This window comes from Erythrobacter sp. JB3-1 (assembly GCF_057364995.1).
Genome location: NZ_CP200289.1, coordinates 335836 through 566022, shown reverse-complemented (window position 1 = coordinate 566022; position 230187 = coordinate 335836). Strand labels below are relative to the sequence as shown.

Below are 230187 nucleotides of genomic sequence, written 5' to 3'. Positions count from 1 at the left end.
GCCAAGCTCAATGACAGAGGATACATTATGCGCGTTCAGCGCGCAGCGGCGGCCGGCAATTTCGACCATGACCATCAAATCGTTCATGATTTTCCTCCTGCGCGTGCGCGGCGCAACGCATCGACCAATCCATCGCGGTCATAGCGGTAGATTGAGCCATCATTGTCGGCTGCATCTGGTTGGCTGCGAAGACGAATAAACTCACCCTCGGTCAGGCTCGTGCTTGGCTCGCTATCATCTAGGACAATTGCGATATCGCTTGCCTCGTCTGAGCCGCTGACGACTTCATAACCGGCCGCGCTGACGAGCGGTCCGAGGATTGTGCGCGCCCAGTCACTGTCGGGCAGATGACAGGTCGGCTTGCTCGTGAGCTCTGGCGGCTCGCCATAGCGAGCAAAGACCTCATGCCCGTCAATGAGTGCAATTGTCTGGCCATCAACCAGGGTAAGGGCCTCGACCAGCGGATCATCATCAACCGGCTTGAGCGCACTTTCCAGTTCAATGGCATCATCGACCTCGCGCACTGCATAAAGGAGCTCGCAAGTTTTATCCGAAAGACGCAAGAACCGGATTTTGCCGGTTGGCTTTTGACTTTCCGGCAGTCCCACCAGCGGCAGAATGACACCGTCAATGACGGCCCGCTTGCCATCAGGCGCAATATCCATCTCTTCCGCCTTGGCGGTTTCGATCCGTTGGACCAGTTCGAGACGAACGGCGCGTTTGCGGCCATCGTAATCGGTGAACAGCATGGCGCGGCTGAGCGCCTCGTCGGTGTCTTGGTCTTGTTGGTTGGCCGCCTGCAAGACACGGGTGCGCGCATCAGAAACCAGACCATGTTCGGCTGCGACATTGGTCACATCGAGCAGCAAGATCGGTTGGCCGTCATCCAGTAGGGTTGAGCCGGCATAGACGCCGCAATTCATAACTGCCGGAGCCAGTGGCTTGACCACAAGGTCGCCGTGGTGGTGGATGCGGTCGACAGCCAGAGCGAACAGATCGCCACTGGCGAGGCGCAGCAGCACCATAGTATGCTCACCCTCGGCAATGTCAGTGCCTGGCAATTCGAGCACTTCTGCCAAAGACAGGCAGGGGATCCGGTTGCCGCGGAAGGTGATCAAAGCGGTCTCGCCAACGCGGGTGAAATCGAGCGATTTGGACGTCGAGTCGATGATCTCTTCGATATAGCTTTGCGGGATCGCAAAACGCTGATCGCCGATTTCGACTGTGAGGCCAGCAATGATGCTGAGCGTCAATGGCACCTTGAGGGTGAACATTGATCCGACACCTGGCGTGCTGGAGACGCTGATTGAGCCGCCTACGCGCTCCAGATTGTCGCGGACGACATCAAGGCCAACACCGCGGCCAGACACATTGCTGACCGTTTCGGCGGTTGAGAACCCGGGTTCGAATACAAGCTGCAGGATTTTGTCGCGGCTCATGGAAGCGCGCTCGGCTGCGGTGATCAGACCAACAGAAACCGCCTTGTTGGCAATACGTTCTTCGTTCAAGCCATCGCCGTCATCGCTGACCACGATAGAGATCGTGTTGCCGGACTGACGGGCAGAGATCGACAAGATGCCAATCTCGCGCTTACCCTTTGACAGGCGGCTGCTTGGCTCTTCGATCCCGTGGTCGATTGCGTTGCGGATAATATGCGTCAGCGGATCGCGGACGGTTTCAATCATCTCGCGGTCGAGCTCAACGTCGCCGCCTTCCAGATCGATCAGTACCTGCTTCCCGAGGTCGGCCGACAGATCGCGGACCAAGCGGGGCAGGGCGGTGTAAAGCGTTTCGATCCGCTGCATACGCATCCGAGTGATGGCATCGCGAACATCTGAAAGAATGGTGGTCAGGCGCTCAAACGGGCCATCAATGGTTGGCTGGTTGCCGGCCTGACGCAGGCGGTGGGCCAGGTCATTGCGGGCCAGAACCATGTCAGAAACACCGCTCATTACGCGGTCGAGCAGGTCAACTGGCAGACGGATGGAGCGCTGAACACCAGCGTTTTGGGACATAGCGCGAGGGGCGTCTTGGCCGTCTACCGCCTCTTCAGCGGCGCCTTCATCGGCGCTTTCAATTGCGGCGGCAACTTCTTCAACGGCGCCAACCAGGTCGGACAAACCATCGATCTCGCCTGCGGCAAGATCGCTGTTCTCGCCCAAAGAGGCGATCAGTGCGTCATCATTGCCTTCAGGGATCTCGTCGCCGGCCTCGATAATGTCGACCATTTCCACGATCCGGTCGATCACGGCCAGAACCGCGCTTACCAAAGCGCTATCGGCTTGGCGGCGTCCAGCGCGGCAATCGGACAGGGCATCTTCTGCGGCGTGGCTTAAGCTCGCCAAACGCGGAAAATCGAAGAAGCCGCAATTGCCCTTCACCGTGTGCACGAACCGAAAAATCGTATCCAAACGCGCGCGATCTGTTGGATCAGCTTCCCAGGCGATGATCTCGCCTTCGCTAGCTTCCAACATTTCCCGGGTTTCTGCGACGAAATCCGCCAGCAGGTCATCCATGACGCCATTGCCCCTAATTGTTTCCAGAGGCCTCTATGGCTCACGATGGTTAACGAACGGTCACCAAAGCGATGTTTTGTGCGCGTCAGCCGCTGCGTGCGCGGCGAAAAATAAACGCGACGATCAGGCAGGCACTTACCGCGCCAAACAGGTTTGCGGCCAGTTCTGCGGTGTAAATGGCCGCGCTGCCCCAGCCTGCCTGGAGCACGAATGCCACCGGTAGCATGATCAGGAAGACGCGGGCGACGGACTGGAACAGAGCAAAACTTGCCCGGTCGACCGCGTTCAAAATGCCATTGGCAACGATCAGCAATCCAAACCCGGCATAGCCCCAGGCTGCGATTTGCAAATAAAGAGCGAACTCGGCGATCACGGCTGGGTCTTTGGTGAAGAAATCGCCGAACCATTCCCCGGCTGTGACCATGGCGATCGCGAGCAGCAAGCCCCAGATCACGCAGAAACCACCGGCGTACAGGGCCGCTTCGCGCGCTCTGCCAAATTGCTGCGCGCCCCAATTCTGCCCAACAATCGAGCCGATGGATCCCGACAGTGCAAGCAGCGGTACAACTGCGAAACTCTGCAATCGGCCCGCCGCGCCAAAGCCCGCGACGGCGGCTTGACCTTCTGCCGCAATCAGCGCGGTGAGAATTGATAGTCCGATCGGGTTGATCGCATTGGAACATGCCGCTGGCACGCCCACGCGTAGCATCGCCAGCATCGGTTCAACTGTCGCGCCGCCGCGCAGCTTCGAAGGGCTGAATGGCAATTGTGTGCGTGACAGCAGATAGAGCGCCATCATCAGGCCAATCGCCCAACCTATGATCGTCGCATAAGCAGCGCCGACAATCCCATAGCCCTCAAACCCGAACGCACCGGTGATCAAGATGGGGTCCAGCACCCAATTGGCCGCCGCATAGGTGACCGAGACGTAGCTGGTTTTGCGGGCCTCACCTTGGCCGCGCAGCACACCGTTCAGCCCCATGATGATTACGATCAGCGGGAAGCCGAGGGCAAAGGGCTGCATATAAGTCCTGATGATCGGCAGCAGTTCTGGTTGAGCGTTCATCAGATTGAACAGCGGATCGAGGATAGCGAACAGGGTAAGCCCAATCGCCAGCCCGGTGGCGATGGCAAACAGCACCCCAAAGTTTGCACGTCTCAATGCTTTGTCGTGGTCACCTTCACCCAGCGCCCTTGCGACCACCGAGTTGATGCCAACCATCACCCCAACGCCGAGGCTGCTGAGCGCGACAGATATGGGGAAGACGAACGCAATCGCGGCGAGTTCCGCGCTGCCCAGACTGCCCAATGAAATATGAATCCACCAATCCAATCGACATAATCGCGGCCACGCCAATCACCATCGGCATGGTTTGCGATATCAGATGGCCGGGGATGGAGCCGCTGGCGAGTTTGGCCGATACCTTTTGAGGCTCGGCCGATTGCGGCTTTTCAGAATTGCTCATTTCCTGCTGCGCTAGCTGGGCCGCTGCCGCTTGGCAAAGTGAAATCCCGCTAAAGCGCGTCACGGGTTGGCGAAATGCTTGTGCCGTGCGCGGCAATCATGCGATACGCCAATGAATGGCAAATTGGATTGAGGAGCGAGCCCAATGGCGACCCGGCTGAAACCGAGTATCGAATGCAGCAAAGAAGAGTGGCAGGCACGCCTCGATCTCGCTGCGTGCTACCGGATTTTTGACCATTTGGGTTGGGGCGAATCCATCTATAACCACATCTCGATTAAGGTGCCGGGAGAGGAAGACACATTCCTCATCAACCCGTTTGGTCTGCTGTATGATGAAGTGACCGCATCGAACCTCGTGAAGATCGATGTCGAAGGCAACAATGTCGGCCAATCGCAATATATGGTCAACAAGGCTGGCTTCACACAGCATGCTCATTTTCATAAGCATTTGGGCGTGCGCGCCGACGCTATCTGCCATGTGCACACCACCGCTACCATGGCCGTTTGCAGCCACAAGGACGGCCTGATGCCGACCAATTTTTACGCCTGCAATTTTCAGGGTCAAATTGGCTATCACGATTTTGAGGGTGTTACGGTTCGTGAGGAAGAGGGCGAGCGCTTGGTTGAGAACCTCGGCGATCACTCAATTTTGATGCTGCGCAATCACGGCCCGGTCGTGATGGACAAGACCATTCAGGGCATGTTTGTGAAGATGTGGGCGCTTCAGCGCGCATGCGAAATCCAGGTCGCCACGCTCGGCATGGGCAATCCCAATATTGTGTCGCAAGATGTTGTCGACGTTCACCAGCGCGATCTGTCGGTCATGCAGAGCCAAGGCGGTGCGGGTTTGTTCGATTTTGAGGCATGGAAGCGTAAGATCGACCGGATCGACACTTCCTGGCGCGATTGATTCTGAAACAGATTTGCCAGGTTAGGATGCGCTGATGCCGCGCATGACAGTCAATGATCGTCCAGTCGAATTCGACATGGATCCCGATACTCCGCTGCTTTATGCGCTGCGAGAGGCGGCGAACCTCACCGGCACGAAGAGCTGTGGTGGCGGCTCGTGTGTCGGCGCCTGCATGGTGATCGTCGATGGGGCGGCGCTGCGTTCGTGTCTGATCACAATTGCAGAAGCCGAAGGCCGGTTCATCACTACAATTGAGGGGCTGTCACGCGACCGCTCTCACCCAGTTCAACAGGCGATGGTGGCTGAGCAAGCGATCCAATGCGGCTATTGCACACCCGGTATTGTGATTGCTGCAGCGGCGCTCATTCAGCGCAATCCGGCGCCGAGCAAGCTAGAGATCGAGCAGGCGATCCCCAACATTTGCCGCTGCGGTGTCTATCCGCGGTTGATCCGCGCGGTCGAGCGTGCGGGGCGGGTAGTCCGCAGGCAAGAGAGCATCAGCGCAGCGCCGGCACCGGGTATCAGCTCAGCCGATGCGGCAGAAAACGTCCCAGCCCTTAGAGTTGGCAATGGCGGGCTAGGCACGACCGCTACGCCTCAGCCAAGTTCGCAAGAAACCTCGCCGCCAGAGGAATAGCGGCCCTGCCGGGCTTAACCGGCAGAGCCGCCTATTCGCTGCTTACTTAAAACCGTCCGCTGATGCTGAAGCGCGCGTTTAGCGGTGCGCCCACAGTGATGTTGTCGGCGGTGTGTGCGTTGGGGAAGTAATCAACGTCAAACAGGTTTTCGATATTCACCTGAATGCGCAGATTGTCGGAGACGTCGTAAAACGCGGCCAAGTCTACCCGTGCATAGTCAGGCAATGTGACGTTATTGCCGTTATCCGCGAAACTCTCATCCTGATAGGTTAGTCCCGCACCAATGCCCAAACGCTCGGTCGGTTGGAACTGGTTCCAGACGGAGAATTGGTTTTCAGGAAGCTCACGCGGACGCAATGTTTCATCGGCCTGTTCGCCATCAATGTAGCTGTATCCGGCAGAGACAAACCACCACGGTGTGACTTGCCCCTGAATCTGCGCTTCGAAACCTTGGACCTGCGTGTCGATGATATCGAATGTGCCAGCGTCAAGGTCAGAGACGACGGGTGAGGATTGCTCGATCTCGAAGATTGCAGCGGTAAAACTCAGGTTATCAGCAAAATCCCATTTCAAACCTAGCTCGATATTCTCAAACGTGTTCGGGTCAAGGATGTTGTTGTTGCCATTGATATTAGCGAACTGCCCGCCTGAACGCGGCAGGAAGCTCTCCGAATAGCTAGCATAGATTGAGACGTTTTCCTGCGGCTTGATGATTATGCCGCCGCGCGGGGAGAATTCTTCATCTTTGCGCGTGCGGAAGTCGCCATTGTCGAGGCGGAGGACTTCGATATCAAAGCTGTCGAAGCGGCCACCGATAACGACATTGAGCCAGTCTGTGACTTCGATCTCGTCTTGGATGTAGATCGAGAACACCCGCACATCGGCCTCTGTGTCATCGTTTAAGGCAGAAAATGCGAATGTTGTTGGGTCGCCGTCTGCGTTGGTACCGCCGAAATTATTGATCGCCACCGGACGGACCGCCAGGAAGCTCTCAACATCGTCATCTGACGTGTCGAACAAGGAGTTGAAACGGTCATTATTGTTCACCGTATCAATATATTCTGCACCGAATAGAAGCGTGTGCGAGAGACTTCCCGTCTCAAAATCACCGACCAAATTGCCGGAGAGCACGAAGTTTTTGCGCTGTGTGGTGTCGATATAACCGTCGAGGTCAACGACATTGGTGGTCTCATCAAAACCCACTGGGAACAGGTTCGAATAAACCTTGTCATAGTCGCCATAGGAAACGTTGAAGTTGGCTTTGAAATTCTCAGAGAAAGCGTGCTGGATCGACCCGCGGAACACATGCGCTTCGAATTCGAGGAAGTTGTTTTCGGGGTCGGCGAAGGTGATGTCTTCCAACTGACGCGCCGGATTGCCTAGGCTGTCCGATGGGATGCCGCGATCGATAAAGCGGTCGTGATTGGCGTATTCGTAAGACAGATCGATGATGGTGTCCGGGCCAAGCTGTGCGCGGAACGTCGGGTTGATGCCGATCCGCTCTCCGTCAAAAAAGTCGCGGTGATTGTTCAGATTTTCGTATGCGGCATTGATCCGCAAGGCAGAGCTTTCGCTGGTGGCGAAGTTCAGGTCCACTTGCCCGGTGAACGCGCCAAACGTGTCAACGGCGCCTAGGAAGCCGACAAATTGTTCGCCGATGACGCCTTTTTTGGTGACACGGTTCACGACACCGCCTGTGCCACCGCGTCCGAAGAGCAGCGCGTTGGGTCCGCGCAGGATTTCAACCTGTTCTACGTTGTAAAGACCGCGATAATATTGGACATCATCGCGCACACCATCGACGAAGAAATCTGCGGTGGAACGAACACCGCGAAACACAACCGCGTCACGGTGCCCTTCGCCTTGAGAGTTGGTGACGCCGGGGGTGTAAAGGATGATGTCGCCAATGCTGTCAAAGCCCTGCTGAGTGATCTGCTCAGAGGTCACGATTGAGAGGGATTGCGGCACGTCGATGATTGGGGTCGGCGTTTTTACCGAATTGACTTCGTTTGATTGAAGTACTTGTCCCGTAACTACAATCCGACCTTCGTCTGACGAACCTGTTTCGCTTGTATCATCAGCCGTTTCAGCGGCTGCGGGGACTGCGAGACATGCGCTGCTGAGCAGCAGAGCAGCGCGGGAGAGGCGAATTGTCATAGGTAAGAATCTTTCCGTCTAAAAGTGCTGAGTGCGCTGCTATTGCAAGCCGTTCGCATTTGCAAGTCAATTGAAAGTGACTTGCAGTACTATTTATTGCAAGTGTGGTTTTTGTGCGCGCAATCGGATATCTTGCCGCTGAAACCTTCACTCACAAACTACGCGGAACGGCACCTATGAAAGCGACCATCTGGCACAATCCGAAATGCGGCACCTCGCGCAAAACTCTGGCAATTCTAGAAGAACAAGACGGCATTGACCTCAGCGTGGTACTCTATCTGAAGGATGCGCCTAGCCGGGAAAAGCTTGCTCAGCCGTACAAGGACGCTGGCATCATGCCTCAGCAAGGGCTGCGTTTGCGCGGCACAGATGCCGCAGAGCGCGGCCTGCCAGATGCCGATGCGGACACGGTGCTTGATGCGATGGCGGCGGATTCCTCCTTGTTGGAGCGCCCTCTGGTCGAGACCGAGAAGGGCGTTCGGCTGTGCCGCCCGCAGGACGTGGTGCGCGAAATCCTCTAAGGCTGTCCAGAGCCTCGGGCTTTGGGCCTAAGCTTCTTTACCAGTTAGCGCGGCGTCGGCTTGCAGGCCGCGCCAGCCAAGAATTGCGACGATCAGGCAAAAGACGATCACTAGGCCGAAGCCCAGCCAATCGTTGAGGCCATAGAGCCATACGCCAAGCGCTGGCGCGTAAATAAAGCTCGCGCCGGCAACGCTTGCGACAATGCCAGATGCCTGCCCTTGCTCGGCCCGTGTGACCGCCAACGAGGTGCCCGCTGTTGTGCCCGGCCGGAACAATCCAAAACCTAATGAGGCGATGGCATAGCCTAGCGATAGGCCGAACAGCTCATTCGTTGCGCCCAGTATACCGGTGCCAATCGCTGCCACGATTACGCCCGACAATGTCGCGACGCGCGGCCCCATCTTGAAGCGCGGGATCAGGCCCCATTGCGCGAGCAGTGTCGCCACCGCGCCAAAGGCGAGCACCAGGCTGACATAAGTTGCGCCTTGTTCTGGATCGCCGCGCAGGTTCAGCCGGTCGAGCACTAGAAAACCGGTGATGCCCATGATCATGGCCTGTGCATGGCCGCCGATTAGTCCTGCGAACACCCATGGGCGCACCCGCGCATCTGTCCACTTTAGCCGCTCAGGAGTGGCGGGCTGTGTATTTGCTTCATCGTCGTCATCAATTTCCAGGCCTTCAGACCCGCTGGAATAAGACGCGGCCTGCCCGCGCGCGGCAAATTGCGGCACGTCATTGGGTAGGTACAGGCGCAGCAGCACCAGTGCAGCGAGGCCGAGAAGGGCAAAGCCAAGGAACGGACCGACCAGCCCGATACCAAGAAATGTGACGACCATAAGCGGGGCCAACACTGGCCCAATCACTGTCCCCAGCCCAAAGCTGGAAGCGATGAGGGAAAGCGCATTCGTCCGCTCAGCTCGCGGTGTGCGCGATGCGACATAGGCCTGAACGGCTGGCGGTGCGGCGCTGCCAAAACCGCCAAACAGGCTGCGCGCGGCGGCAAAGGCGATTAATGTCCAAAAGGCGTTCATAAAGCCGGCGAGGCCCGCCCACAGAGCCGCTCCGCACAGGACCATCGATACGACAAAGCCGGTCAGGCCGAGCGCCATCATCGATTTGCGCCCGCGCTTGTCCGATCGGCGCGCCCAGATCGGCGCGCACACCACCCACAGCAGCGCAGACCAGCCGTAGGCGAGGCTGATCCAGACGTCATTGACCTCAAGAGCAGTGCCGATCGAGGGCATTACCGATTGCATCGCCGTGTTGCCCGCCGCCGTCACTAGCATCACCGTAAACAGCAATGTCATGCGCCCGCGCGAAATGGAGCTTTGCCCCGCGCCAGTGGTGGCATTGTTCAGCGCGCCAGGGCGCTGGGTTTGAAGATCTGGTTCTGAATCGGCCATGGGTTGCTGCTGCGCTAGGCCAGCGCGCCTCGGCTTGCAATTGGTTAGCGCCTCTGCAAGTCGGATCGACGTATTGTGTTTGCTCCCCGACCATAAGTGACGATAGGTCCACTCGATGCAATCTGAAGACTTAGCAATTGGCAGCCGCGGCGGCTTGCGCGCACGCTGGCAGCGTTACGGCGCGCAATGTGCGGTGTTTTTCCGCGGGTTCGTGGAGCATCCTCGGATGGTCGGCTCCATCATCCCATCCTCGCGTTTTACCGTGCGCAGAATGCTGGAGCCGGTGGATTGGGGCAAATGCGAGGTGTTCGTTGAATATGGCCCAGGCATCGGGACATTCTGCCGGCCCTTGCTTGATCGCCTACGAGGAGACGCCGCGCTGGTCGTGATCGACACCAATCCGCTCTACATCGATTATTTGACCAAGACGATCCGCGATCCGCGCTTCCACGCGGTGCTTGGCTCTGCTGAGCATGTTGAGCAACACCTGGCTGAGCTCGGCCTGTCGGAAGCTGATTATGTGCTGTCAGGCCTGCCGTTCTCAACCTTGCCTATGGGCGTTGCGACCAAGATTGCCGAAGCAACCTACAAAGTCATCAAGCCGGGCGGTGCATTCCTCGCCTATCAATTCAGCTCGGCTGTGCGCGACGAATCGGCGAAATTCTTTGAACGCATTGATGCGGGCTTTGAATGGCTCAACATCCTGCCGTGCAAGCTCTATTGGGCTTGGAAAGAGCCCAAGGGCTAGGCAGCAAGTCCTGCGAGCTTCGCAAGGTGCGAAGCCCGCTGCATAGGCTTACTCGAAGACGTCCTGAACATTCTTGCCAGCTTGATCGCCAGACAATTGCGCGTGGATGGCCGCGAAAACGGCCAGGAAAACCGCGCCCAGCACAGCGCTCATCAATGCTGTAATAAATCCATTGCCGATCTGCTCGATCGTTCCGCCCAGCGCGGCAAAGATTGTGCCAGTGACCAAAGTCAGCACCAGAGATACAACACCAAAAGCGAGGAACAGCAGGAATAGGAACAACAGCAAGCGGAAGCTGTTGCCCTTAGTAAGCTGCCAAGATCGCTTCAGCGCGTTGATCGGATTGTACTCACGCTCAATCGCAATGACAGCGGTGTAGAGCGAGAATTTGATCGCAACATAAATGATCAATGGGAAGGCGATCAGGATAGCAATCGCAATCGCCGGGCCCCCAAGAGCACTTAGCAAACCAATCGGGACACCGATGACGACGGCCGCACCGAGCGCCATAATAATTGCCGCACCAATATAAGGCAGCAATCCGCGTGCGCCGAGTTTGATAGCTTCGCCCACAGTAGGCCGGGACGTGTCGGTCAGCAGGGTGAGCAGCGCAAGCGTACCGAGCGTCTGGAACAAAGTGATGCCGATGAACAGCCAGCCATATTGGCTGTATTGAGCCGTCATTGCCCCCATGGTTGCATCCATTACAGCTTGGAAATCTGCGGGGTCACCTGCTGGCGGCGGTGCTGGGTTCACCGCCTCTGGTACAAACACGGCAAGCGCGAATTGCGGCAGAAATAGAAACAGGCCAGCAATGATGATCACCAATTCGCGATTGGCACCCAGCATTGTGGTTGCTTGCGTCCAGGCTTGGCCCATATCCAGCTTCACGTGTACTTCCCCTACATAATTTCGCTCTTGATAAGCGCACTCGATGCCCCCAAGCAATCATCATATGACCGCCGCCGCCAAGACATCACCAGATACCTTGCCCGCATCATCGATCACCGCGATCGATTGGCGGCGTGCGGATCGCCAGGTGCCTTATACAGAGGCCTTGGCTGAGATGGAGGCGCGCAATCAGGCGATTGCTGAGGGACGCGAGCGCGAGCAGGTGTGGCTGCTCGAACATCCACCGGTCTACACCGCTGGTACCAGTGCGGCAGACGACGAGCTGCTCGACCCGCGGTTTGAGATCGTTAAGGCTGGGCGCGGCGGGCGCTACACCTATCACGGACCCGGTCAGCGGGTCGGCTATGTCATGCTCGATCTGAACCAGCGCGGCAAAGATGTGCGCTGCTTTGTCCATGCGCTGGAGGGCTGGGTGATTGCCGCCTTGCGCGGGTTCGGGGTGGAGAGTTGGGCGGTCGATGGCCGGGTCGGCATCTGGACCAAGGATGTCGATGGGCGCGAGGCAAAGATCGGCGCGATTGGCGTGCGCGTGCGGCGCTGGGTCACGATGCACGGCTTTTCCGTCAATCTTGATCCAGACCTTACCCATTTCACCGGGATCGTCCCATGCGGGATCGACGAATACGGCGTCACCAGCCTATCGCGCTTGGGCCTCGACATTTCTCCCGCCAAATGGGACGAGGCGCTGATCGCCCATGCTGGCGTATTTTTGGAAACACTCGATAAGGCCGAAGCACGAAGATGCGCATCACAATAACTCCTATCCGTGCGGCTATGCTTGCTCCGCTCGCCTTGGCACTGGCGGCGTGCGGTGATGATGCCGCGCCAGAGGCGAGCAGCGGCGAAGAGACCGCTGAAGCCACCGGCGACGTGCTGGGCGGATCGATCAGCGACGATATGCTGCCGCTGGAGGAAGTGCGCTCGCAATCGCCATTGGCCCCGCGTGCCAGCGATGCGCCAGGCTCCTCGGGCAGTGGTAGCGATGCGGATGACGCCGGCCAAGATTCGGGCGACGACGAGGCTGAAACGGCAGAGGCCGAAGCATCCGCAGATGCTCCGGCCCCGGAAACGCCCTCTGAACCTGCGCCCCAAGAGGACGCAGGCGAGTAATCAAGCCGCGTTTTCTGCGCGCGCCTGTTCTTCTTCCAGCGTTGGATAGTCGATGTATCCTTCCGCAATTGGGAAGTACCAGCTCTTAGGCACATTGGTATTCGGGTTGAAGTGCACGCCCGCTGCAATCCGTTTTTCCAGATCAGGGTTGGAGATGTACGGACGGCCAAAGCTAACCGCATCGCAGCGACCGCCGGTCACATCGGCATCAGCTTCCTCAGCGCTGTAGTCAGAGTTTAGGATCAGCGCGCCTTTGTAGTGCTTGCGGACCACACTGTCCTGCTTAGGTACGTCGGTTTGGCCGAAGGTGCCATCTGGGCCTGGCTGGCGCAGCTCTACAAAGGCGAGGTTCAGATCATTGCAGACCTTCGCCGCTGCGCCAAAGGTTGCCTCTGGATTGCTGTCGTTTGTGCCTTGCGTCTCCCCATTGGGTGACAGGCGAATGCCGACCCGGTCTGCGCCCCAAACGTCAATCAGAGCCTCCAGCACTTCGCGCATCAGGCGGGTGCGGTTTTCCGGCGAGCCGCCATATTCGTCCTCGCGCAGGTTCGTCTTGTCACGCAGGAACTGGTCGATGAAATAGCCATTGGCACTGTGCAATTGCACGCCATCGAATCCGGCCTTCTTCGCATTCTCAGCGGCGCAGTGATAATCATCAATCGTACGCTTGATATCGTCGAGTGTGGCCGCGCGAGCCTCCGCATAAGGCTGCTTACCAATCGGCGTGTGCGCTTCGCCCGGCGCAGTAGTGGCGCTGGCGGAAAGCGGCGCTTTTCCGTCGAGGAAATAAGGGTGAACGATCCGCCCCATATGCCACAGCCGCAGGACGATCATGCCGCCTTCTTCGTGCACGCCCTCTACGATTGGCTTCCATGCTTCGGTCTGCTTGTCGCTCCAGATGCCGGGCGCTGACGGCCAGCCAAGGCCCTCTACACTGATGCCGGTTGCCTCGGTCAGGATCATACCTGCACCGCTGCGCTGACGATAATATGTGCCCATCAAGGCGTTCGGCACAAACATCGGTTCGGCCGCACGCCCGCGTGTGAGCGGCGCCATAAAGATACGGTTCTTGGCCTCAAGCGCGCCCATTGTGAGCGGCTGGAACAGAGCATCATGCATAGGGTTGGTCCTCTTTTGAAATGCTTTACTGTTCGCACTTGGCGTTTCCCGCGCTAGGGCGCAAGCATGGAAAACGGCGGGGCGTCTCAAAAACAGCTGTTCGATGCGAGAGCTGCGCTGCTGCTGGCGGCTTTGCTGGGCGGGAATATCGCCCTTGCGGCTGGGCCCTGGCTTGTGCGTCTGGCGGACACTGGCCCGGTGAGCGCAGGGTTCTGGCGCCTGTTTCTGGCGCTGCCATTTTTGGTCCTGTTCGCGCGGATGAGCGGCCAGCGGCTGGGCGGTATGCCGCGCAAGACGTTGGTGCTGGTGGCTTTGGGCGCGACCGCATTCGCGCTGGATCTGGCGAGCTGGCATGTCGGGATCGGGCTCACCCGGCTGGGCAATGCGACCCTGTTTGGCAATGCGGGGTCGATCATCCTGCTGTTCTCCGGTTTTGTGATGGCGCGCATGTTGCCGCGCGGGTTTGAATTGCTCGCGATTGTGTGCGCTCTGACGGGTGCGGCGATCCTGCTCGGGCGCAGTCTGGAGATTTCGACCTCGACCTTTGTCGGCGATCTGTTTTGCCTCGCCGCAGGGCTACTTTACGCGATTTACCTGATCACGCTGCAGGGGGAGCGGGCGCGGTTTGGATCGTGGAGCCTGCTGGTTTGGGTCAGCGTGTTTGCCTGCCCAGTACTGCTCGTGCTCGCATTGGCGCTGGGCGAGCCAGTTTGGCCAAACGCTTGGACACCGATCCTGATCCTGTTTGTGAGCAGCCAGCTGATCGGGCAGGGGCTGTTGGTCTATTCGCTGGGTCACTTCCCGCCGCTAATCATTGGGCTGGCACTGCTGACCCAACCTGCGGTCGCAGCGCTGATTGGATACAGCGTGTTCGGCGAGGTGCTGACGCCGCTCGATTTGCTTGGGATGGTGCTCGTGGGGAGCGCTTTGGTGGTGGCTAGGGCGGCGCAGACTTCGTCACCCCAGCGAAAGCTGGGGTCTCAGGCCACAAGGACCAAACCAAGCAAATGAAGCGCGGCAGACACGTCTACATCCTGACCAACAAACGCTACGGCGTGCTGTACACTGGCGTCACTGCCGATTTGTCCACTCGCATCAATCAACATCGGGCAGGCAAAGGTGGCGAATTCACATCGAAGTATCGCTGTACACTGTTGGTCTACGTTGAGGAATATCCGTCGATAGAAGAGGCTATCGCGCGCGAGAAAGCGATGAAGGCTTGGAAACGATCATGGAAGATTGAGGCAATCGAGGAGCAGAACCCGTCTTGGGATGATCTCTACCTGAAACTGCTTGGCTGACCGCCCTAGACCCCAGCGTTCGCTGGGGTGACGGATTAGGGGACCAATTTCAAAACCACGTCATGCCAGCGCACGCTGGCATCTAGGGCTATTTAGCTATTCATCGGAAACCAAGTGGCTCCCACATTAGAGAAGTCCTCCGGAAAATGTTCTAGCTCTCTCATTTCGTCGAGACACATCACTGGCTCGGGATCGTCAGATTGCCTCTCTCCGAGCAAAGCATGATACTCGTCCCGTAGCATCTGAACGGCGAAGTTCTCAGCGCTCGTCGGATCTTCCGCTTCAACGATGCGGGTTGCGTAAAATCCAACCGGTCCGCCTGCGTCTGGCATAGCTCGGGTGGGGAAATTCTCCCCGCATATCATTACCGAGTAGACTGGCACCGCATCAATCCGCCGTGAACGCGACCTTGCCCAGATCGCCTAGGCCTACCGTGCCGCCGGCCATGCCGAGCATCCGGTCGAGGCTTTCCTTGGCTTTCAAGCGCAGGTCTTCCTCAATCACGATTTGCGGCTCCAGATCGCGCAGTGCGACATAGAGCTTCTCCATCGTGTTGAGCGCCATGTAGGGGCAAATATTGCACGAGCAGTTTCCGTCCGCGCCCGGCGCGCCGATGAATTTCTTCTCCGGCAGAGCCTTTTCCATCTGGTGAATGATGTGCGGTTCAGTCGCGACGATCAGCGTGTCGCCTTCAAACTCTTTTGCAAATTTCAGAATGCCGCTGGTCGAGCCGACGTAATCGGCATGATCGACAATCGTCGGCGGGCATTCCGGGTGCGCGGCGATTGGCGCATCGGGGTGCTGTTCTTTGAGCTTGAGCAGCTCTGTCTCGCTGAATGCCTCGTGCACGATGCACACGCCCGGCCACAGCAGCATTTCGCGGTTGAACTTGCGCGCCAGATAGCCGCCAAGGTGGCGGTCCGGGCCAAAGATGATCTTCTGCTCTTCCGGGATCTGCTGCAGGATCGTCTCCGCGCTGGAGCTGGTGACGATGATATCCGAAAGCGCTTTCACCTCGGTCGAGCAATTGATGTAGGTCAGCGCGATGTGATCAGGATGCGCCTCGCGAAACGCCTTGAACTTCTCAGGCGGACAGCTCGTCCTCCAGGCTGCACCCGGCATCCATATCAGGCAGCACGACGATCTTCTCTGGTGAGAGGATTTTCGCAGTGTCGGCCATAAACTTCACGCCGCAAAACGCGATGACATCCGCATCCGTATCCGCCGCCATCTGGCTGAGCTGGAGCGAGTCCCCGACATAATCGGCGATGTCTTGAATATCGGGCGTCTGATAATAATGCGCCAGGATCACCGCATTGCGTTCTTTGCGCAGGCGATCAATCTCAGCCAGCAAGTCTTTGCCAGAGGGCACTTTGGTTGGGGCGGTCATAAAATCAGATCCCGTGAAATTCAGTTGCTTGGGTCATATAGGTAGGAAATGCGGCGAAATCGAGCAGAATTGGTGGCTTAGGCCCAGCTCAGATCGTGCGCCAGACGCCCGCGTCTTGGGCGGCCAGCCCGCGTTTTTCCAGATCGATGAGATGCGCCTCGACGCTCATTTCCGCCGCTGGGATCAGCCGTTCATCCAGCCCCTTGTACATAGCCGGAATGAATTCCGGGATCGGCCGGGCGGCCTCACCCATCAGGCGCAAGATCTGGTTTTCGCGCTGGCGGCGGTGGCCGATCATCCCGCGCACCGGCTGCTGAGGCTTAGTGATCGCGGCGCCGTGGGCCGCGTGATAAACCGCGTCATCGCGCGCCATCAGCCGCTCCAGGCTTTTCATATATTCGCCCATATCGCCATCGGGCGGGATGACGACGCTGGTCGACCAGCCCATCACATGATCTCCGGTGAACAGCGCTTTGCTCTCTTCCAGAGCAAAGCACAGATGGTTGGAGGTGTGCCCCGGCGTGTGCACTGCGGTGAGCGTCCAGCCGGTGCCGGTCATCTGCTCGCCGTCTTCCAGAACCCGGTCAGGCGCATAGGTGGTATCAAAGGATTCGTCGGCGCGCGGGCGATCTGATCTCAGCACCAGCGGCGCGCAGCCGACAATCGGCGCACCCGTGCGCTCAGCCAAAGGCGCGGCGGCGGGCGAATGGTCGCGGTGCGTGTGGGTGCACATGATCGCAGAAATTTTCGCATCGCCCACGGTCGCCAGAATGGCGTCGATATGCGCAGGCTCGTTCGGCCCTGGATCGATCACCGCCACATCATCGCCCGCGCCAACCACGTAACTCTGTGTGCCAGTGTAGGTGTAAGGCGATGGATTGGGCGCAAGCACCCGGCGGATCAGCGGATCGAGCTGTTCTGCGGTGCCCGTGGGCCAGGGTTTTTCAGGTAGTCCGGTCATGCACTTGCATATGGATGGGAGAATGGCACATGTCACGCGGCAGTTATTTGTTTCGTGCCGGAGCGGGTGGCTCAAGACATTTCAGTAAGGGATCCCATGTCCGACTACATCCTTGTCCTAGATGAAGGCACCACCTCGACCCGCGCGATGTTGTTCGATGCGGCGGGCGCATTTCATGGCAGCGCTCAGGAAGAACTGACGCAGCATTATCCGCAAGGTGGCTGGGTTGAGCATGATGCGGCGGAGATTTGGGACAAGACCTTGGCCTGCGCGCGCGCCGTGATCGAAAAAGTGGGCGGGTCAGAGCGCATCGCCTGCATCGGCATCACCAACCAGCGCGAGACCGTGGTTGCATGGGACAAAGCCACCGGCGAACCGCTGGCCCGCGCGATTGTGTGGCAGGACCGCCGGACGGAGCCTTTCTGTGTGGGGCTGCGCGCTGAGGGGCATGAGACGGATGTGCAAAGGCGCACCGGATTGCTGCTCGATCCCTATTTCTCCGGCACGAAAATGCGCTGGCTGATGGACAATTCGGCTGAGGTGCGCGCCGCAGCGGAAAAGGGCACTTTGGCCTTTGGCACGATTGAGAGCTGGCTGACGTTTAAGCTGACGGCGGGCCGCCATATCTCTGATGCCAGCAATGCGAGCCGCACGCTGCTGCTCGAACTGGATGGCGCGCAATTTGATGCGGGGCTGTGCGAATTGCTGGGCGTGCCGCATTCCGCTCTGCCCGAGGTGGTCGATATGTCTGGCGCCTTGGCTGAGACCTCGCCTGAAATCTTTGGCCGCGCAATTCCGATCACTGGAATGGTCGGCGATCAACAAGCGGCGACGATTGGCCAGGCCTGCCTCTCGCCGGGGGAGACCAAGGCGACTTACGGCACCGGCGCGTTTGTGCTGACCAATCAAGGCGTGCAGATCCCGCGCTCGCAAAACCGCCTGCTTGGGACCGTTCTGACGCAGATTGGTGGGCAGCGGACCTATGCGATTGAGGGCTCGGTCTTCGTGGCTGGTTCTCTGGTCCAATGGCTGAGGGATTCGCTCGGCATTGTGGATGTTGCCAGCCAGACTGAGGAGCTGGCGCGCAGCATCTCTGACACGGGCGGGGTTACTATTGTGCCGGCGCTCGCCGGGCTAGGCGCGCCGCATTGGCGGGCGGAGGCGCGCGGTCTGATCTCTGGCCTGAGCTTTGCGAGCGGCAAGGCGGAATTGGCGAGGGCGGCGCTGGAGGCGATGGCGCATCAAACGCATGACCTCGCATCGGCCTTTGCCAAAGATGGCACCGGCTGGGGCAGATTGCGGATTGATGGCGGGATGAGCGCCAATGACTGGATGGCCCAGGACCTCGCCGATGTGCTGAATATTACCGTCGAGCGGCCGGAATTCGTCGAAACAACTGCGCTAGGCGCAGCGATGCTAGCGGCAGCGGGGGCAGGGATTCACAGCGGTCTCTCAGCGGCAGCGCAGGCGATGCGCGGCCGGCTCAACAGCTTTATGCCGGCAATGTCGGAAGATGTGCGTGAAGAGCGCTTGGCCCGATGGAAGAAGGCGCTAGCGGCGGCTTAGTCTTACGGGGCTGGCGCCGGGTCTTACGGGGCTGGCGCCGGAACGCCGCAGAAACCTCTATCCGAAACGCCCGAAGGCGCGGCCAATCTTGTCTTGAAACGCGCGCGCTGGCGAGGCCACTTCAAAGTCCTTACGCCATGCTTCATCAAGCCGGGCAATCCGGCCGTGGAGCTTCACAGTTTCTTCGATCAGCTCGCGCGTTTCTGGCTCCAGCTTGGCCAATTGCGACGCATCACTGTCGCGGTCACCGGGTAATTCGCCGTGGCGGCGAACCTGATTTTCGGTCAGCTCGCCAGAGAAGTAGGCACGCTGGTTCAGTAGCCAAGCGAGTACATGCATCATGCGCGTCGTGGTCTTCAGTCCCTCGATCGAAAGGGCAAGGCGCACTTCATCATTCTCGCCCATGCCCGGCTCTTTGGTGCCAAGCGCGAAGACCGCGCGGACATCATCCGCCAGCACGAGGGCTTCGGCATAGAGAGCCTCAATGATTGGGCGAGAAAGGTTGGGGGTGCGGGTCATATGTATCCCAGATTGCTAGGCTCAATGCGAAAGTGTCGCTAGCTTGGTAACCAGAATATCAGGGTTAAAGTACAAACCGTCCCGCGCTGATACACAAACAGCCGCAGAATTCCGTCTGCCTCGCGGGTTTACGCAATAATATCGGGTAGCAGGCGATCTTCGATTAGCGCGATCTGATCCTTCAGCCGCAATTTACGCTTCTTCAGCCGCGCGATCTGCAATTGATCAATCGAACCGCTACTCCGCCCCGCCTCGGTGAGGGCATCAATCGCGACGTCGAGATCGCGGTGCTCCGACACCAATAAGGTCAGCCGCTTTTCAAGTTCAGCCTGATTCATGCGGGTGCATCACTCTCTTGTGGGTTCTTATGCATTGCTCTTTGCGCGCATTATGCCGATCCGCGCAAAGATACCAATAAGCTGATCAAATAAACTTCTGCTCTAAGCGTTCTGTCTAGGCGTTCCCCCTAAGTACGAATGCGATGGCAGTTCAGCGGGAATGGTACTTTGCCGAGGGCGTTTGCCTGATGCCAGCCACGTGCCACGCAATGGCCTTAATGTACCGCTTTGCAAGAGCGCGATCTTATGGTTCTATGTCTTTCGGCGGTTCGTCCGCACGCAGGCGAGTCGCTCCAACAGGGGTTTATTGAACCTCATCATGATGGAGATCATTTATGGCATCGTTTGCAGGATTATCCCACGTCAACGCGCTTGAAACAAAGCACGCCGGGCTAGACGCCCAATTGCGCGACGAGATGAACCGGCCCGTGCCTGATGCTGCCACTATTCAAGCGCTAAAAAAGCGCAAATTGCGTTTGAAGGAAGAGATCCAGCGCATTTAACTTCAACCTGGTCGCACAGCACTTATAGGCCCTGTTGATAAACTTCCTCGGGGTCACGGTTTGAAGCAAAATTCGCATTTCACAAGGCGCAATCACGCAGGAAGTGAGGCGCACTTTCAAGTGATTGCAACGCCGTGAGTGCGAATTTTGGTCAAATCCCCCAAGAGATCGAAAACGGGGGGCGACACAAGAAACGGCCAGCTAAGCGTCGTTCGTCCTTGAATATGCAACAGCATGTCCTTCGTCCTCACTCCTTTAGCTGGCCGTTTCTTGTGTCGCCGTGACCCGAGGAAGTTTGTCAACAGGGCCTAGATCCGCGCCCGCAATCAAAGTCGCCATTCTGAATGCAATTTCACATGGTGGCGGCTTTGCTTTTGCAGGCGCCATTGCCTAGTGAGGAGCGGTGATGACCGCCGCCGCCTCTGCTCGTAAAATTCTCACCCGCCTGCATGAGGTGATGGCCTCGCGTATGCATGCGCAGGGCAAGCTCGATTCTGTCGTCGACATTGTTGGCGAGAATCTTCGCAGTGAGGTGTGTTCGATCTATTTGCTGCGCGAAAGCATGCTGGAATTGTTCGCGACCAAGGGTCTGAACAAAGAGGCGGTGCACGTCACGCGCATGGCGATTGGTGAAGGGCTGACCGGGACGATCGCTGACAAGGTTGAGACGCTCAACCTCGCCGAGGCAAAGGCGCATCCTGACTTTCTCTACCGCCCGGAAACAGGGGAGGAAAAATTCCACTCCTTTGCCGGCGTGCCGATTGTCTACCGCGAGCGGGCCGTGGGCGTGCTGTGTGTGCAGCATGTCGAGCCGCGCCGCTATGAAGATGTTGAGATTGAGGCTCTGCAGACCACGGCGATGGTGCTGTCAGAACTGATCGCAAATGCCGAATTGGTTGATGAGGAGGAAGCGCGCGGCCTCGCCGAGGGCTTAACTGGCACGCAGACATTGAACGGTCTGGCTCTGGTAAAGGGGTTGGCCTCCGGGCTTGCGGTCTATCACCAGCCACGCGTCCAGATCGAGCAGGTCATGGCCGACGATATCGAGGCCGAGCGAGCGCGGGTCTACCGAGCGTTCGACAAGATGCGTGAGCAGATTGATCACCTCTCCAGCCAAGCGGAATTTGGTGTCGGGGGAGAGCACGAGGAAGTGCTCGAGACCTACAAAATGTTCGCTTATGATGAGGGTTGGTCGCGCCGGATTAACGAGGCGATCGACAGCGGCTTGACCGCAGAGGCCGCGATTGAGCGGGTTCAGCAGCGCACCAGAATGCGCATGCGTGAGATTGATGACGCGCTGCTGGCGGACCGCATGCACGACCTGGAAGATCTCTCCAACCGGCTGCTGCGCATTGTCTCTGGCCAGCTTGGCACAGCGGCGAGCCAAGGTCTGCGCCGCGATACTATTTTGATAGCGCGCAATCTGGGCCCTGCCGAATTGCTCGAATATGACCGCCGCCGCTTGAAAGGTGTGATCCTAGAGGAAGGCTCGCTAACCGCTCACGTTGTGATCGTTGCGCGGGCCATGGGCGTCCCAGTGCTGGGCCGAGCAGCCGGCCTGCGCGGAATTATCCGCGAGGGCGATGAGATTTTGCTCGACGCGGACAAGGCCAGCGCGACGGTGCGGCCTAGCGCGCAAATGGCCGAGGCGTTTGATGCGCGTTTCTCCAAATCCCGCGAGAAGCAGGCCGCCTATGCGGAATTGCGGGATGTGGAGCCTTTCACCCGCTGCGGCACCCGCATCGAGGTCATGATGAACGCTGGGCTGCGCGATGACATGAGCTCGCTCGCCATGACCGGCGCGGACGGTGTCGGCCTGTTCCGCACGGAGTTTCAGTTTCTGGTCTCGGCCACTCTGCCTCAGCGCGAACGGCAGACGAAGCTTTACCGCGACGTATTGGAGGCAGCTGGCGACAAGCCGGTGATTTTCCGCACCGTTGATATCGGCGGCGATAAAGCGGTGCCTTATCTTGCATCCAGCCAGGCGAATGATGATGAAAACCCGGCGATGGGTTGGCGCGCTCTGCGTTTGGCGCTGGAACGTGAGGGCCTGCTGAAGGTTCAAGCGCGCTCTTTGCTTGAGGCCTCTGCCGGACGTCCGCTCTATGTGATGTTTCCAATGGTATCAGAGCCGTGGGAATTTGATGCGGCCAAGACCGTTTTTGAAGAGCAGCTCGCTTTCATGCGTTCCAAGAAGAAGCTGATCCCTGATGCGATCTATTATGGCGCCATGCTGGAGGTGCCCGCGCTCGCCGAAGTGCTCGATATCCTCTGCCCGAAGCTGAGCTTCCTCTCCGTCGGCACCAATGACCTCACCCAATTCCTGTTCGCCGCGGACCGAGCGAACCCCTTGCTCGCCGAACGCTATGACTGGCTCAGCCCATCGATCATGCGGTTCCTGAGGCGCGTTACGCAATCGACCACGGGCATGGATGTTGCGCTTGGCGTGTGCGGCGAGATGGGCGGCCGGCGGCTGGAGGCCTTGGCGCTGCTCGGCATTGGTTTCCGGCGCCTTTCGATCACACCTGCGGCGGTTGGTCCGATTAAGGAATTGGTGCGCAAGGTTGATCTGAAAGAGATCACGCAGAGAATGAATGGTTGGCTGGCAGACCCCGGCGTCAATCTGCGCGACGAGCTGAGCCGCTGGGCGGCTGATCGCGGTATTGAAACCGATTGACGCATTCGTGCGTTAACTGAGCGTGCCTGAGCGCCGTTCTGTCGGAATGGTGATGCGACGAACTGCAAGAATGCTTGACAGCGCAGGCTGCAACCGATTGTTTGCTGCAAAGCACCTTCGGGGAAAATAAGGGTCTGTTCAAAGGCCCGCAAACAAAAGGTCGTATGGTTCGAGTCATGGACGACGAACAAGAAACAGCGGTTGAAGAACTGCCCCTCGAGAGCGTGGGCGCACAATTGCGCCGCGCGCGCAAAGAGCGCGGCCTCTCGCTAGAGCAGGTTACCGCCGAAACGCGCATTCCAGAACGTCACTTGGAAGTGATTGAAACGGGTGACTTTTCTGCTCTGCCCGCGCGCACCTACGCAATCGGATTCTCGCGCACTTATGCACGGATGATGGGGCTGGACGAGGCGGAGATTGCCGACCAAGTCCGCGCAGAACTCAGCACCGCAGAGGCCGGACGCGAAATGGTCCCGCTCGGCATGGAGCCGGGCGATGCGGCGAAACTGCCATCTTCCGGCCTCGCATGGGCAGGGGCCTTTGCTGCCTTCCTGCTGATTGCCGGAATGGCGACATTCTATTCGTCTTATTATGGATCTGGCGCAGGCCCCGCACCATTGGTTGGCGATGAGCCCGTATTGGCTGATGGCGGCGAAAATGCGGGAGCCGGGGCGGCTGGCACCAATGCAGCGAGCAGCAATGGGCAGGTCGTCTTTACCGCATTGGAAGAAGGCGTCTGGGTCAAATTCTATGACGCCAATGATAACCGGCTGCTGCAAAAGCAGATGGCCAGCGGTGAGCGATTTGAAATTCCGTCCGACGCGCAAGGGCCCCAAATATGGACCGGGCGGCCTGATGCCTTTGCGATTACGATTGATGGCAAGCCTGTGCCCAAATTGGCGGAGGATGATTTCATCATGCGCGATGTTGCGATCTCTGCCGATGCTTTGCTGGCCCGCGCGCAGCAGGCGGACCAAGAAGCGACCCCAGATACGTAACGCGAATTTGGCCTGGTTGGGCTGAAATTGCGTGGGGGCAGTTGGCGGGAAATACGCCGCGCATGTTGCCATTTGCCGCGTCTGGGCATCTTACCCACGGATTTTAGACCCTATGGCCCTCGACTTGACGTCATGACCTCGGCACAGATTCGGGCTATATTCATGCGCTTTGCACCAAAAGACGGATGCGCCGTGCTGCAAATGTCTCGGGATCGGAGGCTTTTGGCCATGGCGCGGGGTCTTAATCGCTTGGTAAAGCGCCGCAATTGCACAGAGGGAGCCAGATCAAAGATGCGCGCACTCATTTCAAACCGTGTTTTTTCCGCCAAAGCCGGAGGGCGCATGCTCGCCGCTGGATTGGCTGCGGCGGTTGTCGCGACCACGCCCGTGCCGTCTATGGCACAAGACATTTCTGAGGCGCGTCTACGCAAGATTGAGGCGGAAATTCGCGCGCTCCAGCGCAATGTCTTCCCCGGCGGCGATGGCCGCTTTTTCGAGCCGCAAATTGCACCCGGTGAGACCGCTGCTCGCCCGGCGAACAGCAACTCCACCACAGCGGTTACCGATATTCTCGCGCGGCTCGATGCGATGGAGCAGCAATTGCAGCAGCTGACTGCCCTTGCGGAGCAGAATGGCAATTCGATCAGCCAGGTCGAAGCCCGGGTGACCGCGCTTGAATCGGCCGGTGTCCCTGCACCGAGCATCGACACGGGAACTGATTTCGGTGCCTCCGACAGCAACCTTAGCGTGATGAGCAATGGCGCATCGGCTACGGGCAGCCAGTCTGCCGGAGATAGCACATCTGCGGCGACCAGCGGACCAAGCGCAGAGCGCCTAGCGGCGGTGCAGGCGATCACAAAGCCGATCACAGAAGATCCTGCCGATGATGAATATTCCTACGGCTTCCGCCTGTGGAACGCAGGTTATTATCCTGAAGCCCGGCAGCAGTTAAACAGCTTTGTCGAGCAATATGGCTCGCACTGGCGCGTGACCTATGGCCGCAATCTGCTTGGCCGTGCCTATCTCGATGACAATATGCCAGAAGAGGCGGCCAAGTGGTTCCTGCGCAATTATCAGGCTGACCGTCAGGCCCCGCGCGCGCCCGATAGTCTGCTGTATCTCTCAGAGGCGATGATTGCGCTTAATGACACCAACCGGGCCTGCATCGCATTGGCAGAGTTCGGCGAGACCTATCCCGCGCTCGCCAGCGGGCGCCTGTCCAATCAATATGAGCGCAATCGCCAGCGAGTGACCTGCAATTGATAGGCCGGTCTCTTCTGATCTGATCAGGCGATGGCGCGAGGATTTACTCGCGCTGTGGCCGCTGGATGAGCGCAATGGGCCGCTTGGGTTGGCCGTTTCAGGCGGGGCAGACAGCCTCGGGATGCTGCTGCTTGCTCACGCGTGTGCAGCCGAAATTGGCGGCGATATTGCGGTCGCCAGCGTCAATCACGGGCTTAGGGCTGAAGCCGCTAGCGAAGTGGCATTGGTGGAGCGTATTTGCGCCGAGCTTGGCGTGCCTTTCACTGCATTGAGCGTTGAGCTTGCCAGCGGCAATGTGCAGGCGAAGGCGCGCGATGCGCGCTACGCTGCGCTCGCCGAGTGGGCGGCTGATCATCAGCTTGGAGCGGTCGCGACCGCGCATCATGCTGATGATCAGGCGGAGACCCTGCTGATGCGCCTTGGCAGGGGCAGCGGTCTGTCGGGCCTTGCCGGAGTGCGCGCGGCGACCAAACTGCCCGGAACGGAGATGGCGCTGCTGCGCCCGTTGTTGAGCTGGTGCAAAGCCGAGTTGGAGCAAGTCGTCGCTGATGCCGGAATTACCGCCGCCGATGACCCATCCAACCGCGATGATCGCTATGACCGGGCGCGGATGCGCGCGCGCATTGCAGAGGCCGATTGGCTCGATGCCAGCGCGCTCGCAAACAGCGCGCAGAATCTGTCCGATGCCTGGCGAGCAATCGAATGGTACGCGGATGAGGATTGGGAAACTCAGGTTTACCGAGAAGAGGGCAGCGGCGGCGCGCCCGAATACAAATATTACGCCAATGTCCCGCGCGCGATCTCGATTGAGACCATCATTCGCATCGTCGCCGCCCTTGGCGGGCAAGCGAGCCGCAGCGAAGCGAGCCGCGCGTTCGACCGCCTGTGGGAGGGCGACAATGCTTCGCTGTCCGGCGTGCTGATTACGCCGGGAACGGAAAAAATCGCGAAACTGGGAATGATGATGCGGGTGTGGCGGTTCGCCCCCGAACCGCCCAGAGCGGTGCACTAAGCAGCGCTCGGCGCGTTTGCGCACACCGCATCAGCGGATCAGATGATTGCGTCCCCCACGCCTATCATCTGGCCGCGTGTAATCACAACCTTGTCGCCGCGCTTAGCGATGGCGAACAATTTGGCTGCGAATTCTTCTGGCACACCGACACAGCCGTGGCTGGCATAGCCATTCAGCACTGGCGAGCCGTGAATGGCGATGCCATCCCAGGTCAGGCGCAGCGTGTAAGGCATCGGCGCGTTGTTATATTTCTCAGACACATTGTCCTTTTCCTTGGTCAGGATTGGGAATGTGCCGAGCGGGGTTGGGTGCGACTTTGTGCCTAGCAGAGCAACGGCGGTGCCGATTTCGTGGCCATCGCGAAATGCGCTGATTACGCGGGCATCAAGGTCAACCGTGATCACCAGCTTGCCGGTCTTGGGCGCGTTGCTTTCGTCCCAGAACCATTCGCCGTAGCGGATCGTGCCTTCAATCGGCAGGATCGAATTCACCACGAAGGGATCGTCCGGCTCTGGCGGAGGAGGTGGCACGTCTTGGATAATCTCGCGAGAAATCATGCGAGCTGCGGTTACACCCGCTTCCCGGCCAGCGGCGCGGGGCGTGGTTTCCGGCAACTCTGAAGCGACCTCGCCAATTGGCGGCAGGCCAGCGGCAATCTCAGCGGCTGCTGGATCGTATGGGGCCGGCAGGCTCGGGTCGATCACCAGCGATTCGCCGCCAGTCGTTGGATCGATTGGACGGATCGCCTCTTGAGCGGCGGCATCGGCCACTTGTTCAGCGGCCTCCGCTGCTTCAGCGGCAGGGGTCTGATCGTCGGCTAGGCTAGATGTGCCAGCAAGCGAAACGATGGTGATCGCGGCAGCAATGCGGGCAGATTTTGTGAGTTTCAACATGCGGCGCATTATGCCGTAAACTTTCGTGAGTCGCTAGAGGCTAACGAAGGCGCGTCCCTTCGCGAGACGGTCCCCATGCGAAAGTGTTAACGGCAGGGCGAGTTTTAGCTGAATTTCGTTTTGCTAACGGCCTAGCTGCCCACGCCTTCCAGCCCATCACCCATGGGCGCCAAATTCATTGGCGATGGCCGTCGTCAGCCTCAGCATCAGATTATATGCGCGCTCGATTGGATCGATGTAATCGCGGCCGATCTGAGAATAGCCTTCGTTATCACCGTCAGGATAATCGCTCGCCGCATCGACGGCGAAATCTTCGGGCTGAGGGAAAGAGGTTGGGAAGGCGCGGCGCAGCTGCGCCAACGCGTCTTCAATCCTGAGGCTGAACACCATCTCCAACACATCATCGCGGCTGATATCATTCGCGCGGCTAAAGGCCGGGATCGAGACGGCACGCAGGAAAATATGCTGCATCAGCGCGAGGCGCAGAGCCTGCGCAGCGCCAATGGTGCGGCGGGTGTTCTCGCGGTCTTCCAGCGGTGCTTCATCCGGGATCAGATCGAGCAGGCGGTGGAATTTGAGCGCATCGACCCGCAGGCGCGAGGCGAGTCGGCGGAACACTCCGGTGCGGTCATCCTTGGTGAGATATTCGGCCAAGGTCTCGCATGCAGCAGACAGATGGCTCTCCGTGCCGCGATAGGGCCGGCTGGCCCAATAGGCTGAGTTAAACAGCTCCCCGTGGGCGGCAACCGTCTTGATGCTGGCAAGCGCATTGGAGGCGCGCGCCAAGCGGATCAATTGGCGTCCGCGCGGGCTCTCTTTGATCAGGGCGGCCAGCTCTTCATAATTGCCATCCGCCGCGCTACCGATGCCGGAGATGATGTTCACCGGATAGCCAAGCTGTTGCAGGATCGAATTGTGCGGGATCGCGCGGATTTGGCGCAGCGACATGTCGCGATCCGCCGAGAGATCGGACTGACGGCGAGAAACGCGGCTGCCGGTGGAATTGAGCAGGCCCAAACCGAACGCAGTGACCGCGCGCGAATAGGTCTGGCTGCGCAGATGCTGGCGCTGGTTTGCGCGGATGGCGCGGTAGAAATCCAGGCTGATGTCGGTGCGGCTGTAGAATGGATCATCGGCCGCTGCCGGATCATTGAGCGGTGCGGTCGCAATCCGGGTCAGTGTCGCGCGGGCCAGCTCTGGCGTGGCAAAGAACATGTAGCCATCGCCGCCTTGGAAACTGACCTCAGGCTCCAGCACGATGTCTTTCGCTGCAAAGCGGCTACGCGCCCACGGGCTGAGCGGCCATGCAAGCCGGTCGTCAAAGCCGCTGGGGTGCGCGCCGCGGCCCATGCTTTCACCGTGGGTGTTGAAGATGAGCGCGGAGACATCATTGAGGCCGTTTTTCGCCATGGCCTGCGCCATGCGCCCTTGCAGCCGTTCAATCGCAAGGCTGGCAGGGATTTGACCGACGAACCGGCCTGCATCGGAGAAACCGGTCTGAATGCAGACCCGGCCGCGCGTGCGGGCATAGGCCTGATATTCCGGTTCAGCGCACAGCGCCTCAAGGAAACGTCCGCCGTGCTCCAGGGCGCTTTCGGTCTCAAACAAAGGCGAGACGTCGACTTTATCCTCAATCCCGAACAGTTTTGAGAAATAGAGCGCGGCGAGAATGGTGGAGGGCTGCTCGCATTCCGCGATGAGCATGCGGATTGGGGTGTCGGCATCCACAGAGCCGAGGATTTGCGCCATCGCGAGAAACTGCCGGATCGCCGTTGAGCTTTCGATCGCGAGCGATGCGAAATTAGTGCGCAGCGGCTTCACTTCGCCCAGCAGTTTGCGCAGCGTTGCCATTGCGCCTTTGCTGGCGAGATCAAGCGTGTTGTCCGGATCAATCCGGCGGCGGATGCCGTTGTGAAGCTGTTTCGCGTTCACGCGGAAATGCACATGCGCCATGCCAAGACCGTCGGCGCGCATTGCTGCGGCCAGCGTTTTGAGCGCAACCGCATGTGCCGCTTCTGCGGTGCTGGCTTCATCTTCGAGCTGCGCAATCAGAGGCTTGAGCGACAGCAGTTTGGCCGGATTGTCAGCGGTCAGCCGGTTCGCCGCGAGCGACAGCGCCTCTGGAGAGCTTAGATCGCTGGTAAACTCGCGCGCGCTGAGTGCGGCGTGGTTCTGAGCATCGCGCAGGGTCTTGATCAGGCTGTGTTCGCCATCAATCGCGGCCAAGCTATCGGCATAGCGGCCCAGACGCTCGGCTTTCTCGGCTAAGCGGAAGCCGATGGAGGTGTACCATTTGATGTCGGTCCGCCCGTCCATGTCATACCCGACCCAGGTGGCGAAGCGGAACGGCACGGGGGCCAGCTCTTGCCATTGGTCGGGCCAAGTGCCCTGAGCGTGGCTCAGCACATCGCTGACGATTGCATCACGCGCATCTTGCGCATGGCCGATGGCTCGCATCGCGCGGTCATGCTCATATTGCAGAGTGATCGCCGGGCGCTGGGTTCCGGTCACGCACACTTCTTTGCCGATATCGCCATCGCTGCCGGCGGCTGTGGCCACCGCGTCTGATTGCTCTGGTGTCAGCAGGAAAGTCGGGTGCGCGGTAAATACGGCGTGCAGGCTGGGGTTTTCCCAGCGCGCTCGCAGCTCGGCAAAATCGCTCGCCCCTGACAGGCTGTCGCTAAGCGCATCGCGGTTCGCCTCTTTGGAAATGGGCGAGACCAAGCGGCGCAAGCGCGAGGCGCGCGATTGTAGGCTGGCGCATTCCAGCTCGGCGACCATGCCTTCAAGCTCATCGAGATTGGCATTGCCGCCTTCGAGTGCGCGCGACAGGTCCAACCCCAGCTGGAACACCGGATTAAACAGCGGCGTCTCGCGCGTCTGCTGGTGCAGATCGCTCAGCCGGGTGTGCAGGTCGGTGATGGATTTCATAGGTTTGGTGTTCACAGATGTTCTCTTGCAAATGCGGTTGCTGCGCCGAGCAGGCCAGGTTGCGGATGGCTAACGATTTTAACCGGGATGCTGGCCATCAATTCTTGATAGCGTCCCTTGTGACGGAACCGGCCAGCAAAGCCAGAGGAAGCGAGCGTTTCGCGAATCCGGTAGCCAAGCCCGCCCGCGATCACGACCCCGCCAAAGCCGCCTTGGGCCAGCGCGATATCGCCGGCTACACTGCCCAGTGCCATGCAAAAGCGGTCAACGGCGGCGGCGGCAAGGCTGTCTTCACCCGATGTGCCCTTGGTCCAAATTTCGATATCATCGCACTCGGCAACCGTGCGGTTCTCCAGCGCGGCAAGCGTTTGATAGATATCGACAATGCCGGGGCCGGAGACGATCCGTTCCACTGACACGCGATTGTGCCGCTTGCGCAGCCGGGCAAGGATGGCGTCTTCAATGGCGTCCACTGGAGCGAAATCGAGATGACCGCCTTCGGTCGCCTGAACGCGGAATTCCTCGTTCTCTCCGCGCCATAGGTGCGCAACGCCCAGACCTGTGCCAGGGCCTATCACGCTGAGCGTGCCGGTAGGGCAAAGCGGTTGCTGCGGCCCGGTGAGGTGCACTAAGTGCTCCTCTGGCAGGCGCGCGACTGCATAGGCGACCGCTTCAAAATCATTGACGATGGTATGGCGCGTTGTGCCCAGTTTCTCATTCACCAAGGCGGGGCGGATAATCCATGGGTTGTTGGTGAAGCGGATCACCTCGCCAGTGATTGGCCCAGCAATCGCCAGCGCAACATTGTGAGGCAGAGCGCCGCCAGAGCGGGCCCGGTAATCCTCCCACGCGGTCTGGAAGCTGACGTGGTCTTCGGTGTGGAGCGTGGTCGGCTCGCCCAGCGCAATTTGGCCGTCTGCCGAAACGCTGGCGATGGCAAAGCGCGCATGCGTGCCGCCAATATCAACCGCAACGATGTCCGTGCTGCTCATGCGCTAAAGCCCGGCTGCGGCGAGCATGGCGGAGGCGCCTTGCTCTGCCCCGTCAGCCTGATTTTGCAGCATGCGGAACAGCTCTCGCCCGACGCCGTGCTCCTGCGCAGGAGCAGCGGTGGGGGTGCGCGCCGAAAGGTCCGCCGTGGTCGATAGCTCTCCGGTCTCCGCACAAACGGTGATCACATCGCCATCTTGCAAATGGGCGAGCGGTCCGCCGCCTTTGGCCTCTGGCGTGATGTGGATCGCGGCGGGCACTTTGCCGCTCGCGCCGGACATCCGGCCATCGGTGACCAATGCGACCTTGTGACCGCGATTTTGCAGCACGGTGAGCGAAGGGGTGAGCGCGTGCAGCTCTGGCATGCCATTGGCGCGCGGTCCTTGGAAACGCACGACCACGACGACATCACGGTCGAGCTCGCCAGCTTTGAACGCCGCGACCACGTCGGCCTGCGTTTCGAAAATGCGCGCGGGCGCGGTGACGGTCCAGCGCTCGCGCTCAACCGCAGAGGATTTGAAACATGCTCGGCCGAGATTGCCGGTGAGTAGCTTCATGCCGCCATCGGGCTGCACCGGATCGCTCGCCGGGCGAAGCATGTCGAGATCGCGGCTTTCGGGCACATCAGCCCAGCTCAGCTTTTGCTCAGCGTCCAGCACCGGCTCGGCGGTATAGGCTGAAAATCCGTCGTCCCACATAGTTAGAATATCGCCGTGGCACAGCCCTGCCTCCAGCAGAGTGCGCGCGACATAAGCCATGCCGCCAGCGGCGTGGAACTGATTCACATCGCCGGAGCCATTGGGGTAAACTCGTGCAACCAAAGGCACGACGCTGGAAAGCTCGGCCAGATCATCCCAGTCGAAAATGACGCCAGCGGCCCGCGCCATCGCCGGGATGTGGATCGCGTGATTGGTCGAACCACCGGTGGCGAGCAGGCCAATCGCCGCGTTGATGATCGCCTTTTCATCGACCACCTGCGCTAATGTGCGTGTCGTGGTGCCGAACAGCTCTGCTAGGCGGTGCATCGCTGCGCGGTCCAGCTCCTGACGCAGCTTTGTGCCAGGCGTGAAGAAGGCTGATCCGGGAACGTGCAGTCCCATCATCTCCATCATCATCTGATTGGAATTGGCCGTGCCATAGAATGTGCAAGTGCCAGGCGAGTGATAGCTGCCAAGCTCGCTTTCAAGCAGGGCGTCCCGATCAACCTTGCCCTCGGCATAGAGCTGGCGGGTTTCCTGCTTCTGCTTGTTTGAAATGCCTGATGGCATCGGGCCAGAGGGCACAAAGATCGCCGGCAGATGGCCAAAGCGCAATGCACCGATCATCAGGCCGGGCACGATCTTATCGCAAATGCCGAGGCAGGCGATCCCGTCATACATCTGGTGCGACAAAGCGACGCCCGTCGACATGGCGATCACATCGCGGCTGAACAGCGACAGCTCCATCCCGTCTTCGCCTTGCGTTACGCCGTCACACATGGCGGGCGTGCCGCCAGCAACTTGCGCGGTGGCGCCGACTTCGCGGGCGTAGATCTTCAGCCGGTCGGGATAGCGGCCATAGGGCTGATGCGCGGACAGCATGTCGTTATAGGCGGAGACAATGCCGACATTCGGGCCGCGCCCGCTCTTCATCGCGTCTTGATCTTCCAGCGCGCCGGCAAAGGCGTGAGCGAGGTTGGAACACGCCACATCCTTGTGCTCGGGCCTCCGGTCGCCTTCGCGCTTCATCAGTTCCAGATAGGCCGTGCGGCTGGCGCGCGAGTTTTCGATCACCCGCTCGGTTACCCGGTGGATCACATCGTTGAGATTACTCATGCCAGCTCACCCCATCGCGTTCGGTAAGGGCGATGGCGCTGCTCGGCCCCCAGCTGCCCGAGGTGTAGGTCTGCGGTTTGACCCCTGCGGCTGCCCAAGCGCTGCGGATTTGATCGACCCATTGCCACTGGGCCTCTACTTCGTCGCGGCGCACAAACAGGGTCTGCTCGCCTTGAATGAGATCGAGCAGCAGGCGCTCGTAAGCGATCCGGCGGTGCTGGCCGACAAAGGCATCTGGCATAGCAATGTCGAGCGGCACTTCGCGCAGGGAAATTCCGTCTTGGCCGAGGCCCGGCACCTTGGCCATCAGGGACAGCGAGATGTTCTCCTCTGGCTGAATGCCAATCACCAGTCGGTTGGGCAGCATGCTCGCGCCCATGCCTTCAAAGATGGAGTGCGGAACGCAGCGGAATTTGACAACAATTTCGGTCACGCGTTCGGGCAGGCGTTTGCCGGTGCGCAGGTAAAAGGGCACGCCCTTCCAGCGCCAATTGTCGACATGCGCCTTGATCGCGGTGAATGTCTCGGTGTCGGAATCCTTACCCAGCTCGTCATCATAGCCGGGCACAGCCTCACCGCCGATAGCGCCTGCCCGATATTGCCCGGTTACAGTCTCGCTGGCCTGCACTTCGCGAAGGGCACGCAGCGCCTTCACCTTCTCATCGCGGACCGCGGTCGCGTCAAAGCTCGTCGGAGGCTCCATCGCCACCAGCGCCAGCAATTGCAGCATGTGATTTTGGACCATGTCGCGCAGCGCGCCGGCATCGTCATAGAAGGCAACGCGCCCTTCTAGGCCGACGGTTTCGGCGACCGTTATCTGGACGTGGTCGATATAGTTCGAATTCCAGATCGGCTCGAACAGGATATTGGCAAACCGCAAAGCAAGCAGGTTCTGCACCGTTTCCTTGCCAAGATAATGATCGATCCGGAAAATTCGGTCTTCCGGGAAGGCATCGGCCACCGCATCATTGATAACACAGCCGGTGGCGAGATCAGTGCCAAGCGGCTTTTCCAGACACATTCGGACATTGTCACCCGTCAGCCCGGCGTGTTTCAAACCAGCAATCGTTGGGCCAAACAGGCTCGGCGCGGTGGACAGGAAAATCGCCATACCCGAATCGCTCGGGCCGGCCTCGTTTACTTTGTCAGCGAGCGCGTCAAACCCATCCAGCGTGTTTGCATCAAGCGCTTGGTAAGACAGGCGATTGAGGAATGCGGCCATTCCGCCGCGCCGTTCGTCTGGCAGATAGGTTTCCAGCGCCTCACGCGCCAAATTGCGAAATTCCGCATCGTCAATGTCGCTGCGCGCGGTGCCAATGATCTTCAGATCAGGTGACAGCAGCCTGTCGGCGTCCAATGCACACAGGCTCGGCAACAGCATTCTGCGCGACAAATCGCCGGTTGCGCCGAACAAAAGTAAGCGATCAGCAGAGAGCTTTGGCTCAGGCATGCGTATATTTCTCCCGCGTGCCGCAGCTATGGATTGCGGCAATTGGGTTCTAGCGCGAAGCGCAATGCTCGGCCATAGGTTCGCATAGCTATTCAATTGGGCTATTCAATTGCGCTATTCAGGTGCTGAGGCGGCTGGTCTAAAGAAGCGAACCGGGAGAGAGAGATGGATCCTGCGCGGCGGCAAACGCGGGTCACCAGTTTTGACGTTGCAGAGCGGGCGGGCGTGAGCCAGTCGACGGTGTCGCGCGCTCTATCTGGCTCTGCCGTCATCAGCGAGGCGACGCGCAGCCGGGTTCTGGAGGTGGCGAGCGAGCTTGGCTATTTCGTTGACGAGCGCGCCGCGCGGCTGAGGCGCGGGCACACCGGCACTTTGGCAGCGGTGGTAATCACCAAACCGGGCGGCAGCGCCCGCGATGTGAACCCATTTTCCTATGCGCTGCTGGGCGGAGTTTGCGCCGCAGCGGCAGAGCGCGGGTTGGAGGTGCTCGTGTCGCTGCAAGGAGACGAGGACAAGCTGTTCGGCAATTATGTTGAGCGCGGTCAAGCGGAGGGGCTGATCGTGATCGGCACCACGCTGAACCGCCCAGCATGGGAATATTTCCGGGGCATTGGAGAGACGACCGAGCTGGTCGCTTATTGGGGCTCGCCCCTTGGCGACCTCGACTGGGTTTCGTCTGACAATGATGCGGGCGCGCGTATGGCGGCGGAGCATTTGGCCGCGCAGGGTTGCAGAAAGCTCGCCTGTATTGGCTCGCGCGGCGGCACTCAGCGGCAGTTTGCAGAGCGCGCGGACACGTTTCTCGCCCACGCAAGCAAGCTCGGCCTAGAAGCGCAGCCGGTTGAAATCGGCGATGAAGATGATCGCCATGATCAGGGCCGCGCGGCGGCAGAGCGGATGCTGGCCGATGGCTTCGCGGTGGATGGCGTGTTTGCAGTGTGCGATGCGCTGGCCTTTGGCGTGCTGGAGGCGCTTAACGCTGCGGGCCGGAAAATACCCGAAGAGATCAAGTTGATCGGGTTCGACGGTTTGCAGGCGGGCGAGCTGTCTAGCCCCACGCTGACCACGATTGAGCCGGACCTGGATCAGGCGGGGCGCCTGCTGGTTGAGGCAGTGACCTCTGGCGGGCCGCACTCCGGGATACGCCGAGTGCCGGTGAAGCTGCTAAAACGCGGAAGTTCGTGAGTGAGTTGCGCGGGCGGCGCGAAAAATCCTAAACCCGGCTGACCTCGACCCTCGACGATAGAAACTGCGCTGGGCCGAACGTCGTGAGGAAACTCACATCTGCCGCATCGCGCCCAACCCCGATAATCGCCATCTCCGATGGTTTTGCCATGTTGGTCGCGTCAACCAGATGCCATGCGCCGCGTGTCGGCTCATCAGGGTGAGCGAGGAACACCTCGGCCACTGCGTGAAAATCCTGCGGGCGGACGTCAGGGCCATAGCAGGCGGCATAGCGCGCCGGGATAAGAGAGGCTCGCGCCAGCGCGATCAGCACGTGCGCATAGTCGCGGCACACTCCTTGGCGCGCAACGAAGCTATCGGTGGCTGTCGTCTGCTCGCCGCTGGAGCCGGGTTCATATCGCATGTTTTCTGCTAGCCAGCCCTCGATCGCGGCAATTCGAGCGCCGCCCGATGTGCCGGAAAACTCTGCCTCAACGAAGTTCTGAAACGGTCCAGCCGAGCAATAGCGCGAATCGAACAGATATTGCGCCGCCTCGCCGGTGATGGATCTCGCGGCTAGCTGAGGCATGGCGGTAAGCTCAATCGGCTTACGCTGCGTTTCGACCTTGGCGCGGTAGGTGGTCTCGAACCGGCCGGTGCTGCTCACCCAAATGCGCGTGCCGACCCCATCATGTGCTGGCACCCGCGTGCTCGCCGCCTCGGCAGTCATGTCGACACTTTGCGAGAGGATCCGCTGGCCCGGCAATCCTGCAACCTCAAATTGCAGCAAGGCATCGCCCGGCTCGTCGAATTGGAAAGTGAAGGTCGTCTGGATGTCGAGGGGCATAGGTCACTCAAGTCTGGCAGGCACATTTGTTCCTCAATCACGCGTTTTTTGCGCTCTTTCAGGTCCAATTGTCCCATCTGGGATATTCAGCCAGCCCGCCTCTGCTTCTAGCCCGCGCCCAGCAGCCACAACCAGTGGCCGTTTTGTCCGGGGAGGGCAAATGTTCCTACCGGAATAGATTACAGGGGTTCGTATCCATGAAGAAATTTTCCATCACCGCTGCCGCTATGGTGGCGCTCGTCGTCGGCTTTGCCGCCGCGCCCGCTCCAGCAGAGGCGGGCCCGTTCGATAAGATCACCAAGAAGGTGAAGAAGGTCAAAAAGAAAGTCGATCAGGCCGAGGACGTGGTCGAGACAGTCGACAATGTGCGGAACGGCGGATCTGGCGGCGGTTTCGCCAATCGCGGCAGCACGTCCAACTCACCGCGCACTGCGCGGGCTCCTGGCCATGTTGGCGGCGCAGGCGCCGCTCCGGCCAAATACACCGGCCAGCCGCACTGCGCGAACCTGGGCCTGGGCGATGCCTTTGTCGGCCGCCAGGGCACATACACCTTTAGCCAGGGGATCAGCACAGAGGAGCGCACCGGCCTGACCGAGCGCACCAATGTCAGCCCGCAAAACGGCTGTTTCTTTCCCGGTCTTGCGGTTGGCGATGTGCTCTATGTCGAAGTTGATGCGGCCAAGTATAAGAAATACGACTATAAAATTCAGTGCGTTTCCTATGATGGCTCTGAGCAGCTCGACAATGTCCACGGGCCGAAAATCAACAATTACAAGGGCAAGGACGTGATGCTGCACAGCGGCAATTCGCTCGGCTACACGCCAACGGCAAGTGGCAGCAATTCCAACCGCTCTGGCGCTTATGACAAATATCTCGCCAAGCGCGGGCGCCAGATGATCACGTTCAATTTTGAGTCTCTGCATACCGATAAGTCAGGCACGGACTTTTACTGCCAATGGTTTGACAAGAATTCTGGCAAGAGCGCGGTGGCCTTTGCCTATCGCCGCGGTCCAGCGGGCTAAACCCAGCAAGCCCAGTGAAATGAGGCGCGGCGGGCGAACAGCGTATTCGCCCGCCGCATCGCACGCTTTTCAATCATCCAAATCAGCACAGGAATATTCAACTCATGAAAAAGACATTCTCCATTTTCGCCGCCAGCGTTCTCGCCATCGGCACCGCGCCTGCGGCACTCGCGCAAAGCTCCTCCAGCGAAGTTTCCAAGAACGGCTCTTGCCCCACCGGCTTCAAGGCTTCGGGATCAAGCTGCAAATCATCGAGCAAAGTTGCGCTTCCCAAAATCGGTTCATGCCCGACCGGTTTTAAAGCCTCGGGAAACTACTGTGTCGGCGGTAAGGGAGATTATGCAGAAATCCGCGATGGTAGCTGCCCAAGCGGAACGAAGACATCAGGCAAATATTGCGTGAAGTGATTTTCCCCAAACTGCGACCCTTGGGGAAAGGGCCGCGTCTTTTGCGAGGCGCGGCCCACATTCCCTGGGCGCATGGATGCTGATGCCCGGGCACGCTTCAACTTGGCGAAAACCATTTTGCAGCTATGAGGCGAGGCTTGATGGCTGACGAACGCGAAACCTATGTCGATCGCATTATCCGCGATGCCTATGCCACCATGGGCAAGCCTGAACGCGTGCTTTCTTTGTTGGAGCAAGGGGAGCATCATTTTGAGGCGGGGCAAGAGGATGTTGGCAGAGCGGATCAGCACTTCGTCGAAGCGGGTGAGCTGATTGACGAAGTCTCGACGCTGACGGGCAGTGATTTTGCCAATTTCGTGCTGCCTGATGTGTCGCCCAGCGGGGCGGAGCTGGTCCTGGATCGCTCCCAAAGGCTCATTTCCTTCGACCCGGAGGTCTTTACCGGGCCAGAGCTGGAAAGCGGCCATCCAGCGCCGGACTGGCTGTGGGATCCAACTGAACGCAGCGAGGATTTGCGCCGCATTCGAGAGACAAAATTGGGCAGTTCCACTGGTTTTCTTCGGCTGTTTACCGCACCCGACGATGATCAGGGCCGCTGGTTCAATGTCGAAGCCGGCGCAGGGGCGCAGGCTGAGCATGTTCATTTCAAGCTGATCCAGTTTCGCTGGCAAGAGGCGAGCGGCAATCGTTTTCGCGAAGCGCTCGGCCTGACTGAAACCGAACTTGCGCTGACCCGTCATTTGGTTTCGGGCGGAAATGTGCGCAGCTTTGCGGAACAGCGCGAACGCTCGGTTGGTACGGCTCGCAATCAGCTAAAGGCGCTGCTGCGCAAGCTGGCGATCAATTCTCAGCAAGAGCTGTTGATGCTCTATACCGGCTTTGCCCATTCCCTGCGTTTGATTGACGAGAGCGAGGGGCCAAAGCGGCATTTCTGCAGCCGGATATTTCACGAAGAGGATGGTGACCGCATCGCGTGGGAGGAACACGGCGATCCCAGCGGCGATCCGGTGCTTTATTTCCATCCCTTCTTTGAGGGCGCATTGTTCACCGCTGAGCAGGATGCCGCTGCTCGCGAGGCAGGGCTGCGGATCATCGCCCCGTGGCGGCCGCTCTCGGGCGAAACAACCGGGCGATCAAAGCGGATCGAATTGGTTCGAGAATTTGCGCGCCGGCTTGATCCGTTCCTTGAGGCGCAAGGGATCACTGAATGCGCCGTCCTCAGCGCCACGGCGGGCACACCCTTTGCGCTGGGATTTGTTCAGGCGACGCGGGTGAAGGTGAGCGGTGTTGTTTTGGCCGGCCCCTTGGTGCCGTTCCCCACGTGGGCGGACATCGGCATGGTCGATATCGGATATCGCCGGGCGGTGCAGATGACGCGGATGGCCCCGGCCTTTGCGCGGATATATATTCGCGCGACCTTGGCCGGCTCGCTGCGCGGCGAATTCGACAAGTTTATCGACGATTTTTACCGCTCCAGCCCGGATGACCGGGCCTATTACAAACGGCCCGAAATCCGCGAGATGATCCGCCAATCAGGCACTTATACCTTCATAAAGACGCTGGACGGCCCGACTGAGGGCGTGATTATCGAGGCGTTCGATTGGAGCGAGCTGTGCCGTGACATCGTACCGCCTGTGACCATGGCAATCGGAGCTAATGGCGGCTTTGTCAGCCACGAAAACTATCAGAAATTTGCCGACAAATATGGCTTTGCAGTGGATGCAGAATTCCGCCGCTCTGGCCAGTTGGTGATGCACGATGATCCGGTCCGGGTGTTTGCGCATGTGCGGCGCGAGATTGGCGGCTAACGGAACGGCGCGGCCTACCCTCAGCAAAACCCCCTTTCGTTTCAGAATAAGTGCGGTAGCTTGAAGACAAGCGATTCTTGCGAACAGGGGAGGGCGCTTTGGCTGTTTGTCCGTATTGCTCTGGTGGTCAGATCGATCAGGGTTATCTTGATTGCTACAGTTGTGGCGGCACCGGCCACGGTGGACATACGAACCAGGCTTGTATGGCCTGCAATGGCAGCGGCACCGGCGGGCGCGATATGGTCACTTGCTGGAATTGTCATGGCGCAGGAACGGTGCCTGATCCATCGCCTGCGCACGGCTCTGCGCCTGCGAAAAAGCGCGGGGCAAAGCCTGCCAAGGCGCGGCAACAGGCCGCCGCCCACAGCTCGGCCAAGCAATGGACCGCCGGCAATTACGTCTTCTTTGGCGTCACTTACCTGCTCTCGCTCGGCTATCTCTCGGACAACACAGAGCTGGAGGGATGGCCGCTGTATCTCGTCCCGCTGATCCCGGCGGGGATCGTTGGGTCCTATTGGAAGCAACTGTTCGTGATCGCGCTGATCATCGGCGGCCTTTTTATCTGGGGATCGAGCCAGACCTAGCGGCTTAGCCTTGCGCGATTACGCCGAACAGATCGTGCGCATCGGCCTCTTCAATCACTGCGGTGACGATGTCGCCTTGCGCTACGTCTGCCGGGACATTGCGCAAATGCACTTGGCCATCGATTTCAGGCGCATCGGCCTCAGACCGTCCGCTTGCGCCAATGTCGCCGTCTTCGTCCGGCTCGCCGACCTCATCAATGATCACCGGCAGGGCGCGGCCGACTTTGGCGGCTAGCTTGGCCGCGCTGATCCGCTCGGTGACTTCCATCAGCCGGGCATAGCGTTCTTCCTTTATCGCCTCTGGCACCGGATCAGGCAGGGCGTTGGCCTGCGCGCCTTCGACCGGTTCAAAGCGGAAAGCGCCGACGCGGTCGAGCTGAGCCTCTTCCAGCCAATCGATCAGATATTTGAAATCGTCCTCGGTCTCGCCGGGGAAGCCGACCACAAAAGAGGAGCGGACTGCGATGTCTGGGCAGATATCGCGCCAACCCCGCAGCCGCTCGAGCACTTTGGCCTCGTTCGCCGGGCGCTTCATGCGCTTCAAAACCGAGGGCGAGGCGTGCTGAAACGGGATGTCGAGATAGGGCGTGAGCAGCCCCTCGGCCATCAGCGGGATGACCTTGTCGACATGCGGATAGGGATAGACATAGTGCAGACGCACCCACGGCGTTTGGCCCGATTGCGTGCGCAATTGGCCCAGCTCGCGGGCGAGGTCTGTCATATGCGCGCGCGGCTCGCGGCCCTTCCATGCGCGGGTTTCGTGGCGGGTATCGACCCCGTAAGCGCTCGTATCCTGGCTGATTACCAGCAGCTCGTTTGTGCCGGCGGCGACCAGTTTTTCCGCCTCGCGCAGCACCGCGTCAATCCGGCGGCTGGCGAGCTTTCCGCGCAAATCCGGGATGATGCAGAAGGAACAGGAATGATTGCAGCCCTCAGAGATCTTGAGATAGCTGTAATGGCGCGGGGTCAGCTTGATATCGTGCTCTGACGGCTGAGGGATCAGGTCGATAAACGGCCCTTGGTTAGGCGGGGCGTGATCGTGCACGGCCTCCACCACTTGCTCATATTGATGCGCGCCAGTGACGGCCAGAACTTGCGGGTGGGCGGCGCGGATTGCGTCCGCCTCTTCTCCCATGCAGCCCGTTACGATGACCCGGCCGTTCTCGCTGATCGCTTCGCCAATCGCGGCCAGGCTTTCTTCCTTCGCGCTGTCGAGGAAGCCGCAGGTGTTGACCAGCACCACGTCCGCGCCGGCATAATCGGGCGACATTGCATAGCCATCAGCGCGCAGCCGCGTGAGGATGCGTTCGGAATCGACCAGCGCCTTGGGACAGCCGAGCGAGACCATGCCAACGCGTTTCTGGTCGGCCACGGGCTTTGGCGATGCAGTGGAGGTGGGGGCGTCTGTATTCATATCTGGCCGCGCCTCTACACGCGAACCATGCTTTGCGCTAGCACTTGCAGTGGGTCGCGCCTTTGGGAGAGGTAATTATGAATCTATTGGATGTGAGTTGGCTGGCCGTGTTTCTCGCCGCGCTCGCCGGATTTGTCGTGGGCGGCATTTGGTACGGGCCGGTCATGGGCAAGAAATGGATGGGCGCCGTTGGCCTAACCGAAGAACAGATCAAAGAAGGCAATATGGGCCTGATCTATGGCGGGGCGTTTGCGTTCTCGCTGCTCGCCAGTTGGACGCTCGCTCATACTTTCCACTCATACGAAGTGAATGATGTGGAGCTCTCAGTCACGGTCAAAGTGGTGACGGCTTTGGGCATTGCATTCGGCTTTATCGTGCCGGCTCTGGGCACCGCCTACCTGTTTTCGCAAAAGGGCAAGGCGCTATTCTTCATCGATGCAGGATACTGGCTGCTGTTCTACACCGCGATGGGTTTCGTGCACGCTTACTTGCCGTAAAACCGCGCCAATTCAGCTTGGCCTAGTGTGCGTCACCATTGGTCTCGCCGTTGATGCTTGGGACGATCTCAACCACGATATCGCCCGGCTGCAAGTTTTGGCATTCGTCTTCCCAAAAGCCGATTGCCCGGCCGCCGCGATAGACCCGCAGGCCGCGCCCGCCAGTGCTCAATTCCTCGATTGAGCAGCCGCATTCTTCCTCGGTCACGACCCGTTCCACCAGCCGGACCCGGCCATTTACCGAGGCGAGATCGGCGAGGTAATCCGAGATATGCGCCCCGCGTGCAGAGCCTGCGAGCAGCAGGCCGGTAAAGCGCACCGGGTTGATCACATTGTCCGCGCCTGCTTGCCGCGCCAGCAGCTCGTTATCATCCGCGCGCACGACGACGCTGATCGGAACCTTCGGCGCGAGATGCCGCACGGTCAGCACGATCAGGATTGAGGTATCGTCCCGGCCAGCGGACACCAGCACGGATTGCGCGGTGCTCACTTGCACTGCGTTCAATGTTTGGTCGCGGGTCGCATCAGCGTTCATCACGTTGACGCCGAGCTTTTCTGCCTCGACCAGCCGGTCCTCGCTCGGGTCGACGACCACGATATTGCTGGGCTCCATCCCGCGCTCGATCAGTTCGGTGACGCTTTCGGAGCCGGAAACGCCAAAGCCGAGGACGATGACATGGTTCGAGAGCTTCTCTTGAATGCGGTTCATGCGCCACTTCTCCCAGCTGCGCTTGATGATGAAATTGTAGGCGGTGCCCACAAAGATGAAAAACACGGCAAAGCGGATCGGGGTAACGATAACCGCTTCGACCAGCCGCGCGCGGTCTGTCACCGGGGCGATATCGCCAAATCCGGTGGTGGTGATCGAAATCATGGTGAAATAGACGATGTCGAGAAAACTGACCTCGCCATCGACGCTGTCGACCAATCCGCCGCGATCGAACCAGTGGATCATGACCACGATGGAAATCAGCAGCAGTGCCAGACCCAGTCGGATACCCAAATCGCCCCACACCGGGATTTTGACCGCGCGTCTTAGCGGGCGAAAGCCAGACTTGCGCCGCTTGGGCGCGTCCTTGGGAAACAGAGTGTCGAGTTGCTTGGCCATGCCCCGTCCTGCGCCCCTATTCGGCGAATTTCCCCGCTAAAATGTCGAGCGAAGAATAATGCGTCAAATCAAGCTGCAAAGGGGTAACGGCAATGTAGCTATCGTCAATCGCCTCCAGGTCGGTGCCGTGGTCCAGCGTGTGCTCAATCGCGTGCAGGCCGAACCAGAAATAGCGGTTGCCGCGCGGGTCGCGGCCTTCGACGATGCTACCACGTGAGTAATCGTGAAAGCCCTGACGGACGACGCGAATGCCTTTGATCGCGTCGGCTTCGAGCGGCGGGAAATTGACATTGATCAGCGTGCGCTCAGCAAATTGCACATCAAGCAGCGGCTGGATCACCTTCGCGCCCCATTGCCGCGCGGCGGCGAATGCGTCGGCGTTTTCCATGCTTTCTCGCGAGTAAACCTGAGACAGGGCGATGGAGCGAATGCCGGCCAGCGCTCCTTCGATAGCGGCGGAGACGGTGCCCGAATAGGTGATGTCATCGCCCAGATTCGCGCCGCGATTGACACCGGAGAGGATCAGATCGGGCGGGCTGTCCATTACTTCGCGCAGGGCCATCATTACGCTGTCGGTCGGCGTGCCGGTGACGGCATAGCGCCGCTCGCCAAATTGCTGCAGGCGCACCGGCTGGTTGAGCGTTAGCGAGTGGCCAGCGCCGGATTGTTCCTCTGACGGGGCGCAGACCCAGATGTCGTCTGAAAACTGCCGCGCGATTTCCTCCAGCACCTCAAGTCCGGGCGCATGGATACCGTCATCATTGGTCAGCAAGATGCGCATTAAGCGCCGCCCGCCTTTGCCTGAGCCTCCAACTTGGTCACGCCGCCCATATAGGGATGCAAGACCTCTGGAATAAGGACGCTGCCATCGGCTTGCTGATAGTTCTCCATAATCGCCACCAGCGTGCGGCCCACCGCAAGGCCGGAGCCGTTGAGGGTATGCACAAACTGCGTCTTCTTCTCGCCTTCAGGGCGATAGCGAGTGTTCATCCGCCTCGCTTGAAAATCGCCAGTGTTGGAGCAGGAACTGATTTCGCGATAAGCGTCTTGTCCGGGCAACCAGACCTCCAGATCATATGTCTTGCGCGCGCCAAATCCCATATCGCCAGTGCACAGCAGCATCTTGCGATAAGGCAGGTTTAGTTTTTGCAAAATGCTCTCAGCGGCGCCGGTCATACGCTCATGCTCGGCCTCGCTATCTTCCGGGCGGACGATGCTAACGAGCTCGCATTTCTCGAACTGGTGCTGGCGGATGAAACCGCGCGTGTCTTTGCCGGCGGAGCCAGCCTCGGACCGGAAGCATTGGGTGAGGGCAGTCATGCGCATTGGGAGCTGAGCGTCGTCGACGATTTCGCCCATGACGGATGCGGTCAGGGAGACTTCGGCTGTGGGGATGAGCCAGCGTCGATCTACGTTGTCTTCTTTTCGCATATGGGCGATGAAGTTTGCCATTTTTCGAGCGCTATCCTCGGCGGCAAAAACATCAACGATCTTCTCCCAACGATCTTGGGTTCGTTTGGCGAGACCGTCAATGTCAAAGCTCAGTTCGGTCTCGAAGCTATCTTCGGCAAATTTAGGCAGCTTATCGGTTCCATACATCGCCGCATCACTGACCAAAACTGGCGGCGCGCATTCGGTATAGCCAAACTCGCCGGTTTGCTCATTGAGCATCCATTGCCCCAAGGCCCGATGCAGGCGTGCCATGCCGCCGCGCAAGAAGGTAAACCGCGCACCGGAAACTCTCGCTCCAGTCTCAAATTCCATGCCTAGCGCTGGGCCGATATCGGCGTGTTCTTGCGGGTCAAAATCAAAGCTTGTTTTATCGCCCCAAGTTGAGACTTCGACGTTGTCCTCTTCGCCTTCACCATCTGGCACATCGTCAAATGGCAAGTTCGGAATGATGTCGAGAGTAGCTTTCAACTTCTCGCCCAGCTCGCGGTCTTGCTCTTCCAATGCGGGCAGCGTCTTCTTGAGCTCGCTCACCTCTGCTTTCAGCGCCTCGGCCTTGGCCGTGTCGCCTTGGCCCATGGCTTGGCCGATGGCTTTAGAGGCTTCGTTGCGGCGACTTTGCCCCTCTTGCAGCTTGGTCGCGACCGCGCGGCGTTCTTCATCCAGCGCCACAATGCCGCGTGCAACAGGTTCATGTCCGCGCCGCGCCAAAATGGCGTCAAAGGCGTCGGGATCGTCTCGGATAATTCGGATATCGTGCATGGGGCCAGCCTATGCCCGCTTGGCTAGCCAAATTCCAGTGCATATGCGGACAAGTGCTCTGCCCTAGGTTGCGCAGGGGTTCAAACCGGCTAGACCAAGGGTCTGACGTCAGATCAGCGCCGCGGGGCAAGTGCGGCGAACAGGGGCAAAAATAGAGGGCTACCTCATGCAGCACGGACGGGTCGCGCCTCCGCAACGAACCGCATTTATCGCCGGGCTCAATCGCCTGCTGGGCGCGGGTGAGCGAACGGGCGTTCTCGCCCCTGCGCGTTTCAGCAAAGATGCGCTGATGGAGGCGGCGGCGCGCAAGACCGGCCTCAGCGATTTTGGCGATCCATGGTTTGAGCGGCCCTTTGAGGTGCTACTGGATGCAGTGCGCGGCGAGGCGCGGCTCAATCTGGCGGGCCAGCACAGCGCGGTGCAGCAATTCAATAAAGTGCTGACCGACCGGCTGTGGGCGCAGCAATGGTTTGACCGTTTCCCAGAGATCCTTGAGCGACCAATCCCGCGTCCGGTGGTGATCGTCGGCCCCATGCGGTCGGGCACCACACGGATGCACCGGCTGCTCGCAAGCGATCAGCGCTTCACTCACATGCGCAGTTTTGAAACGATCAGCCCGGTACCGCGCCCTGATTTTGAAGAGGTGCTGGCTGGCAAGGCGAAGGATTTTCGCCCAGTGCTTGCGCGGCGGATCATGAAGGTCGCGCGGGCGGCCAATCCGCGCACGCTCTCGATCCATCCGACCGGGCCGTATGAGCCCGAAGAAGAGCTTGGCCTGCTCGTCTCCAGCATGTGGGGGATGAAGCACGATGCGCAGTGGCAAGTGCCAAGCTATTCCTCATGGTGCGCCAAGGAGGATGCGACACCGGCTTACCGCCATCTCGCCAATCTGCTGCGCTTGATCGGCTGGTCGCAGCAGGCCTCGCCGCTGCGCCCGTGGATATTGAAGACACCGCAGCACATGCTGGATCTCCCCGCTTTGCTGAACGTGTTTCCCGATGCGCGCCTGATCTTCACCCACCGCGATCCCAGGAGCCTGGTCGGCAGCGCCGCCTCGCTCGCCTGGAACCAGACAATCATCTATTCCGATCACGTGGATCCAGCCCGTATCGGGCGCGATTGGCTGGCCAAGACAGAGCAGCAGATTGAGCGGATGCGCGCGGCGCGAGAGGGACTTGATCCCGAGCGCATGATTGATGTGCAATATGAGGATATGGACCGCGATTGGCGCGGCGAGATGGAACGCGTCTATCGCTTCCTCGATCTCGATATGGCTCCGGCAGAGGCCAAGATGGCGGACTATCTGGAGCGCTCAAAATCGCTGAAGCGCCATCCGCATGTTTACCGGCTGAGCGATTTTCACGTGAGTTCGGATGAGGTGGCGGAGCGCTTTGCCGATTATGTGCGCGCCTTTGACGTGCCGACCAATGGTTGGGGCGAGGGCATGGGGTCTCGCACCGGCGCAAATGCAGCAGCGGCGCCGATCCAGAGAGAACGACGCCGCCGGTTTGGTTGAGAGCTGGGCGAACAGCCACTCACCATTTGACCCAGGCCATGCGCGTTCCCACCTAAGGTCCTATGACAAAACCGGATTTAAGCGAAGCAGACATCAGCGCGATCATCGAAATGGCGCTGAGCGATCATATCAGCTTCGCCACGATAGAGACCGAATACGGCCTGTCCGATGCTCAGGTGAAAGAACTGATGCGGTCCTCGCTCAAGCCCTCCAGCTATCGCACCTGGCGCAAACGCGTGCGCCGATTTGGCGATCGCCGTGAGACTTACAAATAGGGATTTGCATTTGGCAAAATACGGTAGCGAAGTGAGGGAGGCGTAAGCGTGATGCCTCCCTCACTCTCGTGGTTAGAAGCCGAACAGCACAGTGGCCCGGGAACCGATGCTGCCATCGCCGGTGTTCCCGCTGACCCCAGCGGCGAGATAGACATCTTTCGCGATTTCCCCGGCGAGATTGCCGGCAAAGGCCTGCTCTCCGCGGTAATTTGCAACTGAGAAAGACAGCGAGAGCGATTTGCCCGGAGCAATCGCTGGACCGCCCATCGCCATGGCCGCTGCGATGCCGCCCGACAGGCTTTCGTTGACGTCCTCCAGGCGGAAGCTGAGATCCTGCACCCGCCCGCTCAGCGCATCGAACTGAGCGGTGGAGACTTGGGCAACCGCATTGAGCGCCACCCGCACATTGTCGACCGAGGCGGCGGTGGCAACGCTCTGACGGCCCAAAGTGCCGTTGGCGTCCACTGTCACCGCATCAACAGGGCCAACCTGAGCCGCCGTGCTTGCATCGATATCGCCGATACGAACCGATGAACCTGTCCCGCCCAGCGTTACTTGATTGGCTGCCGTGGTTGCAGCGCCAGCCCCAATCGCGGTCGAGCCTTCTTGATTGACCAACGCGCCGTTACCCAGCGCCAGAGCATTCGCGGCCTGCCCGCGTGCGCCAGCGCCAATCGCTGTCGCGCCTGCCACTGTTGCACGGGCCGAGCCGCCAATCGCGGTTGCATTCGCGCCGCGAGCAAAGGTTCTGTTACCCAGCGCAAAGGCATCGTCACCGCGTGCGGTTGCCGCTTCACCAATGGCCGTGGCCCGAGCCGATTCAGCCAAAGCGCCTGCACCCACAGCCAAAGCGCTCACCCGCGTCGCACTCGCGCCTGAACCAATTGCAATGCCGTTGTCTTGCTGGGCAACCGCATCCGCGCCCAGCGCGATGGAGGCAATTCCTGTTGCTCGCGAGCCAGCTCCATCGCGGTTGGCATCTGAGCCAATTGCTATTGCATCTTGGCCAGAAGCCTCGGCGGAAGGGGTAGCAGCTTGTTCAGATTCAGCGCCAATCGCAATTGAGCGAACCCCGCTGCCCAAAGCCCGTGTGCCGACAGCAATGGCGCCATCGCCATCGGAGAATGCTGCGTCACCTACAGCCAAACTCAATGCACCCTGCGATCTTGCAGCCTCACCAATCGCAATGGATTCAAAGCCCGATGAGTTTGCAAAGCGGCCAAGCGCGAGGCTTTCTTGGCCTGTGGCGTCTGCCAAAAGGCCAATGGCAATGGCTCCTCGGGTAGATGCGGCTGCATTAAGTCCAATGGCCATCGTTTGTTCGGCAGAGGCCGCTGCATTATCACCAACTGCAAGGGCAAAATCTGCTGCCTTTGCAAGGCTTCCGATCGAAATTGCGTTCGTACCTATTGCATCTGCTTGATTGCCTAACGCCACGGAATTAAGTCCTGTCGCCCTTGAGTCAGCTCCCAAAGAGGTCGCGCCTATGCCGACCGCCGTGGCACCAGCTCCAAATGCGCTACCTTGAGCTTGTTGAGCGGTAGACAAGATCCCAACGGCCGTTCCATTGTTTGCTAGTGCGTCGGATCCAACGCCAATAGCAACTGAGAAACTGCCGCTTGCATCAGCTAGCGCGCCTATCGCAACGCTTTCGTCACCAACGGTGCTGGCCCCTTTACCAATCGCAATCGAGTCAGCACCCGCGCTAGTGGACGAACCGCCCAAAGCAATCGCATCATCACCGGTAGCACTTGCATTTGATCCAATGGCCAAAGCCTGTTCTGCTGAAGCAGTCGCGTCGTCTCCAAGAGCGAGAGAAAAAGCCGCCGCTTCAGAGCTGCGACCAATTGCGATTGCGTTGTTACCAAATGCGTTGGCGTCGCTACCGATTGCAGTTGCATCAATCCCGGTGGCGACCGCTCCCATACCGGTCGAATTAACCGCAAAATAGTTCAGTTCAGCTGCGTTTGCATCGGCTGTGGATTGCGCTGCTGCTGCATCTGCGAGTGCTTGAGTCGCATCCGCCTGAGCTGCTGACGCAGTACCGTTTACTCCGGAAATCACCGTATTCAGTTGACCGAGGTTCACAGCATCGGTGTTTGCCGTGCCCGCCGCAACATTGGTTATCCGGCGCTGGACAAACTGGCTGCCAACTGAAACTGTATTTGCTTCTTCCGCAACGGACCGGTTGCCAAGCGCCACAGCTCCATCACCAGTTGCACTGGCGCCGGTTCCGATCGCCGTCGATCCGAAACCTGTCGTGCTGCTGCTGCTGCCCACAGCCAGACTGTTCATAGCTTGCGCGCTCGCGCCAACACCCACGGCCACGTCTAGACCTCCAGATGCAATCGCCCCAGGGCCGATGGCTATTGTTGGTATGCCTCCACCTCCTGGGCCGTCGAAGCCTTCGGCTCTCGCACCATCACCAAGGGCTATCGATGCACCGCCTGATGCAATCGCTCCGCGGCCAAAAGCGGCTGCGCCGTCACTAAAAGCTACGGCATTCGTGCCGATCGCAGCTCCGCCAATCCCTGTCACGCTGGCATTGTTGCCAATTGCTGTCCCGTTGTTTGCGGTAGCTGATGCGCCTCCGCCTACAGCAGTAGAAGCCGTTCCAGTGGCCGTGGCTCCAACGCCGCAAACGAGGGCGGTATCGTCATCACCAGAATTCGCCCCGCCATCATCATCGGTAGCGGCGTCGACGACGCCATCGTCATCTCGATCTAGCAAACAATCATCGGCGCGCGCCGTGTCTGCAGAACCCATTCCTACGGCAATTGCTCCCAATGCCGCTGCTGCCATCAATGTATAACGCATAATTCTACTCCATCTTCGGCCGATGGAGACAAAAGGCGATAGATAATCGCGTATGTAACGAAACGGCAAGCGAACGCTACCGCTTTAGCCCCCAGTATTCAGCCCCCCGAATCCAAACTACGACCCGTTACTAAACTTGCCAGATAAGAGGAGGATAGCAAGCAGGTCTTACGCGCTATTGCGTAATCGTTCCCAGAATGACCCGGTGTTCATTTAGTGCGTGCCTAGACGGCGGGCGTTAGTCCGCAAACAGCGCCTTGAGCATTGCCAGCACCCCTTGGCCCTTACTGCTGGATGCGGCGTTGGGCGTGGCTGGGCATTCGAGGCAATAGGCCTGAACGCCCGCTGTGCCGGACAGGCGATCAACATCGCTGGCAAGCTGGCCAAGCAAAGCGCCGCGTTCGCGCGCAGCCATCGCGAATAGATCACCCCCGCGCGCGCCGGAGGCGTCCGGGCTGGAGCTGGTCAGCATCTGACGGATCAGCGAATCGTATTGCGCGGTGCCAGCGCCGAGGAAGCGCGGGCTATAACCGTCTTCTTCAAGTTCGGCCTCGGCCGCGACCCAAGCAAGCGCCTCTTCAAAACCGCCAAACTGGTCAACCAGTTTAAGCTGACGCGCGGTACCGCCGTCCCACACGCGGCCTTGCGCGATCTCATTAACGCGCGCTGTGTCCATACCGCGCGCTTTACCGACCCGTTCGAGGAAATCGGCATAGGTGTCTTCGACTGAAGCTTGCAGGATCGCATCCACCTCTGGCGTCAGTCCGCCGACGAGGTCAGGCTGGCCCGACAAAGGCGTGGTGCGATAGCCATCAGCGTTCACACCGTATTCTGCCGCGGCGTCTTCAAAAGTTGGCAACACGGCAAACACGCCGATTGAGCCAGTGACCGTTTCTGGCTGAGCGAAAATGCGGTCGCCTGCGGTCGCGACCCAATAGCCGCCGCTGGCCGCGACATTGGCGAAAGAGATCGCAACCGGAATGTCTTTCGCGCGGTGGCGCTCAATCGCAAGGCGGATTTCTTCGGAGGCTAGCACAGAGCCGCCGGGGGAATCGACGCGTACAACGAGACCAGCAAGGTCATCATCCAGCGCCTCATCAAGGATGCGGGCGATCCGGTCTCCACCAGCGGTGCCGGGGCCAGCATCGCCATCGACGATCTCGCCAGCGACGGTGACAACACCGATAGATTTGCCAGAGGCGGACGGGGTCACGTCAGCAAGGAAGGGCGCGAATTCTGCCGTTGCATAGGCGCCGGGCTTCTTGCTCCAGGCGTCTTCACCGGCGAGCTCGGCCACGCGCTCCCCAAAGGCAATCCGGTCTCCCAGCTTGTCGACCAGGCCCGCGTCGAGCGCGGCCTTGGCCAAGTCGCCCTGTGAGGCGGTGACCCATTCAACCGGATCGCCGGTTACTCGATCGAGGTCGAGCGAAGGACGGGCTTTCTTGACGTTGGCCTGCCATTCTTCCCACATCGCGCCGTACAATCCGGCGAGGTTTTCGCGCGCTTCATCGGACATGGAATTGCGCGAGAAGGGCTCAACCGCCGACTTGAATGTGCCGACGCGGTAAATGCGGGCGTTGATGTTCAACCGGTCGAGCAGATCGCCGTAATAAAGGTTGCTGCCACCGGGGCCGGCGATCATCGCGCCGCCCAGCGGGTTGATCCAAACCTCGCTGGCGTGCGCGGCGAGGTGCATGTGGTCATCGGCATATCCGAGTGCGTAGGTGAGCACTGGCTTTTCCGCTTTGCGAACGCGATCCATCGCCTCGCCAATGGCCTGCATGTGGACCTGACCACCGCCGACGAACGACGATAGGTCGAGCACGACCGCCTTGATCCGCTCGTCGGTTGCGGCCGCGTTAAGCGCAGTGACCAGATCGCGTGACCGGTGCTCCGCAACGGGCGCCTGGCCGCTGAGGAAGGTTTGCAGCGGGTCAATCTCAGAGCGTTCTTCGACGACAAAGCCATCAAGCTCGATCAGCAGCGCGCCCTCGCGCACTTGGCCGGGGCTTGGGCGGGCAGAGAGCACCGCGAACAGCGCCATGAAAAACAGCAGCATGAAAATCAGCACAAGCCCGTCTTTGACACCGACCAGCAGTTTCCAAACCTTGCCCACAAAACTCATGAATTTTCTTTCAAATAGCCTGGCCACCCGCGCCCTCGACCCTTCCATCCGGATTCTCTCCCGGTATGATCCGGGTGGAAGGGTGGAAGAGCGCGGGTGGTGCAGCACCGTTAAAACGTAACTCTGACGCTAAACTAGGCATGCGGCGCGCAAACTTCCATCGCAAACAGCGCAAAACTTGCGCATCAATGGGTTGAGCGTGCGACAGCGCTCGACTAAAGGCATCGCTTTAATGACATTGTCCGGCGAAAACACAGGCTCTGGCCGCTATCCAGCGGGCCGTTTGGCCTTCCCGCACCGCGATCTGGTTGGCATTGGCCAGCTGGAGCGCCACGAGATCCTCTATCTGCTTGAATCTGCGGAGCAATGGGTGGAGCTCAATCGGCAACCCTCCAAGCACACCGATCTGCTGGGCGGGCAGACGATTATCAACGCGTTCTTTGAAAACTCGACCCGCACGCTGCTCAGCTTTGAGATTGCGGGCAAAAGGCTGGGCGCGGATGTAGTGAATATGCACGCGGCGCAAAGCTCTGTAAAAAGGGTGAGACGCTGATCGATACTGCGATCACGCTTAATGCAATGCGCCCCGATGCGATTGTAATCCGCCACGGGGCGAGCGGCGCGACACAGCTGATCGCGGACAAGGTCGATTGCCCGGTTCTGAACGCGGGCGACGGCAGTCACGAGCACCCAACTCAGGCACTGCTCGATGCGATGGCTTTGCGTCATGCGCTGCGCAAACGCGGGGAGGCGGCGGAGGATTTTACCGGGCTGACGATCACCATTTGCGGTGACATCCTGCATAGCCGGGTCGCGCGCTCCAACTTGCTGTGCCTGCAAGCTTTGGGCGCAAGCGTGCGCCTGTGCGCGCCGCCGGCCTTGATGCCAGCGGGCGCGGAGGCGATCGGCGCGCAGCCGTTTCACAATTTTGACGAGGCGCTGAAGGGTGCAGATGTGGTGATGATGCTGCGCCTGCAAACTGAGCGGATGCAGGGGCAATTCATCCCGTCTGAGCGTGAATATCACCATCTCTACGGCCTCACGCAGGCGCGGCTAGCCAATGCGGCGCCCGATGCGTTGGTCATGCACCCCGGCCCAATGAACCGCGGGGTCGAAATCGACAGCGAGGTGGCCGATATGCTCGACCGCTCCATCATCACTCAGCAGGTGGAAATGGGGGTCGCGATCCGGATGGCCGCGCTCGACATTCTAACGCGCAGCGCGCGCGGCGTTGAAGGCTGGGCAACGGCTGAGGGGAGCGCGTCATGAAGCAATCACAGCCTCTCACAATCATCGGCGGTCAATTGGCGACGCCGGGCGGCATGGTCAGCGGCGGCATCCGAATGGATGGCGGCCTCATCACGCAAGTCGGCGCAGACATCGCCGCGCAGGACGGCGACCAAGCAATCGATGCGCGCGGACACATCATCGCGCCGGGCCTAGTGGATCTGGGCGTGTTTCGGATCGACAAGGCGGCGTTTCATTTTGGCGGGATCACCCGCGCGGCCTTGATGCCGGATCAATCCCCGCCGCTCGATTATCCCAGCCGGGTCAGCATGATCGCCAAAAGCGGCAAGCCAGACCTGTGGGTTCACCCGCTGGCAGCGGCGACCCGAGCGCTGGACGGGCAAGAGCTCGCCGAAATCGCGCTGATGAAGGATGCGGGCGCCAGGGGGATCGCCACTGGGCGGCGCTGGATCGCAGATTCCGGCGTAATGCTGCGCGTGCTGCAATATGCCGCGATGCTGGATTTGGTCGTTGTGACGCATGGCGAGGACGATGCGCTGTGCGGTGAGGCGGCAGCGACTGCTGGCGAAATGGCCACCCGTATGGGCTTGCCCAGCGCTCCGGCAGAGGCAGAAGCGCTGGCTATTGCGCGCGATATTTCGCTGGCTGATATGGCGGGCGCACGGCTGCATATTCGCCAGGTGACGACGCAGGCAGGCTTTGATCTGGTACGCGCGGCCAAGGCTCGCGGCATCAATGTGACCTGCGGGATCACCTCTGCGCATTTTATGCTGTCTGATCTTGCGACCGTGCAATTTCCGACTTTCGCAAAATTCTCACCGCCCCTTCGCAGCGAAGCGGACCGGCAGGCGGCGCTAGCAGCGATTGGCGATGGCACCGTCGATGTGATCGCATCGGGCCATGATCCGCGCGGGCCAGAGGACAAACGTCTGCCCTTTGCTGATGCAGAGGCAGGAATGGCCGGGGCTGAGACGCTGTTGGCGATGACGCTCACTTTGGTGCGCGATGAGGTGATCGATATGGCGCGCGCTTTTGCGTTGCTAGCGGGCAATCCGGCGCGCCTGCTCGGCATGCCAGCCGGTCAGCTAGAGGCGGGGCTAGAGGCGGATATTGCGCTGATCGATCCCGAGGCCCCGTGGATCATCGATCGCCGCAAGATGTCCGCGACCGCTGATAACACACCGTTTGACCGCCAAGGCGCTCAGGGCCGAGTGAAGGCGCTGTTTAAGGGCGGCGTGCAAGTTGTTTGATCTAGATTGCCTCCGGCTGACCTAGCCAGCCCGTACCCTCCACCCTTCCACCCGGATTATCACACCGGGTTACGATCCGGGTGGAAGGGTGGAGGGGCGGGCGGCTCCGGCAAATCAGGCAAACACATCCCCATACAAAAATACCCCCGGCGTTTCGCGACACCGGGGGCTATTTTCGAAGTCTTTGAAACTTCTAGAGGTTTGGGAATATTTTTAGCGTGTGCGCGCTGCGATCCGCACTCCGCGATCAATCGCGCCGGCTGGCGGGTTGATCTTGGCATAGGCAAAGCAGCCTTTGCCGGATGAGCGAACGGTCGAACACATGTTGCGTGCGCTGCTGAGGCCAAAGCCAGCGGCGGCGACGCGGAAGAAGGTTCTGCCTTTCACTTCCGCTTGCGTGATCACCACATCGTGGTTTGCCGGCTGCGGATAGCGCGATTGGTAGATTTCCCAGGCGCGGTCGGCTTCGGCGCGGCTGGAAAAGCTGCCGAATTGAACCATGTGCGTGTCATCAGAACCAGTTGCGGCGGCTGCCATGCGGCGCTGGCTGGATGCCGCGGCCACAGGTGTCGGGCGCTTTGCGTTGTCAGCATAGCTTGAAGGCAATGCTTGGACGACTGGGCTTGAAACGAAGCGAGCGCGGGCAGGTGCTGGTGCGGGCTTAGGCGCTTCAGCAACCCGGGTAGGGGCCGCGGCAGGTGCCGGATCAAATGTTTCAATCGTGCTGTCGTTTGACACACCAAAGGCGAGAGCTTCGCTTTCGGTTGGCATAGCAGCGGGTGCCGGTGCCTGAGAAGCAGCCTCAGCGACCATAACGCCTTGGCTTGGGAAGTTGCTGAGCGCGAGGTATTGCGGTTGGCCGCCATCTTGCGCTGGGTTCACGCGCAGCAGACCTGCGACGCGGATTTGGTATTGCTCAGGGGCGCTTTGAGCGGCCCATTCGGCAATCCGGTCGTTCACTTCACCAGCCGGCACATCTTCTGCCGCCATCACGCGGGCAGCGCGCCAATTGCCGGCGAGGGCATAGGTGTAGGCAAGGTTCTGGCGAACCTTCGCGCTGTTCTGGCCGCCGCGCAGAGCATTGGTCAGAACGTGCACGCCCTTTTGCGGCTGTCCAGCCAAGGCATAGGCGAGGCCGAGATCAGCCGGATCGATATCGGAAGACCAAGCATCGAGCTTTGCAAGCGCGCTGCCTTTATCGCCGAGCGCTGTTTTAGCCAGCGCGTAGCTTAGGACGGTGCGCGGATCGGTGTCGCCGAGTTCTAGGGCATCGTCAAAGCTGGTCGCGGCCGATTGAAAGCGGCCCGATTCCAGATAAGCAGCGCCGAGCATCGCGCGGAATTCCGCATTGCGAGGATCAGCCAGTACCGCTGCCTCTGCATGCGTAACCGCCTTATCGACCTGGCCTTTTTCCAGCGCGGTTTGCGCCTTGCTGAAAGAGGATAGGGCTGGCGGGGCAGCCGAGGTGGTGCAACCTGCAAGCGCTACGCTGGCAAGTGCGGTCGAAACAATGAGGCTCATTTTCGGGCCGGTCATTTTGTAGGTTTCGCTGCGGTCCATGGTCATAGTCCTTGTGAGTAACTCTGCTGTCTTGGTTCGATGCAAAAAGTTAACAAATCAGTCGCGTTTCATCTTTTCCGCAAGCGTATCGAGGTCATCGATCTGGTCGAGCAAGGCGTCGAGCGCCTCGGTGACCAATGCTTGCGCGCTCTTGCCTTGCATGGTTGATGCGAGGCGAAGTTTCAGATGGCGATCAGTGTCGAGGCGCAAAGTGAAAGCAGCGCGGCGTCCAGATGAACGTGCGGATGCTTTCGCGGATTTGCGCTTTTTAGCCGATTTGCTGCTCTTTGAAGCAGGCACTGGAGCGGGAGCTTCGGCGGTTTCCCCGGCAATGCGTGCGGCCAGCTCTTCTTGCTGGCGCAGCACATCGGGTGTGTCCGCGTTTTCGTCCCAATCATGCTCTTCAGCGTCTGCGTCGTTAGGCTCTGCCGGGGACAATTGAACCACATTCGCAGTTTGCGACTGGTCCTCTGTTTCGTCCTCTGCACCCATATCGTTCCAGCCCAAGTCTTCCAGATTTGCAGGCTTGCCTGCGTCAGGAAGGTTGGTGAGCTGAGGGCGCATAGCCGGTTTGGCCCCGCCCTTACGAGCGAGCAGCGCGGAATTCAGCGAGGCAAAGCTTGCTTCAGTCATCGCGCAGGTGCTCCTTTATTGAGCGACGCGGCGACCGAAGCCACCACCGCCAGCCGGACGGCCACCGCCGACAGCTTGCTGCTGGGTGCCCGGTGCGGCGAATACGGTGCGGCGGAAATTCTTCTCAAGCCGGTCCGAAATATACTTCCAGAGTGCTGTCATTTCAGCAGCACTGCGGCTTTCCGGATCAACCTCCATAACCGTGCGGCCATCGATCATTGATGCGGCATAATCGGTGCGATGATGCAGCGTGATCGGGGCAACAGTGCCGTGCTGTGACAGAGCCACAGCTGCTTCTGAAGTGATCTTGGCCTTAGGCGTCGCTGCGTTCACTACGAACACCAGCGGCTTGCCAGCACGCTCACACAGATCAACCGTCGCACCAACAGCGCGCAAATCGTGCGGGCTTGGACGAGTTGGCACTACAATCAGTTCGGCAACACCGATAACCGATTGAATTGCCATGGTGATCGCCGGCGGCGTGTCAATCACGGCCAGTTTAAAGCCCTGCTGACGCAGAACTTGAAGATCATTGGCGAGCCGAGCAACAGTCGTCTGAGCAAAGGCGGGATATTCCGCCTCACGCTCGTTCCACCAATCAGCCAGCGATCCTTGTGGATCGATGTCGATCAGTACGACTGGGCCAGCGCCCGCACGCTGTGCTTGGACGGCGAGATGTCCGGAAAGGGTAGTTTTCCCGGATCCGCCCTTCTGCGATGCTAAAGCTAGTACACGCAAAGCCTTGGTCCCCCTGTTAGGCCGTTGGCGCCGCCTGATTGCGGCTTGGATGACACTGAGATCGCAGGATACCCCTAATTTACAGTTAACGAGGATCACGAAACCAACATCTTGCTTGGCGTTAGGGTATGGCAACGAATTCCTAACGGATCGTTCACTATAAGGCACATGTGCACGCCCGTACGCGCAAGCAATCGGGCGGCCAGCACACAGTTTTGACGCTATTTATAAGAGAATGATCATGGCCCATTTCCTTGCCCTTGATGCCGATTCTAAATCTGCAATTGCCCGCGTGCTTGCTGGTATGAGGTTGGCCGCGAGCGGAGCCGTCGCAGCGATCGCTCTGGCAGCGGCGCCGGCAATGGCGGATGTAAAGGCGGGCGTGGATGCGTGGAGCTCTGGCGATTTCACCACTGCGGTGGAGCAATGGCGCGGCCCGGCTGGGCGCGGCGATGCCGATGCAATGTTTAACCTCGCCCAGGCGTACCGCCTTGGCCGCGGGGTTGAGCTTGATGTCGAGCGCGCGCGTACTCTTTATGCTGAGGCAGCGCGCAAGGGCCACGTAAAGGCGGCCGATAATTACGGCCTGCTCTTGTTCCAGCAGGGCGAGCAAGCGGAAGCCATGCCGCTCGTCACAGCGGCGGCGGAGCGCGGCGATCCGCGCGCGCAATACATTTTAGGCTTGGCGCATTTTAACGGCGATTACGCGCCAAAAGATTGGGTGCGCGCCTATGCTTTGCTTACATTGTCGGTGTCTGCTGGGCTGCCGCAAGCGAAAGATGCCGTCGCGCAAATGGACCGTTATGTGCCGATCGAACAGCGCCGAATGGCTCAATCGGTTGCGCGTGATCTGGAGGCAGAGGCGGTTAAACTGCGCGCTGCGCAATTGGCCGATGCAGAGCTTAACCGCCTGCCATCGGGCACGCAGCCTGCGCCTAGGGTTGCGCAAACCACTCCGGTTCCTGCGTCTAGCGAACCTCGGGTAAACACTAATTTTAGTCTTAACGGCCCAGCGGCGGCTAGCACCACTGCTCCCGCAGCAGCCGCACCGACTCGCGTAACGCCGCCTGCGCCGCGCACCGCCGCGACCGGCAATGGCCCTTGGCGGGTTCAGCTCGGCGCGTTTGGCGTGGCTGGCAATGCAGACCGGCTTTGGAAAAAACTCTCCGGCTCCAGCGCTTTGTCTGGTGCGCGCAAGATTCTGGTCCCAGCGGGCCGGGTCACGCGTCTGCAAGCGGGCGGTTTCGCCTCGCGCGCGTCCGCGCAAAAAGCGTGCAACGCCTTGAAGGCCAAAGGGCAAGGCTGCCTCGTCACTAAGAAATAGGCCCTCGTTTTTCGGCGAACCACCGAGAGCGGCTCACGCACTACCCACAGCCCGGCTTTCGCTTAAGGGGAAGGCTGCTATCATTGCGCCCGGACAAAGGGTGGGATCGACATGAGTGATACGCAAAGCGGGCAAACGGCTGAATTTACACTGGGGGATAATGCGCCAGAAGGTGTGCCAGAGGGCGGACCAGCCAAAACTGCAGACCGCATCGACAGCCTAGATTTCATTCGCGGTCTTGCCGTGATGGGCATTTTGTGGGCGAACATCATCGCCTTTGGCCAACCTTTCAGCGCTTATATGTTCCCCGAGGCATTCCTTGTCCCGGCCAATGATCCGGGTGGATGGCAATGGATTGCGCAATTTGTCGTGATCGATGGCAAGATGCGCGGGCTCTTCACGATCCTGTTTGGCGCGGGACTCTACCTATTTATAGAGCGGGCTTGGGCGCGCGGTGAGACGCGCTGGCTGCAGGCGCGGCGATTGTTCTGGCTGCTGCTATTCGGCCTCATCCATTTCTTCTTCATCTGGCGCGGCGATATTCTTGCCTATTATGCCCTGATCGGATGGGTCGTCCTGCCATGCCTCAAATGGAAAGCTGAAACGCAGCTAAAGGTTGGGCTGCTCGGATATCTGGTTGGGGCAATCCTCTATGCTTTGATGATGGTGCCGCTCGCTTTTGTGGCTGATACGCCGATGGGGGAGCAAGCCGCGTTCAGCGAAATGCGCGATGATTTGGAGGGCGGCAAGCAAGAGGCGCTGGCCGAAGACGCGGTTGAGGCCGAGATCAAGCAATCGGGCGATTACGGCGCATTTGTTCAGCACCGCGTTGAGGAGCATTGGTCTGAACCCTTCGCCAACGCGATGTTCTTTGCGATTGAGACGTTCCCTTTGATGCTCATCGGCATCGCGCTTTACCGGATGGGATTTTTTAGTGGCGGTTGGGCGCCCTCGACTTTGCGCAAATGGGGCTGGATCGGTCTGATCAGCGGGGGCGCGCTGCATTTGGCCATCGCGCTGTGGGCTAAGTCGAATGGCTTTACCTATTACGGGACGCTTGCTTCCTTTATCGGGGCAAGTCCGCTGCCCAGGCTAATGATGGTTCTGGGAATGGCCGCTTTGCTCGTGCTGGCCGCGCCCAAGGCGACCGGATGGCTGGGGCAACGCGTGTCCGCCGCCGGGCGGGCTGCCTTCACCAATTACCTTGGCACTTCGGTGCTGATGCTGCTGGTCTTCCACGGCTGGGCTTTGGGTTTGTTTGGAGAGCTTAATCGGCCGCAGCTTTATCTGGTGGTTCTGGCCGCGTGCATCATCATGCTCGCTTGGTCAAAGCCGTGGCTGGATCGGTTTCGCTATGGTCCGCTTGAATGGCTCTGGCGCTGCCTGACCTACGGCAAGCTGTTCCCGATGAGGCGGTGACGGCTCGCTTGTTTTAGTGCCGGCGCGAGTGGCTTGGCCCTTAAAGCCAGAATCCTCTTGCTATTGAGATTAATTCTCATAAAGTGATTTTGCAATTGATTCGCAGGAGTAGCGAAAAGCCGTCATGTATATCTGTATTTGCAATGCGATCCGTGAAACTGACCTGCGTAAGGCGGGCCTTGGCACATCTGGCGATGCAGAAGCGGTCTATGCAAAGCTCGGCAAGCGTCCCAATTGCGGCCAATGCCTTCAAGAAGCTGACAAAATTCTGGATGAGGTGCGCGGCGTTGCGGAGCGGCTTGCTTCTTGCAAAGAACTCGCAATCTAAACTGGCAACACGCTATTGCGAGGGTATCGCAAGTAGCTGAAAATCTTACATTTTTATACGCCCACGCCTTGAATGGCGGCGGTTTTGCGCGCATATAGTGCGCACATCACAACCAGTGTCACCGCCAATCCGCGCCCCGCAGCGCGTTATCTATTCAAGGAGCATCACCCATGAAGGGCGATCCAAAAGTCATCGAATTTCTCAACAAGGCGCTCACCAACGAGCTGACCGCGATCAACCAATATTGGTTGCACTACCGCGTGCTCGACGATTGGGGCGTCACTAAGCTTGCCGAATATGAGCGGAAGGAATCCATCGAAGAAATGGAACATGCCGACAAGCTGGCCGAGCGGGTTCTGTTCCTCAACGGCCTGCCCAATTTCCAGGCGATCCACAATTTGCGGGTCGGCGAGACGGTCGAGGAAATTCTGAAAGCCGATATGGCGCTGGAAGAAGACGCGATCCCGCTGCTGCGCGATGCGGTCGAATACAGCGAAAGCGTGCGCGACTATGTCAGCCGCGATCTGTTTGCGCATATCCTCGACAACGAGGAAGAGCACGTCGACTTCCTCGAAACGCAATTCGACATGATCAAGAACATGGGGCTGGAAAATTACGTCCAGCCGCAAAGCAAGGCAGCCGGCGAAGAGTAAGCTCCCAGCGGCCAGATAGCTCTATCAGTCAAGAAGGGCGGGGCGGCTTAGGCGGCTCCGCCCTTTTCATGTCTGGCCGATAGTGATGGCAGTATATCGACTCTCGCGACTAGCTCCCATCATCAGGCGTGGCTTTGTCCGATTGGCCAGCGGAGGCCACAAGTGTCTCTCTCGCAAAATGCAGTAGCCCCGTGGTCAGAAATCCCATGGTCGCTATCCATGCGCCCGCGATCAGCGTCCCGATTTGAGGCCGGATAAAGGCGCTGATGAACAGCATGATAATCACTACACAGATCGATAAGGCCGCAGCGGTGCTGAACATCACAGCCCGCTGAACTAGGCGGCGGCGGCGGCGCAGCCGGGTCAGCTCGCGCTGTTCGCGGGTCGTGCGGTCTTCGGACAGGCGCTCTTCCAGCCGTTCAATTCGGCCCGCGACCCAGATCAGCCGCGCCATCATCACATTCATCACCGCGCCAATCCCTGCGAGCAGAAATGCCGGTGCTAGGCTGAGCCGGACGATTTCCTGCACGCGCATGGTACTGGAGGTGCGCTCGATCAGGTCAGAGGCAATATCGGAAGAGGCAAGCAGGTCGAGGAGCATAGCTACGATCTGATAGTGGCAACGCAAACTCAGGCAAGGGTTGGCTTTTCGCGCTCGCTAAAATTCCTTGCCGGTGAGGCGATGGTCGAAGCTCTCTGGAACTGTAGTGCTCTCTTCAAGGCATGAACTTGTAACCGCATTTTCGTAGCGTTTCCGCTGGATAGCTTGGACCAGGTCTTGCGGTGCGAATTCTTTCTTGCGTCCCTTGTTGTTCCAAAGGGTTCGGCACTCCTCTGAACCGGCAATGCGAAAGGTTTGTCCTAACGGTTTGATACCAGACATCAGAGCGCGCGGGCCTTCCCAAAATATGGACCGATCAGGCTTTACCGTCACTGAGGTCACGTTTGGCAGTTGTAGCAATGTCTCGCACCGTGCGTCGCATCCGGCAAACGCGCCGTGCTTTTCAGAGCGTTCGTAGTCGAAGCTCTCGATCAAGATGTCGCCCGAAAAAAACGCAGAGTCCTCTTTTTCGATGCGGCTCTTATTGGGAATTTTGGCCCTTCTGTCGAAATTCCGAAGATCGAACCAGCTCCGGATGGAAGGTAGCGGATCACGATAAGTGGGCCCTGGGCCAGTGAAATCGAATCTACTGATTGGTGGTTCACCGGCCTCTTGAATGACCTTGGGATCTTCAAAAAGCTCCGGACCATATTTGTAAAATGCAGTAAGTGCTAAGCTACCTATAAAGGCGAGCGCTATTGCCATTGAAAAGGCATCGGCCGGTGGCATGCGGTTTCTCAAGCCGCTCGCAAGTACAGCTACAGTCAAACTGAACACAGCGACCGTAGCACTCAGATAGTAGAACACGCAAAAAGCGAACAGGATCAATGAAAAAAGCGGTGCGAACCAGATCAAATCTGGTCCAGCTTGACCTTCTCGGGTATGGATAGAGGTCTTTGCTAACATGTCATGGAGATATACTCAGCATCGGCCAACTGCAAATTTGGGCATTAACCGTATTTGCCAAGCAGCCTAGGTCTTATCAGCTCCGCCGCTGTAATTGCCGCCTCCGCCGCGATTGGCATTGTAGGGGTTCTTCGGGCTTTTCAGCGATACGCGCACCGGCACGGCGTCAAAGCCGAGTTTGGAGCGGATGCCGTTTACCAGATAGCGTTCATAGCTGGTCGGGAGCACTTCCAGACGGCTGCCGAACACCACAAAGCGCGGCGGGCGGGTGCCGACCTGGGTGATGTAGCGCAGCTTGATCCGGCGGCCCTTTGGTGCGGGCGGCGGGTTGTTGGCCAGCGCATCGTCGAACCAGCGGTTGAGCGCAGCGGTGGGCACGCGCTTTGACCAGCTCTCGCGAATTTCAAACGCGCCGGACAGCATGGTGTCGAGCCCTTTGCCGGTCTTTGCAGACACAGCAAACAGGGGCAGTCCGCGAACCTGCGCCAGACCATCATCGAGCGCGCGGCGAATGCCGTTGAACAATCCACTGGGGTCCTCGGCAATGTCCCACTTGTTGATGGCGATCATTAGGGCGCGGCCTTCTTCCAGGCACATGCTGGCGATCTTGAGGTCTTGGTGCTCAAGGCCCTGCGTCGCGTCGAGCAGCAATACGACAACCTCGGCAAAGTCGACCGCGCGGCGCGCATCGGCGACGGAGAGCTTCTCCAGCTTCTCTGTCACATTGCGCTTTTTGCGCATGCCCGCGGTGTCGATCAGACGGATCTCTCGCGTCTCGCCGCTGTCGGGATCGGTCCAGTCCCAGTCGACCGCAATCGAATCGCGGGTGATCCCGGCCTCTGGCCCGGTTAGCAAGCGGTCTTCGCCGAGCATCCGGTTGATCAGTGTCGATTTGCCAGCATTCGGACGCCCAACGATTGCCAGCTTCAGCGGGCCGAGCGGGGCCTCTTCGCCTTCATCAAGCGCAAACTGCGCGGCGGCCTTTAGAGCCTCGGCCTTGTCTCCGATCAACGGCCATAGCGCACCAAACATGTCGGCGACGCCTTCGCCATGCTCTGCGGAAACCCCGATTGGCTCGCCCATGCCAAGCGAGTAGCTTTCCAGAATGCCGTCTTCGCCCTGCTTGCCTTCGGCTTTGTTCGCCACGAGCACGACGGGCACTTTCTCGCCCTTGATCTCGCGCTGTTCGCGTAGGAACCGGGCGACCTCTTGGTCGAGCGGGGTTACGCCCGCGCGCGCATCAATCACGAACAGGATCGCATCCGCGCCTTCGATGCTGACCTCGGTCTGCTGACGCATGCGGCCAGACAGGCTGTCGGGATCTTCGTCTTCCCAACCGGCGGTGTCGACCACGGTAAACTCTAGCCCGGCGAGCTCCGCATCGCCCATGCGGCGATCACGGGTGACGCCCGGCTGATCATCGACCAGCGCGAGCTTCTTGCCCACCAGCCGATTGAACAATGTCGATTTGCCGACATTGGGCCGGCCAATAATGATGACTTGCGGTTTATCTGTCGGTGTCATGATGCTGTCCTTACCGCTCGCGCGCTGTCCTGTTCAGGCCTGCGCCGCAGCAGCGGTGTAGGCGAGCGGCGGGGTTTATTCCGCTTTGGCAATGGGCGGGTTCTCGCCCAGGTCTTCAAACCATGCCTCAACCGGGCCGTTCAATTTGATGGTCAGCGGCTGGCCTTTACGGTCCACCGTCTTGCCCGCCTGTACGCGCACCCAACCTTCGGAAATTGAGTATTCCTCAATGTCGTTGCGCACGCGGTCCTTAAAACGAATGCCGATCCCGCGCTGCAGAACCTCTGCATCGAAATGCTTGCTGCGAGGGTTCACAGACAGGTGATCGGGCGGCGTGTCGGCGGTGGCCGTTGGCTTTGTTTCTTCAGTCATGCTCTTTATCCAAATCCAGAGATTGCCCACGCTTATATTCTGGCCACTCACGGCGATGTGCGCATGGGGTGGCCAAAGGCGGCGGGGACAAGCGTTTGAAAGTTCTGAGGCGTCCATAGTCGCAGGTGCGCGGCGGAACAAGATCGTTCCGCTTGCCCTTTTTCGCGCACCAGACTAGAGGCGAGCGCAATGCGCGCGGGGGCCGGTTGGTTTCCCGCGCGGCTTCGTTCAATCAAGCGGGCGTGGCGGAATTGGTAGACGCGCTGGTTTTAGGTACCAGTATCGAAAGATGTGGGGGTTCGAGTCCCTTCGCCCGCACCAATGTTTTTCCGCGCCGGTGTTGAGAATTCGCATATCAGATGCGTGTCGTAATGGCGTTTAAGTGTCTGAACTTACGAGATTGTTGAGAAGGTTTCAGTTTTTCCAATGCAGACCAAGCAAACCACCAATGAAGGCCTGAAGCGCGCCTATCAGATCACTGTCACCGCCAAGGAATTGGCGCAAAAGATCGACGCAGAGATCAAAAAGGTCGCCCCTCAGGTGCAAATGCCCGGCTTCCGCCCCGGCAAAGTGCCAGCCAATCTGGTGAAGAAAATGCACGGCGAACAGCTGCATGCGCAGGTCGTGAACGACACGATTCGCGATTCGCTGGAAAAATTGCTCACCGATGAGGGCCTGCGTCCTGCGATGCAGCCTAAGGTTGAGCTGGCTGAGGGCTATGAAGAAGGCAAAGACGCCGAGATTTCAGTTGAGCTGGAGATTCTCCCAGAAGTTGAAGCGCCAAGCATTGACGGCCTGACGCTCGAGAAACTGGTTGTCCCTGTGAAGGACGAGCAGATCGAAGAAGCGCTGCAAGGGCTCGCGGGTCAGAACAAGAGTTATAAAGACGCCGCCAAATCGAAGAAGGCAGCGGACGGCGATCAGCTGATCATCGATTTCGTTGGCAAGCTTGATGGTGAAGAGTTTGAAGGCGGCAAAGCCGAAGACGCGCCATTGGTGCTCGGCTCTGGCCAGTTTATCCCAGGCTTTGAAGAGCAACTGACGGGTTCAAAAACCGGCGATGAGAAGACCATCGACGTGACCTTCCCTGAAGATTATCAGGCCGCGCATCTCGCCGGTAAAGCGGTTCAGTTCGACATCACTGTTAAGCAAGTGAAGGTCGAAACCGATACCAAGATCGACGATGATTTTGCGAAAAACCTCGGCCTTGATGATCTCGATAAGTTGAAAGAGATCATGAAAGGTCAGCTGGAACAGCAGACCGCCGGTCTCACGCGTACACAAATGAAGCGCGCTTTGCTCGATCAACTGGCAGCGGGTCATGACTTTGCCGTTCCAGACAACATGGTCGATGCCGAATTTGAGCAAATCTGGGCTCAGCTTCAGCAAGAAGCCGCGAAGGAAGAGAAGCCGGAAGAGGCTTTAAAAGAAATCGAAGCAGAGAAGGACGAATATCGTTCCATCGCCGAGCGCCGTGTGCGTTTGGGCCTGCTGCTGAGCGAAATTGGCCAAGCCAATGGCGTCGAAGTGACCGCGCAGGAAATGCAAATGCTGGTGCAGCAAGCCGCTCAGCAATATCGCGAAGAAGATCGCGAACGTTTCATGCAGTACATTCAGCAAGAGCCAATGGCCGCTGCTCAGCTGCGCGCACCGCTCTATGAAGACAAAGTCGTCGACTTCCTGTTCGACAAGGCTGAAGTCACCGAGCGCGAAGTGACGCAGGAAGAGCTGCAAGCCGCGATCGAAGCGGACGAAGCAGCCGACAGCAAGCCAGCCGCGAAGAAGAAGGCCCCGGCCAAGAAAGCGGCTGCGAAGAAAACTCCGGCCAAAAAGCCAGCCGCGAAAAAAGCGCCTGCTAAGGCTGCGGATAAGAAAGAGCCAGCGGCCAAAAAGGCACCAGCGAAAAAGCCAGCGGCTAAGAAAGCCCCGGCGAAAAAGGCTGAGCCTGCCAAGAAAGCGGCTGCCAAGAAGCCAGCAGCGAAGGCGGACGCAAAGCCAGCGGCCAAAAAGGCACCTGCGAAGAAGAAATAATTCGTCGGGGGCCTTCCTTGCCCTCGCATTTTGGCGGGGCGGGCGACCAGAAAATTGCCGAAACAATACGAGCCGTGATCCAGAAAATGGGTCACGGCTCGATTGCGTTTGCGCGCGGCGTTCAGGCTAAGCCAGCTTTCTCAACGCGTTCCTAACCCATCCTTAACCATGTGCCGCTATCCCTAATCCAATCTTAGGGCAAATTACGTAGGCATTCCGTCTCGCGTGGCTTCAGGGAACAATGGGTGAGCATGCATCATGAGTAACACGTTCAGCATGTCGTGGCTTAAAAGGCGCTTCGAAGGCGGATCAATCAATGCGCAGATTGGGCGTATGTTCAACTTGTTTGCGCTGCTGGTTATCGTGCTCGGTGCAGTTGCCACCGTTGGTGCGGTTCGAATGGAGCAGCGATCCTCAAAACTCTATGACAAGACCGAAGTTGCCTTCCTGACCGCCAGCATGGACCGCAACGTGAACGTCGCGAAGAACTGGATGGGCGCGTATCACTCTCGTGGACGCGATCCCGAGTTCATGGAAAACGCGATTGAGCGAGTTGAAGACACGATCGATATGAATGAGCGCCTGGCCGAAGCTGCAGGCTCGATCGATCAAACCTACTTGGCGCAAGCCAAAGAAGTCGAAGCCGGTCTCCAAAACTTCTCTGCGATCCTGGCAGAGGTGCGCGCTGCACCGGATGAAATCATCGATCAGGAAGCGTTCCTTGGGCCGAAGTACGACGCCATCGACGTCCTGCTTGACCAAATTGTTGCTATTCGAGAGGATGTCGCCGCTGAGGTGCAAGTCTCATCTGGCCAAAGCCTGTTTGAAATTAAGGCGCTTATCGCTGCTCTTGTGGTTGGGCTGCTTATTGCGCTTGGACTGGTGTTCTTGGGCAAACGCCTTGTTGCCAGAAACGTTGTCGCTCCGATTGTTGAAATCAGCGATGTCAGTGAACGCATCGTGGCTGGTGAATTTGAGCTTGAGATCCCAGCGTCAGAGCGCGACGATGAAATTGGCACTCTGTCGTCTGCTCTTACTGTTCTGCGCAGTGTCCAATCTGAGGCGGACGCCAATGCTAAGCTTGAACTTGAGCGTGAGTTGGTCCGCGAGCGTGAGCTCACAGAAGAGCGTGAGCGTGCGCAAGAAGAGCAGCGTCAAATGCTCAAATCACTGGCCAACAAGTTTGAAAAAACTGTCGGCGATGTTGCCGCCGGTGTTGCTGCCGCATCCAGTCAAATGGAAGATTCGGCGACCAATCTGGCGCGCAATGTGGAATCTTCTTCTTCCACGGTTAGCGCCGCCAATTCCAGTTTGAAGCAGGCATCTGACGGTATCACTGGCGCTGCCTCCGCCTCTGACGAATTTGCAATGTCGATCAATGAAGTGAGCCGCCAGGCATCCTCTTCATCTGAGCGTGCTCGCAAGGCTTCTGAAGCGGCTGCGAAGGCCGATGCAACCATCTCTGAACTGACCGGTTCAGCCGATCGCATCAGCCAAATCGTTGAAGTGATCGCCGGGATTGCCCAGCGCACCAATTTGCTCGCGCTGAACGCCTCGATTGAGGCCGCACGCGGCGGCGAAGCGGGACGCGGCTTCTCTGTTGTGGCATCGGAAGTGAAAGAGCTGGCCTCGCAAACAGGCCGCGCGACCGAAGAGGTCGAAAGCCTGATCCGCGACATGCAGGATGCGACCGGCGAAAGCGCCAATGCGCTGGCATTGATCTCAACCGAAGTGGTTGCTCTGGAATCAACCGCCACTGCGATTGCCAGCGCGGTTGATCAGCAAGCGGTTGCTGGCCAGGATCTGGCGCAAAGCATCGATCTGGCCGCCCGCAACACGCAAGACATCAGCGCAACCATCGAAGATGTGAGCGAGGTTTCCATGACCGCGGGCAGCACAGCGACGCAAATGCTCGCCAGCTCGCAGGAAATGTCACTTCAGTCTGAAAAACTGCGCGAGCAGGTTGCTGAATTCCTCAAGCAGGTGCGCGCCGCTTAAACCCGCGCATCGGCGGCAGCTTAGCGAGCTGCCAGCTTAACCTATGCACGGCACAAATGCCGCCGGCTGGATTTCCTTTCCAGTTTGGCGGCATTTGCGCGTGCATTACCGTGTCCGATCACGCAAAAAGAAACTGTGATTGAATGCACAGGTGAAGGTTAAGGCCCTTGAACATTTTCCGTGTGCCCCCGACATAGCAGAACCGAGATAAAGAAGGACCACCAGCACATGATCAACCTGTTCGGCAATTCTGGCGAGACGCACGGCACTCAGGGGCAGTTTACCCGCGATCCGCTAACCGGCGCATTGGTGCCGATGGTGGTTGAGCAAACCAGCCGCGGCGAACGCAGTTTTGACATCTTCTCCCGCTTGCTGCGCGAACGCATCGTGTTCGTCACCGGCCAGGTGGAAGATGGCATGGCCTCGCTGATCACCGCTCAGCTGTTGTTCCTTGAAAGCGAAAATCCATCGAAGCCGATTTCGATGTACATCAATTCGCCCGGGGGCGTTGTGACCGCTGGCATGGCGATCCACGATACGATGCAATACATCAAACCGCGCGTTTCGACCGTGTGCATGGGCCAGGCGGCCTCTATGGGTAGCTTCCTGCTCGCTGCGGGTGAGCCGGGCATGCGTGTTGCACTGCCAAATTCGCGGATCATGATCCACCAGCCATCTGGCGGTGCGCGCGGCATGGCCTCTGACATTGAGATTCAGGCGCGTGAGATCCTGCGGATCAAGAAGAGCATGAATGATCTCTATGTGAAGTACACGGGCAAGAAACTGTCTGAGATCGAAAAGGCGATGGACCGCGACACCTTCCTAGAAGCGGAAGAGGCGATGAAGTTCGGCCTGGTCGATAAAGTGTTCGAAACCCGTCCAGAGGGCGACTCGAGCGATGATGAGAAGGGTTCGGGCGGCGCGCCAGAATAAGGCGCAGGGTCTGAACTGCAATTTGGGCGCTGATGGCCGAATCGCGATTAAGAATCGCCAGTTCGGCTTCCCAAGCCGGGACACAGGCGGCCAAAGTGCGACTTTAAAGACGCCAAAACGGGGCAATTGCCCAAAAAGAGCCGCGTTAATGTTGATTCACAACCGGCCCTATATATTGTTGAGCGAATCCCCACCGGGCACTCGGTTTGGTAATTGGATTACAAGCGGTGTAGTTTGAACCAGTGCGAGTGAAGTCCCAGGACAATAGGAAATGACCAAGTTGAGCGGAACTGACAGCAAGAGCACCCTGTATTGCAGCTTCTGTGGGAAGTCGCAGCATGAAGTGCGCAAGCTTATTGCCGGGCCAACCGTGTTCATCTGTGATGAATGCGTTGAGCTGTGCAACGACATCATTCGTGAAGAAACGAAGGCTGGCATCGCTGGCAAGAAAGAGGGCGAAGTTCCAACGCCTTCGGAAATCTTCGCGACGCTTAACGATTATGTGATCGGCCAGGACAGCGCCAAGCGCAATCTCGCGGTCGCGGTTCACAACCACTACAAGCGCCTGAAACACTCCGGCAAATCGGACGGTGTTGAGCTGGCGAAATCCAACATCCTGCTGGTCGGTCCAACCGGCACGGGTAAGACATTGCTCGCGCAGACGCTGGCGCGCACGTTCGACGTGCCGTTTACCATGGCGGATGCGACAACCCTGACAGAGGCGGGCTATGTCGGTGAAGATGTTGAGAACATCATCCTGAAGCTGCTGCAATCGTCCGACTACAACGTCGAAAAGGCGCAGCACGGCATCGTCTATATCGATGAGATCGATAAGATCACCCGCAAGGCTGAAAACCCATCGATCACGCGCGATGTATCGGGTGAGGGCGTTCAGCAGGCGCTGCTGAAGCTGATGGAAGGCACCACCGCTTCTGTCCCGCCGCAGGGCGGCCGTAAGCACCCGCAGCAGGAATTCCTGCAGGTCGACACCACGAACATTCTGTTCATCTGCGGCGGCGCGTTTGCGGGCCTTGATAAGATTATCGCTGACCGCCTGCAAAAGCGCTCAATCGGCTTTGGCAATCATGTTGCCGACCCGGACAAGCGCAATGTTGGCGAATTGCTCGAGCTGAGCGAGCCAGAAGATCTGCTGAAATTCGGCCTGATCCCTGAATTCGTCGGCCGTCTGCCGGTGATTGCGACGCTGCACGATCTTGATGTCGATGCGTTGGTCACCATCCTGACGGAGCCGAAGAACGCCATTTCCAAGCAATATGGCAAATTGTTCGAGCTTGAAGATGTTGAGCTGACCTTCACCGAGGACGCGCTCAAAGCGATCGCGGAACGCGCGATCAAGCGTAAGACCGGTGCGCGCGGCCTGCGCTCAATCGTCGAGGGTATTCTGCTCGACACGATGTTCGACCTGCCCGACCTTGAAGGCGTGACCGAAATTGTGGTCGATGCCGAAGTGGTCGAGGGCAAGAAGGCTCCGGTCCAGGTTCTCGGCGGCAAAGACGACGAGAAGGAAGAGGCGGCTTAGTAAGTTAGTCGCCAGACTTCGCTAGTGAGTAACGAAGCCTCAGATACGGAAGAAGCGCAACTTCCGGCGGCTTTGGAAGTGGCTGTTGGGATGCTTCCCGACGCTATTCGTGAAAAGACCTATTCGATGATGCTCCGCTTTGTTGGCGCAAAGGTGGCACCCAAGCTATATCAGCAAATCACTGACGAGACTGACACGGCGCGTGGTCGTGCGATAATAAGTGATGGGCTAGCAAATGAGGTGCTGAAGCAACTCAAGGCTGATCCTGAAGAACTTGCTAGAGCTGCAGAGCGATTTTGGGGCGATAGGCTCATCAAGCAACAGAACCTTGAAGTGGTCGTCGGTCGAGCCGGCAAGGAAATAGAGCAACAAGCAGATCTGATCGAGAATGTATCAGATGAGGAGATTTCGGAGGACTGGCGGCTAAGATTCACATCGTTTGCCGAAAATGTCTCTGACCCTGAGATGCAGTCCGTTTGGGCTAGGCTGTTGGCAGGCGAATTCAAAAAACCAGGGTCCTTTTCTTTTCGGACCTTGCGCTTAGTTTCCGAAATGTCTTCAAATGCAGCTAGGATCTTCGAAGAGCTTGCTCAGTTTAGGTGGGGAAGTGATGCTCTTTTGTGTGCGGACGAAAAATGGACCCAAGGGGAGCTCTTTGGCAAAGCAAAGCTTCTAGAAGACTGGGGTCTCTTGCTCGACTCTCCGGGAAACACATCCCGAATTGCAAGAAAGAGTGCTGGTGATCTATACTTTTTCGCGAATGATCCTTTCGTAGCTGCGATTGAAATTCCAGATGGTCCCAAGGAAATTAGTGTTTCAATCGCCTTGCTGTCGCGCCCCGGTTGCGAGTTGATGGAGCTGTTGCCCCCGGTGGATCCACGCGTTGTGCTTCGCAGTACTATCCTGCAGATCAAGAAAGATTATCCCCGCGCTGTTCTCGGCAAAATTACTTCAAGCTCATCTCCCACCCCATTAGAAACAGTCTTTCAGAGTCCGGACCCCACGAACTAAAAACCCCGCTTAGCCGATTGCTCAGTCAAGCGGGGTTCTTGGTTTGCGCTGCTGCGAGTGGGAGGGAAGGGGAATTCCGCAGCAGCGCGAAGGGGGATGCGAGTGTTCTTATGCGGGGAGGAACACACCGTCGGTCACGTGGATGACGCCGTTTGAGGTCATGACGTCGGCGGTTGTCACGGCTGTTGAGCGACCGGCTGCGTCAGTGATGACAACGGTGCCGTTGTCGAGGCGCGCGGTCAGCTTGCCGCCGGATACGGTTTCGATTGACGCTTCGCCGCCGTGCTTGTTGATCAGGTTGACCAGATCACCTGCGGTCACTTTACCTGCCACTACGTGATAGGTCAGGATGCCAGTCAGGGTGTCTTTGTTTTCCGGCTTCACCAGCGTCGCAACGGTGCCCTTGGGCAGCTTTGAAAAGCCTGCGTCGGTTGGGGCGAACACGGTCAACGGACCCGGGCTCGACAGGGTCTCTACCAAGCCCGCCGCCTGCACAGCGGCGACCAGAGTGTTGTGCACGCCGGTGCTTTGAGCGGTGCCAACGATGTTGGCGGCTTCTTTCTTGGCGCCGTGATCGTGGGCGGCGATTGGCGCTGCCGTGGTCAGCGCAAGGCCAGTGGTCGCGGCGATGGCTGCGAGTGCGGCGGCTTTAACTTTTGAACTCATCGGGGTCTTAGGCATTAGGGTTCTCCTTGTCCGCAAGACCTCCCGTTCTTGCATGGTGGGAGCTACGCAAGAGCCACTGGGGCGGATGCGAGAAACATGAAAATTTTTCCGTAAGCCATGCGAAAAATATACTGAAATGCCGCGAATTCCGCGGCTTTTATGGAGTTCTTAAGGGCTGCGAAATTAACCCTTGTGAGAGCCGTCATCTCGATTTGGGACGCGTCCTTGTGCGCGATTGCAAGCGGGCGGTAGGCGGTGTGTGACAGGGCTGCACAACTCCCAATATCAACCGACGGACCTATAGCCCTCGATGCCCCATTCGAAGCCTGCCCAGCACTATAACGATATCGACGGTATGCGGTCGGTGCTGATGTTCCTGTCGGTCGCGCTACATGCGGCGACGGTTTACGCGCCCGCGCGTCCCTGGATCACCAGCAATACGCAGCGGCATGAGTTCTTTGATTGGGTGATCTTTGGCCTGCATCTGGTGATTACCCCGACGTTCTTCTTCGTCGGCGGGTTCTTCACCGTCCTGATGCTGGCGCGCCGCACACCGGGCGGCTTCCTGCGCAACCGCTTTATGCGCACTGTCATTCCGCTGATCGCTATCGCGCTGTCGTTCAACATGCTGGAGCATTACTTGCGTTGGAACGACAAGACCGGTGAGAGCGGCCTGATGCGCTGGATCGACAGCGGCGGTTTCGCGCAGATCTGGGCCAGTGGGGAATGGTCGCTGCACCTTTGGTTCCTGGTCAGCCTGGTGCCGATGTTTATCCTCTCGGCCATTGTACAAGCGGCAATCCCAAAAGATGCGGCGGTCCGATCGGCTGCGCTGCGCCTGGTGGACCGCGCCGCTGGCTGGCTGAATTCGAGCTTGGCCTTTGCCCTGTTCGCGATCGCGCTCGGCGCGGCCAACACCGCGAATTTCGCAGTCGCCAGCCAAGTGCCCGGCGCTTATGATCTGCTCTTCCCCGGCTTTCAAAGCTGGTACAAGCTGATCAGCGAGTTTCCCTTCTTCGTGCTCGGTGTGGCCGCTGCGCTTTCGCCCAGCCTGATTGAGCGGCTGCGCACCTGGCGCGCCTGGATGCCGCTTGCCGCGGCGCTTGCCTTTGGTCTCCAGCCCTATTCAGACCCAGAGCAGGGCTTTGCGCTTGGCATGGTCATGCTGTTCCTAAGCCAATTGGCGATTTGGACCTTGGTGCTATTCCTGATCCAGTTCTTCTACCGCTATTTTTCGGCCGACAGCTTGCGCACCCGCTGGCTCGCGGACAGCGCGCTGTCGATGTATCTGTTCCACCATTGCCTAGTTTATGTTTACGGGCGCGGGTTCACTCAGGTGGACTGGCCGATTGCGCTGGAATGGGCGCTGCTGACCGTCGCTGCTGCGGCGACGGTGATCGTGCTGCATGAAACCATGATCCGCCGTTTCGCGCTGCTGCGGCTGTTGTTCAATGGAAAGACGGATGTCGCCGCGATCCGCAAGGTGCCTGGTTTCTGGCAGAGCTTTGGATTGCCCGGCCTAAAACGCGCGGGCGGTGATGTGAGCGAAGCGGGCGGAAAGCCTGCGCTCTAAACTTGAGTGAAAGCGCCCTGAGCAACCACAGGGCCAGCATCCTGATCCGCTGGCTTGCCGCCAATCGGCTCGCGCGTCAGCACCAGCTCCACGCCGCTGCCCATATTCTGAGTAATGTCCGCTGGCAGGGTCACACTGCGAACCTCGCCCGGCGTCACGACGCCGAGTGATTGCAGCGCGCTGCCATCTGCTGGGACCAGCCACAGTTCGTGATCGTGAACGCCGTCTGCGGTGAGGCCAATCGCGCCCACGAGCATGCGCTCGCTCTCTGGCATGTATGTCACATCGAGGCGCAGGCCGGTGTCGCCAATCGGCACTTGCGCGACCAGCGGATCGGCCGCCGCGATTTGCGGGGCCTCTGTCGCGCCGGGCGTTGGAATGGTCTCCGTGCCAGCGGGCAGGACGACCAATGCGAGCGCCGCGACGGCCGCTGCGGTGGTAAATGCGCTGACCCATTGCCAGCGGCGAACTTTGCTCTGCAATTCGACCACATTGGCACCGTCTAGGCCCGATGCTTGCTTGCCTGATGCGGCGAGGACGCGGGCTTCAATTTCGCCCCATACATCCGCGCTCGGCTCTGCACCGGACATTTCGTCGGTCCACGGAGCGAACCAATTGTCCCACCATTCCTTGCGCCAGGCAAAGTCGGGATCGCTGGCAAGTTTTCCGCGCGCGGCAAGCAATTCCTCGCCTTCCAGCAGACCGAGCGAAAACTCCGCCGCCAGCATCGGATCGTCGCGCTTGATATCCTCGCGTTCCATGTTGTTCTCGTCGCTCATTCGCTTGCCTCCAGGCAAGCGCGCAGGCGTTGCAGCCCGCGGCGGATCCAGCTTTTCATCGTGCCCAGCGGAACATCGGCCGTGTCGGCCAGCTCAGCGTAAGTCTTTCCATCGAAGAACGCCGCGCGAATATGGCCGCGTGCGTTTTCGTCGAGCCCTTCAATGCAGGTGTGAATTTGTGCGGTTTGCTCCGCATCGACCAGCAGGCTGTCGGCCAATGGCGCCTGATCGGGGAGGGAGCGGCCTCTTCCACAGGCACAGCGCCGCCGCGTACCTTACCCGTGCGCAAGCGATCAATCGCGCGGTTGCGCGCGAAGGTCGCCAGCCACGATATCGGGCTCGCTCGGGTGGGATCATAACGATCCGCCCTTTGCCATAGATTTACATAGACGTCCTGCAACGCGTCCTCGGCTTCTTTCCTGTCGCCTAAGATACGCAAGCAAATCCCAAACAGTTTCACCCGAGTGGCGCGATAAATATCTTCTAGCGCGCTGCGGTCACCCTCGGCCAGCCGCGCCATCGCCGCTTTTAGGGCCTCGCGCGCCTCCGCGCTGGCCGGTGTGTGACCGTCCGCCATCAGCAGCAGCCCGCGTCATCGCGCTGGCGGTGGATCTGGATTGTGGTGTGGCTGATGCCGAATTTCTGCTCCAGCTGGCCGGTCACCGCGCGCAGAAAGCCATCGTCAAATCCGCCAGGCGCGACCAGATGCGCCGTCAGCGCGGTCTCGGTCGTCGACATTGGCCAGATATGCAGGTTGTGCACTTCGTCCACTCCATCAAGCTCTGCCAAATGACGCCGCACGTCGGCTTCGTCAATCCCAGCGGGTACGGCGAGCAAGCCCATTTTGAGGCTGTCCTTCGCCAGCCCCCATGTTCCCCATGCGATTACGCCAACAATTACAAGTGTGACAAGTGGGTCAATCCACACCGATCCGCTGTAAATAATTGCAATTCCTGCGATTACCACGCCGAGTGAGACCAGCGCATCGGCCGCCATATGCAGGAATGCGCCGCGAATATTGAGGTCCGATTTGCTTCCGCGCATGAAGAGCAGAGCGGTGACGGTGTTGATCACAATGCCGATCCCGGCAACGACGACCATCACCATGCCTTGCGGCTGGGCCGGTTCAAACAGGCGGTGCGCGGTCTCAAACAGGATCGCCCCAATCGCCATCGCCAGCAGCAGCGCATTGGCTAGCGCGGCGAGGATGGTCGAGCTTTTGAAGCCATAGGTGTAGCGCGCGCTGGCGGGCTTTTTCGAGGCGATATGGGCGACCCAGGCCAGGATTAACGCCAGCACATCGGACAGATTGTGGCCCGCATCGGCGACCAGCGCCATGGAGCCCGACAGAAAGCCGTAGGTCGCCTCAATAACGACAAAGATCGAATTGAGTGCGATGCCGATGGCAAATGCCACGCCGAAATCCGCCGGTGCATGGCTGTGCGTGTGATCATGACCGTGGGCATGACCGTGCGCGTGATTATGCGAATGTCCCTGCCCCATTGCGTTATTCGTAAACGCAATCATCCAGCCCGTCACGCTTTACGACATTGATGCGGGTGCGGATCGTATTCCCGTGCCGGGCCAGCCAGCCGCTGGGTGCGACGACGGCGCGCTTCTTGGGCAGGGGCAGGGCGGCGGCCATCCGGGCGGCCTCAATCGGTTCGAGCCGCGCGGCGGACTTGCCAAAATATCGCTGCGCCCCGGCCTCCGCGCCATAAGTGCCGATCCCGGTCTCTGCGACGTTGAGATAGACCTCCATAATCCGCCGCTTGCCCCAGATTTTCTCAATCGCAAAGGCAAAGTATGCCTCCAGCCCTTTGCGGAAATATCCGCCGCCTTGCCACAGAAACACGTTCTTGGCGGTCTGCTGAGATATGGTGGAGCCGCCGCGTATCCGCCCGCCCTTGGCGTTGTATTCCAACGCCTTTTCAATCGCTTCGGTGTCAAAGCCGGTGTGCGTGCAAAACTTGCTGTCCTCCGCCGCGATCACGGCGGCGACCAGATTGGGATCGATATTGTCGAGGCTTTCCCAATCCTTGGTGATGGAGTTTTCATCCATCATCATGGTCGCGGTGATCGGCACGGGCACGAATTTAAACAGGACGATCAGCGCCAGCGATATCCCGAAAAACCACGCAAGAAACTTGGCGGTAAAGCGTAAGAGAAAGGAGAGGGTGCGGCGCATAGCAGCACCGCATCTAATTGCTCTTTGTTTGCGGCGCAATCACGCACGCCTTGCGATCTGTGCGGGGCCATGCTTGAACCTGAAGCCAACAGGTTTCCGGGAGACAATTCAATGCATTTGCTTCGCACCGCCGCTTCTGCCGCCACGCTCGCCGTCGCGGCGTTTTCGGTTCCTGCCTCAGCGGACAATCACAATTTGGCGCAGGCGGTTGAGGCGGATTACGACAGCTATCTTGAGCCGCTGTTCGTCCACTTCCATAAGAACCCAGAACTGTCCTTCCTCGAAGGCAAGACTGCGGCCCGCATGGCGGAGGAATTGCGCGCGGTCGGGATTGAGGTGACGGAGAATGTCGGCGGTACCGGCGTGGTCGGAATGATGCGCAATGGGGAGGGGCCGCTGATCCTGCTGAGGGCGGACATGGACGGCCTGCCAGTGGTGGAGAAATCCGGCCTCGAATATGCCTCCACGGCGACGCAAATTGGCCAGGACGGTCAGGAATATCCGGTCATGCATGCTTGCGGCCATGATGTGCACATCACCTCAATGGTCGGCACGGCGCGCCGCCTGATGGCGATGAAGGATCGGTGGAGCGGCACGATCATGTTTGTCGTTCAACCAGCGGAAGAACGCGTTGGCGGGGCGAAGGCGATGCTGGCCGATGGATTATACGAGCGCTTTGGCAAGCCTGACTATGCGCTGGCGTTCCACGTGAATTCGGGCCTCGCCACGGGCAAGCTGTCGGCATCGGAAGGCATCCAATATTCCAGCGCGGATTCGGTCGATATCCTGGTGCCGGGCGTCGGCGCGCATGGCGCGAGCCCGCACCGGGGCAAGGACCCGGTCTATATCGCATCGCAAATTGTCACCGCGCTGCAATCGATCGTCAGCCGCGAGGTTCAGCCGCTGAAGCCCGCCGTGATCACCGTCGGCTCTTTTCATGCAGGCTCCAAGCACAACATCATCTCTGACCGCGCCGAGCTGCAATTGACCGTGCGCGCCAATGATGAGGAAACGCGCGCGCAATTGCTTGAGACGATTGAGCGCATCGCCGTTGGCATGGGCAAGACGCACGGTCTGCCCGATGATCTGCCGGTGGAGGTTAAGGTGAGCGAGGGCACTCCGGTTACCAACAATGACACGGAGCTCGCGCGCCGCCTGAACGCAGTGATGAAACGCGACCTTGGCGAGGACACGTTTGAGCCGTGGGAGCAAAAGGGTATGGGCGCGGAAGACTTTGCCTATTTCGTGACCGAGGAACTGGGTGTGCCGGGCTATTACTTCACAGTCGGCGGCACCCCTCAGGCGGCGTTTGATGCGGAAGACAATGGCGGCCCCGCAGTGCCATCGCACCACTCCCCGCTGTTCAAGGTCGCGCCGAGAGAAAGCGTGACGCTGGGCACACAGGCGATGATTTCAGCGGTGCTGGATTTGGCGGGGTAAGGGTCTGCTGGCCTTGTAAAAGCAAAATCGTTCGAACCCTTGTATTCGTTTCGAGAAGTGCATCATACCGAATAGAATAGGAATCCCATGTCTATTGAAGCGTTGATAAGCATGATGCCTCCGCCCAAATTTCCGCAACACAATACCGGCGATTTTGAGGGGATCGAATTGAAATTGGGAACCAGGCTGCCCCACGATTACAAACAGTTCGTAGAGTTTTACGGGACAGGCCGAGTTTGCGATTTCCTTGACGTTTTCAACCCATTTGTTGAACATCCACAGATCAACCTTATGAAAAGGCAGGAGGATTTGCCTTATTTGCTCAAGCAAGTGGTTTGGTCTGATGGTAGTGCCGTTGATGTAAAAAATCTGGGTTTGCTGCAGATGGCCGGAACTGACAATGGAGATGACTTATACTGGAACACCACGGGCGCAGCCGACGATTGGACCTTTGTAGAGCGCCGCGACCGTGACTGGCAGCTAGTAGAACGCTCGATGAATTTTACCGGGTTTCTCGTTGCAATGTTGAGCGGAGAATTCGACAGTTGGAACGAGGTGGGGTTGCAGCAACCGCCTTCCTTTACGCCCTATGCGATGGGCGAGTAACCCACCACGGAAGCTGCACTCTGTGCCTTTATTCTCCTAAGCGCATTTTTGGTGTCATCCTGAACTTGTTTCAGGGTATCTGGCGCGACTTGGTGCTGCATCGGCGGGGGTTATTCCGGACCAACTCCGGAATGACGGGTGAAGATACCAAAAAAGGCGGCCCGAAATGGACCGCCTTTCATGTTCTTGTTATCAGACCTAAGTCTTACGCCACTCCAGGCAGCAAACGCTCACCCGCGATCCGCTGCATTGCTTTTTGCAGTTTTTCGAAGGCGCGCACTTCGATCTGGCGGATGCGCTCGCGCGACACTTCGTAAACCTGGCTCAGCTCTTCGAGTGTCTGCGGTTTCTCGGTCAGGCGGCGCTCGGTCAGAATGTGCTGCTCACGCTCGTTCAGGCTGTCCATCGCCTCAACCAGCATTTCGTGGCGCACATTGGCTTCCTCAGCATCGGCAACCATCTCATCCTGCAAAGGGCGATCATCGGTCAGCCAATCCTGCCATTCGCCAGAGCCGTCTTCGCCATTGCGCATCGGCACGTTGAGGGAGCCATCACCGCCCATCATCATGCGGCGGTTCATGTTGATGACTTCCTGCTCCGGCACGCCGAGATCGGTTGCGATCTTGGTCACGTCCTCTGGTGACAGGTCGGTGTCTTCGTAAGCCTCAAGCTGCTTCTTCATCCGCCGAAGGTTGAAGAACAGCTTCTTCTGAGCGGCGGTGGTGCCCATTTTCACGAGCGACCAGCTGCGCAGGATAAACTCCTGCATAGAGGCCTTGATCCACCACATTGCGTATGTCGCGAGGCGGAAGCCGCGATCGGCTTCGAACTTCTTCACACCCTGCATCAAGCCAACATTGCCCTCTGAAATGAGGTCACTGACCGGCAGGCCATAGCCGCGGTAACCCATGGCGATCTTCGCCACGAGCCGCAGGTGGCTCGACACCAGCCGAGCTGCTGCCTCAGGGTCTTCATGTTCTTGATAACGCTTCGCGAGCATATATTCCTGCTCAGCGGTTAGCACCGGGTATTTCTTGATTTCGGACAGGTAGCGATTGAGGCTTTGCTCGCCGCTCAGGGCCGGGACTGCACTTTTCGTCTTACTCACTGTTTTCCTAACCTTTCTTGCGTCAACCCGCCTTGCAGGACCTCTGATGAGCATCCGTTTTTCCGGGTCACTCGGTTACATATACGTTGATTGGATATGTTTTGCTTCAACTTTCATCGATTAAAACGCCCCAGTTCGTCGATTAGTTCCCGCATATCCTCCGGTAAATCCGCGCTAAACCTTAGTTTTTCGTTAGAAACCGGATGGAGAAAGCCCAATTCCGCCGCATGCAGCGCTTGGCGCGCAAACTTTAGCGAAGTGAGCAGGGATTTCAGCGTCTTGGGCGTCTTTCCGTATGTTGGGTCTCCTAATAAAGGATGGCCAATTGATGCACAGTGAACGCGGACCTGATGGGTCCGGCCGGTTTCCAGCCGGCATTCGATCACCGCGCTCGATTCGAGCCGGTCCAGGACTGTATAATGGGTGACCGCGTGTTTCCCGCGCGAGGAATTTTTGTCGAGCACAGCCATTTTCTTGCGATTGGCGTCTGAGCGCCCGATTCGCTCGTCAATTTTGCCCTCTTTTGCCGCCGGACGGCCCGCGCAAACCGCGATATAGCGGCGGTGCAGCGAATGGTCTGCAAACTGCTTGGCGAGGCCCTCATGCGCGGCGTCCGATTTGGCGACGACCAGCAGGCCAGAGGTGTCTTTATCGATCCGGTGAACGATGCCGGGGCGCGCGACCCCGCCAATGCCGGAAAGCCCTCCCTTGCAATGGTGCAGCAGGGCATTGACCAGCGTGCCATCCGCATTGCCCGCCGCCGGGTGGACGACCATTCCGGAGGGCTTGTTGACCACGATCAGGTGCTCGTCCTCAAACACCGCCTCAATCGGAATGTCCTGCGGCTGAGCCTCCGCCTCGCTCGCGGCGGGGACGTGGATGGCGAATGCGTCCCCGGTCTTCACCTTGGCGCTGGGAGAGGTGGCCGGCGCGGTGCCCAGCGTCACCCGGCCATCCGCAATCAAAGCCTGCACCCGCGCACGCGACAGCTCTGTGGCCTCGGCCAGCGCTTTATCGAGCCGCGCTGCGCTGGAAATTGTACCGGTGATGACTTGTGGGCCTGACATTCGCGTCCTTTAGCCGTCTGCCCTGAGCTTGTCGAAGGGCTGCACTTTGGCTAGCCGATACACATGCCGTTCTGGACTTACCTACTGCATTGCAATTCCGGGAAATTCTACGCCGGTCACACCGACGATCTGGAGCGCCGCATTGCCGACCATAAGGCCGGACGCTTTGCGGGTTTTACCAGAAGTTACCAACCGGTTGAGCTTGTTTGGTCGCAAGAGTTCACAACGCGCGCTGAAGCGAAGGCCTCGGAAAAACAGATCAAAGGTTGGTCACGCAAGAAGAAGCTCGCGCTGATCCGCGGTGACTGGGATGAAATATCTCGGCTGGCAAGAAGCAAAGGCAGCCCTTCGACAGGCTCAGGGCAGGCGGAGATTTTCATAGCGCGCGGCGTATCGGCCGAGCTGGCCCGCGCAGCCCGCGAAGCGCATCCGCAGGAGGCATGCGGGATACTGACCGGGAATCGCGTCCAAAACGGAGCGGAGGAAATCACCGGGTTCATTCCAGCCCGCAATGTCCACCCTTCGCCGGAAACCCATTTCGAGATTGACCCGCAGGCGCTTATTGACGCGCACCGCGCCGCGCGCACTGGCAATGGCCCGGAGGTTCTGGGCTATTTCCACTCGCACCCGACTGGGCCAGCGCAGCCCTCTGAGACGGACATCGCCATGTCAGCGGGCGATGGAATGATCTGGGCCATAGCGGGCCTGAGTGAGGGCGGGCGGACTCTCGGCCTTTACCGCGCGGTGGAAGGCGGCTTCGAATTGCTTTGCAGACAGCCTTTGGAGGGCTAAGGCACTCATATGACTTCGCCAACTGACCTCGCGAGCCTGCTGTGCTCGCGTCTATGCCACGATATGCTCTCTCCGGTGGGCGCGCTCGCCAATGGGCTGGAATTGCTCGCTGAAGAGCAAGACCCCGAAATGCGCGAGAAGGTGGTCGAGCTGCTGGAGCAGAGCGCCAAGATCAGCACGGATAAGCTCAAATTCTTCCGTCTCGCCTTCGGCGCAGCGGGCGGATTTGGCGAGGCTGTGCCGGTCGAAGAAGCGCATGATGTGATCTCGGCGCTCGCCGCTGACGCCAAAGAGGTGACGCTCAATTGGGCCATCACCGAGAAGACCCTGCCTAAGCCTGCGGTGAAAGTGATGCTGAACCTGGCGCACATTGCGCTCGATGCGCTGATCCGCGGCGGGACAATGGATATTGGCGCAGAATTGCACGAGGGCAATGTTGAGATCGTGGTCCGCGCGAATGGCAATCGGATCGCTTTCGATGAGAATATCGGCAGCGCGTTGCAAGGTGAATTGAAACCGGCGGAACTCTCAAGCCGCACGGCGGCGGCGCATATGATTGCGATGCTGGCGGAAGAAAACGGCGGCGGTCTGCAATATAAGCTCGATGACAACGCTCTGGTGATGGGCGCGGTTATGCCTCAGCCCGCCGGGATGATCGGCTAAGCGCATGGGCGGGCCGGGGCAGGGGCCAAAACCGACTTCGGGCACTGGCGATGAGCTGGTTCATGCAGAGCGGCTCTCCCCCAATTTCAACGACCGCAAAACGGCGATCAGCATGCTGGTCGTCCACTACACCGAAATGGAAAGCGCCGAGGCCGCGATAGAGCGCCTGTGCGACGAAGAGGCGGGCGTCAGCGCCCATTATCTGATCAGCGAAGACGGTGTCGTCACCCGGCTGGTGCCAGAGGAAAAGCGGGCCTGGCATGCGGGCAAAAGCTATTGGCGGGGCGAGACCGATGTGAACTCTGCCAGTATCGGGATTGAGCTTGACCATCCGGGGCACGGCCTTGGCTACCGCGCATTTTCCGAGGCTCAGATTGAGGCGCTCGTCCCGCTAATGGCGCGCATCGTGAAACAATATGACATCCCGCGCGCCAATGTGATCGGCCATTCCGATGTCGCGCCCGCGCGCAAAATCGATCCGGGCGAGCTGTTCCCGTGGGATCGGATCGCGCGTTACGGCCTTACCCTCGCCAAGCCAGACAAGCTGGAGCTGGGCGATCCGTTCGACAATGACGGCGCGTTTTACCTCGCTCTGGAACGCTATGGCTATGACATTACCGATGGCATTAAGGCGGTTGAGGCGTTCCAGCGCCGCTGGCGGCCAGAGCTGATCGACGGCGTCATTGATGGACAAATCGGCGCAATCCTGTTTCAATTGCTGCTCGACCGGGATCGGGGGATCTCGCGCTAACGCGGACCACCGCAAACGCGCGCCGAAATGTAATTTTACAACTTAGCCCAGCGCTATGGTGAATTCTGCGTTAAAGGTGCCTCACAGACGGTTTTGGTCGTCGAGAATGAGACGGAGGGATCAATAATGACAAGAAAACTATTCGCCGAATTTTTCGGCACGTTCTGGCTGGTGTTCGGAGGCTGCGGTTCAGCGGTGCTCGCTGCGGCTTTCCCTGAATTGGGGATCGGTTTCGTCGGCGTATCGCTGGCCTTTGGCCTGACCGTTTTGACCATGGCTTACGCGGTTGGCGGCATTTCAGGCGGCCACTTCAACCCTGCTGTCTCGCTCGGCCTAGCCGTAGGTGGACGTTTTTCCTGGGGAGAACTGATCCCATATTGGGCAGCGCAAGTGCTGGGCGCATTTGTCGCATCGGGCATGCTGTTTGTCATCGCCAGCGGCGCAGCCGATTGGAGCAGCGCAGGCGGCTTTGCTTCAAACGGCTATGGTGAATTGTCACCGGGCGGCTATTCGATGAACGCCGTGCTGATTGCAGAGGTCGTTTTGACGGCGATGTTCCTGATCATCATTCTGGGATCAACTTCGCCAAGGGCCCCGGCCGGCTTCGCCCCGATTGCGATCGGCCTTGGCCTCACGCTCATCCACCTGATCTCTATCCCGGTCAGCAACACCTCGGTGAACCCAGCGCGGTCCACCGGCGTTGCCTTCTATGCTGAGACCGGCGCTGTGGGTCGGCTGTGGCTGTTCTGGGTCGCACCGCTGGTCGGCGCGGCGATTGGCGCATTGATCTGGAAATTCCTGATCTCGCCAGATGATAGCCTTGCGAACGTCGGCGGCGAGGGCGAATAAGCCCAAGCCTCCATAAACATTACAATCAAAGGGCTGGCTTTCGCAGGAAAGCTGGCCCTTTGTTTATTCAGCGCGCTTCTCTATAGCGCCACTCGTCAGGGGGCCAAGGCAGCCGCGTTCCTTCGACACGCTCAGGATGAGCGGGTTTGGAGGTGCGAGGAAAGTCCGGGCTCCACGAAGCAAGGGTGGCGGGTAACGCCCGCCGAGCGACCCCGGATTTGATCCGGGGGAAGTTCAGGGAAAGTGCCACAGAGAGTATACCGCCGATGGACCCTAAAGGTCACAGGCAAGGGTGAAAGGGTGCGGTAAAAGCGCACCGGGGCCTTGGTAACACGGCCCGCATGGCAAACCCCACCCGGAGCAAGGCCAAATAGGGGTCTCGCGCCGTTTTGCGGCAGGAGCGCTTCGCTCTGAGAGACCCGGGTTGGCTGCTTGAGCTGCGGAGCAATTCGTAGCCCAGATGAATGGTTGCCGCCGCGCGGCTGGTCCCCTCGGGGAAACCGCGCGCGGAGACAGAACCCGGCTTATGAGGCCCCCTGATGAATGTTTTTTTGTTTCGTAGTCGCATCCGCGACTACGTCCTCGCTATACGCGCAGCACAGCCGCGCCCGCTGCGGGCGGGCATGCGCCCTTGCGGCGCTGCGCGCCGTGCTCCGCGACCAAGCCAGCCGCAAAGCTCCAAGGGGCTTGGTGCCAAACTGATGGCTTGGAATGGTTCGGACCCGGTAGGGTCCGCAAGGGGCCTGTCCCCGCCCGCAGCGATGCGGCTGCAAGCCGTATGAGCGAGGACATCGCACATCGGATGATGTGCGGAACAAAAAGACCCACGTCACCCTGAACTTGGTTCAGGGCCCATCCCCCGCACGGCCAACAAGGCACGGAACCGGCGATGGATGCTGAACTGAATTCAGCATGACGAGTTTGGTAAGGACACATCGAAAGGCGACCTTATCGTAGAGCCACTGTTGGTCACTCATTCATCGCTCTTATCCGGTCTAGGATTTTCTCTTTGTATTTGAAGATATCGATTGGCGAGGCAACAAGATGGAGGTTCTCGTTTTTCTCCTCGTCAAATGTTCCTAGATGCTTGGTCGTCGGAGAGTTGAAACGTAAGCGTACGATCGGATTGCGGTTGTTGTCGTCTAGCAAGATTGCGCAATAGGATTTTGAGTCGCGCATCACGATTCGATCTGGATCAATCAATTCTGACCCAATGGAGCGTACGATATTGAAGCCTTCAATCTCTTCTGCCGTGGTTTCGATTTCAGAGGCGCTGGCTGGCTCATCATCTGGTTCTTCGCGCATTGCTGAAGACCATTTAGCATCCAATTTTGCACGGATCATAGCGTGAAAAGCATTGGGAATATGCCTAGCGATTGCCGATTTAATTCCAGGAGATAACCGACCATCAACCACTTGGGACGCGACTAGCTGAACCATTTTTTCTGACGGGTCAGCCAGCTCACGCTGCAAGACTTCTACCACGCCGCTCTGCATTTGCATGTTCGCTGCGGCTTCGGCTGCCGCAGCAGCGTCAAAACCATCACGTTGGAATTTCGCCACTTCCCGAGCATCGCTTTTACTTAGATTGTAAAGGTCAATTTCAAGGAATGGTTCATCGTCCATCCTGTTTGGCGCGTTCAAATCACTATAGAACTTGTAGGTCACACCGTTTGTGAGGACTGCAAACTTCGCGTCGGATGCACCGTAATAGCGATAAAGCTGAGACGCGTGACGAAGAGATAGATCCGAGCTGGTGGCCTTGCATTCGACAAGAATCGCAACTTCATCACCGACCTTGAGTGCATAGTCGACCTTTTCGCCCTTCTTACCGCCCACATCACAGGTGAATTCAGGCACTACCTGGCTCGGATCCGACAGGTCATATCCAAGGGCCTCTATGAAAGGGTTTACTAGTGCAAACTTTGCCGCTTCTTCTGTTTCAAGAATTTCAACGTGCTTTCGAGCTTTTTCGCCCAGCGCTTCAAGCCTTGCTTCAAGTTCCACTAAATGCCCCTTTAAAAAATCACTATGAAGTAGTAATGACTACATTAGTGATACAATTTCAAGGCCTCTTGAATGTTTGGGCTTTAGTTTGGACCTATATCCCGCAATGTGTGGATCAGATTTTCCTACTTAGCGCGACCCCGCTAGTGCTGAGGCATGCCTTTGCCCACCGCTCACCAACCTCCCACTAATCGACTAGACCGATCAATCACGACCTCTGTGATCGATTGCTTTTTCGTCCCTGTACTGTGTTCCAGCCGTTCCAAGCGTGCTCCAGCAGCGGTGAACGGAGTGCTAGGCTGCGGCCTGGCTGGGGGCGCTCATCGGCGGGTACAGCTCGTCCAGAGGTCTGCTGCGGCCGTCGGCGCACACGATCCGCACGTGGTAGCGGCGCATCTGGCGCGGCTCGTGCACGCCGACGCTGTGCGCGATCACGCCCACCTCCTTGCGCATCTGCTTGACGAAGTTGGCCACCCGCACCGCCTTGTCGGTCGGGTCCAGCCCGCGCTGCAGGCTGGGATCATGGGTGGTGATGCCGGTCGGGCAGGTGTTCTTGTTGCACTTCATCGCCTGGATACAGCCGAGCGCAAACATGAAGCCGCGCGCCGAAATCACGAAGTCCGCGCCCGCGCACATCGCCCAGGCGACCTCGCTGGGCGTCACCAGCTTGCCGCTGGCGACGATGCGGATGCGGTCCTTCAGCCCGTGCTTGTCGCGCAGGTCGACCATCATCGGCAGGCTCTCTCGCAGGGTCAGGCCAACGTTGTCGATGAGCGGCAGGGGCGCAGCACCGGTGCCGCCATCGCCGCTATCGACGGTGATGAAGTCGGGCGCGCTCGCTATCCCTCGCGCATTGATCGCCTCGAACAGCCGATCGAGCCAGCCGTATGCGCCGACGACGGTCTTGAAGCCGACCGGCTTGCCAGTGACCTCGCGAATATGGGCGATCATGTCGAGCAGCTCATCGATATTGCCGATATCGGGATGGCGGTTGGGCGAGATGGAGGCGGTGTGCGGCTCGATCCCGCGGATGGCGGCGATCTCCTCATTGACCTTGGCCGCGGGCAGAATGCCGCCTTTGCCGGGCTTTGCGCCTTGCGAGAGCTTGAGCTCGAACATGCGAACCTGGTCATGCGCGGCGACCTCGCGCAGCTTCTCGTCCGACAGGTTGCCCTGCTTGTCACGCACGCCGTACTTCGCCGTGCCAATCTGGAAGACGACATCGCAGCCGCCTTCGAGGTGATAGGGCGAGAGGCCGCCTTCGCCGGTGTTCATCCAGCATCCGGCCTTGGCCGCACCGTTCGACAGGGCGCGCACCGCCGGGGTGGACAGCGCGCCGTAGCTCATGCCGGAAATGTTGAAGACCGAGGGTGCATCATAGGGGATGCGCGCCGCACCTTCGCCAATGACGAGAGAGCCAGCGTCGACTGCATCCCTCTCCAGCGTGGGCCAGGGGCAATTGACGAAGATCGGCGTGCCGACAGGGTCGAGATTGCGGGTCGAGCCGAATGCGACATTGGTCGATTTGGCGCCCGCAGCATCGTACACCCAATCACGCTGAGCCCGGTTAAACGGCATCTCCTCGCGGTCCATCGCGAAGAAGTACTGGCGGAAGAACTCGCCCAGCTCGGAGAAGACGTAGCGGAGCCGCCCAATGACGGGGTAGTTGCGGCGCACGGCATCGGCGGTTTGAAAACGGTCGATGAAGAACAGGATGACGACGCCTGCGAGGATCAAGCCGACCACGAAAATGAAGAGTGTGCTCAGCCAGCCGAGTGTGTCGATCATCGTGTTCTCCCAAGAGGCTATCCGCCGACGGATGCCGGTGGGCGGGATAGTACAAGCTGCAAGGTATTGAGCAAGGTGAGGCGCGACCGGCGGCGCCTAGATATTGGTGTCCAGACGCAAAAAGGCCGGGCGCCCTTATCGGGAACCCGGCCTTTGTTGGTGTTAGGAGTTTCTAGCTTAGAACTTCCAGTTCACCGAGAACCGCCCTTGGTTGTTGGTGAGGACACCGCGGCCAAGGTCAGAAGTGACCGAGAGGCCAGCATTCACGCGGCTAGACAGAGCCATTTCAGCACCGACGTTGATCGATACCCATTCTGGATCGAGCTGGTTGCTGATCTGGAATGCGGCATCCGGCGCGCCGAGGAAGCTGGCAGTTACCGTGTCGACATTGTCCGCCAATTCGCGGGCATAGGCGACCGAGCCAAAAGCCGTGATCTTGCCAGTGCGGCCTACATCAAGGTCAAGCGATGACATCAGGCCGACCTTCGTACCGAGCGAGGTGAAATCGCGGCCTTGAATGTCAAGCCCAAGGTTGCCAGCGCCGTACTCTGAGTAGCCACCGATCTGGTTGCGAACATAATCCATGCTCACAACTGGACCAACTTCAAAGCCCTTGGCGATGTCGAAGGCGTAACCGAGGCGAACCCCGGCGAAGCTTTGCTCGCCATCGGCCTGGCCAAGCGCGCTGCTGAACGAAGAACTGAAGCCCGCAGCGCCTGCGCGCTCAGTGCCGTAGTTCTGATTGGCGAAACCGAAGTACATGTCGGCAAAGCCATTGCCCGCTTGATAGGCAGCATAGACGGCGGCCGAGCGGCTTTCGTCTTCGTTCGGCTGTGAAGCACCAATTCCAGCAGCGCTGTTGCGAATGTTGGTCATCGCAACACCAAGGCTGAAGTTCTCTGAAACCCGCAGATCTGCACCGATGGTGAGTTCACCTGCTTGGGTAAAGGCAGCCTCTTCAAAGGCGTTGGCACCGCTTGACCGGTCAATGCTACTTGCGTTGAGGAAGGTTCCACTAACGGAGCCGAAGAAGCCCAGCCGTCCGTCTTGTTGTGGAGCCGAACCGCCCATTGCGAACCCAGCATTGCCCGCTGCAGAGAACCCTGCCGCTGCACCATTCGCACCGCGAAGCGCGAGAGTGCGCTGTGCGATTTGGCCGGTGAAACGCTGCGAGAAGCCATTTGCAATGGTCTGCTGATTGAATGCATTGATTGGTGTCAATGCACCGAGCGATGCACCAAGCGTATCCGCACTAGCGCTATCGATGACATTGAAGATCGAAGCAAATTCAGCGAAGCGGCCGCTAAAGCGCAGCGTATCAAGCGCTGAACCGAGTGAAGCCAGCGAGCTGTTCTGTCCAAGCAGGCTAAACAAGCTGAGTGCACCGATTTCAACAACCACTTCGTTGCCTTCGACCCTGCTTGCCGCAGTGAGCAAAGGTGAACCAGAAATCAGCAGCGTGTTGTCAAACTCGCCGTCGATTTCACCTGCGCTCAGAACGCTGAAGGTGCTGCCAAAGCGCGGTACATTATTCTCGCCGAAGACGATTAGATTACCGCCGAGGACAGCAGCACCGGACACGTCGAGCAAGTCAGCAGTTATCTGACCACGGCTTGATGCGACATCGGCGAACAAGAAGCCGCCACGGGTTTGAACATAGTCGCCATTGATTGTCAGCGTGCCAATTTGACCGAGACGGTTAGGGCCAACAAAACCGTTCACATTGAAGAATGCGTTGGTGTTAATGGTACCGCGACCGACGAACTCGCCGCCCATCAACGTCACAAGGCCTGTGTTGAGCGTACCGTCGATGCGCGATTCACCATTAAACTGCTCAACGCCGATGATGCTGGTAAATTCAAAACGTTGAGGCAGTACGAACACAGCGCGGTCATTGTCGACTGTCAGGCGATCAATCTCGACATCCATATCGACACGCGTCCGACCGCGATTGGTCAGCAGGACATCGAAATACTGTGCAGGGTTAGCAAATGCCTCACCGATAGTGCCGTCTGTGTTGTTCGGCACAAATCCGGTTGAGCCTGGGCCAAGCAGCGCAGAGCTTTCAGGAACCGTGATATCGATTTCTTCAAAGCCAGGAGTGATATCGGTGGTGTTGCCAGAAATATCCTGGCCAAGAACCGTACCAAGTTTTGGCCCCGAAGCTGTGATACCCGGCTCGTTACCATCTGGGATGCCGTTTACGATGTTGCCATCGGCATCCTGGATGAAGAAGCCAGGATCAAGATCCTGAGTCCAATGATCTGGATCGGACCAATTGCCATTCCCAGCCTTTGCGGAAACATATTTGTAGGCTGTGTTCTCAGTGATGAACTCGAAGAATGGGAACAGCGGATTGTAGAAACTTACGTCGCTGTACGTGCCGCCGAGCCCGAAGAAGTCAAAGCCGCCTGAGAGAACACCGATTGCAAGCGGGAATTCTGCCAGCCGGTCAGCGACCAGCGGTGAACCGGAATCACCCGGGCCTGTGCCTACTTCGCCGGCGAGGGCATCGCCATCAAAGAAGTCGATCGCGAAGACAGCTTCTAGACTGTTGCAGCCGATTTCATCTCCAGGGTAGACGCAGCCAGCTTGCTGTTCTGGTGTGCGGTTAGGATTATCGAAATCTGTCCAGTAATAGTTCTGACTCACAGAACCGATCACTTGCGTCGCTGGCGCGAAGTCTGGAAATACACCGCCAAGAAAGTCGCCAATGCTGCCATTCAGGCCGAGTATATTCTCACCCACGCGGCGCAGGAAACGACTGCCAGCATTCGTGCCGCCGGTAAGGCCCGTACCGTTGGTACCGTAGCCAACTTGCACAACGTGCGTCAGTTCTGACAACGGCGTGAGCAGTAGAGGCAAGGACGGCACATCAGTAATTGGCGCGTCGACTGCGATCAATGCGATATCAGCCCATGGAAAGCCGAGACCCGTATTGTCGGGGTTGCCAGTGGGATGGATCACTACGTCGGTGCTCGAAGCCACACCACCGTCAGCATAGCCTGACCCGTCATCGATGTAAGTGAAAACGCGGTCCGCGCTGCTTTGGCCTGTTGCTATCAAGATTGTGGTTTCAGCCCCGGCACCGGGCAAACCATAGGTTTCCGACGACGTGGTTGCGATCGGGCCCTCACTACCATTGAGACAGTGCGCCGCCGTCAAGATCGTACGCGGATTGATCACACTGCCTGTGCAGTTGAAGAAGACACCGCCATCTGAGTTGCGCTGCTGAAAAATGTGCACCGCATAGGGCGCAATATCGTCGGGATCACCAAAATCAACGCCGACGTCGTCGCGGACCAGGATGCGTTGCTCAGGATCGCTGATTGTACCAATGTAACCAGTAGTCGTCCGCGATGTGCGCGCGATTGATGCAGAGGCCGCTGGAATGACAACTTCTGGGATTTCGAACGAGGTGCTGCTCTGTTCGATTCGGAAACCAGCGAAATCACCTTGCGCTTCCGCTGCGATATCTTCGTTATCGCCACTATTTTCAGAGGCATAGGCGGGCGCCGCTAACAGCCCGCTTGCAATGCCGATCACGCCCACGCTGGAAAGAACATGCCGTTTAATCATATTAAACCCCCAATAAGTTGTTTCTATCAACGACTCGGAAGTTACATTATTTTAACCATGAACACGACTCGAAACCTGCATAAGTGCTGAACGGGAGGGAGGTGAGACGTGATTATTTTGCGACGTACAGCCGCTAAGGCCTAGGAAACTGCGGTTTTGAGCAATCCCTATGCGCGGAAAATTTTTTCAATTTTCTATTGATAGGTATGGTTAATTTCGGCCGATACTAGAGTAGTCAAAGCCAGCGCTGCGCATATCATCCGGATTGTAGATGTTGCGCAGGTCAACAATTACAGGCGCCTTGGCCAGATCCTTCACCCGGCCAAGGTCGAGTGCGCGAAACGCGTCCCATTCCGTGACAATCGCGACAGCATCCGCATCCTTGATCGCCGCATAAGGCTCGTCGCACATGATCACGTTCGGCATGAGGGGGCTGGCGATCTCCATGCCTTCTGGATCGAAGGCGGCGACCTCAACTCCGGCATCGCCCAAAGTTTGAGCAATGGCGATTGCCGGTGAATCGCGCATATCGTCCGTATTGGGTTTGAATGTCAGGCCGAGCATGGCGACTTTCTTGCCGCGTGCGCTCTCCGCTCCACCCAGTGCATCGAGCACCTTGCGGCCCATTGCGCGCTTTCGGCTTTCATTGGTTTTGACCACGGCTTCCACAATCCGGGTTGGGCTGTCGTAATCCTCTGCTGTCTTGAGCAGCGCCAGCGTGTCTTTGGGGAAGCATGATCCGCCATAGCCAGGACCAGCGTTGAGGAACTTTGAGCCAATGCGATTGTCCATGCCGATGCCGCGCGCCACGTCCTGGACATTGGCGCCTACTTTCTCGCATAGATCTGCCATCTCATTGATGAAGGTGATCTTGGTCGCCAAAAACGCATTAGCGGCATATTTGATCAGCTCGCTGGTGCGGCGGCCAACAAACAGAATGGGCGACTCGTTGAGGAACAGTGGGCGGTAAACCTCGCGCATGATCTCGCGCCCGAGATCATCTTCAGCCCCAATCACGATCCGATCAGGGCGTTTGAAATCGCCAATAGCCGCGCCTTCGCGCAGGAATTCTGGGTTGGATACTACCGCGAATTTGTGCGCGGTGCCGGTGTCTTTGATGATCCGCTCGACTTCATCGCCGGTGCCAACCGGGACGGTGGACTTGGTGACGATCACCGCTTCATTCGCGAGGTGTTCGCCAACTTCGCGTGCGACCTCATAGACGAAGGTCAGGTCTGCATGACCATCGCCGCGGCGGCTTGGCGTGCCGACCGCGATAAAGATTGCCTGTGCGCCATCAATGCCAGCGGCCAGATCGGTCGTGAAAGATAGGCGGCCTGCGGCGGCATTGCTCTCGACTAGGCTATCAAGCCCGGGCTCGTAGATCGGCATGATGCCGTCTTTGAGGCGAGCGATCTTGCTGTGATCCTTGTCAACGCACACCACCTCATGACCAAAGTCTGCAAAGCATGCGCCCGACACCAAGCCAACATAGCCTGATCCAACCATGGTAATTTTCATCGCACTTGTTCCTCGTTGAATGTCTTGATCGTGCCGTTGTCATCAACAGCTTGCAGAATTCTTCTCTCGGTGCCCTCAAGCACCAATGCCGTCAGCACGCCCGAGCGGAACGCGCCAGTGTCGACCCCGATCCGATGGCCGTTGTCCATGACGTTAGGGAAGATGGTGTGGCCGTGTACGACGACTTTACCAAACCCCCTTGGTGCCGCAAAAACCGATCTCTGATCCACAACATGTCGCTGCGCTTTTGCTCATCGATTGGGCGCGCGGGGTCAATGCCGGCGTGGACGAATAGATAATCGCCCACGATGATCATTTCTTCAAATCCTTTCACGTAGGCGCGCTCTTCAGCGGGGACGATTTTTGGTAGCGCCTTGAACAGCTCCTCAAGCGACATCGCATTGAACTTCTTCGGCGTGATATCGTAGCTCAGGATCGTCTCGCGCCCGCCATGCTTCAGAAAATGGCGCAGCACGTCGATATCATCGAAGGCCTCAAGGAACATTTCCTCGTGATTGCCTGCGAGAATGCGGACGGATCGCTTCTGCTGCCATTTGCGAGCTCGCGCGATCACGCCTGCGCTGTCATCGCCCCGGTCAACCAGATCGCCCAGCAAGATGACATGGCTTTCAGCCTCGCCCGCTTCTGCATCGTCAGCCTCAATCGCCTTGATCAATGCCTTGAATAGATCAAGCCGCCCATGAATATCGCCGATCGCATAATAACGCGTTCCCGCAGGAACTGCAGGCAAAGGCGTGTCAGGCCGCGAATGGAAGAGTTTGCGAAGCGTTTTGATCATGGTGCAATTAGAATGCGGTCGAGCCGGTAGGTGGGCGTCGGTGCGCTTTAGGCAAGTGTAGGCTTAACGGCAACTGATCGAGCGCTCACTTTTCGGGTGGTGCAAAATCCACACACTTGCTGTTGTTTACCTGCGCTTGCGCAATTTCTCTTGTGCCGCGCGGCGATCCTCGGCAAGAAAAATTCGTACTCAGATGAGATTACCGTAAATAAGTTGGTAACCACTGATGGCGCAGGTGGGACGAAGCAACAACACAATAAAGGAAGTTGTAATGCTCACGTCCATTCGCGGCCTCTCCGCCGCAACTCTATCCGCTGGTTTGCTCATTTCTGCAGCTCCAGCACTTGCTAATGAAGCCGAAGCTGGCGAGCAAACTCCAGCCCCGGCAACATCCGAAATTGCTACCTTCATTGATAGCGAAGCTGATCGTGCAAGCGCACCGGTTGATGCTGCAAAAGCTAGCTATGCCGATAGCGACGCTGGTTTTGAAGTGACGGCCAATGTCGCATTGGTCAGCGAATATCGCTTCCGCGGTGTTGACCTGTCCGGCGGCGAAATCGCCATTCAGGGCGGCGTCGATCTTTCGACTGATATCGGCATTTACGCCGGTACTTGGGCCTCTTCGCTTGATGAAGACACCGTTGGTTTTGGCTCAACCGAAGTCGACGTATACGGCGGTTGGAGCGGCGATCTGACTGAAGGTCTCAGCTTAGATGTGGGCGCAATCGCCTATCTCTACCCAGATGCTGGCGCTGGTGATTTCGATTACATCGAATTCTACAGCTCGCTTGGCTTTACCTTCGGCCCAGCCGAAACAACGGTTGGCGTTGCATATGCACCCGATCAAGATTCGCTCGGCGGTACTGACAACTTCTACATCTATGGCGATGTAGGTGTCGGAATCCCAAATACGCCGGTCACGCTGACCGGTCACCTTGGCTACACCGATGGCTTCCTGACATTCACGAATGACAGCAAGGCATTTGACTGGTCAATCGGCGCAGAAGCGGCTGTCTACGGACCACTCAGCTTCGGCATCTCTTACGTTGGTGTAGAGGGCGATGGCCTGATCGATCCAGGCGGCGTCTTCACCGATGATGCAGTCGTGTTCACATTGAGCGCCAGCATCTAATCACATTAAGGCCCCTTGGGGCACATCCCACTTTTGTGAGTGGAGCAGAAAAGGCGCGGGGGCTATGCGCATTGTCCCCGTGCCTTTTTGTTTTTGGGCAAGCGCATCTGCGCTCGCGATTTCCTCGCTCATTGCTCGTTTTGCCGCCGGGCATCTGAGGGCAAAAGCAAAGAATCAATCCAAGGAAAAGTTGACCGTGGTGACCACCCGGACCTTTTTATAGGGGCTGTCGCTCTTGCCCCATCCGCCGCCATCGCCATCGCGTGCCTCGATGGAGAAATATCCTTGGGTCGCATCTTTGATCGCGCCGACACCTGAGCCAGAATCTTGCGCAAATTGTTCTGCTGAGGCGCGGGCATCGCGGGTCGCCTCGGCCACCATTTCTGGCTTGATGTCATTCAATTTGGTGAAGGTGTAGCTCATGCCAGAACCTTCCTCCAAGAACACACCGCGGCCAACCAGATCAAACTGATTAGCGACCGCCTTTTGTGCCAGCTCGATATTGTCGGTCCTCAGCGCGAGGCGCTGGCGTACGGTGTAGGTCGTGATGCCACGATTGGTGTGGCTGGAAACATTGGCTCCGGTCGGTTGTAGACTATCCGCCGGAAAGCCGAGCCCCTTAAAGAAGCCTTCGATGGCCCGGGTGTCGCGCTGAACTTTGCCTTGGGCCTCAGCAAGATTGGCAGCGCTGGCTGAGTAGGAGATCGTCCATGTGGCGAGATCGGCGGTAACATCGCGCTCTGCCAATCCGCGCACTGTCACAGACCGTTCGGCCTCTTTGGCCCGCAGCAATCCGTCACCAAGCAGATATCCGCCCAATGTCATGCCGATTGCTGCGATGGCGGCTGTGCCAAACCAGCGCGTCGTGGTTGGGCCAATCCCGCCCTTGCGCCGCGTACCTTCACGCTCCATCTCTTGCTGCATATCCATCGCTATATCAGTCATCGCATCCTCCTTAATAGTGCGATGAATTGTGCTTATTTGTCGATGAACTGAATTTGAACTGGAAAAGGCCTGTCATGACCAAATATCTTCATTCCATGATCCGCGTGACCGATCCCGATGCCACGGTCGATTTCTTTAAGCTGATAGGGCTGGAGGAAGTGCGCCGGTTTGATGTTGAGGCGGGCCGCTTCACGTTGATCTTTCTGGCTGCACCGGGACAGGAAGGCGTTGCCGAGGTTGAGCTGACTTACAATTGGCCGCCTGAAGATGGCAGCGAAGCAGAGGCCTATGACAATGGCCGCAATTTTGGCCATCTCGCCTACCGGGTGGAGAACATCTACGACACATGCCAGCGACTGATGGACGCAGGCGTGGTCATCAATCGGCCGCCACGCGATGGGCATATGGCCTTTGTGAAGTCACCAGACAGCGTTTCGATTGAATTGCTCCAAGACGGCAATCTGGAGCCGCAAGAGCCGTGGGCCAGCATGGAAAACACCGGCAGTTGGTAGGGTTCTGATCGGCGCGGCTCAGCCGCCAATGCTTTACGCGTTGGCGGGCTGATTGCCTTGATCATCGCACTCGGCATCGGGATGCGTCGTCGTTAGGCGCAAGACAATAAAGCCGAGCACCGCCGATATCGCGGAGCCGGTGAGGATGCCGATCTTGGCCTCTTCGATGAACATCGGTTGGTCTGGGAATGCAAGCCCGCCAATAAATAGGCTCATGGTGAAGCCGATCCCGCACAGGATCGATATGCCCCACACCTCGGCCCAGCTGGCGCCCTCGGGCCGCTGCGCAAAGCCGGTCTTCTCCGCGATCACAATCGTCGTGAAGATACCCAATTGCTTGCCGACCACGAGACCCGCCGCGATCGCTACGGGCAGCGGATCAAGCAAAGCGCCGATCCCCATGCCTTCAAACGAGACGCCGGCATTTGCAAAGCCAAATACAGGAACGACGAGATAGGCGCTCCACGGCGCCATGCCATGCTCAAGCCGCTCCAGCATAGAGTTGCCGTCCTTGCGGTGCATCGGGATGGTGAGCGCTGCCAATACGCCAGCGATGGTCGCGTGGACCCCGGTGTTGAGCACACAGTACCACAGCACCAGGGCAAGCAGGATGTAAGGGCTAAAGACGCTGACCTTCATCCGGTTGAGCGCAATCATCAGGCCAAAAACAACGATTGACGCGACCAGCCAAGCAAGTTTGATCGTGGGCGTGTAGAACACCGCAATCACCATCACCGCGCCGATGTCATCCACGATGGCCACCGTCAGCAAGAACAGGCGCAGCGATGCGGGCACCCGGCTGCCGAGCAGGCCAAGCACGCCCATTGCAAAAGCAATGTCGGTCGCCGCTGGAATGGCCCAGCCGCTGGCATATTCGCCGCCGCCGGAAACTGTGATGTAGACGAGGGCAGGGACCGCCATGCCGGCCGCAGCGGCTGCCATCGGCAGTCTGCGCGCGGCGGGATCTGACAATTGCCCGCCAACGAGTTCTCGTTTTACCTCTAACCCGACGACGAAGAAGAAGATCGCCATCAAACCGTCATTGATCCAAAGGTGGAGATCATCGAGCTTGGCAATCGGGGTCCAAGCGAGATCGCCGTAGAACAGCTCGCGATATTCACCTGAAAGAGGAGAGTTCGCTGCTAGCATCGCGGCGGCCGCCACGAGGATCAGCAAGATACCGGCAGAGGCATCGCCAACGAACAGGGCGCGCACTGGCGCGAACACCGAGCGTAAGGAGGAGTTTGATTGGGCCATAGTCGCGTTACCCCCTCTCTAAAACTTTCTTCCGTTGCAAGCCTTATCCGAGCGCGATAGGTTGTTTTGCACAAGTGGGGACGGGGGTCGGCTTGCAAGTAATAAATTTTGACGTCTGGCAATGGCTGGTATTGTTCCAACACGAGCTACTTTTATTCGCGGGCATATTCTTCCTAATAGGCGCGATTGACGATCTTTTTGTAGACGTTACTTGGGTGTGGTTGAAGCTCACTGGGCGTGCAAAAACGCAACAATTTGAAAAAGATGAAAACGAAACGCGCGAGCTGTGCGGCGATGCGGCGGTGTTCATTCCGACCTGGTCCGAAGCTGAGGTGATCGGCGTTACGGTGTCTGAAGTTTTGAAGCGCTGGCCGCAAAAGGGGCTGCGTTTGTATGTCGGTTGTTACCGAAACGACTCGGCCACTATCGCGGCGGCGAGTGATGCCGCCAATGCCGATCCGCGCCTGCGCATTGTGATTCATGACCGTGATGGTCCCAGCACCAAGGCAGATTGTTTGAACCGGATTTACGGCGCGATGTGCGATGATGAGCGTCGGCGCGGTGTGCGCAATCACATGGTTGTGTTTCACGATGCAGAGGACTTGGTCGATCCTGCCGCGCTGTCATTGCTCGACCGGCACATTGGCCAGCATGCGAACGGCGCGCAATTCGTACAGCTTCCTGTCCACGCACTGCGAAACAAGGAAAGCCGCTGGATCGGCAGCCACTATTGCGAGGAATTCGCCGAGTCTCACAGCAAGGGTATGGTGGTGCGCGATGCTCTGGGCGCTGCTTTGCCAGGGGCGGGGGTTGGCTGCGCGATTGAGCGCGAAGCGATCGAGCATTTGCGCATGCGCCACGCCGACCGTCAGCCTTTCGTCGCGGATTCCCTGACCGAAGATTATGAAATGGGGCTAAGCATCACGGAGATGGGCGGAAAGTCGCGCTTTATCCGCGCACGCGCCGCCAATGGACGGCTGATTGCAACCCGCGCGTTCTTCCCTGATCGGATCGACACTGTGGTGCGCCAGAAGACACGCTGGGTGCACGGTATTGCTCTACAAGGCTGGGACCGCATGGGCTGGTCTGGCAATCTCGTCGAGAGCTGGATGAGGGCGCGGGACCGGCGAGGGCCGTTCACCGCTCTCGTCCTGCTGATGGGCTATGCGTTGCTGGCGATATCCGCTGCGATCTGGCTCGGGATTAAGCTGGGCTATGGTGAACCACTGCCATATTCTCACATCGCAATCTGGCTGCTTTGGATCAATTTGGCTGCATTCTGCTGGCGGTCGGCCTTGCGCTTTGCCTTCACTGCGCGCGAGTATGGGACGGCCGAGGGTGTCCGCGCTGTCCTGCGCATTCCGATTGCCAATATCATTTCGATTATGGCGGGGCGCCGCGCGGTTATGGCGTACATCGGCACGCTCGCCGGGCGCGCTATTGTATGGGATAAAACAGACCATTCAGCGCAGCCTGCACGGGTAACCCAGCCAGCAGGTGGCCGCATATGACCAGCTTTGCACGATCACGACGCGGCGGGCCGCTCGCCATGCTTGGGCTTGTCTTGGCCGCATGGATCAGCGGGCGCGCAATGCTCTGGGAAAGCCCGTTTCCTATCCCTGAGAGCTTTTCAAAGTCGGTCGACGCGATTTTTGCGGAGGCTCCGGCTGAGCCTGAATTGGTGGCCGTAAAGGCGTCCGGCCCAGATCAGCTCGCCGGCGCAGGCTTCACGGCTCCCGTCCAGGCAAGAGTCCCAGCGATGGGCCTTACCGCAGAGCAGCTGCGCGGAAGACAGATATTCTCCGACACATTGCATGTCGCCGCTGGGCACCAGATGCTGCTGATGGCGGCGATGAGCCAGCTGCCTCTGCCGCGTGCGGTCGAAGGCGCGTGGGCGCGTCCGAGTGCCCCAAGCCTGATGATCCAAGACGCGCCGGGCGCAGGATGGAGCTTGCCCACGAGCGGAACGGGCAAAGACGGCAATGCCAAAGCTGATCGTTGGTCGCTCGATGCCTGGGCGTTCTGGCGTCAGGGCTCCAATTCCGGACTTATCTCGCAGGGGCGTGTTCCGGTCTACGGCGCGAGCCAAGCTGGCGCGGTGCTGCAATATCGCTTCGCTCCCAGCTCTCGTCATGATCCGCGCGCCTACCTTAGGGCTTACCGCGCATTGGTCAGCAATGGAGAAAGCGAGGCCGCGCTAGGCGTGTCTGCCCGTCCACTTGGCGCAGTGCCGCTGCGCGTGCATGGTGAAGTGCGAGTGACCGAGGGCACGTTTAGCACCGAAGTGCGCGGCGCTGCTTTTGCGACCACTGAATTACCGCCGCTGGCTCTTCCGGTAGGCGCTAAAGCCGAAGTCTATGCGCAAGGCGGCTTTGTCAGCGGCGACAATTCCATCGCGTTTGTCGACGGCCAAATGGCTGTGACGCGCGAGGTGGCCAAATTCGACCTCGCCAAATCGCAATCTGCCCGCGTCAGCGTCGGCGGCGGCATATGGGCTGGGTATCAGGGGGCTGGGCAAGCGGCAGACATCCACCGGGTCGATCTGGGGCCAACCGCGCGCCTTGATGTGCGGATTGGCGAGGTGCCAGCACGCCTTTCGGTCGACTGGCGAGAGCGGGTGTCTGGCGATGCTGCGCCATCCTCAGGCGTTGCTGCGACCATTTCCACTCGGTTCTAATCGAGGCTTCGCCGCAACCCCTTCATGAATAACGGGGTTTGCGCTCAGCATTGTCTTTAATCCGTCCGCTTGCTGGGCTACTCCTCTGCTATGGATGTCTACCTGCCCATAGCCAATCTGTCAGTGAACGGTTTTTACATCGTCATGCTGGGCGGACTGACGGGTATTCTCTCTGGCCTGTTTGGAGTTGGCGGCGGGTTTCTGACCACACCATTGCTGATTTTCTACGGCATTCCGCCAACGGTCGCGGCGGCCTCTGCGGCGACGCAGGTAACCGGGGCCAGCGTGTCGGGCGTGCTTGCGCATCGTAAGCGGAACGGCGTGGATTACCGCATGGGTCTGGTGATGGTCGGCGGCGGTATCGTCGGCGCGCTGATCGGCGCTTTGCTGTTCCGGTTGCTACAATCCATTGGCCAGATCGATGTCGTGATCAACGTGCTTTATGTGGTGATGCTGGGCACCATCGGCGGGCTGATGGCGCGCGAGGCGATTGAGGCTCTATGGCCGCGCAAGGGCGCGACAAAGCAACCGCGCAAACGCCGCCACCACCCTCTGGTTGCCAATCTGCCAATGCGCTGGCGGTTCTATCGCAGCGGCCTCTATATCTCCCCGCTCGCCCCGCTTATTCTGGGCGTGTTGGTGGGTATTCTCACCATGCTGATGGGCGTGGGCGGGGGCTTCATTCTGGTGCCAGCCATGCTCTACCTCTTGGGGATGAGCGGCAATGTGGTGGTGGGAACCTCGCTGTTTCAAATCCTGTTTGTGACGATGGTGACGACCATGACCCACGCACTGACGACTAAAGCGGTGGACATCGTTTTGGCAGGGCTATTGCTACTCGGCTCGGTCATGGGGGCGCAATTTGGCACTCAGATCGCGCTTAAGGCTAAGCCGGAGCTGCTGCGTCTGATCCTGGCCGGGATTGTGATCTTGGTCGCGCTGCGCATGCTTTATGGTTTGGGCATTGAGCCTGACGAGATTTATACGGTGAGCCCGCTATGATGGCGGCGCGCCTTGCATTCTTGGGACTTGCAGCGATCTTTCTGAGCGCTCAGCGAGAACCAATATTGGTGCCAGAGGTCAGCCAAAATCGGGTGGAGGTGCGCCAAGGTTTCACCGGGGCTGATCTGCTGCTTTACGGTGCGATTGTTGATCCAGCGGGCCCTGCGCGCGGCACCGAATATGATATTGTCGTTGTGCTGAAAGGCCCCGCAGAGGCGATCCGACTGCGCGAGAAAGAGCGCATCGCTGGGATTTGGATGAACGCGGAAAGCACCGATTTTCGATCTGCGCCAGCATTCTTCGCGGTGGCTTCGTCGCGCCCGATCCCCGAAATCGTCGATGAGCGTACCGCGGCGATCTATGAGCTTGGTACGAGCTTTATTCAGCTCAGCCCGTCCGGCCAGATTGAGCCAGAAACGCAGACCCGCTTCTCCGATGGCCTGGTCGATATGCGCAGGCGGTTAGGCCTCTACAAAGAGGATATGAACGGCGTCAGAATTACAGAAAAAGTGCTGTATCAGGCGCGGATCAATCTCCCCTCCAATGTGACGACAGGCCAATACACCGCGGAAACCTTTGCGATTGCCAATGGGCGGGTGCTTGCCAGTGCGACCGCGCCGATCACGGTCGAAAAGGTCGGGCTTGAAGGACGGGTCGTAAACGCAGCCAATCGCTGGGCATTGCTCTATGGGCTGGGTGCAATTGCGCTGTCGGTGTTCATGGGATGGTTCGCTGGCCGGGTGTTCGCAAAGGTTTAAGCTGTTGTGCCGCGCGGTCCATCGTACAGCTTTTCATGCAGTCTTGACGCGATCTTAACCTCAATCTGAGTACGGGTGACCCCAGATAATTTTGGGGAAAGTGTGATCTCATGACAGATATGAGCAATCCGGGTTTTGGTCGTTCGCAAGAAAGTGGTGCACGCGCAACCGATGGCGCTAATGATGCAGTCGCAGGGATGCATGCCGCAACCAGCGCGCCTGCACCGGCTACTGCACCTGCGCCAGCGCCCGAGGCAACGCCTTCGCCCGCTCAAACTCCGCAGCCCGCTGCTGCGGGTCAGCCATCCTCGCTGTCGGCTGCTGAGCAGAAGTCACACGAAAATGCCAAGCAACCCATCGGCGTAGTCCTAGAGATTTCCGGTGCTGGCTCTCAGGTTGCCATCGATCTTCAGCGTCTTGCTGAATGTATGGAAGATGCCGATCCTTCGATCGCGCTCGCTGGCCAAGTCGGTAGTCAGATCAAGATCCGCGTGGGCGATGCATGGCTGCTGGCCAATGTGCGTGACCAGCGCAAGGATCGCCGTAACGACAAAGGTATCACTGCCAATATCGACTTCCTCGGCGAGGGGCAGGAAGAGAAACTGACGGGCCGCATCCATGGCTTCCGCCGCGGTGTGACGCGCTATCCGGTTCCTGGTGCGCTGGTCTATCCGGCGACGACCGAAGACTTGAAGCAGATCTACGCCAGCGATGGCCGCGCGAACATCACAATTGGCACCGTCTATCCGACTAAGGATATCCGCGCCGGCATGTATATCGACGCGATGCTGGGTAAGCACTTCGCGCTGCTGGGCTCTACCGGTACTGGTAAGTCGACCAGCGCCGCGCTCATCCTGCACCGCATTTGTGAGGCAGCGCCTCAGGGGCACATCGTCATGATTGACCCCCACGGCGAGTATTCCGCAGCTTTCCGCCAAACCGGCCACATCCTCGATGTGTCGAACCTGCAAATGCCGTATTGGCTGATGAACTTCGAGGAGCATTGCGAAGTTCTCCTCACCAGCGACGGCAACGAACGCCAAGTCGATTCTGACATTCTCGCCAAGTGCTTACTGCATGCTCGCTCCAAGAACCGCTTGGCCGAGACGATGGGCAAGATCACCGCAGATTCGCCGATCCCGTATCTCCTGTCCGACCTCGCGACCAAGCTGCAGGACGAAATGGGCAAGCTCGACAAGGCCACATCCTCTGCGCCCTACATGCGGATCAAGGGCAAGCTCGACGAGCTGAAAGCCGATCCGCGCTATCAGTTCATGTTCTCCGGCATGCTCGTTGGCGACACGATGGCCGACTTCATCGCCAAGGTGTTCCGCATGCCCGGCGATGGCAAACCGATCTCGATCATCGACGTCTCGGGCGTCCCATCAGACATCACCTCGACCGTGGTTGCCGTTCTCAGCCGCCTCGTGTTCGACTTTGCGATCTGGGGCCGCGAAGAGAAGACCCGTCCGATCCTGCTCGTTTGCGAGGAGGCTCACCGCTATGTTCCAAACGAGAAGAACTCGGACGGTTCATCGGTTGCCAGCATCCTTGGCCGGATCGCGAAAGAGGGCCGGAAATACGGCATTAGTCTGGGCCTCATCACCCAGCGCCCATCCGACCTTGCCGAAGGTGTGTTGTCACAATGCGGCACCATCCTTTCCATGCGTCTCAACAACGACCGCGACCAGGCCTTCGTGAAGGCCGCCATGCCGGAAGGCGCGCGCGGTTTCCTCGATTCCATCCCCGCGCTGCGCAACCGCGAGGTGATCATCTGCGGCGAGGGTGTCGCGATCCCGATCCGCGTGAGCTTCGACAACCTCGAAGAGAGCAAGCGTCCCGCATCCGAAGACCCGAGCTTTGTTGACCTGTGGTCGGAAGGCGGCGGCGAGGAAGAGGTCGTGAGCCGCGTCGTCCAGCGCTGGCGTTCTCAAGGTTAGCGATTCTTGTGGTCCGCACGCTATCCAGCGTGCGATGTCCTCGCTCATGCGACCTGAAGGTCGGGTGGCGCTGCGCGCCGGGTTCTGCGACCAAGCCAGATGGATGGTGCAATTTCGAAGCCGCTAGGCTTCGCAAGCGCGACCGCGCGCCGCGGCTGATGCCGCGAAAGCCAAGCGGGCCGGATGGCCCGCGCCCGGCGCTTGAGGGCGCAAGCAAACTACGTACCCCTTTCATCACCATACAGGTGGATATGCAGCCGGTCTGACATGCGAAAGCCATGCTGAAGGCACAGCGGGCTGAGCCATTCCTCGCGCGCTCGCAGTGTCTGGCTGTCCGTGCCCTCTGGCATCAGGAATACGTGGCCAGGTTTGAACATGTAGCGCCGCTGTAGCTCCAGCACCTCCTCCACATCCTTTGGCGAAGCGATCACGAACTTGAAGTAGGCGCGCGGATCGCAAGCGTAGAAGTCGAGCCGCTCCGGGATCAGCGCTAATTCCGTCTCATTGCCCGAATGCGCTAGCTTGGGGCTGACGTTGTACTGATCGACGCGAATGTCGACATGAGACGGCGCTTTGGTCGTCCCATTGGTCTCTATCTCGATCTCCATATCCGGGATCAGCGCCATCAGATCGGCCAGCGCCGCACCTTGCAGCAGCGGCTCTCCGCCAGTGATGACCAGCCGCTTCTGCCCCAGCGCCAGGATGCGCGCCGCGACGTCCGCAACCTCGAGTGACACCTGATTGGCCTTACGCTCAAAGGCGATGCCATGGCGGTGCGGGCGGCTCTCGTCAAAGCGCCAGGTGTAGGCCGTGTCGCACCACGTGCAGGCGAGGTTGCAGCGCGAGAGCCGCATGAACGCCACCGGCGTCCCGACGCTCGGCCCCTCGCCTTGCAGAGAGGCGAAGATCTCCGGCCCGCCGCCATCCGCGACCGCTCCGTCTGTGGCCAGCACCAGCTTCATGGTTGAGCGCTTTCTGTTGTGAGTGACCGAGCCACCCGCGACCTCCACCCTTCCACCCGGATAGTGTCCCGGTAGGCTCGAGGTGGAAGGGTGGAGGTCGCGGGTGGCTCGGTCCAACTCCGTTCATCGCTCTTAGTGCAGGCTTGGAACGCCTGGAGCACAGTCCTAGCGCTTAAAACTAATCGATCACAGGCGTGGGCATTAATCGGTTTTATCGATTGAAACGGAGGGAATGCAGCATGGCTCATAACCCGCACCTTTCGCATATCCCGGTAGCGTAGGAAACTATGGAAGCGCGTTACCTTCTGAAGCGCATTCGAGAATAGGAGACTTAACGCGAGCGACCATTTGCCGACCGAAAGCCCAATTTCATGATTTCGCACCTATCCAAACAGAGCCAAGCGACACGTTAAGATCCGAAGATGAGGCGTTGCAAGTTGTGCAACGCGCCTTTCCCTCTCTGCGATGGCAAGTCTCAGAGATTTATATGATCTATGGCTCGTCAAGCGGCATTGCTGCCTGACCCTCTCCCAAACTTCCGCTGGAGGCGCTATTGCGTCTCCAGCATCTTTCCAGCCCGAATGCTCTGGCGCTCTTTCTCTGTCTCACTCACAAGCCAGGCACGAAAGCGCTCAATCGCGTGCGCACTGCCCGATGCTGGTCGTATCGCGACCACATAACTGCAGGACGTAGGCACATATTCGCCAAATGGCCGCACCAGTCCCGCTGGGTCGCCGTAAAACGTCACCATGTCTTCCAGAACGAGCGCCAATCCAAGCCCGCTTTGAGCAGCAGCAATCAATAGACGCCCGTCGTCAAATTTATCGATCTTAAGATCAAGATCATCTGTCAGCCCGATCTCGCTCTTCCAGTCTTCCAGAATGTGGGGCAGATCCCGATGGACTAGAATTGGCGTGGATCTGAGAGCCTTTTTCAGCCCATCGCGCCTATCGACCAGCCCTTCTCGAGCTACAAGGAACGCTCCTTGAGGTCGCAACACTTCAACCTTCACCGGTTCCGCGCCTTCTTCCGCGAAGAAGATGATCATATCCAGACTCTCTCCAAGCTTCTCGACCGGCGACCCAGATGTGTCGAGTTGGAGATTGATGTCAGGATTGCTCTTTCGAAATGCTTCCAATCGCGGGATCAGCCAAGCGGTCGCGAATGACGTCGGCACACCAACTGCCAAACTCTTACTCTTGATTGGACCACGCTGTTCGAAAGCAGCCAGTATCTCGTCAAAAGGCTTTTCAATCTCCGCCAAAAGACGACGCCCCTCCTGATTAAGCCGGTACTCATTCCCTCGACGAATGAAGAGCGGGCAACCCGTATGCTGCTCGAGTTTTTGAACGCGGCGACTTAGGGCAGAAACCGAAAGGTTTAGATCGAGCGATGCGCGCCGCAGCGAACCTGATCGCGCCGCAGCGACAAAAGCTTCTAAACTTCCAGTGGGTGGCAGGCGACGAATGAGTAGCTCCTTTGTTTGCTTCGTTCACATGCACCACAATGCTGCAGTGCACAACACTTGCTCACCGCGAACTCCAAAGGCATTCGTAGAAATACCAATACTTTCAATATCTTTGGGGCGTTTCCAATTTTGCAATTTGGTATTGCCTACTTTGCGATGGAACGGAAATTTGGGCTGGGCATACTGCAGTGCAGCAAAAAGGAGTCTAGCATGACAAAATTAATGACCGCGTTTTCAGCCGTATTTCTCGCCGTTGCGATGCCAAATGTCGCTCAAGCCAAAGAGGTGGTTGAATTTGCGTTGAAAGAGAGTGAACTGACCACTCCGACTAAGCGTGAATTGCTACTGGCTCGCATCAAGTCCGAAGCTTTTCTTTCGTGCAAAAGCGCGGCGCTTTATGTGCCAGCGGCCGCTATAGAGCGTTGCGCAAATGATCTTACCGACCAATTCGTAGCGGCAATCGCTCACCCGGATCTTTCACTTCTGTCCAAGCAGGATCCGAAACGGGTATTTCGGGCGGCACGCCGCTAGTTTTATTGGTCAAACTGCTACTAACTCCGGCAAGCTATGCCTTGTCGGAGTTAGTCGTGTCTAAAGTCCCAATTTGCTGAGTACAATTGCGTTTGAGCCTATTTGTTTGCGGATTGCACGCTTCCACTCGAATACGAGCTTTGGGCATTGGCCACACGCATTGGCTAATCAAGGAGTGGCTCTGGCGAACGTTCGTCCCACAAAATGTCACCCATCATCGATTCCCAGTGCCTGCCTGAAACCAGATCGCCATTGGCTCCGTAGGCATGTCGCGAAGCAGGAACCTACCCCAACCGCGCCAGCGCCGCCCTCAGCCGCTCTGCTTCTGCCGAGTGATGCGCGAAGTCGGCTTTGGCTTTCTCGACCGCTTCGGGCTTGGCGCGTTCGACGAAGTTCGCATTGCTTAGGCGGCCTTCGAGAGATTTTGCCTCTTTTTGGCTCGCTGCGAGCGCTTTTTCCAAACGCGCCTTTTCCTCGGCGATATCGATGATCCCCTCCAGCGGGATCACGAACACGTCGCTACCTGCGGTCACTTGCATGGCCGGGCCATCGGGCGCCTCGCCCAAGGTCACTGGAGTCAGGCGGGCGAGCCGTTCAATCGCGGCGCTGCTGCGCTCTATTGTGCTGCTGGCAAGCTCCGACGCGTTTGGCAGGAATGCCGACAGTTTCGCGCCGGGGGCAATGCCCAGCTCGTTTTTGGCGCTGCGGACATTGCTGGTCAGCTCGATCACCCAGTCAATCGCTTGGGTCGCAGGCTTGCTGACGTTTGCGCGCGGATCGGGCCATTTGGCGGTGATGATCGGATATTCGCTGCGATCGTTACCGTTGAGCGCGCCTTGCGCATGCCACAGCTCTTCCGTGATAAACGGCATGAACGGGTGCAGCATAACGAGGATTTGATCGAGCGCCCAACCGGCAACTTCGCGGGTTTCGGCGGCTGCGGTCTCGCTCGCGCCTTCGGCAAACACGGGCTTGATCAGCTCCAGATACCAATCGCAAAAGCGCGACCAGGTGAATTGATAGATCGTGTTCGCCGCCGCATCGAAGCGCAGATCGGCCATCGCCGCGTCCAGCGCCTCTACGGTTTGCTGAACCTCGCCAATGATCCACTGGTTCGCCGCCAGCCGCGCCTCTGGAGCGGCCAAAGTACGGCTCGCGCCAATGCCATTGGACTGGCAAAAACGCGTCGCATTCCAGAGCTTTGTCGCGAAATTACGGTATCCCTTGACCCGCTCATTATCCATTTTGATATCGCGGCCCTGGCTTTCCATCGCCGCCATAAAGAAGCGCAGCGCATCCGCGCCAAATTCGTCAATCAGGCCGAGCGGATCGACGACATTGCCCTTCGACTTGGACATTTTCGCGCCGTCCGCCGCGCGCACAAGGCCGTGCAGATACAGCTTGGGCCAGGGCGCTTTGCCCATATTGTACTGCCCCATCATCATCATCCGCGCGTCCCAGAAGAACAGGATGTCAAAGCCGCTGATCAGCAGATTGTTGGGGAAGTGTTTGGAGAGGAGGTTTGGCTTGGAGGGAAGGTCTAATTCGCTTCCCCCAAGTGAGTTTGTGATTCCCGTTGTCCGTGGACCGGTTTCGAATTTTTCCTCTGGCCAACCGAGCGTGGCGAAAGGCCACAGTGCGCTAGAGAACCAAGTGTCGAGGACGTCTGTATCTCGTATCAGGTCAAATTCTACAGTGGATTCGTCAATTTCTCTGAAGTGTGCTCCATCGAATTTATAGTCGGGATCATCCGTATCAACGATGCGGATTTGGACTTTCAAACGGGTAATACTCTCATATCTTTGTCGAGCATTCTCAATGATTTCGTCTTCGCTTACTCCCACAAATTCAAATATTTTTTTGGAGTCGTCCGTGAATATCGTGGTTTTGAATCCGTCTTCGTTTGCTTCGCAATGTGGTCCGTACCAAACTGGCACTCGGTGGCCCCACCACAGTTGGCGCGAAACACACCAAGGCTGGATGTTCTCCATCCAGTTGAAAAAGGTCTTCTCCCAGCTTGGCGGGATGATTTCGATTTCGCCCGACTTCACCTGCTCAATCGGTTTCGCGGCGAGTTTTTCCGCATCGACATACCATTGGTCGGTCAGCCACGGCTCAATCACCACGCCGCCGCGATCGCCAAAGGGCGTCGCGATGGTGCGCGGTTCGGCGTCGAGTTCCTGCTCTTCGCCCTTCTTGGTCTTGGTGATATGCGGGATGAGGAAACCTTGCTCCTTCAGCCGCTCGATCACCATTTCGCGCGCGCCGGGCGTGCCCCCATCTTCTTTGGCTCGCTTGAAGCGGTGTAGGCCAAGGAATTCCTCTGGCACCAGCCCGTCCGACGTTTGACAAACATTCGCATCGCCATCGAGCATGTTGAGCATATCGCCCGCCGCAATTCCGGCGCGCTTGCCAACTTCAAAGTCATTGAAATCATGCCCCGGCGTGATCTTCACCGCGCCGCTGCCCAGTTCTGGGTCTGCGTGTTCATCGGCGACAATCGGCACTTTGCGGCCCGTGATCGGTAGCACTACATGCTTGCCAACAACGCTGGCATAACGCTCATCAGTGGGATGCACCGCGACCGCCATATCGGCCAGCATTGTCTCGGGCCGAGTGGTCGCAACCTCGATGTAATCGCGGCCGTCCGCCAGCGTCACGCCGTCTTCCAGCGGATATTTGAAGTGCCAGAAACTGCCCTTCAAATCCTGCGTCTCAACTTCAAGATCCGAAATCGCGGTCTTCAGCTTTGGATCCCAATTGACCAGCCGTTTGTCGCGGTAAATCAGGTCGTCATTATAGAGGTCAACGAAGGTCTTGAGCACTGCCTTGGTGAAGTGCTCGTCCATCGTGAATTGCTCTCGCGACCAATCCATTGAGCAGCCCAGCCGGCGCAGCTGGCCAGTGATGGCGCCGCCACTCTCGGCTTTCCACTCCCAGACTTTCTCGACGAATTCCTCGCGCGAATAATTGGTGCGCTTGTCCTGGCGCTCTTCCATCTGGCGCTCGACCACCATTTGCGTGGCAATGCCCGCATGGTCCGTGCCGACCACCCACAGGGCGTCTTTGCCGCGCAGCCGCTCGTACCGCACGACGATGTCCTGCAGCGTGTTGTCGAGCGCGTGGCCGATATGCAGCGACCCGGTGACGTTTGGTGGCGGGTTCACGATGGTGAAGGGTTCTGCGTCCGGACGCTCTGGCCGGAACAGGCCCTTCTCTTCCCAATGCTGGTACCAGCGCGCCTCAATATCGGCGGGGCTAAATGTGGTGGGCAGTTGGTCGGTCATTTTGGCTTTGTTCTCGCGTATGCTCGCGGCCGTAGCCTCCCACGCCCTCCGCCCTACCACCCGGAATATGTCCCGGTAGGTTCCGGGTAGTAGGGCGGAGGGCGTGGGAGGCTACGGACCTCAAAAAAGTCACCCACTCCAATACAGCCGTCATGCTGCGACGCAACGGAGAGTTTCGCCTGCGCAGAAACAGATGGCTTGTGGTGCGCGAAATTTGTCCGCATAGCCTCAACCATGGATGGGGCCGCGCAACTCTCTGTGACCGAGGATGAGGCCGGGCGCATCGCATTGGCGCTCGAAGGTCCCTTGCTCGTATCCACCGTCGGCCCGCTCGACCGTGAACTCAACGATCTCTCGCAAGAAATCACTACGATTGACCTGTCCGGAGTCGAAGAAATCGACACCATTGGCGCCTGGGTGATGTGCCGCCTGGCTGCCCGCAACAATGCTGAAATTGTTGGCGCGAGCGAACGGGCCAAGCGCCTGCTTGATGCGGTTGAGACCGCAGGCAGCGATGCCGAGATCACCCCGCCGCGTGTGCCCGTGTGGGAACGCGTGCCCGAGGCGATGGGTGAGCTGGTCTATGACATGCGCACAGGGATCATCGGCGTAGTCGGCTTCCTTGGCCGGGTCTTAATCGCCGCAGGCCGGCTGATGCGCCATCCCAGCCGTTTTCCGATGAAGGCGATGGTGCGCCAGATGGAGCTGGTCGGCGTGTCCGCTTTACCGATCATCGGTCTGATGAGCTTCCTGATCGGCATTGTGATCGCCCAGCAGGGCGCGGTGCGGCTGGAACAATTTGGCGCAGAAGCGCTGACTGTGAACCTCGTCGGCCGGATTACTCTGCGAGAGCTGGGCGTGCTGATGACCGCGATTATGGTCGCTGGGCGTTCTGGCAGCGCCTTTGCCGCGCAGATCGGGACGATGAAACTGACCGAAGAGGTCGACGCCATGCGCACCATCGGCATTTCGCCGGCAGAGGTGCTGGTCATCCCGCGCATTCTCGCATCAACATTTATGATGGTGCTGCTGGGCTTCTACGCCTCCATCGTCGCGGTCATCGGCGGCGCAGTGGTTGGACAGGTCGCGCTCGGCATTCCGTTCTTCACCTTCCTGGAGCGTATTCAGGAAGTTGTGCCGACCTATGATCTGTGGGTCGGCCTAATTAAAGCGCCGGTGTTCGGCCTGATCATCGGCCTTGCGGGCTGTTATCACGGCATGCGGGTTGAGGGGAATTCCGAACAGGTTGGCCTGCGCACCACCATGGCGGTGGTCTCTGCGATCTTTGCCGTCATCGTGCTCGATGCGTTTTTCGCCGTGTTCTTCACTGAAATTGGCTGGGGGTGAGGATGGAAGACACGCTTCACCCACGCTTTAGCGGCAACCCTCCGATTGTGGTCAAAGGGCTAGAGAACAAGTTCGGCGATTTCGCAGTGCATGACGACCTGTCGCTGGAGGTTCGCGAGGGAGAGATCCTGGGCGTGGTTGGCGGCTCTGGCACTGGCAAATCGGTGCTGATGCGCTCGATCATCGGTCTGCAAATTCCCACCGCTGGTGATATTTCGGTGTTTGGCCGCAAGATTACCGGGATTGATCCCGATCAGGATCTCGGCGTGCGTTGCCGCTGGGGCGTCATGTTCCAGGGCGGGGCTTTGTTCTCCACGCTAACTGTCGGCGAAAATGTCGAAGTGCCGCTGAAGAAGTTCTTCCCCGATATTGATGACGAGCTGCGCCGCGAGATCGCGCGGTACAAAGTGCTGCTGTCGGGCCTTCCCGAAGATGCGATCGCCAAATTTCCATCAGAGCTGTCTGGCGGCATGAAGAAACGCGCCGGCCTTGCCCGCGCGCTCGCGCTCGATCCAGAGCTGCTCTTCCTGGATGAGCCAACCGCTGGCCTTGATCCCATCGGTGCGGCGGCCTTTGACAGCTTGACCAAGGAATTGAAGGAAACTCTTGGCCTCACGGTATTCCTCATCACCCACGATCTAGACACTCTGTACGAGATTTGTGACCGGGTCGCTGTGCTCGCTGATAAGCAAGTGGTGGCCGTGGGCACGATCCCGGAATTGCTCGAGACCGGGCACCCTTGGATAATCGAGTATTTCAACGGCCCGCGTGGGCGCGCTGCATTATCAACGCATCAACGCGGCGAGCAGGGATAGACAGATGGACAAGTCCATAGACAAGTCCTGCGATGGACAGGCATAGGTAGGGCAATGGAAACACGGGCCAATCACCTTTGGGTAGGAGCTGTGACGTTGGTGCTGCTGGCGGCGCTGGCGGCGTTTATCGTTTGGATCGCGCGGCTGGGGCAGGGCGAACAGAACGAATATGATATTTTCTACAACCAGTCTGTCTCTGGCCTCGCCAATGGCAGTCAGGTTTCCTACGCGGGCGTTCCCGTCGGCCAAGTGCGCGAAATCGCGCTGTCACAAGAAGACCCTGAGTTTGTCCGTGTGCGTATCCGTGTGAAACAGGACGTGCCTATTTTGGTCGGGACCGAGGCCAGTATCGAGGCAAGCTTTACGGGCGTTTCAACGATCCTGCTGGATGGCGCGCGCAAGGATGCACCCGAAATCACGTGTGAGACCACCGCCTGCCCCGAAGGCGCACCGGTGATCCCGCCGGGCCGGGGCGGCTTTGGCGAGATTGTCGCCAACGCGCCGCTGCTGCTGGAACGCTTGGCGACTTTGACGGAGCAGCTCAATACCATTCTCGGCCCCGATAATCAGGAACAAATCTCTGGCATTCTGGCTAACACCAATCGCCTGTCGGGTGAGCTTGCCAATGCCGCGCCGCGGCTGGAGGGCACGTTTACCGAGCTTGAGGTTGCCTTGCGCGAAGCGGGTGAGGCGCTCGATGCGTTTGAGCAGATCACCGAATCGACCAATGTCCTGATCAATCAAGAAGGCACCGCGCTGTCGAAAGAGCTGCGCGGCACGCTCGCCTCGGCCAATCTGGCGGCGGCAGAGCTGGCGAAGACACTGGAAGACACACGGCCCGCCGCGCGGCAATTGCGCGAAAGCACCATTCCGAGCGCTGAGGCGACGCTGCAAGATTTGCGCGCGACCAGCCGGGCGCTGCGCAATGTCACTGAAAAGCTCGACAATCAGGGCGCTGGCGCGCTGCTGCAGGGCCAGACTTTACCGGATTACGAGCCATGAGAGGGCCGCTCACTATGAACCGTTCATCTGTGCGTTCCGCCGCATTTAAGGCCTCGAAACTGGCTGTTATCGCGCCGCTGGCAATCGGCCTTTCCGCCTGCGTCAGCCTTGGCTCAGAGCCGCCGGAAAGCCTGCTGACCCTAACGCCGACAGCGTCAGTGGCGGCGGGCCAAGGTGGGCCGATAGTCAACGATGACGCGATCTTTGTCGCGACGCCAGAGGTGCCAGCCCGCCTCGATGTAACCCGCATTCCGGTGCGGGTCAGCGAAACCGAGGTCGCCTATTTGCAAGACGCCTTCTGGGTCGAAAAACCAGCGCGGCTGTTCCGCCGCTTGGTTGGCGAGACCTTGCGTTCGCGCTCTGGCGGCCGCGTGCTGGTGCTCGATACCGATGATGCTCCTTTGGACGCGAAGGTGGCCATCCGCGGGACTTTACGAGAGTTCGGCTATGACGCCTCGCGCTCCGCCGTCGTGGTGCGCTATGATGCGATCATCTCGCAGGACCGGGGCGCAGAGGATAGCGCGTTTGCGACGCGCCGGTTTGAAGCGGTGGAGGAGCGCGTGATCGCCGAACCCGCAGCGGTTGGACAGGCGCTAAACCGCGCGGCGAACCGTGTCGCTCAGGAATTGGCGGATACTTTGGTCAATCCTGCAAGCGCATCGTCCACTCAGCCAGAGTGAGCCATTAGCCGCGCGCTAAAGTGATAAACTGATGCGCAGCGAGGAAGTCCATGCGGCGTTTGGCGCGGCGTTCCTCCGCCTCTTCATCGCGGCCCCATAGGTCGGCCTGCCACGATTCCTCGAGGCACACTGCATCCCAAAGGCTGTCCGCGTCAGCACCCGGCTCGCTCGCCAGAACGGCGGTGATCAGCGAGGACGCCAAAGATGCCATCGCCTCCAGCCCCGCCAATGCGAATGCGCTTTTCCCTTCGATCCGGGCGCGCAACGCGGCGAGCGCCGCCTCGCTTTGCGGTTTGTGAACGATGCCGCTGACCCGTGTGAAGGTGAAGCCGCTCGCTTCTTCCAAAGGCTGAAGCAGCGGTTCCCACACCTCCTGCTGGCGCGCGAAGAAAGCGTCCTCTGGGTCGGCGCGGTAACACAGAGTGTCGGTCTCGCCGTAGTTTAGCAGTTTTTCAATCACATCGCCGCGTGTGCTTGCAATCACATCAAGCGCATAATCGGCCATATCGCGGTAGACGAACTTGCTGGTGTCGAGCTTCTCGCCTTGCTCGGCCCATTCGGTCGCCATCGCCTCGGCCAGCGCCTTGCTGGGCACGGCTTGAGGCGCGCCGCGAACGGTTTTGATGCCCCGGCCATCCAGCGTCACTTGCCAGCCCGCGCCGTCATCCAGCTGAGCCACCGCAACCTGCTTATAGAACCGCTTCACTCTTTCGGGCCCTTCCAATGGCGCACCAAAGCATAGGGGCCGAAGAGAAAGGTGAGCAGTCCCGCCACGCTGATCACATAGCCGAGCCAATCGGGATAGCCCTCAACCACGCCGCGCGTCATCGCAATGCCCAGCATAACCGCGCCCAGGCCAAGGAAGCGCGCGCCGCTCATCATGGCGACGCGCTGTTTGGCTTGTTGTTCTTTATCCATCGGCGGCTGCTCCGTCATAGCAGCGCCTCCAGCTCGCTAACCTCCGCCGCGATGCCCGCTGCGCCAGCCTCGGTCAGCTCATGCGGCTCGTGATAGCCCCAGGCGACGCCAATGCTGCGGATGTTCGCCTCAGCGGCCATCATGATGTCGAAGGTTGTGTCGCCGATCATCACAGTGTCCTGCGGGTGTGCTCCAGCTTCAAAAACGGCGGCCTCCAGCATGGCGGGATGCGGTTTTGACGGGTGCCGGTCGGCGGTTTGCAGCGAGACGAAATGCCCGCGAATATTGTGCGCGGCGAGCACCGCTTCCAGCCCGCGATCCGATTTGCCCGTGGCTACGGCCAACTGCCAGCCGTCATCGCGCAGGCGGTCCAGCAAGTCGGCGATCCCGTCATACAGCGGCTCGTGCAGCAGACCCTCTTGGCGGCGCGCGAAATAGGCGCTTTTGTAATATTCGACGACATTCTTCACATCGTCATCGGGAATTCCGGGCACGAGATTGCGAATTGCAACCGGCAGGCTGAGGCCGACGATCCGGCGCACGTCATTGCGCGGCGGCGGGGTCAGCTTGGCGCGCTCAAACGCCTGCTCCATCGTGTCGCAGATGTCAGCCTGGCCATCGACCAAAGTGCCATCGCAGTCGAACACGGCTAGCTTGCCTGCGCCGGCGCTCATTTGCGCTTACCTGCGGGTTTGCCATTGGGCTTGCCAGAGCGCTTGAGCGGTTTGCGCTTCTTGCCTTTGGGATCGCCGCCCGTATTGCCGCGCGTGCCGGCTGTGCGGGTCTTGCGTTCGCCCCGGCGTTCTTTGCGGTATTTCTTGGCGTATTGACGCGCGACCTGTTTCTTTTCCGCCTTGGTCTTTTCTGGCGCAAGATCGAGGTTCGGATCGGCATTGCTGGCGGTTTCGTTAAAGCCCAGCGCTTCCATACTGGCCGCGAAATGCTCTGGCAGGTCGGCGACCACGTCCAGACGTCCGCCGCCGGTGGCCTTACCCTTGTCATTCTTATCGCCAGTGGTCCCGCGCCCCGGCTCTGAGATGATCAGACGCCGCGCGTGTAGGTGCATCTTGCGGCTGATCGCGCCGGTTAGAAACGCGTCCTGCCCGCCATATTTGCCGTCACCCACAATCGGATTGCCAATCGCGGCCATGTGTACGCGCAGTTGGTGGGTGCGCCCGGTCAGCGGCTCCAGCTCAACCCAGGCGGTGCGATTGCCGGCCCGCTCTACGACGCGGTAACGGGTCTTGGCCGGTTGGCCGTCTTCCTCGTCGACATGCATTTTTTCCCCGCCAGAGCCGGGCTGCTTGGCGAGCGGCGCGTCGATCGTGCCTTGCGAAACCTCTGGGATGCCGACGACTAGCGCCCAGTAAACCTTGCGCGCGCTGCGCCCGGAAAACCGCTTGGAATAGCTTGCCGCTGCGCCCGGAGTGCGGGCGACCAGCAGCACGCCAGAGGTGTCTTTATCGAGCCGGTGGACGAGGCGCGGGCGCACCCCGGCGTTGTACTCACCCTCTGCGGGCACAAACGCGTCGAGCAAGCCGTCGATATGCTTGTGCGTCTTGCTGCCGCCTTGGGTTGCAAGGCCCGGCGGCTTGTTAAAGACAATCGCGGTCTTGGTCTCGCGGATCACCATATCGCGCGCTTCTTGGATTTCTTCCTCGGTCAACTCGCGGCGTTGGCGCGGTCCGCGCTCTTTCTGCTCGCCGCCTGGCGGCACGCGCAGCACTTGCCCTTCGCTCAACCGGTCCTCAGGCTTCGCGCGTTTGCCATCGACCCGGATTTGCCCGGTGCGCGCCCAGCGCGAGACTGTGGCAAAGCCGATCTGCGGCAAATTGCGCTTAAACCAGCGGTCTAGGCGGATCCCATCGTCATCCTCGCCAACGGTGAACTGGCGCACGTTCTTGTCCGCGCCAGTGCCGTTTTCTGCGTCAGAATTGCTCATGGGGCACCCCGCATAATGATAAGGCCTGCATAAAGCGCCGCGACGCCCGCCAAAACAGAGATCAGCGCATAGCCGATCGCGAGACCCGCCTGTCCGCGCTCAATCATCTGCAGCATTTCCAGGCTAAACGCGCTGAAAGTGGTGAACCCGCCGAGCAGGCCGACACCCAGCAGCAAACGCATACCTTCGCTCGCCCCGCCATGGCGCGCCAGCCAGCCGAACAGCACGCCCATCGCCAGACTGCCCAGCACATTGGCGGTCAATGTCGCCCACGGAAACGTGCCCGGCACGCCAACGAAATGCGCAAAGCCGCGGCCCAATTGATAGCGGCACGCAGCGCCCACAGCGCCGCCAAGCGCAACGGTGGACGTGGCCATGAAAGGAGAAAGTGTGGCAGACATTGCGAGGCTCTTAGACGGGGCGGCCGCATTCGTCATCTGCGCAATGCCAGCAGGCGCGATTTTATTCTCCGCTGTAAGTTTGCTACTCTGCTCAGCCTCTGGAGGGGAGAACACATATGGCAACGCCCGATCAACAGCTCGCGACGATGATCGCTAACATTCCTGAAAAGACCGGCAAGTCGCTGCAGTATTGGATCGACATCATCATTGGCTCCGGTCTCACCAAGCATAGCGAGATCATGAGCCTGCTCAAAAACGAGCACGGCGTCTCGCATGGCTTTGCCAATCTGCTGGTCGCAAAATCGAAGGAAACCGGCGAAGAGGTGGACCTGGTCGCGGAGCAATATTCTGGCGGCAAAGCGGGTCTGCGGAGCATTCACGATATGATCGTGCTCTATGCCAATGCGCTGGGCGGTGATGTTGAGGTGGCACCCAAAAAGTCGAGCGTTAGCCTGCGCCGGGCCAAACAGTTTGCGCTGATCACCCCGGCGACCAAGACCCGGATTGACTTAGGACTGGCGCTGAAAGGCGATGAGCCGAGCGGGCGGTTGGAGAGCTATAACGCCATGTGCAGCCACCGCGTACGGCTGGAAAGCTCAAGCGATTTTGATGATGAGGTGAAGGCGTGGCTGCGCGAGGCCTATGATCGGGCAGGCTAAACTTACCTCATCGCGCCCGCACAAAAACTTGCCATGGGGCTGCAAATCCACTAGGCGCGACTCAGATTTAGCCGTTCCGCATGGATTCGGCGCAATTTTCGTTGTTTCTATAGATGGTGCTCCCCGCGCTGAATTGTGCGGGCCCGATTGAATTTGAGAAGGTAGTTTCGCTTTATGCAAATCATGGTTCGCGATAACAATGTTGATCAAGCCCTGCGCGCGCTCAAGAAGAAGCTGCAGCGTGAAGGCGTGTATCGCGAAATGAAATTGCGTCGTCACTATGAAAAGCCAAGCGAGAAGCGCGCCCGTGAAAAGGCCGCTGCTGTGCGCCGCGCACGCAAGCTTGAGCGTAAGCGTATGGAACGCGACGGCATCAAGTAAACTGTCCGTTTTTCGAGCGATATTCGCTTGAATGCACCAACATGATAAGCCATCAGGGCGCGGGTTCATTCCGCGCCCTTTTGTTTGGCGCCACCTTTATATCAGGATTGATACATGGCCGAAGTTACTCGCGTTCCGTTGCAACCGATTGCCAAGGGCTCGCTGACCAAGCTGTGGCTTGGCGTGCTGATTGCCATTCTTATCGGCGGTGCATTGGCATGGTCGGCTATGCCAAAGGGTCTTTCGCTCGACACCATCGTAGAAGGCACGGGGGAAATGCCGGGGCCGGAAGACGTCGTGTTTGTGAAGTATAAGGGCAAGCTCGCTGACACCGGCGAGGTGTTCGACGAATCTCAGGATATCCCGCTGCCGGTTGACGGCATCTTCCCAGACGGCAATCCGCTGCCGCTGGGCCAAATGCTGCCCGGTTTCCGTGATGGTGCGGTGCAAATGCAGCGCGGCGGCCAGTACGAACTCTTCATTCCGGCTGATCAAGCATATGGCGATGCGCCGCCACCGAATGCGCCAATCCCAGCGGGCGCGGACCTCGTGTTTGAAGTCGAGATGATCGACTTTATGACCGAGGAAGAATTCCAGCGGAAAATTGGCATTCTGCAGCAAGCTATGGGCGCAGCAGGGCTGGGCGGTCCGGGCGGCCCCGGTGGTCCTCCACCAGAAGGCGCGCCGCAACCGCCGCAGCCGGGTCAATAATCGCCAGAAGGACGCAATCATTATGTCGGTCGATAAAGCCACCGTTGAAAAGATCGCGAAGCTCGCCCGGATCAAGATGGGCGATGAGGAGCTGGAGCGTATGGCGCCAGAGCTTAGCAATATTCTCGATTGGGTTGAGCAGCCGGGCGAAGTAGACACCAGCGGCGTTGAGCCAATGAGCGCGGTCATCCCCAATGCCCTGCGCCTGCGTGATGACGTGATCGATGCCGATCCCAAGACCGCAGGCGGGCGGCGTGATGATGTGCTGGCCAATGCTCCAGCGGCAGAGCACGGCTTTTTCGGCGTGCCGAAGGTAATCGAATGACAGTGTTTCGGCACTTGCGAGTCCCCGCGCAGGCGGGGACTTCTTTTCATCTGGCGAAGGGCGTGCGGATTAAGATCCTCGCTGTCGCGGGGACTCACGGACTATGACTGAACTTACCAATCTCGGGATCAAGGCCATTCGCGATGGCGTGGCCAAGGGCGATTTTACCGCCCGCGAAGTGGCGGAAGGCTTCAACGCCGCCGTGGCAGAGGCGAGCGCGCTCAACGCCTTTATCGTCGCAACGCCGGACCATGCGCTGGCCGCAGCGGACGCTACGGACGCGAAACGAGCCAAAGGCGAAGAGCTGGGCGCGATGGGCGGTGTGCCGATTGGCATGAAGGATTTGTTCGCGACCAAAGGCGTGCAAACCACCGCAGCGAGCCACATTCTGGAAGGCTTCACCCCGCAGTATGAAAGCACTGTCTCCAGCAATCTCTGGGCCGCTGGCGCAGGCATGCTGGGCAAGCTGAACCTCGATCAGTTTGCCATGGGCAGCTCGAACGAAACCAGCTTTTTCGGCAATGTCTCCTCGCCTTGGCGCAAGGAGGGCTCAAACGCGGCCATGTCGCCCGGCGGTTCTTCCGGCGGCTCGTCCAGCGCGGTAGCCGCGCGGATTGCGCCCGCTGCGACCGGCACAGACACTGGCGGCTCGATCCGTCAGCCAGCCGCCTTTACCGGCATTTGCGGGATTAAACCGACGTACGGGCGCTGCTCGCGCTGGGGCGTTGTGGCGTTTGCTTCCTCGCTCGATCAGGCCGGGCCAATGGCGCGCTCGGTTGAAGATTGCGCGATCATGCTGGGCGCAATGGCCGGGTTTGATCCGAAAGATTCGACCTCGCTAAAGGTTGATGTGCCGGATTGGGAAGCGGCTTTGTTGGCGGACCTTAAAGGCAAGAAGGTTGGCATCCCGCGTGAATACCGGATGGAGGGCACCGATCAGGCGATCCTCGACAGCTGGGAACAGGGCAAGGCGTGGCTGAAGGATGCCGGAGCAGAAATCGTCGATGTCTCGCTGCCGCACACCAAATATGCGCTGCCCGCATACTACATTATCGCGCCCGCAGAGGCGTCTTCCAACCTCGCGCGCTATGACGGCGTGCGCTACGGCCTGCGCGATCTGCCCGATGGGGCGGGCCTCCAGGATATGTATGCCGAAACCCGCGCGGCAGGCTTTGGCGATGAGGTGAAGCGCCGCATTCTGATCGGCACCTATGTGCTCTCAGCGGGCTTCTACGATGCCTATTACAATCAGGCGCAGAAAATTCGCGCTTTGGTGGCGCAGGACTATGAGAACGCTTGGGCAGAGTGTGATCTGATCCTCGCGCCGACCACGCCAACCGCCAGCTTCCCATTGGGTTCGCTGGATGCCGATCCGCTGACGATGTATCTGAACGATGTGTTCGCCGTGCCGGCCTCGCTCGCAGGCCTGCCGGCGATGAGCGTGCCTGCAATGCTCAATTCCGACGGCTTGCCGCTCGGGCTGCAACTGGTGGGTAAGGCCTATGACGAGCAGACCGTGCTCGATGCGGGCCTCGCGATCCAGCAGCGTTCTGGCTTCGACCACGCGCCGGAGAAGTGGTGGTAGGATGACCTTCACCGCCATATTCATCATGGTGTTTTTGGTCGCTTTTGTGCTTTTGGCGGGCCTCGCCATGTATCTGGCGAAGACGATTGATCACGGCGAGGCGCGCTTTGACAGCGAGAGCGGCAAGACATTGCCCAAGGTCTCCACCTTTGAAGAGCCTGCGGGCCGAGTAGGCGATCCGTCGGAGAATCCGACACCCGCCAAGCGCATTGAGCCGGGCGAAAAAGACGCGCGCACTGACACGAGCGGGGATGCCTAATCCGGCATCTGAGCAAGCGTCTGGTTCGGCGCAGCTCGCTGCCACTCCCACACGCTCGCCCAAAGTTGCATTCTTTGCAGGCGGCGATCCGCTCGACATTAAATTGTGGTCCGGCACGCCCTACTACGCGCTAAGCGCGCTGCGCGAGCTCTGCGATGTTATCTATGTTGAGCGCCGCCCGTTCCCGCGTTTCCTCCATCAGCTTGCGCGCCTGATCCTGCGGGTGAGCGGAGGGCGGATCGACATTCGCATGCTGCGCTGGGTGATCCGGCTGGCGAGCGCGCCGGCGCGGCGGCGGCTGCGCCAAAGCGGGGCGGATGTCTATGTCTCCGCCGCGTCCTCTGGTCTTGCGGGCATGCTGGGCGAGGATACTCGGCAAGTCCTCATTTCCGACGCGACCAGCACTGCGCTGACACGCTACTACCCAGAGATGCAGCGGCTATGGCCGTGGGTGCGCGGCGGGTTCAGCGCGATGGAGCGCGCCGCGATGGAGCAAGCGCGCTGGCTCACCTATCCCTCCGATTGGGCGGCGGCATCGGCAAGCCAAGACTTTGGCATTGATCCGGCAAAGATCGCGGTGTTGCCCTGGGGGCCGAACATGGCCAAGCCGACCGCGCCTCAGGTCCGCACCCGGACGGATGGCCCGCTTAAGCTGCTGTTCGTGGGCATAGCGTGGGATCGCAAGGGCGGCGAAATTGCGCTCGAGACAGCGCGATTGCTGGCGGAGCGCGGAACCGAATGCACGCTCGATATCGTGGGGGTGCAGGCCTCTGCCGCGCGCTGGCCCGTGCCGGACAATGTCCGCTTCCACGGGCGGCTCGACAAGGGCAATCCCGAAGAGGCCGCTCAGTTGGAGGCGCTGTTCGCGGGCGCGCATCTGTTTGTCTTGCCGACCCGCGCAGAGGCGCTGGGCATGGTGTTTGCGGAGGCTGCTGCGATGGCTCTGCCTTCCATCTCCTATGCCACAGGCGGGGTGGAAACGGTGGTGAAGCATGGCGAAACCGGACTGCTTCTTCCCCCAGGTGCGGGCGCAGAGGACTTCGCGGCGGCCATCGCGGCGCTCGCCAATGACCCCGCGCGTTATCAGGCGCTGTCGGCGGCGGCTTTGCGTGATAGTAAGGAACGCTTGGACTGGAGCGTTTGGGCGAAAGCGATGAAGCACTTGATTGAGGACGCCGCATCATGATCCGCAAGCTGCTGGCCAAGGCGCGCGGCGCCGCGAGCAGGCGCGGTCTCACCATTCGCCCGATGACCAATGCGCGCACCGGCGGCTATGCCGGGTTCTCGCTCGGCTGGGGTAAGCAAGCTACGGGCGGGCTGCGCGGCGTTATCGCGCCCGTCGCCCACGGCGAGCACACCGCGCGCTTCTTCGTCAGCAATGAGCGTGACCTGATCCAGAAAGAGCACGTGCGCGGCCGGTTCTACGAGCCGGAAGAACTCGCCATCATCGCTCGCTATTTTAGCGGCGGAACCTATGTCGATGTCGGCGCAAATGTCGGCAACCACGCGGTGTTTGCGGGTGCAGTCCTTGGCGCGGATCGCATCATCGCGTTTGAGCCCAACCCAGAGGCGCAGGCTTTGCTCGAGGTCAATCTGGCGCTCAATGGCCTAGCCGAAAAAACTACGGTTCACCCCCTTGGGTTATCGGAGGAGGACGGCGCGGCGCAGCTCGCGTTCACCACCAATAACCTCGGCGCAGCGCGGATCGACCATGCGGCCACAGACCCCAGCGAAGCTCAGGGCATTGCCTTGGCACGCGGCGACAATGTGCTGGCCGAAACGCAGGTCGACTTCATCAAGATCGACGCCGAGGGGCACGAACTTGCCGTTCTCAGCGGCCTTGCCGAAACCCTCGCGCGCTGCACCCCGCCAATTTTCGCCGAAATCGAGGAAAGCCATCGCGCAAAAGCAATGGCATTGCTAGAGGAGCTCGGCTATCGCAAAGCAGAAGAATTCAGCCGCTATCCCGGCTTGAGCAATCTGGTTTTCTTGCACTCGTCATCGGCAAAGTCGTCCGCTGACGAGCCATCGGAGGATTGATGAGTAACTACCGCATTCAGGGCGCAACGGGCGAATGGGAGGTCGTAATCGGCCTCGAAGTGCACGCGCAGGTGACGAGCAATTCCAAGCTCTTTTCAGGGGCCTCGACCGAATTTGGCGCAGAGCCAAATACGCAGGTGAGCCTAGTCGATGCGGCCATGCCCGGCATGCTGCCTGTGCCGAATGCCGAATGCATCCGTCAGGCCGTGCGCACCGGCATGGCGATCAAGGCTGAGATCAACAAATGGTCACGCTTTGATCGCAAGAATTACTTCTATGCCGATTTGCCGCAAGGCTATCAGATCTCCCAGCTGTACCACCCGATTGTGGGCGAGGGCGAACTGCTGGTCGAAGCCGATGAGAAGGCGGGCATTCCAGAGGACAAAGTCATCGGGATTGAGCGCATCCACGTGGAGCAAGACGCGGGAAAGCTGATGCATGATCAGCACCCGACCATGTCCTATGTTGACCTCAACCGCAGCGGCGTTGCCTTGATGGAAATCGTCTCCAAGGCGGATATGCGCAGCCCCGCAGAAGCCGGCGCCTATGTGCGCAAATTGCGCAGCATCCTGCGCTATGTCGGCGGCTGTGATGGGAACATGGAGGAAGGCTCCATGCGGGCCGATGTCAATGTCTCTGTGCGCAAGCCTGGCGATCCGCTGGGCACGCGGACCGAAACGAAGAACGTGAACTCTGTCCGCTTTGTCATGCAGGTCATCGAATATGAGGCCAGCCGTCAGGTCGATGTGATCGAGGGCGGCGGCACGGTCGATCAGGAAACCCGCCTGTTCGACGTTGCCACCGGCACGACACGGACCATGCGCAGCAAGGAAGACGCGCATGATTATCGCTACTTCCCCGATCCCGACCTGCTGCCGGTAGAGCTGGAGGATTCCTTCCTCGAAGAATGCCGCGCCAGCCTGCCGGAACTGCCCGATGCCAAGCGCACGCGCTACACCGATGAGCTTGGCCTGACGCCTTATAATGCGCGCGAGCTGTCCGCTGAGGTGGAGACATTTGCGCGCTTTGAAACACTGCTGGGCGCGGTCGCAGGCGCGATTGGCAAGCCAGAGGCAAAGGTCGCCACGCAAGTTGCGAACTGGACGCTGTCAGTGGCGCCGGGCGTGATGAAAATGCTGGGTGATGAGGCCAATGCTGAGCACGCAACCGCAGAAGCTCAGGCCGCGATCCTGAAGATGCAGGATGCGGGCGAGATCAGCGGCGGTCAGGCGAAAGAGATCTATGAAATCGTTCTGAAAACTGGGCGCGAGCCGACCGAAATTGCCGATACCGAAGGCCTGAAACAGGTCAGCGACACCGGCGCGATTGAAGCGGCGATCGACGAAATCCTCGCGAATAACGCGGACAAGGTTGAGCAATATAAGGGCGGCAAGGACAAGCTGTTCGGCTTCTTCGTTGGGCAAACCATGAAGGCGATGCAGGGCAAAGCCAATCCCGGCGTGGTCAATCAGATCCTGAAGGATAAGCTGGGTTAGGTTGATGGCTTCGCGCACTTTGCGCTGGCTCTGGGGCGCTGGAGTGATTGCGGTGCTACTGGCCTGTGCTTATTTGATTGTGCACGATCCGCTGTCGGCGGATGATAGCGAGCTGCGCATAGTAGCGTTGGATGAAAGCGATCCGGACCGTGAGCGGGTGGGTGACCTTATCTACCGTGGCGGTATCGACATCCCGCGCATGGGTCATAACATTGGCGGGCTATCTGCCTTGCGCTGGAACGAGCGCAACTTTGTATCTTTGACCGATGATGGCCGCATTGTAACGTTCGTCCCGACCGAACGGGAAGGACAGTTGAAAGGCCTGACCAAGTTAAGGGCTAGACCTCTCCACGACACAGACGGTGTGGTTCTGCCCGGTGGCAAGGCGCGCAGCGACTCCGAAAGCCTGACTCGGAGCCGAGAAGGCGGCTGGTTGATTGGATTTGAGCGCGATCACAGAATCTGGCGTTATGGCTCAATCGAATTTGCAGCACTGCCGACAGGTTTCGATCCCGTTGCTCTGTTGGGTGACCTTGAGAACAATGGTGGGGCAGAAACGCTGGCCGGTGACGAGAGTGATCTGGTGCTCTGTGCGGAACGGATCGCCATGCCAGCCAATGACAATTGTGTTCGCATTTTGGAAGGCAAAGCGGCTCAATCGTTCAGCGTAGTACCTCCGCCCGAACTCGCAGCGCTGGGCGGTGTTCCGACCGATGCGGACTTGGGTGGCGATGGCACGCTCTATCTCTTGTTTCGCAGTTGGTCGCGCCTGGACGGCAACGGCGCCGCAATTGTCGCCTACGCGTCAGATGGCTCTCGCCGTGAATTGATGACACTCCGCCCACCGCTGACGGTCGACAATTTCGAAGGGCTGGCTGTGCGCGAAGAGGGGGACCGCACTTTCCTCTACATCGTCAGTGATGACAATTTTTCAGCCAATCAGCGCACATTGTTAATGAAATTTGAGCTGCTGCCAGAGGGCAAGTAGCGAAAGCTACTCCTGCCCCGGCCTCCAACCTTCGCGGGTCATTCCGACAAAGCGGCCCTCCAGCCCCTCAGCATTGCGGATCAGGACATCGCGCAGGGTTGAGGTCGCCTCAATCGCCTCGATCCCTTGCGGGGTGAAGGTGTCCCGTTTGACCGCTGGATCGCCCCAGATATGCTCGGAGAGCAGCGGGTTGGTGAGCGCCTGCGAGAACGCATCCACAGCCACCATGGTTTGCAGCAGCGATGGCAGCGGGCCGTCTTTGGTGCGGGGCTGAGCAAACAGGCCGGTGTAAAACTCCAGCTGGTCGACGTTGCCATATAGGCTTTCCAGCTCGCTCTGCAGCGCGCGGTCTGGAGTAATGTCGGCGAAGCTGCGTGCAGGCTCCTCGCCAAACGCCGCCTGATAGCGGGTGAAGGGCGCGATATCATTGTGCCGCGCTTGCTTGACCGCGCTCTCCTCCACATCGACCAGGAAAGTCGCGGTGTTGTGCAGACCAAGTTCTGTCGCCCGATTGGCACTGATATCGGCAAAGGCGCTTGCGAGCCCGTGTTCCAGCACCGCGGCATTGTTGAGCCGCAGAGCGCCGCCGGGCAATGTCTTGCCCGCCCAAACCATTGTCTGCGGGATCAGCGAATGCCAGCGGTAGAGCAGGCTGAACTCGGCGCTGATCCAGTTTGGCTTGTTCCATTCCGCCTTCCAAGCGGCGGAAGGATCGGCCTTTAGCATCAGCGGGGTCGAGTTGATGTGATTGATATATTCCTCAACCACGATCTTGATGAAGATGACGGTGTTGCAGGCGCGCGCGGCGTCAAACACTCGGCCATCATTCCAATCGGGATGGCTGCTGGCGATCACATCAGCCAGCCGGTTGTGCTCGCGCAGGAACAGCGTGTTGAGCATGGTCACTTGCGGCGCGGCATTGGCGCGGTCACCACCCACCGCGAACAAGGTCTCGCGCATTTCCGGCGTGGTGTGATCAATGCCCAGCGGCGTATCTAGCAGCGGCTCACCATCCTCGCCGACAAACTCCGGGTTGAACGCCATACCGCCGGGTTGGAAAAGGCGCAGCGGATATTCCTCTCCGTTCACTATCTCGGATTTGAGCTTGCCGCGCTTGCCCGGCTCTTCGGACAGGGTGCGCAGAGCGTAGACCTGCAATTGGGTGCGGCCATAGAGCGGGCACAGGTCAATCTCGTGGTTGGAGGTGTTGCGCGCACGGTCTTCAAAACTCTCACCCGTGGCGAAATTGTTGGAGATCATCGTGCGGATGAAGCCATCGGTGAGATATTGCGCGAAGGCCGGAAACAGGCAGGTGGATTTGGGGCACAGCCGCTGCGCCTCGCCATCGCGCACGCGGAACAGATCGGCGACCCGCGCGCTATCGGGAAGATCAGGAATGGTCGCGGCTGGCAGGTGCCGCGCGCTGTAGCTGCGGTCGGTCAGGCCGCGCCAGCCGACATGCTCGCTCAGCGTGCTCCAGGGATGCGGGCGGCTGCGCGTTTTCTTGACCAAGCGGCCAATTGCAAAGCCATTGATCCAGCGCGCGATCCCCGGTGAAATTTTCGATAGGATCGCTGCGATGCGATATGCAAATGTGATAAGCATGAACGCCTGACCTCCCTGCTTGCGGCACCGCCGCCCTGGGAGAGGATGTAGCGCATCACGGGCGGGCAAGATTGTCGATATCCGACAACTTTCTAACCGCCCTACCGCTGGTGATAGAGCCAGCCGGGCCAGCCCTTTTCAAATCAATCGCCCAAAACAAAAGGGCCGCCGGATTGCTCCGACGACCCCTTGTATTCGCTATGATGCGAGTCGCTTAGGCAGCTTTGGTGCCGGTCACTGGCATTGCGCCGAAAGCGCCTGCGTTGACGTTGCCAGCCAGTGTGTCGCCTTCGATGGTGGCTTCGCACTCAAGCTTCATTGGCATTGGAACGGTCATGTTCATTTCCCAGGTCAGCGTGTTGCCGTCGACCTTGCCGTTTTCGACATCCATCGAACCCATGCCGCCGGCCATGTTGCCGCTGAATGTGCCGTCGCCATTGTCGACGATAGTGAACGTGCCGGCTTGGTCGCCCATTGGGCTTTTGACGGTGGTGGTATAACTACCTGAAAGTGACATAATATTCTCCGTTGGTCTTGACTGAGCGGGGTGCTCAGAAACTCTGGCATTCTCATTTACACGCGTGTCAGTAGTGTTCAACCACTATCGCCAGAGCGGCATAGTGGCGGAACATAACCTCGCGCGATTATTCGGCTGAAGGCAGCTCGCGCACCTCCACAGGCATCCCGAGCTGTTCCAGCTGGCTTTGAACGACGCTGGCATCGCCAACCACAACCCAAACGAATTTGTCAGCGCTGATCGCGGCGCGTGCGGCGGCGTCCAGGCTTTCCTTCGTCTGGCCGCGATAGCGCTCCACCAGTGTCTCATAGTAATTGTCCGGGCGGCCAAACTGGGCATTGGTCTGCAATGCGCGCAGAACCGCGCCGGAGGTCTCAAACCGGCCCGGCAGCTCACCGACTTCGGCGGCGACATTGCGAGCAAGCTCTTCGTCGGTCACGCCGCTGGCGGTGAGGAATTCAGTGGTCTCTCGGATCATCTCCGCCACCGAATCGCCGGTGCGATCGGCCTGAACGCCGCCAGAGATTTGATAGACAACCGCGTTCTCACGCGCCTGCGCTCCGCCGCGCACGCCATAGCTCCAACCCTTAGTCTCCCGCAGGTTCATATTCAGCCGGGCGAGGAAATTGCCGCCGAGTGAGTTGTTGGCATTGGTGAAGTCGACATAGGCCGGATCACTCGCATCCAGCGGGGTCAGTTGAGCCCCCAGGATGAAGCTTTGCGGCGAGTTCGGACGGTTGATCAGGATGATCCGATTGCCCTCGACCTCGGCGACATCGCCAAAGTTCTTGACGCCTTTGGCGGCTGCCGGAGCGGTCCAATCGCCAAACACGGCGTTGAGCGAGGTAACGATCTCATCCAGCGGACGATCAGAAATGACGAAAACCTCGCCATTGTCCGGGCGGATCCGGCTGTCCTTGAATGCGACCAGATCATCGCGGGTGATCGCGCTAACGCTCTCAACCGTGCTGGTGTTGCCGTATGGATTGTCAGCGCCGAACACTTCCGGCCCAATCGCGCGCACGGCCACGCCTTGCGGCGAGTTCATCTGCCGCTTGATACCGGTGATGGTTTGAGCGCGGACACGCTCCAGCTCGCTCACTTCAAACGCTGGCTCGCGGATGATCTTCGACATCAGGTCGAGCGACGGGGTGAGGTTCGCTGAAAGCGCGGAAAGCTGGAAGGTGGAGCGATCTGCGCTGGTGTTGCTGGAGATGCTGACGCCCAAGCGCTCACGCCCCTCTGCGATGTCCTGCGAGGACATCTCGGCTGTGCCTTCGTCAAACAGGCCAAGCGTGAGGCCAGCAAGCCCGTCTTTGCCCGCTGGGTCAGAAGAACCACCGGCATCGAAGGACAGGGTGACATAGGTCGCAGGAACCGCGTCACGTTTTGCATAGGTGACCTGCATGCCATTGGCCAAGGTCGCGCGCTGCACATCGGGGAAGTCGAGCTCTGCCACGGTGTCGATCGGCGGCGCAGGGCGCTCAACCGAAACGGTGAGCGTGTTGTCCGCTGGGGCGGCATCGTCTGCGGCGGCCTCAACCGAAGCCGCCTCTTCATAGGCTGCGTCCCGTTCGCCGGGTTCCAGGACCAGGGTCATTGCCGGGCGGGTGAACCACTTTTGCATCGCCGCCTTCACTTCAGCAGGCGTGATCGTGGCGAGCGCATTGAGCTGTTTTGCATAGAAGTCTGGGTCATCGACGAAGACCTCACCCTGCGCCAGCGTCACCGCTTTACCGCCGAACCCGCCGACTTGCTCGAGGCCCCGGATCGTGCCTGCCAGATTGCTGGTTGCCGCGCGGCGAACCTCGTCCTCTGTTGGGCCAGTTTCGATGAATTCAGCAATCAGCTCGTTAAGGCGGGTTTCGAGCGTTTCCAGCTCAACACCTGGCCTGAGCGTTGCACCAACGTTCAGCACGCCAACACGCTGGAACGCGAAATTGCCGGCAGAAACGCTGACGGCCAATTGCTCTTCGCGTACCAGAATTTGGTCAAGGCGGCTGGATGACAGCCCGCCCAGGATTTGCGCGCCGACATTCAGCGCTGTCAATTCGCGGTCAGCAATGCCAGGGGCAGGCCAATATTTGGCGACGTTGGTGGCGGCGACCTTGTCCTTCATTACCGTGCGCACGTCCTGGGCCAAAATCGGTACTTCAGCCGCAGCAGGGGTGTTCACCGGGCCGCGCGCAATTGCTCCGAAGTATTTTTCAACCAGTGGGCGCGCCTCGGCGGCGGATACATCACCGGCCAAAACGATCGTTGCATTGTTGGGGCCGTATTTATCGCGGAACCAATTGCGCACATCGTCCATCGATGCAGCATCCAGGTCAGCCATCGATCCGATGGGGGTGTGGCCGTACGGGTGCGGCTTTGGAAACAGCGTTTCGACGATCTCGTAAAACACGAGCCCGCCAGGCTGGTTGTCGCCCTGACGCTTTTCATTTTGGACAACGCCGCGCTGGTTATCGAGCTTTTCCTGCGTCACCGCGCCAAGCAGATAGCCCATGCGGTCGCTTTCCAGCCACAGTGCGCGTTCCAGTGCAGGGCGGGGAACCGTTTGGAAATAATTCGTCCGGTCAAAACTGGTCGTGCCGTTGTAATCGGTCGCGCCCATTTCCTGCAGATATTGGAAATAGTCATTCGGGGCATTTTCCGACCCGTTGAACATCAGGTGTTCAAACAGGTGAGCGAAGCCGGTCTTGCCTTTCGGCTCGTCCTTGGAGCCGACATTGTACCACACTGCGACAGCAACAATCGGCGCCTTGCGGTCTTCGTGAACGATCACGGTCAGCCCGTTTGCAAGCTCGAATGCCTCATGCGGAATGGCAACCTGGGACACCAGATCACTAAGATCGGTGGTCGCCTCAGAGGCTGCGGCATGATCATCCGCCAGAGCAGGCGTCGCTGCGGTCGCGGCAAGCGCGAGGCCGACGGCGGTGAAAGTGGTGGTGAAACGCGAAAGCATAATAGTCCCCAAAGAAGCTGTGCTTGAAATTGACCTGTTGGTTTCGGCCTGATCGTTTTGAATATTCAGCAAATAAGCATGATTGCGCTCAATTGCTAACGGTATATCGCCGAGCGGCGTTGGCGATCACGTCGTCGCGCCAGAAATAGACCGGCTTCAACTGGTGATCGACGAACAATTGCATCTGATCGGTGTAATGCGGGCTTTCTGGCCGGGTGATGGCCGCGCCAAAGGGTTGGATCGAGCGGGAAAACACCCGCCCGCCGTCCTCTGGCCATTCGACCCATTGGATAAAGCTGTCGCCGTGAACCAGCGACAAGCGCCCATCCTCATCAACCTGCCAGGTGGTGGAGGCTCGCAGAGTATCGGACCCGCCATCGAGCGGCAGATCGACATCGCCTTGGCGCAGCCGCAGCAGCTCTGACATGGGTGGATCGATCCGGCCAAAGCGTTCCATCAGATGGGCGCGCTTCTCCAGCAGGAATTCGCGCGTGTCGGGCGCGTCGTTTTTGTTCTGATATTCTGCCGACATATATTCCCGGATCATCAGCAGGGCGAGCGCGTCGGCTGGGCCTTCGCTGTCTGCGGCGAAATCCCAGCCGAGCAGCAGATCGCGTGCCTCGGCAAGATCAGCGTTGCCCGCTGGATCGAGTGCCTCCACGGCATCCCACAAATCCGCGACATAGCCCGCGCGCTCATAGGTCACGTCGTATTTGATCCGCTCCAGGTTTTCGCGATCGAGAACGTCCGCCTCAGACAAGAGCATCCACGCGCGGCGAGAGCGATTGGTCTGCTTACACTCCACGCCAAGCACTGGGGAGAAATCCGCAGGGTCGAGATCGCTGCCCGCGCCCGCCGCAGTGAACGGCTCGTTATTGGCATTGTACAGCCATCCGCTCTCCGGATTGATCAGCTTGGGCAGCTCCTCATAGCTTATCGTTCCCTCCCAGATCAGATCGCTGCGATTGCCGGGCAGAACGCCGCGCCAATTGGCCTGCACCTCGTCTAGTTCTTGCCGGTCCGGGATCGCCGCATTGTAGACATAAGCGATGTTGCCCGCCTTGTCGGCATAAATGAAATTGGTGCTGGGAATGTCCATCCGCGCCATTTGCGTCTGCCATTCCTCCAGATCGGTCGTCTTGTTGAGGCGGTAATAGGCATCGAGCTGATCGAGGCTGTCCATCGCGCCATAACGGATCGCGAACGCACCTTTGTCATTGATGATGACCGGGCCGTGGACGTTGCGATGCACAGTGCGGCGCACAGGCAGGGTGATCGGGCCGAGCTTCACCGGCAGGGTCACGGTCTTACTTTCCAGATCGCGCCATTCGCCATCGAGCTCGTAACGCGTGCCGCTCTCATCCAAGGTCAGCTCATATATATCCGTCATATCCGGGCGGTTGACCGTATTGGTCCAGCCAAGGTGGCGGTTGTGACCGAGGAAGGGAAAGGGTGATCCGGGGAAATTGGCTCCGGTGAAATGCCAGCCTTCCTCACTCTCCACCGTCAGTTCGTACCAAGCGACCCCGCCGCGCAGCGGCTGATGCGAATTGGAAATCAGCGTCGTTGGCCCGCCTGACTTTTCCGGCGTTACGGCAAAGGCGTTCGACCCCAGCAATCCTGCATCGTCACCTGCAGCGGGCAAGGGGTGAGGGCGGTAGGAGGCTTGTTCGTTCTCATCCGCAGCTTCCCCGGGCGGATCATTGCTCGGGCCGGACGCTCTCGGAAAACCAGGAATGTCCGGGCCAAACTCTCGGCGCAGCTCTTCGCCTGCCACCAGCGGCCCAATGACATTGTTCAGCCCAAAGAAAAACGGCTGTCGCAGGGCAAATCCGGCGGCAATATCTTTGCCGTTCATGGGAAAGAGGTTCGCAAGCTTTAGCTCGCCCGGATGGTCCGCTGCATATTGATTGAGACCGGCGGCATAGGCTTCGAAAAGCGCGCGTGTGTCGGCTGGCAGGGCGTCATAATGCCGGTCCGCCGTGCCGCGCGCATCGAGCAGGTGATAGGCAAAGTCGAACTGCGCGCCTTCCTCGCCTGCAATCGCGCCATAGCGCCCGCGCGACATTGCTGCGACATCCTGCAATGTGAAGAAGTCATCCTCTGCCTGCGCAATCGCTACGCCAAAGGCGACATCGGCATCGGTCTTGCCGTAAATCTTGGGCACGCCAAATTCATCGCGAATGATCTCGGCGCTGTATTGCTTCTTATCCGGAGCCTCAGCGGTGAAGGCAAAAAATGGCTCCCACGTCATTAGTCCGACCGCGCCAACAAAAGCCAATGCGAGCGCGGTAAACCCGGCCCGGGTAATCCATTTGCGCATAAACTCTCCTCTGACTGCCTTGCTAGCGCGCATTTCTCTGCCGGTGAAGGGGCGCCGCGTGCAAAGGGGATTGGGGATTAGGAGGACGAGCGCTCTTCCGCTTTGTGGATTCGGCTCGCTACGCAGGTGTTTGTGAAAGCTCAAATTACCATCGGCCACGAAGCCTCCGGCACGCCGGTGCAGTTCGATATCGAAGAATTGCTAGCGACCCGCCTGCTGGTTCAGGGCAATTCCGGCAGCGGAAAGTCGCATTTGCTGCGCCGCCTGCTCGAGGAAAGCTCGCAAATGGTGCAGCAGGTTGTGATTGATCCTGAGGGCGACTTTACATCGCTTGCGGAAGAGTTTGGTCACATTGTCATCGATGCTGCTGCCTATTCTGCAGGCGAGATCGAGGCGCTGGCCCGCCGTATCCGCGAACACCGCGCCAGCGTGGTTCTGGCTTTGGAAGGGCTGGAAGTGGAGCAGCAAATCCGCTGCGCCGCGCAATTCATCGCCGCCCTGTTTGATGCCCCGCGCGAACACTGGTTTCCCGCTCTGGTCGTTGTTGACGAGGCGCAGATGTTTGCGCCCTCGGTCGCGGGCGAGATCGCTGAGGATACGCGCCGGTTGACCTTGGGCGCGATGACCAATTTAATGTGCCGCGGGCGCAAGCGCGGCCTTGCTGGCGTGGTGGCGACGCAGCGTCTGGCGAAGCTGGCGAAGAATGTCGCAGCGGAAGCCTCCAATTTTCTGATGGGGCGTACCTTTCTCGATATCGACATGGTGCGCGCCGCCGATTTGCTGGGCATGGAGCGCCGACAGGCGGAGCGCATTCGCGAGCTGGAGCGCGGCTATTTCTTGGCGCTCGGCCCCGCGATCAGCCGCCGCCCGGTCGCGGTGAAGATCGGCCCTGTGAGATCAGGCAAGAAAGACGACGTCGGCGGATTGATGCCAATGCCTGCGCAGGGCCCCGCCGATATGGAGGCGCTGCTGACGCAGGATCTGGCCGCAGAGGCTGCCAAAGCCAATCCCGCGCCCCCGCCGCCTCCCGCTCCACCCATTGAGGCGGTTGAGCAGAGTATTGCCCGCAGCGAAGAAGCGCCCGCAGGCGCAGCGGATGCCGCGCCGCAAACCGATGTTCAGGAGCGGATCGCAGCGATCATCAAAGAGCTCGCAGGGTCTGAGGACGCTGCGTTTCAGTCAGCGAGTTCACAATATCAGTCCTTCCTTGCGCGTTGCCGCCGAGAGCGGATTATCGGCCCGATGCCAGATATGCAGGTGTTCCGCCGCAATTTTGCAATCGCAGGCGCACAGCCGGATGATCTGGATGAGGCGACCCGCGCGCGTATACTGCAACTGGCGGGGCAGGTTGAAGAAGACTTGCTGGCCCCGTGGCTAGTCATTGCCAGCGCGGCCCATGCGGGCGAAACCGAAGTGGACGAGGATGCGCTGGCGCGCGCCTATGGCACCAGCTCTCCTGGCCGCATCCGGCGCTTGCTTGATCATCTGGAAAAGCAGGGCGTGATCGTCGTGCGGGAAGATTTTGGCGGGGTCCGCACGATCATGGTGCCCGGTCTTGAGGGCATTTCAGCCTCCTGATTTGCCGCTGGCCGGCTCCTGAAATCGGCTGAAATTTCCGCTGCCCCCTCGCAACAAATGGGGTAACCCCTATATGCGAGTAACACACCTCTTTTGAGGGTAGCCATTTTTGAATGAGGGGTCTTTTATGAATCTCGAAAAATTCACCGACCGGGCCAAGGGCTTTTTGCAAAGCGCGCAGACTGTTGCCATCCGCATGAACCATCAGCGGATCACGCCGCTGCACCTGCTTAAGGCGCTGCTCGAAGACGAAGAAGGCATGGCAGCCGGATTGATCCAGCGCGCCGGCGGCGAGGCTGGCCTGGCGGTCAGCATGGTCGACGAGGGGCTAGGCAAGATCCCGGTTGTGACTGGCGGCGGCGCCCAGCAAACCCCGGGCCTCGACAATGACACGGTGCGCGTGCTCGATAATGCGGAGCAGATCGCGGAGAAGGCCGGCGACAGCTATGTGACGGTCGAAATGCTGCTGGTCGCCCTGTCACTCGCGCCGGGCGCCACTGGCGAGGCGGTGAAGGCGGCGAGCGTGACCCCGCAGAGCCTCAATTCCGCCATTGATCAGCTGCGCGGCGGGCGCAAAGCCGACAGCGCGAATGCGGAAAGCTCCTACGATGCGATGGAGAAATTCGCCCGCGATCTGACGCAGGCGGCGCGCGACGGCAAACTCGATCCGGTGATCGGCCGGGACGAGGAAATCCGCCGGACAATCCAGATCCTGGCGCGGCGGACCAAGAACAACCCGGCGCTGATTGGCGAACCGGGCACGGGTAAAACTGCGATTGCAGAAGGCCTCGCGCTGCGCATTGCCAATGGTGATGTGCCCGACAGCCTGAAGGGCCGCACGCTGATGTCGCTCGACATGGGTTCGCTGATCGCGGGTGCGAAATATCGCGGCGAATTTGAGGAGCGGCTGAAATCTGTGCTCGACGAGGTGAAGAACGCCGATGGACAGATCATCCTGTTCATTGACGAGATGCACACTCTGATCGGGGCGGGCGCGAGCGAGGGCAGCATGGATGCCTCTAACCTCTTAAAACCGGCCCTATCGAGGGGCGAGCTGCACTGCATCGGTGCGACCACGCTTGATGAATATCAGAAATATGTAGAGAAAGACCCGGCGCTGCAGCGGCGTTTTCAGATGGTCTATATCGACGAACCAAGCGTTGAGGACACGATCAGCATCCTGCGCGGGCTGAAAGAGAAATATGAGCTGCACCACGGCGTGCGGATCACCGATGGCGCGCTGGTTGCCTCGGCGCAGCTGCCGAACCGCTATATCCAGAACCGCTTCCTGCCCGATAAGGCGATCGACCTGATGGACGAGGCCGCGAGCCGCATCCGCATGGAAGTGGAGAGCAAGCCGGAAGAGATCGACGAGCTTGATCGCCGGATCATCCAGCTCAAGATCGAGGAAAGCGCGCTCGAAAAAGAAGGCGATGCCAATTCCAAGGATCGCCTGGTCGCTCTGCGCGAAGAGCTGGCCAATCTGGAGCAGGAAAGCGCTGAGCTGACCACACGCTGGCAGAATGAGCGCGACAAGATCCAGGCCGAAGGCAAGATCAAGGAAGAGCTTGATGCCGCCCGCCTCGAGCTGGAGCAGGCCCAAAGGGTTGGCGACCTCGCCAAGGCAGGGGAGCTTTCTTACGGCAAGATCCCTGAGCTGGAGAAGCGCCTGGAAGAGGCCGAAGACCTCAATGAAAACGCTCTGCTGCGCGAAGAGGTTACCGAAGAGGACATCGCTGGCGTCGTGGCCCGCTGGACCGGCATCCCGATGGAGCGGATGATGGAGGGTGAGCGCGACAAGCTGCTGCAGATGGAAGAGATCATCGGCAAGCGCGTGATCGGCCAGTCCGATGCGATTGTCGCCGTCTCCAAAGCCGTGCGGCGCGCGCGTGCCGGCCTGCAAGACCCGGGCCGCCCGCTTGGCTCATTCCTGTTCCTCGGCCCAACCGGCGTCGGCAAGACCGAGCTGACCAAGGCGCTGGCTGAATTCCTGTTCGATGATGACCAAGCGCTGGTCCGCATCGATATGAGCGAATTTATGGAGAAGCACTCGGTCGCCCGCCTGATCGGCGCGCCTCCCGGCTATGTCGGCTATGATGAGGGCGGGGTGCTGACCGAAGCGGTGCGGCGAAGGCCCTATCAGGTGGTGCTGTTCGACGAGGTCGAGAAGGCCCACACCGATGTCTTTAATGTGTTACTACAAGTGCTCGACGATGGCCGCCTGACCGATGGACAGGGCCGCGTGGTCGACTTTGCGAACACGCTGATCATCCTGACCTCAAACCTGGGCAGTCAATTCCTCTCCAACCTCCCCGATGATGGCAAGGTTGCCGATGTCGAGAACGAAGTGATGGATGTGGTGCGCGGGCATTTCCGTCCAGAGTTCCTCAACCGTCTGGATGAGATCATCCTGTTCCACCGCCTGGCGATGGAGCACATGGCACCGATCGTCGCGATCCAGGTCAAGCGCGTGCAAAAGCTGCTGAAGGACCGCAAGATCGAGCTCGATCTGACCGAAGCGGCGCTGCGCTGGCTCGGCCGGGTGGGCTATGATCCCGTCTACGGCGCGCGGCCGCTAAAACGCGCGGTGCAGCGTTATTTGCAGGATCCGCTGGCAGAGAAGCTGCTGGAAGGCGGCGTGCCCGATGGCTCGACGGTGAAGATCGACGAAGGCGACGGCGAGCTGAAGATGGACGTCGAGAGCTAGCGCTGAGTTTTGGGGCGAGGGCCGCGTGGACACGAGCCGCTCGCTTCACGCGCCTCCCACAGGCGCGCGTCTAAGACCCAATACTCATTGCCCCACATACAAAAAGGGCCCCGGTTTCCCGGGGCCCTTTCTTTTTGAATACTGACCGAATGATCGATTAGAATTCTTTGGTGATCGAAGCCGAGAATGTACGTCCGAAGGCGTCATCGATGCTACCAATCACACAGAAGTCACCTTGCGTCTGACACTGGCGGTCAAATAGGTTGTTAACCACGAAGTTGAAGCGAAAGTTGTCCTGAGCTTCAAAAAATACGTTGAAGTCAACCGTTACAAAACCATCAAGTTGGTCGAATTCTCGCGCATCCGGATTTCGGTTAAAGCGTGAGAAAAGCTGTTCACCCGTGTAATTGATGACGGTGCCAAGGCCCCAATCTTCATCAACATAGTTCACAGTCGCTTGTGCTGACCATGTAGGATCGCCAATTTCAGCATCAGAGCGCGCTGGCGCTACACCAGTGATATCTACCACGCGATCAAGGACGACGGTCAAATCACCACGCAGTTGCAGGTCGCCGCCAAGACCGATGCCTTCCAACGATGTGTTGTAAGTAGCGGATCCTTGGATGCCCGTATAATCGGTCGCAAAGCCGTTGGTGAAGGTCGTGCCAATACCAGGGTTCTGGGCATCGGCAATAACTTCACCATTGGCATCGCGACTGATCAGCGAACAGAATACGTTCCCGTTGGCAGGATCGTTTACATCAAACACGTCATTGTCGAAGCATGCTGAGTTAGCTTGGGCTGGCGTGAGTTGTGCAATCGGATCCGAAATCGAAATATCGATGTAGTCGACAGTTACAACCAGATTTGGAATAAACCGAGGACGTAGGATGGCGCCGATGCTCCAGCTGTCAGCCTGCTCGTTGTCGAGGTTTGGATTGCCTTGGCTAAGAGATGGCACCGAACCCTGCGCAGCTAGCTGTGGGCGGCTGATGTTTGGGAATGCTGCCAAGAAGGCTTCGCAGTTCCGACGACGTGCTTCGGGATTTGGACCACCATCGATAGCGGCGGCAAAACACAAGTCGGGAACGAAGTTAAATCCTGGCGACGCCGGCAGAAAGAGTTCCGTTACAGCCGGTGCACGGAATGAACGGGTGAAGTTGCCTCGAATTTCGATATCTTCGATTGGTGCAACGCTACCGCCTGCTGCCCATGAGAAGAACCCACCATTAACGGTGTTGTCAACATAGCGGCCACGACCATAGACATTCATCGCATGGAAAAACGCATCGTTTTCCGGGGTGATGATCGGAACGAAGATTTCACCGAACACTTCATCGAGGTTGAAGCCACCGCTAACCGGTTGAATGGCAGCGCCGCGGCCCAGACCATTTTGCTCAAACTGAGACGGAGTGAATGAAGCTGATTCATCACGGTGCTCGTAGCCGACGTTTACACCGACTTCGTTGCCGAACAACTCAAACAAGGTGCCGCCAACGTTAACGTTGAAAACCCACTGTTCGAGCGTCGAGTTAGCCTGGTTGTTGGACAAGATGTAATCTCTCGCCGCCTGGCTGGCATTGTTGCCGAAGAAGTTGAAGGGAACGCAGTTTGCATCTGCAATTGGAGTGCCGCCACCGCCGACTGGGTTGGCAGGGGCAGCATCACAAACAATGTTGCCATCTGCATCGGTTGTCACGTTCACTGCGTTAATGAAGTTCTGAGCGTTGATATCTTGACGGTTATCAGTCACTTCGGTTTGACCATAGGTGAAAGAGGTTTCCCAATTCCAAGCGTTACCGAGCGCTTCAAAATCACCGCGTGCACCTAGGACACCACGTAGCAACTCAGTTTCAGCGAATCCGGTCAAGTCAGCAATGTCATTGTTTGCGCGAGACAGAGTGAAGCTCGTCACTCCAGCCCCGTCCAAAACTGCGCGAGCTTGATCATTGAGGAAAGGGTTGTCGGACTGGAATGTCAGTCCGCTGCTGAAACCGCCGAAGAACGGAGTGTTGAAAGTCGGTTGCTGAACCAACTCGTCTGCACGGGCATCGTAGTACTGAAGTTCCGTAAAGACATTGATGTTATCAGTGACGTCATAGTTCAAGAACACGTTCGTGCCGAACCGGCGAAGGTCAGAAGTGAGCTGACCGAAGTCAACGAACCGGAACCCATCACCGCCGCCAATGCCGCGGATACCTGATGCTGCGGTGCCCTCAGTGTTAAGCGGGCGCGTACCCACGGTGAATGGTACTAGGTCACCAGCTGCGTTAAATGCAAAAGCGCCGGTTCCACTAAGGCCGTCAAGCGCTCCGCCACCAGCGCTAATGCCCAGTGGGCCACCAGAAATCACGCCAAAACGAGCTAGAATGAAGATCGAAACATCGTTGAAACCAACTTGTGCCGGAACACCATCGTCTGCGCCGGTGTCCAGTGGCAGGTTCGGGTTAAGGCGATTTAGTTCAATCGTGTTTGGTTCGTTTTCGGTCTGATCCAGGAATATCTGGCGTTGGTTTTGCAAAACGCCGTCGACTTCAGTGTAAAAGCTAGAAATCTGCAAATGGCCGCGGCCATCGGCAAAGCTTGTGCCATAAACGCCTTCCAAGCGATAGGTGAAGTTGTCACCCCGTTCGGTCAGGGAAGAAGTGGCATTCAGTTCCAGGCCTTCATATTCGTCATCAAGGATAATGTTGACCGTTCCTGAAATAGCGTCGGAACCGTATACCGGGGCACCCGCGGTCGATGCGATGTCGATCCGTTTAATCAAAGCGGTCGGGATGACGTTCAAGTCAACTTGAAGACCAGGCGCACCTGGACCAAACAGTGTTGGCGTATTTGACGAAACAACCCGACGTCCATTGACAAGGGTCAGTGTCCTGTTGGTGCCAAGGCCGAAGTTATTAATGAAATTAACACCTTGGCCAAAGCCTGCTTGCGCACCATTTGGATCCACGGAGCCACGGATTTGTGGGAGGCTGTTGAGTGCATCGGCAACATTTACGAAGTTTCTTTGTTCTATGAATTCTGACGTGATCGAAGTGGTCGGCTCAGTCGCTTCGAGGTTAGGTAGACGGATACGCGAGCCGGTGACGGTGATCCCCTTGGATGATTCGCTAGATGTTGCCTCACTAGTGACATCCGCTTCAGCTTCTGAATCTTGTGCCAGTCCCGGCACCGATGCGAGCGCAAGCCCGACGGCCAGCGATCCGGCGCTAAGCCGGAGTTGTGTCGAAATTTTCATTTGGTTTCATACCCCTATGATTGGTCCAAATCTTATGTGAATGCGTTTGTTAGCATCCTCTAGGAAAGCACTTATCGCCTAGGCGTTGTGCGACTTTGCGATAATTTCCTCCCCTTCGAAAAGGCACTAGCCGATCGGAAACAGGCGCTACGACGCCGGAAACCTACACAGACTATCCCTGAGTGAGATAAAGACTGCTATGCGGTTGAATGTGAAGCCCTACATCGCAAGTTTCAAAAATGAACGCGCAGTGTATCAGAATTGCAACATCCATTCAGATGGCTCTGTGATGGCTTTAAAGGTTCACCGCGTCGGTCATGCCAGGGCTATCTGGAGCATCGCCAAGGTGTGCCTATTGCGAACGGCAAGGGCATCAGCATGCTGCCAAGACGGCGCAGCAAAAGCTGCGGCTTTAAGCTTCTCGCTCCCTAATGCTGCCTAGGTCTTGGTTGGCATGTGAGAATCACCATGCGGACAGCAGCGAGCAGCGTGTTCGGTGAGATCTCTGGTGGGTGTGTTACTTCGAATCCGGCCGGATTTTTCCGATGCATCGCGCACAAAAAAGGGGCCGGAAAACCGGCCCCTTAATTGATTTATCTGACTTTCAGAAAGTTAGAATGTCAGGCGTCCCGTGATCGAGAAGCGACGGCCCAGTGGGTCGTATGTCGATGGGAACACGTTACCGCTGTTGAATGCTGTCGAACCAACATCACTACCAACGACCGTTGGAGAATTGTCGAATAGGTTCAGGACAGCGAGCGTGATTTCGATATTCTCGGTCGCTTTAGCGCGAACGGTCAGATCGAAATAGCTCTCAGCACCGATGCTTTCAAACTCAGGCAAGAAGTTTCCTGCAACTTCTGGTTCAATTTCAACCGAGTCAATGTAGCGCCACAGCAACGACAGGTCGAAGTTATCGAACTGCAATGTGTTACGGGTTGTGAAACTAAACTCAGGCTGGATTGATCCGCAGTTGGTGCTGAAGAAACCAACACACTCACGGTTTACCGATGCAGGATCGCTTGCGTTGGCGTTAAACGTCGAACGGTTCGTCCAGTTACCAAGCACACTGATGTTCCAATCAGCAAAACCGACATCACGCGAGTAATTTACCGCGAGATCGATACCATCTGTTTCGATAGCACCTTGGTTGGTCAGAACCTGAGGAAGACCTGGGGTGATGGCAACATCGCCAAACAGGTTTCCGCTGAACGGGTTACGTCCGATGCTTGTGCAAGCTTCAGATGTCGCAGCGCCAGCTGGCAGGTTAGGGGCGCCACCGGCACCGCTAAAGCCTGGGCCGAAGCAAGATGCGAACACATCACCTACGGTTGGGTTACTAATCGCATCAGTGATGCTGATGTTGTAGTAATCGAACGTGATCGACAATCCAGGGACTACAACAGGCTGGATGACGAAACCAATCGTCCAAGTGTCGGCGTTTTCTGCACCCAAGTTTGGATTGCCACCAGTGGTAACATTGATCTGACCCGCTGGGTCAGGGATGATGTTGCCAATGGTGTTCGCCGGTGCGCCTTGCGCCAAACAAACAGCTTGGAGCGCAGCGTCCGTTACAGGGTTGGTGCCCTGGCACGGATCTTCTGAACTGTTATCCAGACCAGTGATTTGCGGTGCGAAAAGTTCACCAATGTTCGGTGCACGTGTCACTTGCTGATAGTTACCGCGAACGGTGAAACCTTCAATAACAGTCCAGCTACCGCCAGCTTTCCAGGTGTATTCGGTGCCCGTTGTTGAGTAGTCAGAAATACGACCACCCAGTTCAAGGTTGAGCTCTTCAGCCCAGAAAGCACCGGAAACCAATGGAACAACGAGTTCGCCGAACACTTCGGAGACGTCAAAGCCGCCACCTTGGTTCGGGTTTGCTGCACCGTTACCCAGGACTTCACCAGGTGTCTGGGAAAGCAAGTCTGAAGCCGTAAAGGCAGTGTACTCGCGATATTCAGCGCCAAGCACGAAGCTAACAGGCTGATCAGCGCTTGGGATTGTCAGGCCGAAGTCGCCACTAACAAAACCTTGGATCTGGCCAAGACTTGTTGCTGTGGAGGCAAAGTTGCCGACGTCCAAGAATGCGCCAACTTCAGGCGTGATTGAACCTACCGGACCGAACAGGTTGATTGGAACACATCCGCCAGTTGGATCGATACAAGAGTTGGCATCGACCGAGAAGATGGACTGGTCAAGGCGTGTGCGGGTTCCGTTGCCGGATTGAGCACTGCGAAGATCACTTTCGCCATACGCTCCGAAGACATCGAACTCGATGCTGTCGGTAATGTCGCCGCGGGCGCCAACCTTTACCTGGAACACACGTGTTTGGCGCTCATTGAGCCTTGGGCCCAATTCCACGAAACGGCGCGCAAGGTTGACTGTTGGAGCCAAGAAGTCCGGGTTAGCCGAACCGTCAGCCAGTGTTGGACCAAATGGTGTCGCACCAGCCGCATCACAAGCCGCCTGAGCGATGCCTTGATCGGCGCAGAGAATGTTACGAATGTTGTCGTTCAAGAACGGATTGTTGAGGGGCAATGGCGCGTTTACGCCAAACGAACCTGACGGCGCAATTGCGGTCGTGTTCGTGCTCTGAGTGAACAAACCTTCCGAGTACAATGAAATACCATCGGTGATTTCATACGATGCCGTACCAAATATGCGGAATTGCTCCAGTGGAAGTTGGAACAGGTTGAACGGATTGAAGTTAAACGGCCGATCAAATGGTACCAAGGTGCTTCCATCTTCAGAGATCTGTTGGAAGCCGCCCAAGCTAGGCACGTTGATACGGGTCGGTGCAGCGGTGCTAGAACCGCCAGGGTTGCCGGTAACTGAGCTGACATTAAAGACTGAGAAGTCGCGGTCGCCCTGCAAAACAGCTTGGCGATTGGTGTAGCCAAGGCTCAGAGTTGCGTTGCCGCGTCCATCGGCAAAGTTTCCGCCAATGGTTGCGTCTATACGGAATGTTTCACCGTCACCTTCTTCAGTGATGCCTTGAGTGGCGCTAAGTTCAACGCCTTCAAAGTCACTTTTAGTGATGAAGTTAACAACACCGCCGATAGCGTCAGCACCATATGCCGCACCAGCGCCGCCTGTCAGGACGTCTGTGCGTTCGATCAGCGCCAGTGGAATAATGTCGACGTTAGTGATGCCGGCAAGACCAGCTGGGATTACGCGAGTGCCGTTCAAAAGAACGATGTTACGGTTTGCGCCAATGCCGCGCAGGTTCAAGAATGTTGAACCGCCGTTACCGTTGTTAACTTGAGCGCCGATGCTTGGAACGACACCAGGAATTTCACGAAGGAATTCTTCGACAACGTTTGCTTGACGCAGATCGATTTCGTCTGCGGTCACGGCTGCAACCGGGCTCGAAAGCTCCAAGTTTGGGTTGGAAATACGCGAACCGGTAACGATGATAGCGTTTCCGGCGTCTTCGCCGCCAGCTACTGCTTCGTCGGTTTCAGCATCCTGAGCAAAGGCCGGAGCCGATGCGAGTGCCAAGCCGACTGCGAGAGAGCCAGCGCTCAGTCGGAGTTGAGTGGAAATCTTCATATGGTTTCATACCCTTATGATAATGCCTGCCAAAAACTGGCCAACATATGTCAAGATGCGGTCTCAGATGCTGACCTTAGTGCCAGCGTCAAAATCACATCCAATGCATGGGTGGAGACGAGCCAATTTCGGTTAGGGAAACTTCTTTCGAATTGACCTGTCTGTCCCTGACTTCCATCTAGGACGCTAATTCTGCGCATGGAAGCGAGACGGTTGAGGCCTACGAAATTGCAATCGCGGTGTAGCAGCTTTGCAACAGTGGCAAATTGTGCATATTAAGTATGATTATTTGCAGTTTTGTGCTGCTTTCAGCTCGGTCAGTGCCTTCTCGCTTAACACCTCGAGGGAAGCACAGCGCGCGGGCTGTGGCAAATGTGTTAGTGGAAGGATGCGCCATGTGGGGCTTGAAAATCGGTACTTTAACCTGTGCTGGAGTTTTGTTCGCGTGCGTTGGTACCTCGGCTGCGGCGCAATCCGAAGCTGAAAGCGATCTCGAAACGCCTGAGATTGTGGCTGAGTTGTTCGAATGCCGCGAAATATCCGATGGGCAGGAGCGCCTCGCGTGCTTCGACCGCGAGGTTAACCGAGTTTATGACGCGCAGGAGTCGCGCGATTTGGTCATCGCAGATCGAGAACAGATCCAAGAAGCCAAACGCGGTGTGTTTGGCTTGCGTTTACCCTCACTCAAAATCTTCGGCGGCGACGACGATAACGAGGGCGTGACTAAAATTACTGCAACATTGGTTAGCGCTAAGCGAGGCAGTAATGGCCGCTACATTTTTGAGCTTGATGACGGTGCTCGCTGGCTCCAGACAGAGTCTGTCATTGGTCGTCAGCGTTATAAAGCAGGTGATACAATCGTGATAGAGAGGGCGGCGCTCAGCGGATTCAAAGCCAAAGTAAATGGAAAATTTGGGGTGAGAGTGCGGCGCCTTAACTAGATTCAGGGAGTTTCAGAGCTTGGCCCTGCACCCGCTATTTTGACCGCTAAATGCCCTAGAATGCGATCATGGTGCGGCGACGGGTAAAGCCTCCCCAGAATCCCAGTTGACGTTTACGTAAGCGGACTTTACTTCCTTGGCCATAACTTGGAGCCGGCTTGAGAACTGGGCCGCCCGCACATCGCCACGAGAGGACATTACCGCTATGACCACCGCTTATATTGTAGACGCCGTTCGCACAGCTGGAGGGCGCCGAGGCGGCAGGCTTGCTGGCATTCACCCGGTCGATTTACTGGCCCATTCGCTTGATGCGATTGTTGAGCGCAGCGGCATTGATCCAACAGCGATTGATGATGTGGTCAGCGGCTGCGTCAGTCAGGCGGGCGAGCAAGCCGGGCAGGTTGGCCGGATGGCGGTGCTCGCGTCTAAGCTGCTCCCGCAATCTACGCCTGCAGTCTCGATTGATCGTCAATGCGGCTCTTCTCAGCAAGCGATACAGTTTGCAGCGCAGGCTGTGATGAGTGGGACGCAGGACGTGGTCATCGCTAGCGGCGTTGAGAGCATGACGCGCGTGCCGATGGGCTCGAACATGACGCTGCATATGAAAGAAGGGCTGGGCAATTACATGTCGCCCGGCGTGCAAGAGAAGTATCCGAACGTTCAATTCAGCCAGTTCATGGGCGCAGAGATGATCGCGCAGAAGCATGACTTCTCAAAGGATCAGCTCGACGCCTTTGCGCTCGAAAGCCACAAGCGCGCGATCGCAGCGACTGAGGCGGGCGCGTTTAAAGACGAGATCGTGCCGATTGCGATTGAAACGCCGGAGGGTGATGCGATGCACACGGTGGATGAGGGCATCCGCTTTGACGCGACGCTTGAAGGGATTGCGGGCGTAAAACTGCTTGCGCCAGAGGGACGGATCACCGCCGCCTCGGCCAGCCAGATTTGCGATGGTTCCTCTGCGGTTCTGGTCGTGAGCGAGGAGGCTCTTAAACGCCACAACCTCACACCGATGGCGCGCATTCACAACCTGACCGTGACGGCAGGCGATCCGGTGATCATGCTGGAAGAACCGCTGTTTGCGACCGACCGCGCGCTCGAACGCGCTGGCCTGAAGATCGATGATATTGATCTTTATGAGGTCAACGAGGCTTTCGCCCCTGTGCCGATGGCATGGCTGAAGCATACGGGCGCTGACCCGGAAAAGCTGAACGTGCATGGCGGCGCGATTGCGCTTGGCCACCCGCTCGGCGCGTCGGGCACAAAATTGATGGCAACGCTTGTCCATGGGCTGAAACGTCATGGCAAGAAATATGGCTTGCAAACGATGTGCGAAGGCGGCGGCGTCGCCAATGTCACCATTGTTGAGAGCCTGTAAGCCCAACCCGTCACCCCAGCAAAAGCTGGGGTCTTAGGCCGCAAGGTCAGCCCATTCCCGAATTAGATCCCAGCTTTCGCTGGGATGACGTTCGAATTGAGAGGAAAATCTAAATGGAAGTATCAGCCAACACCCCAGCCGTCGTCACTGGCGGCGCATCTGGCCTTGGTGCGGCAACGGCTCGCGCACTCGCGGCCAAGGGTGCCAAAGTCGCCATCTTCGACATGAATGAAGAGAAGGGCGAGGCCATGGCGGCCGAGATCGGCGGCGTGTTCTGCAAGGTCAATGTGACCAGTGATGAAGACGTGGACGCTGGCTTTGCCAAGGCGCGCGAAGCTCACGGCCAAGAGCGGATCCTCGTGAATTGTGCTGGCATCGGCAATGCGATCAAAACCGCCAGCCGCGACAAGCAAACTGGCGAGATCAAGCACTTTCCCGTCTCTGCCTTCGACTTCGTCATTCAGGTCAACCTGATCGGCACATTCCGCTGCATCGCCAAATCGGCGGCTGGCATGATGTCGCTCGACCCGATTAATGAAGACGGCGCACGCGGCGCGATGGTCAACACCGCTTCTGTTGCGGCTGAAGACGGCCAAATCGGCCAGGCGGCTTACTCTGCATCAAAGGGCGGCGTTGTCGGCATGACTTTGCCAATCGCTCGCGATCTGATGCGCGAAGGCATCCGGGTGAACACCATTCTGCCGGGCATCTTTGAAACCCCGCTGATGAACGCTGCTCCTCCGCAGGTGAAGGAAGCGCTCGCTGCATCTGTGCCATTCCCGAAACGGCTCGGCCTGCCAGAGGAATACGCGAAGCTCGCCATGACCATGATCGAAACCGGCTATTTCAACGGTGAAGACGTGCGCCTCGACGGCGGCATCCGTATGGCACCGCGTTGATGGTATGACCCTTGATTAATTTGCCCGCCAGTACGCATGTCTAAGGCGGCAGTTTATCGGGATTAGTAAAGAAGGCGGGAGAGGCGATTGGCTCACGAGAAGATCTTTCAATCTCGGGCTATTTGGCTCTTCCGCCTTTTCCTATTGGCCATCATCGCCGCCTCGCTAGCGGCCAATCCCGCTTTCGCCGAAGATAGCGATGGATCCGAGCTGCGCCTTGAAAAGGTCTGGAGCTATGATGGCGGCGGCTATGGCTCAGACTTCAAGCTGGAGCCGACACTCGCGATCACGCCGGAGCATGTTCTGGTGGCTGGCTTCATGCCAAAGGGGGACCAGCAGCATCAGGTAATCCGCGCGTTCGATATTGAAAGCGGGAAGCCTGGCGATGTCCTCAATCACCCTGACGCACAGCCTTTTGAGGGTTTCGGCGAAGCGATCGCAGCGAATGATCGCTTTATAGTCACCGTCTTGCACCGTCAGCATTCACCAGAAGCTGGCGGCCAGTTGCTGGTCTACGACGCGAAGACCCTAAAGCTGCTGCGCCGCATAGAGAACCCGCGCGCTGAGGAATCTGCGTGGTTCGGGATCGCTGGTCTGGCCTTGGATGATGAGCGCGTTCTCGTCTCCGTTTCCACCACAAAAGATAAGCGCGCGAACGCTTGGGTGTTCAGCGCCGAAACCGGCGAGACTTTGCTGACTATCGACGAGCCGAACGTGCCCGAGAAAGATCGCCGTCTGAGTTATTTTGGCCATACGATCGCGATGAATGAAACGCATATTGCGATCGCCTCAAACGGTCAAACAGGCCCGACGGGTCTCTATGCGCCGGGAGAGGTCTGGGTCTTCGACGCAAAAGGTGGTTCCTTACAATACAAGCTCGATAGGCCGGCGTCAGAAAAAGCGACCATGTTTGGCCGGTCGCTCGTTCTGTCGGATGGTCGGCTGCATGTATCGAGTTTGGGCGAAACGGGTCCGCTGAATTGGCCTACGGGGCGCCTGCACTCCTATGATTTGGACAGCGGCAAATTGCTTTTCACAATCGAGGATAAGGGCATTCCGGCCAAGAATGATGACCTGTTGAACGGTGCAGGTGGGGAAGGATTTCCATCACATCTGACCGGCGAAGGCAAATTGCTGATTTCAAGCCTGCCAGATTGGTCGGGTTCGCATATGGGGCAGGGCGGGCTGGTCGTAATCGATGGCGCCACGGGCGGCCGCCTTTTGACCTATCACCATGAAACCGGTCAGCAAAACGCGCGCTTTGGGCGCGCTCTTGCCGCCGGATACGGATTTATCGCGGTGGCGGAAGAGGTCGGCACGGGCATAAACACGGTTCAGCGCGTAACGCTCTACCGGCTGATCTAGCTCGCCATCAATTCTGGTTCAGCGTCCTTGCGTGCGATGAACTCACCCAGATCGCCAAGCAGTACGATTGGATCGCGCAGGCGCTCATCCTGCATTTGCTCAATAAACTGGGCGTATTCAGGGTGCGAGGGCATGAACACGGACTTCTCCTCAAATTGAGCCGGGTTGAAGGTGCCCCAATTGGTGATTCTGGCAAAATAGATGTGCTGAGCGCCGACCTCTTTTGCGAGGTCTACCGCGTCGCCCATTTCAAGGTAATTGTCCCGCTGGACGACGAACACGAGCTTAAAGCAGTCGATCTCTCCACGCGCGGTCAGCTCGCCTGCAAAGGCCATGTTTTCAAGCATAATCGGCCAGATCGATCCCAGCCTTAGCTTTTCATGCGTCGGCCCGGTTGCCGCGTCGATGCTCACTTTGAGCAGGCGAGTGCGGCCATGCAAAGTGGGAAATTCCGCCCATTGCTTGGGCGTCAGCAGCATGGCGTTGGTCATGATCTGAAAGCCTAGCTCGGGGTAATCTTTTTCAGTCGGCTGCTTCATTAGGTTACGAAAGTTCTTGCTTGCAAATGGATCGCCTGACCCGGTGACGAAAACGGTCTTCGCGTCTTTCAGCAGCGGCAGGATGTTCTTGCGCTGCATGTCGTCATAGGTCGCCCGGGTTTTGGAATCGGCGGCATATTTTTCGATGCGGCAACTGGGGCAGGCAAGGTTACAGGTGCGGTCATAAGCCAAGTTGACTGTCTCTGGCCCTTCTTGAACGGCCGTTTCCTTAGCGACGATGATGCGCGCCCATTTGGAGGATTCCTGCGCGGCGTCGCTGGACTTGGGTAGGGTGTTACCAGCGATTGAGGGGCAAGCCGACTTGTTGCAGTAGCGGTAGGTCCCATCATGGATGCTTTCGCGGACTTTCTGTGCGGTCGGAGAGTTCCAGACCTGCTGCCAATCGCTCGTGCGCATATCCCCTACCGATGCCTGGAGCCAACTGGCGCAGCAAAGGTGTGTCGAGTTTTCCAGCACATCCACTTGGCGGAACGGAACGCTGCAGAATTTGCCGGTCAGATTATAGGTTGGATTGTCCGGCTCTCGCAGGGCTTTGAGGCGGAACAACACCCCTTGGACCAAAGCCGATTGGCTGTTCTTGATTGCCAATGGCTCGGCCAGTGCAAAGGGGCGCTCGAATTCCCCGGCAGTCGCAAGCGCGAGGCTTTGCAGCATTACGAGAAGTGCCTGCGCCGTCGCGTCTGGTTCCTGCGCTATCCTGTGGTCGATATGGCTCACCATATCAGGGAAGAGCCTCAGGAAATCCGGTATTTCGTCCCAAACTTCCGGATGGTCGAGACCGTCGGACAGGATGCTCAACAGCAGGTCTAGCAATTCGTCCAAGGTCAAGGCGAGCGGCGCTTCGGGCTCTGTGCGGGTTTCCACACTCATCATTCGGTCTCCATTGGTATCGCTCTGCAGACCTATGCGAGGATGGTTAACGGAGATTAGGGATAGCCCCTCCGCGCTTCGACCTAGTTGCAGGCATTTGTGATGGCTCTGGTCGGCGCGGCGATATTAAGCATTGCTGTTGGACCGCCGGATATGTCAGTTGTCATCAATGAGAGCTGGAGAACCCAAATATATGACCGACTACACTCAGATACTCGTCGACAAGGCTGATGGCATTGCGACCATCACGCTCAATCGCCCTGAGAAGATGAACGCCTACACCCGCACCATGGGGGCGGAGATCATCGCGGCGATGGATGATATCGACGCGGATGACGCGGTGCGCGCGGTGATCTTTACCGGCAGCGGCGAGAAAGCGTTTTGCGCCGGCGCTGACCTGACACCGGAAAGGGGAGGGCATGTGTTCTCCGACCCGAACGAGGTTGAGGATCTGTCTGATGAGCGCGTGCGCGATGGCGGCGGATTGCTGACCCTGCGGCTCTATGAAAGCACCAAGCCGCTCATCTCTGCTTGCAATGGCGTAGCGGTGGGTGTTGGCGCGACTATGCGGCTGGCGATGGATATCCGGCTAGCGAGCGATACGGCGCGTTATGGCTTTGTCTTTGCCAGGCGCGGAATCGTGCCAGAGGCGGCCTCGAGCTGGTTCTTGCCGCGGATCGTCGGCATCAGTCAGGCACTCGAATGGTGTTACTCTGGCCGTGTGTTTGATGCGGAAGAGGCGAAATCAGGCGGACTGGTACGCTCTGTTCACGCGCCCTCCGATTTGCAGCATGCAGCTCGCGCCCTCGCTAGCGAAATCGCCGAAAACACCTCTGCCGTATCGGTCGCGATGACCCGGGCGATGATGTACCGGCTCGCCAGCGCAGACCATCCGATGGAGGCGCATAAGATCGACAGCCGCGCAATCTACCGTCTTTCGCGCGGGAAAGATGCGAAAGAGGGGATCGCTAGCTTCCTTGAAAAGCGCAAGGCCAAGTACCCTGGCAAAGTTACCGAAGACATGCCGGATTTCTATCCGTGGTGGGACGAGGCGACCTACGAATAGCGTCTGCTTAACAGCCAAGCTTGCATTCACTGCTGGTTTCATGGGAAACCAACGCGCTGAATGATCAAGTCGCAGGTAAGAATCGGAGCGCAGGGGTGAGCCAAGCAGGGGGCGAACAAAAGACAGCGGGCGCGGTGCAAACCAGCGTTCCCTCGACAATGCCGGGACAGCTGGCGGACTTTCTGCCCTATCAACTTTCGATTGCATCCAATGCAGTAAGCAGCCTGATCGCTGAGCGTTATCGCAAGCGCTTTGGCCTCAAGATCCTCGAATGGAGGGTGATGGCGGTGCTTGGCGATGCCAAGGATGGCACGGGACGACTCACGCAAAGGGCGCTGACCGAGGCAACGTTGATGGACAAGGTTGCGGTGAACCGCGCCTGCAAGGTTCTGGAAGAACGCGGGCTGATCGCCCGTGCTCCCAATGCACGCGATGGACGCTCACACCTCCTAGAGCTGACCGAGGATGGGCGGGCTATTCACCGTGAAGTGATGCCGCTTGCGCAAGCGAGCGAGAGCGAGCTCTTTGCTGATTTCACCATCGATGAACAGATGAAGTTTCGCGAGCTTCTGCACCGAATGCGTGAGCGCGCCGGATTTCTGGCCGAGGGCGGCGAAGCGGACTGACGCGGCCCAATCCTAATCAATTAAATTGGCCACAAACAAAAAGGCCCGGCTGCAATAGCCGGGCCTTTCGTCTGTGCGCCTTCTGAGCTTGCTCCATGCCAGCCGGCGCGTTGAGTGGTTCGCTACATCAGTGCGTCCGAGATCGAGCATGCTGCTGGACCAAGGATAACGATGAATAGCACCGGCAGAATGAACAAAATCAGCGGTACGGTCATAATCGCTGGCAGACGAGCTGCCTTTTCCTCGGCGCGCATCATACGCTCGTTCCGGAATTCTGCGGACAGAACCCGCAGAGCGGAAGCCAGCGGCGTACCATAACGTTCGGTCTGAACCATAGTGGTAACCACGCCTTTGACGGCGTCGAGGTTGACCCGGTAAGCCAGATTGTCGAACGCTTGTTTCCGCTCGTTCAGGAAGGACAGCTCAATCGCGGTGAGGGCAAATTCATCGCCCAGTTCCGGATAAGCGCGGCCCAATTCCTTAGCAACGCGGTTAAACGCGGCATCGACAGTAAGGCCAGCTTCGGCGCAAATGACGAGCAGATCGAGCGCGTCGGGCAGGCCTCGCTGGATTTCCAGCGTGCGCTTACTCGCCTTATTAGACAAGAACAGTTCTGGAGCTTTGTAGGCGCCAAAGACTGCCACGGTGAGCGCGCCTGCACGCTTAAACGCACCCCAATCTGGGAAGAAATCGAGCACGTAAATTACGGTCACTGCGATTGCCCCGATCACGATAGGCAAAATCGCTCGCAGCATGATAACATAAACCGCGAGTTCTTTGTTGCGGTATCCTGCGTAAGCCAATTTCTGCTGAATGTCTTGCGGCTGGCTGTCTTGCAGGATTTTCATACTGTCGAGGCGCTCTTTGACCTTGTCAGTACCCTCGGTCTTGCGAACCAAGCTGGCGCGTTTCTTCGTATTGCCGGTGACAATGCCCGCTTTGAGCTCGTCACGTCGCTCTTCGAGCGCTTTGACGCGTTTGGCCATCGGATCCTTGATCGTCACGGCAGCGTAGATCGCCATGATCACGGCAAAAGCAGCAAGGCCAGCCAGGATCGTACCGACGACGATAACGTCGAAACCAAGCAAAGTGGGGCCGGGTTGAGTGTTAATCATAATGTCTCTTCCCTCACTTAGATTTCAAAGCTGACCATTTTGGCCATGATAAACGCACCGATCGACATCCAAGTTAGGCCGCCAAGCCCAGCAATGATCAACCGGTCCTCGGTAAAGAAGCCGCTGAGATATCCAGGGTTGATCCACCAGACCATTGCGAACACAATGAAGGGCAGCGAGCCAACGATGTAGGCAGAAGCTTTCGATTCAGAGCTCATCGCTTTGATCTTCAGTTTCATTTGCGAGCGTTTGCGCAAAACATCTGCCAGGTTCGACAATGTCTCGGCTAAGTTACCACCTGTCTCGCGTTGAATGGCCAGCGTGATGCAGAAGAAGTTGAATTCAGGAATGCCAAGCCGGTCAGCGGTTTCCTGAAGCGATTCCTCCATGGTCCGGCCGATGCGGATGCGCTCTGTGATGCCTTTGAACTCGACGCCTACTGGGCCTTCGACTTCTTGTGCGACAACACCAAGCGTTTCGGTAACTGGCAGGCCAGAGCGCAGGCCCCGGACGAGCAATTCGATGCCGTCAGGAAACTTTGCGTTGAACTGCGCAGTTCGCCTGTTGATCATGAAGTTCACAACCAAGTGCGGAATGCCGGCGCCCATAAGCAGACCCACACCAAGCGACAGCAATAGCGCGCCGGATTTGATGAAGACCAGAACCGCGATGACCAGTGCTAGGCCTAGCGTCGCATAGAGATAATGCGACAATGTCCAAGGCTTGCCGGTTCGGTCGAGCCGAATGGCCAGTGCTTCAGTGCGCGAACTCGCGCCCGCCACTTTCTGAGCCTTTGGCTTGCGAGCAGCAATTGCCTTCTTCAGCTGCGCATCCACCTTCGCATCTGTGCTTTGCGAATGGCGATACCTCAGGGCCTCAAGGCGTCGTTTCTGAGCCTTGCCCGAGTTTGGACCAGTCGCAAGGACGTAGCCGCCAACGAGGACTGCAAAAATCACCGTGGTGATGAGCAGGATTTGCAAGAGTTCCATGCTTTCCCTTCCCGCCTTTCCTTGTTTAGGCGTGACCAATCAGCAAGCGGGGAGGGGCGCCGCACCGATATGCGGTGCGAGGCTACTCCCTTAGCGCTTGTTATTCAGCCGGTTCGGCCTCTGATTTGTCTTTCTTCGACAGCAGCGACTTCAGATCAAATCCGCCCAAAAGCGACTTTTTCTCTTCTGTCAGCGCTGCCAAATCGTCTTCGTCGGCGCCCATGATCCGTTCACCAATCTGCTTGATAACAGCGGTGGATTTGCTTGAGCGGTTGGCGTCAACGAACACTTGGCCAAGCTTTGCAGCGTTGGACGCGGCCTTAATGTCGTACGGAATGACGAAATCAATTTTGCGTTCAATTGATGCTTCAAAGTCAGCTTTGCTGATCTCAGCGGTTGCGTTTTGAACCTTATTGGCAACGACCATCGGATGGGCGTGCGCAGCATTGGTTTTCAGCCAAGACAGAACGCGAATGGTGTCGCGCGCAGATGCCAAGGTCAGCTCGCAGGTAACCAGCACGAGATTGACCTCGCCCAGCAGATGCGGGAAGTTGATCAGCATATTACGCGGTAGATCGATCACAGTCATTTCGAACGCTTGGCGGAATTCTTCCTCCAATTGTAGGAATGCCGCACCATCGGTCATCAACGGCTGATTGATCGGTGCCTCTGCAGACAGGATCGACAGATTATCGTTGGCGCGGATCATGGCGCGCTCAATGAAGAGCCCGTCAATCCGGCTTGGATTGTCAATCGCATCGGTCAGGCCGCGGCCCGGCTCCAGATCCAGTGCAAGCGCACCGGTGCCGAAATGCACATCGAGATCAAGCAGCGCGGTCGGCGCATTGTGCTCATCACTGAAAAGCCATGCGAGCGAGGTCGCCAGCGTGGATGCTCCAACACCGCCGCGCGTTCCGACCACTGCGGTCGAAATGTGGCGTTGCACTTGCTCTGCTTCGCCGCCCTTGGGCGAAGTGAACACAGTAAGGGCTTGATTCAGCGAATCGTGAATCTGCTGGGCCGAGAGTGGCTTCAGAAGATAGTCGTGGATGCCGCTGGCAAGCAGGTCACGGTACAAACGTACGTCGTTGACTTGGCCAACAGCGATCACGACAGTGCCAGGCTCACACACTTCTGCGAGAGCATTGATGTCATTCAGCGGGTCGCCGCTTTCAGACAAATCAACGAGCAGGATCGCAGGGCTGGCGCTGACTGACAGCGACTGGATCGCATTGCGCAGGCCGCCTTTGTTGCACTTCTCTGGCTGCCAACCCATTTCGATGACGACTGGGCGCAGTACGTCCAGTGCATTGTCATCGCAGATGTAGGCTGCGAATGGATCACGATTGCCGGGTAGTCCGGAATTCCAAGGCGCGTTCATGGATCAATTCCCTCCGGTTGAAGCTGCTGGCAGACCGCCTGCACCAGATGGTGCATTGTTGCGGAAAGTGTCGATTGCTTTGCTGCCGCTGGTAACAACAGATTCGCCAGTGCCTTTCTTGCCTTCGAGAAGGTCCTGCGGATCCGCGATCATGGCAGCGATGTTGCTATTAGTCGCACAGCCGTAATTCGGGCTGGTCGCATTATTGTAGTTCATGTCCGATGTGGCTGACCAATCAGGGCAACCTGGAACCGAAGCGTCCGACCGGGTTATTACAATGCGGGCTTGGCCTGGATTGAGGAAACCAGCGGTCGTTGGTGCCGTTTCGCTGACCAGCAGACCGTACCGTGCTGCAAGATCGCTCACGGCGGTCTTCAGTGCAGGATTGTTGGTCGGATCATCTATTGAAATCCGATCACCATAGGCCAGTTCCATTGTGTCGAACCAACCATTAACGCGTTGCTGCTCAGAAATTGGCAGTCCAGAGCGATTGGTTTGCACATCAAGTGTGAAATTCGTCCGCTCAATCACTGGTTGTTTTGTGCTGTAAAGGCTCCGATCGGTTGGCATGCCGCCGCATCCGGCGAGTACCGTTCCAAGCGAGAGGGCAATGGCAATAGCGGGCAGTTTGGCCAGCTTACTGTGAGTTGCTTTGGGCATCATTTTTACCTTTCTCACTTCGATTAGAGGCTAAAACCGGGAGCCGCGGCGTCAGCCTGGCGGTCTTTTTTCCGGTCTTTTTTCTTGGCACGGCGTTCGTCTTCGCGGCTTGAGCCGGGAACGATTGCAGCAGGATCAGCGGCGCTGACTGATGGCTCAGGAGCATTTTCGTCACCCGCAGCCGTTGGTCCGGGACGAGCCGCACCGCTCTCGCTCGCGCTATCCTGGTAACCAATCAATTGCTGGATCTCGTTCGATGCACGGAAGCCGTCAGTTGGCAGCTTGATCTCGTTCGCATTCACTGGTTTGACCAGATAAGGCGTGACGATGATCACGAGTTCGGTCTCGCCCTTGCGATAGGCACGAGAGCGGAACAGATTGCCTAGGATCGGAATATCACCGACACCTGGTGCTTTATCGATCGAATTCTGCGAGTTGTTGCCCATCAGACCCGCGATCATGAAGCTCTGTCCAGATCCCAGCTCGACGGTCGTTTCCGTCCGGCGAATTGTAAGAGCTGGAACTTGGAAGCCGTTGAGCGTGACCGCGCCTTGCGTTGAAAGCTCGGAAATCTCTGGGCGGACCCGCAGCGAGATTCGGCCATTAGCCAAAACCGTTGGGGTGTAAGCGAGGCTAACGCCGAAATTGCGATATTCAATTGAAACCGAACCAAGGCCTTCGCTGATTGGGATCGGGAATTCACCGCCTGCCAAGAAGCTAGCCGTTTCGCCCGAAAGCGCCGTTAGGTTTGGTTCGGACAGCGTGGTGATGAGGCCGATCTGTTCAGCAACATCAAGTGCAGCGGTCACGTCCAGACCGAACAGACGACCCAAAGCGCCAAAGGTGTTGCCTCCAGCTGAATTGATCGCGGTTCCAGGAATGTCGTCCAAGGTTTCGAACAGGACGGCACCGGTGACAGGATCCACTGCTACGGAACCATCTGGTTGTAGTAGTGGCACGCGCCCACCAAGGATCGTTGGCTGGGCTACACCATTACCAGCGGCCAGGGGGCCGCCAAGATTGACTTCGCCGTTCGTGAAGTTTCGGCCACTACCAAAAGCACCCCGGAACCCGCCAGTTGACGCATCAAAAGTGGCCAAGTTGCCGCCAATGTCGCGAGTGAGCGAGCGGCTAACCTCAGCAAATGTCACCTTGAGGTTAACCTGCAGTGGTGTCGCTGTTTTCAGGCGGCTGATCACGTTTGCGCCGTCGCCAACAAAGGCTTGCACAAGGCGTTCTGCCTCAGCAGCATCTTCGGGCGCAGCCACTGTACCAGTCAGCAGAACTGTGTTGGTCCCCATGGTTGCAACGCCAATTTTCGCTTGCGGCATCGCCAGAGCCAGCATTTGATCAATGCTGCCAATGTTAGAGCCAACGCGAATGTTAGCGGACCAGATCACATTGCCAGACGCATTGCTGGCGTAAATCGTGGTTTCACCGCCTGAGCGACCAAATACATACAGCTGACGCTGAGATTTGACTTGCACATCAGCGATTGCCTCATTGGCAATGAAGACATCCGTCATCGCGCCAGGCACGGTGACCAATTGGCCGCTGCCGATGGATAGGACAACGTCCTGATCCGGGCTGTTCACTTGCTGAGCGGTGGCAATGTTTGCCGGAGCCGCAACAAGCGGTAGTGCGGCAATGCTGGCCAGCAGCATTTTTGCAGTAGACAGGCGTTTCATTTTATAGCCCCTTGATGGTTTCCCTGTTGCCGTTTTCACGGCATCCAAGCTTTTGATCTGGTTCGTCATTTTCTGTTCCTTCAACGGATCAGCAATGCGCCTGCAGCAGGTGCAGTCTGACCGGCGTCACGCACATTTTGCGATTGGCCTTGACGGAAAGAAGTGGTCGCACCGCGTACACCGCCCACTGGAACTTCAGTGGTTTGCTTGCCGCGAGTGACACGGACGGCTGGGCCGCGATTGATCGGCGCACCATTGATTTTTGCAGACACGCCTGGTGCAGCCGGAGTGACCCGTGCTTTGCCAGAGTTCTGAGAAGGCACTGTCTTACGCTGGAAGCGTGAAACATCGCCGCCGGTTGAGAAGGTGGTGCCCTTGTCATTTGGACGGTTCATTGCTGATTGCAGCAACTTTTCTTCTTCTTCAGGCGTTGTGCCGTCTGGAATTTTCACATCGCCAGAAGCAATCGCGCGTTCAAGTTCCGTCTGATTGTCTGCGATCGAGCGCAGAACCAGGCTGAGTGTGCCGAGGGTTTGTGCAACAGCCACCTTCTCAGCGATCTTCGGTGTTACTTCGATAGTAACAGTACGGAACGCACGAACGACAGTCTTGCCAGCTTCGTTGGTCGTTTGCTCGGTAGACTGGTCAGTTGCGAGGACGCGCAGGTTCCGCAGTACTGTCTCGGCTGCCTTGAGGTCTGGCCCGTCGCCTGCAACGGTTTGGGTCAGGACGAGGTCAACCCGGTCGCCTGGGAAAACAAAGCCTGCAACGCCAGTTCTGGCTGACACCGGCACTGTAACAGCGCGCATGCCTGGGCCAAGCGCCGCAGCGAGGAAGCCGCGATCGCCAGGGCTCACAAGCGAGCCTTGGGTCAGCGGTTCACCAGCGGTGACCGGATGACGCACGACAGTGCCAAGCAGTTGAGTGATGTCTGATTCGCCATCAATGAAGTAGGCATCCTGCACCAGCTCTTCCGGCCATTGCTGATAGCTCAGCGCATCGGCGGTGATGATGGTGCCGGTTGGAAGCGCACGCTGCGCAACCAAGACCTTAGGACCGACTGGCACAGCAGCCGCCTCAGCTTCTGGGGCAGCGCCCCCGGCGAACATGCTGCGTGCAGCAAAGGCAGTGCCGACCGCGATGATCAGCGCTCCGATGAGCAAAACAAGCTTCTTCCTGTCCATGGCTTTATAGCCCCCTTGTAATGGCCCAGATGAATTCACGGGCGGGTAGATTTGCGCCTTGTAAGCGCGGATTGGTTAAAATCGGGTTCACCCCAAATTCGCAGCCATCGCTGCGCTGGAGAAAATCTTCGGATAGATGACCCACAGGCCGCCGGCCGCGATGGCCACGCCGTAGGGAATTGCGATGCGTTCTTTCTGCTGACGCATGAAATGATATGAGGCCATCACGATGGTCAGCGCGCCTCCAGCGAGCGCCATAATGATCAGCAATTGCATAAAGGCGCTGGGTTCGATCCACAGCGCAAGTGCCGCCAAGAGCTTCACATCGCCGCCACCCATCATTTTGAGGGCGAACAAAAGCGCCATCGCAAAAAATGTGATGATCGCGATGCCGACCTGCAAAACGACGCTGGTCGGATCGAAAATTGTTGGCCCTTCGGGGAGCAGAGACATGCCGCTGGCCCACCAGAACACTGGTGCGCCGAGGACAATCGCCAGGTTCAACCAATTGGCAATTCTGCGGCTGCGAATGTCCGTAAATGCGGCAAACAACAGCGCAATTGCCAAGGCAATCAGCAGTCCGTATTGGATGGTTTCACTAAACATTTGGCCCCCAAAGGTTGACGGCCAGCTCGTCTGGTCGCTCCTTCTGAGGGTGTTGCTACAGATTATGACTTACCAAATAGTAACCAAGCCCGAAGGGACGAAATTAGTGACGTCAGCAAAGCCCTCGCCGCACACAGTTCTAGGGAGCTTGTGATTATGGATCGCCGGGCGATTCCAGCGGCTGCCAATGAGAGTGTTTGGCGCGCGCAAGACGGCCATGAATTGCGCCGGATTGATTGGCAGACTTCTGATGCTGTTGGTGCAAGCCCGCGCGGATCCATCCTGTTTTTTCCGGGACGCGGCGATAATTACGAAAAATACCTTGAAAGCTTGGATGAATGGCACCGCGATGGCTGGCGCGTAACCGCGGCGGATTGGCGCGGGCAGGCGGGGTCTGGCCGACTCGGCGATGATGCCGTCACCGGGCACATCGATGATTTTGCGATTTGGGTCGATGATCTGGCGCATCTCTGGGCAGACTGGATTGCCGAAACGCCGGCACCGCATGTGCTCGCCGGGCACTCAATGGGCGGGCATCTCGTCATGCGCGCGCTGATTGAGCGCCGCGTCCAGCCTGAGGCCGTTGTCTTGAGTGCGCCCATGCTCGGCATGGCGGGGCCGCCGCTGCCGCTAGCGGTGCTGCATGGGGCGGCCAAGCTGATGAATGTCGTTGGCGAGCCAACTCGGCAAGCGTGGAAGTGGAGCGAGAAACCGGGCGAGATGCCTGCGCGTCGCCGTACGCTGCTGACCCATGATGATGATCGCTATGACGATGAACTGTGGTGGCGCGAGCATCGCCCCGAACTGGTGATGGGGCCGGGCGGCTGGGGCTGGGTCGAGCGCGCCTATGCCTCGACCAGAGTTCTTGAGGCGCCCAGCGCGATGGAATCCGTCGACGTGCCGGTGCTCATCCTTTCGACCAGCGAAGACAAGCTCGTAAGCCATGCCGACTGTGTTCGCGCGGTGGAGCGCCTTCCCAAGGGAGAACTGTGCGCCTTTGGCGACGAGGCTCGCCATGAAATCCTGCGCGAAGTGGATGCCGTGCGCGGCCGCGCGATGGACGCAGTTGCCGATTTTCTCGATCGGGTCGCACCTAAGCCCGCAAGCTGATGCCCGATGGAATTTATGACTTTGCGGTTGTCGGAGCCGGAATAGCGGGCGCTAGTCTTGCGGCTGAACTGTCGGCTCATGCCAAAGTGTTGGTTCTGGAGGCCGAGGATGCGCCCGGATACCACGCAACTGGCCGGTCCGCGGCATTCTGGGATGAGTGCTATGGCGGGCCGGGCGTGGTGCCGCTCACCCTCGCATCGGGGCCATATCTGCGTGATGGCGGTTTTCTGAGCCCGCGCGGCGCGGTGCATTTGGCCCGCGACGAAGATTTGGACGCGCTGAGCGAATTTGAGCGAAGCTTTTCCGATACCGGGGTCACGATCGAGCGGCATACCCGCCAACAGATTGCCGCCAAAGTCCCGCACGTTCGAGGCGACTGGTGTCACGCGATTTGGGAGCCAGCCTGCGCGGATATCGATGTGGCGGGCCTGCATCAGCATTACCTGAAGATCATGCGCCAGCGCAGCGCCGACCTTGTCTGCCGCGCACGAGTGGCGCAGCTGAAGCGCTATTCCGACACGGGTCTGTGGGCGGTCACCCTCGAATCGGGTGAGACCTACGGAGCAGAGCGCGTGGTCAATGCGGCGGGAGCATGGGCCGATACGCTCGCGGTCTCTGCAGGCGTCAAGCCGCTAGGCATTGCGCCGATGCGCCGCACCGTCGCGCAATTGCGTGTATCACCTGAAGCCCCGGACGATCTCCCGCTGGTGCTCGACATCAATGGCGGGTTCTATTTCAAGCCAGACAATGGACGGTTGTGGCTCAGCCCGCATGACGAGGTACCGAGTAAGCCGTGCGATGCAGCGCCAGAAGAAATTGATGTCGCCCGCGCGATTGAACGCTTTGAAGCTGTGGTCGATTGGAAAATTGAGCATGTTGAGCGGCGCTGGGCCGGTTTGCGCAGCTTCGCTCCCGACCGGCTGCCGGTCTATGGCTATGATGCAGAGGCCTCTGGCTTCTATTGGTTTGCAGGACAAGGCGGCTTTGGTATTCAAACAGCGCCCGCTGCCGCGCGCCTCGCGGCGCAAGAGCTCTTGGGGCTCAGCGCAGATGCAATGACCAAGGGGATTGAGCGTGCGCGATATGCGCCGCAACGTTTTGTTACAACCGACGCCTAGCCAACCCGGCTTTGATCTGTAAATTCCCGAATCGCAGTCAAATTCATGACCAAGGGAGACAATACAATGTCGCACAAATTTGAGATCTACAAAGACAAAGCCGGCGAGTTCCGCGTGCGCTTTAGCTACAATTCAGAAGTGATGTTCTCGACCCAAGGCTATTCAAGCAAGTCGAGCGCGCAAAACGCTATCGATTCGATCAAGAAAAACGGCCCGGGCGCGCCGACCGAAGACAATGCCTAAGGCATTGTAGCGGCTGGCGCATCGCCGCCGCTGCTCCATGTTCTGATACGAGGGCGGCGTACCGGACGGGTGCGCCGCTTTCGTTTTGAGGTCCGCAGATTGAGGTCAAAGCGCGCATCAGCGCACAAGCGCTAATCAGGCGTCTTCGCTCTCTTCTTCGTCGCTGGCTGATGCCGCGCGGTCGGCCTCATCGCTGGCGAGCTTATCAACGCGATCGTTTTCTGGATGGCCGCTGTGCCCTTTGACCCAGTGCCATTCGACCTGATGCTTTGCCGAGACATCGATGAGCTCATGCCACAAATCGGCATTGCGAACGGGCTTCTTACTGGCGTTGATCCAGCCGCGCTTTTGCCAGCCGGCGACCCATTTGGTCATCCCGTCGAGCACATATTTGCTGTCTGAATAAAGGTCGACTGTGCATGGCTCGATCAGGGCGGACAGGCCTTTGATCGCTGCCATCAACTCCATACGATTGTTCGTCGTGTCGCGCTCTCCGCCCGACAATTCCTTTTCATGACGGCCCATACGCAGCAGCGCGCCCCAGCCGCCAGGGCCAGGGTTGCCCTTGCAGGCACCGTCAGTGAAAATCTCGACGTGTTTCATAGCATCCACCATTGCCCGAATAGTTAGCTTACGCAAATATACCTAGGCCCGCTTCGTCGTAAAAGTGCCATCGTGAGACGAATTGCAATGGGTCCTTGCGTGTGACCAATGCGTCATCCGGCGTATCGAGCCAATCCTCGGCGCGGCTTGCGACAAATCTCAGGCACGCGCCCTTGGCGATTTCGGGCAGCAGTTCGCGCTCGGCTGGCTCAAGCGGGCGAACCGCTTCATATCCTGCGACCAGCGCGCTGCCGAGCTCGTCATTATAATGCGCGCCAGAAGGATCGAAGCACCATGCGGCGTGCGTTGTGGCGAGGTCCAAAGCCATCGTGCCACGGCATGCAAAGTAGAAATCAATCATGCCAGAGACTTCATCGCCCAGCATCAGGACATTATCTGGGAACAGGTCGGCATGAATATTGGAGGCGGGCAGGGCGGACAAATCGAGTGCAGCGGCAGTTTTCGCCGGGCCAAGGACCGAGGGCAGCGCCGGGTTGATGCTTGCGAGGCCTGCTTGGCCGCATTTCTCCAGCACCGCAAGATTGTCAGCAAAGCCCATCGTGTTTGCGCGGGTTAGCTCAAAATCAGCCGATGCGAGATGCATTTGCGCCAGCGCACCGCCCACGGCCCGCGCCTGAGCGGCGGTCGGCTGCGTCGGAGACACACCAGGCAAAAACTCAATCAGCGCGATCGCTTTGCCATCCAGCATCCGAAACGCTGCGCCTGCCTCGTCGTGAATGGTGCGCGGCACCGGACAACCTCCAGCCGCCAGGTGATCGAGCAGCCCCAGGAAATAGGGCAAATCGCTCAGCTCAATTCGCCGCTCATACATGGTGAGGATAAAGCGTGTGGGCGAGATCTGCAGCGCCGCTACCGGTTGTCTCAATCAGCCAGTTTGAGTTCGAGACGCCCTCTGCAATTCCCTTGGCCGAAACCAGATCGCCAACATCGTAATGCGCGATCAACTGCGCTAATTCCTCAGCGCCAAGATGCGTGTAGACCGCCATTCGCCCGCGCGCTTCGCCGGTCTATTCGGTCAATTCACGCGGCAGTTTGAAGACCATCTTCTCTTCCGCTGCCGTGATTGTCTGTTCGTTGACCGGGCGCAGTTCTGTGATCTTGGAGACCACTTCGCGCACCAAGATCTCTGGCGCAGACGCGCCGGCGGTGACGCCCAGCGTCTCCACGCCGTCGAGCCATGCCGGGTCAATCTCATTGCTGCGTTGGATCAATTTGCCCGGCGTGCCCAGGCGCTCTGCCACTTCGACCAGGCGCAGCGAATTAGACGAATTGGGCGCGCCGATCACGAGCAATAGGTCACATTGTTTGGCGATTTGTTTAACGGCGGCCTGGCGGTTGGACGTCGCATAGCAAATGTCCTCCGCCTTCGGTCCGCGAATATTGGGATAGCGCCATTCGAGCGCCGCGATCACTTCGGCTGTGTCATCAACCGACAGGGTCGTCTGCGTGAGATATGCGAGCTCATCATCCGTCTCAAACGGCAGCTTGTCGACGTCTTCCACGGTCTCAACCAAGGTCATCTGGCCTTCTTCAACCTGGCCCATCGTGCCGATCACCTCAGGATGGCCCTCATGGCCGATAAAGATGATGTGGCGCTTCTTTTCTAACTGACGCTCAGCCTGCCGGTGAACTTTTGAGACCAGCGGGCAGGTCGCATCGACATAGATCATATTGCGCCGCTGGGCTTCTGCTGGAACCGATTTTGGTACGCCATGCGCGCTGAAAACGACTGGGGCATCGTCTGGCACCTCGTCCAATTCCTCAACAAAGATCGCGCCTTGCGCTTTCAGCGAGTTCACAACGTATTTGTTGTGGACGATTTCGTGCCGCACATAGACCGGCGCGCCGTAGCGCTCGATCGATTTTTCGACGATCTCAATCGCTCGGTCCACGCCTGCACAAAAGCCGCGCGGGGCCGCAATCAGCAAGGTTAGCGGAGTTTGGTCGGCTTGTCCGCCGCCAGAGGTAGACGAGCTGCCATTGTCGGAATTGGGAAAGGGAGCATTCATATCGCCCCCTCTAGCGCTTTGCGACGTCCGCCGCTAGGGCGTGATACTTCAGTTTTTGTGGTGCGCGGCCAAACGCAGCGCGCGCATTGGATCGATTAATCGAGGACGACCCATTCCATGACGTTTCGCAAGCCGATTTTGCCTGCTCTAGCTCTTGTTGCTGCCCTTGCTGGTTGTGCCCGCGAAGGCGAGTTGGTGGTTGATCAGGGGGTCGGTATTACAGCCGTCCTGACATCCTGCCCATCGGTTGGCATTCCTGATTACACCGGTGATATCACTGCGTTTCGCGCGGCTGGCGATCAGACGGCGGCCAATCTGGATATGACCGCAACGATCACCAATCTGCGTCACACCTGTGATGAAAGCGGCGAGAAGGTTTACAGCCAGGCGACCTTTGATGTGCTCGCCCGCCGCACCGACGTTCGCGGCGCGCGCAGCGTCACCGTGCCTTACTTCGTTACCGTATTGCAGGGCGGCAGCGCCGTTGTGTCAAAGCGGATTGGTGAGGTGACGATCAGTTTTTCTGATGGCCAAGAGCGCGCACAGGCAAGCGGAACCGCGTCTTCTTATATCGACCGCGCTGCGGCGACCTTGCCCGCCGATATTCGCGAGCGGATCACGCGCAAACGCAAGCCTGGCGATGTTGACGCCGCGCTTGATCCGCTGTCCGCACCAGAAGTGCGCGCGGCGATCCAGCGAACCAGCTTTGAAATGCTGGTCGGCTTTCAACTGACCGAGCAGCGGCTGGCCTATAACGCCACGCGTTAGATTGTTCCGCGCACCATCCGGTGCGCGATTTCCTCGCGTTTTTGGTTGGTCAGTTCCACGCCACCCGCGCCCTCCACCCTTCCACCCGGATATGATCCCGGTAGGCTCCTGGTGGAAGGGTGGAGGGCGCGGGTGGCACCGGCATCCAATCGATAACTTTCCGCCAGCGCATAATTCCGCTAACGGCGCAGCCGAAATGAAAACACTATGACCGATACTCAAACACTCTACGCCGCCTTTGCGGATAAGACCCACAGCGCGCTTCAGTCTTTGGAAGCCGAAGGTGTGCTGCCCGAGGGTACCAATTTCGCCAATGTCACGCTGGAGCCGCCGCGCGATCCGAGCCATGGTGATCTCGCGACCAATGCCGCGATGGTGCTGGCGAAGCAGGCGAAGACCAATCCGCGCGCCTTGGCTGAGCAAATCGCTGCCAAGCTTGAGGCCGATCCGCAAATTATCAGCGCAGAGATCGCCGGACCCGGTTTTATCAACTTGCGACTCGATCCTGCGGCATGGCTGGCTGAACTTGCGGCGATCGCTGCGAAGGCTGACGCCTATGGACGCTCTGACATGGGCGCTGGCACGACGGTCAATGTCGAATATGTTTCCGCGAACCCGACCGGGCCTATGCATATGGGCCATTGCCGGGGCGCGGTGGTGGGCGATGCGCTTGCCAGCCTGCTCGAATTTGCTGGCCATTCGGTGGTGCGCGAATATTACATCAATGATGCAGGCGGCCAGGTCGACGTGCTCGCTCGCTCTGCGCATTTGCGATACCATGAGGCTCTAGGCGAGGATATCGGCGCGATCCCAGAAGGGCTCTATCCGGGCGATTATCTCAAACCGCTCGGCGCGGCGCTCGCGAAAGAGTACGGCGATGCCTATGCCGCCGCTGATGAAAGCGAATGGCTGGCGCTGTTCCGCGAGCAATCCGTCGATGCCATGATGGACCTGATCAAGGCCGATCTCGCGGTGCTGGGCATTCATCACGATGTCTTCGCCTCAGAGGCTCAGCTGCACCGCGAGGGTAAGCCCGATGCTGCCGAAGCGTGGCTGCGCGAGCATGACCTGGTCTATGATGGCGTGCTTGAAGCGCCCAAGGGCAAGGCTCCGCCAGAAGATTGGGAGCCGGTGGAGCTGCCGCTGTTTCGCTCAACCAAATTTGGCGATGATCAGGACCGGCCGATCAAGAAATCTTCCGGTTCCTGGACCTATTTTGGCGCCGATCTCGCCTATCATATGCAAAAGGCGCAAACCGCCGATGCGATGATCAACATCTGGGGCGCTGATCATGCTGGTACTGTTAAACGGATCAAAGCTGCGGTCGCGGCGCTGGGCGAGGGGCAGGGCAGCCCGACCCCATTCGACGTGAAGCTGGTGCAAATGGTTCAGTTGCTGCGCGGCGGCGAGCCGGTGAAGATGTCGAAACGTTCCGGCACGTTCGTGACGCTGGCCGATGTGGCTGGCGAAGTGGGTAAAGATGTGGTGCGTTTCACCATGCTGACCCGCAAGCCTGAGGCGCAGATGGAGTTTGATTTCGCCAAGGTGGTCGAGGCGAGCAAGGACAATCCGGTCTTCTACGTCCAATATGCGCATGCGCGGATTCGCTCGACCTTGCGTAAAGCGGCCGAGGCTGGACTTGCGCTATCGGGTGAGAATTTGGCGCAATTGGGCGATGAAGAGCTGGCTCTGATCCGCTTCGCTGCGCAATTCCCGCGTGAGATTGAGGCCGCTGCGAAAGCGCGCGAGCCGCACAGGATCGCCTTTTATCTTTATGATTTGGCCTCAGAGCTTCACACTTTCTGGAACCTCGGCAATGATTCGCCGCAAAAGCGCTTCATCTTGGAACAAGATGCTGGTTTAACAGGCGCACGGCTTTTCCTTGCTGATGCAATCGGGCAAGTGATCCGTAATGGTCTCGGCGTGCTCGGCGTTGAGGCGGTGGAATCTATGTGAGGGCCGAGAGGCTTTTAATGGAAGGGGCCGCGGGCGGTGATGTCTGCGGGCGACAATTATGAGCGATGCAGCCGAACTCGACTTGTCAGAAGAAGAAAGCCTGCCGTGGCTGGAATCCGATGAAGAAGATGATGATGGCGGTGTAGATACCGCGCGGATCATTGGCTTTGCCGCGATCCTGCTGGTCCTGTTGGCCGGCGTGATCGGCGCTGTTTGGTTCGTCACCAACAAGACGGGCGATCAGGAATTGGTCGCCGATGGCAGCACAATCGTCGCTCCAGAGGGCCCTTATAAAGAGCGTCCGGATGATCCCGGCGGTAAAGAATTTGCCGGTACGGGCAATGTCGCACCGGCAGTTGGTGAAGGCCAAAGCCGTGACGGCGTTGTCGCCGATGCTGACGATACAGCAGGTTCGAGCACTGAAAATGGCGCTGGTGCGGACGGCTCTGATGCTGCTGGAAGCGCATCAACCAGCGCTGGTCCAGCCATTGCGACCCGCACCACCGATGATAAGCCCGCCGCGAGCAGCAGCGTCGGCGTACAAGTTGGCGCCTATGGCAGCCGGGCAAAGGCGGAGGCCGGCTGGGTCACGCTCACGCGCCAGACCAGCGTTTTGAACGGTGTGAGTCACCGCATCCAAAAGGGCGAGGCCGACATCGGCACGGTCTACCGGCTGCAAGCGGTGGCAGGTAATCTTGCCGCTGCGCAAAAGCTGTGCACCGATCTCAAGGCGGATGGCGTTGCCTGCCAGGTGAAGCGTTGAGGCGAGAGGCCCAGCCACTTTTCCCCACGGATCAGGGTTACCGCGCTTGATTGAACCGGGTGCGCCTGCAAGGTTTCGCCAATGACACCGGCCATCTTTGGACTTTCTGGCCCTGCGCTAACCGAGGAGGAACGCGCCTTCTTTAAGGAGGCCGATCCGGCGGGCTACATTCTGTTTGGCCGAAATTGCGAAAATGCTGAGCGGCTGCGCGCGTTGACCGATGATCTGCGCAGCCTGCATGGCCGCGACCGTCTGTTGGTTTCGATCGATCAAGAGGGCGGCCGGGTTGCTCGGCTGCGCCCGCCAGAATGGGCGCCCTATCCTGCTGGAGAAGCGTTCGACCGGCTCTATCAAATTGCGCCAGCCAGTGCGATTGAGGCCGCGCGGGCGAATGCTCATGCGATGGCGCTGGAGCTATCGGCGATGGGCATTACGGTCGATTTCCACCCGCCGCTCGACGTTCGCCAGCCCAATGCGCATGACGTGATCGGCGACCGCGCCTTGGGCAGTGATCCGGTGCAAGTCGCCGCAATTGGCCGCGCGATCCTGGATGGGCTGGCGCGGGGCGGAGTGATCGGCTGTATCAAGCATATGCCAGGCCATGGCCGCTCTATGGCCGACACGCATAAGGAAATGCCGACGGTGGCCGCCAGCGCAGAGGAATTGGAGCATGACATTGCCCCGTTCCGCTCGCTTGCCTCTGCTCCGATGGGCATGACCGGCCATTTGCTGTTCACCGCATGGGATGCGGACAATCCGGCCACGTTGTCATCCAAGGTGATTTCAGAGATCATTCGAGGCGCCATTGGCTTTGATGGTCTGCTGCTGAGCGATGATATCGATATGGAGGCGCTGGAGGGCACCATTCCAGAGCGCTCGGCCAAGGCGTATGCCGCGGGCTGCGACATTATCCTCAATTGCTGGGCCAAGATGGACGATATGCGCAGCATCGTGGAGGCTCTGCCCAGCATGTCTGAAGCGACGGCGGCGCGGCTTGACCGCGCGCTGGAAAGCACTCAGGTCCGCGATGACCTGGGCGAGGCGGCAGATTTACTCGCCAAGCGCGATGCTCTGCTGAACATTGCAGAGGCGGCGGCATGAGCTCAGATGGTTTCATGCTAGAAGGTGGCAGCGGCGAAAAGCCGGAACCCGGCAGCGTGAACAGCGCGGGCGAAGCGCATTGGGGCGATCTCGATGGCGCGGCGTCTGAAAAGAGCGAGCGCGAAAAGGCGCTCTATCTGGAGCTTGATGGCTGGGAGGGACCGCTCGACCTTTTGCTGGACCTTGCGCGCCGGCAAAAAGTTGACCTTCGGCAAATCTCCATTCTCGCGCTGGTCGACCAATACCTCACCTATGTTGAGGAGGCTGAGGCCATGCGGCTGGAGCTGGCCGCCGACTACCTCGTGATGGCGGCATGGCTGGCCTATCTCAAATCTGCGCTGCTTCTACCTAAGGATGAGCAAGAAAATCCAAGCCCGGAAGAGCTTGCGATGCGTCTGCAATTGCGGCTCCAGCGCCTCGGCGCAATGCGCGAGGCTGCGGCCCGGCTGATGGGGCGTGACCGGATTGGCCGCGACATCTTCACACGCGGTGCGCCAGAGGGCCTGCGCATTGATCGCAAGACGCAGTGGAAGTGCGACAGTTTCTCGCTGATCCAGGCTTACGGACAAGTGAAGGCGCGCACTGCGCCGCGCATTTATCACGTCTCTGATCGTCCGGTCATGACGCTCGACAGCGCTTTGGAGCGGGTCTCTTCCATGCTGGGGGTCACGCTCGATTGGATGGAAATTCGCGACTTCCTGCCGCCGCATGCAGAGCCGAAATTGCGCAAGTCTGCGCTCGCCTCCAGCTTTGTCGCTGCGCTAGAGCTCGCGCGCCTGGGCCGGGCAGAGCTGTCTCAGGAAGAGGCTTACGGCGCGCTGCGCATCCGCCGGTTGCGAGAGAAAGTGAGCGCGCAGTGAGCGAGGGGCCAAGCGAGATTGCGCGCAGTCTGGAGGCAACACTATTTGCCTCTGAAGAGCCGATGAGCATAGAGGCGCTGGGCACGCATCTGGGCGGGATGAGCAATTCCGATGTGCGCGATGGCCTAAAAGAGCTGAGCGAATTTTACGACAAGCGCGGCATCCATCTGGTGGAGCGCGGCAAGCGCTGGCATTTTGAGACTGCCCCGGATCTTGCACATTTGCTCCGCAGAGAGCGCGAGCAAGTTCGCCGCCTCAGCCGCGCTGCGACCGAAGTGCTCGCCATTATCGCCTATCATGAGCCGGTCAGCCGCGCCGATATCGAATCCATTCGCGGGGTACAGACCGCCAAGGGCACGCTTGACGTGCTGATGGAGGCGGGCTGGATCAAGCTGGCTGGCCGACGTGATGTGCCGGGCCGCCCGGTTATCTATGCGACGACGCCAGAGTTTCTCGATCACTTCGGGTTAAGCTCGCGCCGCGACTTGCCGGGCATCGACGAGCTGAAAGCCGCCGGTCTGCTCGACCCGGTTGATGATGCGCTGGAAGAGGCGATGAGCCCGGACACCGGCGATACGGACGAGGCGGAAGTGGAGGCTCTGGACGGCCCTGACACCGAGGAAAACGCCGTCTCAAGTGACCCTGAAACCGGCTCTCCGCCGCAAGCATTGGATTAGCGACTGGCGCAGCGCCGCCATCGCGCCTATATTGGCGTCCTAGGTTAAGTAGAGAAAGTCATTCCCCCATGGGTTTTAGTGTCTGGCAAATCGCCATCGTCGCCGTTGTGGTCCTCATCCTGTTTGGGCGAGGGCGTATTTCAGAAATGATGGGCGATTTCGGCAAAGGCATCTCCAGCTTTAAAAAAGGCATGAGCGAAGATGTTGACGCGCCTACCGCCAAGCCGTCGGAGCCAGCCGGGCAAATTGAACCGCCGGCGGACAAGAACGCGGCGGCGAGCGAGACCGCGTCTGCAGAGCAGAAAGACGCCTCTAAGTAACTTCTGAACAGAGAGCGGCAATGCGCCGGACCAGCCAAATATGTTCGATTTAGGCGCCGCAGAATTGCTGGTCATCGCGATTGTCGCGGTGATCGTGATTGGGCCAAAGGATCTGCCTTTGGCGATGCGCACTGCTGGGCGCTGGATCGGCCAGATCCGCAAGGTGTCCTCGCATTTTCGCACAGGCATCGACGCGATGGTGCGCGAGGCCGAGCTGGAAGACATGGAAAAGAAGTGGCAGGCGCAGAACGAAGAGATCATGAAGCGTCAGTCCGGTTCGGCAGAGGCAGCCGTTGGTGAGCCGGTGATGACCGGACCTCCACCCGCCGCGCCCAAGGCTCAGGCTGCTGAGGTGACAAAGCCAACCGCTCCTGAACCAGCCACAGCGGAGGCGAAAGCGGCCACGAAGCCAGCGGCAAGCGCGAGTAGCAAGTCAGCGGGAAAAAAGGCGGCGAAGAAGGCGGATAGTGCGGCCGCAACTGCAGCGAAAGAGCCGGAACTGCCGCTTGCTGCGCGCCCTAAGACCAAAGCAAAGCCGAAAGCTAAGAAGGCAGCACAGGCTGAGACGGCTTCAGAAAGCGCGCCCAAATCCAAGGCAAAGACTAAGCCGCGCGCCAAAGCGAAATCAAAGCCAGCGCCGAAGAGCGAGGGCTAGAGATCGGCAATGGCTCTGGGAATAAGAGAGATCGACGAGACGCAGGCGCCGCTGCTTGATCATTTGATCGAGCTGCGCAGCCGCCTGGTGCGTTCAGTCATCGCGCTGACGCTGGCGTTTTGTGTCTGCTTCTACTTCGCAGACCAGATTCTAGGCTTCCTGATCCAGCCTCTGAAAGACGCGTTTCCAGAGGGCGAAGGGCAGCTGATCTTCACCAAGCTCTACGAAGTGTTCTTCGTCGAGTTGAAGGTCGCTCTGTTCGCCGGGTTCTTCATCAGCTTCCCGGTCATCGCGAACCAGCTCTGGGCCTTCATCGCGCCCGGGCTTTATGCGAAAGAGAAGAAGGCATTTCTGCCGTTTTTGCTCGCGACACCTGTGCTGTTTTTGGCGGGTGGTTCGCTTGCGTATTTTGTCGTCATGCCGACGGCGTTTCGATGGTTTTTGACCTTTGAAGGCGAGGCTGGTGGGCTCTCTATTGAGGCTCTGCCCGCCGCAGGAGACTATCTCAGCCTGGTGATGCAGTTCATCCTCGCCTTTGGCATGAGCTTTCTTCTGCCGGTTTTGCTGCTGCTGCTGAACCGTGCAGGTATCGTTACGCGGGCGCAGTTCGTCGCTGCACGCCGCTATGTGATTGTCGGCGTTGTGGCGCTTGCCGCGATTGTGACGCCGCCGGACCCGGGCTCGCAGGTGATCTTGGCTATCCCGCTGCTGCTGCTGTTTGAGGGCTCGCTGGTGCTGATGCGCCTGCAGGAACGCGGGCAGAGCACGGATGCGGATACTGAAAGCGATGGCGCGGATACTGCGGAAGAGGGAAGCGTTCTAGAGGCTGGAGACCTGCCCGCTACCGCCTCCGGGATAGATGACGGTAAGGATGTCGATCGCGGTGATATCGGCGAGGCATAAAGCTGGAGCTGCGGCTGCATTTTGCCGCGTCGTCTGAGGCTAGCGCGCTTTTATTGGCCACGGCTCTAGGACTAACAGACAGTCTAGCTGCCACTAACACTCAAGTATGATGGCTTTGGGGCTTGATCGTATCTCATGGGCGCCGGCCGCTTCACTTGATGGGCAGTGCCGATTTGAGCCGAGAGCAACTCAAGGCCGACCACGGGACGGCATCCCATTGGTTTTTGAGGGTCACGCCCCTCGTATGCCCTCGCGCCAACCGCACCACCGATTGGCTTCTCAACAAGCAAAAAAAACGGGGCCCCGAAGGACCCCGTAATTTTATCGATTGTGTTTCGTCGATTAGGCGCTGACGGGATCGTCGTCGCCATCTGCAGCGATCACGATGCCACCGATGACAGCTGCTGCTGCCAGAAGGGCGATGATGATGCCCGAACCGCCGCCGATTTCGCTTTCGCCTTCGACTGGAGCAGCCGAACGGTCAAATGCGGCTTCTGCGATAGCCGGGGTTGCTGCGAGCGAAACTGCTGCTGTTGCAGCGGCAAGCGTACGGAATTTCATCAATATTCTCCTGATTGATTTTTATTAAACTCAGAATTCGTTGGTTAATTAGGCGATCTATTAGTTCATGGCAACCCTAATCTTGAGCAAAGCGCCACCATTTCGGTTCTTAAAATCCTTATTTTTCAGTGATATGGCGAAACGCCCTGCAATCTGATGCAATTTCGTCACACTTTGAGGCGCGGAAAATGCTGCAACTGCTCACTGATGTGTTCTTCAAATTAACGTCCGAACCCCGAATCGGTTCTCACCGCCTTAATCAACTGCGCAGATCGGTTTGAACATACGCAAGATCGCTAAGTGATTTGTACAAGACAGCGGTTTCGACCGCCGCAAACAATTCGCTTTGTGATCAATTAGACGATGCCTTTGTGATGCGCTGCGTGCAACCACTCAGAGTTCGCGTGGGCTTAGCGCGCGACGACTTGCTCGCCGCCAACCCACACTTCGCTGATCTGGGTTGCGCGGATGTCTTCGGGTGAGGCCAGCATAGGATCACGGTCGACCAGCAAGAAGTCAGCGCGCTCGCCGGGGATCAAGCGTCCAAACCGGCCATCGGCAAATCCGGCATACGCGGCGTCCGCCGTAAAGGCGCGCAGCGCTTGTTCGCGGCTAACGGTTTCCTGCGCGCGCCATCCACCAAACGGCTCTCCATTGGCATCCGTACGGCTGATTGCGACAGCAATGCCCGCAAAGGCGTCGGCAGGCTCGACCGGTGCGTCCGAGCCAAAGGCAAGACGGCCACCGACATTGAGCACGCTGCGCCAGGCATAGGCACCGCCGAGACGGTCTGGCCCCAGCCGAGCCTCTGCCATCAAGCGGTCAGAGGTTTGGTGCAGCGGCTGCATCGAAGCGATGATCCCGAACTTGCCGAAGGTTGGCAGGTCCGCTGGATCGGCAATTTGTGCATGTTCGATCCGCCAGCGCCGATCGCCAGTGTAGCTTGAATTGAGCTCTTCAATCGCGGCGAGAACATCAGAGTTTGCCGCATCACCAATCGCATGGACGGCGGGCTGAAAATTATCGAGCGCCGCTCGGCTCATCAAATTGCGCAATTGCGCCTGCGACAGCAGCGGCAGCCCGCGTGTGCCGGGTTCGTCAGCATACGGTTCCTTCAGCGTTGCTCCGCGTGAGCCCAACGCGCCGTCGAGATAGAGCTTTATCCCGCCCATGCGCAGACGGTCATCATAGAGCCACGGCGTTGGGCCAGGGCCGCCTATCAGTGACATGGTCTCAACGTCGCTGGCGTAGGACATGATCCGCATTTTAAGCGTGCCATTGTCGCCTGCACGCCGGTACGTCTGCCAATCTTCAATTGATGTGCCCATGTCGGCGGCAGCGGTCACGCCATTGGCGAACAGGATCTCTTGCGCCTTGCGCAGCGCCAGATCCCGATCTTCCGGGCGAGGCGGGGGCACGACTGCATTCACCAGGCTTTCTGCCGCATCCACAAAGACGCCGGCGGGTTCCTGACTCCCAGCCTTGCGGATGATCCGCCCGCCGCTGGGCGATTGCGACGCAGCTGTAACACCGGCGGCTTCCATCGCTTTTGTATTGGCCCAGCTCGCATGGCCATCGACCCGGCTTAGCCAGACGGGGCGGTCAGACACGACCGCGTCCAATTCCTCGGCGGTGGGAAAGCGGCCAAGGCCCCATTTCTCTTGGTTCCAGCCGCGCCCGAGGATCCATGGCCGTCCAGGGTTCTCAGCGGCAAACTCTGCGATTTTTTCCAGCGCGTCTTCCAGCGAGGTGGTTTGCGACAGATCCAGCGTCAGCGCGCCAAAGCCAACGCCCATCACGTGCAAGTGTGCGTCGATCATCCCGGGGAGCATGACCCGGCCTTCGCCGTCCACGCCGAAATCAATGTCGCTGGGGCGCTCCTCGCCGCGCTCGACCAGATCGGTGATTTTGCCCTCATCGTCGAAAACCAATCCGACAAAGCGCTTCAGCTCGCCGTCTTCGCCAATGGTGATGCCATCTACGTTATAGACTAAAGTATCGGCCGCGGCGGGGCTGGCGCTGAGCGCGAGAATAGCAGTGGCGGCGCCAAGCGCGGCGGTGAATTTGCGGATCATATCTCTGTCTTAGTCCTTCTTGGCTTGCGGCAGCCGGGTGATGAGCGCGCTGGTGTCGCGGCGTCCGCCGCCCCTCGCTTGCACGTCTGCATAGAATTGATCGACCAGCGCTGTCACGGGTGATGACAGCCCAAGGCGGTTTGCTTCGTCGAGAGCATAGCCCAAATCTTTGCGCATCCAATCGATGGCAAAACCGAAGTCGAAACTATCGGCTGTCATGCTGGCCCAGCGATTGTCCATTTGCCAGCTTTGCGCCGCGCCGCCAGAGATCGCTTGATAGGTCTTGTCCATATCAAGGCCAGCAGCCTCGGCCAGCCGGATGGCTTCGGACAGGCCAGCCAGAACGCCTGCGATGCACATCTGGTTGGCCATCTTGGCGGTTTGCCCAGCGCCGACCTCACCAACATGGACGATCGATTTGGCGTAGCAATCCATGACAGGGGCAGCGCGGGCTAAGGCCTCTTCGCTGCCGCCGCACATGATGGCAAGCTGACCGTTTTCGGCGCCTGCTTGGCCGCCAGAAACGGGGGCATCGACGCATTCCAGGTCTCTCTCCACGCAGGCCGCGGCCAGCCGCCGCGCCATATCCGCCGACACAGTCGTGTGATCAACCAGCAAAGCGCCTTTGGCCATCGCCGCGAGAACCCCGGTCTCGCCAAAGGTCACGCTGGCGAGGTCTTCATCGTTCCCGACGCAAGTAAATACAATGTCCGCGCCGCTTGCCGCCTCGGCAGGTGTTGCGGCGAACGCGACTTCGAGGCCGTCCTTGGCAAAAGTACCCTGCCATTTCGCGGCCCGCTCCGGTGAACGGTTGTACGCTCCTACTTTGTAGCCTGCGCGCGCGAGATGCGCGGTCATTGGGCCGCCCATCACGCCAAGCCCGATAAAGGCGATTGTCACGTTTGAATTCACTTGGGTTTTGCTCATAGGGCGAGGCAGTAATAGCAATTGCCGCACCTGCCAATAAAGCAGATCACGCAATTGGGTTTGCCCTTCGCATCGCAAAGGCTTACTCGCCCGGTCACTATGACAGCACAATCTGCCTCTGCCGCCGCATCAGCCCCCGCAACCTGGGGCCCTGCTGACCTCACCCTTGATCATGTACGCGCCGCCGCCGCGCGCATTGATGGCGCGGTTGTGAAAACGCCGATGATGCACTCGATCACCCTGTCGCAGATTACCGGGGCTGAGATTTGGCTGAAGTTTGAAAACCTGCAGTTCACCGCTGCCTATAAGGAACGCGGCGCGCTTAATGCTTTGCTACAACTGACTGATGAACAGCGTGCTCGCGGCGTAATCGCCGCCTCGGCAGGCAATCACAGTCAGGGTCTGTCCTATCACGGCACCCGGCTGGGCGTGCCGGTGACGATCGTGATGCCGCGTACCACGCCGACCGTGAAGGTGATGCAGACCGAGAGTGTGGGCGGCAATGTTGTGCTCGAAGGCGAGACGTTCGACGATGCGAATGCGCACGCGCGTAAACTGGAAAAGGAAATGGGGCTCACATTCGTGCACCCATTTGATGATCCGCATGTGGCCGCTGGCCAAGGCACAGTCGCTTTGGAGATGCTCGAGCAAAAGTCGGACCTAGACTGTCTGGTTACCCCGATTGGCGGCGGCGGTCTGATCTCTGGCATGTCGACAGTTGCCCGCGCGCTCAATCCCGACATTGAGATGGTCGGCGTTCAGGCCAGCCTGTTTCCCAGCATGTATGCGCGCATCAAAGGGGAAGAGCGCATGTGCGGGGGCGATACTCTGGCCGAAGGCATCGCGGTCAAACAGCCGGGTGAGTTCACCAGCAAGGTGATCGCCGAGCGTGTCGACGACATCCTGCTGGTTGATGAGCCGGCGCTGGAGAAAGCGGTCGCTTTGCTGCTGCAAATTGAGAAAACCGTCGTCGAGGGCGCGGGCGCTGCTGGCCTAGCAGCAGTGCTTCAGCACCCGGAACGGTTCGCCGGAAAATCCATCGGCATGGTGCTGTGCGGCGGCAATATCGACACTCGCCTGCTCGCTAATGTGCTGCTCCGCGATCTGGCGCGGCAAGGGCGGCTAGCACGCCTGCGGGTGACTTTGCAGGATCGCCCGGGCGCCTTGTTCAAGGTAATGCGGTTGTTCGATGCGCACAACGTCAACATTATTGAGATCTACCATCAGCGCATCTTCACAACGCTGCCTGCCAAGGGCTTGATCACGGATATTGAGTGCGAGGCGCGCGACGCGGATCAGCTCAACGCTCTGGTCGCGGCGCTGCGCGCGGCGGATTACAAAGTGACTGTGGCTGAGCTCGCCTAAATCAAGCATTTGAGCCAGTGTTGTCACTACGCAATCGCACTTCTGCGGGGCTCGAGGTGTGGACGCATTTCGAGTGCTTTTCACCAGGCTACGCGTTAACCCCTAGCGAACAAACTGTATCCGGATTGGTGTCAATCCCAATTCCTGCCCCACGCAATTGCGCCATTCTTGCGGCAAAATGTGCATAGTGAGCCTTTATTAACCCTCTTTTGTGGTTAAGATACTTTTACTGCGGCGGTCAAACAGGCATAAGAATGTCTTAACGCCCAACCCCCTGATTCACCCTTTGCACAAGGACTCAAGGCAAACCCGTGACGGCCCCGATCCGCTTTCCTCGTTTCTTTGTTACTAGCCCTGCGCCTTGCCCTTATTTGCCGGGCAAGAGCGAGCGCAAAGTCTTTACAGAGCTTAAGGGCGGGCACGCAGATCAGCTGAACGAAGCGCTTGGCCGCATTGGTTTTCGCCGCAGTCAAACGGTGGCTTACCGGCCCGACTGCATTGATTGCCAGGCATGCGTTTCTGTTCGGGTAGTCTCGGACGAGTTCAAACCTTCCAGCACGCAAAAGCGGCTGATGAAGCGCAACAAGGATCTCGTTGTTACGGAATGTCGCCCGTGGGCGACCGATGAACAATTTGAGCTGCTCGCCAAATATCTGGGCGCGCGCCATCCCGATGGCGGCATGGCGGCAATGGACGAGCTCGATTATGCCGACATGGTCGAGCATACGCCGGTCACCAGTTATGTTGTCGAATACCGCGAGCCGAGCGAAAATGGCGAGCCGGGCCGTTTGGTCGGCGCCTGCCTGACCGATCGCCAAGGCGACGGCCTGTCGATGATTTACAGCTTTTATGATCCCGATCATGAAGCGCGCGCGGGGCTTGGCAATTTCATCATTCTTGACCACATAGTGCGCGCTGCGGAGCAAAGGCTTCCCTACGTCTATCTCGGCTATTGGGTCGAGGGATCGCCGCGGATGCAATATAAGGTGCGCTATCGCCCGCTCGAACGGCTGACCCGTGAAGGCTGGCAACGTATGTCTGATGAAGAGCAAAGCGAGCTTATTGCTGAGGCCACTGCGCCAAAGACCTCGCTGGACGAGCCGATCAAAGGTGCGCGCGGTAAAGACGGTCAGCCGGTTAAATTCCCAGCGACATAATATCCTGACATTGCGAAGCATATGGCTCGCTGCGGCGATGGGTTGCGCAGTGCATAGCCCATACGCCTATGCGCAGGATGCTGGGTCTGACTTGGCGGAGCCGGCTGAAAACGAGCCCGCTGCCGAGGGCGCAGTGTCTCTACAGGAGCCAAGCGAAGCGCCAGAGCCGAGCTGCTCCGCCGCCGCCGCGTTCGCTTGAAGATCTGATACCGGATAGCGCGGTCGAAAACGCCGAGGATTGGGCGACACAGGGCGCAGGGCCGGCTGCGGCATCATCCGAAACCATTGAATTGGCTGACGATCCCGTTCCAGATCTAGCTGACGCGCCAGACCCAATCGCCGAAGAACTCGAAACGCTGACGATTGTGGTGCCCGAACCGCTGACCCCTGATCCTGAGGTTGAGGCGTTGGCCGAAATCGATGCGCCCGATCTCATAGACCTGCCAGAGCTTGCCCGATTCGATATATCGGACGAATTGGAACTCGGTTTTCCTGCCGATACAGAGGGATTCCCGGAGCGCGCGGCTTTTCTCGCCCGATTTGAAGCACTTTCTACCGTGGAAACTTTAAGCAGCAGCGAGGCCAGCATCGCGCAATTGGCGGCGCGCGCGCGCGCCGATCAGGTCCTGCTTCAGCGCACTTTGCGCAATTATGGCTATTACGATGGTCAGGTGATCCGCCAGCTGTCCGGCGTGCGCCCCGGTGAAGACACCGCCAGCGCTCAGCCGCGCGCCCGCTTCGATATTCTGCCCGGTCCGCGATACTCTTTTGGCGAGATTGACCTAGGCGCTCTTTCCGGCGCGCTCGACTATGCCGATCTGCGCAATGCCTTTGCCATCCAGTCGGGCGATCCGCTGTACGCCGACCGGATTATTGAGCAGCAAATTGCGCTCGATACGGAGCTGGGAGAGCTTGGCTATCCCTTTGCTGAGATTGATGAGCCAGAATTGCTGATCGATCACACGCGGCGAGAGGGCGATTTGACGCTGCCAGTTCAGCCAGGCGGCAAATATGTTTTTGGCGAAGTCACCAGCAGTCAGCCGGAGTTCCTGTCTGGCAAGCACCTGTCGCGAATTGCCCGGTTTGAGCAGGGTGACACTTATCAGCGCAGTCTGGAGTTTGACCTGCGCCGCGCGGTCACCGCAACCGGGCTGGTCTCGAGCGTCACCATCACTCCTAGAGAAGTCGCCTCGCCGAGCGGCGACGAGCCGGGCGTGGTCGCGCTCGATGTCGGGGTTGAGCAGGCCAAGCTGCGCACGATTTCTGGCGCGATTGGTTTTGGCTCTGAGGACGGTCTGAAGGTAGAGGCGGGGTGGGAGCATCGCAACCTCTTCCCACCAGAAGGCGCACTGACTGTGCGCGGCATTCTTGGCACGCGCGAACGGCTCGCCAGCCTCAGCCTCAAACGCAGTAATTTCCGCGCGCGCGATCAGGTCCTCACACTGGATGCCTATGCCAGCGATATTGAAACCGAGGCGGTGGATGCGCGCACCATTGGCCTGCGCGGCACATTTGAGCGGCTTTCCAATCTGCTGTTTCAAAAGCCGTTTAGCTGGGCGCTGGGCGGCGAGCTGCTCTACACTGACGAGCGCAACCAAGGCGTCGATGGCGCGGAATCCCCGCGTCAGGCCTTCGTCATCGGCGGGTTGTTTGGCCGTGCAACGATTGATGCCAGCGATGACTTGCTCGACCCTACCAGCGGATACCGGCTTACTGGTTTCCTTGCACCGGAGGTCTCGCAATCACTTGGGGTGACGAGTTTCTATCTCCGCAGCGAAGCGGATGCGACGTATTACCAATCCATTGGCTCCACCGTGCTCGCCAGCCGCGCAAAATTCGCGACCATTCAGGGCGCAGGCGTCGATGCCATCGCGCCATCGCGTAGGCTCTATGCAGGCGGCGGCGGTTCGGTGCGCGGCTATGGTTTTCAAGCCATCGGGCCGCGCAATCCCGATACGGGAGAGGCGACTGGCGGGCGCTCTCTGGTCGAATTCTCGCTAGAGGCACGGATCGAAACCGGTTTGCTCGATGGCGCGGTTGAAGTCGTGCCTTTCGTTGATGCTGGCTCCGTCTCGGTCGACAACACGCCGGACTTTGGCCTGATCCGCGTCGGTGCGGGCGTGGGCGTGCGGTACAAAACCGGGTTCGGCCCGATCCGGGTTGATGTCGGTGTGCCGCTCAATCCCAATGAGTTCGACAGCCCGGTCGTCGTCTATGTCAGCTTGGGGCAGGCATTCTGATGGGCGAAGACGCCGCAATCGAAGAGCAAGCGGAGAGCCCACCGGTGAAGCGCAAACGACGCTGGGCCAAGCGGCTGGGTTGGGCGCTGGCGATCATCCTTTTGCCGCTCGTGCTCGCGGCTGCGTTTTTGAGCACGCCCATTGGTAAGCGCTTTGTGACCGATCAGATCGCTCAAGTCGCGCCTGCATCCGGGCTGCGCTTTGAAGTTGGGCGGATCGAGGGGGATATATACGGCAAGGCGACGTTGCATGACGTGACCGTGTTTGATCCGGTCGGAGAGTTTTTGACGATCCCGGAGGTCGATCTCAATTGGAACCCTCTGGCCTGGCTCACCAGCGGCCTCGACATACGCGAGCTAAGCGCGCGGCGCGGCACGCTCAACCGTTTGCCAGAGCTGCTTCCCGGCGATCCGGACGCGCCGATCCTACCAGATTTTGACATTCGCGTTGATGAGCTGACGATCGACAGCCTCACGCTCGCCCCGGGCATTGCCGGTGAGGATGCACAGCAAGTCAATCTGACGGCGGAGGCTGACATTCGCTCAGGCCTGGTGTTCGTTGATCTGGAAGGAACATTGGGCAGCGAAGATCGCATTGCCTTGTTGCTGAATGCCATGCCCGATGGCGACGAGTTCGACATAAAGCTCGACTACGCCGCGCCAGCCGCCGGTGTGATTGCGCAGATGGCAGGGCTGGATCGCGGCTACCGCGCGCGCATTGATGGCGAGGGGACGTGGGAGAAATGGCTTGGCCATCTGCTCGTGGAGGAGACGGGCGGCGAAGATACAGCCCGTGTAGCCGGTTTTCAGATTACCAATCGCGCGGGCAAATACAGCCTGCTGGGACAAGTTTCCCCTCCGATTGAGGGTACGGGCATTGCGGCGCGGGCGTTGGGCGACGCACTGTCGCTATCACTGGTTGGAACGCTGGAAGACAGCACGTTTGACGGCAAGTTCGCTGCCGCCACGCGCGCCTTGTTTGCGCGGGGTGAGGGCGCGGTTGATCTGGCTGACAACCGCTTTGATGGCTTCGGGATCAATGCCTTGCTGCGCGATCCAGGGCTGTTTGGATCGGCTGTGTCGCTGGAGAACACAAGGCTTTCTGCGAACCTTGACGGTCCGTTCCGCGAACTTGCTGCCGAGCATTCCTTGCAGATTGGTGCGCTTGTCGCTGGCGAGACAGAGATCGCCAACATCGTCCAGTCCGGCACGGCGCGCTATGATGGGGCCGGTTGGTCGCTGCCGCTCGATGCGACCAGCGGCGCGGTGACGACCGGCATCGCCGCGCTCGATCCAAAGCTGACCAGCGGCATTTTGCGCGGCGGGCTCGATTGGCGCGGCGGGCGCCTCACCAGCGACAATCTGCGCCTCGCCTTTGAAACGCTCGGGGCCAATCTCACGCTCAGGGGCGATACGTCGGCGGGCGTGTATGCGCTGGCCGGGCCAGTCAGTGCGCGCGAATTTGACTTGCCGGATATCGGCAGCGCCAATGCCACCGCGAAGATCCTGCTGAAAGCGGGCGCGAATATCCCCTGGAGCCTGCGAGCAAACTTTGCAGGCGAGCTTTCCAGCATCTCGAATGAGACGGTCGCTAATGTCGCAGGCGGCCCAATAAAACTGCGCGGCGGGCTCTCGGTCGGCGGCAATTCGCCGTTCTCTTTCACCGCGCTGGAGGCGGACAGCCCGAAACTGTCTCTGGCGGCAGATGGCCGGATCGTAGATGGCACGACCAGCTTAGTCGGTTCTGGGCGGCACGCGGAGTATGGTGATTTCACGATTGACGGAGCCTTCGGCGTCGAGGGGCCGCGCGCGACATTGGTGTTCGCCGATCCTTTGCCCGCCGCTGGCCTCGCCGATGTGCGCGTTGCGATTGCGCCAAACGACAATGGATTTGCGATTGATACCGAGGGCGGCTCTCTGCTCGGCCCGTTCAAAGGCGTGTTTGGGCTTGCTTTGCCTAGTGATGGTCCCGCGCGGATCGACATCTCAAGCCTCAAAATCTGGCGCACCGATGTAACGGGTGCGCTCGCCTTGGAAGAGCGCGGGCTGCGCGGAAATCTAGCGCTCAGCGGCGGCGGCATTGGCGGGTCAATCGCACTCGCGCCAGAAGGGACGGCGCAGGCCTTCGATGCCGATGTGACAGTTCTCCGCGCGCGCTTTGGCGGGACGACCACTTTGGCTTTGGCCAGCGCAGATATCAGCGCGAGCGGCGCCTTCACCGAAGGCTCCAGCCGCATCAATGCTGACATCTCCGGCTCTGGCCTCGAATACGGCGCGCTGTTCATTGGGCGCTTCGCGGGCAAGGCCAATGTGACCAATGGCGCAGGCAAAGCGACCGCTTCGATTGCCGGACGGCGAAGTGACCGCTTTGCGCTCAAATTTGATGGCGATATTGCACCGCGCCGCCTCGCGCTCTTGGCTCGGGGTGAGTTTGCAGGCCGCAATATCACAATGCCGCGCCGCGCCGTCCTGACCCAGGCAGAGGGGCAGGGAGGCTGGCGGCTTGCACCAACGCAGCTCGGCTTTGGCCGGGGGTATGCCATTGTTGAAGGCGCACTGGGCGGGGCAGAAACCGCCGTGCAGGCGAAGCTGGCCGACATGCCGCTCTCACTGGCCGATCTCGCCATTGCTGATTTAGGCTTTGGCGGTGTGATTTCTGGCCTGATCGACTACCGCCAAACGGGCAGCGCGCCGCCAAGCGCCAATGCCAAGGTTGAGATTAAGAACTTCACCCGCTCCGGCCTCGTCCTGTCCTCGCGCCCGGTCGATGTGCTCGCGGTGCTTGATCTAACGCCGCGCCGATTGAGCGGCGGAGCGGTGCTGCGCGAAGAAGGCAACCGGCTTGGCCGGGTCAAGGCGGACATTGCTGGCGTGCCATCGAGCGGTGAATTGATGCAGCGCCTGCGGCGTGGGCGGCTGGCTGCGGATTTGAACTACAGCGGCCCGGCTGAGGGTGTTTGGCGGCTGATCGGGATTGAGACATTCGATTTGACCGGCCCTGCGACGGTTTCCTCCAAGGTTACCGGCACGCTTTCCAACCCGGTGTTCAACGGCCGGGTCGCGAGCGACAATCTGCGGGTGCAAAGCGCGCTGTCCGGCACGGATATCGCCGATGTCGCGGTGCGCGGACAATTTGCTGGATCGCGGCTGCGGCTAACACGCTTCGCCGGGACAACTGCGCGCGGCGGCACCGTCAGCGGCAGCGGCTCGGTCAATTTCGCTGGATTGCAATCGGGCCGCCCGCCGCAGATTGACCTGCGCGCAGCGGTTGATGGTGCGCAGCTGCTCAACGCGAACGGTCTGTCCGCGACACTGACCGGACCCTTGCGAATAATCTCGAATGGCAGCGGCGGGACCATCGCCGGGCGGCTGAGGATCAACCGGGCCGGCTGGGCGCTGGGCGTTGCGGCGGAAGACATGGCGCTGCCCGAGGTGCGCACCAGAGAAGTGAACACGCCGGTCGATGCGCGCCCAAGGACCGCCTCTGCATCAACCTGGCGCTATCTGGTGGATGCCAGCACGAACAGCCGGATTTCGGTCGATGGCCTGGGCCTCGACAGCGAATGGGGCGCGGACATTGCGCTGCGCGGTACGACCAGCGACCCGCGCATTGGTGGTGAGGCAAGGCTGGTGCGCGGGGCATACACCTTTGCGGGAACACGGTTCGAATTGACGCGCGGGCGCATCGCCTTTGACGCAAACGAGCCGATCAATCCGCGCCTAGACATTGAGGCGGAAACGAGCGCTGACGACGTCAATGTGACTGTTGCGATTGGCGGCAATTCTGACAGCCCTGAAATTACCTTTGCTTCGGCCCCGCAGCTGCCTGAGGAAGAAATCCTCGCCCGCCTACTGTTCGGCGGTTCGATCACCAGCCTATCGGCTACCGATGCGCTGCAATTGGGCGCGGCCTTAGCGAGCCTGCGCGGCGGCGGCGGGATCGATCCGGTCAGCCAGCTGCGCAATGCAATCGGCCTTGATCAACTGCGCATTGTCAGCGCCGATCCGGCGCTTGGTCGCGGTACTGGCGTGGCGCTGGGTAAAAATCTTGGCCGCCGTGTCTACGTTGAGATCGTGACTGATGGCCGCGGGTACAGCGCGACCAGCGTGGAGTACCGGATTACACGGTGGCTCGCTCTGCTCGGCAGTGTGTCGACCATTGGACGGCAAAGCGTTGTGGCAGAGATCAGCCGCGATTATTGAGTGGGCCTGTTTTGGGGGTTGGTCTGATCCAAGCCCGGCACGCCCAACCTAAGACCCATACAATTTCGCCTCAGCAGCTCGGCGCCGGGTCAGCCCTTTCAGCACCCGTTCGCCAGCCTTGTTCCAGCGCGCGAACTCTCGCATAGCTCCATCGAAATCTCCGGCCTTGTGCTTACGGGTCAGGGTCGCACGAGCAATTGCGCCGGTGTTGTAGTGAAAGCTGACCATGGCATCGAATTGCGTCTGGGTGGTGCGGGCATCGCCGAGCGCGCGCGCGACATCGGCGGCGTAGAGCGCAAGGTCTTCCTCCAGCCGGGCGTCGCATTCTGCCTGAGTCCAGACGGTGCCAGGACCAATGCGGTCATCTGCGCCAAGCCCGCGTCCGGTTGCGCCCCAGCCAATGGTCCAGGGTTCGCTGCCTGTACCAGGGTCAGGATAGGCCTCTATCAGCCCGTCCGTGCGCAGCCGCGCGCATCCTTCAAACCGTTTGATCATGGCGATCCCTTGCTCGCCAATCCGCATTCCAGAGCGCGCGGATTTTACAATCGGTACAGAGACATGGCTGCGTTTCGGCACACAGGCTGCCTCATCACCGCTGGCGCTATCGAGCGCGCGATCGAGCGTCGCGACTTCAGATTTGCGAAAACCCCGGCCGAGCATTGCGCGAACGGCATCGAACAAGGGCTTGCGAGATTTTGAGGTGAGATATGGCACGGCGGTCGCCTCCTAGTGGGAACAGAGGCGAACCTATTAGGCAGATTGTAGCCGAGTAGGAAAATGGAAAGTTTGCGCGGCGAGAGATGCAAATTTTACATCCTGTTACAATTCCAAAGCTCTATCTTAAGACTTGTGCGGCAGGGCCGGTCCATGGACGGGAACTCTTCTAAAACTGACGCACCAGTAAAAAACTGGGCGATCGTATGCATAGTGGGAGCGGCCTATTTTCTGGCCGCCTGCTTCTCCTTTGAACTCGCATTGGGGGTTAGCGGAGTTGCGACTCTTTGGCCTGCCAGCGGGATTCTCGTTTCGGCTTTGCTTCTCGCGCGCCGCACTCAGATCGCTCCCATAGCTGTGGCTGTCGCCGCGGCCAGCATCATCGCCAATGTGCTTTACGGCGCGTCCCTAGGGACGGCGCTGGCGTTCACCACCGCCAATGTTGCCGAAGGCATTTTGATTAGCCAGCTGGTCATTCGCACCTCTGGCGTTCCGCGCACTCTGGACGATAAACGCTGGCTTGCGACCTTCTTTGGCGCGGCCGTCGTCGGCAGCGCTGCGAGTGCGACAATTGCTGCTCTGCTCGCAGGCGAGCTGACGCTGCCCTTCTTCGTATCGTGGTTCACGACCGTCTGCCTTGGGATGCTGATCGTAACGCCATTGATCGTGGCCGCTGCGAATGAGTTTCCGCTCAAGTTTGACCAGGTCTCGCGCGGGTCGGTGTTGCGCTTTGGGCTTTTTACCACCGTCGTCGGGATTATCTGCTGGGCCGCCGTGGCTCTTGGTGAGGGGCAGTTTCTGTTCCTGCCAGTGATCGCGGTTGCCGCTGCGACCTACGCCTATGGCTCGCGTGGTGCGGCGGTCAGCATCAGCCTTGTCGCGGTTGTCGCCACTCTAGAGACCGATTTCTCAGGCCCGGTGATTGGCGAATTTGCACTGCAATGGGAAACGCTGTTCCTGCAGTTCTATCTGCTCAGCCTACTGTGTTCTGTTTGGCCGCTGTCGGCACTGATGGCGGAAAAGAAAAAGCTGATTGATCAATATGTTCGGTCGACCGAACTGCTCAAACTGGCGGAGAAAACCGCTAGGGTGGGGCACTGGGCGCTCGAACCTGACCAATCTACGCTGGTTTGGTCAGAAGAGGTGTTTCATATCCACGGCATTGAGCCGGGAGACCCTAAGCTGGGCGGCGTGGTGTCGCTTGAAGATGTGCGCTCGCTAAACCTCTATCATCCAGAGGATCGCGACAGAGTGCGCGCTCTTTTGGCCGATGCGATAGGGGGACGCAAACCCTTTGCATACGAGGCACGGATCGTCAGGCCTGATGGCGCAATCCGCTATATTTCCAGTATCGGCCACCCTCGGTTTGACGCATCGGGCACGTTCCACGGCCTGTTTGGAACCTTCCAAGATATCACCGCGCAAACTGAAACGCTCGAAGCCCTGCGCGTGGCGCGGCGTGATGCCTTGCGCGAAGCGAAAACGGCGCTGCGCCTGTCAGAGACTGATGATCTTACTGAGATTGCCAATCGCCGCAAAGTCTTTGGCGAGCTGCGTAAAGCGGCTCGGGTGGCCAAGGTTAGCGGCGCACCGCTGACAATTGCGATTTTCGACATCGACCACTTTAAGGCGGTCAACGATCTTCATGGGCACCAGGCGGGTGACGAGGTGTTGAAACGCGTTGCGCAAATCGTGTCTGAACAATTGCGCCCCGGCGATTGTGCCGGCCGCATCGGCGGGGAAGAGTTTCTCGTGATCCTACCCGGTGAAGACGTTGCCACTGCGCACGGGATTATTGAGCGATTGCGTCTCGATGTCGCGGCAGAGAACTGGCAAATCGCTGGCCTCACACAGGTTACGATGAGTGCCGGACTGGCAGCGGTTGACGCGGATGAGAGCATTGAACGATCAATGCAGAAAGCCGACCGTGCTCTGTATGATGCGAAACAAGCTGGGCGAAATCTGCTGCGCACTGCGGCTTAATCTCAGCCTAGAGCCTTCAGAACAAACAAAAGGGGCGCCAAAATCACTCTTGGCGCCCCCTTGTTATCGTGTGTCAGCGGCGGATTAGCTGCTGTAATACATGTCAAACTCGACCGGAGCCGGTGTGGTCTCAAGGCGCGATACCTCTTCCCACTTCAGCTCAGCATAAGCGTCGATCTGATCTTTCGAGAACACATCGCCCTTCAGCAGGAATTCGTGGTCTGCCTCAAGAGCCTCAAGCGCCTCACGCAAGGAGCCGCAAACGGTCGGCACGTCAGCAAGCTCAGCCGGCGGCAGATCATAGAGGTTCTTGTCCATCGCCTCGCCTGGGTGGATCTTGTTTTCGATCCCGTCGAGACCCGCCATCATCAGTGCCGCAGAGGCGAGATATGGGTTGGCCAGAGCATCTGGGAAACGGAACTCAACCCGCTTGGCTTTCTCGCCAGCGCCGTATGGAATGCGGCAAGAGGCAGAGCGGTTGCGCGCTGAGTAAGCGAGCAGAACCGGTGCTTCAAAGCCTGGGACCAGACGCTTGTAGCTGTTGGTGGTGGCGTTGGTGAAGGCGTTGACGGCCTTCGCGTGCTTGATGACGCCGCCGATGTAGTAAAGGCAGGTTTCCGACAGGCCGGCATATTCATTGCCAGCGAAGGTGTTCACGCCGTCTTTCCAGATCGACATGTGGGTGTGCATGCCGCTGCCGTTATCGTCCTTGATCGGCTTCGGCATGAAGGTCGCGGTTTTGCCATAGGCATGCGCGACTTGCTGTACGACATACTTGTAGATCTGCACGCGGTCAGCGGTTTGGACGAGATTGCCGAAGGTAATGCCGAGCTCATGCTGAGCGGCCGCAACTTCGTGGTGATGCTTGTCCATGGGCAGGCCCATTTCCATCATCGTGGCAACCATTTCGCCGCGAATGTCGGTGGCGCTGTCTACTGGAGCAACTGGGAAATAGCCGCCCTTGGCGCGCGGACGGTGGCCCATGTTGCCGCCTTCATATTCCTTGCCCGTGTTGGTTGGCAGCTCAATATCGTCGATTGCAAAACCTGATCCGGCATAGCCGTCTTCAAAGCGAACATCGTCGAACATGAAGAACTCAGGCTCTGGCCCGACATAGATGGTGTCACCAATGCCGGTTGATTTGAGGTACGCCTCGGCGCGTTTCGCGGTGGAGCGCGGGTCGCGGGCGTAGAGCTGGCCATCGGATGGCTCTACGATGTCGCAGAACAGGATCAATGTTGGGGTCGCGCTGAACGGATCAACATAAGCGGTGTCCAGATCAGGTTTCAGGATCATGTCGGATTCGTTGATCGCTTTCCAACCTTCGATGGACGAACCATCGAACATCAGGCCATCGTCAAGCGCGTCTTCGTCCATGACACTGCCGCACATGGTGAGGTGCTGCCATTTGCCCTTAGGGTCGGTGAAGCGCAGATCCACCCACTCAATGTCATGTTCCTTGATCTGTTTTACGATGTCTTTTGCACTTGCCATGGTCTGTCATTCTCCAGCTTATCTGGTGGTTGCGCCCGCATTCTTACGAGCAAAGAGGGTGGTTGAATTTAGATCGCGTCTTCGTTGGTCTCGCCCGTGCGGATGCGCAGGGCGGTCTCAATCGGCGAGACGAAGATCTTGCCATCACCGATGCGGCCAGTTTGCGCAGCGGCGGCGATAGCCTCCACTACGCGCTCGGCCAGATCATCGTTGATGACGACTTCGAGTTTTACCTTGGGTAGGAAATCGACGACATATTCGGCGCCGCGATAGAGCTCTGTATGGCCCTTTTGCCGGCCAAAGCCGCGCGCCTCAGTAACCGTGATACCGGATACGCCGATTTCATGCAGCGCCTCCTTCACTTCGTCGAGTTTGAATGGCTTGATAATTGCTTCGACTTTTTTCACGGCCCGGTCGGTCTCCCCTGTCAGGCGGATTTGGTCGCCTTAAACTATGCTACGCGCGATCCAAGAATCGTGCCAATCTCTGTGATGGATTGGGTTAGATGATCTGGCCTGCTACGCAAGGGGCATTCGTTTGAAATGGTCGCAGCGCAAGATCATGTCGCGCGTGGCTCCGCAAGGCGGGCCTGCACAAAGCACAGACTCTGATTGCCTAAAAATTAGGCAAAGGCTCAGGGCAATTGCTTAGCGGCAGCGTGCTTAGCCGGGCAGGCGAAGGCCGGTGGTTTCGGGCAAACCGCACATGATGTTGAGGTTTTGAACCGCTGCGCCACTCGCGCCTTTTCCAAGGTTGTCGAGCCGAGCGATCAAGCGGGCATGATAGCCGCCCTCATTGCCGAACACATAGAGCGTCATGGCGTCGCTTGCTGGCTCACCTTCGCACACGTTAAGCTCGGTCGGTGGCTCTGCTGGGGCAACGGTTACGATGGACGACGAGCCGTAATTCTCGGCCAGAGCTTCGCGCAAATGATCTGGTGTCAGCGTGCTATCAATTGCGCCTAGGTGAAGCGGCACTTCAACCAGCATCCCGCGATAGGCTCGCACGACGGCTGGCGCGAAAATTACGCCGTGTTTGAGTCCAGCATGCAGCTTCATCTCGGGCTGGTGCTTATGCGCCATATTCAGGCCGTAGCTGCGAAAGGCGAGGTCGGGTTCGTCCTCAATCCGCTTAATCAAAGCATTTCCGCCGCCAGAATAGCCGCTCACCGCATTGACCGTATATGGCCAATCAGTTGGCAGCAGCCCCGCGCGAACCAATGGTGCAATCAGAGCAAGAAAGCCGGTTGGATAACACCCCGGGTTGGAGACAAACTGCGCCTTGGCAATTTTGTCGTGCCCGACGATCTCCGGAAAGCCATAGGTCCAGCCTTCCGCCACACGGTGCGCGCTGGAGGCATCGATGATCCGCGTGTTTGATCCAGCGGCCAAGGCCACAGCATCGCGCGCTGCATCGTCGGGCAGGCACAGGATCGCAATGTCGGCTTCATGCAAAGCCTCTTTGCGCGCCGCCTCGTCCTTGCGGCGGTCATCATCCAGCACCAGCAGCTCAAATTCGCTGCGCGCCGCCAGACGCTCGCGGATTTCCAAGCCGGTCGTCCCGGCGGCTCCATCGATGAAAATGCGTGTTGTCATGCTGCGCTGTTTAGCCGCTGGCGCGCGCTAAGCAACGATGCTTAAACTATCGGCTTTGACATATCCGCTTGGCCCATCCGGACCAATCGTGGCCCAAGCCCAGTCGCCCGCGACATCGAGCAATTCGATTGCACTGCCGGGATCGAGCGCTGTGACCAGCTCTGCGCCATCCTGCGGCTGCAGCAGCATGGATGCACCGCCGGCTGCCACTTCGCGGGGCTCAGGAATAATGTAATGCGCCGCGAGATGCGTGCCCGCGAGCGCGATATGCGCGAGGTCACCGCGCAGGGGCAGAGTGCCGGGCTGAGGACGCGCAATCGGGCCGTTCAAACCGAGCACGCCTGATGGCACTTCGTATTTTGCAGCCTTGCTCATAGGAGCCTGGTTCCCTGTCACCGCCCAGCGCGTATCGCCGGGGTCCGGCGCGCTTATACGGCCAAAGCCTTTCGAGCAAGTTAGCCGCTGGCTAGCGGTGGAAAGCGAAGCTCAAATAGGCGCGCGTTCACTCGCCGCCATAGCGCGCTTTGAGCGCGTGCCAACTGGCGCGCAGACCATAGGCCGCGCCGCCCTTGCTGCGCCCCGGCTTGGGGAACGGACGCCAGCCGAACGTGTCGAAATGCGCCCATTCAATGCCTTCGCCCACGAACTTGTCGAGGAACAGTCCCGCGACGCTCGCGCCTGCATAGGGATTGCTTTGTGCGTTGGTGAAATCGGCAATGTCGGATTTGAGATAGTCGAAATATCCCTCCGGCAGAGGCAAACGCCACGGCTCATCATCATTCGCTTTGCCCGCCGCAATTATGTCAGCGGCGGTCTTGTCACGGCGCGTCATCAGCGCTGGGAAATCGGGGCCCAGAGCAATGCGCGCTGCGCCGGTCAGCGTGGCAAAATCAATGATCAGCTCCGGCTCTTCCTCGCTTGCGCGGGTTAGAGCATCGCCCAGGATCAGGCGCCCTTCTGCATCGGTGTTGTGGATCTCAACCTTGTGACCCTTGCGGCTGTCCAGCACATCGCCGGGGCGGAACGCCGGGCCAGAGATCGTATTTTCAACCGCTGGCACAAACAGGTGCAATTGCACCTTCAGCCCGCCCCGCATGATCAGGCCCGCAAGCGCGATTGCGTGGGCTGCGCCGCCCATGTCTTTCTTCATCAGGCGCATCCCGGCGGCTGGCTTGATATCGAGTCCGCCCGAATCGAAGCACACGCCTTTGCCGACAATCGCCAGCGCGGGATCCTTGTCGCTGCCGCCCTTGGCTTGCCAGGTGAGGTGCAGCATGCGCGGTGCGTGATGGCGCGCGGCGGCGCGGCCCACGGCGTGCACCATGGGATAGCCTTGCTCCAGCGCGTCGCCCTTGGTCACGTTCAAAATGGCGCCGTGGGCTTTCGCGAGCTTTTCAAACTCTGCCTCTAGGGCGGCTGGCCCCATGTCCTCTGCCGGTGTGTTGATCAGGTCGCGGACCAGCATCTCTGCCTCAGCTTCCGCGAGCAATGGCTCAATCGCGGCGGCCTGCTTGGTCAGCAGCACGCGCGGGCCGGCCGCGTTTTCATCCTCGCGGTAGCGGGTGAAGCGGTAATGCGCGGTCAGCCAGCCAAACATCGCCGCGCCAGCCTCTGCATTCTCTAGCCGGTATGTGCCTTCAGGCAGTGCCGCGGCCAATCCGGCGAGGCAATAGCTTGAAAGCTTGTCTTTATTGGCCACGCCGCCAACCGCAAACCACCCGTCGCCATCTGGCACAATGCCCGTTTGGCCAGCGCCGCCGGTGAATTTCTGCGCGGTCAGCGCGGCGCGCTGTCCCGTGCTAAGGGATTTCACCCAATCCTCATACCCGTCCTGCGTCACAAGATGGATCGAGATGGCGTCTTGCCCGCGGTCGGGCTGGATCAATTCTTTGGTATCATTCATACTTACGTCATTAGCTTTGAGCGACGACTTGTCACGCGCGAATTGCGCAAGTGGAAGGGTGGACATCATGGGCAGGGCAATGACGGTTTGTGTGGCGGTTCTGGCGGCGGGCGCGCTCGCGGCCTGCTCTTCGCCGGAAGAAGTCGCTGATGATGTCGGCGTTGCGCAAAACACACCGGCCCCTCCGACCCCGCCCGAAGTCGCTGGGAGTGGCAGCGCACAGGATGATCTGGAGCGCCGCACGGCGGCCGGGTTCAAAGCGGTCAACTTCACCGACAAAGAAGAAATCGGCGGTGCCAGCCGTGATTTCGAATACAGCTGGCCTGCTCAGGTCAGCGCGATACCAGGCCTCGCGCGGCAGCTTCAACAGCGCCGAACGCAAGCCTTGGCCGAGCAGAAGGAATCATGGCGCGGCACGCTGGAGGAGTTTGCGGATAGCGACTGCAATTCTTGCAAGACCGACAGCTATGGCAAGACCTGGCAAGTGGTGGCGGACCTACGGCGTTTCCTGTCGCTGTCGGCCAATCACTATGTCTATGCGGGCGGCGCACATGGCAATTATTGGTTCGACACTCTCGTATGGGATCGGCAGGCAAATGATGGGGAAGGGGAGGCGCTTGATCCTTACGCGCTGTTCACATCGACGGCCGCCCTGCATGACGCCGTTAGGGCGCCCTATTGTGAGGGACTGAAGACGGAGCAAGCCAAGCGCCGCGGCAAGGTGGAAGACGGCGGATATTTCAGCGAGTGCCCCAAACTCAATCAGCCGACACTGCTGCTCGGATCATCCACGGGCAAGAGCTTTGATCGGCTGGGGTTACTCGCTGCGCCTTATGTTGCGGGCCCTTATGTGGAGGGCGATTACGAGGTGACTGTTCCGGTCACACAGGCGATTTTGGACGCGGTAAAACCGGAATATCGCGCGCACTTTTCGGCAAAATAAGCCCCCTCTCGCAAATCGCGCGCATTGTCGCTACATAGCGGCAATGACCGAATATCAGCTTATCGAAGGCGATCAGACCGTCTACCGCGACGGCACCATTAAACTCCATGGGCCAGATGGCTTTGATGGGATGCGCAAGGCCGGACAATTGGCCGCGCGGATCCTGGATGAGGTCGCCAGTCTGGTGCAGCCCGGCGTGACGACGGAAAGCGTCGACACCGCCGTGCGCGAGATGATGCTGGACGCAGGATCAGTGCCCGCGACATTGGGATATCGCGGATACACGCACAGCCGCTGTATCTCGATCAACCATGTGATTTGCCACGGCATTCCCTCCGACAAAGTCTTCAAAGAGGGCGATATCGTCAACGTCGATGTCACCCCACTGCTCGATGGCTGGCATGGCGACACGTCGCGCATGTTCTTTGCCGGTGAGCCAAGCCTCAAGGCCAAGCGGCTGGTCGATGTGACGCATGAATGTCTGATGCTGGGCATCGAAGCGGCGGGCAAACCCGGCGCGCGGCTGGGCGATATTGGCGCTGCGATTGAGGCGCATGCGAAGCAATTCCGTTACGGCGTGGTGCGCGAGTTTTGCGGGCACGGCCTTGGCCGCCTGTTCCACGATGCGCCGGAGGTTGTGCACGCGGCGAAAGCTGGAACCGGACCGGAACTGAAACCGGGCATGTTCTTCACGATTGAGCCGATGATCAACCTCGGCAAGCCATGGGCGAAAGTGCTGGGCGATGGCTGGACCGCGGTGACCCGCGACAAGAGCCTATCCGCCCAGTTTGAGCATTCGCTCGCCGTAACCGAAGAGGGCACGGAGATATTCACGCTCAGCCCGACGGGTAAAGACAAGCCGCCTTATTGATGGGGAGTAAAATATGGATCGCGAACGTCTTTTTCTAAAGAGGATCGAAGATCTGGAAGAACGTCTTGGTTCGAAGGACCCCTATGATGTGCTCAATGCGGCAAATTTGGTTTTCCTATTGCTGCTCGACAAAAACAAGGAACTGGCTGCGATTGTGAACGTCAATTCAGTTCCTATTGAATTTACAGTTGCACGCAGCTCTCATTGGCAAGATTTGGAGAAGGCAGGTTTATCGCCGGACAGTTGGTTCGTTTTGGATGGCTTGTCTCCGCGCTATGTGATGGTCAATCATACTAAGCACGCTGTTGATCTTGAAGAATTTATGAATGAAGAGGTCATCTTCCATCGTGGACGGCGATTCTCGATCCGGGAAGTGATTGATTTTGTGACAAAGGTCGAGGGTGGAAGGCATGCTGGGATTCCACGAGGTGACGTTCAAGGCATCTTGTCAACAATATCGATGAAGTTTGGTGATATGAGCGCCACGCTCCGCACAATAGTCGGCATTGCGACCGTGGTATTGGACGCGTTGGAAACGTTGAAAAAAGATGTAGCCAGTAGGCAATCTATCCCTCCCGCGCAGCCCTGATCGCAGCGCCTGCGGCAAAGGGCGCAATTGCCACCAAAAGCAAACTAGTCGCCGCGACAAAGCCGAGGCTCGCCTGATCCATGCGGGCGAGCGCGCCTGCGCCGAAGATCAGGATCGGCAGCGCCAGCGGGATCAGCAGCAGGCCCGATAACGCCGCGCCTGCGCGCAAGGACGCTGTGAGCGATGCGATCATCAGACCAATTGCGGCGAGGCCCGGCGTGCCGGCCAGCAATCCGAGCAGCAGAATGTGCAGCGTCTCTCCATCCAGATTGAGCAGAGCCGCCGCCGGGAATGTTGCCAATATCAGTGGCGGGCCGAAGCTGAGCCAGTGCGCGGCCAGACGCACGGCCATGCTGACTTCCTCAGTAACCCCGCGCAGTTTCAGCCGATCAAACACGCCCAGTTCAATGTCGCGCGCAACCAAGCTGTCGAGCGGCAGGATCGCGGCCAGCAAGGCGGCAATCCAAACCACGCCGCCGCCCGTGCGTGCGAGCAAGGGCGCATCCGGCCCAACTGCGAAGGGGTATAGCATCGCTACCGCCAAAAAGAAGATCACGGGCAGAGCCGCCCCGCTGCCGGTGAAGGGAAAAAAGCGCGCCAGATCGCGTTTGAGCAGCGCGGTGATCATGCGGCTGGCTCTGGCTCTGCGCGGGGAGCGTAATCCGCCAGTTCCAACGCCGTCAGGCCCGCAATGCTGAGCGTCTGGTGCGAAGCGACCAGAGCGATCCCGCCGTCCTCACAATGCGCAGCAATCAAAGCGGTCACTTGCTCAATCGCACGGGTGTCGAGCCCGCTTAGCGGCTCATCAAGCAGCCAGATCGGCGCGGCCTGCGCGATCAAACGCGCGAGCCCTGCGCGCTTGCGCTGACCAGTCGACAAATAGCGTACCGGTATATCGAGCAGATTGCCGAGCCCCATCGCATCCATCGCCGCGTCAACATCCACGCAGCCATCAATCTTTTGCCAGAATGCGAGCGCTCGGCCCAGCGGCAGATCGGGATCAAGACCCATACGCTCATCGAGCAGGCCGATAGCGCCCTCACTCTCCACCTTTCCCGCAAAGGGGGTGAGCAGGCCCGCGCAGCTGCGCAAAAGGGTCGTCTTTCCAATGCCATTTGCGCCGGTCACATGGCACGCATCGCCGCTTTGCAAAGTCAGGCCAAGACCCCGACACAGCACGCGGTCGCCCCGGCGGCAGGCAAGGTCAGATACGGTAAGGCGCGCTTGCATGATTGCACGGCGTTAGGCAATAGCTGCCCCGCAAACAACACGCTAGACAACAATTGCCTGATCGGAACCGATATGAGCCGTGTGCCTGAACTGACAGATAGCGAAAGAGCGGAGCTGCTCGCGGCCTTTCCAGAATGGAATGAAGTGCGCGATGGCAAGGCGATTTTCCGCAAGTTTGAGTTCGCCGATTTCTCTCAGGCCTGGGGCTTTATGAACCGGGTCGCCCTGATCGCGGAGAGCCAGGATCATCACCCTGAATGGTTCAATGTTTACAACAAGGTCGAGATCACTTTGACCACGCATGATGCAGGGGAAATCGGCGGCCTGTCGGCGCGCGATGCGGCCATGGCGAAGGCGATTGCTGAGCTTTCGTGAGTTCCGCACTCACTGCACTTGTGTCGGTGCCTAGGCGTATTCCCCTTTATTCTGACTAGTCCTATTGGCCCAGCAAGCCTGTGCCAGTGCGAGTTTGTTTGCGGACCCGGCCCGGCATCCATCGTTTGGCAAAATTTAGCTGTTTGGCGGTTTTGCCGACGACATAATGCAAATCGTCACCGTGCACTGCATTCCAGGCGACCTCGGCGACTTCTTCTACAGGTGTAATTTCTAGTCCGGCGGCTAGCACGGTGTCGCGGATTTGCTCGTTAGAGCCGCGATTGCCCGTGCCATCCAGCAGCGGCGTCTCGATGAAGCTGGGGCAGATCGAAGCGACTTTGATCCCATGTTCAGCCCATTCGGCATCCAGGCTCTCGGCGATGCCGCGCACGCCAAACTTTGTCGCGCAATAGACGCTCATGCCGGGAGAGCCGGCAATCCCGGCGGCGCTGGCTGTGTTTAGCAGCACCGAGCCTGGCGCTGTCTCCTTCAAATACGGGAACGCGGCGGCGGCACCGTAAAGGACGCCCTTCAGATTGATGTCTAGGCAGTTGTCGATTTCATCCTTTTCCATCTCGTGGATTTGTCCGCCAACCCCGATCCCGGCATTGTTGACGACACAATCAATCCGCCCGCCAGCGGCCATAGCGAAGGCCTCCAGCGCCTCGTCCCAAGCGGCCCGGTCGCGCACATCCAGTTTGTGCGAATAGGAGAACCCGCCGGGAAGTAAGCCTTCGGTGTCCTGCATGCCTTGCACGTTCACGTCGGCCAGCCCCACAAACCAGCCGCGCTCTGCAAACAGGCGCGCGATCGCGCGGCCAATGCCTGAGGCACCGCCAGTGATGAAAATTGACCGACGCTGTGTCACCTGAACCTACTCCCCGAAAACAAGAATGCGCGAGGTCTAACCCCGCGCGCTCTGTTTGTCAGCTACTGACATGCGTGTCAGCACGGATCATCTGTGGGTTAAGCGGGTGGCTACTTCGCCAGCGCGGCTTCTAGGCCAACCACATGCTGTGCGCCTTCGAGGATCTGGGCGGTGGAATTGCCAACCGTATCGCCAATCGCTTCGCTGCGTCCGCCGAGGCATTCCGCCAGAAAATTCTCGGTGATCGCTGTGTAGGCGATGTTGTTGTTCGGCTTTGCGAAACCGTGCCCTTCATCAGGGTAGAGCACGTAAGTGACCGGAACACCGGCATCCTTCATCGCGCCGACGATCTGATCACTCTCCGATTGTTTGACGCGTGGATCATTGGCGCCTTGCAGGATCAGCAGCGGCTTAGTGATCTGGTCGGCCTTGTACAGCGGGCTTGCGGCCTTCAGCAAAGCAAGGCCTTCCTCGGTGTTTGGATCGCCCATGCGCTCATGGAAAATCTTCACCATCGGTGCCCAATAGGGCGGAATGGTCGCCAGCAAGGTCTCAAGGTTGGACGGGCCAACAATGTCGACGCCGCAAGCGAACTTCTCTGGCGTGAAGGTGAGGCCAGCAAGTGTCGCATAGCCGCCATAGGATCCACCCATGATCGCCACTTGATCGGCGGTGGTGATGCCTTGCTCGATCGCCCAGTCAGTTGCATCGATCAGATCGTCATGCATCTTTAGGCCCCATTCTTTGTTGCCTGCGTTGATGAAGTCCTTGCCGAACCCGGTGGAGCCCCGGAAGTTCACTTGCAGCACGGCATAGCCCCGGTTGGCGAGCCATTGGACGCCGCTGGAAAAACCATAATTGTCGCGCGCCCATGGACCGCCGTGGACCAGCAGAACCATTGGGACTGCGGCATCTGGACGGCCACTTGCATCGCTGTCGCTGCCCGGTGGGAGTGTCAGGTAAGATGGCAGGGTTAAGCCATCGCGGCTGATGATCTCTACCGGTTGCATCGGCTGCAGCGGCGCGCCCTCCAGCTCTGGCCGGGTGATGTAGAACGGGGTGAGGGTCTTGGCTGCGCGGTCATAGATATAGCTGCCGCTGGGCGCGGTCAGCGGGTCGTTCCATACGATCCAGATCATGTCGTCATCGGTACGGCTGGGGACGCCGAACTCGCCATCAAGCTGGCCGCCAAGCCAATCGAGCGAGGCCTTGATCGCAGGATCAATAGCTGTCCACTCGGTCTTGAGATAGTTCGCCGAATAGGCCTCAACCACGCCAGTTTTGTTGTTGCGAATGGTGCCGCCAATGTCGGCCTTGTCATTCTCCGCCACCAGCGTCTTTTCACCGCTCGCTGTGTCCTGAGCGTACAGAGCGGCGGTGTTGCGGCCGCGGCTGTCGAGCCAATACAGCGTGGAGCCATCGGTGGTGTAGCCCGCTGGCGAGGTTGTCAGCGAGATCTTCCATCGCCGTGTTTTCAAATGGGGCCTCTTCAACCGCGCCGCCCTCGACCCGGAAATAGTCGGTGCCGCCTGCCTCGTTCTGGCGCATCGCCATGCGCAGGGTCAGCGTGTCATCCGCCATAAACCCGGCAAAGCTGTTGTTTTCATACACCAGCTCAAGCTCGCCTGTGTTGAGATCGAGCAGGTGCACATCGTGAAACTGAGGATTGCGATTGTTGAGACCGATCAGGATTTTATCGCGGATCGTTTCTGACCCGCCGACGATGTCGACGCGGGTATTCTCAAACGGGGTAAGATTGGTTTCTACCCCGGTTTCGACATTGATCGAATAGAGCAGAAAGTTCTCATCGCCGCCTTTATCCTGAATATACAGCAGGCTGCTAGAATCTGGTGACCAGAAATGCTGGCGGATCGGGCGGTCGGCTGCGCTCGTCATCGCTTTGGCAGCATCGAGATTGTCACGCGGAGCCATCCAGATATTGAGCACGCCGTCCTTTGGTGCGAGCCAGCCGAGATATTTGCCATCGGGGCTGATGCGCCCTTGCGCTTTGGTTGGGTTGCCGAACAGCGCATCGCGCGGGATCAGATCATAGGCTTCGGCGGTGTTGGTCATGGTGGCTCCGGTATTGGCGGCGTGATTATCTGCAGAGACTGTGCCCGGCAGCGTTAGGGCAGATGCGGCGAGCGCCGTGGTCAGCAGGCGCGCAGTGAATGAAAGACGAGAGGTTATGCGAGGGGACATGGGGGTTCTCCGATCGATTTCAAATGACTGTACTATTCAAATAACACACATCGCGTGCTGCTCACAAGTTTGGGCAGGTACAGGGCTGTACCGCGATGGTCTGATAGGCTTGGCCTAGGCATTCCATTAGGTGTTAGGCCATTAGGTATTAGGTGTGTCGTCGCTGCTGCGCGAACGCCAGACTTGATAGGCGGCTTTGTCATCAGAGCAAGGCTCCAATGCGAGTACTTTTATCTGATTTTCTGTGCTGCGTCCGGTGCGCGTGTCTTCCTGCAGGGTGAAGCATTGCGTGTCATCGGCGAGAGGGCGGATAGTACCATCTTCAACAAAGCTGACCTGCTGCGCTTCGCTTTCATCACAAGCGGCCAATCCAATCTCGGCGCCTTCAACAGAGACGCAGACATCATATTCAGGCATAAACAAAGTGTTGTTTTCAAACATTGCTGCATCAAAGATCTGGTCCGTGCCAAGCGCGCCATCACGGCTATAGCAAGTGTGGCCTTGCAACCCATTGGCCGGGTCAACGTTTTCGCGGCCCCCTGCAATGTCGAGGCAATATTCGTTGGTCACACCATCAAGTTGATCGTTTAGCACGATTTCAACGGCATCAGCATTCGCGCTCGCCTCCGCCTCGGTCGGTGCAGTGGTGGTTTCTGTCGTTGCATCTGAACAGGCTGTAAAACCCAAAATGACGGCGCCGAGCATTGCAAAATTCTTCATGTTTATTCGTCCCATTTGAGATGATTATTCAACGCTGGCTCGCATTAATACCAGATTGTCTAGCACCAGATTCGAACTCCAAATGAATTCGGCATCGCTTGCTTGCGCATCGAAAATGTCCGTGAAATTGGTGTATCCTGGCTTGTTATCCACTCCGACCGTGCCGTTTGTGTAGGTGACAGCTGCGGGCCAGCCTGTGTCATCGAATTCGGTTGTCATCCATCCTGCTGGGATAGGCCAGAAGGCGGCGGACATCTGCGGGCCGTCATCGCTAGCTACTGACGCGCAGGCGGAACTGTCGCGGGTGCTGCCCTGATCAACCAAACACGCGCGGTCATTGAGCGGGGAAACATAGAAAGTTTGCGCTTTCCGGCTGCTGTCTGTTACTTTCAATGGGTTGCCTTGGGCATCGCTCAGCATAGCCACCAGTCCCGCATCACCGGGATGATAAGACGACGAGCGGTTCTCTTCTGAACCGATCCCCAAATTCTCTTCCCAATCCACACCCATGAACGCAAGGGTGAGCGGCCGCGACGCAGTGAAGCGGATGACGGAGGCATTAAACGGTGTGAACGGTACCGCATCGACTGCCACGAGCTGGCCATTGGCGTAAAATTCGAAGTAATTGTCGGCGAACACGAAAAGCGTGAATTCTTCTTCGCCGCCTGCATCGAAGACCGGCACATCGTTCAGATCGATCTCCTTAATCCCACCGGGCGTAAACCCACTGCAATCGTTATAGAGGTCCGCTGCTTTAGGAGCGGTAACGAAATTGGTTTCAGCAGGGACCGTCCAGCTCTTTCCATCGTCGCTGGTGATGGTTCCGACAGCGGCGATGCGCGCGTCATCTCCGCACTCGATCAGGGACGCTGTGGTTTGCTCGGCTAGCCCGGTGGAATAACTTGCGCCTTCTACTTGTCCTGCGCCGTCGCCCAAAACAACTTCATCTGCTGAATTGCACGCCGCCAGAGATGCAGCGCCAAATCCACAAATTAGCATGCTGCACCGCATATTCCCGTTCTCCATCTGTCAAATCAACGGTGAGAGCATTCAGTGATGGCGGTTCAGAGTCAATCGATTGTCGGTCAGGTGAGCGCGCTGCGGCCTTGAAATTAAACGACATCACAATGCGGGATTGGCGTAAAAGTGCCAGACCCAGATCGCCATTGCCCCGCGATGCGGGCGCCAGCGCTCGCCAATCTGCCTCAGGCCCTTTTCATCGGGTCGCTCGTTTAGCTTCAGCAGTCTTTTGACGCCTTCCTGCACAGCCAGATCGCCGGCGGGCCACATATCGCCGCGCCCTTCCGCAAACAGCAGATATATCTCCGCTGACCAGCGACCGATCCCTTTGACCTTGGTCAGCTCGGCGATGGCTTCTTCATCATCATCGGGCAGGTCATCAAAATTGACCTCGCCGGTTTGTACGAGCTCGCACAGGCTGCGGGCATAACCCTGTTTCTGGCGCGACAGGCCGCAAGCGCGCAAAGTATCAAAGTCCCGCTCCAGCAGGCAGGCGGGGCTGAAACCTTCGCCCAGCTCGGCCTCCAACTTGTTCCACATGCTCGCCGCCGCGGCGACGGATACCTGCTGGCCCACAATCGTGCGCAGCATCGTCATATAGCCGCGGTCTCTGATGCGCGGCTCTGGATAGCCGATCCGCGTGATTTCATTCGCCAGATCGGCATCATTTTTGGCCAACGCATCAAGCGAGGCCTTGATTGCAGCTGCGCTCAATCCCACTAATAATTCCCATAGCTATACAATGCGAAATCTGCCTCTAGCAGCGCAGCCGACTATTCGATAGAGCGCTGGCCAATCCAGCGGACACTGAAAAGGATACAATGCAATGCCGAAACTGATCGTCACCAATCGTGAAGGCGAAACGAGTGACATCGAGGTCGAGGACGGCCTGACGGTGATGGAGGCTATTCGCGACAATGGCTTTGACGAGCTGCTGGCGCTGTGCGGCGGATGCTGTTCGTGTGCGACCTGCCACATTCACATCGATCCTGAGTTTACGGCAAAGCTGCCTGAGATGAGCGAAGATGAAGATGATCTGCTGGAATCGAGCGAGCATCGCAATGAAACCTCGCGCCTATCGTGCCAGGTTCCGCTCACTGCAGAGCTCGACGGCTTAAAGGTAACTATCGCAGCTGAAGATTGATGTTGTTTGCGAGTTGGCTCGCAAACTCCTAACTCGCAGTCCATGAACATTACTCAACCTGTCGGCGATACGCTCGCCTTGATCGGAAACACTCCGCTGGTTCGCCTGACTGGGCCAAGCGAGGCGGCGGGCTGCGATATTTGGGGCAAATGCGAATTTGCCAATCCGGGCTCTTCAGTGAAGGACCGCGCGGCGCTCTATATGATCCGCGATGCTGAGGCGCGCGGTGAGCTAAAGCCGGGCGGAACTGTGATCGAAGGCACCGCTGGCAACACCGGTATTGGCATTGCGCTGGTCGCCAATGCGCTGGGCTACAAAACCGTGATTGTGATGCCGGATAATCAGTCGAAGGAAAAGATGGACACTTTGCGCGCTCTTGGCGCGCAGCTGGTGCTCGTGCCGCCGACCAAATATGCCGATCCCGCGCACTTCCAGCACACCTCGCGCCGCATGGCGGAAGAAACCGAGGGCGCGATCTGGGCGGGACAGTTTGACAATGTCGCCAACCGCCGCGCGCATATTGAGGGCACGGCAAAGGAGCTGTGGCAGCAGCTGGATGGCAAGATCGACGGGTTTACCTGCGCGGCTGGCACCGGCGGGACGATTGCCGGGGTTGGCATGGGCCTGAAGGAGAAATCCGAGGATGTGCGCATTGCGCTGACTGATCCGCATGGCGCGGCGCTCTATAATTATTACGCGAATGGCGAGCTTAAGGGCGAGGGTTCTTCCGTTGCCGAGGGCATTGGCCAAGGCCGGATCACCGCCAATCTGGAAGGCGCGCCGATTGATACCCAATTCCGCATTTCTGACGAAGAAGGCCTAGAATGGGTCGCGCGCCTGCTGCGCGAAGAGGGGCTGTGCCTCGGACTGTCCTCGGGCATCAATGTTGCTGGCGCGATTGCTCTGGGCAAGCAGTTGGTCGCCGAAGGGCGGGAGAACCCGCAAGTCGCGACAATCCTGTGCGATACTGGCTTTCGCTACCTTTCAACCCTGTACAATGCCGACTGGTTGAAGGCGAAAGAGCTTCCAGTGTTCGACTGGCTCGAGCAAGCGTGATAGGCAGCCATTATGGCGTATCGTAAACTGTTTGAGACCCGCGAAGAAGTGGCGCGGGCTGTTGCAGCAAACCCCGATCTTGAGCGTGCAGGCGCACCCCTTGGCGGAACCCGCGAAGAGGCGGTGCAGCGCCTGCAGGTCGGCCTGTCTGGCCTTGCGGCGATGGTGTTGCTCGTCGGTTTGGCCAGCGTGATCCAAGGCCGCGCGCAGGTCAGCGAAGACAGCGCCGTGCCAGAAGCCGCGCCGACGACCGAGCCAAGCGAAGGGGCCAAGATCAACGATCCGCTCGCCGAAGCTGGCGTTGTGCCCGATCTGCCGGTGGACCCAAGCCCGGCCGCGACGCAAGAGGCGGCGATTGTTCCCGAGCAGGGCGAAGGCACTGCCGGCGATCCGCTGCCAGGCGATGTTGTGCGCGATGATCCGCTGAGCAATGAGCCCAAAACGCCGTAAATTTGCCATTGCTGCGATTGGCGTGCTGGCGCTCGGCGCAGCCGCGCTGTGGTGGCTGGCTCAATCGCGCGACCAGAGTAATGGCCTGCGCGCCAGCCCGAGCAATGACCCTGCTGAGAGAGTGGAGCTTGGCCTGATGAGCAGCCTGCCGCTTTATTGGCCGCTGGGCACGGATCTTACCAGCCTGATTGATGCAGACCAAGAAGCGCCCTGGCAGCGCTCGGTCTTAGAGGCGCGCTATGATTTGCGGTTGCTCGACAGCCTCTCTCCCGATGATCAGGGTGTTAGTCCGCTTGCGGGGCTGGAGCGCTTGGCGATTGTCCAGCCGCGCGGGCTAAGCCCATCGGACAATGTCGCATTGGATGATTGGGTGCGGGCCGGCGGACGGCTGCTGATTGCGCTCGATCCACTGCTGACCGGGGAATATGAGGTCGCCTTTGGCGATCCGCGCCGCCCGGTGGGCGCTGCGCTGATCCCGCCAGTGATTGAGCGCTGGGGATTGGCGATCAGCTATGTTGAGGGGCAGGGGGGCAGTGTGCGGTCAGCCATGATCGCTGGCGGGCAGATCCCGCTTCACATGGCAGGTGTTATCAGCATTCTCGATCCCGCCGCCACTTCGTGCGAATTGCAGGGCGCAGGAGTTATCGCGGCCTGCGATATTGGGGAGGGGCGCGTAACGGTGCTCGCGGACGCGGCTATCTTTGAGTATCAAGAGCTCGCCGGAGAAGAGGGCAGCACGCTGAGCGCATTGCTTGCACAAACCCTCAACTGAGTCGTCAGCAGCCCGATTCACACCGTCATCACTGCAATCCATTTGATCAGCGCTCAAGCGCCCCAATTTCGCGATCGGGGATTTTGCGGGACGGGCCAGGGATCGGCGACTCGAAGAACGCGATTCTCGCAGTTTTGACCGGAAAATCAGCGTTTTGAAGCAGGCTCTTTGGTTTCCATACTAGGTAGTGAAGCGGATAGGTCCTGTATATTAACCATATGAAACAATAATTTACCATCTTATCCCGCAAAATCCCGCAAAAACCCCTTCCATCCCGGTTAAACCCACGATATTACCGTCTTCCATCAAACATGCCCGTTTGTGTTTGCGCCGCCCATCGCGGTTGGCGCGCCGGTTCCGCTCGCGTGCGGAATGGCAAGGCAGAGGGCGTGTTTGGCCTCCTTAAAAGGGAGGCGGGGAAAATGAAGGCCCGTGAGGGACGGGTGAGAAGGGGAGTTGGAGCGCGTGTCGTTCGCAGGATTCAGTGGTCAAGCTTATTCGCCCGCCGGCGATAAGGGCCGCTTTGTGCTGCCTTCACTGTTCCGCAAGGCTGTTAAAGAGAGCTCTGAGGGGCGGATTGTCTGCCTGGCAAAGCACGAGCGCTGGAACTGTCTCACCGGCTTTGGCCTATCCCGCAAAACCGAACTTGAAGAGCAGATTGAGCGCGAAGAAGACCGCGCCATCCGCCTTGATAAAGAATTCGACCGTGATCTGCGCGCGATGCGGCTGTTTGGCTTTGTCGAAGTGCCGTTCGATGACAGCGGCCGCTTTGTCATGCCTGACCACCTACGCAGTCTCGCGCAGGTTGATGATGGCTTGTACTTCCATGGCGGCGGGCGCTTCTTTACGATCTGGAACCCGGATCAGCTCGCGCAAATGGGCGAGCAATGGGAAAGCGCGCAGGCGGCCTGCGCCAATCTGGTTGCAGAAGCCGAAGCGAAGGGGCGCAAGAAATGACCCTTCAATCTGCGCCCCACGTACCCGTTCTGCTCGAAGAAGTGATCGCCGCGCTTAATCCCCAGCCCGGCGATGTCATTGTCGACGCCACTTTTGGCGCCGGCGGCTATACTCGTGCGCTGCTTGATTGCGGCGCGACCGTCCACGCCTTTGATCGCGATCCTGACGCGATCTCTCAAGGCCGCGGATGGAGCGAGGCGCGTAGTTCCCCTCCGCGCTTAGTGCTTCATCCGCGGCGTTTTTCTGAGATGGTAAGCGCAATGGCCGAGGTCGGCGTTGCCCAGGTTGACGGCGTTGCGATGGATATTGGCGTGTCCTCCATGCAGCTCGATCAGGCGGGGCGCGGCTTTGCGTTTTCGGCTGACGGACCGCTCGATATGCGGATGAGCCAGGCGGGCGAGAGCGCGGCTGATTTTCTCAATTCTGCCGATGCCGACACGATTGCCGATGTGCTCTATGAATATGGCGAAGAACGCCAGTCGCGCCGGGTTGCCCGAGCGATTGTTGCTGCGCGCCCGCTGGAGACGACCGGCGATCTAGCGCGCATCGTTCGCAAGGCGCTGGGCCATAAGCCGCATGATAAGAAGGATCCGGCAACGCGGTCATTCCAGGCGGTGCGCATCCATGTGAATGACGAGCTAGGCGAATTGCGCAGCGGACTGTCAGCAGCCGAGCATTTGCTGCGCGCTGGCAGCAAGCTCGCCGTGGTCAGCTTTCACAGCCTCGAAGACCGCATGGTCAAACGCTTCCTGCGCGAAGCATCCGGCGCGGGCCGCGCTGTATCGCGTCACCTGCCGGGCGAAATTCCAGGCGATCCGCCGGTGTTTGAGAAACTTTCCAAAGCGATCCGTCCTTCCGAGGCCGAGATCGAACGCAATCCGCGCGCGCGCTCTTCAACCCTGCGCAGCGCCATTCGTACCACCGCCGATGCAAGGAGGCTTGCGGCATGATCGTTTCAGGTTCTCGTATGCGCCAAATCGGCTGGGTTGCGGTGCTCGCACTGTGCGTTGGGATGTTCCTCGCGCTCAGTTTCCGCGTGCATGCTGTGAAAAGCGAAGTTCTGCTGGCTGAACGCCAAATCGTTGAGCTGGAGCGTGAAACGCTTGTGCTGGAAACCGAGTTTCAGGCGCGCGCCAATCAGCGTCGGCTGGCAAATTGGAACATCGTCGAATTCGGCTATCTCGCGCCGCGCGCAGACCAATATCTCGAAGGTGAGCGTCAATTGGCGAGCCTGGGTTCGCCTCAAGTCCCCGGCGCGCCTAGCCCGATCCGGGTTGCCCGGGCAGAGCCTGAAGAGGGTATGCCTTCGCCGCTTCGGTCGCGCGAAATGGTCTCGCCGATCACCGGCGCGCCTGTGACACTGGCGGCGACGCAGGTTGAAGATAGCGCGACGACGATGTTCGCCGAGGCTTTCGGTGACTTCCTCGTTGAGGCCTCGCCCATCCGGGCGGCGCAAGCGCGCGCAGGCAGCGGCGCTTCGGCCACTCAAGCAACGGCAGAGACAGCTGAATGAGTGCCTTTGCGGCTCGCCCGGCCATCCCCGCAGGCCGCATCCAACTCGTCAATCTGCGCTATCGCTCGCTGTTGACGGCGCGTTGGCGTGTACTTTGGATTGTGCTGGTGTTTGGTTTGGTCGCTGCGGCGGCCATCCTGCGTATTGCCTATTTGGGTTTTGCTGGACACGCCCCATCGCGCACCAGTCTGGCGGAGCAATTGCTGCCGCCGCGCGGTGAAATCACCGATCGCAACGGTATTCCGCTGGCCCGAGCCTTCCCAGCTTACGCCCTGTGGTATGCGCCGACCGCTATGGGGGATGGCGGCGCGCCTTTGGTCGCCTCGCCGCAAGATGTCGCGATGAAGCTCGCCAATATTTTTCCGACGATGGATGTGAACGACACCGCCTCGCGTTTGGCCACGGGCCGGGCGGGCTATTTGCGTCGTCGCATTCTGCCGGAAGAAGCAAACGAAATCATGCGCCTGGGCGAGGTTGCGCTGCAAATCCCGCGCGAGACTGACCGCCACTATCCACAAGGCTCACTGGGCGCGCACATTCTTGGCTATGTCGCGGCTGATGATCGCGGCCGCGTCGGCATGGAAGCGGTGCTGGACGAGCAATTGCGCGATCCGGCCCTGCGTTCAGAATCGGTGCCGTTGTCGATCGACATGCGCGTTCAAGGCGCGCTCGAGGATGAGCTGAGCAAGACAATGCTCGCCACCAATGCGCTGGGTGCGGCGGGGCTGGTGCTGGATGTCGACACGGGCGAGGTGATGGCGCTGGCTTCCCTGCCAGAGTTTAATCCCAACCGGATTGATGCCGCTGGCCAGGCCAATATGATGAACCGCGCCACCAACCAGGTGTATGAGCTGGGTTCGACCTTTAAACCGCTGACGGTCGCCGCCGCGATTGATGCTGGCGTAATCACCGATCTCAGCGCCAATTGGAACGCGCGCCCGGTCAAGATTGGCTCGATTGAGCGCGCGGATTATTCAGACAAGGGCGCGACGCTCAACATTCCTCAGGCGCTGGCCTATTCGTCCAACACCGTCACCATGCGGGTCGCGGATCAGCTGGGTCCAGAGCGGCTGCGCCAGACGATGATCGATCTTGGCATGAACGAGCGTCCCTATATTGAGCTGCCAGCGAAAGGCCATCCAATCTGGCCGCGCGGTGACTGGTCGCGCCTAACCAATATGACGGTTGGCTATGGCCACGGTATTTCTGTTACGCCGCTGCACTTGGCGGCCGCTTATGCTGCGATGGTCAATGGCGGCATCTGGCGTCCTGCGACTTTGCACAAGCTGGAGGCGGGCGAGGCTCCGCGTGGTCGCCGCGTGTTCAAGACCTCCACCTCCTCGCGTATGCGCCAGCTGCTCCGTATGATTTCGATCTACGGCACCGGGCGCAGCGCCGATGCGCCGGGTTACCGGGTGGGCGGAAAGACTGGCTCGGCGGAAAAGCCGACGAAAGGCGGATACAGCAAGACGAAGCTGATTTCGTCTTTTGCCGCCGCATTCCCAATGGACCGCCCTCGCTATGTTGTGGTGGCGGTGATTGATGAACCGCGCGGCACCGTGGCAAGTTCGTTCCAGCGGACAGCGGCGTTTAACGCGGCCCCCGTTGTCGGGCGGCTCGTGCCGCGAATTGGCCCAATGCTGGGAGTGCAGCCGGATACGACGCGCGACGTCGATATTAGTGATCTTCGCTTCTTGGTGGAGGGGCGCAAATGAAACTTGGAAATTTAGCGAAAAGGGCAGGGCTGTCCTGCGATGAGGGCGCAGACCTCAGCGTAACCGGCTTTGCTATCGATCACCGCAAGGTTGCACCGGGCACCGTTTTCGGTGCGTTTCAGGGTCTGACTTTCAATGCGGAAGACGTCATTCCTGAGGCGATTGCCGCAGGGGCTGTCGCCATCGTCGCGCGCCCCGGTGTAAACGTAGAAGGCGCCGTTTACATCGCCAGCGACAATCCGCGCCGCGATTTTGCACGTCTGGCCGCCGGTTTCTTCACGCCTGTCCCGCCGCATATTGTCGCGGTCACTGGCACTAATGGCAAAACCTCCACCGTCGAGATGACGCGGCAAATTTGGCGCATGTGCGGCGAGCGCGCCGCCAGCATTGGCACATTGGGCGTGACCACGCCGGATGAGAGCGTCTCCACCGGCCTCACCACGCCGGACATTGTCACTTTCCTATCGAATATGAGCGGGCTGGCGCGCGAAGGCGTGAGCCATGTGGCCTATGAGGCATCGAGCCACGGCCTCTCGCAATATCGCAATGAAGGCGTGCCGGTTTCAGCCGCTGCCTTCACCAATTTCAGCCGTGATCACCTCGATTATCACGCTGATATGGATGACTATTTTGCTGCAAAAATGCGGCTCTTCAGCGAAGTGCTGGAGCCGGGCGCAGCGGCAATTATTTGGGGCGGCGGGGATAACAGCGAGTGGACCCGCCGTGCCGCCGAGCACGCGATGTCTTCAAATTTGCGCGTGCTCCTTGTCGGCAAGGTGGGGAGCGGCTCCAACGCGTTCCTCCGCCTTGTCGATCGCAAAACGACCCAGCTTGGGCAGACGATCGATGTCGAGCATGAGGGGCATGTCTTTTCAATCAAGCTCCCGCTGATCGGTGAATATCAGGCAGCCAACGCTATGGTCGCGGCGGCTCTGGCGATTGCAACGGGGAGTGATGCGGCCCAAGCGCTGGACGCGATTTCCCGGCTTCAGCCTGTGCGCGGGCGGATAGAGCGGGCCGTGATCAGCCCGGCCGGTGCGCCTGTCTATGTCGATTACGCGCACACGCCGGACGCCTTGGCGGCGGCGATTGCTGCGCTGCGCCCGCATGTGGCGCGCGGGCAGGGCGGGCGTTTGATCACCGTATTTGGCGCTGGCGGAGACCGCGATCCTGGCAAGCGCGAAGCGATGGGTGCCGCCGCCTCCGACAAATCAGACATCGTCATCGTTACCGACGACAATCCGCGCGGCGAGAGCCCAGCGGCCATTCGGGCGGACATTATGCGCGGCGCCGCGGCCAGCGCGCGCGAGATTGGCGACCGGCGCGAGGCGATTGGCGAGGCTATTGCTCTCGCCGGAGAACACGACATTGTGCTGGTGGCGGGCAAGGGCCACGAGCAAGGACAGATCATCGGTGCAGGAGAGAATATGCGGGTTTTGCCGTTCGATGACGTAACGGTTGCGCGCGAATGCGCCGCTGCTGGCGGTTCGGGGTCGGGCTCATGAACGCGCCGCTGATCCACGCTGCGCTGCGTGCTTGGCCGGTAACGGCGCGCGATGAACTCAGCGGAGCGCTGTGGAACTCGCGCGAGATCGAGACGGCGACGGGCGGCACAGCCAGCCACCACTTCCAGGCCTCCGGCGTTGAGATGGATTCCCGCGATGTGCGCCCGGGCGATTTGTTCATCGCACTGAAGGGCGAGGCGATGGACGGCCACCGCTTCCTCGATAAAGCCTTTGCCGCAGGAGCGGTTGCAGCGATTACTGACCGGGCCGTCGACTATCCGCATGTGCTGGTCAAAGACACCAGCGCGGCTCTACATGCGCTGGCTCATGCCGCGCGCGATCGCAGCCCAGCGATGCGCATTGGCGTCACCGGATCGGTTGGTAAAACCGGCGTGAAAGAGGCGATCTTTGCCGCGCTCGACCGGGCCAGCAGGGGCGCGGCGCATCGCAGCGTCCGCAGCTACAACAATCACGTAGGCGTGCCGCTCAGCCTCGCCCGGATGCCCGCCCGCAGCCTGTTTGGCGTGTTTGAAATGGGCATGAACCATGCGGGCGAAATCGCGCCTTTGGCCGATCATGTACGCCCTGACGTGGCGCTGATCACGACGCTCGCGCCCGCGCATATCGAAAATCTTGGCTCGATGGAGGCCATTGCCGATGAGAAAGCGGCGATCTTCACCGGTCTGACGCCGGGCGGCACTGCGATTATTCCCGCTGACACCGACTATACCGAGCGCCTGATCGGTCATGCCCGGACCGCAGGCGCTGACGTCGTAACCTTTGGCCGCCATGCGGACGCCGATGTGCGGCTGCTCGATGCCATTCCGATCAGCACCGGCGGCTCGCTGATCACAGCAGACCTCGGCGACGCGCGGCTGTGCTATTCGATTGCGGAGCCGGGCGAGCATTGGATTGCCAATTCCCTCGGCGTCATGGCGGCAGTACGCGCAGTGGGCGGTGATCTCGCCGCAGCGGGCCTGGCGCTGGCGGAAATGGGCGGTCTGAAAGGGCGCGGAGCGCGGTTCCAAATTGATCTGCCTGGCGATGGCAAGGCCTTGCTGGTCGATGAAAGCTACAATGCCAACCCCGCCTCCATGCGCGCAACCCTGCGGCAATTGGGCCAGACACCGGCGCTGCGCCGGGTCGCGATTTTGGGCAGCATGATGGAGCTCGGTGATTTTAGCCCGCGCTTCCACCGCAAACTGGCCGAGCCGCTTAACGATGCGCGGGTTGATCATGTTATTCTGGTTGGCGAAGAGATGCGCGAGCTGGCCTATGAATTGGGGAAATCAGGCGGCGTTCCGCTTGGCAACCCGGGCAGCTTCACGCATTGCGACGGTCCGGATCAGGCGATTTCCATGCTCAGCGAATTTGGCATCAATGGCGGGGACGCAATCCTTGTCAAAGGGTCAAACTCGGTCGGTCTTGGCGCTCTGGTTACCCATTTTACGCAAACGCACCCGGTTGAGGGGCAACAGGACGACTAAATGCTGTATCTGCTCGCCGAATGGCTCGGGTTTGAAGGGATCTTCAACCTTGTGCGTTACCAGACGTTCCGTGCCGGAGCGACGCTGATCACGGCGCTGTTTATTGGCATGGCAATCGGTCCGCGCTTCATCAACATTTTGCGCGTGCGCCAGGGCAAGGGGCAGCCGATCCGTGAAGACGGGCCAGAAAGCCATTTTGCCAAGCGCGGCACGCCGACCATGGGCGGATTGATGATCCTCATCTCATTGGCGCTGTCGCTGATGCTGTGGATGGATTTGCGCAGCCCGCTGGTCTGGGCCTGCCTCGCAGTGACGGCGGGTTTCGGGATCATCGGCTTCCTCGACGATTACGACAAAGTCTCCAAAAACAGCCATGCGGGCGTGCCCGGCCGGGTGCGGCTTGCGATGGAGTTCGTGGTCGCTGGCATTGCGTCTTACATCATCGTTAGCCAGATCAGCACCGATCTTTACGTGCCGTTCTTCTCTGATGTGTCGATCCCGCTGGGGCCGTTCTATTACTTCTTTGCCGCCTTTGTGATCGTTGGTGCGGGCAATGCGGTGAACCTGACCGATGGTCTCGATGGGCTGGCAATTATGCCGGTGATCATTGCTGCGGGCACCTTTGCGATCATCGCCTATCTCGTCGGGCGCACCGACTTTAGCGAATATCTCGGCATTCCTTATGTTGAGGGCGCGGGTGAGCTGGCGATATTCTGCGCCGCAATAATCGGCGCGGGTCTGGCGTTTTTGTGGTTTAACGCGCCGCCAGCGGCGGTGTTTATGGGCGACACGGGATCACTCGCTTTGGGCGGAGCCTTGGGCGCCATTGCGGTCGCCGCGCACCACGAGATTGTGCTGGCGATCGTTGGCGGCCTGTTCGTGCTAGAGGCGGTTTCCGTCATCGTTCAGGTCTTCTGGTTCAAACGCACGGGCAAGCGGGTGTTCCGCATGGCCCCGATCCACCACCATTTCGAACAGCTTGGCTGGAGCGAAAGCAAGGTCGTGATCCGGTTCTGGATCATTTCGATTGTGCTCGCGATGGCGGGTCTTGCCACGCTGAAACTGCGCTAAGGAGAGCCGCCCTAAAGTGATCACCTCCGCTGCCTTTGCTGGAAAACGCTATGCCGTGCTCGGCCTGGCGCGGTCCGGCGCGGCCACGGTGGAGGCGTTGCTGGCGAGCGGCGCTGAGGTGACCGCATGGGACGAGCGCGAGGAAGCGCGCGGGGCATTCGTGGGCCGGTGCGAACTGGCCGATCCTCTGCAGATTGATCTCACCGGATTTGCAGGCGTGGTTGTGTCCCCCGGTGTCCCGCTCAACACCCATCCAATCGCGCTCTATGCGGCGACATTCGATGTCCCAGTGATCGGCGATATCGAATTGTTCGCTCAGGCCCGTGCTGATCTGCCGCCGCACAAAGTGGTTGGCATTACCGGCACCAATGGCAAGTCGACCACAACTGCGCTGGTCCATCACATCCTGCAAACCGCGGGCGTGCCCAGCGTAATGGGCGGCAATATTGGTGAGCCGATTTTGGGCCAGGACCCGCTACCAGCAGGCGGGGTCTATGTGCTGGAGCTATCGAGCTATCAGATTGATCTGACGTTTAGCCTGGATTGCGATGTAGCGGTGCTGCTGAACATCACGCCGGATCACCTGGACCGGTATGATGGTGATTTTGAGAAATATGCGGCGAGCAAGGCGCGCCTTTTCGACATGCAGTCGGAGGAACATGCAAAGGTCTTTTCTGGCCATGATGATATGAGTGCAGCGATCGCGTACACATTGCGTGACGAGATTCTGCCTCCGCAATTCGTGCGAAAGACTGCTGTTTCTTCCCCTTCACTTCAGGGGCCGCATAACGCTCAAAATGCAGCCGCAGCGTTCGAGGTTTGCTCGACTCTAGGGGTTGGGTTGCCTGACCTTAATGTCGGATTGAATACCTTTACCGGCCTCCCGCATCGCATGGAACGTGTCGCTGAGGTCGCCGACGTAACCTTCATCAACGACAGCAAAGCGACCAATGCGGATTCCACCGCACCGGCCATCGCTGCGTTTCCGCCTGATCCCGATCCCCGCGTACGCTGGATCGTGGGCGGCATGGCCAAGGAAGACGGCCTCGGCTCGCTCGCTCGTCTGATGGACCACGTCGCGGGCGCCTACACCATTGGCCGCGATGGTGAGATGTTCGCGCAGGCCATCCAGTCCTCCGCACCCGCGCAATATTGCGAAACGCTGGGCCAGGCCTTTGCCAAGGCGCATGGTGATGCGCGTGCTGGCGATGTGGTGCTGTTCTCGCCAGCGGCGGCGAGCTTTGATCAATTCCGTGATTTTGAAGACCGCGGACAGCAATTCCGCGATCTCGTCCATGCCTTGGGAGAGGCCGCATGAATTCCGTCGGTTCACCGGCTTACGGCCCTTATGCACCCGGCCGCAGCGGCGGATCATTCCACGCGCCTGTGCCGGTGCGGCGCGGTTGGATGGGCGATTTGCGCATTTGGTGGCGCGAAGTCGACAAATGGCTGCTTGGCCTGGTTCTCGTCATGATGCTGATCGGCACCGCTGCCGTGGCGGCTGCCTCGCCTGCCAGTGCAGAGCAATTGTCGACCGCTGAGGTGCGCCTCGATGAATTTCTATTCCTGAAATCGCATGTCGTGTGGCAAATCATGGGCGTCGGCGTGATGATCGCCACCAGCTTTGCCAGCCGCGACAATGCGCGCCGCATGGGCATTTTGCTGTTCGCCGGAATGCTGGCACTGCTGTTTCTTGTACCGATTATCGGGGTTGAGAAAAACGGCGCGCGCCGCTGGCTAGAGGTCGGCATGTCGCTCCAGCCGTCTGAGTTCTTGAAACCCGGCTTTGCCATCGCGCTTGCGTGGATTCTAAGCTGGCGACTGCGCGATCCTAATCTGCCGGTGCTTACCTTTGTGACGATGATCATGGCTCTCGTCGCGGGCCTGCTGATGCTACAGCCAAACCTTGGCGCGACCATCCTGTTCGCAGGCGTGTGGTTCGTGCTGGTACTGCTGTCGGGCGTCTCGGTGCAGCGGATCAGCGCGCTGGTTGGCGCGGGCGTGGTCGGTCTGACGGCGACCTACTTCCTCTATGACAATGCGCGCCACCGGATCGATGCGTTTCTGGGCGGTGGCACCGCGTTTGACCAAGTTGATCTGGCTCAGCGGACCCTGCTGGCGGGCGGTTGGACCGGCAGCGGGCTGTGGCTGGGCATTCGCAAGATGAACCTGCCAGAAGCGCATACGGACTATATCTTCTCCGTCATTGGCGAGGAATATGGCCTGATGATCTGCGCGCTGATCGTGCTGCTTTATCTCGCGATTGTCGCGCGCGTGCTCGTGCGCCTGGTGGATGAGGAAAACCTGTTTGTTCTGCTCGCAGGGGCTGGCCTCGTCACCCAAATCGGCGGGCAGGCCTTCATCAATATTCTCGTCAATCTTCAGCTGTTCCCATCAAAAGGCATGACCTTGCCGCTGATCAGCTATGGCGGCTCGTCAACCTTGGCGGTGTGCTTTACATTCGGCCTGTTGCTCGCAATCACGCGGCGCAATCCGTTCCTAAAGCGCGAGACGCCGGGACTGCGAGACTTTCTAGAAAATAAGGAGGAGCGCGAATGAATACCGATGCTCCCAAGTCCAATCGTCATTTCGTTCTCGCCGCTGGCGGGACCGGCGGCCATTTGATCCCAGCCTTCGCGCTGGCGGCAGAGCTGGACGCGCGCGGGCATCATGTGGCCTTGATCACGGATGAGCGCGGCGCGAATATCCCGGGCAAGCCCGACTATTTGACCGCGCATGTCCTGCCCGCTGGCCGGTTTGGCAAAAACCCGCTGCGCTGGCTGGGCGGTGCGCGCGCGGTGCGCGATGGCCGCAATATGGCGCTGCGCCTGTTTGATGCGTTTGAACCCAGCGCGGTGATCGGCTTTGGCGGCTATCCCGCTTTCCCCGCGCTGCTCGCCTCAACCAAGGCTGGCATCCCCAGCGTGGTGCATGAACAAAACGCTGTGCTGGGCCGGGTCAACCGCCTGCTCGCTGGCCGCGTGAATGCCATTGCCACCAGCTATCCTGAGGTGGAGCGCCTCAAAGAGAAATACGAGACAAAGGTCTATCTGGTCGGCAATCCGGTCCGCGCTGAAGTGCTTGAGCTGCGCAAGCAGGATTTTCCTGAGTTTACCGACGAAGGCCTGCTGCGGGTGCTGGTCACCGGCGGCAGCCAAGGCGCGAGCATCTTATCCCAAGTGGTGCCCGATGGTCTGGCGATGCTGCCACCCGCGCTGCGCGGCCGCTTGCAAGTGACGCAGCAATGCCGCCAGGAAGATATCGACGCGGTGCGCGAACGCTATTTGAGCCACGATATCCCGGCTGAGCTCGGCACGTATTTTGAGGATATGGAAGACCGCCTGGCTGATTGCCATGTGTTCATTGGCCGCGCAGGGGCTTCGACCATTGCTGAACTGACCGCAGTTGGCCGCCCCGGCATTCTGATCCCGCTGCCGATTGCGACGGACGATCATCAGGCCGCCAACACCCGCGAGATTGTGGCCGCTGGCGGCGCGCGTATGGTGCGCCAAGCGAACTTCGCGCCCAAGGAACTGGCCAAGCAAATTCAGGCGATGGCGCAAAAGCCAGCGAGCCTCGCGAACGCCGCGCATGGCGCGTGGAATTGCGGCCGCCCGGATGCGACGAAAGATCTTGCGGACCTGATGGAGAGCTTTGGCGGGGCGGACATGATGGATGTCATCCGCGTGGGTGAGGGCGAAAAACGAGCGCCCGCGACCAATACCGCAGCCGAAGGCGCGACCAAGGACGCTGTTCGGGATTCTGCGGAATGAAAGGCGTGGCAACCGATATTGGCACAATCCATTTCGTCGGGATCGGCGGAATTGGCATGTCGGGCATTGCCGAGGTTATGCACAACCTCGGCTACGGCGTGCAGGGCAGCGACTTGGCCGAGGGGCCGAGCGTAGAGCGCCTGCGCGCGCGCGGCATCACCGTGCATATCGGCCACGAACGCGAGAATGTGGACGGCGTTAGCGTCGTCGTCACCTCCACCGCCGTTCGCCGCACCAATCCAGAGGTTGCCGCCGCGCTGGAGAACCGTATCCCCGTGGTGCGCCGCGCCGAAATGCTGGCCGAGCTGATGCGTTTGAAATCCACCGTCGCGGTGGCCGGTACGCATGGCAAAACCACCACCACCAGCATGATCGCAGCCTTGCTCGACAAGGGCGACGTTGACCCCACCGTTATTAACGGCGGGATCATTGAGCAATATGGCTCCAACGCGCGCCTCGGCGATAGCGATTGGATGGTGGTCGAGGCCGACGAGAGCGACGGCAGCTTCCTGCGCCTCGATGGCACCATCGCGGTCGTCACCAATATCGATCCAGAGCATCTTGACCACTACGGCGATTTCGACGGCGTCAAACGCGCCTTTGTTGAATTCATTCACAACGTGCCGTTCTATGGGGCCGCCATCCTGTGTGTCGACCACCCGGAAGTGCAGGCGGTGATTGGCCAGGTGCGCGACCGCAAGGTTGTGACCTATGGTTTCTCTTTGCAGGCTGACATTTGCGGCGTGAACATTCGCCCGCATGAAGGCGGCAACCGTTTCGATGTGATCATCCGGCAACGCGGCGAAGAAGACCGCCGGATCGAAGGCGTCAACCTGCCCATGCCGGGCCGCCACAACGTTCAAAACGCTCTAGCCGCGATTGCGGTCGCGATTGAGATGGGCTGCCCCGATGATATTATCCGCGAGGGCTTTGGCCAGTTTGGCGGGGTTCGTCGCCGCTTTACTAAGGTTGGCTCGGTCCCAGTCGAGGGCGGCGCTGTCAGCATCATCGACGATTACGCCCACCACCCGGTCGAAATCCGCGCCGTGCTGGAGGCGGCGCGCGAGGCGGCCTCGGCTGGCGAGAGCGAAGGCCGCGTCATCGCGATTGCCCAGCCGCACCGCTATTCGCGCCTCAATGACTTGATGGAAGACTTCCAAACCTGCTTCAACGAAGCGGACGAGGTCTATGTCACCCCGGTTTATGAAGCGGGCGAAGACCCGATTGAAGGCGTTAGCTCTGCCGCGCTCGTCGCAGGCCTCAAATCGCGCGGGCATCGCTCTGCGCAGACGATTGAGGATCAGGCATCTTTGGCGAGCGCGCTGGCTGCTGACATTCGCAAGGGCGACATCGTCGTGTGCCTGGGCGCGGGCGACATCACCAAATGGGCGGCGGGGCTCGCGGGCGCAATTGAATCGAAGCGGAACGCATGAACGACATGGTACAACCCGACGACTGGAATGACCGAGACAGCGGTATGGCTCCGACCTGCGCGATTGAAGGCGGCGCGGACGCTCCTGTGCCGACCGAGAACATCCGGGGGCGTCTGACCCAGAACGCGTCTCTGGCAAAATTCGTCTGGTTCAAAAGTGGCGGCAATGCAGATTGGCTGTTTGAGCCTGCAGATCTCGAGGATCTAAAGAGCTTTTGCGAGCAGCCGGACGGGGAAATTCCTGTCATGGCGCTGGGCGTCGGCTCCAACATGATTATCCGCGATGGCGGCGTGCCGGGTGTGGTGATCAAGCTGGGCAAGGAATTCTCTGAGGTTGAGATAACCGGCGAAACGACGCTGACCGCTGGGTCCGCGACGCCGGTCAGCATCGTGTCGCGGCGTGCGGCGAAAGCTGGGATCGACGGGCTATCGTTCTTCACCGGCATTCCCGGGTCGGTCGGCGGTGTCACTCGCATGAACGGCGGCTGCTATGGCCGCGAAACTTGCGATGTGCTGGTCGATTGCGATGTGATCCTTCCGGATGGACAGTTTGTGACGCTGACGAACAAAGAGCTGCAATACAGCTATCGCCATTCCGCATTGCCCGATGGCGCGGTTGTCGTCGCCGCGCGGTTTGAGGGCTTTCCGGGCGATCCAGACACGATCAAGGCGGAGATGAACCGCATCTCCAGCGAGCGCAAAGACTCGCAGCCAATTGGCAGCATGACTGGCGGATCGACGTTCAAAAATCCGCCCGGTCACAGCGGCTGGAAGCTGATCGATGAAGCGGGCTGCCGCGGTCTGAGGAACGGCGGCGCACAGGTGAGCGAGAAGCACTGCAATTTTCTGATCAACACCGGCAATGCGACCAGCACCGAAATTGAAGGTCTGGGCGAGATGGTGCGCGAGAAAGTCTATGCCCATTCCGGCATTCAACTGGAGTGGGAAATCAAGCGGGTGGGCCGGCCGTGAGCACTTCCGCCCCTCTCCATATCGCTGTCCTGATGGGCGGCTGGGCCGCAGAGCGCGAGGTCTCTTTGATGACCGGCAATGGCATTGCCTATGCGCTCGAGAGCAAGGGCCACCGCGTCACCCGGATCGATATGGGCCGCGATGTCGCTGCGCGGATCGCTGAGGCGGCGCCAGACGTTGTGTTCAACGCGCTGCACGGCGTGCCTGGTGAAGACGGTACGGTGCAAGGCATGCTCGATCTGATGGGTGTTCCTTACACCCATTCCGGCGTTGCGACCTCTGTGATCGCGATTGATAAGCAGCCGACCAAGCAGGCGCTTGTCCCGCATGGCATCCCGATGCCGGGCGGGCATATCGTCGCCTCTGAAGAGCTGCATACGCGCGATCCGCTGCCGCGTCCTTATGTGCTGAAGCCGGTGAACGAAGGCTCATCCGTGGGCGTTGCGATCATCACTGAAGACAGCAATGTCGGCAATCCGATTGCCCGCGGTGCTGAGGGGCCGTGGCAGGAGTTTACCGAGCTGCTGGCCGAACCCTTTATCAAGGGCCGCGAGCTCACCACCGCGGTGATCGACGGGCCGGATGGGCCGCGCGCGCTGGGCGTGACAGAGCTGATCATCGAAAGCGGCTTCTACGATTACGAACACAAATACACCGATGGCTGCACGCAGCATGTCTGCCCGGCGAATGTCCCGGTGGATATTGCGGCGCTGTGCGAAAGCTATGCGATCCGCGCGCACCAATTGCTGGGCTGCCACGGCGCGAGCCGCACGGATTACCGCTGGGACGACGAGGCAGGCGAGGCCGGTCTGTTTGTGCTGGAGACCAACACTCAGCCAGGCATGACGCCGCTCAGCCTAGTGCCAGAGCAGGCGAAACATGCCGGAATTGAATATGCCGATCTTGCAGAAATGATCGTGCACGAGGCGCTCAGGATACATGGGGCGGCGAAAGCCGGTTCTGCTGCGCCTGCCAAGCAAACAGGAGGCACTGATGGCGCAGATTAAACGCGGCGGAAAAGGTGTAAGGCGCGCAGTCAAAGCATCGAGCCGGGCGAAAACCGCTCGCCAGGCGCGGGCACGCACCAGCGGCGTTCTCGACAGTGTGATCGGCTTGCTGCCGTTCACAGACGAGCAATTGCAGCGCATCTTCCTCTCGATCATTATCGGCGGCGCAGTGGCGCTGGCGTGGTTCATTGCCAGCCTCGCAGGCGTTCCGGCGATGGCTCAGGCCCAGGTTGCGCATCTCGCCTCTGACGCTGGGTTTGAGGTGCGCCGCGTGCGCGTGACCGGCACCAGCCGGATGGACGAGCAACACGTCTACAGCCGCGCTTTGGCTCAGCGTGATCGGCCCATGCCGCAGGTTGAGCTGGAGGCTTTGCGCGAGGAATTGCTGGAGTTGCCGTGGGTCAAAGACGCGCGGGTTTCCGCTCAGCCGCCGGACACTTTGGCGATCGATATTGTTGAGCGCACGCCGCATGCGGTGCTGGAGAAGCCAGACCGTTTGGTGCTGATCGATGCAGAGGGCACGGAGCTGGAGCCGGTTGCGCGCGACAAGGCGAACAAAATGCTGATGATTTCTGGCCCAGGCGCAAGCCGCCAGGTGGCCGATCTCGACCGTTTACTGGCGACCGCGCCTGCCCTGAAACCTCAGATTGAGGCAGCGGAATGGGTCGGCAATCGCCGCTGGAACCTGTCGTTCAAAACAGAGCAAGTTCTGGCTCTGCCAGAAGGCGATGACGAGGCGGCAACGGCGCTGGTCAAATTCGCGCGGATGGACGGGCAAAACCGCTTGATCGGCGGAAAAGTCGCGACCTTCGATATGCGCGCCCCGCCGCGGATCTACATGCGCGTGCCAGGCCGCTCTGAACAATTGCTCGCCGGTGGATCGGGCGCCGGAGGAACACCGTAATGGCAAGCTCCAAGGGTCACAGCTCCGCCGGTAACGCGCGCCTTTCCAAAATTTTTGGTGCGGTCAACATCGGCTCCTTCCGCATCTCGGCCATGATCATGGGCGAGACGGAGAACGGCGATCTCATCGTGCTGGGCTCTGGCCACCGCGCCAGCCAAGGGATCAAGCGCGGCTATGTGATCGATATGAGAGCGGCGACTTATGCCATTCGCGACGCGGTGGAGCGGGCGGAGAAAAACGCCGGTGCCAGCGTGCAAAGCGTGTGGGTGGCCTGCGCGGGCGCTGGTCTAGCCAGCAATGTCTCCAATGTAGAGGTTGAGATCGGCGGTCGCCGGATCGAAGAGGAAGATGTCGAGCACCTGCTGATTGCGGCGCGCGACACGATCCAGCCGGACGGGCGGATGGTCCTGCACGCTCAGCCAGCGCATTACACGCTCGACGGGGCGCATGGCGTCGCCAATCCGCGCGGGCTCCATGCAGAGCGGCTGGGCGTTGATGTACACGTGATGCTGGCCGATGGCGCGCCGGTGCGTAACCTAACCGAAGTCGTGCAAAGCGCGCATTTGGAGGTGGAGGGCGTCGTCGCCGCTCCACTCGCTACCAGCTATGCTGTGCTCTCTCAAGAAGAGCGCGAGCTGGGTGTTGCATTGGTCGAAATCGGCAATGATGTGACCAATGTTTCCGTCCACGCCGGCGGCATGCTGCTGGGCCTGCGCGCGCTGCCGTATGGTTCGGGCGATATCACCGATGCGATCGCCAGCGCCTTTGGCATTCGGCGGTTTCAGGCAGAACGGCTGAAATGTGTCTCAGGATCTGCTATTGCCTCGCCAAGCGATCACCGCGAGATGATACCGGTCAACGGGCCAGGCGATGAAGTCACTGGGCCATTGGCGCGCGGTGCGGATGATAAAAACCGCATTGCGAGGGCAGAATTGGTCTCGGTGGTGACGCAAAACCTCTCCCAGCTCACCGATGAAGTGGGCCGGGCGCTGAAGGCGATGGGCTTTTCCGGCTCGCGGGCAGGGCAAGTGGTGCTCACCGGCGGCGGAGCTGAGCTTGCCGGGCTCGCCGAATTTGCGCAAGGTGCGCTAGGGATGCCTGTGCGCATTGGCCGCGCGCCAACGTTAACCGGGCTGCCCGAGGCGCATTCAACGCCGGGCTTTGCGACATTGGCGGGATTGTGCCTCTATGCCGCAGATGATCCGGTCGATATTCGCGCAATCGGCGCACAATATCAGCAGACCGCCAAATATGGCGGTGGTGTGGTAGGGACACAAATGGCGGCGCGATTATTCCGCGCGCTTAAGGAATACTTCTAAAGAGCCTTGGTAAGAGGCCGAAGGACAATTGAGGCTCTGTGGATAAGGGTTAGTGCGCTATAACCGCGAAGACGCGAATGTGGCACAAGTATTGAGAATTATTACGTATGGCGGGACAAGGATGGGTCGTCTCTCGCCTGAAAGGGACAATTGATGAGCATTAATATCGGACCAGCAGCGAGCGATGACATGCGGCCCCGCATTACCGTGGTGGGTATTGGCGGCGCTGGCGGCAATGCGATTGCGAACATGATTGAATCCGACATCGAAGGTGTCGAATTCATTGTTGCCAACACGGACGCTCAGGCATTGAGCAGCAGCCCGGCGGCAACCCGCATTCAGCTCGGGCCGGATATCACCGGTGGTTTGGGCGCAGGCGCTCGGCCAGAGGTCGGCAAAGCGGCGGCGGAAGAAACCGTTGCTGAGATCGAAACCGCGCTGGAAGGCGTGAACATGGTCTTTATCGCCGCGGGCATGGGCGGCGGCACCGGAACGGGTGCAGCGCCAGTGATCGCCGAGGCGGCTCGCCGCAAAGGTGTGCTGACGGTTGGCGTGGTGACCAAGCCATTCCTGTTTGAAGGCACGCGGCGGATGCGCGCGGCAGAGGCTGGCATTGACGAGCTGCAAGAGCATGTCGACACGCTGATCGTTATCCCGAACCAGAACCTGTTTCTGGTCGCTCAGGCAGAGACCACTTTCAAAGAAGCGTTCCAGCTGGCCGATGAAGTGCTGCAGCAGGGCGTTCGCTCGATCACCGATCTGATGGTGATGCCGGGCCTCATCAACCTCGACTTTGCCGATGTACGCTCTGTGATGAGCGAAATGGGCAAGGCCATGATGGGCACAGGCGAGGGCGAAGGTGAAAACCGTGCGCTTGATGCAGCGGAACAGGCAATTGCCAACCCGCTGCTCGACGGTGTCAGCATGCAAGGCGCCAAGGGCGTGATCATCTCGATCATCGGCGGCGAAGACATGAAGTTGCTCGAAGTCGACGAGGCGGCAAACCACATTCGCGAGCTGGTGGACGATGATGCCAACATCATCTGGGGCAGCGCGTTCAACCCTGATCTCGATGGAAAGATCCGCGTCAGCGTGGTCGCGACCGGCATAGAGCAAGGCGCGGTTGGCACGACGCGGGACAGCGCACCTGTCGCGCTCTCCAGTGCCCGCGCGCCTAAGCGCCCGGTTCTGCCATTGCCCGGTGAAGAAGAAGCCGCAGCAGCGGCGGTTGAAGCTGAGCCGCTGACCCTGTCAGAGCCGGAGCCAATGATCCTGTCCGAACCAGAAGTGGACGAGATCGAGGAAGAAGAAGAGCCAATTTCGGTTGAGCCGTTTGATCTTTCCGGCATGCAGGCCGGTGATGATCTGGGCGAGCTGGATGATGACGATGTCGATGGCATTGTCGATCCGCTGGCTGGACTGCGCGATGCAGAGGCCGGTTTGAGCGGCGGCAGCATGCCAGAGCCAGCAGCTGACGACGCGTTTGGTTCGGCTGCAGAGGCTGGCTTTGGCGCGGAAGCTGAGGGTGAAAGTGATGACGGCGAAGCGGCATTCGATCTGACAGCAGAAGCACCGGACGACGATGCGGATGGCGGCGATGATTTGCTCGCCAGCGCGGACCGTCTGGCCGAAGAAGACAATCCGGTTGAATCCGGCGTACCATCGCGACGCTCCGGCATCCTTGGCTCCGGCCATGGCGATGGCGGCGGCGCAAACACAAGCAGCGGCGGAGCAGCAGGCGCGGCTTCGGGCGGCGGCAGCACTCTGTTCGAACGCATGGCCAACCTTTCGCGCAGCTCCGGATCGGATGATGCGGAGGAAGAAGAGGAAGAGGATAAGAGCGGCGAAGACGCACCAGCGCTCAGCATTCCGCGTTTCCTTGGACGGCAAAACAACCAATAGCCCTTCTCAAAAGGCGGAATTAATCGGGCGGGTGCAGCGATGCACTCGCCCGATTTGCGTTTGGGGTAGCGGCCGGATTATTTCTTGGCACACACGGGCCAGCGGGGCGTTATTCGCGAAGATGCGATGTTCACCTCGCTTTCAGTTCGCTTTCGCTAGCGAAAATGTCCCCAGCCGCTAGTTAGAGAAACTATGATTCTGCGGTCCCCCCGTTCGCTTTTTCTGTCCGGCATTGCACGGCGCATCCCGCTTGCGGCGTTTACCGTCGGCGCTGGCCTTGGTCTGAGTATAGCCGCCGTGCCTGCTCAGGCGCAGGACAGCGGGGCGACATCACGCGAAGTCGTCCAGCCCTTGCCATCGGCTCAGGTTCAGCGGCTCAACCGCGCACTGCTGCGTTTGGCGCGCAGCCCGCGCGATCTCAGCACTCTGATCGAGGCCGGTAATGCCGCGATGCTGCTGGGCGATATGGACGCCGCGATCGGTTTCTTCGGCCGGGCTCAGGATATTTCGCCAACCGACTCGCGGGTCAAAATGGGCATGGCGGCGGTGTTCCTTCGCTCGGACCGGCCCATTGAAGCGCTAAGGCTGTTCAATGAGGCGGAGGCCGCTGGCGCTTCCTCCCGCGACGTTATGGGTGACCGCGGTCTGGCCTTTGATCTGGTCGGCAATAATCAGGCGGCACAGGCGAGCTACCGCGATGCCTTGGCGCTAACGGAAGACAGCGAAGTGGTTCGGCGGCTTGCGCTGAGCCAAGCGATTGCCGGCGACAAGCAAGCGTTTGAAGAGATCCTGAGGCCGCAATTGGAGGCGCGCGATTTCGCCGCCTTCCGCACGCAGGCGTTTGGCCTGGCGATATTGGGCGAGCAAGACGAGGCAGCGGCGATTGTCGATGCGGTGATGCCGCGCGATTTGGCCGCCCGCATGACGCCCTATCTCGCCTTCATGCCGCGCTTGACCAAGGCTCAGCAAGCCGCCGCCGCCAATCTCGGTATCTTCCCCGCCGCCGCGCAAGTGGGCCGCGACGATCCGCGCATTGCGGAATATGCCGCGCAAGGCAGAGCCATTGCGAGCGCAGCGGACACCCGTCTGGCTCCGGCAGGAGAGCCGCTGGGCAGGGTCGCCGATGCGGGCGATGCCGCCGATCAGAGCCTGACGCCGGGTGTAGAGCAGATTGAACCGTCTTCCTCCACGCCGCCTGCTGCTGCAATTGCTGCGGCTCCTGAAACACAGCCTGCCACACCTGCTTCGGCAGAGGCTGTTCGTGTGGCCCGCGCAGGTGAGACAGCGGCGACTGCCCAGGCTGGCGGAGAATCGCCGCGCCCTGGATTCGATCTCGCACGAGTGAATACCCGGGAGACAGCACCGGCCCCGCGCTCGAGTGTGGCCGATGCCTTTGCGGAGTTTGGCTCCGATGTCCCGCGCGTTACCAGAGCGGGTGAGGGCGCGGTTGATCTGGCCGCGATTGAAATCCCGCGTGAAAGCGAGATCGAAGTAGAACCGGCAGAACCCGAGCATCCGCGCCGCCAATGGGTGCAGGTTGCAACAGGTAAAGATCGCTCCGCCTTGCGGTTTGATTGGCGGCGCTTCACCCGCACGGCGCCTGATGAATTGAGCGGCCTTAACCCGCATGTTGTGCCCTGGGGCGAGGCCAATCGTCTGCTTGCCGGACCGCTTGGCACCGCGCAGGAAGCGCGCCAACTGGTCACAGCGCTGCGCGCTCAAGGTCTGGACAGCTTCACCTATACCAGTCCAGAAGGGCAAGAAATTCAAGAACTTAAATAAGTTTTTGGGTTACGAACAGCTTTCTGTGCACAGGCTTTGAACAGCGCAGTGGGGTTCTCCCCAGCCAGCCGACGCCTTCACATTGCCAAGCGCCCCTTTGCCAAGGCATCTGTCATGGCCGATGACAAAGAGAGCCAAATCATGAGACCGCGCGAAAACGAATTCAGCGCTTCGGAAGATGCCGCGCCGGTCGATATGCTGGCGGCCCTGTTCGAGGCGCGCGGCTGGCCGTGCGAAGTCGTCTCCAGTGACGAGCTGACCGGCGAAGTGCAGGGCAGCTGGACCAAATATCAACTGCGCGCGATCTGGCGGGCAGAGGACAATGTCCTGCAATTCATCGCGCTGCCAGACATTCGCGTCAGCGCTGAAAAGCGCCCTGCAGCCTACGAATTGCTGTGTCTGGTCAATGAGCAGATGTGGCTCGGCCATTTCGACATTTGGTCCAATGGCGATGTGCTGCTGTATCGCCACGGCGCGATGCTGGGCGATGATGGGATGCTCAGCCTGACCCAAGCGCAGTCTTTGGTCGAAACGGCGATTGATGAATGCGACCGGTTCTATCCCGCGTTCCAATTCGTGCTGTGGGGTGACAAGGCCCCGCGCGCCGCGCTCGACAGCGCGCTTGTCGATGCCGCCGGGGAGGCGTAACCCTCTCGCAGGTTAGGCGCGATTGGTAGGGGCGATTATGTCCAAGGTTCTGATTTTTGGCTGCGGCAATATGGCGGGCGCGATGCTGGCCGGGTGGCTGGCGGCTGGGGTGGAGCCAAGCCGCTTTGTGGTGGTCGACCGCTCGATGAAGCGCGCACCAGACGGAGTGGAGCTGCACCGCGAGATCCCGCAGAATTCCGGTCACGATGCGATCCTGCTCGGCGTGAAACCTCAGCAGCTTGCGGATTTGCGCCCGATGCTTCAGCCCGCAGCCGGATCGAAAGTGGCGGTGCATTCCTTGCTGGCAGGGATCACTCTCGCGGGGTTAGCGGAGGCTTTTCCTGATGCCCGGGCGCATGTGCGCGTGATGCCCAATCTCGCCGCGCGCATTGGCAAATCCCCGGTCATTCTGGCGCAAAGCGGCCTTAATGCGGCGGAGCGCGACAGCGTCTTTGCGCTATACGATCAATTGGGTAGCGCCGTCTGGTTGGAAGATGAGGCGCAGTTCAATCTAATGACCGCTCTGGCAGGCTCCGGCCCCGGCTTTGTTTACCGCTTCATTGACGCGCTGGCCGGTGCGGCCACGGACCTAGGCCTGGACCGGGCATCGGCGGACCGATTGGCGCTGACCATGGTGGAGGGCGCGGCCTCTTTGGCGGGCAATGCGACGGGCTCTCCGGGCGAGCTCGCCGACCAAGTGGCCAGCCCAGGCGGCATGACGCGCGAGGGCCTAAATGTGCTCGATGACGGGGCCGCATTGCGCGCACTTTTGCGAGCGACCTTGGCCGCGACCGCGCAGAAAGGCGATGATCTCGCGCAAAGTTCTGGTAAATCAGCGGGATAGTAGCCTTAACGCAGCGTAAGCATCGTGAAGCGGTTTTGCTTGAAATACGCGGCAAAAATCACGATATTGCCCAATGAAGGCGCGTATGTCCGCGCCCGCTTTTAACTGTAGGGATGACCATGTCTGATTGGAAAGACACTCAGCAATCACAGCAGGGCTTTGGCTCTTCTGTGCCCCGTACCGGCGGGAATCTTGCCGGTGAGACGTATGATGAGGGCCTGCGCAAGCATATGCTCTCGATCTACAATTACATGAGCTCCGGCGTATTGCTGACAGGTATTGTTTCGTTGTTGTTCGTCAATTCTCCGTTGTTTGGAATGGCATTCAATGTCGTCGAGACGCCGTTTGGTGCTCAAGTTTCGCCAACCATGCTTGGCTGGATTATCAAGGTGTCGCCATTGCTGATTATGGCGTTTTGGTGGTTCGGCGCAAACAAGGCGAGTGAAAGCACGTTAAAAATTGCGTTCTGGGCCTTTGCAGTATCCTTTGGTCTGTCACTCTCAACGATATTTGTTATCTACACAGGCGAGTCAGTGACGGCAGCGTTCTTCGCCACGGCCTCAGCCTTTGCCGGCCTCAGCTTGTGGGGTTATACCACGAAGAAAGACATTTCTGGTTGGGGCAGCTTCCTCATCATGGGCGTGATTGGCCTGCTGGTTGCGATCTTGCTTAACGCTTTCATCTTCCAATCGGGCGCAATGGGTATCGTGATCAGCGTACTTGGCGTGCTAATTTTCGCTGGCCTCACTGCCTACGATACACAGAAGTTGAAGAACCAATATCAGTTCGTGCGCGGCACGGCGGATGCTGGTCGGGCTATCATTTTTGGTGCGCTCAACCTGTATCTAGACTTCATCAATATGTTCATTTTCATCCTGCAATTGCTTGGTAACCGCGATTGATCTGAATGCTCGGTCAGCGCGGTTTGACGCAAAACTTGCCGCGCCAACCGATAAATGATTGCAAACTGTTGATGCCCGGGGCGTGTAGTGCGCACCGGGCATTTGCTTTGGTGGCTAAGCGCAGTAACGCATTGTGCTTCAGCTTGGGGCAAGGCAATCTAGCGCATGCATATGGCGCATTGCCCGGGGCAAGTTATGATATTGAGAGAGGCACATCCTAATGAGCGCAGCACAACTGGCCCAGACGCCGGTACAGCACTTGACCCCTGCGGTCGCATCACCTTCCGCTGGCTCCAAACTGGGGCTGCGCATTCTGACCGTTGCCGCCGGTGCCGCTGCGCTTGGCGCTTGCGCAACAACCCCGCCGCCTCCGCCTCCACCACCGCCGCCCCCACCGCCGGCGGTTGAGGCGATCCCGTCGCGGCCATTGCCGCCAGGGGGGCATCCTACGTGATGGATATTCCGGCGACCGGCGCGGATGGTCAACGCATCACGATCAATCGCGGGATCAGCGATGATGAGAAGGTCTGGCACTTCCGATCTGCCTGGAATGTGGCCGCGCTCAATTGCACCGCCGCGCGCCATGCGCCGGTGCTCGATGCCTACAGCTCTTACATCTCTAAGCATTCGCGCGCGCTGAAGCGCGTGAACGACCGGATTGATCAGGTTTATCGCAGCCAGCTCAGCTCTCGCCGCAGTGCAATTATGGCGCGCGAAAGCAAGATGACCAGCGTCTACAACTTCTTTGCTTTGCCGCCTGCGCGCTCGAACTTCTGCAACAATGCGCTGGATATTTCGAACCGCTATCTGGCCGCGCCAGATGAGGATCCGATCGCCTTCGCGATGGCGAATTTTGAGCTGAAGGAAGCACCGTTTCACACCTTCTTTGCCGAGTACGAGCAGTAC

200 protein-coding genes, 1 tRNA gene, 1 other RNA gene and 5 pseudogenes (2 of these 207 cut by a window edge) are annotated in these 230187 nt (G+C 59.1%); 118 read left to right on the top strand and 89 right to left on the bottom strand.

What is annotated here, in order from left to right; translation table 11 throughout:
• The 3 genes from AC0V6M_RS02740 to AC0V6M_RS02730 all read right to left on the bottom strand — a co-directional run.
• Positions 1-87, bottom strand: the 5' portion of a protein-coding gene (locus AC0V6M_RS02740; RefSeq protein WP_486137340.1) for a chemotaxis protein CheW. The gene continues 354 nt to the left of window position 1, outside the view; 87 of the gene's 441 nt are visible here — the first part of the coding sequence; its start codon is at positions 85-87; the stop codon falls past the left edge of the window.
• On the bottom strand, positions 84-2516 hold the full coding sequence (locus tag AC0V6M_RS02735) for a chemotaxis protein CheA (RefSeq protein WP_486137339.1): 2433 nt from the start codon (positions 2514-2516) through the stop codon (positions 84-86). The genes AC0V6M_RS02740 and AC0V6M_RS02735 overlap by 4 nt, the downstream gene beginning before the upstream one ends.
• Before the next feature lie 85 nt (positions 2517-2601).
• A complete protein-coding gene (locus AC0V6M_RS02730) occupies positions 2602-3825 on the bottom strand; it encodes an MATE family efflux transporter (RefSeq protein ID WP_486137338.1) in 1224 nt (407 codons plus the stop codon).
• Here AC0V6M_RS02730 and AC0V6M_RS02725 point away from each other — a divergent pair.
• The 3 genes from AC0V6M_RS02725 to AC0V6M_RS02715 all read left to right on the top strand — a co-directional run bounded on the left by AC0V6M_RS02725 (position 3825) and on the right by AC0V6M_RS02715 (position 5528).
• Positions 3825-3947: a hypothetical protein gene (locus AC0V6M_RS02725; RefSeq protein ID WP_486137337.1), complete on the top strand. Its 123-nt coding sequence runs from the start codon at positions 3825-3827 to the stop codon at positions 3945-3947. The two genes, AC0V6M_RS02730 and AC0V6M_RS02725, sit on opposite strands and share 1 nt — an antisense overlap.
• Positions 3948-4126: 179 nt before the next feature.
• The gene (locus AC0V6M_RS02720) at positions 4127-4891 is read left to right on the top strand and encodes a class II aldolase/adducin family protein (RefSeq protein WP_486137336.1); all 765 of its coding nucleotides are present in this window, start codon (positions 4127-4129) and stop codon (positions 4889-4891) included.
• A 34-nt stretch (positions 4892-4925) separates the two neighbouring features.
• Complete coding sequence (locus AC0V6M_RS02715; protein ID WP_486137335.1) at positions 4926-5528, top strand: (2Fe-2S)-binding protein; 603 nt, start codon at positions 4926-4928, stop codon at positions 5526-5528.
• Between the two features lie 46 nt (positions 5529-5574).
• Here the strand turns inward: AC0V6M_RS02715 and AC0V6M_RS02710 are convergent, their stop codons facing one another.
• Positions 5575-7686 (bottom strand): TonB-dependent receptor, encoded by a 2112-nt coding sequence (locus AC0V6M_RS02710; protein WP_486137334.1) that lies wholly within the window; start codon positions 7684-7686, stop codon positions 5575-5577.
• A 176-nt stretch (positions 7687-7862) separates the two neighbouring features.
• Between AC0V6M_RS02710 and AC0V6M_RS02705 the strand changes: the two genes are divergently transcribed.
• Positions 7863-8207 carry an ArsC/Spx/MgsR family protein gene (locus AC0V6M_RS02705; protein ID WP_486137333.1) on the top strand — a complete coding sequence of 115 codons (345 nt, stop codon included), beginning with the start codon at positions 7863-7865 and terminating at the stop codon, positions 8205-8207.
• A 27-nt stretch (positions 8208-8234) separates the two neighbouring features.
• On the opposite strand, the gene AC0V6M_RS02700 is transcribed toward AC0V6M_RS02705, so the two are convergent.
• Positions 8235-9611 (bottom strand): MFS transporter, encoded by a 1377-nt coding sequence (locus AC0V6M_RS02700; RefSeq protein WP_486137332.1) that lies wholly within the window; start codon positions 9609-9611, stop codon positions 8235-8237.
• 115 nt (positions 9612-9726) lie between these two features.
• Here AC0V6M_RS02700 and AC0V6M_RS02695 point away from each other — a divergent pair, with 115 nt between their 5' ends.
• Positions 9727-10359, top strand: coding sequence for a class I SAM-dependent methyltransferase (locus tag AC0V6M_RS02695; RefSeq protein WP_486137331.1), 633 nt, complete (start codon positions 9727-9729; stop codon positions 10357-10359).
• 48 nt (positions 10360-10407) lie between these two features.
• Here the strand turns inward: AC0V6M_RS02695 and AC0V6M_RS02690 are convergent, their stop codons facing one another.
• Positions 10408-11250 (bottom strand): DUF7847 domain-containing protein, encoded by an 843-nt coding sequence (locus tag AC0V6M_RS02690; RefSeq protein WP_486137330.1) that lies wholly within the window; start codon positions 11248-11250, stop codon positions 10408-10410.
• Between the two features lie 64 nt (positions 11251-11314).
• On the opposite strand from AC0V6M_RS02690, the gene lipB reads away from it, so the two are divergent.
• Positions 11315-12028: a lipoyl(octanoyl) transferase LipB gene (gene lipB / locus AC0V6M_RS02685; protein WP_486137329.1), complete on the top strand. Its 714-nt coding sequence runs from the start codon at positions 11315-11317 to the stop codon at positions 12026-12028.
• Positions 12013-12381, top strand: a complete 369-nt coding sequence (locus AC0V6M_RS02680) for a hypothetical protein (protein WP_486137328.1) — start codon at positions 12013-12015, stop codon at positions 12379-12381. The genes lipB and AC0V6M_RS02680 overlap by 16 nt, the downstream gene beginning before the upstream one ends.
• On the opposite strand, the gene AC0V6M_RS02675 is transcribed toward AC0V6M_RS02680, so the two are convergent.
• Positions 12382-13500, bottom strand: a complete 1119-nt coding sequence (locus AC0V6M_RS02675) for an alkene reductase (RefSeq protein ID WP_486137326.1) — start codon at positions 13498-13500, stop codon at positions 12382-12384.
• Positions 13501-13566: 66 nt separating this feature from the next.
• On the opposite strand from AC0V6M_RS02675, the gene AC0V6M_RS02670 reads away from it, so the two are divergent.
• A complete protein-coding gene (locus AC0V6M_RS02670) occupies positions 13567-14511 on the top strand; it encodes a DMT family transporter (protein WP_486137324.1) in 945 nt (314 codons plus the stop codon).
• Positions 14508-14801 (top strand): GIY-YIG nuclease family protein, encoded by a 294-nt coding sequence (locus tag AC0V6M_RS02665; RefSeq protein WP_486137323.1) that lies wholly within the window; start codon positions 14508-14510, stop codon positions 14799-14801. Before AC0V6M_RS02670 ends, AC0V6M_RS02665 begins: the two co-directional genes overlap by 4 nt.
• A 387-nt stretch (positions 14802-15188) precedes the next feature.
• On the opposite strand, the pseudogene nadA reads toward AC0V6M_RS02665, so the two are convergent.
• Together nadA and AC0V6M_RS02655 are read right to left on the bottom strand one after the other, a co-directional pair.
• A pseudogene (gene nadA / locus AC0V6M_RS02660) lies at positions 15189-16191 on the bottom strand (quinolinate synthase NadA).
• 88 nt (positions 16192-16279) lie between these two features.
• Positions 16280-17152, bottom strand: coding sequence for an MBL fold metallo-hydrolase (locus AC0V6M_RS02655; RefSeq protein ID WP_486137322.1), 873 nt, complete (start codon positions 17150-17152; stop codon positions 16280-16282).
• Positions 17153-17248: 96 nt separating this feature from the next.
• On the opposite strand from AC0V6M_RS02655, the gene glpK reads away from it, so the two are divergent.
• Positions 17249-18718, top strand: a complete 1470-nt coding sequence (gene glpK, locus AC0V6M_RS02650) for a glycerol kinase GlpK (RefSeq protein WP_486137321.1) — start codon at positions 17249-17251, stop codon at positions 18716-18718.
• Between the two features lie 57 nt (positions 18719-18775).
• On the opposite strand, the gene AC0V6M_RS02645 is transcribed toward glpK, so the two are convergent.
• Positions 18776-19237, bottom strand: coding sequence for a DUF1465 family protein (locus AC0V6M_RS02645; protein WP_486137320.1), 462 nt, complete (start codon positions 19235-19237; stop codon positions 18776-18778).
• A gap of 128 nt (positions 19238-19365) precedes the next feature.
• Positions 19366-19575 (bottom strand): YdcH family protein, encoded by a 210-nt coding sequence (locus AC0V6M_RS02640; protein WP_486137319.1) that lies wholly within the window; start codon positions 19573-19575, stop codon positions 19366-19368.
• A gap of 335 nt (positions 19576-19910) precedes the next feature.
• On the opposite strand from AC0V6M_RS02640, the gene AC0V6M_RS02635 reads away from it, so the two are divergent.
• From AC0V6M_RS02635 to tilS, 5 genes are all read left to right on the top strand, one after another.
• Complete coding sequence (locus AC0V6M_RS02635; RefSeq protein ID WP_486137318.1) at positions 19911-20078, top strand: YdcH family protein; 168 nt, start codon at positions 19911-19913, stop codon at positions 20076-20078.
• A gap of 406 nt (positions 20079-20484) precedes the next feature.
• Complete coding sequence (gene ptsP, locus AC0V6M_RS02630; protein ID WP_486137316.1) at positions 20485-22755, top strand: phosphoenolpyruvate--protein phosphotransferase; 2271 nt, start codon at positions 20485-20487, stop codon at positions 22753-22755.
• 176 nt (positions 22756-22931) lie between these two features.
• Complete coding sequence (locus AC0V6M_RS02625; protein WP_486137315.1) at positions 22932-23753, top strand: helix-turn-helix domain-containing protein; 822 nt, start codon at positions 22932-22934, stop codon at positions 23751-23753.
• 291 nt (positions 23754-24044) lie between these two features.
• Positions 24045-25016, top strand: coding sequence for a tetratricopeptide repeat protein (locus AC0V6M_RS02620; protein ID WP_486137314.1), 972 nt, complete (start codon positions 24045-24047; stop codon positions 25014-25016).
• 88 nt (positions 25017-25104) lie between these two features.
• On the top strand, positions 25105-26028 hold the full coding sequence (tilS, locus tag AC0V6M_RS02615; protein ID WP_486137313.1) for a tRNA lysidine(34) synthetase TilS: 924 nt from the start codon (positions 25105-25107) through the stop codon (positions 26026-26028).
• A gap of 38 nt (positions 26029-26066) precedes the next feature.
• Here tilS and AC0V6M_RS02610 read toward each other — a convergent pair whose 3' ends face one another.
• The 5 genes from AC0V6M_RS02610 to zwf all read right to left on the bottom strand — a co-directional run bounded on the left by AC0V6M_RS02610 (position 26067) and on the right by zwf (position 34106).
• The gene (locus tag AC0V6M_RS02610) at positions 26067-26921 is read right to left on the bottom strand and encodes a L,D-transpeptidase family protein (RefSeq protein ID WP_486137312.1); all 855 of its coding nucleotides are present in this window, start codon (positions 26919-26921) and stop codon (positions 26067-26069) included.
• A 156-nt stretch (positions 26922-27077) separates the two neighbouring features.
• Positions 27078-29852, bottom strand: coding sequence for a phosphoenolpyruvate carboxylase (locus tag AC0V6M_RS02605; protein WP_486139557.1), 2775 nt, complete (start codon positions 29850-29852; stop codon positions 27078-27080).
• Positions 29853-29863: 11 nt separating this feature from the next.
• Positions 29864-30844, bottom strand: coding sequence for a glucokinase (gene glk, locus AC0V6M_RS02600; protein WP_486137311.1), 981 nt, complete (start codon positions 30842-30844; stop codon positions 29864-29866).
• 3 nt (positions 30845-30847) lie between these two features.
• Positions 30848-32656, bottom strand: a complete 1809-nt coding sequence (edd, locus tag AC0V6M_RS02595; RefSeq protein WP_486137309.1) for a phosphogluconate dehydratase — start codon at positions 32654-32656, stop codon at positions 30848-30850.
• Positions 32649-34106 (bottom strand): glucose-6-phosphate dehydrogenase, encoded by a 1458-nt coding sequence (gene zwf, locus AC0V6M_RS02590; RefSeq protein ID WP_486137308.1) that lies wholly within the window; start codon positions 34104-34106, stop codon positions 32649-32651. The genes edd and zwf overlap by 8 nt, the downstream gene beginning before the upstream one ends.
• A 165-nt stretch (positions 34107-34271) precedes the next feature.
• Here zwf and AC0V6M_RS02585 point away from each other — a divergent pair, with 165 nt between their 5' ends.
• A complete protein-coding gene (locus AC0V6M_RS02585; protein ID WP_486137306.1) occupies positions 34272-35291 on the top strand; it encodes a LacI family DNA-binding transcriptional regulator in 1020 nt (339 codons plus the stop codon).
• A 28-nt stretch (positions 35292-35319) separates the two neighbouring features.
• Here the strand turns inward: AC0V6M_RS02585 and AC0V6M_RS02580 are convergent, their stop codons facing one another.
• Positions 35320-36117 (bottom strand): transglutaminase-like domain-containing protein, encoded by a 798-nt coding sequence (locus AC0V6M_RS02580; RefSeq protein ID WP_486137305.1) that lies wholly within the window; start codon positions 36115-36117, stop codon positions 35320-35322.
• Positions 36118-36314: 197 nt separating this feature from the next.
• Between AC0V6M_RS02580 and AC0V6M_RS02575 the strand changes: the two genes are divergently transcribed.
• Positions 36315-37139 (top strand): hypothetical protein, encoded by an 825-nt coding sequence (locus tag AC0V6M_RS02575; protein ID WP_486137304.1) that lies wholly within the window; start codon positions 36315-36317, stop codon positions 37137-37139.
• A gap of 97 nt (positions 37140-37236) precedes the next feature.
• Here the strand turns inward: AC0V6M_RS02575 and AC0V6M_RS02570 are convergent, their stop codons facing one another.
• Positions 37237-37413, bottom strand: coding sequence for a hypothetical protein (locus AC0V6M_RS02570; protein ID WP_486137303.1), 177 nt, complete (start codon positions 37411-37413; stop codon positions 37237-37239).
• Between the two features lie 273 nt (positions 37414-37686).
• Between AC0V6M_RS02570 and AC0V6M_RS02565 the strand changes: the two genes are divergently transcribed.
• Together AC0V6M_RS02565 and AC0V6M_RS02560 are read left to right on the top strand one after the other, a co-directional pair.
• Positions 37687-39354 carry a bifunctional helix-turn-helix transcriptional regulator/alpha/beta hydrolase gene (locus tag AC0V6M_RS02565; protein WP_486137302.1) on the top strand — a complete coding sequence of 556 codons (1668 nt, stop codon included), beginning with the start codon at positions 37687-37689 and terminating at the stop codon, positions 39352-39354.
• 203 nt (positions 39355-39557) lie between these two features.
• Positions 39558-39938: a hypothetical protein gene (locus tag AC0V6M_RS02560; protein ID WP_486137301.1), complete on the top strand. Its 381-nt coding sequence runs from the start codon at positions 39558-39560 to the stop codon at positions 39936-39938.
• 4 nt (positions 39939-39942) lie between these two features.
• Here the strand turns inward: AC0V6M_RS02560 and rimO are convergent, their stop codons facing one another.
• Entirely contained in the window at positions 39943-41352 is a 1410-nt protein-coding gene (gene rimO, locus AC0V6M_RS02555) for a 30S ribosomal protein S12 methylthiotransferase RimO (protein WP_486137300.1), read from the bottom strand.
• 77 nt (positions 41353-41429) lie between these two features.
• On the opposite strand from rimO, the gene AC0V6M_RS02550 reads away from it, so the two are divergent.
• Entirely contained in the window at positions 41430-41849 is a 420-nt protein-coding gene (locus AC0V6M_RS02550; protein ID WP_486137299.1) for a DUF1761 domain-containing protein, read from the top strand.
• Between the two features lie 22 nt (positions 41850-41871).
• Here AC0V6M_RS02550 and AC0V6M_RS02545 read toward each other — a convergent pair whose 3' ends face one another.
• The 3 genes from AC0V6M_RS02545 to serS are packed head-to-tail and all read right to left on the bottom strand — an operon-like array spanning position 41872 to position 45168.
• Positions 41872-42957 (bottom strand): potassium channel family protein, encoded by a 1086-nt coding sequence (locus AC0V6M_RS02545; RefSeq protein ID WP_486137298.1) that lies wholly within the window; start codon positions 42955-42957, stop codon positions 41872-41874.
• Between the two features lie 16 nt (positions 42958-42973).
• On the bottom strand, positions 42974-43738 hold the full coding sequence (gene surE, locus AC0V6M_RS02540; protein WP_486137297.1) for a 5'/3'-nucleotidase SurE: 765 nt from the start codon (positions 43736-43738) through the stop codon (positions 42974-42976).
• The gene (gene serS, locus AC0V6M_RS02535) at positions 43738-45168 is read right to left on the bottom strand and encodes a serine--tRNA ligase (protein WP_486137296.1); all 1431 of its coding nucleotides are present in this window, start codon (positions 45166-45168) and stop codon (positions 43738-43740) included. Before serS ends, surE begins: the two co-directional genes overlap by 1 nt.
• Before the next feature lie 166 nt (positions 45169-45334).
• On the opposite strand from serS, the gene AC0V6M_RS02530 reads away from it, so the two are divergent.
• Together AC0V6M_RS02530 and AC0V6M_RS02525 are read left to right on the top strand one after the other, a co-directional pair.
• Entirely contained in the window at positions 45335-46684 is a 1350-nt protein-coding gene (locus tag AC0V6M_RS02530; protein WP_486137295.1) for a sulfotransferase family protein, read from the top strand.
• 62 nt (positions 46685-46746) lie between these two features.
• Positions 46747-46959, top strand: coding sequence for a TIGR03643 family protein (locus tag AC0V6M_RS02525; protein WP_486137294.1), 213 nt, complete (start codon positions 46747-46749; stop codon positions 46957-46959).
• 72 nt (positions 46960-47031) lie between these two features.
• On the opposite strand, the gene AC0V6M_RS02520 is transcribed toward AC0V6M_RS02525, so the two are convergent.
• Both AC0V6M_RS02520 and sppA read right to left on the bottom strand, forming a co-directional pair.
• Complete coding sequence (locus tag AC0V6M_RS02520) at positions 47032-49776, bottom strand: hypothetical protein (protein ID WP_486137293.1); 2745 nt, start codon at positions 49774-49776, stop codon at positions 47032-47034.
• A 238-nt stretch (positions 49777-50014) separates the two neighbouring features.
• On the bottom strand, positions 50015-51901 hold the full coding sequence (sppA, locus tag AC0V6M_RS02515) for a signal peptide peptidase SppA (protein ID WP_486137292.1): 1887 nt from the start codon (positions 51899-51901) through the stop codon (positions 50015-50017).
• 232 nt (positions 51902-52133) lie between these two features.
• On the opposite strand from sppA, the pseudogene AC0V6M_RS02510 reads away from it, so the two are divergent.
• Together AC0V6M_RS02510 and AC0V6M_RS02505 are read left to right on the top strand one after the other, a co-directional pair.
• Positions 52134-53170: pseudogene (locus AC0V6M_RS02510) on the top strand (aspartate carbamoyltransferase catalytic subunit).
• Positions 53167-54399: a dihydroorotase gene (locus tag AC0V6M_RS02505; protein ID WP_486137291.1), complete on the top strand. Its 1233-nt coding sequence runs from the start codon at positions 53167-53169 to the stop codon at positions 54397-54399. The pseudogene AC0V6M_RS02510 and the gene AC0V6M_RS02505 overlap by 4 nt, the downstream one beginning before the upstream one ends.
• 213 nt (positions 54400-54612) lie before the next feature.
• On the opposite strand, the gene AC0V6M_RS02500 is transcribed toward AC0V6M_RS02505, so the two are convergent.
• From AC0V6M_RS02500 to AC0V6M_RS02490, 3 genes are read right to left on the bottom strand one after another with little or no spacing between them, the layout of a single operon-like run.
• Positions 54613-55959 carry an SPOR domain-containing protein gene (locus tag AC0V6M_RS02500; RefSeq protein ID WP_486137290.1) on the bottom strand — a complete coding sequence of 449 codons (1347 nt, stop codon included), beginning with the start codon at positions 55957-55959 and terminating at the stop codon, positions 54613-54615.
• Between the two features lie 57 nt (positions 55960-56016).
• Positions 56017-56592 carry a hypothetical protein gene (locus AC0V6M_RS02495; protein WP_486137289.1) on the bottom strand — a complete coding sequence of 192 codons (576 nt, stop codon included), beginning with the start codon at positions 56590-56592 and terminating at the stop codon, positions 56017-56019.
• 15 nt (positions 56593-56607) lie between these two features.
• The gene (locus tag AC0V6M_RS02490; protein ID WP_472639565.1) at positions 56608-57330 is read right to left on the bottom strand and encodes an AAA family ATPase; all 723 of its coding nucleotides are present in this window, start codon (positions 57328-57330) and stop codon (positions 56608-56610) included.
• Positions 57331-57571: 241 nt separating this feature from the next.
• Here AC0V6M_RS02490 and AC0V6M_RS02485 point away from each other — a divergent pair, with 241 nt between their 5' ends.
• From AC0V6M_RS02485 to bfr, 4 genes are all read left to right on the top strand, one after another.
• Complete coding sequence (locus tag AC0V6M_RS02485) at positions 57572-58654, top strand: SPOR domain-containing protein (protein ID WP_486137288.1); 1083 nt, start codon at positions 57572-57574, stop codon at positions 58652-58654.
• 111 nt (positions 58655-58765) lie between these two features.
• A complete protein-coding gene (locus AC0V6M_RS02480; protein ID WP_486137287.1) occupies positions 58766-60073 on the top strand; it encodes a DUF418 domain-containing protein in 1308 nt (435 codons plus the stop codon).
• 124 nt (positions 60074-60197) lie between these two features.
• Complete coding sequence (locus tag AC0V6M_RS02475) at positions 60198-60401, top strand: (2Fe-2S)-binding protein (protein ID WP_486137286.1); 204 nt, start codon at positions 60198-60200, stop codon at positions 60399-60401.
• Positions 60402-60571: 170 nt separating this feature from the next.
• Positions 60572-61054: a bacterioferritin gene (bfr, locus tag AC0V6M_RS02470; RefSeq protein WP_486137285.1), complete on the top strand. Its 483-nt coding sequence runs from the start codon at positions 60572-60574 to the stop codon at positions 61052-61054.
• A gap of 109 nt (positions 61055-61163) precedes the next feature.
• On the opposite strand, the gene AC0V6M_RS02465 is transcribed toward bfr, so the two are convergent.
• From AC0V6M_RS02465 to AC0V6M_RS02450, 4 genes are all read right to left on the bottom strand, one after another.
• The gene (locus tag AC0V6M_RS02465; RefSeq protein WP_486137284.1) at positions 61164-61655 is read right to left on the bottom strand and encodes a DUF2721 domain-containing protein; all 492 of its coding nucleotides are present in this window, start codon (positions 61653-61655) and stop codon (positions 61164-61166) included.
• Between the two features lie 57 nt (positions 61656-61712).
• Positions 61713-62510: a hypothetical protein gene (locus AC0V6M_RS02460; protein ID WP_486137283.1), complete on the bottom strand. Its 798-nt coding sequence runs from the start codon at positions 62508-62510 to the stop codon at positions 61713-61715.
• A gap of 117 nt (positions 62511-62627) precedes the next feature.
• On the bottom strand, positions 62628-64085 hold the full coding sequence (der, locus tag AC0V6M_RS02455) for a ribosome biogenesis GTPase Der (protein ID WP_486137282.1): 1458 nt from the start codon (positions 64083-64085) through the stop codon (positions 62628-62630).
• Between the two features lie 75 nt (positions 64086-64160).
• Positions 64161-64457 carry a DUF3297 family protein gene (locus tag AC0V6M_RS02450; protein ID WP_486137281.1) on the bottom strand — a complete coding sequence of 99 codons (297 nt, stop codon included), beginning with the start codon at positions 64455-64457 and terminating at the stop codon, positions 64161-64163.
• Between the two features lie 236 nt (positions 64458-64693).
• Here AC0V6M_RS02450 and AC0V6M_RS02445 point away from each other — a divergent pair.
• From AC0V6M_RS02445 to AC0V6M_RS02420, 6 genes are all read left to right on the top strand, one after another.
• A tRNA-Leu gene (locus AC0V6M_RS02445) sits at positions 64694-64778 on the top strand.
• Positions 64779-64883: 105 nt separating this feature from the next.
• Entirely contained in the window at positions 64884-66488 is a 1605-nt protein-coding gene (tig, locus tag AC0V6M_RS02440) for a trigger factor (protein WP_486137280.1), read from the top strand.
• 258 nt (positions 66489-66746) lie between these two features.
• The gene (locus AC0V6M_RS02435) at positions 66747-68486 is read left to right on the top strand and encodes a methyl-accepting chemotaxis protein (RefSeq protein WP_486137279.1); all 1740 of its coding nucleotides are present in this window, start codon (positions 66747-66749) and stop codon (positions 68484-68486) included.
• Between the two features lie 228 nt (positions 68487-68714).
• The gene (locus AC0V6M_RS02430; protein WP_486137278.1) at positions 68715-69419 is read left to right on the top strand and encodes an ATP-dependent Clp protease proteolytic subunit; all 705 of its coding nucleotides are present in this window, start codon (positions 68715-68717) and stop codon (positions 69417-69419) included.
• Between the two features lie 271 nt (positions 69420-69690).
• Positions 69691-70959 (top strand): ATP-dependent Clp protease ATP-binding subunit ClpX, encoded by a 1269-nt coding sequence (gene clpX / locus AC0V6M_RS02425; protein WP_486137277.1) that lies wholly within the window; start codon positions 69691-69693, stop codon positions 70957-70959.
• Between the two features lie 24 nt (positions 70960-70983).
• A complete protein-coding gene (locus tag AC0V6M_RS02420) occupies positions 70984-71970 on the top strand; it encodes a DUF2806 domain-containing protein (protein WP_486137276.1) in 987 nt (328 codons plus the stop codon).
• A 108-nt stretch (positions 71971-72078) separates the two neighbouring features.
• Here AC0V6M_RS02420 and AC0V6M_RS02415 read toward each other — a convergent pair whose 3' ends face one another.
• Entirely contained in the window at positions 72079-72651 is a 573-nt protein-coding gene (locus AC0V6M_RS02415; RefSeq protein WP_486137275.1) for a fasciclin domain-containing protein, read from the bottom strand.
• Positions 72652-72946: 295 nt separating this feature from the next.
• On the opposite strand from AC0V6M_RS02415, the gene AC0V6M_RS02410 reads away from it, so the two are divergent.
• Entirely contained in the window at positions 72947-74209 is a 1263-nt protein-coding gene (locus tag AC0V6M_RS02410; protein WP_486137273.1) for an acyltransferase family protein, read from the top strand.
• Here AC0V6M_RS02410 and AC0V6M_RS02405 read toward each other — a convergent pair.
• The 4 genes and pseudogenes from AC0V6M_RS02405 to mtgA form a co-directional block, all read right to left on the bottom strand.
• Positions 74206-74988: an anti-sigma factor gene (locus AC0V6M_RS02405; protein ID WP_486137272.1), complete on the bottom strand. Its 783-nt coding sequence runs from the start codon at positions 74986-74988 to the stop codon at positions 74206-74208. The genes AC0V6M_RS02410 and AC0V6M_RS02405 overlap by 4 nt on opposite strands.
• Positions 74985-75565: pseudogene (locus AC0V6M_RS02400) on the bottom strand (sigma-70 family RNA polymerase sigma factor). Before AC0V6M_RS02400 ends, AC0V6M_RS02405 begins: the two are co-directional and overlap by 4 nt.
• Positions 75565-76515, bottom strand: coding sequence for a cation diffusion facilitator family transporter (locus tag AC0V6M_RS02395; RefSeq protein WP_486137271.1), 951 nt, complete (start codon positions 76513-76515; stop codon positions 75565-75567). The pseudogene AC0V6M_RS02400 and the gene AC0V6M_RS02395 overlap by 1 nt, the downstream one beginning before the upstream one ends.
• Positions 76496-77176, bottom strand: a complete 681-nt coding sequence (gene mtgA, locus AC0V6M_RS02390; RefSeq protein ID WP_486137269.1) for a monofunctional biosynthetic peptidoglycan transglycosylase — start codon at positions 77174-77176, stop codon at positions 76496-76498. Before mtgA ends, AC0V6M_RS02395 begins: the two co-directional genes overlap by 20 nt.
• Before the next feature lie 111 nt (positions 77177-77287).
• On the opposite strand from mtgA, the gene AC0V6M_RS02385 reads away from it, so the two are divergent.
• Both AC0V6M_RS02385 and AC0V6M_RS02380 read left to right on the top strand, forming a co-directional pair.
• A complete protein-coding gene (locus AC0V6M_RS02385) occupies positions 77288-78616 on the top strand; it encodes a M20 metallopeptidase family protein (protein WP_486137267.1) in 1329 nt (442 codons plus the stop codon).
• 87 nt (positions 78617-78703) lie between these two features.
• A complete protein-coding gene (locus AC0V6M_RS02380; protein WP_486137266.1) occupies positions 78704-79222 on the top strand; it encodes an SMI1/KNR4 family protein in 519 nt (172 codons plus the stop codon).
• Positions 79223-79427: 205 nt separating this feature from the next.
• On the opposite strand, the gene rpoH is transcribed toward AC0V6M_RS02380, so the two are convergent.
• Positions 79428-80330: an RNA polymerase sigma factor RpoH gene (rpoH, locus tag AC0V6M_RS02375; RefSeq protein ID WP_486137265.1), complete on the bottom strand. Its 903-nt coding sequence runs from the start codon at positions 80328-80330 to the stop codon at positions 79428-79430.
• Between the two features lie 113 nt (positions 80331-80443).
• Positions 80444-81397, bottom strand: a complete 954-nt coding sequence (locus AC0V6M_RS02370) for an RluA family pseudouridine synthase (protein ID WP_486137264.1) — start codon at positions 81395-81397, stop codon at positions 80444-80446.
• Positions 81398-81460: 63 nt separating this feature from the next.
• On the opposite strand from AC0V6M_RS02370, the gene AC0V6M_RS02365 reads away from it, so the two are divergent.
• The 5 genes from AC0V6M_RS02365 (at position 81461) to rnpB (ending at position 84995) form a co-directional block, all read left to right on the top strand.
• Positions 81461-82189, top strand: coding sequence for a Mov34/MPN/PAD-1 family protein (locus AC0V6M_RS02365; protein WP_486137263.1), 729 nt, complete (start codon positions 81461-81463; stop codon positions 82187-82189).
• 9 nt (positions 82190-82198) lie between these two features.
• Complete coding sequence (locus AC0V6M_RS02360; RefSeq protein ID WP_486137261.1) at positions 82199-82852, top strand: histidine phosphotransferase family protein; 654 nt, start codon at positions 82199-82201, stop codon at positions 82850-82852.
• Positions 82853-82856: 4 nt separating this feature from the next.
• Complete coding sequence (locus AC0V6M_RS02355; protein ID WP_486137260.1) at positions 82857-83603, top strand: N-acetylmuramoyl-L-alanine amidase; 747 nt, start codon at positions 82857-82859, stop codon at positions 83601-83603.
• A gap of 126 nt (positions 83604-83729) precedes the next feature.
• Entirely contained in the window at positions 83730-84452 is a 723-nt protein-coding gene (aqpZ, locus tag AC0V6M_RS02350; protein ID WP_486137259.1) for an aquaporin Z, read from the top strand.
• A 96-nt stretch (positions 84453-84548) separates the two neighbouring features.
• Positions 84549-84995, top strand: an RNA gene (gene rnpB / locus AC0V6M_RS02345) — RNase P RNA component class A.
• Between the two features lie 426 nt (positions 84996-85421).
• Here the strand turns inward: rnpB and AC0V6M_RS02340 are convergent.
• The 5 genes from AC0V6M_RS02340 to AC0V6M_RS02320 all read right to left on the bottom strand — a co-directional run bounded on the left by AC0V6M_RS02340 (position 85422) and on the right by AC0V6M_RS02320 (position 94146).
• The gene (locus tag AC0V6M_RS02340) at positions 85422-86459 is read right to left on the bottom strand and encodes a type I restriction endonuclease (protein ID WP_486137258.1); all 1038 of its coding nucleotides are present in this window, start codon (positions 86457-86459) and stop codon (positions 85422-85424) included.
• Between the two features lie 294 nt (positions 86460-86753).
• Positions 86754-88247, bottom strand: a complete 1494-nt coding sequence (locus AC0V6M_RS02335; RefSeq protein ID WP_486137257.1) for an FMN-binding glutamate synthase family protein — start codon at positions 88245-88247, stop codon at positions 86754-86756.
• A 177-nt stretch (positions 88248-88424) separates the two neighbouring features.
• The gene (locus tag AC0V6M_RS02330) at positions 88425-91826 is read right to left on the bottom strand and encodes an autotransporter domain-containing protein (protein WP_486137256.1); all 3402 of its coding nucleotides are present in this window, start codon (positions 91824-91826) and stop codon (positions 88425-88427) included.
• A 210-nt stretch (positions 91827-92036) separates the two neighbouring features.
• Entirely contained in the window at positions 92037-93347 is a 1311-nt protein-coding gene (locus AC0V6M_RS02325; protein ID WP_486137255.1) for a UDP-glucose dehydrogenase family protein, read from the bottom strand.
• A 91-nt stretch (positions 93348-93438) separates the two neighbouring features.
• Positions 93439-94146 (bottom strand): metallophosphoesterase family protein, encoded by a 708-nt coding sequence (locus tag AC0V6M_RS02320; protein WP_486137254.1) that lies wholly within the window; start codon positions 94144-94146, stop codon positions 93439-93441.
• 271 nt (positions 94147-94417) lie between these two features.
• Here AC0V6M_RS02320 and AC0V6M_RS02315 point away from each other — a divergent pair, with 271 nt between their 5' ends.
• Positions 94418-95278, top strand: coding sequence for a TorF family putative porin (locus tag AC0V6M_RS02315; protein ID WP_486137253.1), 861 nt, complete (start codon positions 94418-94420; stop codon positions 95276-95278).
• A gap of 174 nt (positions 95279-95452) precedes the next feature.
• Here AC0V6M_RS02315 and AC0V6M_RS02310 read toward each other — a convergent pair whose 3' ends face one another.
• Positions 95453-96103 carry an SIMPL domain-containing protein gene (locus AC0V6M_RS02310; RefSeq protein ID WP_486139556.1) on the bottom strand — a complete coding sequence of 217 codons (651 nt, stop codon included), beginning with the start codon at positions 96101-96103 and terminating at the stop codon, positions 95453-95455.
• Between the two features lie 194 nt (positions 96104-96297).
• Here AC0V6M_RS02310 and AC0V6M_RS02305 point away from each other — a divergent pair, with 194 nt between their 5' ends.
• The gene (locus AC0V6M_RS02305; RefSeq protein ID WP_486137252.1) at positions 96298-96735 is read left to right on the top strand and encodes a VOC family protein; all 438 of its coding nucleotides are present in this window, start codon (positions 96298-96300) and stop codon (positions 96733-96735) included.
• A gap of 33 nt (positions 96736-96768) precedes the next feature.
• Here AC0V6M_RS02305 and nhaA read toward each other — a convergent pair whose 3' ends face one another.
• A complete protein-coding gene (gene nhaA / locus AC0V6M_RS02300) occupies positions 96769-97992 on the bottom strand; it encodes a Na+/H+ antiporter NhaA (RefSeq protein WP_486137250.1) in 1224 nt (407 codons plus the stop codon).
• A gap of 92 nt (positions 97993-98084) precedes the next feature.
• Here nhaA and AC0V6M_RS02295 point away from each other — a divergent pair, with 92 nt between their 5' ends.
• The 5 genes from AC0V6M_RS02295 (at position 98085) to AC0V6M_RS02275 (ending at position 104369) form a co-directional block, all read left to right on the top strand.
• On the top strand, positions 98085-99503 hold the full coding sequence (locus AC0V6M_RS02295; protein ID WP_486137249.1) for a glycosyl transferase family protein: 1419 nt from the start codon (positions 98085-98087) through the stop codon (positions 99501-99503).
• A complete protein-coding gene (locus AC0V6M_RS02290; RefSeq protein WP_486137248.1) occupies positions 99500-100669 on the top strand; it encodes a hypothetical protein in 1170 nt (389 codons plus the stop codon). The genes AC0V6M_RS02295 and AC0V6M_RS02290 overlap by 4 nt, the downstream gene beginning before the upstream one ends.
• 90 nt (positions 100670-100759) lie before the next feature.
• Positions 100760-101671, top strand: coding sequence for a sulfite exporter TauE/SafE family protein (locus AC0V6M_RS02285; protein WP_486137247.1), 912 nt, complete (start codon positions 100760-100762; stop codon positions 101669-101671).
• Positions 101668-102429, top strand: a complete 762-nt coding sequence (locus tag AC0V6M_RS02280; RefSeq protein WP_486137246.1) for a TIGR02186 family protein — start codon at positions 101668-101670, stop codon at positions 102427-102429. Before AC0V6M_RS02285 ends, AC0V6M_RS02280 begins: the two co-directional genes overlap by 4 nt.
• Positions 102430-102539: 110 nt before the next feature.
• Entirely contained in the window at positions 102540-104369 is a 1830-nt protein-coding gene (locus AC0V6M_RS02275) for an ATP-binding protein (protein ID WP_486137245.1), read from the top strand.
• Positions 104370-104587: 218 nt separating this feature from the next.
• Here AC0V6M_RS02275 and AC0V6M_RS02270 read toward each other — a convergent pair whose 3' ends face one another.
• The 3 genes and pseudogenes from AC0V6M_RS02270 to AC0V6M_RS02260 all read right to left on the bottom strand — a co-directional run.
• Entirely contained in the window at positions 104588-105331 is a 744-nt protein-coding gene (locus AC0V6M_RS02270; RefSeq protein ID WP_486137244.1) for a 7-carboxy-7-deazaguanine synthase QueE, read from the bottom strand.
• Positions 105332-105881: 550 nt separating this feature from the next.
• Complete coding sequence (locus AC0V6M_RS02265; protein WP_486137243.1) at positions 105882-106595, bottom strand: LysR substrate-binding domain-containing protein; 714 nt, start codon at positions 106593-106595, stop codon at positions 105882-105884.
• Between the two features lie 18 nt (positions 106596-106613).
• Positions 106614-106790: pseudogene (locus AC0V6M_RS02260) on the bottom strand (helix-turn-helix domain-containing protein); the annotation flags it as partial.
• A gap of 66 nt (positions 106791-106856) precedes the next feature.
• On the opposite strand from AC0V6M_RS02260, the gene AC0V6M_RS02255 reads away from it, so the two are divergent.
• Positions 106857-107330: a UrcA family protein gene (locus AC0V6M_RS02255; RefSeq protein WP_486137242.1), complete on the top strand. Its 474-nt coding sequence runs from the start codon at positions 106857-106859 to the stop codon at positions 107328-107330.
• A 284-nt stretch (positions 107331-107614) separates the two neighbouring features.
• Here AC0V6M_RS02255 and AC0V6M_RS02250 read toward each other — a convergent pair whose 3' ends face one another.
• The gene (locus AC0V6M_RS02250) at positions 107615-110617 is read right to left on the bottom strand and encodes a valine--tRNA ligase (protein ID WP_486137241.1); all 3003 of its coding nucleotides are present in this window, start codon (positions 110615-110617) and stop codon (positions 107615-107617) included.
• 234 nt (positions 110618-110851) lie between these two features.
• On the opposite strand from AC0V6M_RS02250, the gene AC0V6M_RS02245 reads away from it, so the two are divergent.
• The 4 genes from AC0V6M_RS02245 to AC0V6M_RS02230 are packed head-to-tail and all read left to right on the top strand — an operon-like array spanning position 110852 to position 114461.
• Positions 110852-111964: an MlaE family lipid ABC transporter permease subunit gene (locus tag AC0V6M_RS02245; protein ID WP_486137240.1), complete on the top strand. Its 1113-nt coding sequence runs from the start codon at positions 110852-110854 to the stop codon at positions 111962-111964.
• A 2-nt stretch (positions 111965-111966) separates the two neighbouring features.
• The gene (locus tag AC0V6M_RS02240; protein ID WP_486137239.1) at positions 111967-112779 is read left to right on the top strand and encodes an ABC transporter ATP-binding protein; all 813 of its coding nucleotides are present in this window, start codon (positions 111967-111969) and stop codon (positions 112777-112779) included.
• 54 nt (positions 112780-112833) lie between these two features.
• Positions 112834-113781 (top strand): MlaD family protein, encoded by a 948-nt coding sequence (locus AC0V6M_RS02235; protein ID WP_486137238.1) that lies wholly within the window; start codon positions 112834-112836, stop codon positions 113779-113781.
• Positions 113782-113795: 14 nt separating this feature from the next.
• Positions 113796-114461, top strand: coding sequence for an ABC-type transport auxiliary lipoprotein family protein (locus AC0V6M_RS02230; protein WP_486137237.1), 666 nt, complete (start codon positions 113796-113798; stop codon positions 114459-114461).
• Between the two features lie 4 nt (positions 114462-114465).
• On the opposite strand, the gene AC0V6M_RS02225 is transcribed toward AC0V6M_RS02230, so the two are convergent.
• From AC0V6M_RS02225 to crcB, 5 genes are read right to left on the bottom strand one after another with little or no spacing between them, the layout of a single operon-like run.
• On the bottom strand, positions 114466-115167 hold the full coding sequence (locus AC0V6M_RS02225; RefSeq protein WP_486137236.1) for an ATP12 family chaperone protein: 702 nt from the start codon (positions 115165-115167) through the stop codon (positions 114466-114468).
• On the bottom strand, positions 115164-115379 hold the full coding sequence (locus tag AC0V6M_RS02220) for a hypothetical protein (RefSeq protein WP_486137235.1): 216 nt from the start codon (positions 115377-115379) through the stop codon (positions 115164-115166). Before AC0V6M_RS02220 ends, AC0V6M_RS02225 begins: the two co-directional genes overlap by 4 nt.
• A gap of 14 nt (positions 115380-115393) precedes the next feature.
• Positions 115394-116053, bottom strand: coding sequence for an HAD-IA family hydrolase (locus AC0V6M_RS02215; protein ID WP_486137234.1), 660 nt, complete (start codon positions 116051-116053; stop codon positions 115394-115396).
• Complete coding sequence (locus tag AC0V6M_RS02210) at positions 116050-117321, bottom strand: RluA family pseudouridine synthase (RefSeq protein ID WP_486137233.1); 1272 nt, start codon at positions 117319-117321, stop codon at positions 116050-116052. The genes AC0V6M_RS02215 and AC0V6M_RS02210 overlap by 4 nt, the downstream gene beginning before the upstream one ends.
• Positions 117318-117722, bottom strand: coding sequence for a fluoride efflux transporter CrcB (gene crcB / locus AC0V6M_RS02205; protein WP_486137232.1), 405 nt, complete (start codon positions 117720-117722; stop codon positions 117318-117320). The genes AC0V6M_RS02210 and crcB overlap by 4 nt, the downstream gene beginning before the upstream one ends.
• 116 nt (positions 117723-117838) lie before the next feature.
• Between crcB and AC0V6M_RS02200 the strand changes: the two genes are divergently transcribed.
• The 10 genes from AC0V6M_RS02200 (at position 117839) to AC0V6M_RS02155 (ending at position 126166) form a co-directional block, all read left to right on the top strand.
• A complete protein-coding gene (locus tag AC0V6M_RS02200) occupies positions 117839-118381 on the top strand; it encodes a DUF5655 domain-containing protein (RefSeq protein WP_486137231.1) in 543 nt (180 codons plus the stop codon).
• Between the two features lie 174 nt (positions 118382-118555).
• Positions 118556-118762, top strand: coding sequence for a 30S ribosomal protein S21 (gene rpsU, locus AC0V6M_RS02195; protein ID WP_006834591.1), 207 nt, complete (start codon positions 118556-118558; stop codon positions 118760-118762).
• Between the two features lie 114 nt (positions 118763-118876).
• Positions 118877-119473 (top strand): FKBP-type peptidyl-prolyl cis-trans isomerase, encoded by a 597-nt coding sequence (locus AC0V6M_RS02190; RefSeq protein WP_486137230.1) that lies wholly within the window; start codon positions 118877-118879, stop codon positions 119471-119473.
• 22 nt (positions 119474-119495) lie between these two features.
• Positions 119496-119798, top strand: coding sequence for an Asp-tRNA(Asn)/Glu-tRNA(Gln) amidotransferase subunit GatC (gene gatC / locus AC0V6M_RS02185; protein ID WP_486137229.1), 303 nt, complete (start codon positions 119496-119498; stop codon positions 119796-119798).
• 103 nt (positions 119799-119901) lie between these two features.
• Complete coding sequence (gene gatA / locus AC0V6M_RS02180; RefSeq protein WP_486137228.1) at positions 119902-121383, top strand: Asp-tRNA(Asn)/Glu-tRNA(Gln) amidotransferase subunit GatA; 1482 nt, start codon at positions 119902-119904, stop codon at positions 121381-121383.
• A 1-nt stretch (position 121384) separates the two neighbouring features.
• Positions 121385-121642, top strand: coding sequence for a hypothetical protein (locus AC0V6M_RS02175; protein ID WP_486137227.1), 258 nt, complete (start codon positions 121385-121387; stop codon positions 121640-121642).
• On the top strand, positions 121635-122828 hold the full coding sequence (locus tag AC0V6M_RS02170; RefSeq protein ID WP_486137226.1) for a glycosyltransferase family 4 protein: 1194 nt from the start codon (positions 121635-121637) through the stop codon (positions 122826-122828). The genes AC0V6M_RS02175 and AC0V6M_RS02170 overlap by 8 nt, the downstream gene beginning before the upstream one ends.
• On the top strand, positions 122825-123682 hold the full coding sequence (locus AC0V6M_RS02165; protein ID WP_486137225.1) for an FkbM family methyltransferase: 858 nt from the start codon (positions 122825-122827) through the stop codon (positions 123680-123682). The genes AC0V6M_RS02170 and AC0V6M_RS02165 overlap by 4 nt, the downstream gene beginning before the upstream one ends.
• Positions 123682-125178 carry an Asp-tRNA(Asn)/Glu-tRNA(Gln) amidotransferase subunit GatB gene (gatB, locus tag AC0V6M_RS02160; RefSeq protein ID WP_486137224.1) on the top strand — a complete coding sequence of 499 codons (1497 nt, stop codon included), beginning with the start codon at positions 123682-123684 and terminating at the stop codon, positions 125176-125178. Before AC0V6M_RS02165 ends, gatB begins: the two co-directional genes overlap by 1 nt.
• Before the next feature lie 4 nt (positions 125179-125182).
• Positions 125183-126166, top strand: coding sequence for an esterase-like activity of phytase family protein (locus AC0V6M_RS02155; protein WP_486137223.1), 984 nt, complete (start codon positions 125183-125185; stop codon positions 126164-126166).
• Positions 126167-126172: 6 nt separating this feature from the next.
• Here the strand turns inward: AC0V6M_RS02155 and AC0V6M_RS02150 are convergent, their stop codons facing one another.
• The 4 genes from AC0V6M_RS02150 to AC0V6M_RS02135 form a co-directional block, all read right to left on the bottom strand.
• The gene (locus AC0V6M_RS02150) at positions 126173-127771 is read right to left on the bottom strand and encodes a peroxidase family protein (RefSeq protein ID WP_486137222.1); all 1599 of its coding nucleotides are present in this window, start codon (positions 127769-127771) and stop codon (positions 126173-126175) included.
• A 214-nt stretch (positions 127772-127985) separates the two neighbouring features.
• Positions 127986-128288 (bottom strand): hypothetical protein, encoded by a 303-nt coding sequence (locus AC0V6M_RS02145; RefSeq protein WP_486137221.1) that lies wholly within the window; start codon positions 128286-128288, stop codon positions 127986-127988.
• Between the two features lie 127 nt (positions 128289-128415).
• Positions 128416-131253 (bottom strand): M16 family metallopeptidase, encoded by a 2838-nt coding sequence (locus tag AC0V6M_RS02140; protein ID WP_486137220.1) that lies wholly within the window; start codon positions 131251-131253, stop codon positions 128416-128418.
• Between the two features lie 88 nt (positions 131254-131341).
• Positions 131342-133576: an acylase gene (locus AC0V6M_RS02135; protein WP_486137219.1), complete on the bottom strand. Its 2235-nt coding sequence runs from the start codon at positions 133574-133576 to the stop codon at positions 131342-131344.
• A gap of 132 nt (positions 133577-133708) precedes the next feature.
• On the opposite strand from AC0V6M_RS02135, the gene AC0V6M_RS02130 reads away from it, so the two are divergent.
• Both AC0V6M_RS02130 and clpB read left to right on the top strand, forming a co-directional pair.
• On the top strand, positions 133709-135154 hold the full coding sequence (locus tag AC0V6M_RS02130; protein ID WP_486137218.1) for an ATP-binding protein: 1446 nt from the start codon (positions 133709-133711) through the stop codon (positions 135152-135154).
• Positions 135155-135281: 127 nt separating this feature from the next.
• On the top strand, positions 135282-137861 hold the full coding sequence (gene clpB, locus AC0V6M_RS02125; RefSeq protein WP_486137217.1) for an ATP-dependent chaperone ClpB: 2580 nt from the start codon (positions 135282-135284) through the stop codon (positions 137859-137861).
• A gap of 157 nt (positions 137862-138018) precedes the next feature.
• Here the strand turns inward: clpB and AC0V6M_RS02120 are convergent, their stop codons facing one another.
• Both AC0V6M_RS02120 and AC0V6M_RS02115 read right to left on the bottom strand, forming a co-directional pair.
• Positions 138019-141102, bottom strand: a complete 3084-nt coding sequence (locus AC0V6M_RS02120; RefSeq protein WP_486137216.1) for a TonB-dependent receptor domain-containing protein — start codon at positions 141100-141102, stop codon at positions 138019-138021.
• 612 nt (positions 141103-141714) lie between these two features.
• Positions 141715-144657 (bottom strand): TonB-dependent receptor domain-containing protein, encoded by a 2943-nt coding sequence (locus AC0V6M_RS02115; RefSeq protein WP_486137215.1) that lies wholly within the window; start codon positions 144655-144657, stop codon positions 141715-141717.
• Between the two features lie 395 nt (positions 144658-145052).
• Between AC0V6M_RS02115 and AC0V6M_RS02110 the strand changes: the two genes are divergently transcribed.
• The 4 genes from AC0V6M_RS02110 to AC0V6M_RS02095 all read left to right on the top strand — a co-directional run bounded on the left by AC0V6M_RS02110 (position 145053) and on the right by AC0V6M_RS02095 (position 149240).
• Positions 145053-145598: a hypothetical protein gene (locus tag AC0V6M_RS02110; protein WP_486137214.1), complete on the top strand. Its 546-nt coding sequence runs from the start codon at positions 145053-145055 to the stop codon at positions 145596-145598.
• 205 nt (positions 145599-145803) lie between these two features.
• Positions 145804-146976, top strand: coding sequence for an acetyl-CoA C-acetyltransferase (locus AC0V6M_RS02105; RefSeq protein ID WP_486137212.1), 1173 nt, complete (start codon positions 145804-145806; stop codon positions 146974-146976).
• 113 nt (positions 146977-147089) lie between these two features.
• Positions 147090-147875, top strand: coding sequence for an SDR family NAD(P)-dependent oxidoreductase (locus AC0V6M_RS02100; RefSeq protein ID WP_486137211.1), 786 nt, complete (start codon positions 147090-147092; stop codon positions 147873-147875).
• Positions 147876-148019: 144 nt separating this feature from the next.
• The gene (locus AC0V6M_RS02095) at positions 148020-149240 is read left to right on the top strand and encodes a WD40 repeat domain-containing protein (RefSeq protein ID WP_486137210.1); all 1221 of its coding nucleotides are present in this window, start codon (positions 148020-148022) and stop codon (positions 149238-149240) included.
• Here the strand turns inward: AC0V6M_RS02095 and AC0V6M_RS02090 are convergent.
• Complete coding sequence (locus AC0V6M_RS02090) at positions 149237-150673, bottom strand: SPASM domain-containing protein (RefSeq protein ID WP_486137209.1); 1437 nt, start codon at positions 150671-150673, stop codon at positions 149237-149239. The genes AC0V6M_RS02095 and AC0V6M_RS02090 overlap by 4 nt on opposite strands.
• Positions 150674-150863: 190 nt before the next feature.
• On the opposite strand from AC0V6M_RS02090, the gene AC0V6M_RS02085 reads away from it, so the two are divergent.
• Positions 150864-151736: a crotonase/enoyl-CoA hydratase family protein gene (locus AC0V6M_RS02085; protein WP_486137208.1), complete on the top strand. Its 873-nt coding sequence runs from the start codon at positions 150864-150866 to the stop codon at positions 151734-151736.
• Between the two features lie 95 nt (positions 151737-151831).
• Positions 151832-152362 carry a MarR family winged helix-turn-helix transcriptional regulator gene (locus tag AC0V6M_RS02080; RefSeq protein ID WP_486137207.1) on the top strand — a complete coding sequence of 177 codons (531 nt, stop codon included), beginning with the start codon at positions 151832-151834 and terminating at the stop codon, positions 152360-152362.
• Between the two features lie 122 nt (positions 152363-152484).
• Here the strand turns inward: AC0V6M_RS02080 and AC0V6M_RS02075 are convergent, their stop codons facing one another.
• From AC0V6M_RS02075 to AC0V6M_RS02045, 7 genes are all read right to left on the bottom strand, one after another.
• Complete coding sequence (locus tag AC0V6M_RS02075) at positions 152485-153477, bottom strand: type II secretion system F family protein (RefSeq protein ID WP_486137206.1); 993 nt, start codon at positions 153475-153477, stop codon at positions 152485-152487.
• A gap of 17 nt (positions 153478-153494) precedes the next feature.
• A complete protein-coding gene (locus tag AC0V6M_RS02070) occupies positions 153495-154466 on the bottom strand; it encodes a type II secretion system F family protein (RefSeq protein ID WP_486137205.1) in 972 nt (323 codons plus the stop codon).
• Positions 154467-154566: 100 nt separating this feature from the next.
• Positions 154567-155847, bottom strand: a complete 1281-nt coding sequence (locus AC0V6M_RS02065; protein WP_486137204.1) for a CpaE/TadZ family protein — start codon at positions 155845-155847, stop codon at positions 154567-154569.
• A gap of 3 nt (positions 155848-155850) precedes the next feature.
• Positions 155851-156507, bottom strand: a complete 657-nt coding sequence (locus tag AC0V6M_RS02060; RefSeq protein WP_486137203.1) for a CpaD family pilus assembly protein — start codon at positions 156505-156507, stop codon at positions 155851-155853.
• 23 nt (positions 156508-156530) lie between these two features.
• Positions 156531-158195 carry a type II and III secretion system protein family protein gene (locus AC0V6M_RS02055; protein WP_486137202.1) on the bottom strand — a complete coding sequence of 555 codons (1665 nt, stop codon included), beginning with the start codon at positions 158193-158195 and terminating at the stop codon, positions 156531-156533.
• 80 nt (positions 158196-158275) lie between these two features.
• Positions 158276-159379, bottom strand: a complete 1104-nt coding sequence (gene cpaB / locus AC0V6M_RS02050; protein WP_486137201.1) for a Flp pilus assembly protein CpaB — start codon at positions 159377-159379, stop codon at positions 158276-158278.
• Positions 159380-159466: 87 nt separating this feature from the next.
• Entirely contained in the window at positions 159467-159985 is a 519-nt protein-coding gene (locus AC0V6M_RS02045) for an A24 family peptidase (protein WP_486137200.1), read from the bottom strand.
• Between the two features lie 156 nt (positions 159986-160141).
• Here AC0V6M_RS02045 and AC0V6M_RS02040 point away from each other — a divergent pair, with 156 nt between their 5' ends.
• The 3 genes from AC0V6M_RS02040 to AC0V6M_RS02030 all read left to right on the top strand — a co-directional run bounded on the left by AC0V6M_RS02040 (position 160142) and on the right by AC0V6M_RS02030 (position 162456).
• A complete protein-coding gene (locus AC0V6M_RS02040; RefSeq protein ID WP_486137199.1) occupies positions 160142-161095 on the top strand; it encodes an alpha/beta fold hydrolase in 954 nt (317 codons plus the stop codon).
• Positions 161095-162213 carry an NAD(P)/FAD-dependent oxidoreductase gene (locus AC0V6M_RS02035; protein WP_486137198.1) on the top strand — a complete coding sequence of 373 codons (1119 nt, stop codon included), beginning with the start codon at positions 161095-161097 and terminating at the stop codon, positions 162211-162213. The genes AC0V6M_RS02040 and AC0V6M_RS02035 overlap by 1 nt, the downstream gene beginning before the upstream one ends.
• Positions 162214-162279: 66 nt before the next feature.
• Positions 162280-162456, top strand: a complete 177-nt coding sequence (locus tag AC0V6M_RS02030; protein WP_486137197.1) for a YegP family protein — start codon at positions 162280-162282, stop codon at positions 162454-162456.
• 135 nt (positions 162457-162591) lie between these two features.
• Here AC0V6M_RS02030 and rnhA read toward each other — a convergent pair whose 3' ends face one another.
• Genes rnhA through ispH form a run of 4 tightly spaced genes read right to left on the bottom strand, consistent with a single transcriptional unit; the run spans position 162592 to position 165089 of the window.
• Positions 162592-163059, bottom strand: a complete 468-nt coding sequence (gene rnhA, locus AC0V6M_RS02025; RefSeq protein WP_486137196.1) for a ribonuclease HI — start codon at positions 163057-163059, stop codon at positions 162592-162594.
• Between the two features lie 28 nt (positions 163060-163087).
• Positions 163088-163891, bottom strand: a complete 804-nt coding sequence (locus tag AC0V6M_RS02020) for a phosphotransferase (protein WP_486137195.1) — start codon at positions 163889-163891, stop codon at positions 163088-163090.
• Positions 163884-164066 (bottom strand): hypothetical protein, encoded by a 183-nt coding sequence (locus tag AC0V6M_RS02015; RefSeq protein ID WP_486137194.1) that lies wholly within the window; start codon positions 164064-164066, stop codon positions 163884-163886. Before AC0V6M_RS02015 ends, AC0V6M_RS02020 begins: the two co-directional genes overlap by 8 nt.
• A 21-nt stretch (positions 164067-164087) precedes the next feature.
• Positions 164088-165089 carry a 4-hydroxy-3-methylbut-2-enyl diphosphate reductase gene (gene ispH / locus AC0V6M_RS02010; protein WP_486137193.1) on the bottom strand — a complete coding sequence of 334 codons (1002 nt, stop codon included), beginning with the start codon at positions 165087-165089 and terminating at the stop codon, positions 164088-164090.
• 117 nt (positions 165090-165206) lie between these two features.
• Between ispH and AC0V6M_RS02005 the strand changes: the two genes are divergently transcribed.
• From AC0V6M_RS02005 to tatC, 9 genes and pseudogenes are all read left to right on the top strand, one after another.
• Complete coding sequence (locus AC0V6M_RS02005) at positions 165207-165857, top strand: hypothetical protein (RefSeq protein ID WP_486137192.1); 651 nt, start codon at positions 165207-165209, stop codon at positions 165855-165857.
• A 207-nt stretch (positions 165858-166064) separates the two neighbouring features.
• Positions 166065-167813: an arginine--tRNA ligase gene (argS, locus tag AC0V6M_RS02000; protein ID WP_486137191.1), complete on the top strand. Its 1749-nt coding sequence runs from the start codon at positions 166065-166067 to the stop codon at positions 167811-167813.
• A gap of 58 nt (positions 167814-167871) precedes the next feature.
• The gene (locus AC0V6M_RS01995) at positions 167872-168576 is read left to right on the top strand and encodes an SPOR domain-containing protein (RefSeq protein WP_486137190.1); all 705 of its coding nucleotides are present in this window, start codon (positions 167872-167874) and stop codon (positions 168574-168576) included.
• Between the two features lie 81 nt (positions 168577-168657).
• Positions 168658-169677: a beta-N-acetylhexosaminidase gene (nagZ, locus tag AC0V6M_RS01990; RefSeq protein ID WP_486137189.1), complete on the top strand. Its 1020-nt coding sequence runs from the start codon at positions 168658-168660 to the stop codon at positions 169675-169677.
• On the top strand, positions 169674-170537 hold the full coding sequence (locus tag AC0V6M_RS01985; protein ID WP_486137188.1) for a segregation and condensation protein A: 864 nt from the start codon (positions 169674-169676) through the stop codon (positions 170535-170537). The genes nagZ and AC0V6M_RS01985 overlap by 4 nt, the downstream gene beginning before the upstream one ends.
• The gene (scpB, locus tag AC0V6M_RS01980; RefSeq protein WP_486137187.1) at positions 170534-171214 is read left to right on the top strand and encodes an SMC-Scp complex subunit ScpB; all 681 of its coding nucleotides are present in this window, start codon (positions 170534-170536) and stop codon (positions 171212-171214) included. Before AC0V6M_RS01985 ends, scpB begins: the two co-directional genes overlap by 4 nt.
• 68 nt (positions 171215-171282) lie before the next feature.
• Positions 171283-171534 carry a twin-arginine translocase TatA/TatE family subunit gene (locus AC0V6M_RS01975; protein ID WP_486137186.1) on the top strand — a complete coding sequence of 84 codons (252 nt, stop codon included), beginning with the start codon at positions 171283-171285 and terminating at the stop codon, positions 171532-171534.
• A 40-nt stretch (positions 171535-171574) separates the two neighbouring features.
• Positions 171575-171776 (top strand): annotated as a pseudogene (gene tatB / locus AC0V6M_RS01970) (Sec-independent protein translocase protein TatB); the annotation flags it as partial.
• A 422-nt stretch (positions 171777-172198) separates the two neighbouring features.
• Entirely contained in the window at positions 172199-173092 is an 894-nt protein-coding gene (gene tatC, locus AC0V6M_RS01965) for a twin-arginine translocase subunit TatC (RefSeq protein WP_486137185.1), read from the top strand.
• Between the two features lie 342 nt (positions 173093-173434).
• Here the strand turns inward: tatC and AC0V6M_RS01960 are convergent, their stop codons facing one another.
• The 3 genes from AC0V6M_RS01960 to AC0V6M_RS01950 form a co-directional block, all read right to left on the bottom strand.
• The gene (locus AC0V6M_RS01960) at positions 173435-173653 is read right to left on the bottom strand and encodes a hypothetical protein (protein WP_486137184.1); all 219 of its coding nucleotides are present in this window, start codon (positions 173651-173653) and stop codon (positions 173435-173437) included.
• A 410-nt stretch (positions 173654-174063) separates the two neighbouring features.
• Positions 174064-175728, bottom strand: a complete 1665-nt coding sequence (locus AC0V6M_RS01955) for an amidohydrolase (protein WP_486137183.1) — start codon at positions 175726-175728, stop codon at positions 174064-174066.
• Positions 175729-175737: 9 nt separating this feature from the next.
• On the bottom strand, positions 175738-176655 hold the full coding sequence (locus AC0V6M_RS01950) for an NAD(P)-dependent oxidoreductase (protein WP_486137182.1): 918 nt from the start codon (positions 176653-176655) through the stop codon (positions 175738-175740).
• Between the two features lie 99 nt (positions 176656-176754).
• On the opposite strand from AC0V6M_RS01950, the gene AC0V6M_RS01945 reads away from it, so the two are divergent.
• From AC0V6M_RS01945 to AC0V6M_RS01930, 4 genes are all read left to right on the top strand, one after another.
• Positions 176755-178020, top strand: a complete 1266-nt coding sequence (locus tag AC0V6M_RS01945; RefSeq protein WP_486137181.1) for a threonine ammonia-lyase — start codon at positions 176755-176757, stop codon at positions 178018-178020.
• A 311-nt stretch (positions 178021-178331) separates the two neighbouring features.
• Positions 178332-179177: an arginyltransferase gene (locus AC0V6M_RS01940; RefSeq protein ID WP_486137180.1), complete on the top strand. Its 846-nt coding sequence runs from the start codon at positions 178332-178334 to the stop codon at positions 179175-179177.
• Positions 179178-179245: 68 nt separating this feature from the next.
• Entirely contained in the window at positions 179246-181417 is a 2172-nt protein-coding gene (locus tag AC0V6M_RS01935; protein WP_486137179.1) for an autotransporter assembly complex protein TamA, read from the top strand.
• On the top strand, positions 181417-185619 hold the full coding sequence (locus tag AC0V6M_RS01930) for a translocation/assembly module TamB domain-containing protein (protein ID WP_486137178.1): 4203 nt from the start codon (positions 181417-181419) through the stop codon (positions 185617-185619). Before AC0V6M_RS01935 ends, AC0V6M_RS01930 begins: the two co-directional genes overlap by 1 nt.
• 48 nt (positions 185620-185667) lie before the next feature.
• Here the strand turns inward: AC0V6M_RS01930 and AC0V6M_RS01925 are convergent, their stop codons facing one another.
• Positions 185668-186333 carry a lysozyme gene (locus tag AC0V6M_RS01925; protein ID WP_486137177.1) on the bottom strand — a complete coding sequence of 222 codons (666 nt, stop codon included), beginning with the start codon at positions 186331-186333 and terminating at the stop codon, positions 185668-185670.
• Between the two features lie 63 nt (positions 186334-186396).
• Between AC0V6M_RS01925 and AC0V6M_RS01920 the strand changes: the two genes are divergently transcribed.
• A complete protein-coding gene (locus tag AC0V6M_RS01920; protein ID WP_486137176.1) occupies positions 186397-188316 on the top strand; it encodes a sensor domain-containing diguanylate cyclase in 1920 nt (639 codons plus the stop codon).
• Positions 188317-188400: 84 nt separating this feature from the next.
• On the opposite strand, the gene glnA is transcribed toward AC0V6M_RS01920, so the two are convergent.
• The 5 genes from glnA to AC0V6M_RS01895 form a co-directional block, all read right to left on the bottom strand.
• Positions 188401-189810, bottom strand: coding sequence for a type I glutamate--ammonia ligase (glnA, locus tag AC0V6M_RS01915; protein ID WP_486137175.1), 1410 nt, complete (start codon positions 189808-189810; stop codon positions 188401-188403).
• A 68-nt stretch (positions 189811-189878) separates the two neighbouring features.
• Positions 189879-190217, bottom strand: coding sequence for a P-II family nitrogen regulator (locus AC0V6M_RS01910; RefSeq protein WP_486137174.1), 339 nt, complete (start codon positions 190215-190217; stop codon positions 189879-189881).
• Positions 190218-190472: 255 nt separating this feature from the next.
• On the bottom strand, positions 190473-191405 hold the full coding sequence (gene argC, locus AC0V6M_RS01905; protein WP_486137173.1) for an N-acetyl-gamma-glutamyl-phosphate reductase: 933 nt from the start codon (positions 191403-191405) through the stop codon (positions 190473-190475).
• Positions 191406-191432: 27 nt separating this feature from the next.
• A complete protein-coding gene (locus AC0V6M_RS01900; protein WP_486137172.1) occupies positions 191433-191780 on the bottom strand; it encodes a hypothetical protein in 348 nt (115 codons plus the stop codon).
• Positions 191781-191907: 127 nt separating this feature from the next.
• Entirely contained in the window at positions 191908-193308 is a 1401-nt protein-coding gene (locus AC0V6M_RS01895) for a leucyl aminopeptidase family protein (RefSeq protein ID WP_486137171.1), read from the bottom strand.
• A 67-nt stretch (positions 193309-193375) separates the two neighbouring features.
• On the opposite strand from AC0V6M_RS01895, the gene AC0V6M_RS01890 reads away from it, so the two are divergent.
• From AC0V6M_RS01890 to AC0V6M_RS01880, 3 genes are read left to right on the top strand one after another with little or no spacing between them, the layout of a single operon-like run.
• Complete coding sequence (locus AC0V6M_RS01890; RefSeq protein ID WP_486137170.1) at positions 193376-194251, top strand: PdaC/SigV domain-containing protein; 876 nt, start codon at positions 193376-193378, stop codon at positions 194249-194251.
• 43 nt (positions 194252-194294) lie between these two features.
• Positions 194295-195122 (top strand): type I methionyl aminopeptidase, encoded by an 828-nt coding sequence (gene map, locus AC0V6M_RS01885; protein ID WP_486137168.1) that lies wholly within the window; start codon positions 194295-194297, stop codon positions 195120-195122.
• 13 nt (positions 195123-195135) lie between these two features.
• Positions 195136-195711 carry a hypothetical protein gene (locus AC0V6M_RS01880; RefSeq protein ID WP_486137167.1) on the top strand — a complete coding sequence of 192 codons (576 nt, stop codon included), beginning with the start codon at positions 195136-195138 and terminating at the stop codon, positions 195709-195711.
• Here AC0V6M_RS01880 and AC0V6M_RS01875 read toward each other — a convergent pair.
• Both AC0V6M_RS01875 and ccmA read right to left on the bottom strand, forming a co-directional pair.
• Positions 195689-196339 (bottom strand): heme exporter protein CcmB, encoded by a 651-nt coding sequence (locus tag AC0V6M_RS01875; RefSeq protein WP_486137166.1) that lies wholly within the window; start codon positions 196337-196339, stop codon positions 195689-195691. The genes AC0V6M_RS01880 and AC0V6M_RS01875 overlap by 23 nt on opposite strands.
• Complete coding sequence (gene ccmA / locus AC0V6M_RS01870; protein WP_486137165.1) at positions 196336-196941, bottom strand: heme ABC exporter ATP-binding protein CcmA; 606 nt, start codon at positions 196939-196941, stop codon at positions 196336-196338. The genes AC0V6M_RS01875 and ccmA overlap by 4 nt, the downstream gene beginning before the upstream one ends.
• Before the next feature lie 72 nt (positions 196942-197013).
• On the opposite strand from ccmA, the gene AC0V6M_RS01865 reads away from it, so the two are divergent.
• On the top strand, positions 197014-197316 hold the full coding sequence (locus tag AC0V6M_RS01865) for a 4a-hydroxytetrahydrobiopterin dehydratase (protein WP_486137164.1): 303 nt from the start codon (positions 197014-197016) through the stop codon (positions 197314-197316).
• A 61-nt stretch (positions 197317-197377) separates the two neighbouring features.
• Here AC0V6M_RS01865 and AC0V6M_RS01860 read toward each other — a convergent pair whose 3' ends face one another.
• From AC0V6M_RS01860 to AC0V6M_RS01835, 6 genes are all read right to left on the bottom strand, one after another.
• Entirely contained in the window at positions 197378-198184 is an 807-nt protein-coding gene (locus AC0V6M_RS01860) for an SDR family oxidoreductase (RefSeq protein ID WP_486137163.1), read from the bottom strand.
• A 110-nt stretch (positions 198185-198294) separates the two neighbouring features.
• On the bottom strand, positions 198295-199083 hold the full coding sequence (locus AC0V6M_RS01855; protein ID WP_486139554.1) for an alpha/beta hydrolase family protein: 789 nt from the start codon (positions 199081-199083) through the stop codon (positions 198295-198297).
• Between the two features lie 442 nt (positions 199084-199525).
• The gene (locus AC0V6M_RS01850) at positions 199526-200386 is read right to left on the bottom strand and encodes a TolB family protein (RefSeq protein WP_486137162.1); all 861 of its coding nucleotides are present in this window, start codon (positions 200384-200386) and stop codon (positions 199526-199528) included.
• Positions 200387-200527: 141 nt separating this feature from the next.
• Complete coding sequence (locus AC0V6M_RS01845; RefSeq protein WP_486137161.1) at positions 200528-201106, bottom strand: ricin-type beta-trefoil lectin domain protein; 579 nt, start codon at positions 201104-201106, stop codon at positions 200528-200530.
• Positions 201107-201130: 24 nt separating this feature from the next.
• Entirely contained in the window at positions 201131-202105 is a 975-nt protein-coding gene (locus AC0V6M_RS01840; protein WP_486137160.1) for a hypothetical protein, read from the bottom strand.
• A gap of 123 nt (positions 202106-202228) precedes the next feature.
• The gene (locus tag AC0V6M_RS01835) at positions 202229-202846 is read right to left on the bottom strand and encodes a DNA-3-methyladenine glycosylase family protein (protein WP_486137158.1); all 618 of its coding nucleotides are present in this window, start codon (positions 202844-202846) and stop codon (positions 202229-202231) included.
• A 106-nt stretch (positions 202847-202952) separates the two neighbouring features.
• Between AC0V6M_RS01835 and AC0V6M_RS01830 the strand changes: the two genes are divergently transcribed.
• From AC0V6M_RS01830 to AC0V6M_RS01710, 25 genes are all read left to right on the top strand, one after another.
• Positions 202953-203270 carry a 2Fe-2S iron-sulfur cluster-binding protein gene (locus AC0V6M_RS01830; protein ID WP_472639453.1) on the top strand — a complete coding sequence of 106 codons (318 nt, stop codon included), beginning with the start codon at positions 202953-202955 and terminating at the stop codon, positions 203268-203270.
• Positions 203271-203312: 42 nt separating this feature from the next.
• Complete coding sequence (locus AC0V6M_RS01825) at positions 203313-204326, top strand: cysteine synthase A (protein ID WP_486137157.1); 1014 nt, start codon at positions 203313-203315, stop codon at positions 204324-204326.
• Between the two features lie 12 nt (positions 204327-204338).
• On the top strand, positions 204339-204776 hold the full coding sequence (locus AC0V6M_RS01820) for a hypothetical protein (RefSeq protein WP_486137156.1): 438 nt from the start codon (positions 204339-204341) through the stop codon (positions 204774-204776).
• On the top strand, positions 204757-205548 hold the full coding sequence (locus AC0V6M_RS01815) for a hypothetical protein (RefSeq protein ID WP_486137155.1): 792 nt from the start codon (positions 204757-204759) through the stop codon (positions 205546-205548). The genes AC0V6M_RS01820 and AC0V6M_RS01815 overlap by 20 nt, the downstream gene beginning before the upstream one ends.
• A gap of 465 nt (positions 205549-206013) precedes the next feature.
• A complete protein-coding gene (locus AC0V6M_RS01810) occupies positions 206014-206505 on the top strand; it encodes a division/cell wall cluster transcriptional repressor MraZ (protein ID WP_486137154.1) in 492 nt (163 codons plus the stop codon).
• The gene (gene rsmH / locus AC0V6M_RS01805) at positions 206502-207455 is read left to right on the top strand and encodes a 16S rRNA (cytosine(1402)-N(4))-methyltransferase RsmH (protein ID WP_486137153.1); all 954 of its coding nucleotides are present in this window, start codon (positions 206502-206504) and stop codon (positions 207453-207455) included. Before AC0V6M_RS01810 ends, rsmH begins: the two co-directional genes overlap by 4 nt.
• Positions 207452-208018, top strand: coding sequence for a hypothetical protein (locus AC0V6M_RS01800; RefSeq protein WP_486137152.1), 567 nt, complete (start codon positions 207452-207454; stop codon positions 208016-208018). Before rsmH ends, AC0V6M_RS01800 begins: the two co-directional genes overlap by 4 nt.
• Complete coding sequence (locus tag AC0V6M_RS01795; RefSeq protein ID WP_486137151.1) at positions 208015-209733, top strand: peptidoglycan D,D-transpeptidase FtsI family protein; 1719 nt, start codon at positions 208015-208017, stop codon at positions 209731-209733. Before AC0V6M_RS01800 ends, AC0V6M_RS01795 begins: the two co-directional genes overlap by 4 nt.
• The gene (locus AC0V6M_RS01790) at positions 209730-211238 is read left to right on the top strand and encodes a UDP-N-acetylmuramoyl-L-alanyl-D-glutamate--2,6-diaminopimelate ligase (RefSeq protein ID WP_486137150.1); all 1509 of its coding nucleotides are present in this window, start codon (positions 209730-209732) and stop codon (positions 211236-211238) included. The genes AC0V6M_RS01795 and AC0V6M_RS01790 overlap by 4 nt, the downstream gene beginning before the upstream one ends.
• Positions 211235-212725: a UDP-N-acetylmuramoyl-tripeptide--D-alanyl-D-alanine ligase gene (locus AC0V6M_RS01785; RefSeq protein ID WP_486137149.1), complete on the top strand. Its 1491-nt coding sequence runs from the start codon at positions 211235-211237 to the stop codon at positions 212723-212725. Before AC0V6M_RS01790 ends, AC0V6M_RS01785 begins: the two co-directional genes overlap by 4 nt.
• Complete coding sequence (mraY, locus tag AC0V6M_RS01780) at positions 212726-213796, top strand: phospho-N-acetylmuramoyl-pentapeptide-transferase (RefSeq protein ID WP_472644483.1); 1071 nt, start codon at positions 212726-212728, stop codon at positions 213794-213796.
• A gap of 16 nt (positions 213797-213812) precedes the next feature.
• Positions 213813-215114 carry a UDP-N-acetylmuramoyl-L-alanine--D-glutamate ligase gene (murD, locus tag AC0V6M_RS01775; protein WP_486137148.1) on the top strand — a complete coding sequence of 434 codons (1302 nt, stop codon included), beginning with the start codon at positions 213813-213815 and terminating at the stop codon, positions 215112-215114.
• Complete coding sequence (locus AC0V6M_RS01770; protein ID WP_486137147.1) at positions 215111-216355, top strand: FtsW/RodA/SpoVE family cell cycle protein; 1245 nt, start codon at positions 215111-215113, stop codon at positions 216353-216355. The genes murD and AC0V6M_RS01770 overlap by 4 nt, the downstream gene beginning before the upstream one ends.
• Positions 216352-217569 (top strand): undecaprenyldiphospho-muramoylpentapeptide beta-N-acetylglucosaminyltransferase, encoded by a 1218-nt coding sequence (gene murG / locus AC0V6M_RS01765; protein WP_486137146.1) that lies wholly within the window; start codon positions 216352-216354, stop codon positions 217567-217569. Before AC0V6M_RS01770 ends, murG begins: the two co-directional genes overlap by 4 nt.
• A complete protein-coding gene (murC, locus tag AC0V6M_RS01760) occupies positions 217566-219002 on the top strand; it encodes a UDP-N-acetylmuramate--L-alanine ligase (RefSeq protein ID WP_486137145.1) in 1437 nt (478 codons plus the stop codon). Before murG ends, murC begins: the two co-directional genes overlap by 4 nt.
• Positions 218999-219973 (top strand): UDP-N-acetylmuramate dehydrogenase, encoded by a 975-nt coding sequence (gene murB / locus AC0V6M_RS01755; protein ID WP_486137144.1) that lies wholly within the window; start codon positions 218999-219001, stop codon positions 219971-219973. The genes murC and murB overlap by 4 nt, the downstream gene beginning before the upstream one ends.
• Positions 219970-220980, top strand: a complete 1011-nt coding sequence (locus AC0V6M_RS01750) for a D-alanine--D-alanine ligase (protein WP_486137143.1) — start codon at positions 219970-219972, stop codon at positions 220978-220980. The genes murB and AC0V6M_RS01750 overlap by 4 nt, the downstream gene beginning before the upstream one ends.
• Positions 220967-221884 carry a cell division protein FtsQ/DivIB gene (locus tag AC0V6M_RS01745; protein ID WP_486137142.1) on the top strand — a complete coding sequence of 306 codons (918 nt, stop codon included), beginning with the start codon at positions 220967-220969 and terminating at the stop codon, positions 221882-221884. The genes AC0V6M_RS01750 and AC0V6M_RS01745 overlap by 14 nt, the downstream gene beginning before the upstream one ends.
• Positions 221884-223203: a cell division protein FtsA gene (gene ftsA / locus AC0V6M_RS01740; RefSeq protein WP_486137141.1), complete on the top strand. Its 1320-nt coding sequence runs from the start codon at positions 221884-221886 to the stop codon at positions 223201-223203. Before AC0V6M_RS01745 ends, ftsA begins: the two co-directional genes overlap by 1 nt.
• Positions 223204-223356: 153 nt before the next feature.
• The gene (gene ftsZ / locus AC0V6M_RS01735) at positions 223357-225105 is read left to right on the top strand and encodes a cell division protein FtsZ (RefSeq protein WP_486137140.1); all 1749 of its coding nucleotides are present in this window, start codon (positions 223357-223359) and stop codon (positions 225103-225105) included.
• A gap of 192 nt (positions 225106-225297) precedes the next feature.
• Positions 225298-226887 carry an SPOR domain-containing protein gene (locus AC0V6M_RS01730; RefSeq protein ID WP_486137139.1) on the top strand — a complete coding sequence of 530 codons (1590 nt, stop codon included), beginning with the start codon at positions 225298-225300 and terminating at the stop codon, positions 226885-226887.
• 141 nt (positions 226888-227028) lie between these two features.
• Positions 227029-227535: a type III secretion system chaperone family protein gene (locus AC0V6M_RS01725; protein WP_486139553.1), complete on the top strand. Its 507-nt coding sequence runs from the start codon at positions 227029-227031 to the stop codon at positions 227533-227535.
• A 37-nt stretch (positions 227536-227572) separates the two neighbouring features.
• Positions 227573-228379: a pyrroline-5-carboxylate reductase family protein gene (locus AC0V6M_RS01720; RefSeq protein ID WP_486137138.1), complete on the top strand. Its 807-nt coding sequence runs from the start codon at positions 227573-227575 to the stop codon at positions 228377-228379.
• A 119-nt stretch (positions 228380-228498) separates the two neighbouring features.
• Complete coding sequence (locus AC0V6M_RS01715) at positions 228499-229281, top strand: Bax inhibitor-1/YccA family protein (RefSeq protein ID WP_486137137.1); 783 nt, start codon at positions 228499-228501, stop codon at positions 229279-229281.
• Positions 229282-229734: 453 nt separating this feature from the next.
• Positions 229735-230187 carry the 5' portion of a hypothetical protein gene (locus tag AC0V6M_RS01710; protein ID WP_486137136.1) on the top strand. The gene runs 258 nt beyond the window's last position, so 453 of the gene's 711 nt are visible here — the first part of the coding sequence; the start codon lies at positions 229735-229737; the stop codon falls past the right edge of the window.

Bases quoted from the DNA above. Each gene is read 5' to 3' on its own strand.
- AC0V6M_RS02735 (WP_486137339.1), bottom strand. From the start codon at position 2,516: ATGGATGACCTGCTGGCGGATTTCGTCGCAGAAACCCGGGAAATGTTG.
- AC0V6M_RS02725 (WP_486137337.1), top strand. From the start codon at position 3,825: ATGAAATATGAATCCACCAATCCAATCGACATAATCGCGGCCACGCCA.
- AC0V6M_RS02720 (WP_486137336.1), top strand. From the start codon at position 4,127: ATGGCGACCCGGCTGAAACCGAGTATCGAATGCAGCAAAGAAGAGTGG.
- AC0V6M_RS02715 (WP_486137335.1), top strand. From the start codon at position 4,926: ATGCCGCGCATGACAGTCAATGATCGTCCAGTCGAATTCGACATGGAT.
- AC0V6M_RS02710 (WP_486137334.1), bottom strand. From the start codon at position 7,686: ATGACAATTCGCCTCTCCCGCGCTGCTCTGCTGCTCAGCAGCGCATGT.
- AC0V6M_RS02705 (WP_486137333.1), top strand. From the start codon at position 7,863: ATGAAAGCGACCATCTGGCACAATCCGAAATGCGGCACCTCGCGCAAA.
- AC0V6M_RS02700 (WP_486137332.1), bottom strand. From the start codon at position 9,611: ATGGCCGATTCAGAACCAGATCTTCAAACCCAGCGCCCTGGCGCGCTG.
- AC0V6M_RS02695 (WP_486137331.1), top strand. From the start codon at position 9,727: ATGCAATCTGAAGACTTAGCAATTGGCAGCCGCGGCGGCTTGCGCGCA.
- lipB (WP_486137329.1), top strand. From the start codon at position 11,315: ATGACCGCCGCCGCCAAGACATCACCAGATACCTTGCCCGCATCATCG.
- AC0V6M_RS02680 (WP_486137328.1), top strand. From the start codon at position 12,013: ATGCGCATCACAATAACTCCTATCCGTGCGGCTATGCTTGCTCCGCTC.
- AC0V6M_RS02675 (WP_486137326.1), bottom strand. From the start codon at position 13,500: ATGCATGATGCTCTGTTCCAGCCGCTCACAATGGGCGCGCTTGAGGCC.
- AC0V6M_RS02670 (WP_486137324.1), top strand. From the start codon at position 13,567: ATGGAAAACGGCGGGGCGTCTCAAAAACAGCTGTTCGATGCGAGAGCT.
- AC0V6M_RS02665 (WP_486137323.1), top strand. From the start codon at position 14,508: ATGAAGCGCGGCAGACACGTCTACATCCTGACCAACAAACGCTACGGC.
- AC0V6M_RS02655 (WP_486137322.1), bottom strand. From the start codon at position 17,152: ATGACCGGACTACCTGAAAAACCCTGGCCCACGGGCACCGCAGAACAG.
- glpK (WP_486137321.1), top strand. From the start codon at position 17,249: ATGTCCGACTACATCCTTGTCCTAGATGAAGGCACCACCTCGACCCGC.
- AC0V6M_RS02645 (WP_486137320.1), bottom strand. From the start codon at position 19,237: ATGACCCGCACCCCCAACCTTTCTCGCCCAATCATTGAGGCTCTCTAT.
- AC0V6M_RS02640 (WP_486137319.1), bottom strand. From the start codon at position 19,575: ATGAATCAGGCTGAACTTGAAAAGCGGCTGACCTTATTGGTGTCGGAG.
- AC0V6M_RS02635 (WP_486137318.1), top strand. From the start codon at position 19,911: ATGGCATCGTTTGCAGGATTATCCCACGTCAACGCGCTTGAAACAAAG.
- ptsP (WP_486137316.1), top strand. From the start codon at position 20,485: ATGACCGCCGCCGCCTCTGCTCGTAAAATTCTCACCCGCCTGCATGAG.
- AC0V6M_RS02625 (WP_486137315.1), top strand. From the start codon at position 22,932: ATGGACGACGAACAAGAAACAGCGGTTGAAGAACTGCCCCTCGAGAGC.
- AC0V6M_RS02620 (WP_486137314.1), top strand. From the start codon at position 24,045: ATGCGCGCACTCATTTCAAACCGTGTTTTTTCCGCCAAAGCCGGAGGG.
- AC0V6M_RS02610 (WP_486137312.1), bottom strand. From the start codon at position 26,921: ATGTTGAAACTCACAAAATCTGCCCGCATTGCTGCCGCGATCACCATC.
- AC0V6M_RS02605 (WP_486139557.1), bottom strand. From the start codon at position 29,852: ATGAAATCCATCACCGACCTGCACACCCGGCTGAGCGATCTGCACCAG.
- glk (WP_486137311.1), bottom strand. From the start codon at position 30,844: ATGAGCAGCACGGACATCGTTGCGGTTGATATTGGCGGCACGCATGCG.
- edd (WP_486137309.1), bottom strand. From the start codon at position 32,656: ATGAGTAATCTCAACGATGTGATCCACCGGGTAACCGAGCGGGTGATC.
- zwf (WP_486137308.1), bottom strand. From the start codon at position 34,106: ATGCCTGAGCCAAAGCTCTCTGCTGATCGCTTACTTTTGTTCGGCGCA.
- AC0V6M_RS02585 (WP_486137306.1), top strand. From the start codon at position 34,272: ATGGATCCTGCGCGGCGGCAAACGCGGGTCACCAGTTTTGACGTTGCA.
- AC0V6M_RS02580 (WP_486137305.1), bottom strand. From the start codon at position 36,117: ATGCCCCTCGACATCCAGACGACCTTCACTTTCCAATTCGACGAGCCG.
- AC0V6M_RS02575 (WP_486137304.1), top strand. From the start codon at position 36,315: ATGAAGAAATTTTCCATCACCGCTGCCGCTATGGTGGCGCTCGTCGTC.
- AC0V6M_RS02565 (WP_486137302.1), top strand. From the start codon at position 37,687: ATGGCTGACGAACGCGAAACCTATGTCGATCGCATTATCCGCGATGCC.
- AC0V6M_RS02560 (WP_486137301.1), top strand. From the start codon at position 39,558: ATGGCCTGCAATGGCAGCGGCACCGGCGGGCGCGATATGGTCACTTGC.
- rimO (WP_486137300.1), bottom strand. From the start codon at position 41,352: ATGAATACAGACGCCCCCACCTCCACTGCATCGCCAAAGCCCGTGGCC.
- AC0V6M_RS02550 (WP_486137299.1), top strand. From the start codon at position 41,430: ATGAATCTATTGGATGTGAGTTGGCTGGCCGTGTTTCTCGCCGCGCTC.
- AC0V6M_RS02545 (WP_486137298.1), bottom strand. From the start codon at position 42,957: ATGGCCAAGCAACTCGACACTCTGTTTCCCAAGGACGCGCCCAAGCGG.
- surE (WP_486137297.1), bottom strand. From the start codon at position 43,738: ATGCGCATCTTGCTGACCAATGATGACGGTATCCATGCGCCCGGACTT.
- serS (WP_486137296.1), bottom strand. From the start codon at position 45,168: ATGCACGATATCCGAATTATCCGAGACGATCCCGACGCCTTTGACGCC.
- AC0V6M_RS02530 (WP_486137295.1), top strand. From the start codon at position 45,335: ATGCAGCACGGACGGGTCGCGCCTCCGCAACGAACCGCATTTATCGCC.
- AC0V6M_RS02525 (WP_486137294.1), top strand. From the start codon at position 46,747: ATGACAAAACCGGATTTAAGCGAAGCAGACATCAGCGCGATCATCGAA.
- AC0V6M_RS02520 (WP_486137293.1), bottom strand. From the start codon at position 49,776: ATGCGTTATACATTGATGGCAGCAGCGGCATTGGGAGCAATTGCCGTA.
- sppA (WP_486137292.1), bottom strand. From the start codon at position 51,901: ATGAGTTTTGTGGGCAAGGTTTGGAAACTGCTGGTCGGTGTCAAAGAC.
- AC0V6M_RS02505 (WP_486137291.1), top strand. From the start codon at position 53,167: ATGAAGCAATCACAGCCTCTCACAATCATCGGCGGTCAATTGGCGACG.
- AC0V6M_RS02500 (WP_486137290.1), bottom strand. From the start codon at position 55,959: ATGGACCGCAGCGAAACCTACAAAATGACCGGCCCGAAAATGAGCCTC.
- AC0V6M_RS02495 (WP_486137289.1), bottom strand. From the start codon at position 56,592: ATGACTGAAGCAAGCTTTGCCTCGCTGAATTCCGCGCTGCTCGCTCGT.
- AC0V6M_RS02485 (WP_486137288.1), top strand. From the start codon at position 57,572: ATGGCCCATTTCCTTGCCCTTGATGCCGATTCTAAATCTGCAATTGCC.
- AC0V6M_RS02480 (WP_486137287.1), top strand. From the start codon at position 58,766: ATGAGTGATACGCAAAGCGGGCAAACGGCTGAATTTACACTGGGGGAT.
- AC0V6M_RS02475 (WP_486137286.1), top strand. From the start codon at position 60,198: ATGTATATCTGTATTTGCAATGCGATCCGTGAAACTGACCTGCGTAAG.
- bfr (WP_486137285.1), top strand. From the start codon at position 60,572: ATGAAGGGCGATCCAAAAGTCATCGAATTTCTCAACAAGGCGCTCACC.
- AC0V6M_RS02465 (WP_486137284.1), bottom strand. From the start codon at position 61,655: ATGCTCCTCGACCTGCTTGCCTCTTCCGATATTGCCTCTGACCTGATC.
- der (WP_486137282.1), bottom strand. From the start codon at position 64,085: ATGACACCGACAGATAAACCGCAAGTCATCATTATTGGCCGGCCCAAT.
- AC0V6M_RS02450 (WP_486137281.1), bottom strand. From the start codon at position 64,457: ATGACTGAAGAAACAAAGCCAACGGCCACCGCCGACACGCCGCCCGAT.
- tig (WP_486137280.1), top strand. From the start codon at position 64,884: ATGCAGACCAAGCAAACCACCAATGAAGGCCTGAAGCGCGCCTATCAG.
- AC0V6M_RS02435 (WP_486137279.1), top strand. From the start codon at position 66,747: ATGAGTAACACGTTCAGCATGTCGTGGCTTAAAAGGCGCTTCGAAGGC.
- AC0V6M_RS02430 (WP_486137278.1), top strand. From the start codon at position 68,715: ATGATCAACCTGTTCGGCAATTCTGGCGAGACGCACGGCACTCAGGGG.
- clpX (WP_486137277.1), top strand. From the start codon at position 69,691: ATGACCAAGTTGAGCGGAACTGACAGCAAGAGCACCCTGTATTGCAGC.
- AC0V6M_RS02415 (WP_486137275.1), bottom strand. From the start codon at position 72,651: ATGCCTAAGACCCCGATGAGTTCAAAAGTTAAAGCCGCCGCACTCGCA.
- AC0V6M_RS02410 (WP_486137273.1), top strand. From the start codon at position 72,947: ATGCCCCATTCGAAGCCTGCCCAGCACTATAACGATATCGACGGTATG.
- AC0V6M_RS02405 (WP_486137272.1), bottom strand. From the start codon at position 74,988: ATGAGCGACGAGAACAACATGGAACGCGAGGATATCAAGCGCGACGAT.
- AC0V6M_RS02395 (WP_486137271.1), bottom strand. From the start codon at position 76,515: ATGATTGCGTTTACGAATAACGCAATGGGGCAGGGACATTCGCATAAT.
- mtgA (WP_486137269.1), bottom strand. From the start codon at position 77,176: ATGCGCCGCACCCTCTCCTTTCTCTTACGCTTTACCGCCAAGTTTCTT.
- AC0V6M_RS02385 (WP_486137267.1), top strand. From the start codon at position 77,288: ATGCATTTGCTTCGCACCGCCGCTTCTGCCGCCACGCTCGCCGTCGCG.
- AC0V6M_RS02380 (WP_486137266.1), top strand. From the start codon at position 78,704: ATGTCTATTGAAGCGTTGATAAGCATGATGCCTCCGCCCAAATTTCCG.
- AC0V6M_RS02370 (WP_486137264.1), bottom strand. From the start codon at position 81,397: ATGTCAGGCCCACAAGTCATCACCGGTACAATTTCCAGCGCAGCGCGG.
- AC0V6M_RS02365 (WP_486137263.1), top strand. From the start codon at position 81,461: ATGCCGTTCTGGACTTACCTACTGCATTGCAATTCCGGGAAATTCTAC.
- AC0V6M_RS02360 (WP_486137261.1), top strand. From the start codon at position 82,199: ATGACTTCGCCAACTGACCTCGCGAGCCTGCTGTGCTCGCGTCTATGC.
- AC0V6M_RS02355 (WP_486137260.1), top strand. From the start codon at position 82,857: ATGGGCGGGCCGGGGCAGGGGCCAAAACCGACTTCGGGCACTGGCGAT.
- aqpZ (WP_486137259.1), top strand. From the start codon at position 83,730: ATGACAAGAAAACTATTCGCCGAATTTTTCGGCACGTTCTGGCTGGTG.
- AC0V6M_RS02335 (WP_486137257.1), bottom strand. From the start codon at position 88,247: ATGATCGACACACTCGGCTGGCTGAGCACACTCTTCATTTTCGTGGTC.
- AC0V6M_RS02330 (WP_486137256.1), bottom strand. From the start codon at position 91,826: ATGATTAAACGGCATGTTCTTTCCAGCGTGGGCGTGATCGGCATTGCA.
- AC0V6M_RS02325 (WP_486137255.1), bottom strand. From the start codon at position 93,347: ATGAAAATTACCATGGTTGGATCAGGCTATGTTGGCTTGGTGTCGGGC.
- AC0V6M_RS02320 (WP_486137254.1), bottom strand. From the start codon at position 94,146: ATGATCAAAACGCTTCGCAAACTCTTCCATTCGCGGCCTGACACGCCT.
- AC0V6M_RS02315 (WP_486137253.1), top strand. From the start codon at position 94,418: ATGCTCACGTCCATTCGCGGCCTCTCCGCCGCAACTCTATCCGCTGGT.
- AC0V6M_RS02310 (WP_486139556.1), bottom strand. From the start codon at position 96,103: ATGACATTGGGCGGATATCTGCTTGGTGACGGATTGCTGCGGGCCAAA.
- AC0V6M_RS02305 (WP_486137252.1), top strand. From the start codon at position 96,298: ATGACCAAATATCTTCATTCCATGATCCGCGTGACCGATCCCGATGCC.
- nhaA (WP_486137250.1), bottom strand. From the start codon at position 97,992: ATGGCCCAATCAAACTCCTCCTTACGCTCGGTGTTCGCGCCAGTGCGC.
- AC0V6M_RS02290 (WP_486137248.1), top strand. From the start codon at position 99,500: ATGACCAGCTTTGCACGATCACGACGCGGCGGGCCGCTCGCCATGCTT.
- AC0V6M_RS02285 (WP_486137247.1), top strand. From the start codon at position 100,760: ATGGATGTCTACCTGCCCATAGCCAATCTGTCAGTGAACGGTTTTTAC.
- AC0V6M_RS02280 (WP_486137246.1), top strand. From the start codon at position 101,668: ATGATGGCGGCGCGCCTTGCATTCTTGGGACTTGCAGCGATCTTTCTG.
- AC0V6M_RS02275 (WP_486137245.1), top strand. From the start codon at position 102,540: ATGACAGATATGAGCAATCCGGGTTTTGGTCGTTCGCAAGAAAGTGGT.
- AC0V6M_RS02270 (WP_486137244.1), bottom strand. From the start codon at position 105,331: ATGAAGCTGGTGCTGGCCACAGACGGAGCGGTCGCGGATGGCGGCGGG.
- AC0V6M_RS02250 (WP_486137241.1), bottom strand. From the start codon at position 110,617: ATGACCGACCAACTGCCCACCACATTTAGCCCCGCCGATATTGAGGCG.
- AC0V6M_RS02245 (WP_486137240.1), top strand. From the start codon at position 110,852: ATGGATGGGGCCGCGCAACTCTCTGTGACCGAGGATGAGGCCGGGCGC.
- AC0V6M_RS02240 (WP_486137239.1), top strand. From the start codon at position 111,967: ATGGAAGACACGCTTCACCCACGCTTTAGCGGCAACCCTCCGATTGTG.
- AC0V6M_RS02235 (WP_486137238.1), top strand. From the start codon at position 112,834: ATGGAAACACGGGCCAATCACCTTTGGGTAGGAGCTGTGACGTTGGTG.
- AC0V6M_RS02230 (WP_486137237.1), top strand. From the start codon at position 113,796: ATGAACCGTTCATCTGTGCGTTCCGCCGCATTTAAGGCCTCGAAACTG.
- AC0V6M_RS02220 (WP_486137235.1), bottom strand. From the start codon at position 115,379: ATGGATAAAGAACAACAAGCCAAACAGCGCGTCGCCATGATGAGCGGC.
- AC0V6M_RS02215 (WP_486137234.1), bottom strand. From the start codon at position 116,053: ATGAGCGCCGGCGCAGGCAAGCTAGCCGTGTTCGACTGCGATGGCACT.
- AC0V6M_RS02210 (WP_486137233.1), bottom strand. From the start codon at position 117,321: ATGAGCAATTCTGACGCAGAAAACGGCACTGGCGCGGACAAGAACGTG.
- crcB (WP_486137232.1), bottom strand. From the start codon at position 117,722: ATGTCTGCCACACTTTCTCCTTTCATGGCCACGTCCACCGTTGCGCTT.
- AC0V6M_RS02200 (WP_486137231.1), top strand. From the start codon at position 117,839: ATGGCAACGCCCGATCAACAGCTCGCGACGATGATCGCTAACATTCCT.
- rpsU (WP_006834591.1), top strand. From the start codon at position 118,556: ATGCAAATCATGGTTCGCGATAACAATGTTGATCAAGCCCTGCGCGCG.
- AC0V6M_RS02190 (WP_486137230.1), top strand. From the start codon at position 118,877: ATGGCCGAAGTTACTCGCGTTCCGTTGCAACCGATTGCCAAGGGCTCG.
- gatC (WP_486137229.1), top strand. From the start codon at position 119,496: ATGTCGGTCGATAAAGCCACCGTTGAAAAGATCGCGAAGCTCGCCCGG.
- gatA (WP_486137228.1), top strand. From the start codon at position 119,902: ATGACTGAACTTACCAATCTCGGGATCAAGGCCATTCGCGATGGCGTG.
- AC0V6M_RS02175 (WP_486137227.1), top strand. From the start codon at position 121,385: ATGACCTTCACCGCCATATTCATCATGGTGTTTTTGGTCGCTTTTGTG.
- AC0V6M_RS02170 (WP_486137226.1), top strand. From the start codon at position 121,635: ATGCCTAATCCGGCATCTGAGCAAGCGTCTGGTTCGGCGCAGCTCGCT.
- AC0V6M_RS02165 (WP_486137225.1), top strand. From the start codon at position 122,825: ATGATCCGCAAGCTGCTGGCCAAGGCGCGCGGCGCCGCGAGCAGGCGC.
- gatB (WP_486137224.1), top strand. From the start codon at position 123,682: ATGAGTAACTACCGCATTCAGGGCGCAACGGGCGAATGGGAGGTCGTA.
- AC0V6M_RS02155 (WP_486137223.1), top strand. From the start codon at position 125,183: ATGGCTTCGCGCACTTTGCGCTGGCTCTGGGGCGCTGGAGTGATTGCG.
- AC0V6M_RS02150 (WP_486137222.1), bottom strand. From the start codon at position 127,771: ATGCTTATCACATTTGCATATCGCATCGCAGCGATCCTATCGAAAATT.
- AC0V6M_RS02145 (WP_486137221.1), bottom strand. From the start codon at position 128,288: ATGTCACTTTCAGGTAGTTATACCACCACCGTCAAAAGCCCAATGGGC.
- AC0V6M_RS02140 (WP_486137220.1), bottom strand. From the start codon at position 131,253: ATGCTTTCGCGTTTCACCACCACTTTCACCGCCGTCGGCCTCGCGCTT.
- AC0V6M_RS02135 (WP_486137219.1), bottom strand. From the start codon at position 133,576: ATGCGCAAATGGATTACCCGGGCCGGGTTTACCGCGCTCGCATTGGCT.
- clpB (WP_486137217.1), top strand. From the start codon at position 135,282: ATGAATCTCGAAAAATTCACCGACCGGGCCAAGGGCTTTTTGCAAAGC.
- AC0V6M_RS02120 (WP_486137216.1), bottom strand. From the start codon at position 141,102: ATGAAAATTTCGACACAACTCCGGCTTAGCGCCGGATCGCTGGCCGTC.
- AC0V6M_RS02115 (WP_486137215.1), bottom strand. From the start codon at position 144,657: ATGAAGATTTCCACTCAACTCCGACTGAGCGCTGGCTCTCTCGCAGTC.
- AC0V6M_RS02110 (WP_486137214.1), top strand. From the start codon at position 145,053: ATGTGGGGCTTGAAAATCGGTACTTTAACCTGTGCTGGAGTTTTGTTC.
- AC0V6M_RS02105 (WP_486137212.1), top strand. From the start codon at position 145,804: ATGACCACCGCTTATATTGTAGACGCCGTTCGCACAGCTGGAGGGCGC.
- AC0V6M_RS02100 (WP_486137211.1), top strand. From the start codon at position 147,090: ATGGAAGTATCAGCCAACACCCCAGCCGTCGTCACTGGCGGCGCATCT.
- AC0V6M_RS02090 (WP_486137209.1), bottom strand. From the start codon at position 150,673: ATGATGAGTGTGGAAACCCGCACAGAGCCCGAAGCGCCGCTCGCCTTG.
- AC0V6M_RS02085 (WP_486137208.1), top strand. From the start codon at position 150,864: ATGACCGACTACACTCAGATACTCGTCGACAAGGCTGATGGCATTGCG.
- AC0V6M_RS02075 (WP_486137206.1), bottom strand. From the start codon at position 153,477: ATGATTAACACTCAACCCGGCCCCACTTTGCTTGGTTTCGACGTTATC.
- AC0V6M_RS02070 (WP_486137205.1), bottom strand. From the start codon at position 154,466: ATGGAACTCTTGCAAATCCTGCTCATCACCACGGTGATTTTTGCAGTC.
- AC0V6M_RS02065 (WP_486137204.1), bottom strand. From the start codon at position 155,847: ATGAACGCGCCTTGGAATTCCGGACTACCCGGCAATCGTGATCCATTC.
- AC0V6M_RS02060 (WP_486137203.1), bottom strand. From the start codon at position 156,507: ATGCCCAAAGCAACTCACAGTAAGCTGGCCAAACTGCCCGCTATTGCC.
- AC0V6M_RS02055 (WP_486137202.1), bottom strand. From the start codon at position 158,195: ATGAAACGCCTGTCTACTGCAAAAATGCTGCTGGCCAGCATTGCCGCA.
- cpaB (WP_486137201.1), bottom strand. From the start codon at position 159,379: ATGGACAGGAAGAAGCTTGTTTTGCTCATCGGAGCGCTGATCATCGCG.
- AC0V6M_RS02045 (WP_486137200.1), bottom strand. From the start codon at position 159,985: ATGTTTAGTGAAACCATCCAATACGGACTGCTGATTGCCTTGGCAATT.
- AC0V6M_RS02040 (WP_486137199.1), top strand. From the start codon at position 160,142: ATGGATCGCCGGGCGATTCCAGCGGCTGCCAATGAGAGTGTTTGGCGC.
- AC0V6M_RS02035 (WP_486137198.1), top strand. From the start codon at position 161,095: ATGCCCGATGGAATTTATGACTTTGCGGTTGTCGGAGCCGGAATAGCG.
- AC0V6M_RS02030 (WP_486137197.1), top strand. From the start codon at position 162,280: ATGTCGCACAAATTTGAGATCTACAAAGACAAAGCCGGCGAGTTCCGC.
- rnhA (WP_486137196.1), bottom strand. From the start codon at position 163,059: ATGAAACACGTCGAGATTTTCACTGACGGTGCCTGCAAGGGCAACCCT.
- AC0V6M_RS02020 (WP_486137195.1), bottom strand. From the start codon at position 163,891: ATGTATGAGCGGCGAATTGAGCTGAGCGATTTGCCCTATTTCCTGGGG.
- AC0V6M_RS02015 (WP_486137194.1), bottom strand. From the start codon at position 164,066: ATGGCGGTCTACACGCATCTTGGCGCTGAGGAATTAGCGCAGTTGATC.
- ispH (WP_486137193.1), bottom strand. From the start codon at position 165,089: ATGAATGCTCCCTTTCCCAATTCCGACAATGGCAGCTCGTCTACCTCT.
- AC0V6M_RS02005 (WP_486137192.1), top strand. From the start codon at position 165,207: ATGACGTTTCGCAAGCCGATTTTGCCTGCTCTAGCTCTTGTTGCTGCC.
- argS (WP_486137191.1), top strand. From the start codon at position 166,065: ATGACCGATACTCAAACACTCTACGCCGCCTTTGCGGATAAGACCCAC.
- AC0V6M_RS01995 (WP_486137190.1), top strand. From the start codon at position 167,872: ATGAGCGATGCAGCCGAACTCGACTTGTCAGAAGAAGAAAGCCTGCCG.
- nagZ (WP_486137189.1), top strand. From the start codon at position 168,658: ATGACACCGGCCATCTTTGGACTTTCTGGCCCTGCGCTAACCGAGGAG.
- AC0V6M_RS01985 (WP_486137188.1), top strand. From the start codon at position 169,674: ATGAGCTCAGATGGTTTCATGCTAGAAGGTGGCAGCGGCGAAAAGCCG.
- AC0V6M_RS01975 (WP_486137186.1), top strand. From the start codon at position 171,283: ATGGGTTTTAGTGTCTGGCAAATCGCCATCGTCGCCGTTGTGGTCCTC.
- tatC (WP_486137185.1), top strand. From the start codon at position 172,199: ATGGCTCTGGGAATAAGAGAGATCGACGAGACGCAGGCGCCGCTGCTT.
- AC0V6M_RS01960 (WP_486137184.1), bottom strand. From the start codon at position 173,653: ATGAAATTCCGTACGCTTGCCGCTGCAACAGCAGCAGTTTCGCTCGCA.
- AC0V6M_RS01955 (WP_486137183.1), bottom strand. From the start codon at position 175,728: ATGATCCGCAAATTCACCGCCGCGCTTGGCGCCGCCACTGCTATTCTC.
- AC0V6M_RS01950 (WP_486137182.1), bottom strand. From the start codon at position 176,655: ATGAGCAAAACCCAAGTGAATTCAAACGTGACAATCGCCTTTATCGGG.
- AC0V6M_RS01945 (WP_486137181.1), top strand. From the start codon at position 176,755: ATGACAGCACAATCTGCCTCTGCCGCCGCATCAGCCCCCGCAACCTGG.
- AC0V6M_RS01935 (WP_486137179.1), top strand. From the start codon at position 179,246: ATGCGCAGGATGCTGGGTCTGACTTGGCGGAGCCGGCTGAAAACGAGC.
- AC0V6M_RS01930 (WP_486137178.1), top strand. From the start codon at position 181,417: ATGGGCGAAGACGCCGCAATCGAAGAGCAAGCGGAGAGCCCACCGGTG.
- AC0V6M_RS01920 (WP_486137176.1), top strand. From the start codon at position 186,397: ATGGAAAGTTTGCGCGGCGAGAGATGCAAATTTTACATCCTGTTACAA.
- glnA (WP_486137175.1), bottom strand. From the start codon at position 189,810: ATGGCAAGTGCAAAAGACATCGTAAAACAGATCAAGGAACATGACATT.
- argC (WP_486137173.1), bottom strand. From the start codon at position 191,405: ATGACAACACGCATTTTCATCGATGGAGCCGCCGGGACGACCGGCTTG.
- AC0V6M_RS01900 (WP_486137172.1), bottom strand. From the start codon at position 191,780: ATGAGCAAGGCTGCAAAATACGAAGTGCCATCAGGCGTGCTCGGTTTG.
- AC0V6M_RS01895 (WP_486137171.1), bottom strand. From the start codon at position 193,308: ATGAATGATACCAAAGAATTGATCCAGCCCGACCGCGGGCAAGACGCC.
- AC0V6M_RS01890 (WP_486137170.1), top strand. From the start codon at position 193,376: ATGGGCAGGGCAATGACGGTTTGTGTGGCGGTTCTGGCGGCGGGCGCG.
- map (WP_486137168.1), top strand. From the start codon at position 194,295: ATGACCGAATATCAGCTTATCGAAGGCGATCAGACCGTCTACCGCGAC.
- AC0V6M_RS01880 (WP_486137167.1), top strand. From the start codon at position 195,136: ATGGATCGCGAACGTCTTTTTCTAAAGAGGATCGAAGATCTGGAAGAA.
- AC0V6M_RS01875 (WP_486137166.1), bottom strand. From the start codon at position 196,339: ATGATCACCGCGCTGCTCAAACGCGATCTGGCGCGCTTTTTTCCCTTC.
- ccmA (WP_486137165.1), bottom strand. From the start codon at position 196,941: ATGCAAGCGCGCCTTACCGTATCTGACCTTGCCTGCCGCCGGGGCGAC.
- AC0V6M_RS01865 (WP_486137164.1), top strand. From the start codon at position 197,014: ATGAGCCGTGTGCCTGAACTGACAGATAGCGAAAGAGCGGAGCTGCTC.
- AC0V6M_RS01855 (WP_486139554.1), bottom strand. From the start codon at position 199,083: ATGGTTCTGCTGGTCCACGGCGGTCCATGGGCGCGCGACAATTATGGT.
- AC0V6M_RS01850 (WP_486137162.1), bottom strand. From the start codon at position 200,386: ATGTCCCCTCGCATAACCTCTCGTCTTTCATTCACTGCGCGCCTGCTG.
- AC0V6M_RS01845 (WP_486137161.1), bottom strand. From the start codon at position 201,106: ATGAAGAATTTTGCAATGCTCGGCGCCGTCATTTTGGGTTTTACAGCC.
- AC0V6M_RS01840 (WP_486137160.1), bottom strand. From the start codon at position 202,105: ATGCTAATTTGTGGATTTGGCGCTGCATCTCTGGCGGCGTGCAATTCA.
- AC0V6M_RS01830 (WP_472639453.1), top strand. From the start codon at position 202,953: ATGCCGAAACTGATCGTCACCAATCGTGAAGGCGAAACGAGTGACATC.
- AC0V6M_RS01825 (WP_486137157.1), top strand. From the start codon at position 203,313: ATGAACATTACTCAACCTGTCGGCGATACGCTCGCCTTGATCGGAAAC.
- AC0V6M_RS01820 (WP_486137156.1), top strand. From the start codon at position 204,339: ATGGCGTATCGTAAACTGTTTGAGACCCGCGAAGAAGTGGCGCGGGCT.
- AC0V6M_RS01815 (WP_486137155.1), top strand. From the start codon at position 204,757: ATGAGCCCAAAACGCCGTAAATTTGCCATTGCTGCGATTGGCGTGCTG.
- rsmH (WP_486137153.1), top strand. From the start codon at position 206,502: ATGACCCTTCAATCTGCGCCCCACGTACCCGTTCTGCTCGAAGAAGTG.
- AC0V6M_RS01800 (WP_486137152.1), top strand. From the start codon at position 207,452: ATGATCGTTTCAGGTTCTCGTATGCGCCAAATCGGCTGGGTTGCGGTG.
- AC0V6M_RS01795 (WP_486137151.1), top strand. From the start codon at position 208,015: ATGAGTGCCTTTGCGGCTCGCCCGGCCATCCCCGCAGGCCGCATCCAA.
- AC0V6M_RS01790 (WP_486137150.1), top strand. From the start codon at position 209,730: ATGAAACTTGGAAATTTAGCGAAAAGGGCAGGGCTGTCCTGCGATGAG.
- AC0V6M_RS01785 (WP_486137149.1), top strand. From the start codon at position 211,235: ATGAACGCGCCGCTGATCCACGCTGCGCTGCGTGCTTGGCCGGTAACG.
- mraY (WP_472644483.1), top strand. From the start codon at position 212,726: ATGCTGTATCTGCTCGCCGAATGGCTCGGGTTTGAAGGGATCTTCAAC.
- AC0V6M_RS01770 (WP_486137147.1), top strand. From the start codon at position 215,111: ATGAATTCCGTCGGTTCACCGGCTTACGGCCCTTATGCACCCGGCCGC.
- murG (WP_486137146.1), top strand. From the start codon at position 216,352: ATGAATACCGATGCTCCCAAGTCCAATCGTCATTTCGTTCTCGCCGCT.
- murC (WP_486137145.1), top strand. From the start codon at position 217,566: ATGAAAGGCGTGGCAACCGATATTGGCACAATCCATTTCGTCGGGATC.
- murB (WP_486137144.1), top strand. From the start codon at position 218,999: ATGAACGACATGGTACAACCCGACGACTGGAATGACCGAGACAGCGGT.
- AC0V6M_RS01745 (WP_486137142.1), top strand. From the start codon at position 220,967: ATGGCGCAGATTAAACGCGGCGGAAAAGGTGTAAGGCGCGCAGTCAAA.
- ftsA (WP_486137141.1), top strand. From the start codon at position 221,884: ATGGCAAGCTCCAAGGGTCACAGCTCCGCCGGTAACGCGCGCCTTTCC.
- ftsZ (WP_486137140.1), top strand. From the start codon at position 223,357: ATGAGCATTAATATCGGACCAGCAGCGAGCGATGACATGCGGCCCCGC.
- AC0V6M_RS01730 (WP_486137139.1), top strand. From the start codon at position 225,298: ATGATTCTGCGGTCCCCCCGTTCGCTTTTTCTGTCCGGCATTGCACGG.
- AC0V6M_RS01725 (WP_486139553.1), top strand. From the start codon at position 227,029: ATGAGACCGCGCGAAAACGAATTCAGCGCTTCGGAAGATGCCGCGCCG.
- AC0V6M_RS01720 (WP_486137138.1), top strand. From the start codon at position 227,573: ATGTCCAAGGTTCTGATTTTTGGCTGCGGCAATATGGCGGGCGCGATG.
- AC0V6M_RS01715 (WP_486137137.1), top strand. From the start codon at position 228,499: ATGTCTGATTGGAAAGACACTCAGCAATCACAGCAGGGCTTTGGCTCT.